Annotated in this window: 187 protein-coding genes, 3 pseudogenes and 1 riboswitch (1 of these 191 running past the window's edge); of the genes and pseudogenes, 61 read left to right on the top strand and 129 right to left on the bottom strand. The window is 66.8% G+C overall.

From position 1 onward, the window contains the following. The 4 genes from VGR67_08145 to hemE form a co-directional block, all read left to right on the top strand. Positions 1-570 carry the 3' portion of a zinc-dependent alcohol dehydrogenase family protein gene (locus tag VGR67_08145; protein ID HEV8336368.1) on the top strand. 423 nt of this gene lie to the left of the window's left edge, so only the last 570 of its 993 coding nucleotides appear in the window; its start codon lies beyond the left edge, outside the window; it ends in the stop codon at positions 568-570. A gap of 97 nt (positions 571-667) precedes the next feature. Then, positions 668-1,534, top strand: a complete 867-nt coding sequence (locus tag VGR67_08140; protein ID HEV8336367.1) for a type II CAAX endopeptidase family protein — start codon at positions 668-670, stop codon at positions 1,532-1,534. After that, entirely contained in the window at positions 1,531-2,127 is a 597-nt protein-coding gene (locus VGR67_08135; protein HEV8336366.1) for a DNA-3-methyladenine glycosylase I, read from the top strand. The genes VGR67_08140 and VGR67_08135 overlap by 4 nt, the downstream gene beginning before the upstream one ends. After that, positions 2,124-3,185: a uroporphyrinogen decarboxylase gene (gene hemE, locus VGR67_08130; protein HEV8336365.1), complete on the top strand. Its 1,062-nt coding sequence runs from the start codon at positions 2,124-2,126 to the stop codon at positions 3,183-3,185. Before VGR67_08135 ends, hemE begins: the two co-directional genes overlap by 4 nt. On the opposite strand, the gene VGR67_08125 is transcribed toward hemE, so the two are convergent. Next, the gene (locus tag VGR67_08125; GenBank protein ID HEV8336364.1) at positions 3,168-4,532 is read right to left on the bottom strand and encodes an NAD-dependent succinate-semialdehyde dehydrogenase; all 1,365 of its coding nucleotides are present in this window, start codon (positions 4,530-4,532) and stop codon (positions 3,168-3,170) included. The genes hemE and VGR67_08125 overlap by 18 nt on opposite strands. 136 nt (positions 4,533-4,668) lie before the next feature. Between VGR67_08125 and VGR67_08120 the strand changes: the two genes are divergently transcribed. From VGR67_08120 to VGR67_08110, 3 genes are all read left to right on the top strand, one after another. After that, on the top strand, positions 4,669-4,899 hold the full coding sequence (locus tag VGR67_08120; protein HEV8336363.1) for a hypothetical protein: 231 nt from the start codon (positions 4,669-4,671) through the stop codon (positions 4,897-4,899). Between the two features lie 172 nt (positions 4,900-5,071). Next, positions 5,072-11,263: an RHS repeat-associated core domain-containing protein gene (locus tag VGR67_08115; protein ID HEV8336362.1), complete on the top strand. Its 6,192-nt coding sequence runs from the start codon at positions 5,072-5,074 to the stop codon at positions 11,261-11,263. 191 nt (positions 11,264-11,454) lie between these two features. Continuing rightward, positions 11,455-12,396: a hypothetical protein gene (locus tag VGR67_08110; protein ID HEV8336361.1), complete on the top strand. Its 942-nt coding sequence runs from the start codon at positions 11,455-11,457 to the stop codon at positions 12,394-12,396. A 41-nt stretch (positions 12,397-12,437) separates the two neighbouring features. Here the strand turns inward: VGR67_08110 and VGR67_08105 are convergent, their stop codons facing one another. Together VGR67_08105 and accD are read right to left on the bottom strand one after the other, a co-directional pair. Further along, positions 12,438-13,763, bottom strand: a complete 1,326-nt coding sequence (locus VGR67_08105; protein ID HEV8336360.1) for a folylpolyglutamate synthase/dihydrofolate synthase family protein — start codon at positions 13,761-13,763, stop codon at positions 12,438-12,440. A 40-nt stretch (positions 13,764-13,803) separates the two neighbouring features. Then, positions 13,804-14,697 (bottom strand): acetyl-CoA carboxylase, carboxyltransferase subunit beta, encoded by an 894-nt coding sequence (accD, locus tag VGR67_08100; protein ID HEV8336359.1) that lies wholly within the window; start codon positions 14,695-14,697, stop codon positions 13,804-13,806. Positions 14,698-14,850: 153 nt separating this feature from the next. Between accD and ubiE the strand changes: the two genes are divergently transcribed. Together ubiE and VGR67_08090 are read left to right on the top strand one after the other, a co-directional pair. Next, on the top strand, positions 14,851-15,636 hold the full coding sequence (gene ubiE, locus VGR67_08095) for a bifunctional demethylmenaquinone methyltransferase/2-methoxy-6-polyprenyl-1,4-benzoquinol methylase UbiE (GenBank protein ID HEV8336358.1): 786 nt from the start codon (positions 14,851-14,853) through the stop codon (positions 15,634-15,636). Beyond that, the gene (locus VGR67_08090; protein ID HEV8336357.1) at positions 15,633-17,168 is read left to right on the top strand and encodes an aldo/keto reductase; all 1,536 of its coding nucleotides are present in this window, start codon (positions 15,633-15,635) and stop codon (positions 17,166-17,168) included. The genes ubiE and VGR67_08090 overlap by 4 nt, the downstream gene beginning before the upstream one ends. 217 nt (positions 17,169-17,385) lie before the next feature. On the opposite strand, the gene VGR67_08085 is transcribed toward VGR67_08090, so the two are convergent. The 5 genes from VGR67_08085 to VGR67_08065 form a co-directional block, all read right to left on the bottom strand. Beyond that, a complete protein-coding gene (locus VGR67_08085) occupies positions 17,386-20,022 on the bottom strand; it encodes a lamin tail domain-containing protein (GenBank protein HEV8336356.1) in 2,637 nt (878 codons plus the stop codon). Positions 20,023-20,267: 245 nt separating this feature from the next. Continuing rightward, entirely contained in the window at positions 20,268-22,514 is a 2,247-nt protein-coding gene (locus VGR67_08080) for a TonB-dependent receptor (protein ID HEV8336355.1), read from the bottom strand. Then, on the bottom strand, positions 22,511-23,314 hold the full coding sequence (locus VGR67_08075) for an ABC transporter ATP-binding protein (protein HEV8336354.1): 804 nt from the start codon (positions 23,312-23,314) through the stop codon (positions 22,511-22,513). The genes VGR67_08080 and VGR67_08075 overlap by 4 nt, the downstream gene beginning before the upstream one ends. Further along, entirely contained in the window at positions 23,307-24,338 is a 1,032-nt protein-coding gene (locus VGR67_08070; protein HEV8336353.1) for an iron ABC transporter permease, read from the bottom strand. Before VGR67_08070 ends, VGR67_08075 begins: the two co-directional genes overlap by 8 nt. A gap of 116 nt (positions 24,339-24,454) precedes the next feature. After that, positions 24,455-24,641, bottom strand: a riboswitch (cobalamin riboswitch). Between the two features lie 45 nt (positions 24,642-24,686). Then, complete coding sequence (locus VGR67_08065) at positions 24,687-26,714, bottom strand: hypothetical protein (GenBank protein HEV8336352.1); 2,028 nt, start codon at positions 26,712-26,714, stop codon at positions 24,687-24,689. Positions 26,715-27,006: 292 nt separating this feature from the next. Here VGR67_08065 and VGR67_08060 point away from each other — a divergent pair, with 292 nt between their 5' ends. Beyond that, positions 27,007-28,392 (top strand): TldD/PmbA family protein, encoded by a 1,386-nt coding sequence (locus VGR67_08060; protein ID HEV8336351.1) that lies wholly within the window; start codon positions 27,007-27,009, stop codon positions 28,390-28,392. Positions 28,393-28,407: 15 nt separating this feature from the next. Here the strand turns inward: VGR67_08060 and VGR67_08055 are convergent, their stop codons facing one another. Next, entirely contained in the window at positions 28,408-30,135 is a 1,728-nt protein-coding gene (locus VGR67_08055) for a glycerol-3-phosphate dehydrogenase/oxidase (GenBank protein HEV8336350.1), read from the bottom strand. Positions 30,136-30,294: 159 nt separating this feature from the next. Between VGR67_08055 and VGR67_08050 the strand changes: the two genes are divergently transcribed. After that, complete coding sequence (locus VGR67_08050) at positions 30,295-31,653, top strand: metallopeptidase TldD-related protein (GenBank protein HEV8336349.1); 1,359 nt, start codon at positions 30,295-30,297, stop codon at positions 31,651-31,653. Here the strand turns inward: VGR67_08050 and VGR67_08045 are convergent. From VGR67_08045 to VGR67_08035, 3 genes are all read right to left on the bottom strand, one after another. Then, positions 31,637-32,629: a phosphotransferase gene (locus VGR67_08045; GenBank protein HEV8336348.1), complete on the bottom strand. Its 993-nt coding sequence runs from the start codon at positions 32,627-32,629 to the stop codon at positions 31,637-31,639. The genes VGR67_08050 and VGR67_08045 overlap by 17 nt on opposite strands. Before the next feature lie 5 nt (positions 32,630-32,634). Next, entirely contained in the window at positions 32,635-33,720 is a 1,086-nt protein-coding gene (locus VGR67_08040; protein HEV8336347.1) for an NDP-sugar synthase, read from the bottom strand. A gap of 126 nt (positions 33,721-33,846) precedes the next feature. Continuing rightward, positions 33,847-34,407: a class IV adenylate cyclase gene (locus VGR67_08035; GenBank protein ID HEV8336346.1), complete on the bottom strand. Its 561-nt coding sequence runs from the start codon at positions 34,405-34,407 to the stop codon at positions 33,847-33,849. A gap of 114 nt (positions 34,408-34,521) precedes the next feature. Here VGR67_08035 and nth point away from each other — a divergent pair, with 114 nt between their 5' ends. Beyond that, positions 34,522-35,259: an endonuclease III gene (gene nth, locus VGR67_08030; protein HEV8336345.1), complete on the top strand. Its 738-nt coding sequence runs from the start codon at positions 34,522-34,524 to the stop codon at positions 35,257-35,259. A gap of 49 nt (positions 35,260-35,308) precedes the next feature. Here the strand turns inward: nth and VGR67_08025 are convergent, their stop codons facing one another. The 18 genes from VGR67_08025 to VGR67_07940 all read right to left on the bottom strand — a co-directional run bounded on the left by VGR67_08025 (position 35,309) and on the right by VGR67_07940 (position 55,283). Continuing rightward, on the bottom strand, positions 35,309-36,100 hold the full coding sequence (locus VGR67_08025) for a DUF6585 family protein (protein HEV8336344.1): 792 nt from the start codon (positions 36,098-36,100) through the stop codon (positions 35,309-35,311). Then, the gene (locus VGR67_08020) at positions 36,097-36,720 is read right to left on the bottom strand and encodes a hypothetical protein (GenBank protein ID HEV8336343.1); all 624 of its coding nucleotides are present in this window, start codon (positions 36,718-36,720) and stop codon (positions 36,097-36,099) included. Before VGR67_08020 ends, VGR67_08025 begins: the two co-directional genes overlap by 4 nt. Beyond that, positions 36,713-37,702: a diguanylate cyclase gene (locus VGR67_08015; GenBank protein ID HEV8336342.1), complete on the bottom strand. Its 990-nt coding sequence runs from the start codon at positions 37,700-37,702 to the stop codon at positions 36,713-36,715. The genes VGR67_08020 and VGR67_08015 overlap by 8 nt, the downstream gene beginning before the upstream one ends. Positions 37,703-38,058: 356 nt before the next feature. Further along, the gene (ftsZ, locus tag VGR67_08010; GenBank protein ID HEV8336341.1) at positions 38,059-39,282 is read right to left on the bottom strand and encodes a cell division protein FtsZ; all 1,224 of its coding nucleotides are present in this window, start codon (positions 39,280-39,282) and stop codon (positions 38,059-38,061) included. A gap of 86 nt (positions 39,283-39,368) precedes the next feature. Next, positions 39,369-40,610: a cell division protein FtsA gene (ftsA, locus tag VGR67_08005; GenBank protein HEV8336340.1), complete on the bottom strand. Its 1,242-nt coding sequence runs from the start codon at positions 40,608-40,610 to the stop codon at positions 39,369-39,371. Next, on the bottom strand, positions 40,594-41,445 hold the full coding sequence (locus VGR67_08000) for an FtsQ-type POTRA domain-containing protein (protein ID HEV8336339.1): 852 nt from the start codon (positions 41,443-41,445) through the stop codon (positions 40,594-40,596). Before VGR67_08000 ends, ftsA begins: the two co-directional genes overlap by 17 nt. Next, positions 41,442-42,395 (bottom strand): UDP-N-acetylmuramate dehydrogenase, encoded by a 954-nt coding sequence (gene murB, locus VGR67_07995; protein HEV8336338.1) that lies wholly within the window; start codon positions 42,393-42,395, stop codon positions 41,442-41,444. The genes VGR67_08000 and murB overlap by 4 nt, the downstream gene beginning before the upstream one ends. Beyond that, positions 42,392-43,765: a UDP-N-acetylmuramate--L-alanine ligase gene (murC, locus tag VGR67_07990; GenBank protein ID HEV8336337.1), complete on the bottom strand. Its 1,374-nt coding sequence runs from the start codon at positions 43,763-43,765 to the stop codon at positions 42,392-42,394. Before murC ends, murB begins: the two co-directional genes overlap by 4 nt. Further along, positions 43,762-44,823, bottom strand: coding sequence for an undecaprenyldiphospho-muramoylpentapeptide beta-N-acetylglucosaminyltransferase (gene murG, locus VGR67_07985; GenBank protein ID HEV8336336.1), 1,062 nt, complete (start codon positions 44,821-44,823; stop codon positions 43,762-43,764). Before murG ends, murC begins: the two co-directional genes overlap by 4 nt. Before the next feature lie 28 nt (positions 44,824-44,851). Then, the gene (gene ftsW, locus VGR67_07980; GenBank protein HEV8336335.1) at positions 44,852-45,940 is read right to left on the bottom strand and encodes a putative lipid II flippase FtsW; all 1,089 of its coding nucleotides are present in this window, start codon (positions 45,938-45,940) and stop codon (positions 44,852-44,854) included. Further along, a complete protein-coding gene (murD, locus tag VGR67_07975; GenBank protein ID HEV8336334.1) occupies positions 45,940-47,319 on the bottom strand; it encodes a UDP-N-acetylmuramoyl-L-alanine--D-glutamate ligase in 1,380 nt (459 codons plus the stop codon). The genes ftsW and murD overlap by 1 nt, the downstream gene beginning before the upstream one ends. A 72-nt stretch (positions 47,320-47,391) precedes the next feature. Further along, positions 47,392-48,477 carry a phospho-N-acetylmuramoyl-pentapeptide-transferase gene (mraY, locus tag VGR67_07970; GenBank protein HEV8336333.1) on the bottom strand — a complete coding sequence of 362 codons (1,086 nt, stop codon included), beginning with the start codon at positions 48,475-48,477 and terminating at the stop codon, positions 47,392-47,394. Next, complete coding sequence (gene murF, locus VGR67_07965; protein ID HEV8336332.1) at positions 48,477-49,871, bottom strand: UDP-N-acetylmuramoyl-tripeptide--D-alanyl-D-alanine ligase; 1,395 nt, start codon at positions 49,869-49,871, stop codon at positions 48,477-48,479. The genes mraY and murF overlap by 1 nt, the downstream gene beginning before the upstream one ends. Next, positions 49,858-51,381 carry a UDP-N-acetylmuramoyl-L-alanyl-D-glutamate--2,6-diaminopimelate ligase gene (locus VGR67_07960; GenBank protein ID HEV8336331.1) on the bottom strand — a complete coding sequence of 508 codons (1,524 nt, stop codon included), beginning with the start codon at positions 51,379-51,381 and terminating at the stop codon, positions 49,858-49,860. The genes murF and VGR67_07960 overlap by 14 nt, the downstream gene beginning before the upstream one ends. Beyond that, positions 51,348-53,405, bottom strand: a complete 2,058-nt coding sequence (locus VGR67_07955; GenBank protein ID HEV8336330.1) for a penicillin-binding protein — start codon at positions 53,403-53,405, stop codon at positions 51,348-51,350. The genes VGR67_07960 and VGR67_07955 overlap by 34 nt, the downstream gene beginning before the upstream one ends. A gap of 13 nt (positions 53,406-53,418) precedes the next feature. Continuing rightward, entirely contained in the window at positions 53,419-53,829 is a 411-nt protein-coding gene (locus VGR67_07950) for a cell division protein FtsL (protein ID HEV8336329.1), read from the bottom strand. Next, positions 53,826-54,830, bottom strand: a complete 1,005-nt coding sequence (rsmH, locus tag VGR67_07945) for a 16S rRNA (cytosine(1402)-N(4))-methyltransferase RsmH (protein ID HEV8336328.1) — start codon at positions 54,828-54,830, stop codon at positions 53,826-53,828. Before rsmH ends, VGR67_07950 begins: the two co-directional genes overlap by 4 nt. A gap of 12 nt (positions 54,831-54,842) precedes the next feature. Beyond that, positions 54,843-55,283 carry a division/cell wall cluster transcriptional repressor MraZ gene (locus tag VGR67_07940; protein ID HEV8336327.1) on the bottom strand — a complete coding sequence of 147 codons (441 nt, stop codon included), beginning with the start codon at positions 55,281-55,283 and terminating at the stop codon, positions 54,843-54,845. 949 nt (positions 55,284-56,232) lie between these two features. Between VGR67_07940 and VGR67_07935 the strand changes: the two genes are divergently transcribed. After that, a complete protein-coding gene (locus VGR67_07935; GenBank protein ID HEV8336326.1) occupies positions 56,233-58,866 on the top strand; it encodes a pitrilysin family protein in 2,634 nt (877 codons plus the stop codon). Beyond that, entirely contained in the window at positions 58,866-59,285 is a 420-nt protein-coding gene (locus VGR67_07930; protein HEV8336325.1) for a CoA-binding protein, read from the top strand. The genes VGR67_07935 and VGR67_07930 overlap by 1 nt, the downstream gene beginning before the upstream one ends. Before the next feature lie 74 nt (positions 59,286-59,359). Here the strand turns inward: VGR67_07930 and VGR67_07925 are convergent, their stop codons facing one another. Together VGR67_07925 and VGR67_07920 are read right to left on the bottom strand one after the other, a co-directional pair. Further along, a complete protein-coding gene (locus VGR67_07925; GenBank protein HEV8336324.1) occupies positions 59,360-60,985 on the bottom strand; it encodes an OmpA family protein in 1,626 nt (541 codons plus the stop codon). Between the two features lie 138 nt (positions 60,986-61,123). Beyond that, complete coding sequence (locus VGR67_07920) at positions 61,124-62,569, bottom strand: Xaa-Pro peptidase family protein (GenBank protein HEV8336323.1); 1,446 nt, start codon at positions 62,567-62,569, stop codon at positions 61,124-61,126. Positions 62,570-62,795: 226 nt separating this feature from the next. On the opposite strand from VGR67_07920, the gene VGR67_07915 reads away from it, so the two are divergent. The 10 genes from VGR67_07915 (at position 62,796) to VGR67_07870 (ending at position 77,336) form a co-directional block, all read left to right on the top strand. Next, a complete protein-coding gene (locus VGR67_07915) occupies positions 62,796-64,268 on the top strand; it encodes an ATP-binding protein (protein HEV8336322.1) in 1,473 nt (490 codons plus the stop codon). Further along, on the top strand, positions 64,261-66,282 hold the full coding sequence (ligA, locus tag VGR67_07910) for an NAD-dependent DNA ligase LigA (protein ID HEV8336321.1): 2,022 nt from the start codon (positions 64,261-64,263) through the stop codon (positions 66,280-66,282). The genes VGR67_07915 and ligA overlap by 8 nt, the downstream gene beginning before the upstream one ends. Next, complete coding sequence (locus VGR67_07905) at positions 66,279-67,268, top strand: AI-2E family transporter (GenBank protein ID HEV8336320.1); 990 nt, start codon at positions 66,279-66,281, stop codon at positions 67,266-67,268. Before ligA ends, VGR67_07905 begins: the two co-directional genes overlap by 4 nt. Continuing rightward, a complete protein-coding gene (locus VGR67_07900; GenBank protein ID HEV8336319.1) occupies positions 67,265-68,644 on the top strand; it encodes a sigma-54 dependent transcriptional regulator in 1,380 nt (459 codons plus the stop codon). Before VGR67_07905 ends, VGR67_07900 begins: the two co-directional genes overlap by 4 nt. A gap of 158 nt (positions 68,645-68,802) precedes the next feature. Continuing rightward, complete coding sequence (locus tag VGR67_07895; GenBank protein HEV8336318.1) at positions 68,803-69,210, top strand: response regulator; 408 nt, start codon at positions 68,803-68,805, stop codon at positions 69,208-69,210. Positions 69,211-69,342: 132 nt separating this feature from the next. Next, positions 69,343-70,896, top strand: coding sequence for a Do family serine endopeptidase (locus VGR67_07890; GenBank protein HEV8336317.1), 1,554 nt, complete (start codon positions 69,343-69,345; stop codon positions 70,894-70,896). 99 nt (positions 70,897-70,995) lie between these two features. Beyond that, entirely contained in the window at positions 70,996-72,399 is a 1,404-nt protein-coding gene (locus VGR67_07885) for a sigma-54 dependent transcriptional regulator (protein ID HEV8336316.1), read from the top strand. A gap of 8 nt (positions 72,400-72,407) precedes the next feature. Beyond that, the gene (locus tag VGR67_07880; GenBank protein HEV8336315.1) at positions 72,408-73,703 is read left to right on the top strand and encodes a thiolase family protein; all 1,296 of its coding nucleotides are present in this window, start codon (positions 72,408-72,410) and stop codon (positions 73,701-73,703) included. Between the two features lies 1 nt (position 73,704). Further along, positions 73,705-75,867, top strand: coding sequence for a 3-hydroxyacyl-CoA dehydrogenase NAD-binding domain-containing protein (locus tag VGR67_07875; GenBank protein HEV8336314.1), 2,163 nt, complete (start codon positions 73,705-73,707; stop codon positions 75,865-75,867). Between the two features lie 53 nt (positions 75,868-75,920). Continuing rightward, positions 75,921-77,336, top strand: coding sequence for a hypothetical protein (locus tag VGR67_07870; protein HEV8336313.1), 1,416 nt, complete (start codon positions 75,921-75,923; stop codon positions 77,334-77,336). Between the two features lie 2 nt (positions 77,337-77,338). On the opposite strand, the gene VGR67_07865 is transcribed toward VGR67_07870, so the two are convergent. Continuing rightward, a complete protein-coding gene (locus VGR67_07865; GenBank protein ID HEV8336312.1) occupies positions 77,339-79,732 on the bottom strand; it encodes a M1 family aminopeptidase in 2,394 nt (797 codons plus the stop codon). A gap of 224 nt (positions 79,733-79,956) precedes the next feature. On the opposite strand from VGR67_07865, the gene gatB reads away from it, so the two are divergent. Then, entirely contained in the window at positions 79,957-81,417 is a 1,461-nt protein-coding gene (gene gatB, locus VGR67_07860; protein HEV8336311.1) for an Asp-tRNA(Asn)/Glu-tRNA(Gln) amidotransferase subunit GatB, read from the top strand. A 324-nt stretch (positions 81,418-81,741) separates the two neighbouring features. Then, the gene (locus VGR67_07855) at positions 81,742-83,028 is read left to right on the top strand and encodes a DEAD/DEAH box helicase (GenBank protein HEV8336310.1); all 1,287 of its coding nucleotides are present in this window, start codon (positions 81,742-81,744) and stop codon (positions 83,026-83,028) included. 21 nt (positions 83,029-83,049) lie between these two features. On the opposite strand, the gene metK is transcribed toward VGR67_07855, so the two are convergent. Beyond that, the gene (metK, locus tag VGR67_07850; protein ID HEV8336309.1) at positions 83,050-84,204 is read right to left on the bottom strand and encodes a methionine adenosyltransferase; all 1,155 of its coding nucleotides are present in this window, start codon (positions 84,202-84,204) and stop codon (positions 83,050-83,052) included. 376 nt (positions 84,205-84,580) lie between these two features. Beyond that, the gene (locus VGR67_07845) at positions 84,581-85,135 is read right to left on the bottom strand and encodes a PDZ domain-containing protein (protein HEV8336308.1); all 555 of its coding nucleotides are present in this window, start codon (positions 85,133-85,135) and stop codon (positions 84,581-84,583) included. 230 nt (positions 85,136-85,365) lie between these two features. Here VGR67_07845 and VGR67_07840 point away from each other — a divergent pair, with 230 nt between their 5' ends. Together VGR67_07840 and VGR67_07835 are read left to right on the top strand one after the other, a co-directional pair. Further along, positions 85,366-87,075 (top strand): HAMP domain-containing sensor histidine kinase, encoded by a 1,710-nt coding sequence (locus tag VGR67_07840; GenBank protein HEV8336307.1) that lies wholly within the window; start codon positions 85,366-85,368, stop codon positions 87,073-87,075. A 22-nt stretch (positions 87,076-87,097) separates the two neighbouring features. Further along, positions 87,098-87,781 (top strand): response regulator transcription factor, encoded by a 684-nt coding sequence (locus tag VGR67_07835; protein HEV8336306.1) that lies wholly within the window; start codon positions 87,098-87,100, stop codon positions 87,779-87,781. A gap of 12 nt (positions 87,782-87,793) precedes the next feature. Here the strand turns inward: VGR67_07835 and VGR67_07830 are convergent, their stop codons facing one another. Beyond that, complete coding sequence (locus VGR67_07830) at positions 87,794-90,559, bottom strand: hypothetical protein (protein HEV8336305.1); 2,766 nt, start codon at positions 90,557-90,559, stop codon at positions 87,794-87,796. Between the two features lie 404 nt (positions 90,560-90,963). Here VGR67_07830 and VGR67_07825 point away from each other — a divergent pair. The 3 genes and pseudogenes from VGR67_07825 to VGR67_07815 all read left to right on the top strand — a co-directional run bounded on the left by VGR67_07825 (position 90,964) and on the right by VGR67_07815 (position 93,274). Then, positions 90,964-91,350 (top strand): annotated as a pseudogene (locus tag VGR67_07825) (FKBP-type peptidyl-prolyl cis-trans isomerase). A 22-nt stretch (positions 91,351-91,372) separates the two neighbouring features. After that, positions 91,373-92,032, top strand: coding sequence for a glutathione S-transferase family protein (locus VGR67_07820; GenBank protein HEV8336304.1), 660 nt, complete (start codon positions 91,373-91,375; stop codon positions 92,030-92,032). A gap of 18 nt (positions 92,033-92,050) precedes the next feature. Further along, entirely contained in the window at positions 92,051-93,274 is a 1,224-nt protein-coding gene (locus VGR67_07815; protein HEV8336303.1) for an MFS transporter, read from the top strand. A 280-nt stretch (positions 93,275-93,554) separates the two neighbouring features. Here the strand turns inward: VGR67_07815 and VGR67_07810 are convergent, their stop codons facing one another. Further along, the gene (locus VGR67_07810) at positions 93,555-94,832 is read right to left on the bottom strand and encodes an NAD(P)/FAD-dependent oxidoreductase (GenBank protein HEV8336302.1); all 1,278 of its coding nucleotides are present in this window, start codon (positions 94,830-94,832) and stop codon (positions 93,555-93,557) included. Positions 94,833-94,896: 64 nt separating this feature from the next. Between VGR67_07810 and VGR67_07805 the strand changes: the two genes are divergently transcribed. Continuing rightward, the gene (locus VGR67_07805; protein HEV8336301.1) at positions 94,897-96,381 is read left to right on the top strand and encodes a hypothetical protein; all 1,485 of its coding nucleotides are present in this window, start codon (positions 94,897-94,899) and stop codon (positions 96,379-96,381) included. Between the two features lie 33 nt (positions 96,382-96,414). Here VGR67_07805 and VGR67_07800 read toward each other — a convergent pair whose 3' ends face one another. The 12 genes from VGR67_07800 to VGR67_07745 all read right to left on the bottom strand — a co-directional run bounded on the left by VGR67_07800 (position 96,415) and on the right by VGR67_07745 (position 104,484). Continuing rightward, on the bottom strand, positions 96,415-97,092 hold the full coding sequence (locus VGR67_07800) for an HAD family hydrolase (protein ID HEV8336300.1): 678 nt from the start codon (positions 97,090-97,092) through the stop codon (positions 96,415-96,417). 30 nt (positions 97,093-97,122) lie between these two features. Further along, the gene (locus VGR67_07795; protein ID HEV8336299.1) at positions 97,123-97,761 is read right to left on the bottom strand and encodes a DUF1579 domain-containing protein; all 639 of its coding nucleotides are present in this window, start codon (positions 97,759-97,761) and stop codon (positions 97,123-97,125) included. Between the two features lie 80 nt (positions 97,762-97,841). Then, positions 97,842-99,119, bottom strand: a complete 1,278-nt coding sequence (locus VGR67_07790) for an ABC transporter permease (protein ID HEV8336298.1) — start codon at positions 99,117-99,119, stop codon at positions 97,842-97,844. Next, positions 99,112-100,023, bottom strand: a complete 912-nt coding sequence (locus VGR67_07785; protein ID HEV8336297.1) for an ATP-binding cassette domain-containing protein — start codon at positions 100,021-100,023, stop codon at positions 99,112-99,114. Before VGR67_07785 ends, VGR67_07790 begins: the two co-directional genes overlap by 8 nt. A 63-nt stretch (positions 100,024-100,086) precedes the next feature. Continuing rightward, positions 100,087-100,545 (bottom strand): glutathione S-transferase family protein, encoded by a 459-nt coding sequence (locus tag VGR67_07780; GenBank protein HEV8336296.1) that lies wholly within the window; start codon positions 100,543-100,545, stop codon positions 100,087-100,089. Between the two features lie 196 nt (positions 100,546-100,741). Then, positions 100,742-101,131, bottom strand: a complete 390-nt coding sequence (locus VGR67_07775; GenBank protein HEV8336295.1) for a VOC family protein — start codon at positions 101,129-101,131, stop codon at positions 100,742-100,744. Beyond that, complete coding sequence (locus VGR67_07770; GenBank protein HEV8336294.1) at positions 101,128-101,562, bottom strand: hypothetical protein; 435 nt, start codon at positions 101,560-101,562, stop codon at positions 101,128-101,130. The genes VGR67_07775 and VGR67_07770 overlap by 4 nt, the downstream gene beginning before the upstream one ends. A 45-nt stretch (positions 101,563-101,607) precedes the next feature. After that, on the bottom strand, positions 101,608-102,021 hold the full coding sequence (locus VGR67_07765) for a VOC family protein (GenBank protein HEV8336293.1): 414 nt from the start codon (positions 102,019-102,021) through the stop codon (positions 101,608-101,610). Between the two features lie 110 nt (positions 102,022-102,131). Continuing rightward, positions 102,132-102,509 carry a VOC family protein gene (locus VGR67_07760; GenBank protein HEV8336292.1) on the bottom strand — a complete coding sequence of 126 codons (378 nt, stop codon included), beginning with the start codon at positions 102,507-102,509 and terminating at the stop codon, positions 102,132-102,134. 53 nt (positions 102,510-102,562) lie between these two features. Further along, positions 102,563-103,198 (bottom strand): DUF1697 domain-containing protein, encoded by a 636-nt coding sequence (locus tag VGR67_07755; protein ID HEV8336291.1) that lies wholly within the window; start codon positions 103,196-103,198, stop codon positions 102,563-102,565. A gap of 207 nt (positions 103,199-103,405) precedes the next feature. After that, the gene (locus VGR67_07750; GenBank protein ID HEV8336290.1) at positions 103,406-103,954 is read right to left on the bottom strand and encodes a hypothetical protein; all 549 of its coding nucleotides are present in this window, start codon (positions 103,952-103,954) and stop codon (positions 103,406-103,408) included. A 29-nt stretch (positions 103,955-103,983) separates the two neighbouring features. Then, positions 103,984-104,484 (bottom strand): DUF4395 family protein, encoded by a 501-nt coding sequence (locus VGR67_07745; GenBank protein HEV8336289.1) that lies wholly within the window; start codon positions 104,482-104,484, stop codon positions 103,984-103,986. Between the two features lie 1,049 nt (positions 104,485-105,533). On the opposite strand from VGR67_07745, the gene VGR67_07740 reads away from it, so the two are divergent. Beyond that, entirely contained in the window at positions 105,534-108,017 is a 2,484-nt protein-coding gene (locus VGR67_07740; protein HEV8336288.1) for a zinc-dependent metalloprotease, read from the top strand. A gap of 70 nt (positions 108,018-108,087) precedes the next feature. On the opposite strand, the gene VGR67_07735 is transcribed toward VGR67_07740, so the two are convergent. The 10 genes from VGR67_07735 to VGR67_07690 form a co-directional block, all read right to left on the bottom strand. Next, a complete protein-coding gene (locus VGR67_07735; protein HEV8336287.1) occupies positions 108,088-108,642 on the bottom strand; it encodes a DUF1801 domain-containing protein in 555 nt (184 codons plus the stop codon). Between the two features lie 8 nt (positions 108,643-108,650). Further along, positions 108,651-109,073 (bottom strand): DUF1801 domain-containing protein, encoded by a 423-nt coding sequence (locus VGR67_07730; GenBank protein HEV8336286.1) that lies wholly within the window; start codon positions 109,071-109,073, stop codon positions 108,651-108,653. 305 nt (positions 109,074-109,378) lie between these two features. Beyond that, on the bottom strand, positions 109,379-109,951 hold the full coding sequence (locus VGR67_07725; GenBank protein HEV8336285.1) for a cupin domain-containing protein: 573 nt from the start codon (positions 109,949-109,951) through the stop codon (positions 109,379-109,381). A 116-nt stretch (positions 109,952-110,067) separates the two neighbouring features. Beyond that, the gene (locus VGR67_07720) at positions 110,068-110,508 is read right to left on the bottom strand and encodes a DUF1772 domain-containing protein (protein ID HEV8336284.1); all 441 of its coding nucleotides are present in this window, start codon (positions 110,506-110,508) and stop codon (positions 110,068-110,070) included. 303 nt (positions 110,509-110,811) lie between these two features. Continuing rightward, a complete protein-coding gene (locus VGR67_07715) occupies positions 110,812-111,693 on the bottom strand; it encodes a dienelactone hydrolase family protein (GenBank protein HEV8336283.1) in 882 nt (293 codons plus the stop codon). Next, positions 111,693-112,418 carry an NADPH-dependent F420 reductase gene (locus tag VGR67_07710; protein HEV8336282.1) on the bottom strand — a complete coding sequence of 242 codons (726 nt, stop codon included), beginning with the start codon at positions 112,416-112,418 and terminating at the stop codon, positions 111,693-111,695. Before VGR67_07710 ends, VGR67_07715 begins: the two co-directional genes overlap by 1 nt. Positions 112,419-112,560: 142 nt before the next feature. After that, positions 112,561-113,010, bottom strand: a complete 450-nt coding sequence (locus tag VGR67_07705; protein HEV8336281.1) for a hypothetical protein — start codon at positions 113,008-113,010, stop codon at positions 112,561-112,563. Between the two features lie 100 nt (positions 113,011-113,110). Then, complete coding sequence (locus VGR67_07700; GenBank protein ID HEV8336280.1) at positions 113,111-113,704, bottom strand: dihydrofolate reductase family protein; 594 nt, start codon at positions 113,702-113,704, stop codon at positions 113,111-113,113. A 177-nt stretch (positions 113,705-113,881) separates the two neighbouring features. Next, positions 113,882-114,574, bottom strand: a complete 693-nt coding sequence (locus VGR67_07695) for a DUF6503 family protein (GenBank protein HEV8336279.1) — start codon at positions 114,572-114,574, stop codon at positions 113,882-113,884. A 50-nt stretch (positions 114,575-114,624) separates the two neighbouring features. Beyond that, positions 114,625-115,104 carry a VOC family protein gene (locus tag VGR67_07690; protein HEV8336278.1) on the bottom strand — a complete coding sequence of 160 codons (480 nt, stop codon included), beginning with the start codon at positions 115,102-115,104 and terminating at the stop codon, positions 114,625-114,627. A gap of 167 nt (positions 115,105-115,271) precedes the next feature. Here VGR67_07690 and VGR67_07685 point away from each other — a divergent pair. Further along, positions 115,272-115,670 (top strand): annotated as a pseudogene (locus VGR67_07685) (transposase). A 43-nt stretch (positions 115,671-115,713) separates the two neighbouring features. On the opposite strand, the gene VGR67_07680 reads toward VGR67_07685, so the two are convergent. Continuing rightward, on the bottom strand, positions 115,714-116,952 hold the full coding sequence (locus tag VGR67_07680) for a DUF3179 domain-containing (seleno)protein (protein HEV8336277.1): 1,239 nt from the start codon (positions 116,950-116,952) through the stop codon (positions 115,714-115,716). Positions 116,953-117,055: 103 nt separating this feature from the next. On the opposite strand from VGR67_07680, the gene VGR67_07675 reads away from it, so the two are divergent. Continuing rightward, positions 117,056-117,970 carry a hypothetical protein gene (locus VGR67_07675; protein ID HEV8336276.1) on the top strand — a complete coding sequence of 305 codons (915 nt, stop codon included), beginning with the start codon at positions 117,056-117,058 and terminating at the stop codon, positions 117,968-117,970. A 15-nt stretch (positions 117,971-117,985) separates the two neighbouring features. On the opposite strand, the gene VGR67_07670 is transcribed toward VGR67_07675, so the two are convergent. The 15 genes from VGR67_07670 to VGR67_07600 all read right to left on the bottom strand — a co-directional run bounded on the left by VGR67_07670 (position 117,986) and on the right by VGR67_07600 (position 131,060). Continuing rightward, complete coding sequence (locus VGR67_07670; GenBank protein HEV8336275.1) at positions 117,986-118,285, bottom strand: hypothetical protein; 300 nt, start codon at positions 118,283-118,285, stop codon at positions 117,986-117,988. A 64-nt stretch (positions 118,286-118,349) separates the two neighbouring features. Further along, positions 118,350-118,835: a ferritin-like domain-containing protein gene (locus tag VGR67_07665; protein ID HEV8336274.1), complete on the bottom strand. Its 486-nt coding sequence runs from the start codon at positions 118,833-118,835 to the stop codon at positions 118,350-118,352. A 57-nt stretch (positions 118,836-118,892) separates the two neighbouring features. Next, positions 118,893-119,285 carry a DoxX family protein gene (locus tag VGR67_07660; protein HEV8336273.1) on the bottom strand — a complete coding sequence of 131 codons (393 nt, stop codon included), beginning with the start codon at positions 119,283-119,285 and terminating at the stop codon, positions 118,893-118,895. Between the two features lie 238 nt (positions 119,286-119,523). Continuing rightward, complete coding sequence (locus VGR67_07655; GenBank protein HEV8336272.1) at positions 119,524-120,150, bottom strand: LysE family translocator; 627 nt, start codon at positions 120,148-120,150, stop codon at positions 119,524-119,526. A gap of 162 nt (positions 120,151-120,312) precedes the next feature. Next, positions 120,313-120,876 carry a hypothetical protein gene (locus VGR67_07650; GenBank protein HEV8336271.1) on the bottom strand — a complete coding sequence of 188 codons (564 nt, stop codon included), beginning with the start codon at positions 120,874-120,876 and terminating at the stop codon, positions 120,313-120,315. A 138-nt stretch (positions 120,877-121,014) separates the two neighbouring features. Then, positions 121,015-122,610, bottom strand: coding sequence for an ATP-binding protein (locus tag VGR67_07645; GenBank protein ID HEV8336270.1), 1,596 nt, complete (start codon positions 122,608-122,610; stop codon positions 121,015-121,017). Beyond that, entirely contained in the window at positions 122,600-124,114 is a 1,515-nt protein-coding gene (locus VGR67_07640; protein HEV8336269.1) for an ATPase domain-containing protein, read from the bottom strand. The genes VGR67_07645 and VGR67_07640 overlap by 11 nt, the downstream gene beginning before the upstream one ends. 209 nt (positions 124,115-124,323) lie before the next feature. Further along, positions 124,324-125,070, bottom strand: coding sequence for a CPBP family intramembrane glutamic endopeptidase (locus VGR67_07635; GenBank protein ID HEV8336268.1), 747 nt, complete (start codon positions 125,068-125,070; stop codon positions 124,324-124,326). Between the two features lie 60 nt (positions 125,071-125,130). Next, positions 125,131-126,684: an FAD-dependent oxidoreductase gene (locus VGR67_07630; protein ID HEV8336267.1), complete on the bottom strand. Its 1,554-nt coding sequence runs from the start codon at positions 126,682-126,684 to the stop codon at positions 125,131-125,133. 203 nt (positions 126,685-126,887) lie between these two features. Further along, entirely contained in the window at positions 126,888-127,535 is a 648-nt protein-coding gene (locus VGR67_07625; GenBank protein ID HEV8336266.1) for a hypothetical protein, read from the bottom strand. A 2-nt stretch (positions 127,536-127,537) separates the two neighbouring features. Next, positions 127,538-127,954 (bottom strand): DUF3052 domain-containing protein, encoded by a 417-nt coding sequence (locus VGR67_07620; GenBank protein HEV8336265.1) that lies wholly within the window; start codon positions 127,952-127,954, stop codon positions 127,538-127,540. A 19-nt stretch (positions 127,955-127,973) separates the two neighbouring features. After that, entirely contained in the window at positions 127,974-128,738 is a 765-nt protein-coding gene (locus tag VGR67_07615; protein ID HEV8336264.1) for a hypothetical protein, read from the bottom strand. Next, entirely contained in the window at positions 128,735-129,325 is a 591-nt protein-coding gene (locus VGR67_07610) for a hypothetical protein (GenBank protein HEV8336263.1), read from the bottom strand. Before VGR67_07610 ends, VGR67_07615 begins: the two co-directional genes overlap by 4 nt. A gap of 87 nt (positions 129,326-129,412) precedes the next feature. Further along, positions 129,413-130,024, bottom strand: a complete 612-nt coding sequence (locus VGR67_07605) for a hypothetical protein (protein HEV8336262.1) — start codon at positions 130,022-130,024, stop codon at positions 129,413-129,415. Between the two features lie 469 nt (positions 130,025-130,493). Further along, positions 130,494-131,060 (bottom strand): hypothetical protein, encoded by a 567-nt coding sequence (locus VGR67_07600; protein HEV8336261.1) that lies wholly within the window; start codon positions 131,058-131,060, stop codon positions 130,494-130,496. A 363-nt stretch (positions 131,061-131,423) separates the two neighbouring features. On the opposite strand from VGR67_07600, the gene VGR67_07595 reads away from it, so the two are divergent. Next, a complete protein-coding gene (locus tag VGR67_07595; GenBank protein HEV8336260.1) occupies positions 131,424-131,747 on the top strand; it encodes a hypothetical protein in 324 nt (107 codons plus the stop codon). 38 nt (positions 131,748-131,785) lie between these two features. Here VGR67_07595 and VGR67_07590 read toward each other — a convergent pair whose 3' ends face one another. Beyond that, positions 131,786-135,292 (bottom strand): GAF domain-containing protein, encoded by a 3,507-nt coding sequence (locus tag VGR67_07590; GenBank protein HEV8336259.1) that lies wholly within the window; start codon positions 135,290-135,292, stop codon positions 131,786-131,788. Positions 135,293-135,776: 484 nt separating this feature from the next. Here VGR67_07590 and VGR67_07585 point away from each other — a divergent pair, with 484 nt between their 5' ends. Beyond that, a complete protein-coding gene (locus VGR67_07585) occupies positions 135,777-136,496 on the top strand; it encodes a hypothetical protein (protein HEV8336258.1) in 720 nt (239 codons plus the stop codon). A 25-nt stretch (positions 136,497-136,521) separates the two neighbouring features. On the opposite strand, the gene VGR67_07580 is transcribed toward VGR67_07585, so the two are convergent. From VGR67_07580 to VGR67_07515, 14 genes are all read right to left on the bottom strand, one after another. Next, a complete protein-coding gene (locus VGR67_07580) occupies positions 136,522-137,298 on the bottom strand; it encodes a hypothetical protein (GenBank protein ID HEV8336257.1) in 777 nt (258 codons plus the stop codon). Positions 137,299-137,407: 109 nt separating this feature from the next. Beyond that, a complete protein-coding gene (locus VGR67_07575) occupies positions 137,408-138,583 on the bottom strand; it encodes a methyltransferase domain-containing protein (GenBank protein HEV8336256.1) in 1,176 nt (391 codons plus the stop codon). Beyond that, the gene (locus tag VGR67_07570) at positions 138,580-139,053 is read right to left on the bottom strand and encodes a hypothetical protein (protein HEV8336255.1); all 474 of its coding nucleotides are present in this window, start codon (positions 139,051-139,053) and stop codon (positions 138,580-138,582) included. The genes VGR67_07575 and VGR67_07570 overlap by 4 nt, the downstream gene beginning before the upstream one ends. An 18-nt stretch (positions 139,054-139,071) precedes the next feature. Next, positions 139,072-139,401, bottom strand: a complete 330-nt coding sequence (locus tag VGR67_07565) for a class I SAM-dependent methyltransferase (GenBank protein ID HEV8336254.1) — start codon at positions 139,399-139,401, stop codon at positions 139,072-139,074. A gap of 12 nt (positions 139,402-139,413) precedes the next feature. Then, positions 139,414-139,956, bottom strand: a complete 543-nt coding sequence (locus VGR67_07560; protein HEV8336253.1) for a M15 family metallopeptidase — start codon at positions 139,954-139,956, stop codon at positions 139,414-139,416. A 1-nt stretch (position 139,957) separates the two neighbouring features. After that, positions 139,958-140,299: a rhodanese-like domain-containing protein gene (locus tag VGR67_07555; GenBank protein ID HEV8336252.1), complete on the bottom strand. Its 342-nt coding sequence runs from the start codon at positions 140,297-140,299 to the stop codon at positions 139,958-139,960. A gap of 53 nt (positions 140,300-140,352) precedes the next feature. Next, positions 140,353-141,228 carry a hypothetical protein gene (locus VGR67_07550; protein ID HEV8336251.1) on the bottom strand — a complete coding sequence of 292 codons (876 nt, stop codon included), beginning with the start codon at positions 141,226-141,228 and terminating at the stop codon, positions 140,353-140,355. A gap of 89 nt (positions 141,229-141,317) precedes the next feature. After that, positions 141,318-141,773: a cupin domain-containing protein gene (locus VGR67_07545; protein ID HEV8336250.1), complete on the bottom strand. Its 456-nt coding sequence runs from the start codon at positions 141,771-141,773 to the stop codon at positions 141,318-141,320. Positions 141,774-142,004: 231 nt separating this feature from the next. Beyond that, positions 142,005-145,145 (bottom strand): efflux RND transporter permease subunit, encoded by a 3,141-nt coding sequence (locus tag VGR67_07540; protein ID HEV8336249.1) that lies wholly within the window; start codon positions 145,143-145,145, stop codon positions 142,005-142,007. Beyond that, the gene (locus VGR67_07535) at positions 145,142-146,443 is read right to left on the bottom strand and encodes an efflux RND transporter periplasmic adaptor subunit (GenBank protein ID HEV8336248.1); all 1,302 of its coding nucleotides are present in this window, start codon (positions 146,441-146,443) and stop codon (positions 145,142-145,144) included. The genes VGR67_07540 and VGR67_07535 overlap by 4 nt, the downstream gene beginning before the upstream one ends. Then, positions 146,440-148,005 carry a TolC family protein gene (locus VGR67_07530; GenBank protein ID HEV8336247.1) on the bottom strand — a complete coding sequence of 522 codons (1,566 nt, stop codon included), beginning with the start codon at positions 148,003-148,005 and terminating at the stop codon, positions 146,440-146,442. Before VGR67_07530 ends, VGR67_07535 begins: the two co-directional genes overlap by 4 nt. After that, on the bottom strand, positions 148,002-148,631 hold the full coding sequence (locus tag VGR67_07525; protein ID HEV8336246.1) for a TetR/AcrR family transcriptional regulator: 630 nt from the start codon (positions 148,629-148,631) through the stop codon (positions 148,002-148,004). Before VGR67_07525 ends, VGR67_07530 begins: the two co-directional genes overlap by 4 nt. 172 nt (positions 148,632-148,803) lie before the next feature. Continuing rightward, positions 148,804-150,519, bottom strand: coding sequence for a hypothetical protein (locus VGR67_07520; protein ID HEV8336245.1), 1,716 nt, complete (start codon positions 150,517-150,519; stop codon positions 148,804-148,806). Positions 150,520-150,523: 4 nt separating this feature from the next. Beyond that, entirely contained in the window at positions 150,524-152,188 is a 1,665-nt protein-coding gene (locus VGR67_07515; GenBank protein ID HEV8336244.1) for a glycosyltransferase family 39 protein, read from the bottom strand. 39 nt (positions 152,189-152,227) lie between these two features. Between VGR67_07515 and VGR67_07510 the strand changes: the two genes are divergently transcribed. After that, positions 152,228-153,421, top strand: a complete 1,194-nt coding sequence (locus VGR67_07510) for a glycosyltransferase family 4 protein (GenBank protein ID HEV8336243.1) — start codon at positions 152,228-152,230, stop codon at positions 153,419-153,421. Here the strand turns inward: VGR67_07510 and VGR67_07505 are convergent. After that, on the bottom strand, positions 153,312-155,003 hold the full coding sequence (locus tag VGR67_07505) for a glycosyltransferase family 39 protein (GenBank protein ID HEV8336242.1): 1,692 nt from the start codon (positions 155,001-155,003) through the stop codon (positions 153,312-153,314). The two genes, VGR67_07510 and VGR67_07505, sit on opposite strands and share 110 nt — an antisense overlap. 50 nt (positions 155,004-155,053) lie before the next feature. Here VGR67_07505 and ftsE point away from each other — a divergent pair, with 50 nt between their 5' ends. Together ftsE and VGR67_07495 are read left to right on the top strand one after the other, a co-directional pair. Continuing rightward, on the top strand, positions 155,054-155,731 hold the full coding sequence (gene ftsE, locus VGR67_07500; protein ID HEV8336241.1) for a cell division ATP-binding protein FtsE: 678 nt from the start codon (positions 155,054-155,056) through the stop codon (positions 155,729-155,731). Between the two features lie 71 nt (positions 155,732-155,802). Then, positions 155,803-156,687: a permease-like cell division protein FtsX gene (locus tag VGR67_07495; GenBank protein HEV8336240.1), complete on the top strand. Its 885-nt coding sequence runs from the start codon at positions 155,803-155,805 to the stop codon at positions 156,685-156,687. A 21-nt stretch (positions 156,688-156,708) separates the two neighbouring features. Here the strand turns inward: VGR67_07495 and VGR67_07490 are convergent, their stop codons facing one another. Genes VGR67_07490 through VGR67_07475 form a run of 4 tightly spaced genes read right to left on the bottom strand, consistent with a single transcriptional unit; the run spans position 156,709 to position 162,869 of the window. Next, positions 156,709-157,485, bottom strand: coding sequence for a class I SAM-dependent methyltransferase (locus VGR67_07490; GenBank protein HEV8336239.1), 777 nt, complete (start codon positions 157,483-157,485; stop codon positions 156,709-156,711). Beyond that, positions 157,482-160,586, bottom strand: a complete 3,105-nt coding sequence (locus tag VGR67_07485; GenBank protein HEV8336238.1) for an efflux RND transporter permease subunit — start codon at positions 160,584-160,586, stop codon at positions 157,482-157,484. Before VGR67_07485 ends, VGR67_07490 begins: the two co-directional genes overlap by 4 nt. A 1-nt stretch (position 160,587) precedes the next feature. After that, entirely contained in the window at positions 160,588-161,562 is a 975-nt protein-coding gene (locus VGR67_07480; GenBank protein HEV8336237.1) for an efflux RND transporter periplasmic adaptor subunit, read from the bottom strand. After that, the gene (locus VGR67_07475; GenBank protein HEV8336236.1) at positions 161,559-162,869 is read right to left on the bottom strand and encodes a TolC family protein; all 1,311 of its coding nucleotides are present in this window, start codon (positions 162,867-162,869) and stop codon (positions 161,559-161,561) included. Before VGR67_07475 ends, VGR67_07480 begins: the two co-directional genes overlap by 4 nt. A 230-nt stretch (positions 162,870-163,099) precedes the next feature. Between VGR67_07475 and VGR67_07470 the strand changes: the two genes are divergently transcribed. Beyond that, positions 163,100-164,407 carry a citrate synthase gene (locus VGR67_07470; protein HEV8336235.1) on the top strand — a complete coding sequence of 436 codons (1,308 nt, stop codon included), beginning with the start codon at positions 163,100-163,102 and terminating at the stop codon, positions 164,405-164,407. Between the two features lie 2 nt (positions 164,408-164,409). Here the strand turns inward: VGR67_07470 and VGR67_07465 are convergent. The 11 genes and pseudogenes from VGR67_07465 to VGR67_07415 all read right to left on the bottom strand — a co-directional run bounded on the left by VGR67_07465 (position 164,410) and on the right by VGR67_07415 (position 176,264). After that, positions 164,410-164,709: pseudogene (locus VGR67_07465) on the bottom strand (ArsC family (seleno)protein). Positions 164,710-164,799: 90 nt separating this feature from the next. Then, entirely contained in the window at positions 164,800-165,216 is a 417-nt protein-coding gene (locus VGR67_07460) for a PD-(D/E)XK nuclease superfamily protein (GenBank protein ID HEV8336234.1), read from the bottom strand. Positions 165,217-165,220: 4 nt separating this feature from the next. Next, the gene (locus VGR67_07455; GenBank protein ID HEV8336233.1) at positions 165,221-166,000 is read right to left on the bottom strand and encodes a Dam family site-specific DNA-(adenine-N6)-methyltransferase; all 780 of its coding nucleotides are present in this window, start codon (positions 165,998-166,000) and stop codon (positions 165,221-165,223) included. A 149-nt stretch (positions 166,001-166,149) separates the two neighbouring features. After that, complete coding sequence (locus VGR67_07450) at positions 166,150-167,124, bottom strand: DUF1028 domain-containing protein (protein ID HEV8336232.1); 975 nt, start codon at positions 167,122-167,124, stop codon at positions 166,150-166,152. 180 nt (positions 167,125-167,304) lie between these two features. Beyond that, positions 167,305-168,207, bottom strand: coding sequence for a ChbG/HpnK family deacetylase (locus VGR67_07445; GenBank protein HEV8336231.1), 903 nt, complete (start codon positions 168,205-168,207; stop codon positions 167,305-167,307). Further along, the gene (locus VGR67_07440) at positions 168,204-169,013 is read right to left on the bottom strand and encodes a glycosyltransferase family 2 protein (protein HEV8336230.1); all 810 of its coding nucleotides are present in this window, start codon (positions 169,011-169,013) and stop codon (positions 168,204-168,206) included. Before VGR67_07440 ends, VGR67_07445 begins: the two co-directional genes overlap by 4 nt. Next, positions 169,010-170,632: a glycosyltransferase family 39 protein gene (locus VGR67_07435; GenBank protein HEV8336229.1), complete on the bottom strand. Its 1,623-nt coding sequence runs from the start codon at positions 170,630-170,632 to the stop codon at positions 169,010-169,012. Before VGR67_07435 ends, VGR67_07440 begins: the two co-directional genes overlap by 4 nt. 13 nt (positions 170,633-170,645) lie before the next feature. Continuing rightward, positions 170,646-173,699, bottom strand: coding sequence for a hypothetical protein (locus tag VGR67_07430; GenBank protein HEV8336228.1), 3,054 nt, complete (start codon positions 173,697-173,699; stop codon positions 170,646-170,648). Between the two features lie 23 nt (positions 173,700-173,722). Then, positions 173,723-174,403: a hypothetical protein gene (locus VGR67_07425; protein ID HEV8336227.1), complete on the bottom strand. Its 681-nt coding sequence runs from the start codon at positions 174,401-174,403 to the stop codon at positions 173,723-173,725. Further along, positions 174,387-174,857, bottom strand: a complete 471-nt coding sequence (locus VGR67_07420; GenBank protein HEV8336226.1) for a tetratricopeptide repeat protein — start codon at positions 174,855-174,857, stop codon at positions 174,387-174,389. The genes VGR67_07425 and VGR67_07420 overlap by 17 nt, the downstream gene beginning before the upstream one ends. Before the next feature lie 162 nt (positions 174,858-175,019). Continuing rightward, positions 175,020-176,264 (bottom strand): VWA domain-containing protein, encoded by a 1,245-nt coding sequence (locus VGR67_07415; protein ID HEV8336225.1) that lies wholly within the window; start codon positions 176,262-176,264, stop codon positions 175,020-175,022. A gap of 122 nt (positions 176,265-176,386) precedes the next feature. On the opposite strand from VGR67_07415, the gene aroA reads away from it, so the two are divergent. After that, on the top strand, positions 176,387-177,673 hold the full coding sequence (gene aroA, locus VGR67_07410; GenBank protein ID HEV8336224.1) for a 3-phosphoshikimate 1-carboxyvinyltransferase: 1,287 nt from the start codon (positions 176,387-176,389) through the stop codon (positions 177,671-177,673). A gap of 58 nt (positions 177,674-177,731) precedes the next feature. On the opposite strand, the gene VGR67_07405 is transcribed toward aroA, so the two are convergent. Then, a complete protein-coding gene (locus VGR67_07405) occupies positions 177,732-179,108 on the bottom strand; it encodes an alginate export family protein (GenBank protein ID HEV8336223.1) in 1,377 nt (458 codons plus the stop codon). 729 nt (positions 179,109-179,837) lie between these two features. Between VGR67_07405 and VGR67_07400 the strand changes: the two genes are divergently transcribed. Both VGR67_07400 and VGR67_07395 read left to right on the top strand, forming a co-directional pair. Further along, a complete protein-coding gene (locus VGR67_07400) occupies positions 179,838-180,518 on the top strand; it encodes a hypothetical protein (protein HEV8336222.1) in 681 nt (226 codons plus the stop codon). 57 nt (positions 180,519-180,575) lie between these two features. Further along, the gene (locus VGR67_07395) at positions 180,576-181,379 is read left to right on the top strand and encodes a hypothetical protein (protein HEV8336221.1); all 804 of its coding nucleotides are present in this window, start codon (positions 180,576-180,578) and stop codon (positions 181,377-181,379) included. Positions 181,380-181,461: 82 nt separating this feature from the next. Here VGR67_07395 and VGR67_07390 read toward each other — a convergent pair whose 3' ends face one another. Together VGR67_07390 and VGR67_07385 are read right to left on the bottom strand one after the other, a co-directional pair. Then, complete coding sequence (locus VGR67_07390) at positions 181,462-181,944, bottom strand: hypothetical protein (protein ID HEV8336220.1); 483 nt, start codon at positions 181,942-181,944, stop codon at positions 181,462-181,464. 247 nt (positions 181,945-182,191) lie between these two features. Then, positions 182,192-183,814, bottom strand: coding sequence for a hypothetical protein (locus VGR67_07385; GenBank protein ID HEV8336219.1), 1,623 nt, complete (start codon positions 183,812-183,814; stop codon positions 182,192-182,194). 598 nt (positions 183,815-184,412) lie between these two features. Between VGR67_07385 and VGR67_07380 the strand changes: the two genes are divergently transcribed. Both VGR67_07380 and VGR67_07375 read left to right on the top strand, forming a co-directional pair. Continuing rightward, the gene (locus tag VGR67_07380) at positions 184,413-185,015 is read left to right on the top strand and encodes a hypothetical protein (protein HEV8336218.1); all 603 of its coding nucleotides are present in this window, start codon (positions 184,413-184,415) and stop codon (positions 185,013-185,015) included. Between the two features lie 23 nt (positions 185,016-185,038). Further along, positions 185,039-186,247 carry a 4-hydroxy-3-methylbut-2-enyl diphosphate reductase gene (locus VGR67_07375; protein HEV8336217.1) on the top strand — a complete coding sequence of 403 codons (1,209 nt, stop codon included), beginning with the start codon at positions 185,039-185,041 and terminating at the stop codon, positions 186,245-186,247. 40 nt (positions 186,248-186,287) lie between these two features. Here the strand turns inward: VGR67_07375 and VGR67_07370 are convergent, their stop codons facing one another. The 3 genes from VGR67_07370 to VGR67_07360 are packed head-to-tail and all read right to left on the bottom strand — an operon-like array spanning position 186,288 to position 189,319. After that, the gene (locus tag VGR67_07370; protein ID HEV8336216.1) at positions 186,288-186,542 is read right to left on the bottom strand and encodes a hypothetical protein; all 255 of its coding nucleotides are present in this window, start codon (positions 186,540-186,542) and stop codon (positions 186,288-186,290) included. A 1-nt stretch (position 186,543) separates the two neighbouring features. Beyond that, complete coding sequence (locus VGR67_07365; GenBank protein HEV8336215.1) at positions 186,544-187,935, bottom strand: FAD-binding protein; 1,392 nt, start codon at positions 187,933-187,935, stop codon at positions 186,544-186,546. A 55-nt stretch (positions 187,936-187,990) separates the two neighbouring features. Further along, positions 187,991-189,319: an HEXXH motif-containing putative peptide modification protein gene (locus VGR67_07360; protein HEV8336214.1), complete on the bottom strand. Its 1,329-nt coding sequence runs from the start codon at positions 189,317-189,319 to the stop codon at positions 187,991-187,993. A 121-nt stretch (positions 189,320-189,440) separates the two neighbouring features. On the opposite strand from VGR67_07360, the gene VGR67_07355 reads away from it, so the two are divergent. Then, positions 189,441-189,968, top strand: a complete 528-nt coding sequence (locus VGR67_07355; protein ID HEV8336213.1) for a macro domain-containing protein — start codon at positions 189,441-189,443, stop codon at positions 189,966-189,968. Next, entirely contained in the window at positions 189,965-190,891 is a 927-nt protein-coding gene (locus VGR67_07350) for a DUF1684 domain-containing protein (protein HEV8336212.1), read from the top strand. The genes VGR67_07355 and VGR67_07350 overlap by 4 nt, the downstream gene beginning before the upstream one ends. A gap of 168 nt (positions 190,892-191,059) precedes the next feature. Here VGR67_07350 and VGR67_07345 read toward each other — a convergent pair whose 3' ends face one another. The 3 genes from VGR67_07345 to VGR67_07335 form a co-directional block, all read right to left on the bottom strand. After that, a complete protein-coding gene (locus tag VGR67_07345) occupies positions 191,060-191,590 on the bottom strand; it encodes a TerB family tellurite resistance protein (protein HEV8336211.1) in 531 nt (176 codons plus the stop codon). Between the two features lie 8 nt (positions 191,591-191,598). Further along, positions 191,599-191,787 (bottom strand): PspC domain-containing protein, encoded by a 189-nt coding sequence (locus tag VGR67_07340; protein ID HEV8336210.1) that lies wholly within the window; start codon positions 191,785-191,787, stop codon positions 191,599-191,601. Positions 191,788-191,885: 98 nt separating this feature from the next. After that, positions 191,886-192,440: a cob(I)yrinic acid a,c-diamide adenosyltransferase gene (locus VGR67_07335; GenBank protein HEV8336209.1), complete on the bottom strand. Its 555-nt coding sequence runs from the start codon at positions 192,438-192,440 to the stop codon at positions 191,886-191,888. A gap of 225 nt (positions 192,441-192,665) precedes the next feature. On the opposite strand from VGR67_07335, the gene VGR67_07330 reads away from it, so the two are divergent. Further along, positions 192,666-194,888 carry a tetratricopeptide repeat protein gene (locus VGR67_07330; protein ID HEV8336208.1) on the top strand — a complete coding sequence of 741 codons (2,223 nt, stop codon included), beginning with the start codon at positions 192,666-192,668 and terminating at the stop codon, positions 194,886-194,888. A gap of 18 nt (positions 194,889-194,906) precedes the next feature. On the opposite strand, the gene VGR67_07325 is transcribed toward VGR67_07330, so the two are convergent. The 3 genes from VGR67_07325 to VGR67_07315 all read right to left on the bottom strand — a co-directional run bounded on the left by VGR67_07325 (position 194,907) and on the right by VGR67_07315 (position 197,875). After that, complete coding sequence (locus VGR67_07325; protein HEV8336207.1) at positions 194,907-195,287, bottom strand: hypothetical protein; 381 nt, start codon at positions 195,285-195,287, stop codon at positions 194,907-194,909. A gap of 153 nt (positions 195,288-195,440) precedes the next feature. Further along, positions 195,441-196,517, bottom strand: coding sequence for a pyridoxal phosphate-dependent aminotransferase (locus VGR67_07320; GenBank protein HEV8336206.1), 1,077 nt, complete (start codon positions 196,515-196,517; stop codon positions 195,441-195,443). Between the two features lie 5 nt (positions 196,518-196,522). Next, entirely contained in the window at positions 196,523-197,875 is a 1,353-nt protein-coding gene (locus VGR67_07315; GenBank protein HEV8336205.1) for an amino acid permease, read from the bottom strand. Between the two features lie 144 nt (positions 197,876-198,019). Between VGR67_07315 and VGR67_07310 the strand changes: the two genes are divergently transcribed. The 6 genes from VGR67_07310 (at position 198,020) to VGR67_07285 (ending at position 202,120) form a co-directional block, all read left to right on the top strand. Then, a complete protein-coding gene (locus tag VGR67_07310; protein ID HEV8336204.1) occupies positions 198,020-198,940 on the top strand; it encodes a ParB N-terminal domain-containing protein in 921 nt (306 codons plus the stop codon). A gap of 64 nt (positions 198,941-199,004) precedes the next feature. Further along, complete coding sequence (locus tag VGR67_07305) at positions 199,005-199,430, top strand: hypothetical protein (GenBank protein HEV8336203.1); 426 nt, start codon at positions 199,005-199,007, stop codon at positions 199,428-199,430. 2 nt (positions 199,431-199,432) lie between these two features. Then, positions 199,433-200,188 (top strand): sigma-70 family RNA polymerase sigma factor, encoded by a 756-nt coding sequence (locus tag VGR67_07300; GenBank protein HEV8336202.1) that lies wholly within the window; start codon positions 199,433-199,435, stop codon positions 200,186-200,188. After that, positions 200,188-201,222, top strand: coding sequence for a serine/threonine-protein kinase (locus tag VGR67_07295; protein ID HEV8336201.1), 1,035 nt, complete (start codon positions 200,188-200,190; stop codon positions 201,220-201,222). Before VGR67_07300 ends, VGR67_07295 begins: the two co-directional genes overlap by 1 nt. Positions 201,223-201,271: 49 nt before the next feature. Further along, positions 201,272-201,646: a hypothetical protein gene (locus VGR67_07290; GenBank protein HEV8336200.1), complete on the top strand. Its 375-nt coding sequence runs from the start codon at positions 201,272-201,274 to the stop codon at positions 201,644-201,646. Positions 201,647-201,658: 12 nt separating this feature from the next. After that, positions 201,659-202,120, top strand: a complete 462-nt coding sequence (locus VGR67_07285; GenBank protein HEV8336199.1) for a DUF1579 family protein — start codon at positions 201,659-201,661, stop codon at positions 202,118-202,120. A 12-nt stretch (positions 202,121-202,132) separates the two neighbouring features. On the opposite strand, the gene VGR67_07280 is transcribed toward VGR67_07285, so the two are convergent. Further along, entirely contained in the window at positions 202,133-202,402 is a 270-nt protein-coding gene (locus VGR67_07280) for a hypothetical protein (GenBank protein ID HEV8336198.1), read from the bottom strand. A 341-nt stretch (positions 202,403-202,743) separates the two neighbouring features. Here VGR67_07280 and VGR67_07275 point away from each other — a divergent pair, with 341 nt between their 5' ends. Together VGR67_07275 and VGR67_07270 are read left to right on the top strand one after the other, a co-directional pair. Next, the gene (locus tag VGR67_07275) at positions 202,744-204,183 is read left to right on the top strand and encodes an FtsX-like permease family protein (GenBank protein HEV8336197.1); all 1,440 of its coding nucleotides are present in this window, start codon (positions 202,744-202,746) and stop codon (positions 204,181-204,183) included. A gap of 108 nt (positions 204,184-204,291) precedes the next feature. Continuing rightward, positions 204,292-205,641 (top strand): dicarboxylate/amino acid:cation symporter, encoded by a 1,350-nt coding sequence (locus tag VGR67_07270; protein ID HEV8336196.1) that lies wholly within the window; start codon positions 204,292-204,294, stop codon positions 205,639-205,641. Between the two features lie 46 nt (positions 205,642-205,687). Here the strand turns inward: VGR67_07270 and VGR67_07265 are convergent, their stop codons facing one another. The 3 genes from VGR67_07265 to VGR67_07255 all read right to left on the bottom strand — a co-directional run bounded on the left by VGR67_07265 (position 205,688) and on the right by VGR67_07255 (position 208,376). Beyond that, entirely contained in the window at positions 205,688-206,350 is a 663-nt protein-coding gene (locus VGR67_07265) for a tetratricopeptide repeat protein (GenBank protein ID HEV8336195.1), read from the bottom strand. A gap of 149 nt (positions 206,351-206,499) precedes the next feature. After that, a complete protein-coding gene (locus VGR67_07260; protein ID HEV8336194.1) occupies positions 206,500-207,675 on the bottom strand; it encodes an MbnH family di-heme enzyme in 1,176 nt (391 codons plus the stop codon). Then, positions 207,669-208,376, bottom strand: a complete 708-nt coding sequence (locus VGR67_07255; GenBank protein HEV8336193.1) for a tetratricopeptide repeat protein — start codon at positions 208,374-208,376, stop codon at positions 207,669-207,671. The genes VGR67_07260 and VGR67_07255 overlap by 7 nt, the downstream gene beginning before the upstream one ends. Before the next feature lie 100 nt (positions 208,377-208,476). On the opposite strand from VGR67_07255, the gene VGR67_07250 reads away from it, so the two are divergent. Further along, positions 208,477-211,482: a tetratricopeptide repeat protein gene (locus VGR67_07250; GenBank protein ID HEV8336192.1), complete on the top strand. Its 3,006-nt coding sequence runs from the start codon at positions 208,477-208,479 to the stop codon at positions 211,480-211,482. Between the two features lie 3 nt (positions 211,483-211,485). Here VGR67_07250 and VGR67_07245 read toward each other — a convergent pair whose 3' ends face one another. The 7 genes from VGR67_07245 to VGR67_07215 all read right to left on the bottom strand — a co-directional run bounded on the left by VGR67_07245 (position 211,486) and on the right by VGR67_07215 (position 225,128). Next, positions 211,486-213,714, bottom strand: coding sequence for a DUF5916 domain-containing protein (locus VGR67_07245; GenBank protein HEV8336191.1), 2,229 nt, complete (start codon positions 213,712-213,714; stop codon positions 211,486-211,488). A gap of 115 nt (positions 213,715-213,829) precedes the next feature. Then, the gene (locus VGR67_07240) at positions 213,830-214,786 is read right to left on the bottom strand and encodes a DUF1259 domain-containing protein (protein HEV8336190.1); all 957 of its coding nucleotides are present in this window, start codon (positions 214,784-214,786) and stop codon (positions 213,830-213,832) included. 253 nt (positions 214,787-215,039) lie between these two features. Then, positions 215,040-216,077, bottom strand: a complete 1,038-nt coding sequence (locus VGR67_07235) for an Lpg1974 family pore-forming outer membrane protein (GenBank protein ID HEV8336189.1) — start codon at positions 216,075-216,077, stop codon at positions 215,040-215,042. Between the two features lie 104 nt (positions 216,078-216,181). After that, positions 216,182-218,302: an APC family permease gene (locus VGR67_07230; protein ID HEV8336188.1), complete on the bottom strand. Its 2,121-nt coding sequence runs from the start codon at positions 218,300-218,302 to the stop codon at positions 216,182-216,184. Positions 218,303-218,528: 226 nt separating this feature from the next. Next, positions 218,529-220,694, bottom strand: a complete 2,166-nt coding sequence (locus VGR67_07225; GenBank protein HEV8336187.1) for a sodium-translocating pyrophosphatase — start codon at positions 220,692-220,694, stop codon at positions 218,529-218,531. A gap of 231 nt (positions 220,695-220,925) precedes the next feature. After that, a complete protein-coding gene (locus tag VGR67_07220) occupies positions 220,926-223,466 on the bottom strand; it encodes a hypothetical protein (protein ID HEV8336186.1) in 2,541 nt (846 codons plus the stop codon). A 1,092-nt stretch (positions 223,467-224,558) separates the two neighbouring features. Continuing rightward, entirely contained in the window at positions 224,559-225,128 is a 570-nt protein-coding gene (locus VGR67_07215) for a hypothetical protein (protein HEV8336185.1), read from the bottom strand. A 157-nt stretch (positions 225,129-225,285) separates the two neighbouring features. Between VGR67_07215 and VGR67_07210 the strand changes: the two genes are divergently transcribed. The 3 genes from VGR67_07210 (at position 225,286) to VGR67_07200 (ending at position 229,989) form a co-directional block, all read left to right on the top strand. Next, positions 225,286-225,846 carry a hypothetical protein gene (locus VGR67_07210; protein ID HEV8336184.1) on the top strand — a complete coding sequence of 187 codons (561 nt, stop codon included), beginning with the start codon at positions 225,286-225,288 and terminating at the stop codon, positions 225,844-225,846. 1,106 nt (positions 225,847-226,952) lie between these two features. Next, entirely contained in the window at positions 226,953-227,867 is a 915-nt protein-coding gene (locus VGR67_07205) for a hypothetical protein (protein ID HEV8336183.1), read from the top strand. Between the two features lie 124 nt (positions 227,868-227,991). Next, a complete protein-coding gene (locus VGR67_07200; GenBank protein ID HEV8336182.1) occupies positions 227,992-229,989 on the top strand; it encodes a hypothetical protein in 1,998 nt (665 codons plus the stop codon). The last annotated feature ends 697 nt before the right edge of the window (positions 229,990-230,686 follow it).

Here is a 230,686-nt window from a genome sequence, read left to right as displayed (position 1 = left end):
GCGGCGCCGCTGCTGTGCGCCGGTCTCATCGGCTATCGATCGCTCAAGGCGGCCGGGGAGGCGGAACGGATCGGGTTCTACGGATTCGGCGCCGCCGCGCACCTCGTCATCCAGGTGGCGCGGTCGCAAGGACGCCGGATCTTCGCGTTCACGCGCCCCGGCGACGAGGAAGGGCAGCGCTTCGCCCGGGAGCTCGGCGCCGAATGGGCCGGAAGCTCCCTGGAGCCGCCCCCCGAGCCGCTCGACGCCGCCATCCTCTTCGCGCCGGTCGGTTCCCTGGTCCCCGTGGCCCTGCGGGCGGTCGGGAAGGGAGGCACGGTGGTCTGCGCCGGCATCCACATGAGCGACGTCCCGGCCTTTCCCTACGAGCTGCTGTGGGGGGAGCGGGTGATCCGATCGGTCGCCAACCTGACGCGCCGGGACGGCCGCGAGTTCATGGAGCTGGCACCCCGGATCCCGGTCCGCGCCGACTGGCGCGCTTATCCGCTTGCGGAAGCCAATGCGGCGCTGGCAGAGTTCCGGGATGGCAAGGTCAAGGGCGCCGCGGTCCTGATCGTGGGCTCGCAATGATGAGGGCTGCGAGTGGGCATGCTATCGCTTTGTCGGCCGCGCCGGAACGGCAAGGGGCGGCGCAACGGGCGCCTCTAGTGTTTCGTTGGAAGGCTCGATGAGCGTCCTCGAGTTGTGGAACCGCGTTCCGAAGCTGATTCGCGCCGTCGTCCTCGGCTTGCTGGTGACCGGCACGGGCCAGCTTCCCTGGACCATCCTGGTCGGTTTGAACATCCAGAACGCTCCTTCGATCCCCTGGAGCGTGCCATTGATGGCGGCGTACCTCGTGGTCTGGTGGCTTTACCTCAAAGGATGGGGCCCGCCGCGCTCCACCCGCGAGGCCCGGCGCCGCAACCTGCGGGCCGGCGTCCCGCCGCGCGCCGTATGGATTCAGTCGCTGCTCACCGCGGGCGTGGCGGGACTCGCCCTGCGGATGCTGGCGGACGCCGCCCGGCAGCTTTCTCCCCGGCCCGGCCAGGATCTCATCCCCCGGGAAATGCTGGCGCAGTATCCCTTCATCACCGTCCTTTGCCTGCTTCTGGGAACCGCCGTCGTCTCGGGCACCGTCGAGGAGGCCGCGTTCCGCGGCTACATGCAATCGACGCTCGAGCGCCGGTACTCGCGGCGCGCCGCGATCCTTTGGGTGGGCCTGATCTTCAGCCTCGCCCACTACCGCACCGAGGCGCCCGATCCGATTCCCTGGCTCATCTTCATCCCGATCTACTTCGCGGCCTCCATCGTCTTCGGCTTGCTCGCCTCCCTCACGGGCTCCATCCTTCCCGGATTGCTTTGTCACGTGGCGTTCAATGCCTGCGGGCTGCTCCAATTCTGGCTCGCGGGGGTCCCGAGGTCCGTCTGGGAGGTGGGGTTCGGGACGTCGTTCTGGATCAAGCTCGGGCTCGGCGTCCTTTTCGGGGCGGCAGCCGCGCAGCTCTACCGAAGGCTCGCGGCGTCGGCGGCCGCGCGCCTGCCGGTGCCGGCATGATCGCCGCGCCGGCGAAGCGCCGCTGCCGCTGGGCCGCCTCCGACCTGGCGATCGCTTATCATGACGCGGAGTGGGGGGTTCCGTCGCACGACGACCGGCACCTCTTCGAGCTGCTCATCCTGGAAGGAGCCCAGGCGGGCTTGAGCTGGGAGACGATCCTGAGAAAGCGCCGGAGCTACCGCAAGGCGTTCGATCGGTTCGATCCGGCGCGCGTCGCGAAGTACGGCTCCGGAAAGGTCGCGGAGCTGCTGGGCGATCCGGGGATCGTGCGGAACCGCCTGAAGGTCGGCGCCGCGATCGGCAACGCCCGGGCGTTCCTGGAAGTCCAGCGGCAGTTCGGGAGCTTCGATGCCTTCCTGTGGGGTTTCGTCGGCGGGCGGCCGAAGGTCAACCGCTGGAAGATCCCCTCCCAGGTCCCGTCCCGGACGCGGGAGTCGGACGCTTTGAGCGCGGCGCTGCGCCGCCGCGGCTTTCGGTTCGTCGGCTCGACGATCTGCTACGCTTTCATGCAGGCGGTGGGGATGGTGAACGATCATGCCGTGACCTGTTTCCGGCACGCGGAGCTGTCCGGGCCCGCCGGGAGGCGGACGTGAGCGCGCCCGTCTCCCCGCGCTCGGAGCGGTTCCTGAAGGCCTGCCGGCGCTCGCCGGCCGATTGCACGCCGATCTGGATCATGCGCCAGGCGGGCCGCTATCTGGAGGAGTACCGCAAGCTCCGGAAGAAGCACGCCATGCTGGAGATGGCCAGGACGCCCGAGCTGGCGGTCCAGACCACCCTGATGCCCCTCGAGAAGTTCGAGCTCGACGCGGCGATCCTGTTCTCCGACATCATGATTCCGGTCGAGGGGATCGGCGTCGGCTTCCGGATCGAGGAGAACGTCGGTCCCATCGTCGACCAGCCGATTCGCAGCGAGGCCCAGGTGCGGGCGCTGCGGCGATTCGAGCCGGACCGGGACGTTCCCTTCGTCCTCGAGGCCGTCCGGCAGATTCGGCGCGAGTTGGACGGGCGCGTCCCGCTCATCGGCTTCGCGGGCGCTCCATTCACGCTGGCCAGCTACCTGATCGAAGGGAGGAGCCCGCGGCAGCTCCGTCTGACGAAGCGGGTGATGCTGGAAGAGTCAGCTCTTTGGGACGGCCTCATGATGCATCTCACCGACACCGTCATCGACTACCTGAAGGCGCAGGCGGCGGCGGGCGCCCAGGCGCTGCAGCTCTTCGACAGCTGGGTGGGAAGCCTGAGCCCCGAGCACTACGGGCGATACGTGCAGCCCTACTCGGCGCGCATCTTCCGCGAGTGCTCCGGGCTCGGCGTGCCGCTCATCCACTTCGGCACCGAGACCTCGACCCTCCTCGCGAAGATGGCCGAGGCGGGAGGCGACGTCATCGGCGCCGACTGGAGGATTCCGCTGGACGAGGCCTGGGACCAGATCGGCCACGGTCGCGCCATTCAAGGCAATCTCGACCCCTGCGTCCTGTTCGCCGACTTCGAGGTCGTCCGCCGGGAAGCGAAGCAGGTCCTGGCCCGGGCCGCCGGCCGGCCGGGGCACATCTTCAATCTCGGGCACGGCATCCTCCCCGAAACGCCCGTCGACAACGTCCGCCGTCTCGTCGACTTCGTCCACGAGGCCTCCGCCTCATTTCACCCAAACTGACTTGACGTTCACGAACTCCTTGATACCGTAGGCTCCCAGCTCCCGGCCGAAACCCGATTGCTTGATCCCGCCGAAAGGAAGGGCCGGGTCCGATCTCACGAAATCGTTGATGAAACAGGACCCGCAGCGCAGCCGGGCGGCGAGCTTCTCGGCGCGCCCGGGGTCCGAGCTGAAGATCGCCGCGCCGAGGCCGTACGGGGAGTCGTTGGCGGCCTCGATCGCCGCCGCCTCGTCTTCGACGGGAAGGATGGCGGCGACCGGTCCGAAAAGCTCCTCCTCGTACGCCGGCATCCCGCGGGCGACGTCCGTCAGCACCGTGGGCGGATAGAAGGCCCCCGCCATGTTCGGCAGCGTCCCGCCCAACAGGCATCGAGCGCCTGCCTCGATGCTGAGACGCACCTGGCGATGCAGGTTGTCTCTCAGGTCGAGCCGGGCCAGCGGGCCGAGGTCGGAGGTTTCGTCCAGAGGGTTGCCCATCTTCTTGGCGGCCATGCCCGCGACGAAACGTTCCTCGAATCGGCCGCGCAGCGACTTCGGGACGATGAAGCGCTTCGCCGCGATGCAGCTCTGTCCGCCGTTGACGAGACGGCTGGCGATGCACTTCCCGACCGCGTCGTCGAGGTCGGCGTCGTCCAGCAGGATGTACGGATCGCTTCCGCCCAGCTCCAGGACGCACTTCTTCAGCGACTCTCCCGCTTTCCGCGCCACGGCGCGCCCGGCGGCCGGGCTTCCCGTCAGCGTCACGCCCTGGACCACGGGATGCCCGATCAGCTCCCCGGCGGTGTCGGTGTCGACCAGCAGCGGGCGCACCAGACCCTCGGGGACGCGGGTCTCGCGGAACAGCCGCTCGATGGCGAAGGCGCAGTCGGGGACGCTCGGGGCATGCTTCAGCAGAATCGCGTTTCCGGCCATCAGGGCGGGAGCCCCGAACCGGAAGATCTGCCAGAAAGGGAAATTCCACGGCATGATGGCGAGCAGGACGCCGAGGGGCTCGAAGGTCACGTAGCTGCGTGAGGCGGCGGTGGCGGCCGGCTCCGGCTGGAGCATGCGCGGCGCGTGTTCCGCGTAGTATTCGCAGCCCAGCGCGCACTTCTCGATCTCGGCGCGTCCTTCGCGCAAGGGCTTGCCCATCTCGCGCGCCATGATCTCGGCGTGCTCGGTCGCCCGCTGCCGAAGAGAATCCGCAACGCGGCGCAGGCACGCGGCCCGATCTTCGAAGCCCGTGTCCCGCCACTTCAGGAACGCGGCCTGGCTCTGGGCCAGGATCCCGGCCACCGTATCGGCCGGCATCAGCTTGTAGTTCTTGAGGACCTGCCCCGTCGTGGGATCCACGCTTACGAAACCCATGTCGCCCCACCCAAAGAAAGTGCTTCTCCAAGGCGCATGCCGGCCAAGGCCGGCGCCGATTTGCGGGATCTAACCTACATCAGACACGGTGATCCGATCCATCCGCCCAGGATGAAGGTCTTGCCGGCGGAAAAAAATGGGCGCCGTTCCGCCTCCGCGCCCGCGTCCCTGTTCGGGCACGAACGCCGCGGGCTCGGCGGTCCGCATCCGCACGGTGCGTGAGGCGGGCTCCAAGCCACGGGCGTGCCCCAAACCCCTGGGGCGCCGCCGGCGCGCCGTCATGAGCCTCGGGCCGGGCGCCCGGATCGGATCGCTGAAGCTCCACCGGCGCAAGGGGTTGGCGCATCGCGGTCGATGGCAGGACTGAGGCCCTCGCCGTCGCGCTCCGCCTCGCGTGAGGATCCCTCCAGGAATGGCGCGGCGGCGGCATTTGTCTTGCTCCGAGGCGGCGCCAATGACGCTTCGGTCCATGACTCGTCCCTCCGCCCCGGCCGAGCCCAGGCCAGAGCCCAAACCAATTTCGCCTGGGGGAGGTCGAGATGATCCGACGGCTCGTCTGTCTGGCATTGGCGGGAATCCTGGCGTCCGCATCCGCGGGCGCCGTCCACCGAAGGGAGATCAGCGGCAGCGGCTCCGGCGGGGGCTACTCCCCCGGCGGCGGGCCGCCGCCGGGGCCCACGATGTTCCGCCCCGATTTCACCGAAGAAGAGCCCTACCGCAATCCGGACATGGGGCCCCTCGGCGTGGTGCTGTCCAACGGCGAGTTCCAGCTTGCGGTGACCGACCTCGAGATCCCCGGCCGCGGGTTTCCGTTCCGGCTCGAGCGGACCTACCGCAGCAAGCGGGACGGCGCGGGAAGCCTTCTGGGGATGGGCTGGCACTTGAGCTACGACGAGTACCTGCGCGCCGGCATCTGGGTGGACGAATACGGCGAGGGTCATTCCGCCATTCAATGGACCATGGGAAACGGCTGGCGGGATCTGTGGGTGAACGTGGACGGAAGCGGCTATCAGCCCTTCGGCGGCTTCTTCGGGAAGATCCGCTCCCTCGGCGCCGGCGGCTTTCAGATCCGGTACGCCGACGGGACCGTGAAGACGTTCGGTCTCGCCACCATCCGGCCTCCGGAGGAGGGCCTCGTCTGGGTCCTGACCCGCATGGAGGACCGGAACGGCAACGCCCTCTCGATCCGCTTCCGCCCCTCGGCGGGCTCGACGGCGCAGCGGATCGACACGATCACCGACACGATGGGCCGGAACGTCTCGTTCGCCTACGACGCCGCCGACCGCCTGGTCGCGGTGACCGATTTCGCCGGGCGGCGGATCGATTACGGCTACGACGAATTCGACCATCTGGTCTCGGTCAAGGCTCCCGCGGTCACCGGGACGCCCAACGGGAACGACTTCTGCGACGCCGGCTGCCCGGTGCCGCGCAAGACCACGCTCTACCGCTATGCCGCCGGTGACGGCTGCACGGAGCCGAATCTCCTGCACAACCTGACCGCCGTCGTCAGCCCGCGCGGGGAGCAGTTTCTGACCAACCGCTACGCGGCTGCCGCCGATCCACGGTGCGGGGAGATCTCGGCCTCCGCGTCGACCCTCGACTTCGTCAAGGAGCAGCGCTATGGCGACGGCACCGTCCGGTACGGCTATCGCTTCCTCAATCCGTCCGATTCCGGCCTGGAGACGGCGGTCCTGGAGACGACGGTGACCGATCGCAATGGGAACGAGCAAGTACACGAGTTCAACCGGCAGGGAAACCCTCTGCGGGTCGTCACCCGGACGAACCGGGGGATACGGACCTTCGAGGGCAGCGACGAGGGGGATTATGTCGTCACCTACCACTACGTCGAGAACGGCGGCGGGATGATCTCCTGGAGGACGGAGTCGGGCGGCCTGAACGTCGACGCCGAAGGGCGGGTCGTGCCTTACGACGAAGGGACGACCATCCAGAACGTCTACGACCAGCAGAATCCGGACATCTTCCAAAGGGGTAACTTAGTGTCGGTCACCCGGACGCCCGACGCCGGCCGGGGCGCGGCCCAGGAGAGTCTGGTCACGTCGTTCACCTACGAACCGCTCTTCAACCAGCCGTCGAGCGTCGCCGATCCGCGAAACCACCGCACGTCGATCACCTACGACTACCAGGAAGGGAGCTTCGCGAGCCTGACCGCGGGTTCGCCCCCTCCCGCCTCCGTCGACCCCGCCTGGTGGAAGCAGGACGAGATCCGGAGCTTTCTCGAAAACGGCGGCGGAAATCTGGGGGACCAGAACGGAGACGGCTACCATCGCAGCGGCAACGCCGTGCGCGTCTCGCAGGGCTCCATCACGCACGCCGGCGGATCCCGGAGCGAGGAGATCGTCACGACCCTGGCGTATAACGGTTTCGGGCTCCCCACCACCCGGCGGGACGCCGAATTCAACGAGAGCCGGTTCCTGTACTTCGCGGAAAACGATCCCGACGGGAACGGGACGCTCTCGCCGTCACCCGCGGACGGGCGGGTGCTTTCGGCCGCGGCCGGCTCCGGCGGGGGAGGTTATCTGCAGCGCCAGATCCAGGATGCGACGCCGGCGATGCCGCTTCCCTCGCCCCCTCCGTTGCAAGGACGCGAAAGCGGCCAGAATCCCCCGCCCCAGAACGTCGTGTCGACGTTCGCCTATGACCCGGCCGGGAATCTCAGGAGCCTGACGGACGGTCGGGGAGTCCGGACCGATTACGTCGTCAACGCCCTCAATCAGGTCGTCGAGACCGTCCGCGCCGCGGCGAGCGCCGATCCCGGGTCGCCCCCTTTCGGCATCCGCGAGCAGTTTCGCTATGACGCCGCGAACAACCTCGTCCAACGGCGCCAGGAGCGCCGGGACGACGCCTCCGCGGCGCCGGTCGACCGCTGGATCACCACCGACATGACCTACGACGGCTTGGATCGGAAGCTGACGGAGACCCTGAGCACGGACGACGTCCCGGCCCTCCGGCTCACGACCGCGTTCGCCTATGACGGGAACGGCAATCTGCGCAAGACGATCTTCCCCGCCGGCAACGTCCTGCTCCGATTCTATGACGAGCGGGACCTTCTGTTCCGCGAGGTGGCGCTGAAGAGCCCGTCTCCCGATCCGGCCGACATGAGCTTCGATCCCGCCGCCGACTCGGTCACCCGCTTCGATTACCAGGGGTCGGGTAAGGTGATCCGGCGGATCGATCCGGAAGGCCATGCGACCCTCCTCGGATACGACGGGTACAACCGCCAGATCGTCTCCTTCGACGCCGCCTTCCAGAGGACGGCGCTCGCTTACGACGCGGGCGGGAACCTGGTCTCGCGCGTCGTCACGGGCTCCCTGGGGGGAGCCACGCCCGCACCCTCCGGACCCCCGGCGGCTCCTTTTCCCGAGATCTCGAGCCAGAGGTTCTTCCACGACGAGCTGGGGCACCTGCGCCGGACCGACACCAAGTTCTTCCGCTACGAGGGCGAAGCGCAGATCTTCCTGACCACCGACGCGAACGCCGGCCTGACCACGACGCCCGATCCGTCGGAGGAGCCGGCGCCGGCGGCGGGGGACGGATGGACGACACGGCTGGCGCGCTTCGACCGCTTGGGCAGGACGGCGGAGGAGACCGATGACGGCGGCCGCCGGACCGAGACGCACTACGACGGGCTCGGCCGGGTGCTGCGCGTGTCCAGGAATCCCGTCGCTCCCTTCGTCTACGTTCCCGGAGGCACGGATGAGCGCAACGCGATCCAATACGCCTACGACGCCGACGGCAACGTCGTCGAGATCCTCGAGACGGAATGGGGGAGCGATCGAAGCGATCCCGCCCGGCCCAACCGAAAGCTGCCCTCGCAGAAGCACCGGACCACGTTCCGCTTCGATGCGCTGAACCGACTCGTCGAGACGACGGTGGTGGGGCGGGTCGGCGCCGCGCCGCTGAATCTGACGACGGCGATGGCCTACGACAGCCGGGGGAACAAGATCCAGCTGACCGATCCGGCGGGCGGCCGGACGAAGTCGTTCTACGACGGACTTGGCCGGCTGCGGCGGACGGAAGCAGGGTATCTCTGGAATGGGGCCGCCGAAAGCGTCCCGGCCGGGCTGATGAATCCCGCCAATCCCGACGGCAAAATCACGACGCGGTTCGACTACGACGCCAACGGCCGGATGATCGCGATGACGGACGACAACGGCCGCCTCACCGCCTTCGCCTACGACGGCTTGAACCGGCGGACCGGCGTCACCTACCCGGACGGCAGCTCGCGGAACCTCGGCTACGATCGGGACTCGCTTCCGGCCCTCTGGGATCAGCTCGGGCCCGGCGCCGCGCGCCTCGCGGTGACGACGCGCTACGATGCGTTACACCGGCCCATCCAGAAGGACGTGGACAATTCGGGCGCACCGACTTTCCTCGGGACGAGGCGGCAGCGGTTCGAGTACGATGGCGCGGGCCGGGCGACGCGCGCCGTGGACGATACCGATCTCGCCGACGGCGCGCCGGACAGCGAAGTGATTCTCGCCTATGATTCACTCGGCGACGTCGTCACGGAGACCCAGGGCTATCGCGACGCCACCGGAGCGGCGCTCTCACAGGGCGCTCACACGGTACGGTCGGTCTACAACGGGGCGGGATTCCGCACCCGCCTGATCTATCCGGGCGGCCGCGCGGTCACTTTCGTCCCCGACGAGCTGGATCGAGTGAGCGACTTGCTCGATGGCTACACCGGCTTGACGCGCTACGACTATCTCGGCCCCGTGCGCCTGCTGAACCGGCTGCATCCGAACGGTACGAAGCTGACGCTCCTCGCGGATGCCGCCGACACCCTGGCCTCCGGTTACGACGACGCCCGCCGGATCGTCGATTTCGCCACGCGCAGCGCGGGGGGCTCGCCGGCCGCCCTTGCCGAATTCGCCTACGCCTACGATGCGGCGGGAAACCGTCGCTATGAAAGGCGCGTCCATGAGCCGATGGGGACGAACTGGAAAGGGGAGGCCTATGAGTACGACGTGCTCCATCGTCTCACGAAGCGATCGGAAGGGATCCTGAATGCGGCAGGCGCCCTGCAAGGATCCGCGGGCGCGAGCCAGGCCTTCACCCTGGACGGCCTCGGAAACTGGAGCTCCACGAAGACGAACGGCACCATTTTCGACAACGGCGTGAACACTTTGAACCAATACAAGATGTTCGCCGGCCCGGCGGGAACGGCGAAGCTCGCCTACGACATCGCCGGAAACCTCAGCGGCGCCGTGACGGGCGGCAACGAGCGGCAGTTCGCCTACGATTTCTCGAACCGGCTCGTCCTCCACCTCGATGCGGGGCAGAACCTCACGACCTATCGTTACGACGCCCTGGGGCGGCGGATCTCCAAGACCCTCAACGGCTCGAGCGTCACGCGCTTCGTCTACGACGGGGATCGGATCATCGAAGAGCGCGACGGAGGCGGAAGCCTCGTCGCGGCCTACCTGAACGGCCCGGGGATCGACGAAGTCTTGTCGCGCCGGCGGTGGTCGGGCGCGCAGTCCGCGGATCTCTTCTACCACACCAATGCCGTGGGGTCGGTAACGGCGGTGACGAGCTCCTCCGGCCAGATCGTGGAGCGCTACCGCTACGACTCCTTCGGGCAGGTGACGTTCCTGACCGCGGCGGGCACGGCGATCGTCTCCTCCGCCGTCTACAACAACGTCCTCTTCACGGGGCGCTATTACGACACCGAGAGCCGCCTCTACGACTTCCGGGCCCGGACCTACGATCCCTATCTCGGGCGCTTCCTCCAGAGGGATCCTCTGGGCGAGACCGCGTCGATCAACCTCTACGCCTACGCCTCGGACAACCCGATCAACGCCGTCGACCCGACGGGAACGAAGACGTTTCCGGGGGGTTGGGCCGGGCGGCAGCTTCAGGGGATCGCCCAGCGCCTCTCCGGGGCCGGATGGAGCGTGCAGCAGAAGATGCAGTATCGCCCGGGGCATTACGCCAACCACGTGAACGCCAACTTCGATTCGTTCGCGGCCGCTCAGGCAGAGGAGATCTGGTATGCGGACTACGAACGCGAGCAGGCGGAGTGGGCCGACAAGCGGGCGCGCGTCGCCGCGCATGACATCCGGAACCAGGTGGCCGAGTCACTCAAGCGCAGCGGATCGAACGTCGAGCATCCCGAAGGCATCGACATCCTCATCGTCGGATTGAACCAGAGCATCCTGGATGAATTCGCCGGTACGCGGGACGACACCGATCTCGACACCCAGGCGATGAATTTCATCAAGGCGGGTCACGTCGTCATCGTGGTGAACGCCGACGATCTCGCGACCTCGGCGCTGGGGCCGAATTTCTCGAGCAACGCCATCGACTTCCTGGCCGACCAGGTCATGAGCTTGACGAGGGGATCGTCAACGGTCCGAATCAACATCGAAGGGTTCAGCAGAGGAACGGGGGCCTCGGTAGACCTGACGAACGAGCTCACCGGCGACCGGCGCGTCGATGGCGGACGAATCAGCGATTTCCTGATCGATCCGTTCGTCGGGAAGGGCAGCGCGAACATCGTGAACACCTCGGTGAGCACGATGCTCTTCTATTCGGCGAACTTCTCACCGGTCAAAATGGTGGCCCCGCTCTTTGGCTACGGCAGATGGGTGACGAAAGGCGACAAGATCCTATCTGGAAGCTCCTATCCCGCGACGCATGGAAACATGGATTCCTATTCCGGCGGTGTTCTCGGCATCATCGACCAGGCAATTCTCGGGGGACCATGAAGATGCGGAATTCGCGAAGAACGCTGCCGGCGCTGGTGCTCTTGATTTTTCCGGTACTCATCAGTGCGGAGACCCGAGAGGAGCAAATCGCTTCGGCTCGAGCTCTCCTCGCAGAAGACGGCCGGAAGTCGTTCTCCTTTGCGCAACACGGACCTGGCGACCCTTACGTCAGCTCCGACGTCGAGCGCCGGGTGGCGAGCCAGCCTCGCGATCTCATGCGTGAGGCCGTCGACCGAATCATCAAGGACGGGACCAAGGAAGAGCGGACGGGTGCGCTCCACTATTACGAAGTGGAAGTCAACGTCCGTCACCAGCCCGTTGTGGCGGCGTATCAGCCGCTCGTTCTCGATTTTCTTACGAAGGACGACATGCTGGAGAAGGGATATACCTTGGCTGTCGTCGGCACGCTCGGACGCTTCTACCCCTCACGCGAGAGCTTCTTCGCGATCATGGAGGCCGCCAAACGCGCGCCGAATCGGGACGTGCGGTTCGAGGTGCTTTCGTACGTCGCTGGGGTGATCTGCCGCATCGACATCATCGACGCGCGCTGGGCGCCGGAGGGTCCCTTGATCGACAAGAAGATGGCCGACTTCGAGGCCTGGGTCGAGCGGAACCGGGAGCGGATACGGTTCACCAAGGAAGGCGATTTCAAGCTGACCGGCGGCAAGGTTTCCGCTAGACAGCCGAAGCTCGGCCGCGAGGATCGGGGGCGGATTCGGCGGGATCCAGGTTGTGTGCTGCGGCTGATGAGCGCCCTATCCGAAAGCGGCGAGTCGAACCTGGACGCGAAAGGTCTGACCGTGAAGTGCGGCGAGGCGCTGTTCGGCGTGGAAGGCGCTCGCGCGATGCAGCAGGCCTGGGAGGAGTCGTCGCGCGCCGAGGGGCCCTCGCTGGAGGCCCAGACCCGCCTGTCTTCACTCGCCGGCCAGTACCCCTATGCCGACGCCTGGCTCCTGGCCGCTGCCTACGTGGCGGCCTATGAGACGGACCCCAAAGCGGTGGCTCTCGCCAAAGAAGCGCTCATCCAGGTGAGCCCCTCCGAGATCAAGAGAATCACCCAGGGCGAGCCGCGCCCCGTGGTCCGCAAGGCCCGCGACCTGGCCAATCCCGGACGCGCAGCTCCAGTCGATTGAAGCAAATCGGGTCCCCGCGGGCCCGGAGAATGACGCGATGCCTAGAGTGCCTGTCTGGAACGGGGCTCGCCGCCTTCCAGGAGGGTCTTGACGTCGCCGACGAGGTAGAGCGAGCCGGTGACGCAGACGACGCCGCTCGGACCGGCCTCCGCTTTCGCCGCGGAGAGCGCCGCGGAGAGGCCCGGGGCGCGGATCACCGAATCGTGGTGGCGCCGGGCCACCGACTCCAGGACCACCGGGTCGGCCGCCCGTGGCGTCTCGGCGCGCGTCAGAACGATCCTCTGGGCGCAGGGGAAGAGCGCCTCCATGATGCCGTCGAGGTCCTTGTCCATCATGGCGCCGAAGACCATCACCACCTTCCGGCCCTGCGATTTGTAGTTCTCCAGCAGAAAGCGCCGTAAAGCGCGCGCCGACGCCGGATTGTGGGCGCCGTCCAGCAGGATCGTCGGCTGCTCCCCGGCGATCTCGCAGCGCCCCGGCCAGCGCGTCTCGGCGAGTCCCCGGCGAATCGCCTCCTCGGTGATCTTTTCGTGCAGGTTCGGAAGCCGTGAAGCGGCCGCGACGGCGAGGGCGGCGTTCGTCCGCTGGTGCCGTCCCGCCAGAGAGAGGACCAGGTTCTCCATCCGATGGGAGGAATCGACGCCCGAGATCAGCGTCATCGTCCCCTGCGCCCTTTCGGCGATCCGCCAGATTCCTTCCGCCTCCAGCAGCGTCGCGCCGCGCACCGCGGAGGCCCGTAGCAGGACCTCCATCACCTCCGGGCTCTGGGGCGCGGTGATGGCGCGGCTTCCCGATTTCAGGATTCCGGCCTTCTCCCAGGCGATGGTGGCCACGTCCTCCCCGAGGTGCTGCCGGTGATCGAGATCGATCGGCGTGAACAGGCAGGTGACGGCGTCGACCACGTTCGTGGCGTCGAGCCTTCCCCCCATCCCGACCTCGAGGACGGCCACGTCGACGTCGACGTCCTGGAAATGACGGAAGGCCATGGCGGTCGTCGATTCGAAGAAGGTCGGACGCTCGAGGTCTCCGCCGCGGGCGCCCATCTGCTCCACGTGCTCCTGGATCACCGTGGCGAGCCTCGCGACCGAGGTCGGCGCGATCATCTCCCCGTTCACGGTGATGCGCTCCTCGAACTGCACCAGGTGCGGCGAGGTGTAGAGACCCGTCTTCAGTCCCGCGCAGCGCAGCATCGAGGCGAGGAAGGCGGCGGTCGACCCCTTGCCGTTCGTCCCCGCGATCAGGATCGAGGGGAACGAGTTCTGGGGATCCCCCAGGCGAGCCAGCAGCGTCGAGACGACCTGAGTGCCCGGGCGGGCGCCCAGGCGCTGGAGGGCGAACAGATAATCGAGGCTTTCGGAGTAATTCATCAGCGGAAACCGCGTCTCAAGCCCGAACGCGAGAAGGTCCTCAGGGGCCGGGGGCCGGAGCCGGCGCGGAAGGCGCGGCGAGAATTTCGAGATTGACCATGAAGCGCAGACACTGGATCAGGACGTCGCGCATCCGGGAGCGCTCGACGACGAAGTCCAGCATCCCGTGCTCGAGGAGGAACTCGCTGCGCTGGAACCCTTCGGGGAGCGTCTCCTTGATCGTCTGCTCGATGACGCGCGGGCCGGCGAAGCCGATGAGGGCTTTCGGCTCGGCGATGTTGATGTCGCCCAGCATGGCATAGGACGCGGTGACGCCTCCGGTCGTCGGATCGGTGAGGATCGAGATGTAGGGGACCCCGGCCTCGTCCAGCAGGGCGAGCGCGCCGCTGATCTTCGCCATTTGCATCAGCGAAAGACAACCCTCCTGCATCCGGGCCCCCCCGGAGCAGGAGATGACGATCAGGGGAATCCTCTCCCCGAGGGCCCGCTCGATCGCGCGCGTCACCTTCTCCCCGACGACCGAGCCCATGCTGCCGCCCATGAAGCGGTATTCCATCGCGGACACCATCACCTGATAGCCGCCCAGCGTTCCCCGCGCGTTGACGACGGCGTCGGTCATCCCGGTCCGCTCGCGGTACTCCTGCAGGCGATCCTTGTAAGGCTTGGTGTCGACGAACTTGAGGGGGTCGACGGAATAGATGTCGGTGTCGACCTCCTGGTAGCGCCCCTCGTCGAACAGGGCGGCGAGACGCTCGGCGGCGGTGATCCGGAAATGATAGTTGCACTTGGGGCAGACGTTGGCGTTCCGGAGAACCTCCTTCTTGTAGATGATCTCCTTGCACCCCTCGCACTTGACCCAGAGCCCCTCGGGCATCCGGAGCTGCTTGCGCTCGACAGGCTGCTTGGGCTTCTTGATCTTCTTGAACCAGGCCATGGCCAAAGGGGGAGCTCCGGAAGGGGGTGCTCGACGAGGAATGTTACCAGACCGGCTTCCGAAGGGTCAATGAAGGGGGTCGTGGGACCTCCCGAGGCTTGTGGCAGCGCGGGAATTGTGGTCTGATCGCCAGGCCTGCCAAGGAGGGAGTAGGTGAGCTCAGCGTCGCGCCAGGCCGCGCCGGAGAACCGCTATGTCGCGACCGGAGAAGAGCGGCCGGTCAAGGTCCGCGCGCTCTTCTCGCGCATCGCGCGCCGCTACGACCTGATCAACGATCTGATGAGCTGGGGAATGCACCGGCGATGGAAGCGCCGGCTGGTGGAGCGGGCCCGGCCCCTCCCGGGAGAGAAGGCGCTGGATCTTTGCTGCGGGACCGGAGACGTGGCGCGCGCCCTGGCGAAATCGCCCGCGGCCGGGGGGAAGCTGCCGGTGATCGGGCTCGACTTCACGGAGGAGATGCTGGCGATCGCGCGCCGGATCACTTCGGGGTCCCTGCCGGTGCGGTTCGAGAAGGGGGACGCCCTCGATCTCCCCTTCGCCGACGGGGAGTTTCAGATCGTCACCGTCGCCTACGGGCTGCGGAATCTCGCCGATCTCGACCGCGGGCTCCGGGAGGCGCGCCGCGTCCTGGCCCCGGGCGGCCGGTTGGCGAGCCTGGAGTTCGGCAGGCCCCGCCATCCCGTGCTGAGCGCTCTTTATTTCGGCTATCTGCGGGCCGCGCTACCCCTGTTCGGCGTTCTCTTCTTCGGCGATCCGCACACTTACGCGTACATCTTCGCCACGGTGAGCCGTTTCCCGGGGCAGCGGGAGCTCGCCGGCCGGATGCGCGACGCCGGTTTCGACGAGGTCGAGGTCGATGAAGTGATGGGAGGGGTGATGGGGATCTGTGTGGCGAGGAAGCCGCTGCCGGGCGGCGATTCGACGCGAGGCCGACCTTGAGCGGCGCTTCTCCCGATGCCACGCGGGCTTTCGCCGGAGGCGCGGGCGAGCGGGGATTCTCCCGGGACGCCTACCGCGGGCTCGGCCGGACGGGCCTGATGGTCTCGGCGGTCGGTTTCGGGGCGTACCGGGTCGACAGCGAGGCGCTGGAGCACCGCGAAGCGCTCCGGCAGGCCCTTCGAGGCGGCTGCAATCTGATCGACACCTCCACGAATTACACCGACGGAGCCAGTGAGACGGGCATCGGCGAAGTCCTCGGCGAGATGATTGCCGGCGGCGAAATCTCCCGCCCAGCCACGGTCGTCGTCTCCAAGATCGGCTACGTCCAGGGCAAGAACATGGACCTGGCCCGCGAGCGCGAGCAGGCGGGCGATCCCTTTCCCGAGATGCTCAAGATCTCGGAAGGGTGCTGGCATTGCATCCATCCCCGCTTCCTGGCGGATCAGCTCGGCCGCTCTCTGCGGCGTCTGGGCCTCGAGCGGCTCGACGCCTGCCTGCTCCACAATCCGGAATATTTCCTCGAGCACCCTCCCGCCGGAACCGGGACGGGAGGCCTGGAGGAGCTCCGCCGAATCTTCTACTCGCGGGTGCGCTCCGCCTTCACCCACTTCGAGAAGGAGGTCAGGGACGGCCGGATTGCCTGGTATGGCGTCTCGTCGAACAGCTTCGGAGCCCCGCCGGGCGAGCCGGGAGCGACGTCGCTCGGGCGGATGCTCGAGGAAGCCCGGGCCGCCGCCGCGGAAGCCGGACTGCCGCCCGAGAAGCACCATTTCGCGGTGGCGCAGCTTCCGATGAATCTCTACGAGCGCGATCCTCTGACCGTGAGGAAGGAGGGGCCGGCGGGAGACGAATCGACCCTGGGCTTCGCGGAGCGCAGCGCCGTCGGGCTGCTCGTCAACCGTCCTTTGAACGCCTTCGCCGCCGGGGAGTTGATTCGCCTTTCCGATTTTCCGACCGAGCCGCCGGAGCTTCCCATCCCCGAGGCCCTGGAAGGGGTCGCGAAGCTCGAAGAGGAGTTCGCGCGCCGGATCGCGGGGGGCCTGCGGCTTCCCCCCGGCTCCCCGAGGCCCGCGGACCTCTTTCCCTGGGGCCGCCAGCTTGCCGCGGCGGCCGGGCGGCTGGGGGGATACGAGCATTGGGAGGCCGTCGAGGAGCGGCAGATTCACCCCCGCGTCTACTACTCCATCTCCCTGCTCCGCTCGACGCTGCCGCCGGAAGACGCCGGAGAATTCCAGTCGTGGCTGGAGCGGTACGTTCCCGAGCTGCGCAAGCTGCTGGGCGCCCTCCGGGCCGACTGCGCGGCGCTCAGCCGCCGGCGCAGCGCTCAGATTGCCGCGCGCCTCGACCCGGGATTGCCGGCCGCGCTCCGGAGCGAGAGCCTCTCACGCAAGGCCCTTCACGCCGTCGCTTCGCTCGCGGGCGTCACTTCCGTCCTCAACGGCATGCGCCGGCCCCTCTACGTGCGCGACTCGATGGAGATCCTGAAGTGGCCCCGCCTCCCACAGGCCGCCGCGCTCTTCGCGGAAAGCTAGCGTCGCGTCTCCACAGCTGCCCTATGACGAGTACCTTTCGCGGCTGTTCGAGCGGCCGGTCGAGCTGAACGTTCGGGTGAATCCGGAAGGAAATCGGCGACGGGTGCGCCAAATCAAGCAGCTCCTCGCGGGGAAATGGCGGCGTTCGGGCCTGCTCGGACGGCGTCCCAGCGGTTGGACGGAAGACCCTTGATCGGTGGAGGGGATCCGCAGGAGCTTAGGGGCACGCCGCGGCATTCGGGCGGAGCGCGCCGGTGCTGGAAGCGCCCAAATCGCTCTCTCCGCAGCCATCCTTGGCGCTCATGAGGTAGTAGGTGAGAGTCCCCAGCGCGGGCGGGGCGGCGTCGCTGAAGGAAGCTCCCGTGACGCTCGTCGCGAAACAGGTGTGGTTGTAGGCGAAGGCTCCCGTCACGCCGCGGCTGCCGCGATAGGCCTGGTAGGCGGTCGCCTGGGGGACGGCGTTGGCGGTGAAGTCGGACGCGCTGGTGAACCTCAGGTTCTGCGGCGCCGCCGGGACCGACCAGGCGGCGGCATTGTGCGCGGCGCAATCCAGGCCGTCGTTCCATCCGTCCCCGTCCTGATCGGGATCGCAGGCATCGCCCATTCCGTCTCCGTCCAGGTCGCCTTGGGCGGGGTTGTAGCTGTCGGGGCAGTTGTCCCGGGAATCGACGAGGCCGTCCTGATCCCCGTCCCGCTCCCCGGAGGAGCTGCCGAGACTGAACCGCCAGTCCTGAGACCGGTTGGTGTCGACGCCTTCCGTCGTCCTCAGGATCGAGTGCCCCGCGGGAAGTGACAGGACGTTCACGAAATCGTCCGCGCCCGCCACGTTCCAGATCCCCGCCGCTTGCGCCAGGTCGTCGTCCCCGAGCCAGTCGCTTGAGTGAGACCCCGACACGTCCCACACCACGAAATCGACGATGCGCGAGGCCGAATGCTGGTTGCGGAAATAGAGCGCGGCCTGATCTCCCGCGCGATCGAGCGCCGCGGGGTCGGCGAGAGGCGCGAAGAGCGAGGCGGAAGTGTCGATTCCGGGTCCGAGCGCGATCCAGACCCGGGCGTGGGACGGGAGAATCAGATCGGCTCCCCCCACTTGCGGAATCACCAACAGGGGCGAGCCGGTGTCTTCGTCGCCCACCATCCAGCCGCTTACGTCCACCGAGCCGCTGCCGGCGTCGTAGAGCTCGAGACCGGCGGCGGTCCCGGCGGCGGGCGACATCAGCACCTCGTTGAGGACGACGCCTCCCGCGTTGGGCCGTCCCGGGCTCGGATCGGAGGCGTCACGCCCGCCGGAAGTCTCCCAGTCCGAGGGCGCGCCGATGCGTAGCGCATCGCCGCTTCGCCCCAGGGATTGCGCTGCGGCTATCGACGAAGTGTCGACGGCGCTCCCCGAGATCCAGAGTCCGGCCGCCACCGCATCCGCCACGTCGCTTCCGAAATCGGCGCTGCGCAGCGTGTCGTCGTCCCACGCCACCAGATCGGCCAGCGTCGCGGCGTTCTGGGTCGACGAGGCGTAGAGAGCGACCTCGTCCTCGGCTTCGTACGCTGGAAACGGGTTGCCGCTGTAGAAATGGGCGACGCCGTCGCTGAAGTCCAGATCGTTCGTCCCCGCCGCGAGGTGCACCACCAGGAACGCCGCGGGAGGAAGCGTCACGGCGGGCAGAGCGATGCTGCTGTTGGCGCCGCCGTCCCGGTCGGTGAGCACGTAGCCGGCCAGAGACAGTCCGGTGTCGGCGGTATTGGTGATCTCGACCCACTGGGCGCCCGGCGCGGGAGAAGCGAACACTTCATTGAGCAGCGGACCCGTCCGAGTGAAGGTCCCGGCCTGAATGTCCGCCTGGATGACGCCGTAATCGGGGAACCAGTCGGCCACCTCCAGCCCGGGCCCGGAAGGATGGGACTCGAAGCGGACCAGGTTCACGACCGCGGGATTTCCGATGTCGGCGAGAGGGATGCTCCATTCGGTAGCCTGATCGCAGCCGTTGTCGGGCACTTTGCCCGTGGCGGCCGCGCCGCTGTAGGGGACGCCCGCATCATTGTCCGGGTTCGCGTCCGGCGGGCCGTTGCGATAAAGGATCGTCTGAAGAATCGCGCCGTCTCCGCGGAGGTAGAGGTCGAACCGGTAGTCGTAGGTTCCGTCCCGATCGGTGTCGAGCTGGATGTTGAACGACGTCGTCTGGCCGCTGAGGAGGCAGGCATCGACGTCGAGGCGGGCGTAGAGCGTCGTCTTGGAGGCGCCCACGACGAACCAGCCCGAGCGCAGGTCCCCCTTTTCCGGGGTCGCGTCGTCGTTCTGGTCGAGGAACCGGCCCACGCCGCTCCAGTCGCCAAGCGAGCCGTCGATGACGATGTCGGCGGCCACTATCCAGGAGTTCGCATCGGAGGCGTCGCCGTCGGCATTCCCCTGGACCGTCAGGGCCGGGGGAATCGCATCGCCGCTGAAATCCACCGTCGAAGGGACGGCGGCGGCCGACGGAACGGACGAGGGAGGCGTGGCCCGGAAGCCCACCCGCAGGCTCGAGCCGCCCGCGGCGGGCGCGGCCAGGAGAAACGCGAGACTGTTACCCGCGCTCTGATCGGCGTAAGAGGCCGGAGCGCCGTTCACCATCACCGAAGTCAGGGTGGGCGCGCGAAAGCTCCCCGGAACGGCGAGGGTGACTCGATCCATCGGATAGACGGCATCGAGCCGGATGTCGTAGGTGAAATCGACGGGACCGGCCGAGAGAGCCACGCGGTTGGGAGAGACCTCGGCGAGCGAGTCGGCGAGGGCTATCGGAGGGAGCCAGAAGCTCGCCGAGAAGAAAGCGAGGAGGGCCATTCGCTGCCGCCGACCCGCCTTGCCTGTGCTGCGCTTCATGGCCCCGCTCCTTGCTTTCCGGTGTCCACTTTCCGCACGCGATCTCAACCTCGCTTAACATATACGCAATATCCATACCGCATATGCGTCTCATGGCGGCCCTTTCGAAGCGCTGGAAATCCAAGCGGTTAGATTTTGAGTCTTCGGCGGACAAAGCAGCGTTGACGGAGCCAGGCGAACGTCAAATGTCAGGGCCTGAAACTGCCTGTCAGTCGCTCTCCGTCAATCGGCGGGCAGCGGACGGTTCAATATCGGAACGTGGCCCCCGCGAGGAAATGCCGCCCCGGCGCGGGCGTGTAGAACTGATCGAAGGAGAAAGAGGAAAAATTGAAGGCGTAGATCCCCCGGGTGCTGTACAGGCGATCGAGGACGTTGTCGGCCTGGAAGAAGCCCTCCCACTTGCCCCGCGCGTAGGAGATCCGGGCGTTCAGCACGTTGTAGGGCGGCAGTTGCGGAGCGTCGTTCCCCAGATCGGAGGTGAGGACCTGCCGCTCCACGTAGATGTCCTGGAGACCGGCCTTCCATCCCCCGCCCAGCATGACGTCGAGACGGGCCGAATACTTCAGACGCGGAATCTGCGGGAGACGATCCCCCTTCTCGACGCGGCTGCCGATGTTGGCGTCGTCGAAGGAGGTGCGGAAAGCCGCGTCGGTGTAAGTCGCCCCGAGCTCCCCGAGGAAATGCTCGCCCAGCCGTGTTCCGGCGGTGAAAACCGCCCCCCGGCGCCGCGTGCGCGGCAGGTTCAGGTTGATCCCGAGGAACTGGGAGGGGTCGGTGAGGACGAAGAAGATCTCATCCTGCACGTCGATCCAGAATCCATTCAGCGACAAGGTCGAGCTTTCTCCCACCCGCCGGCTCCAGCCCGCCTCGAAGTCGTCGGAATGCACCGGATCGAGATCGGGGTTGGAGAAGAAAATCGGAAAGGCGAACAGCTCGATGACGGTGGGCGCCCGAAAACCGCGCGAGTATCCGGCGTAGAGCGCGGTCTTCTCCCCCGGGTTGAAGTTGACTCCGAGCCGGGGGGAAACCTGCGAGAAGTCGCGGTCTCCGCCCGTCTCGCCTTCGGTGAGGACCGGAGGGGCCGCGGAGAAATCGTAGGAGGCCTGGCGCCCGCTGCTCGCCAGGCGGATGCGATCGAGGCGCACCCCGCCGGTCACCGAGACCTTCGGGCCGAACTGGAAGGTGTCTTGCAGGAAGAGCCCGAGGAAGCGCCGGGTCGAATCAGCGTGCGACACGGAGTGCGAGAAGTCGCTCTCGGGAAGAGGATTCCCTTCGGAATCGGTGCGGATCTGTCCGGTGTCGAAGCGATCCCGCGCGATCTCGGCCCCCAGAACCGCCTGGTTCGATCTCGCCCCGAAAGATTTCTCCTGCGCCGCCTGGATCGTCCAGGCCAGGCCCATCCGGTCGACCTCCGATTGCGAGCCCAGTCCGCTCCTTCCCCCGTTGAACCCGTCTTCCGCGCTGTCGCGGAAGGAAAGCCGGGAAGTCAGGGAGAAGCCGCCCGGGCGCAGAAGCCGGTAGCGAAGGCCCGGAAGGTAGAGATCGGTCGCGCTGAAATCGTTCTTGTTGAAGGGGCTCTGCTTGCGATTCTGCCGCAGCTCCGCGGCGGTCAGCGCGCCGGGCTGGTCGAGATGATTCGTTTCCGCCGTCAGGTCGACGCCGAGGCTTTGATTCGCGGTGAGCTGCCACTCCGCCTTCCCTGCGAACGACGAAGCCCGGGTGCCCGAGTTGTCGCGGAAACCGTCCGAGCCGAGGTACCCCAGCCCGGCGTGGTACGAGAGCCTGCCCCGGCGGCCGCCGGAGGAGACCGCGGCGGTTTTCGAGGAGAAGCTCCCGCCGGAGAGGGCGGCTTCCAGGCGCGCGGCGTCACCGCCGCTCCGGGTCACGACGTTGATGACCCCTCCGAGGCCTCCCTCCCCGAACAGGGCCGAGCTGCTGCCGCGGATCACTTCCACGCGCTCCACGTCGAAGAGCGGAATCAGCTCGAAGTTGACGTAACCGGTGTCGGGCTCGTTGACGCGCACGCCGTCCACGACCACCAGCGCGGCGGTGGCCAGGGATCCCGTGTTGAACCCGCGCAGGTCGGCGGTCGATTCCAGGCCGTTGCCCACCTCGTCGAACACCACGAAATCGCTGCGCAGGGCGAGGAAATCCTGGAGCGTCGCCGCTCCGGAAGCCTGGATCTCCTGGCGCGTGTAGACGGTCACGTGCGCCGGGATCCGGGAGGCTTCCTCCGGAGCGCCGGGGAGGCGCGTCGCGGTGACCCGCACCTTCTCGACGAGACCGGTGTCGGCGGGCTGCGACGGGTCGCGGCGCGCGCTGGCGGAAGAACGCGTCTCCTCGTCCGGCGAAGACGGAGATTCGCCGGCGGCGGCGCCTTCGGATCCGGCCTGCTTGCCGTCCGAGGGTGAGGATGAGGCGCCGGCGGCCTCGCCGGGGGCTGCGGCGAGCGCCAGAACGATCACGCCGAAAATCGCCAGGATTCGCTTCATCGGGCACCTCCTTGGGGGACCGGGGGGTAGGGGATGACGTAGGGAGCGCCGGTGCGCGGATCGGTCTGGATCTCCGCGTCGGTGCCGTAGAGCGTTCGGATTCCGGCTTCGGTGATGACCTCTCGCGGAGTTCCGGAAGCGATCACGGCGCCTTCGCGCAGCAGCCATAGGATCCGGCAATAGCGCGCCGCCAGGTTCACGTCGTGGGAGATGGTCAGGACGGTCAGGCCGGTGGCGCGATTGAGACGGACGAGGATCTCGTAGATCTGGAGGCGGTGCTTCAGGTCCAGAAAGCTGGTCGGCTCGTCCAGCAGCAGCACGCCGGGCTGCTGGGCGAGCGCCCGGGCGATCGTGACTCTCTGGCGCTCGCCGCTGCTCAGCTCGCCGAGCGATCGCGAAGCGGCCCCTTCGAGCCCCACCTCGGCCAGGCAGCGCTCGGCGATGTCGACGTCCTCGCGGCTCTCCATTCCCAGGAGGCCCACATGCGCGAACCGCCCCATCAAGACCGTCTCGAGGACGGTGAAGTCGAAGACGAGGCGCGATTCCTGGGGGACCACCGCGAGGACCTTGGCCCGCTCTCGAGCCGAGAGTCGGCTCAGGTCCGCGCCTTGGAGGAGAATCCTGCCCGACTCCGGGCGCAGCACGCCCGTGAGGAGCCGGAGCAGCGTCGTCTTCCCCGAACCGTTGGGGCCGATCACCGCCGCGACGGCTCCCTCGGGAAGCGCGAGCGACAGCTCGCTGAAGCGAAAGCGTCCTGGATAGGCGAAGCTGAGGCGCTCGGCGGCGAGGATGTCAGTCAAAGGGAGTCTCCGCCTGGCGGCGCCGGTAGAGAAAGATGAAGGCGGGGCCCCCGAGCAGGACGGTCAGGACGCCGACGGGCAGCTCCGTGGGGGCGAGCATCGTGCGCGCGAGCGTGTCGGCGACGACCAGTCCTGCGGCCCCCAGGAGCGCGGAGGCAGGCAGCAAAAGGCGATGGTCGGGCCCGAACAGGAAGCGCGCGGCGTGCGGCACGATGAGGCCGACGAATCCGATCAATCCGCTGAACGAGACGACCGAGGCCGTGATCAGGGAGGCGGCCGTGAGCGTGATGATCTTGGCGCGCTCCACGTCGGCTCCGAGCTGGCGGGCCGTCTCTTCTCCCGCGCAGATCAGGTCCATCCTCCTGGCCTGGGTGAGCAGGACGAGGAAGCCGGTGCCCGTCAGCAGCGCCAGAGTCGCCAGGACCGCGTAGGACTGCGGCGAGAGCGTGCCGACGAGCCAGAAAATCACCCCGTGCACCCGCGAGAAATCGACGACGCTCTCGAGAAACAGGATCAGGGCCAGGAACAGGGAATTGAAGATCCACCCGATGAGGAGCATCGGCGTGGAGGCGACGCGGCCTCGCGAGCGCGACAGAACGAAGATGGCCGCGACGGTGGCGCAGGCGCCGGCGAACGCCGCGAGGGGACGGACGGGCCAGCCGGGCAGCCGGCTCTCGGCGCCTGAGGTTACCGCGAGGATCGCTCCGAGCGCGGCGCCCCCGGAGATTCCCAGGATGTAGGGATCCGCCAGGGGATTGCGGAGAACCGCCTGGAAAGAGGCGCCGGCGCACGCCAGGGAGGCTCCGGCCAGCGCCGCGAGGAGAATCCGCGGGAGGCGGATCTGCCAGAGAATGGCGGCGAGCTGGGTGTCAGAGGAGCGTCCGACGAGCGCCGCGAGAAGCGCCGCCGCCCCGGGTCGCACGGCGCCGATCGCCAGCGCCCCGAGCATCGCGGCGGCGAGCAGCAGCGCCAGGAGGAGGACGACGCGGAACAGCCGGCCGGGAGTGAGTCGGGAGGGTTTCACCAGAGGCCTTCACCGCGGGCGCCGCGCCCAAAGCGGAAGGCTCATGGGGCCGGAAAAAGAAAAGCCCCGGCGGAAGAGCCGGGGTCACGCGGAATCCTGCACCTTCCCTTCGAAGGGGATTCCCTCGTCCCATAGGCAGGTTTCCTGGCTCGCGAATCATCCTCGGCCCGTCCCCTTCCCAGGGTCTCCCCCAGTGGGTTGCGACGGGCTTCGTCCTCGCTGACAGTGGCGGGGCCGCAGCGGATTTACACCGCTTTCCCTATTGTCCGGGCTCTTCCTTGCGCCTATGAGCGTTCCAGTCGCAGGCAATCTACCACAGGGCGGCGCGGCAATGTCAAGACGAGGGAGTCAGGGCAGGCGCGGGGGCCAGGCGTCCTCATACGGCTTCTCGAGGCCGGCCGCGGCGGCGGCGCGCGATCCGCGGACGTCGGGAAGGGCGGCCACGGCGTTGTAGAGCGCCGTGGCCTCGCTGCGCTTTCCCTGCAGATCGGCGAGGCGCGCCGTCCAGATCTGCGCCCAGATCCGCGCCGGGTCGGAAGGCGAAGGCGCCAGCGAAAGAACCTTCGCCCACAGGGCGAGCGCCGCCTTCCAATCGCCGCGTTCCTTCAGCACCCTGCCTCTCAGGAAGAGGGCCCGCGGATCCTGGGGGGCGTCGCTCATGGCCTGATCGATCTGCTCGTCGGCGCGCAGCAGCTTGCCTTCCGCGATCAACGTCTCGGCGAGGTCGAGGCGCGCCCGCGGCCCGACGCGGGATATCAGAGGAAGATAATGGCGCGGATCCAGGAGGATCGAGGCGAACGGCGCCTTCAGCGGAACGACCAGCTCGCCGGAGCTTCGATCGGCGGGGAACACGGAGCGCACGCGGGCTCCGGTGAGGTCTTCGGCCAGGATCTCCACCGGCATCGCGCCGGTCCCCGTCTTGTAGACGTCGGCGTGGACTTCGTAGCCGGCGTCGGTCTTCACCGCCCGGACGTGGCTGAGATAGTAGTCGAGCGTGTTCTTCGTCCGCAGCCACTGCTCGAAGAAGCCGTCGAGACGGGCCGGAGAGGCCGCCTGGGCGAAGCCCTGGAAGTCGCGATCGGTGAGGATCAGCTGCTTGTGGGCCTTCAGGATGCCGCGGAGCGCTTCCTGAAGCTTGTCCTCTCCGAGGATCCCGCCGAGCATGTGGATCACCGCGGCCGACTTGGCCCGCGCCACGATCCGATCGAAGTCCCAGTCCAGCGCGGCGCGCTCGGCGCGGCTGCGCATGAGCGTCGTGTCGTAGCCCCTCAGGACGCCCACCAGGAAGGTGTCGTTGACGCCCGATCTCAGGAATTGCTCGTGCAGATCGATGCCGTTCTTCTTGGCGAGGTAGTTCTGCTGGCACCAGGCGGACACCCCGTTGGCCACGAAGGGGACGGCGTCCGACGGATCCCCGATGCTCCAGCCCCAGACCAGCCGCGCCGCCTGCAGCGAGATCGCTTCGCGAAGAAGACCGGCGTTCTCGGTCACCGGAGCGTAAATCAGATGGGTCGAGGAGCTCCCCGTCTCCTCCCCCGGCCCGGCGGGCAGGACCGCCACCTGGGGAGGCGGGAAAGCCCCGAGGAACGCGCTGGTGAAGCCGACCGCTTCGATCGCCTCGGCGAGAGCGTTGCGCGCCCAGGCGTCCTGACCGTCGAGCGCATAGACGGTGATCGGCACCGGGCCCGCGGCTCCCTTCACGGTCTTGAATTTGTCGCTCGCCGCCAGCGCGAAATTCCTCACCTGCTTGGCGACCCGTGTCACGCGGCCGGCGGCGGCCTTGGGCGGAGAGGCGCCCGTCGAGGCGACGATCCAGCCCGCCGGCGCGGTGATGTTGACCGTCATGTCCTTGAAGTCGTCGCTTCCGAAGGAGCCGGCGCGATAGGCGCGGAACTTCAAGTACCAGGCGCCCCCGTCGCGATCGTGGAGGTTCAGGTATCCGCCGGCGCTCTCGACGGGGGCGATGGGACGATCGTACTCGACCGTGAGGGTCGTCTTGAAGCCGGCGCCGAGCGGCGGAGAGATCTCCGCGGTGTAGGCCTGCTGCTCGGGCTTCCAGGCGAGCGTCAGGGTCCTCCCTTTCGAATCGATCGCCGAGACGATGTGCCACCGCTCGTTTCCGGGAGGGGTTCCCGGAAGGCCGGGGGCTTCGATCGTCACGACGTTCAAGGGCGCCTCGGTGTCGTTCTTGTAGACGACTTTCTCCACGCCATGGAGCGTCCCCCGCGCGGGATCCAGGCTGAGATCGATCTGATATTCGTTGGCGGCGCCGGCGAGCGCCGGGGCGAGGAAGCCGAGAAGCACCGCCCAGCGGGCGGCTCGCGCCGCGTCTCTGGTACCGCGGCGGCGCCTCGGATCTCCGTTCATTGTCGACATCTCGAATCTCCGCTCGAGAAACAGTCGAAAAATGGTAGCAGAGGGCGCCTCCGGCCGCCAACGCCGGCCTGATCCGCGCCCTGAGGCCCACTCCGGATATCGGCGTGGCCCCGCGCCGGGCGCGGCGGGGCGATTGACCGGCGGCGGCCCGGGGCCCTAGAGCCCGAGTTATTCATGAAGGTCCGTAGCGAGAACGTGGAGATGGCTGCCATCACAGGACGCCCGTCAGGGCGGCCAGATCCGCGGTCGCAGTAGGAGCTTTGTGAATAATTCGGGCTAAAATCATCGATCGATGCGCGATCCTCTCGCCTCGCTCGTTTCCGACGATCTCCTGGCCCAGGCGATCGGCGCCGTTCCCGCGCGGCCCGGCGTCGAGTGGGCGGAGCTGTTTCTCGAACGCTGCGAGACGCGGCGCGTCGAATGGGGGCCGTCGGGAGGCCCGCGCCTCGTTCCCGGGATGCGCGAGGGGTTCGCGGTGCGCCGGGTGGGACCCGCCGAGCAGACGCACCATTCGGAGGAAGGCCTCGATCCCGAACGGATTCTCGCAGCCTGCCGCCGCCTCGAGGCGGGAGCCCCCGGCGTCCCGGCGGCGGGGAGCCGGGAGCGGCGATTGGCTCCCGATCCGGCCGAAGGCGGCGCGCTCCGGGAACGGGACGGAACGGCGCTCGCTGCTACGCTCGAAACGCTCGCGCGGCGACTCACCGGGCGGCTCGGGCCCGCGCTCTCCTTCGAGTTGTCGCTGGAGACGCGGCGGCGCTGGATCCGCGTGGCCCTCGCCGGCGCGGCGCCGCGCTCCGATGTGCAGGAGCGCGCCGTCCTCACCTGCCGCCTGGCACTGCCCGGCGGCGGGATCGTCCTGGGCGCGGGCGCCGTCGATCTCGAGCGGCTGCTGGCGCGCCATCCGGAGGAGGAGATCGGCCGCGAGGCCGGGCGCTCGATCGAAGCGCGGGACGCCCGGGAGGCTCCCGCCGGCGAAGCCACGGTCGTGCTGGCTCCGGGGACCGGCGGCGTCTTCTTTCACGAAGCCTGCGGGCACGCCCTGGAAGCGGACCTCGTCCTGAATCACGCCTCTCCCTTCCGGAATCTGCTGGGCGAGAAAGTGGCGGCCGATTTCGTCGGGGCCATGGACGACTCGACGCAGCCGGGGCTCGAAGGCGGATACGCCTGCGACGACGAGGGATCGCCTTGTCGCGGCACGGTCTTGATCGCGCGCGGCCGATTGAAGGCATTCCTGGCCGACCGGATCACCGGCGCCCGGCTCGGGGGCGGCACGACCGCGAACGGCCGGCGCGAATCGTTTCGGGATCTCCCGCTCCCCCGAATGTCCAACACCTTTCTCATGGCCGGCACGGACGACCCGGACGCCATCGTCCGGGAGACGCCGCGCGGCCTCTACGTCCGCCGCCTTTCGGGAGGAAGCGTCGATGCCGCCTCCGGCGACTTTCTCTTCCGCGCCGAAGGGGGGAGCCTCATCGAAAATGGAAGGTTGACGGCGCCGCTGCGCCCCTTCACGATCGCCGGAAACGGCGTGTCGGCGCTGCGCGGCATCGATCGCGTGGGCGGAGATCTCCGTTTCGGAACGGGTGCGGGCTCGTGCGGGAAGGAAGGACAGAAGATTCCGGTCGCCGTGGGGCAACCGACGCTGCGCCTGCGATCGCTCGCCGTCCGCCCCGGCTGAGCGGAGCGCGCCCGCTCAGCGCTTCCCGGGAACCGCGAAGCTCCGCTGCCATTCGGCCACCGCCGCCTCCACCTCTTCCGCTCGCCGGGCCTCGTTCCATCCCAGCCAGGCCGCCATCACCCGCGAGGCGCCGAGGGCCAGATCCCTTCCCTCGGGCCGCGCCATCCGGGCTTCCACGAAGTGCGGATGCAGGCGGCGGTAGAGAAGATCGCCGAGGCGCACCGCCCCCTCGCACTCCACCGCGTGGATCACTTCGGCGGGGGTGGCGGCGCAGCCGGCGACGAAGGGGACGCCCAGGGGGGCGTTGGAAGCGATTTTCTTGAGGATCCGCGCCGCGCGGGAGCCGTAGGTCCCGGTGAGATGGCGGGCCACGTCCGGATCGAGCCCCGGCGGAAGGTCGTCGTCCCCTCCGCGGGTCGGTCCCTCCGCCCCGGGGAACAGCTTCCACGCCGTGATGCAGTCATCGGCCCGCCGCCCGAAGCGGTTCGCCAGGATCTGCGCCGCCAGATCGACCGCCGCCTCGGCCATCCGCCGGCACGAGGTCAGCTTCCCGCCGGCGACGGTCACCACTCCGGGGGCCTCCTGCATGACGCGGAAGTCGCGCGACAGCCTGCCGGTCGGCTGATGGGGGCGATCCAGCAGCGGCCGGATTCCCGACCAGGTGGCGAGAACTTGATCGCGCGAGACGGAGAAGTCGCGAAACGCGCCGCGGGCGACCGAGAGGATGTAGTCGACTTCCTCGGCGCCGGCGCGCACCTCGTCCAGGCCGCCCTCGTGAGGCACTTCGGTCGTGCCGAGATAGGTGAAGCCGCCGGAGGGGACCGCGAAGAGGATTCGTCCGTCGGAGCGCGACGTCATCACCACGACGCGGGTCAGCGGCAGCGCCGACTCGGAAATCACGACGTGGGATCCGCGGCTGGGCCGCAGGAGCGCGGTGGCGCGCGGCTTCTCCGCCCGCATCGGGGCGTCGAGGATGCCGCCCACCCAGGCGCCGGCGGCATTGACGACGACCGCTCCCCGGGCTCCCAACGGAGCGCCCGAGAGACGATCCCGGAGAATGAGGACGGCCGGCCCCGTCTCGGAAGGCACGATGCGCTCCGCCTCGACGTGCACCGCGACCGTGGCCCCCGCTTCGACCGCCGCGACCGCCGTCTCGATCACCAACCGGGCGTCGTCGGTCCCCGCGTCCGTGTAGAGCACCGATCCGGTCAAATCCTGCTCGCGGAGCCTCGGCTCGAGCGCGAGCGTGTCGGACAGCGAAAGGAGCCGCGAGCCGGAAAGGCGCTTCCTTCCCGCGAGCAAGTCGTAGAGCCCCACGCCGAGGCGCAGCGCGAAGCGCGAGGTCGTGCCGCCCCGGTAAGCGGGATAGAGGAATTGCATCGGCTTGACGAGGTGGGGAGCGACCGCCATCAGGATCGATCGCTCGTGCAGCCCTTCGCGAACAAACCCGAACTCGTACGTCTTGAGGTAGCGGATTCCGCCGTGGATGAACCGGGTGGAGCGGGAGGAGGCGCCGAAGGCCAGATCCGAGCGCTCCACCAGGCAGACGTCCAGGCCGCGCAGCGCCGCGTCCCGGGCCACCGAGCATCCGGTCGCGCCGCCCCCCACGACGACGATGTCGTAGACGCGCTCCCCGAGCGCCCGGAGGTGGGCGGAGCGATCCCAGGCGAGCCGCGCCCGCGGCGCTTCGGGCTTGCGATCGATCGATTTGGCGGCGATGGTGCCGGACCGGGCGACAGTCACGGGTCGAAATTTAGCGCAGCGGAGGCGGGGAAGCCAGCGTCGATTGGCTCCCGAGCCGAGAATTTGCCTTCCGGACGGTGGGGAAAGGAGCCGGCGACGCGGGCATGCTATCCTCGGCCGTCTGCTGGCGGCGTCTTTCCACGGCGGCGGAGCCCAAGCATGGCCTCGAAACAACCCGAAGAACCCTCCGCCTCGTTCGAGGCGGAAATCCCCGCCGATCTGGATTGGGCGGAAGGGATGGTGGAGGAGGCCCTCCTGGCCGGCGCCTTCGAGGCGGAGGTCTATCTCAAGACGAGCTCCACGACCGGCATCGCGCTCGCGGGCGGCTTCGCCACGCTTGCCGGAGGCTCGGAACGCGGCATCGCGCTGCGCGTCTTCGACGATCGCGGAAACTTCGGGCACGCCTTCTCGTCGTGGGGCAGCGACCTGCGGCCGCGCGAGATGATCCGGCTCGCCGTCTCGGCGCTCAAGGATTCCGCCGCGGGCCGCTCGGGCGCCGCCTTCCCCGCCCCTCGGCCCGCGCGGCCTTTCAGCGATCCGGACGGGCTGATCGACGACAACGTGACCCGCATGAGCCCCGCCGACAAGCGGGGCCTGCTGGAGAACGCGCTGCGAGCCGCCGCTCCCGGACGCTTCCGGCCGACGAGCGCCGCCTATCGCGACGGAATCTCCCGAGTCGCCCTGGTGAACAGCCGCGGGCTGCGGGCCGGCTACGCGCGGACCTTGGCGCTGCTCCGGCTCACGCGCGCCGAGGCGGGCGGCCCGACGTTCCATCTGGAGCGGGTTGCGCCGGGACCCGATTTCGAGGCCTTCAAGGAATCGGCCCAGGAGCTCGATCGAATCCGTCCCGCCGGAGCCGTGATGGAGATCGGCGGGGCGGATCTCCTCATCGAGGCGCCGGCCGCGGTCTGCTTGCTGCGCCGGCTTGAGCCCGAACTCCTGGAAGAGGCCCGGGACGCGGAAGGGTCGCGGGAGACCGGGTTCCTCCGCGTCGGCTCCGAGGCGGTCACGGTCGTCGACGACGGCGGCCTCGCGGGCGGCGTCGCCAGCGCTCCATTCGACGGGGAGGGGAATCCGACCGGCCGGTTGACCCTGGTCAAAGCCGGCGTCCGGATCGATCGGCTCCGCCGGCCGCGCGCGGATGAGATCGGCCGCCCCGGAACGGCGGGACGCGCTTCCTACCGCGAGCTCCCGCGGATCGCCGGATCGAATCTCTTCATCGTGCCCGGCAGCCGGCGGCCCGAGGAGATCCTCCCGGAGCTCGAGCAGGGCTTTCTCCTGGCGGCGCTCGCCGCCGATCCGGCCGGAGGGCCGCGCGGCGAGAAGATCGGCTGGAGGGGGATGGGGTGGAAGGTGCGCGCCGGACGGCGCGTCGAAGGGTGCCGGATCGTGGCCTTCCGGGCGGATCCGGCCGAATTGCTCGAGGCGGTTCGCGAGGTCTCGGCGCGCCTGCGGTTCGCGCTGCGGGGAGCGACGGCGAACGGGGCGCCCGATCTGCTCGTCAGCCGCGGCCGCTGAAGACGTGCTTCTCGAAGGCCGCGAAGATCCCGTGGTACTGCCGCCCGCGGAGCAGCGCGTCGCGCACCATCGTCAACGTTCGCGGGATGTAGCGTTCGTAGTCCGGGTGGCCGAGATGATGCACCTGGTATCCGAACGTGCCGAGATCCTTGATGTTCCTCTGGAGAGCCGTCCTTTCGAACTCCTCCCGGAAGGCCTCCTCCCATAGCGCCGGGCGCTGCGCCAGAAAATAGCGGATCCCCTCCTCCCGGAGCTCCGCCGCGAGGTCCAGCGACGAATCGCGCAGCAGCGAGGCCAGGTCGTAGGCCGCCGGCCCCATTCGGGCGTCCTGGTAATCGATGACTTTCAGGCCCTCCGGCGTGATCATCAGGTTGCGGGACTGGAAGTCGCGGTGGCAGAGGACTCGCGGGGCTCCATCGAGCGAGTAAGCCAGGTAGCCGAAGAAGCTGGCGAGCTGCGCCGCCTCGTCGGCGGAGGGATGCGCGCCACGATAGCCGAGCACGAAGTGCCGGTAGAAGTGCTCCAGCTCCGCCAGGAGCTTCGCTTCGTCCAGCGCCGATTTCCGGGCCGCGGCGGCGGGGGGCAGCTGGCGCGTTCCCCGATCCTGGAGCAGCGCGATGACGTCGATGGCCTCTCGATAGCGGGACGCCCGGTCGTAGCCCGGATCGGCGAGAATCGCCGATTGAAGGGTGGTGTCGCCCAGATCCTCCTGGAGCACGATCCCCTGCTCCGGGAAGACGCCGAGGATCTTCGGCACCGGGACTCCGACACGCTCGAAATGCTCGTGATTCGAGCGCAGCGCGGAGTCGTTCCAATCGAAGGCCTCCGGAAACAGCATCAAGATGATGCTGGGAGCGTCCGGAGGCTCGACGCGAAAGAACCGCCGGGTGGAGGCGTCTCCTTTGAGCTGCGTGATGCGGCTGCCGGGCGGGAAGTTACGATGCGCGAAAGCCTCGAGCCCCGGGTCCTTTCGCATGGGATCTAGAACGAAGCCAGGAGGAGGCTTCCGGAGCGCTCCAGCTTGCCGCGATCGCCCCTGTAGCTCGCCTCATCCAGGACGACCCGGCGGGTCAGGCTGGTTCTTGCGGGAATCGTGACTCGGGATGCGACGAGGCACTCCGTGAGCGAAGAGCTTTCCTCGATTCTCACGCTGTCCCACAGGATCGACTGCACTACGCGCGACTGCCGGCCCAGGACCACCCGATTCCCGAGGACGACCTCCGCCGCGAAGCTGTCGGAGGACATCTGGAGATCCGCTCCGGCGAGGAAAGCCGGCTCGATGCTTCCCTGCAGCGATGACAAGGGGGAGGCACTGTACACCCCTTCCCGCAAACGCATCTTCTGCATGTAGCCGGCGTCGCCAAGCCTGATCAGATCCAGGGAACCCTGCAAGTAGCGCTGAGGGGTCCCCAGCTCGCGCCAAAAGCCGGCATGAACATACCCGACAATGCGCTCGCCTCTTTCGATGAGCTTCGGATAGATCTCGCGGTTGATCTCACTCTTCACGGCGGGCGGGATCTCCCGGAATATCGCGGGTTCAAGGATGTGGATTCCGGTGAAATGGTAGCGCGGCTTTCCGGTCCCAGGTCCCGGATGTCCCGCGATGCGCACGATCCGATGATCATCACCCATCTCCACGGCCCCGTATTCGGTTCCCTCTTGAAATGGCGTCAGGACGAGCGTCGCCAGGGCGCCGCTTCGGCGATGATGCTCCAGCGCCAGCGCCAAAGGGCAATCGGTGACGAAGTCGGCATTGGCCATGATCAGCGTTCCATCCCGCAGGAATTCCTCAGCGTTTTTCAAGCCGCCGCCGGTCCCCAGGATCGTTGGCTCGGGGCAGAAGAAGACGTTCAATCCGAGAGCCCGAATCTCGGGCTCCAGCACGCGGACCGTGTCGGGGCAGTAGTGCAGATTGATCGCGACCTGGTCCACGCCGTTACGCGCGAGGTGCTCGAGGAGATGGAGCACCGAGGGGCGGTTCAGAAGCGGAAGAGCCGGCTTGGCGCGATCCCATGTCAAGGGCTTCATCCTTTCCCCCAGGCCGGCGGCGAGCACCATCGCTTTCATATCTCCTCCGGTATGCAGCCGGGCCTCAAGAGTCGGCCGGACGACATGAGATGAAAACCGCTCTAGTCCGGATCGAAACTCTGCTCACCCCTTCAAAACTACCCAAGGCAATCCATAGACATGGGTCTAAACGATACCAAATAGCATATTTCTGGTTCGGATCCGATTAGCTCTTTTGTATGTAACGAACAGGTCGTGGTAGGTTCCGGTTATAAAGTCGTCTCGGCCGAACCCTAACCGCCTCGAAAGCCTCTCGATAGCGCGCCGGCTACCCTCGAGCTCTATATAGGTGCCTATGGGTGTTTCGTCCAGCGCTATATGCAGTGCTCCGAGCCGATAAAGGGTGCGGTACTTCTGGTAGCGGAAGCCGCAGCGCATCCCGAGACGATCGAGGATCTTCAAGAGAGTCTCGCCGTCGGAGAATCGGGTCTCCAGCTCGGCGCGGGACTTCAAGCCGTGAATCACCCTCGCGGGACCCTTGAAGGTCAGGGACGCCCCGCTCGGTGTCAAGCGGACGCGCAGGAGTGAATGCGTCCGCGAGATTCGGCGGTCGGCATCGTCGAAGAGAAAATTGTCTTCCAAGTGACGGGGAAGCTCGAGCCATGCTCCCAGGCTCCTGAGGCGGGCCGTGAGGCGCGCGCGGGGCCCGGAAAGGGCGAGCTTGATCTCGGTCTCGCGGCGCTCCAAGTCCCCTCCTGCCCCCGCTTATATCACGGCTCTGCGCCCGGGCGCCGGCCGCCGCGAGGCGCGCGATCGGGCGCCGAAGACCATGGTAAGATGCGCCGTTCCCGGGAGAGACTGATGGCAAACCGGACCGGCAAGCCGGTCGACCCGCGTCGAATGGAGCGTATTCTCGCGCTTCTCGACGAGCATTATCCAGAGTCCGAGACGGCGCTGTCCCACCAGAGCCCGATTCAGCTCCTCGTGGCGACGATTCTCTCGGCGCAGTGCACCGACGCGCGCGTGAACCTCGTGACGCCCGCCCTGTTCCGAAAATATCCCGACGCCCGGGCTTTCGCCCGGGCGAATCTGCGCGAGCTGGAAGCCTTGATCCGTTCGACCGGCTTCTTCAGAAGCAAAGCGCGCAACATCCGGGAATGCTGCCGCAAGCTCGTGAAGGACTTCGCCGGAGAGGTTCCTCCCCGGCTCGCGGATCTGGTCACTCTCCCGGGAGTCGGCCGCAAGACGGCGAACGTCGTCTTGGGGAACAGCTTCGGCATTCCGGGAATTACGGTCGACACGCACGTCGGAAGGGTTTCCCGCCGGCTCGGCTTGACCCGCCACGAAGATCCGGTCAAGGTGGAGTTCGATCTGATGAAGCTCGTTCCGGAATCGCGCTGGTCGAACTTCTCCCTCCAGCTCATCCTGCATGGCCGCCAGATCTGCATCTCCCGCCGTCCCCGGTGCGAGGCGTGCTTCTTGCGGGATTTCTGCCCCTATTCCGCCCTGATTCTCAAAGGCAGTGCCGGGCTGCGGCCGCGGTCGCGGAAGCCCGCGCTCTCGGCTGCCAAGACGGCCCTTCCGAGGCGCCCCGTCTGATTCGGCTTGGAGCCGGCGCGCGGCCGATCGCGGCCCCCAGGCTCCCGCCTCAACCTCGGAAGTTAGCCGAAGCGAGAGTGCCCGGCCGCATTCCCGGAACGCCGAGCTGGCGCAGCAGTTCCACCAGGACGAAAGCGTTCGGAATCTTCGCGACCGGCATCTGGATGACGTTCAGCCACGCCCCCTGCTTCTTCACGAAAAAGCGCCCTGACTCCAGTCCGAAGGAGGCCACCTCGGCGAAGCGCACGCGCTTCCGGCCCCGGAGGATCGAGTCGTGCTGGATCGCCACGGGGCCGAACTCGGCTCGGCCCGCCGTCCGCACCTGGTTGAGGGCTTCTTGGATGAGGCGGGGATTCACGCGCGCCAGGATTTTCTCGACCGCGTCGCCGGCGCGGCTCCAGCCGGAGGTGAGCACGAGGGGAGCCTGGGAGTCGGCGAGGAGCGCGCAGCGGATCGAGACGCTGCGCTCGTCGACCCCCGTGGAGCGGCGGGAGAATCCGTGCAGGAGCGCCCGGAACAGGAGGCCCAGGAGGCCTCCTCCCCGCGAGACGATCGCCCGGTAGCGCACCTCGCGCACCGCTTCCCAGCGAATCGCCCGGGCGGAGGCGCCGCTGCGAACGACCATCCCCTCGGAGTGGATCTCGACGACCTTCCCCGCCTCGCGCTTCCAGTACAGGAGAAGGAACAGCGCCGTGAGGGCTCCGAGACCCCAGGACCATTCCCGCCGGAGGCGCGCATGGAAATAGAAAAGGCCGAAGGCGACCAGGAGGGCGAGCAGCAGCGCCGCGATTCGGTATGTGAAGCCCCTCGAGTAGACCACCTCCGGAGGGGAGTGAATCACGACCCTTTTCCCGCGGATCCCATCGCCTGGCGCACGCTGTCGATCACCGTCGAGCTGGGCTTGCTGATTTCGGAAGGATCGGCGACCCGCTCCGCCTTCCCCTGGTCGTTGATCCGGTACTGGCCGTAATGGAAGTGGGCGGTCGTGTAGCTGTCGGGATATTTCGTCGGCCGGAGGAGGAAGGCGATGTACTTCTTTCCGGCCTGATAATTCGTCTTGTCGCCTTCGAGATCGGAATGGAACGCCACCCGCACGGTTCTGCCGGGAGCCTTTCCCTTGACGACCTGCTCGATCTCCAGGAGGGCGTAGCTGTCCTCCCAGTAGGCGTACTTGCGCGAGCCGGGACGCTGGCGCGAAGGTCCAGGGTGAGGGATGCCCCCGATCTGGCTCACCCGCCCCACGACGATCAGGTCGGCATGGCGCACCAGATCCTTGAACTCGGGCTTGAAGACCTTGCCCGCTCCATAGCTCTGCGCCGGCTTGGGCGGCCGCCCCGCGGCGAGGGCGGGCCCTGCCGCCGCGGTGACGAGGAACGAGCAGAGACCAAGGAGCGCCGCCGTGATGGTTTCATAGGGACGGCGCCGGGACGGGATCGCGCCCGCGGAGGGAGGATTAATCACGGCTCCGGATGGAAAGGGGATCCAGCACGGAACGATTCCGGCCCGATTCCTTCGCCTCGTACAGCGCCTTGTCGGCGAGACGGACCAGGTCCTCGTGGCTGAAGATCCGGTTGTTGACGGGATAGGTGGCGATTCCCTGGCTGGAAGTCACCGTCACCTTGCTGCCTCCGAGATCGAAGCGGTGGCTCTCCATCGCCTGGCGAATCCTCTCCGCGAGCTTGAACGCCGGAGGGCCGGCGGTCGCCGGCAGGAGGATCACGAACTCATCCCCGCCGTAGCGCGCCACCAGGTCCGTCTCGCGGGCGCTGCTGGCGAGAATGCGCCCGAACTCGCGCAGGACGTCGTCCCCGCATAGGTGCCCGTACTGGTCGTTGATCGCCTTGTAGTGATCCAGGTCGAGCATCATCAGGGAAAGGTATTCGCGGTAGCGCCGGGCCCGGCGGAACTCCTCCTGGAGCCTTTGCTCGAAGCTGCGGTAGTTGAGGAGCCCGGTCTTCTCGTCCCGGACCAGGAGCTGCTGCAGCCGGTTGTTCGCCTCCTTCAGCTCCTGGTTGGCGCGCTCGAGCTGAAGATACACGTCCCGCTTCTTCAGCATCGTCCGGACGCGGGAGCTTACCTCGGCGAAGTCGGTCGGATCGGAGATCAGGTCGTCGGCGCCTTCCGCGAGGACTTCGGAGGCGGCCGGAGGCCCCGAGCCGTCGGTCAGCATGATGATGGGGATCATTCCAAGCTGGCTGTCGCTCTTCAGCTCGCGGGCGACGCCTCCGCCGGAGAGAGCGGGAATCGAGCGATCCAACAGGATGAGATCCGGCATCTCGCGCCGCACGATCTCGAGCGCCTCCCGGGCGCTGGCGGCGGCGGTGACGACGAAGCTCTCGCGGCGGAGCCACTCGGTCAGGCGCTGGACGTTCTCGGGCTCGTCGTCGACGACCAGGATCTTGTAAAGGTTTTGCAGGACCCGCTCCACCCGCAAAGCGTCCACCGGGCGTACACCGGCTTCGGGAGACGGCAGTCGCTGGCGCGCATTGTATGCGCGACCCTTCCCTCACGCAAGACCCACCCAACCCGCCGATCACGAGTCCTTCATCCGTCTGTCGGGCCCGCCCTCAGCGCGGGTCGATGAAGGTACTCGAGGGAGCCGCCGCCGCTCGCGTGACCTCCCCGTCCCTCCTGGAGTTCATCGGGGCCGGGGCGGAACGGGGCTTGTGAGCAGGGGCCGGGGCACCCGCGCTTTATGCGGGTCGGGCCAGTGAGCGGGGAACCCATGCCGTCGACCGCTGGGCTCCTTCGCTCCGTCCCCCAGAAGGAACGTTGCCGTTCCCGCCCAAGGCGATCCAGCTAATCCATCTGCTTCCTCAAGAATGTCGGGATGTCGAGCTCGTCTTGAAGCGAAGCGTATGCGGGGGCGGCCTCCTCCGAGGGGGAGAAGCTCGCTGCCTCCACGGCGCGCTGCTGCTGCTTCCGCATGAAAGCGGGCGTGTCGGAGATCCGGTGCTCGAAGCCTCCGCGATCCCGCATGGAGAACGCCTCCCGGCCGCGGGGCGTCACGACGGGCGTCGACGGGTCCTTGAACCCCGTGGCGATCACCGTGACCTTCATCTCGTCGGTCATGGTGGGATCGATGACCGTCCCGAAGATGATGTTGGCTTCCGCGTCGGCGGTCTTCTGGACCAGCGTCGAAGCTTCCGACACCTCGTGCAGCGTCATGTCGGTGCCGCCGGTGATGTTGATGAGGATCCCCTTGGCGCCGTCGATGGCGGCGTCCTCGAGGAGCGGCGAGGAGATCGCCTTCTGGGCGGCTTCCATGGCGCGGTTTTCGCCGCGGGCGATGCCGGTGCCCATGAGCGCCATGCCCATGCCCGCCATGATCGTCTTCACGTCGGCGAAATCGAGGTTGATCTCCCCCGGGATCGTGATCAGGTCGGAGATGCCCTGCACCGCCTGGCGCAGGATGTCATCGGCGTACTGGAACGCCGCGCCGAGCGCCATCTTCTTGTCCACGGTGGACAGGAGCTTCTCGTTCGGGATGGCGATCACGGTGTCGACGCATTCCTGGAGCTCGCGCAGCCCCTGCTCCGACTGCTCCTTGCGGCGCTTCCCTTCGAACGAGAAGGGCTTGGTCACGACCGCCACCACGAGCGCCCCGAGCTCCTGCGCCAGGTTCGCGATGATGGGGGTCGCCCCCGTGCCCGTCCCGCCGCCGAGCCCGGCGGTGATGAAAACCATGTCGGCGCCGCTGAGCAGCTCGAGGATCTTCTCCGAGTCCTCCAGCGCGGCGTTCCGGCCGACGTCGGGATTGGCGCCGGCGCCGAGCCCCTTGGTCAGTTTGGATCCGATCTGCAGGCGCACCGCCGCCTTCGACGAGCGCAGCGCTTGGCAGTCGGTGTTTGCGGCGATGAACTCCACCCCCTGCAGATTGTTCGCGATCATCCGGTTGACGGCGTTGCCTCCCCCGCCGCCCACTCCGACGACCTTGATGTTGGCGCCGATGTCCCTTGTTTCGGCGAACGTCACGCTGGCCTTCTTGTCCTTGCCCGGCTCCGGGTCTTCCATGCGGATCATCGATTGTCCCCCTGACGGTTTGGCTTCCCGGTCGAAACCGGGAAGGCAGCTCTGCCCCGGCCCTATGCTTCGGCCGCCCTTCTGGCTCAAAACAGCTCCTGGATCCAGGTCTTCATCCGCTCTCCCATACGGACGAAGAAAAACGGGTTGGTGGGCGGCTGGACCTCCACGCGCCGCGTCCGGTGCCGGTGGCCAAAGAGGATCAGGCCGACCGGCGTGGCGAAGAGCGGGCTGTTGACGCCGTCCGAAAGCCCCCCCACGTTGACGGGGGCGGCGCGGCGGACCGGCATGTCCAGGACGTCCTCGGCGATTTCCGGGATGCCTTCCATGATCGATCCGCCTCCGGTAAGGACCGCACCGGCATTGATGGACTTGTCGAACCCCGTGCGGACGATCTCCTCGTTGATGAGGGAGAAGATCTCCTCCGCCCGGGGCTGAATGATCTCGCAGAGAATCTGCCGGGAGAGGACCCGCGATTTCCGCCCGCCCACGCTGGGCACCTCGATCGTGTCCTCCTCGCCCACCAGGCCGGGGACGGCGCAGCCGTACTTCTTCTTGATCCGCTCCGCTTCCGGAACGGGCGTCCGGAGCCCCACCGCGATGTCGTTCGTGAAGTGGTCCCCGCCGGTGGGAAGGATGCTGATGTGGCGGATGGCTCCCCGCTCGAGAAGCGCCAGGTCGGTCGTGCCGCCACCGACGTCGATGATGGCCACCCCCATCTCCTTTTCATCGGTGGTCAGCGTCGCCTCGGAGGCGGCCAGCTGCTCCAGGACCGTGTCCTCGACCTCGATGCCCGCGCGGTTCACGCAGTTCACGATGTTCTGCACCGCGGAGATCGAGCCGGTCACGACGTAGACGTTCGCTTCCAGGCGGGTCCCGGTCATCCCCACGGGATCCCCGATCCCTTCCTGGTCGTCCACGATGAACTCCTGGGGGAGCACGTGGAAGATCTCCCGGTCGGGGGGGATGGAGACCGCCCGGGCGGCATTCAGGACCCGGGCGATGTCGGCCCGGGTGACTTCGTGATCCTTCCCCGAGATGGCGACCACGCCCCGGCTGTTGAAGCCGCGGACGTGCCCCCCGGCGATCCCCACGAAGGCTTTTTCGACGCTGACCCCCGCCATCAGCTCCGCCTCTTCCACCGCGGACTTGATGGAGTCGATCGTGGCGTCGAGATTGATGACCACTCCCTTGCGGAGGCCTTTCGAAGGACACGTGCCGAACCCGACGATGTCGAGCGAACCGTTCTCGTTAGGCTCGGCGACGGTGACACAGACCTTGGTCGTGCCGATGTCCAGACCCACGATGTGCTTAGCGCTTCGTGCCATCTTCGCTGCTCCTTCCCTCCGCCGGCAGGATGCTGAGGCGATCCTTCCATCTCAGATCGACATATCTCACGTCGCCGTAATTCGATGCGATGTAGTTCCTCATGGCCAGATAGTTGTCGAGGTTCAGCTCGAAGGCGTCCGGGCTCACTTTCAGCGGCGGCCCGCCGTCGTTCAGCCTCACTTCGAGGGCGTCGTCCCGCTCGACGTCGATTTCCGAGACCTGATCCGCGAGCTGGGGGTGGGTGCGGTAGAGGTAGTTCACGAACGTCGCGCCGCGCGCCACTTTCCGCTTCAGGGTGTCCCGTCCGGCGGAGTCCAGTCCGGTGAGGATCGGGAAGTCGTAATCGGCGTATTCGGGTCCGAAGCGATCCAGCAGCGTGCCTTCGCCGTCGGCCAGGTAGATCCCGTCGCGCACCTTCACGAGAACCTCCGGGACCCGCTCCTCGATCTGAATCAGGAGCACGTCGGGGATGCGCCGCTTCGCCCGGGCGGTCTTGATCCACGACTGCGACTCGAGCCGCGACTGCAGCGCCCCGAGGTCGGCGGCGAAGATGTTCTTGCCCAAAAACGGCGCGGTGACTCGCTTGATTTCCCGTTCCGGGACGTAGCCGCCGCCGGCCACCAGAACGCGCGTCACCCGGAACCGCTCGGAATGCGTGAGGTAGCGATACGCCCCCCACGCCGCCAGCCCGACGACGCCCGCGACCGCCAGGTGCAGGCCGGCCCAGGCCGCCGCGCGAATCAGCGAGCGGGCGCGCCGCCGCTTGCGCACCTGCTCGTTCCGCGTCAGCCGCAGGAACCTTTCGTCCGTGCTGGGAACGATCGGAGGGATCACGGCCAGATCACCACCTCCATCTCCAGGGAGACGCCCGCGTGCTTGAGGACCGTCTCGCGAATTCGCTCGGCCAGGATCATCACGTCGGAGAAGGTGGCGCCTCCGGTGTTCACGATGAAATTGCCGTGCACTTCGGAGATCTTCGCCCCCCCGTGGACCGTTCCTTTGAGCCCGGCCTCCTGGATCAGGCGGCCGGCGTTGCTGCCGGGGGGGTTCTTCCAGATGCAGCCCGAGCTGCGCACGCCGGTGGGCTGCGTGCGGCGCCGGTGCTCCCGGAAGGGGCGGACGATCTCCTCGATCTCCTTCGGCGGCCGGGGCGTCGTCTCGAAGAGAGCCTCCACGACGATCGAGTCGCGCAGGAACGGGGCGCCGCGGTAGATGAAATCGGCGGGGGAGACCCGAAGCCGCTCCACCCGTCCCTGAAGGTCGAGCACCGCCACCTCCCGGACGGTCGACTGCATCGAATCGCCGAAAGCCCCCGCGTTCATCCGCACCGATCCCCCCACCGACCCCGGGATCCCCTCCGCCCACTCCAGGCCCGACAGCCCGAGGGGCGTGAGGCGGCTCACGAGCGAGGGGAGCCTCCATCCGGCCGGCGCCCGGACGAAGTTCCCGTCGATCCGCGGCTCGTCCAGCAGATCGGCCAGACACACGACGACGCCGCGGAAGCCGGCCTCGGAGACCAGGAGGTTGGATCCCGCCCCGAGGACGGCCAGAGGGATCCCTTCGTTGGTCAGCGCCTCGAGAGCCTGGGCGATCGCCGGCACCGAATCGGGGCGCGCCAGGAAATCGGCGGGCCCGCCCACTCCCAGGGTCGTCAGCCGAGCGAGCGGGAAGCTCCGCTCGTAGGGGACCGCGGAGGCCTCCAGGATCTCCGTCGCCTTTTCCGCCCAGCTTCCCGCCATGTCCCGTTCCTCGTGGCGCCTCGCCGCCTGCGCCCGGCTCTTCACGAACTCTTCCCCAGCCTCTTCAGGAACTCCTCTCCCGCCCTCCAGACCGAGCCCGCTCCCATCGTGATCACCATGTCCTCGGGGCGGACCCGGGAAAGGAGGAAGTCGGGGACCTCCTTCAGATCGCACACCAGGGTCACGTCGCGGTGGCCCTGGCGCCGGATGGCCTCGGCGAGGCTCTCCCCGGAGACGCCCGGGAGCGGCTTCTCGCCGGCCGGGTAGATGTCGGTGACCACCAGGACGTCGGCGTCCTCGAAGCTGCGCGCGAACTCGTCGTGGAGAGCGGCTGCTCGCGAGAAGCGGTGAGGCTGAAAGACGACGACCGTCCGGCGGCTCCAGCCCCGCCGGGCCGCCCGGAGCGTCGCCCGAATCTCCGAGGGATGGTGTCCGTAGTCGTCGATCACCAGAATCCCGTTGGCTTCCCCCTTGAGCTGGAAGCGCCGGTCGGCGCCCCGGAACTGGGAGAGGTGGGAGGCGATCCAGTCGAAAGGCAGGTCCAGCTCCAATCCGACGGCGATGGCCGCCAGGCTGTTGCTGACGTTGTGGAGTCCCGGCACCCGCAGCTCCACGCTGCCGAGGGGCTTCTCTTTCCAGGAAACTTCGAAGCGGCAGCTGAACTCCTTCATCGCCATCCCCTCGGCTCTCAGGTCGGGCCGTCCCTCCAGTCCGTAGGTCACGATCTTCCGCTCGAGCCTCGGCAGGATCTCGCGGATCGCCGGATCGTCCAGGCAGACGATCCCGACGCCGTAGAACGGGACCTTGTTCAGGAAGTCGACGAAGGCGTCCTGAAGCTTCGCGAAGGTGCCGTAGTGGTCCAGGTGCTCCGCGTCCAGGTTCGTCACGACGGCGATCGTCGGAGAAAGATGGAGGAAGGAGCCGTCGCTCTCGTCGGCCTCCGCCACGAGGAGATCTCCCTTGCCGAGCTTGGCGTTGCTTCCGAGGATTTCCAGACGCCCGCCGATGACGATGGTGGGATCCAGGTTGGAGCCGGAGAGCACCTGGGCGACCATGGAGGTGGTGGAAGTCTTGCCGTGCGCTCCGGCGATGGCGACGCCGTACTTCATCCGCATCAGCTCCGCGAGCATCTCGGCCCTGGGAATCACGGGAATCTGGAGTCGCCGCGCCTCGGCCACCTCGACGTTGCCGGGGCGCACCGCGGAGGACGTCACCACGACGTCGGCGCCTTTCACGTTTCCCGCCTCGTGCCCGATGGCCACCTTCCCCCCCAGGTCTTCCAGCCTTCGCGTGACGGAGCTCGCCGCGAGGTCCGATCCCGACACCCCGTATCCCAGGTTCAGCAGCACCTCCGCGATCCCGCTCATCCCGATTCCGCCGATCCCGACGAAGTGGACTTGCCGGACTTTCTTCATGCCATCAGCTCTTCCACCAGATCGGCGACCCGGGCCGCCGCGTCGGGGCGGGCCAGCCGCGCGGCCGCACGCTCCATGGCCGTGATCCTCTCCGGACTTGCGGCGAGGGACTCGATCGCCTGCGCCAGCCGCTCCCCCGTGAGATCCGACTCGCGCAGGACCACGGCCGCCCCCGCCTTCTCGAGCTTCTCCGCGTTGAGCCGCTGGTGGTCGCCCGCCGCGCTGGGGAAGGGAATCAGGATCGAGGCCTTCTGGCAGGCGGTCAGCTCCGCCACCGTGGTCGCGCCCGCGCGGCAGATCACCAGATCGCAGCGCGCGTATTCGTCCGCCATCCGCTCGAGGTAGGGGGTCACTTCCGCCTCCAGCCGGTGCTTCCGGTAGGCCTCCTCCACCGCCTGCCGGTCCTTCTCGCCGGTCATGTGGACGATCCTCAATCCCAGCCTCCGCTGCGCCAGATGCGGGAGCGCTTCCACCATCTTCTCGTTGATGGCCCGGGCCCCCTGGCTTCCCCCGAAGACGAGCAGCGCGAAGATCGCTCCCCGCGACTTGGGCTTCACCGCCGAGAATTCGGTGCGGACCGGGTTGCCCGTGACCTCGCCGCGGCCTCCCAGCTGTTCCTTCGTCTCCTCGAAGGAGACGGCGATGCGATCCACCCATCGGGCGAGGATACGGTTCGCCAGGCCCGGCGAGTAGTTCTGCTCCTGCACCATCGTGGGGATGCGCTGCAGGATGGCGGCGCCCACCGCCGGGGCCGAGGCGAATCCCCCCACGCCGATCACGACGCGCGGCTTCAGCTCCCAGAGGATGCGCATCGATTGGAGCAGCCCCGCCGCGGTCTGGAAGAGCGCCGCGATCTGGGCCGACAGGCTCCGTCCCAGAAGTCCCCGGGAGCTCACGCGCAGGAGCTGGAAGCCGTGCCCTTCCACGACCCGCTTCTCGAACGCCGATCCGGTGCCGATGAACACCACGACGAGACCTCGCCGGCGGCGAGAAAGCTCCTGGGCCACCGCCACCGCCGGATAGATGTGGCCCCCCGTGCCTCCCCCCGCGAAAACCACCCGTTCCGGCGCTCCGGGCTCCGCCACCTCAGTTGGAATGCTGGGAGATGTTCAAGATCACTCCCACCGAAAGCAGTCCGATCATCACCGAGGAGCCGCCGTACGAAATGAAGGGAAGCGGCAGCCCCTTGGTCGGAAGCAGCCCGAGGACCATCCCCATGTTGAGCGTCGCCTGCACCACCAAAAAAAGGGTCAGCCCCATCCCCAGGAGGTAGCCGAACCGGTCCGGCGCGCGCAGCGCGGCGCGGATTCCCCGCCAGAGCAGGAAGCCGAACACCAGGAGAACCAGGGAAGTCCCCAGCAGGCCGACCTCCTCGCCGATGACGGCGTAGATGAAGTCGGTGTGCGGCTCCGGCAGGAAGAAGAGCTTCTGCCGCCCCTCGCCCAGGTTGACCCCCTGGAGCCCGCCGCTGCCGAAGGAGAGCAGCGACTGGCGGATCTGGAATCCGGCGCCGAGCGGATCGTCCGAAGGATGCAGGAACGTCATCAGCCGCTGGACGCGGTAGTTCGCCTGGAAAATCATCACCACGAGCCCCACGAAGCCCAGGGCGCCGCCCGCGGCCAGGTAGCGCGTCTTCAATCCGGCGAGATAGAGAAGGAGGGCCGCGCAGAGACAGATCGAGGCGGCCGTGCCGAGATCGGGCTGCATATAGATGAGGAACGAGATCCCGCCGACGACCACGGCGCACGGCAGGAGCGTCCGCCGCAAATCGTTGATGTCCTCGGCCCGCCGGTCGAGGAAGGCCGCCAGGAACAGGACGAGGACCGGCTTCGCCAGCTCGGAGGGCTGGAACGAGAAGAGTCCCAGGGAGATCCAGCGGCGCACCGGCCCGGAAGGAGTGACCAGCGCCAGCATCAGCAGGCCCGAAACCGCGATCAGGGATCCCAGAATCAATCCCCGCGTCTTCAAGCGGCGGTAGTCGAAGTGCATCGCCCAGAGCATCAGGGCGAATCCCACCCCGAGCGCCGCCAGCTGCTTGCCGAGATAATGATAGGGCGACCCGTAGCGCTCCATCGAGAGCACCGCGGAGGCGGAGTAGATCATGACGATGCCGAGCAGCGACAGGACGACGGGAATCGCGAAGAGGAGCCGATCGAAGGCCAGCTTGCGCGACATCAGCGCCCCCCTCCCCGCGTCCCCGGCTTCCCGGCGAGGGCGAGCACCCGGTCTTTGAAATCGTCGCCCCGCTCCTCGAAGCTCCGGTAGGCGTCGAAGGAGGCGCAGCCGGGGGCCAGGAGAACCACCTGGCCGGCCGAGGCCATCTCCCGGGCCGCCGCGATCGCCTCCGCGAGGGAGACCACGACGCGGGAAGGGACCGGCTCTCCCACTTGGGCCCGAATCGAGTCGCGCGCCTTCCCCATGAAGACGACGCCCGCCGCGCGCTCGCGGATCAGGGGGACGAGCGAGGCGAAGTCCCCTCCCTTGTCCTTCCCTCCCAGAATCAGGATGACGCCGGAGGGGAAGCTCTCCAGCGACTTGGCGGTGGCGGCGACGTTCGTCGCCTTGGAGTCGTTGTAATAGCGCACCCCCTCGATCTCCGCGACGAGCTCGAGGCGATGCGGCAGGCCGCGGAACTCGCGGAGCGTGGCCGCCATCGTTCGGGGCTCGACCCCGCACAGACCCGCCGCGGCGACGGAAGCGAGCACGTTCTCCAGATTGTGGATTCCGACGAGGGGGACTTCGCCGGCCGGCATCACCTCGCGCGAGCGCCCGCCGGCGCGCAGCACGATCCGCCCCGACTCGACGCAGGCTCCGTCTTCGACGCTCTCCAGGCGGCTGAAATGACGGGTGCGGGCCGCGATCCTTCCCGTGAACGCGTTCGCTTCGGGATCGTCCCGGTTCAGCAGGGCCTGGTCCCCGTCCCGCTGGTTCTCGAAGATCCTCGCCTTGGCGGATAGGTAGTCGGCGTGGCTCGCGTAGCGGTCCTGATGATCGGGCGCGACGTTGAGGAGAACCGCCAAGTCGGGCCGGAAGGCCTCGATTCCCTCCAGCTGGAACGAGGAGAGCTCCAGGACGTAGTGGCGCGCGGGCGAGTCGGCCGCGACCTGGTCGATGAGCGGCGTTCCCAGGTTGCCGCACGCCACGGCGTCGACGCCGCCCTCAACGAGCAGCCGGGCGGTCAGGGTCGTCGTGGTGCTCTTCCCGTTCGTTCCCGTGATGCCGAGGATCTTCCCGGTGAGGAACCGCGAGGCGAACTCGATCTCACCCCAGACGGGGACGCCGGCGCCTCGCGCCGCCCGGAGGGCGGGAAGCCCGAGGGGAACGCCGGGGCTGACCAGGACCTGATCCGCCTCGGCGAACCGGGCTTCGTCGTGCCCTCCCAGCTCCAGGCGGGCCCCGCGCCGCCCGGCCTCCGCGACCTCCGGGCCGAGCCCTTCCGACCGGCTGTCACTGAGAGTCACTTCTCCTCCGCGCTCCAGCAGAAAGCGGGTCAGAGCCAGCCCGCTGACTCCCGCGCCCGCCACGACGAACCGCCGACCCGATATGCGCTCCATCTTCGTTCATCGACTCTCATCCCCGGCGGGGACTCGGGAGCCCTCCCGGACGGCCCGCGCGGGGCCGTTCCGCTAGCGCAGCTTGAGGGTCGAAAGGCTGACCAGGGCGAAGATGATGGCGAGGATCCAGAATCGGATGATCACCTTGGGCTCCGCCCAGCCGGCCAGCTCGAAATGATGGTGAAGGGGGGCCATCCGGAAAATCCGGCGTCCCCTCGCTTTGAACGAGATCACCTGCAGGATCACCGACACCGCCTCGAGGACGAACAGCCCGCCGACGAACACCAGGAGGATCTCCTGCTTGATGAGGACCGCCACGGTTCCCATGGCGCCTCCGAGCGCCATCGAGCCGACGTCCCCCATGAAGATCTCCGCGGGGTTGCAGTTGAACCAGAGGAAGCCGAGCGAGGCGCCGACGAGCGCCCCGCAAAAGACCGTCAGCTCGCCGCTTCCCTTGACGTTGATCACGCCCAGATAGGTCGCGGCGACGGCGTTGCCCGCGATGTAGGTCAGGATGGCGAAGGTCGCCGAGGCGATCAGGACGCTGCCGATCGCCAGCCCGTCCAGGCCGTCGGTGAGGTTCACCGCGTTGGCGGATCCGACGACGACCAGCATGATGAAGGGGACGTAGAACCATCCCAGATCCGGCATCCAGCGCTTGAAGAACGGGAAGGAGAACTGGGTCGTGAACATGTCGATCTCGGCGAGATGGATCAGGTACACGCCGATGAGAGCGGCGACCAGGATTTGCGCCGCCATCTTGCCTCGAACGCTCAGCCCGAGGGACCTCACCTTTCGCAGCTTGAGGTAGTCATCGAGGAATCCGATGACCCCGAAGGCGAGAGTGGACGCCACGGCGATCCACACGTATCGGTTGGTGAGGTCAGCCCAGAGAAGGGTGGGGAGCACGGCCGCGAGAATGATCAGCAGCCCCCCCATGGTCGGGGTGCCTTTCTTGGTGTGGTGGGTTTGAGGCCCCTCGGGTCTGATGTTCTGCCCTATCTGAAGATCCTTCAGCTTGCGGATCAGCCACGATCCGAGGCCGAAAGAGATCAGTAAAGCCGTCAGCGTCGCGAGCGCGGACCGGAACGTGATGTAGCGGAACACGTTGAAGACCGAGAAGTATTCATGCAGCGGGTAGAGGAGCCGGTAGAGCATCAGTCCTCCTCCGCGCCGAGGGAAGTGCGGAGCGCGTCGACGACGCGCTCCATGGCGATGCCGCGGGAGCCCTTCACCAGGATCAGGTCCCCCGGCCGCACGACGCCGGCCGTCCATGCCGCCGCCGCGGCGGAATCGTGGAAATGGCGGACTTCCGGCACTCCGGCCGCGCGGGCGCTCTCGGCGGCGAGCCGCGAGAGCGGCCCGACCGCGACGAACAGGGCGGCGCCGCTCTTCGCGACGTTTTCCCCCAGGGCGCGGTGGGCCTCGGCCTCCGAGGTTCCCAGCTCGAGCATGTCCCCGGCGGCCACGATTTTCCGGGAGGCCGGCATGGCGGCGAGCGTCTCGAGCGCCCGCTCCATCGCTCTCGGATTGCTGTTGTAGGTCTCGTCCAGGATCTGCACCGGCCCGCGAAGCCGCAGCAGCGCGCCGCGCATTGGCAGGGGCCGGGTGCGCGCCAGGCCCCGGCGGATCGCCTCGGGCCCCGCGCCCGCGGCATGGGCCGCCGCCGCGGCGGCCAGCGAGTTGGCCACGTGATGGCGCCCCGGAAAGGGGATCTCCACGTCCAGGTCGGCGCCCGCGCCGATCAATCGGAAGCGCGTGGAGCCGGGCGTCTCGTGGCGCAGCTCGGCGGCCCGGACTTCGGCGCGCTCCGTGAAGCCGAAGCCGATCTTCCGGCCGGGAAACGGCAGCGCGACCCGCGTCGCCTCGGCGTCGTCCGCGTTGTAGACGGCGGTCGCGTCCTCGCGCATGCCGCGGAACAGCTCCCCCTTGGCGTCGGCGATGGCGGCGAGGGACGGAAAGTGCTCGAGGTGGACGGGGTAGACGTTCGTCAGGACCCCCACGTCGGGATCGGCGATGGAGGCCAGGAGCTTCAGCTCGCCCGGATAGCTCATCCCCATCTCGAGAACCGCGGCCTGGTGGCCGGGCTCCATCTCGAGCAGGCAGAGCGGCAGCCCGAAGGTGTTGTTCAGGTTCCCGCGTGATTTGAGCGTGGGCATCGCCTCTTCCATCACCGCCGCGGTCATTTCCTTGGTCGTCGTCTTGCCCGTCGATCCGGTGATTCCGAGCACCTTCACCGCCTGGCGGTGCCGGATCCACCGCCCCAGATCCTGGAGGGCTCGGGTCGTGTCCGGCACCCGGATGATCGCCGCGTCGCCGGGGAAGTCCGTCACCCGGCCCCGCGCGATCACCACCCCGGCCGCCCCCTTGCCGAGCGCTTCCGGGACGAAGCGGTGGGCGTCGTGGTTCGGCCCCGCCAGGGCGAAGAACAGGTCGCCGCGCTTCAGCGTCCGCGTGTCGATGGAGTACGACTCCACCGTCGCCTCCGGATCGCCGCGCAGGAGCACGCCTTCCGTCCCGCGCGCCGCCTCGGCCAGGCTAAGGCGCGCCATGGCCGGAATTCGCCGGCACCCGGGTCCGGAGAATCTCGCGCGCCACTTCCCGATCGTCGAAGGGAACGGTCCGATCCCGGAGGATCTGATACGTCTCGTGACCCTTTCCCGCGATCAGGACCGCGTCCCCCCCGTCCGCCTCCATGAGCGCCGCCCGAATCGCTTCCCGCCGATCGGGGATGACCCGGTAGCGCTTTCGATCGGAAGTCACCTTGAGGATTCCCTTCTCGACCTCCGCCACGATGGCGAGCGGGTCCTCGGTGCGCGGATTGTCGGAAGTGAGGATCGCGAGATCGGCGAGCCGCGCCGCGGCCGCCCCCATGAGAGGCCGCTTCGTCCGGTCGCGATCGCCGCCGCAGCCGAAGACCACGATCAGCCGCCGGGGGCGGAGCTCGCGCACGGTCTTCAGCGTGCTGGTCAGGGCGTCGTCAGTGTGCGCGTAGTCGACGTAGACGGAAAACCGCTGCCCCGCCTCGACGCTCTCCAGACGGCCCGGGACTCCGGCCAGCGCCGCGACTCCGGCGGCGGCGTGCTCCGGCTTTGTGCCGAGCGCCGTGGTCGCGGCGACGGCGGCCGCGATGTTGCTCGCGTTCGGGCGGCCGAAAAGACGGCTTCTCAGCGGCAGCGCCGCGCCCGCCACGCTCAGCGTCATCTGGATCCCCTTCCAGTCCGGCTGGAAGGATTCGATCCGCACGTCGGCGCCTTCCCCGAATCCGTAGGTGACCGGCCGGCCGCGCGTGAGCGACAGGAAGTGCGAGGCGGCCGGATCGTCGGCGTTCACCACCGCGGGGTGCCCTTCCGGCAGGTCGCGGAAAAGCATCGACTTGGCTTCCCGGTAATGCTCCATGTCGCCGTGGAAGTCGAGATGATCCCGGGTCAGGTTCGTGAAGACCGCGGCGGCGAAGCGCAGGCCGGCGACGCGCTTGAGCGCGAGGGAGTGCGAGGAGACTTCCATCACGGCGTGGCGGCATCCTTCGCTCGCGGCCCGATCCAGGATGCGGCACAGGTCGACCGATTCGGGAGTCGTGCGCTCCGCGCGCATCTCCTCGCTCCCGATTCGATAGGCGAGCGTCCCCAGCGCGCATACTTTCTCTCCGGCGGCCTTGAGGATCGACTCCACCAGATGGACCACCGTGGTCTTCCCGTTGGTTCCGGTGACGCCGATCACCCCCGTTCGCTCGTCGGGGCGCGAATAGTAGTTGCGCGCCGCGATCGCCAGCGCCTCGCGGTCGTCCGGGACGCGCACCCAGGTGACCGGGGGAGGATCCGGCGCGGGACGGCTGGAGAGGATCGCGCACGCGCCGCGCTGCACCGCTTCGGGGATGAACTGACTGCCGTCCCGGACCTCCCCCGCGATGGCGGCGAAAAGATACCCCTCCTCCACTTTCCTCGAGTCGTAGGCGAGTCCGAGGACGGTCGGGTCGGCGGGGCCGGTAATGCGGTCCACCGCCACGTCTTCCAGGATGCGGGAGAGAATCAAGGCCGCTCCTCCGTCAGAGCCAGGCTGCATGCCTCTCCGGAACGGACTTCCGCGCCGGGTTCGGGACTCTGGCTTCCTACCAGCGGTCCGCGGCCGTTGATATGGGGTGTGAGCCCCATCTGGGCCAGCAGGATGGTGGCTTCCCGCAAGCTCATGCCGGAGAGGTCCGGCATTTCGGCCACCTCGTCGCTGCCGGAATCGCCGCCGGCACGCCCCCCGAGCTCCGGCGCGGCGAGAGGCAGGAAGCGCGCCGTCTGCTCGGCGCGCTTCGGGCGGCGCCTGGCGAGACCCCCGCGGGCCACGGAAGGCATCGCCTCCAGGCTCCGCAGCGAGGCTTGAATCTCCGCGCCGCGGTTCAGGATCACGCCTCCTTCGGCGGGCATCACGCCGAGATATTGGAGGGCGGGGAGGGCGATCCGGGCGAAGACGGGCGCGGCGATCTCGCCGCCGTGGAAGCCGTGGTGCGGCTCGTCCACGACGACGATGATGGCGAGCGCCGGATCGCGCGACGGAACGAAGCCCACGAACGAGGCGACGTACTTCCCCCGGCTGTAACGTCCCGTCTCGTCGATCTTCTGCGCGGTCCCTGTCTTGCCCGCCACGCCGTAGCCGGGAATCGCCGCGGCTTTGCCGGTGCCGTCGGTGACTACCTTCTCCAGGATGGAGGTCATGGCCGCCGCCGTGGCGGGCGAGATGATGCGCCGTCCCGGATCGGCGGAGCGCGCCGGCCGCGAGATCCCGCCGTCCTCGCCCACCAGGCCGGCGACGATCCACGGCCGGCGGAGAATCCCGCCGCTCGCCACCGCCGAGACCGCCGTGACCGATTGGAGCGGCGTGACCCCGACTTCCTGGCCGATCGCGAGGGACGCCTGCGACAGTCCCGACCAGCTCTCGGGGGGGCGCAGCAGGCCCCGCGTCTCTCCGGGAAGGTCGATGCCGGTCGATTCCCCGAAGCCGAAATCGGTGAGATGGCGGTAGAAGACCGAGGGGGGCATCATCAGCGCCAGCTTGATCGCTCCGACATTGCTCGATTTTTCGACGATCTGCTCGACCGTGAGATAGTCGAAGGGAAGGCGGTCCTCCTTGATCGTGAACTTGCCGATCTGGATGGCGCCGTGCTCGCAATAAAGGACCGTGGCCGGAGTGACCTTCTTCTCCTCCAGCGCCGCCCCCGCGGTCACGACCTTGAACGTGGACCCCGGCTCGTAGATCGCCCCGATCGCACGGTTGCGCCTCGACTCGTCCGAGTATTCGGAATAGACGTTCGGGTCGAAGGTGGGACGGTTCGCGAGCGCCAGGATCTCGCCGGTGTCGGGGCGGAGCACGATGGCGGTTCCGCCGCGGGCCTGGTGCTCGGCGACCGCGGCCTCGAGCTCCTTCTCGGCCAGGTGCTGGACCACCAGGTCCAGCGACAGGACGACTGAGCGCCCGGCCGTGGGGGGATGCTCGTTGGTCGTGAGCGCCCTTCCGCCCCGGCCGTCGCGGATTGTGGAGAGGCGTCCCGGCTTTCCCCGCACGTCCGCGTCGCGCGAGTACTCGATCCCGTCGAGCCCCTGGTTGTCGACTCCCGCGTATCCGAGGACGTGTGCCGCGAGCGGGCCGTTCGGATAGTACCGCTTGCTCTCCTTGACGAAGCCGATGCCCTTGATCTTCAGCGCTTCCACGGCGCGGCGCTGCGCCGGCGTGATCTTCCGCTGGACCCAGGCGAATCGCTTGCCGCTCTTGAGCTTCGCCCGGAGATCTTCGAACCGCACGCCCAGGACTCTCGAGAGGTTTCGCGCGGCGAGCGTGGGATTCGCGATCTGCGAAGGATCGGCGTACACGGAGTCGACGTCGACCGAAAGAGCCAGCTCCTTCCCGTTCCGGTCGTAGATGGGGCCGCGCTTCGGGTCGAGCGTGATCACCGCCTCCTGCTGCGAGCGCGCCACCGCCCGCAGGCGGGGGGCCTGGAGGACCTGCACCTGAATCAGGCGAAGCTGCACGCCGGCGAAGGCGAGGCCCAGCGCGCCGATCAGGATCGTCACGCGCTCCGGCATCTTTCCACGCTGCCACATGGAAGTGTCTCCCTTACCGTTCCGCCGCGGCCAGCCCGTCGACCGGATCCTTGCGGCGCGCCACGCTCGCGGGTGAGCCGTCGCCGCTGAGCCGAATCTTCACGGTGTTTTCCGGCGAGGGTGGCACGAGGCCGAGCCGTCCCGAGGCGACCTTTTCGATCCGCTTCAGGTTCAGCAGGGTGGCCCGTTCAAGCTTCAGCTTCCGGTTCCATTCCGTCAGGCGGCTTCTCTCCGTCCGCAGCTGCTCCACCTGGTAGCCGTAGCGGATGTACTCCACCTGCTGCCAGACGTAGAAGAGGACCGGCGCGAGGATGGCGGCGCAAATCCACACCACCCGCCGCAGGTCCCGGACGCGCGCCTGGTCCCGCTCCTTGACCAGGTGTTGATTCAGGACGACGCGGCGGGTCGAATCCTGGGATCTCACGAGCGCCCTCCCGCCGGCGCCGGATCCGGCAGCCGGCGCACCGCCCGCAGCCGGGCGCTGCGGGAGCGCGGATTCGCGCGGATCTCCTCCGTCCCGGGCCGCACCGCCCTTCGGGTGATCGACTCGACGAGGCCGGGGCGGCCGCAGGTGCATCGAGGAAAAGCGGGCGGGCAGACGCAGCGGGGCGAGAGCGACCGGAGCGTTTGCTTGACGATCCGGTCCTCCAGCGAGTGGAAGGAGATGAAGGCCGCCCGCCCGCCGGCCGCCAGGATCGAGCACGCTTCCCGCACGAATTCCTCGAGCCCTTCCAGCTCGCGGTTCACGGCGATTCTCACGGCCTGGAAGGTGCGCGTCGCGGGATGGATCCGCGCGCCGCCCCTCGCTCCCAGCGTCCGCTCGACCAGGCGCGCCAGGTCCAGCGTCGTGCGGACCCTCCGGCGCCGCCGCTCCTCCACGAGGGCCCGGGCGATTCGCCGGGCGGATCGTTCCTCGCCGAAGGTCCGCAGCAGCGTCGCGATCTCGTTCTCGCCGAGCTCGGCGAGGAGATCGGCCGCCGTCTTGCCCGAGGATCGGTCCATCCTCATGTCGAGCGGCGCATCGACCCGGAACGAGAATCCCCGATCGGCGGAGTCGATCTGGAACGAAGAGAAGCCCAGATCGGCGAGAAGGGCGTCCACCGAGCCGACTTTCTTCTCCGCCAGGACTCGCCGGAGATCGCGGTAGTCGGCGTGCACGGGCACGAACCGGTCGCCGAACTCCTCGAGATTCCGCGCGGCGATCTCGAGCGATTCGGCGTCGCGATCCAGGCCCAGCACGCGGCCGCGGTCTCCGATCGCCGCGAGCAGCGCCCGCGCGTGACCTCCCAACCCGACCGTGCAGTCCACGACGATCGCCCCGAGCCGCGGCGCCAGAAGGCTCACGGTCTCCCCGACCAGGACCGGCCGGTGCGAAATCCCTGCGGGGGGCGGCTCGGACATCACGGCGGCAACCTCGGCGATCATCGCGCTCCCGGATCAGATTTCGAACGACGCGAGGACGTTTTGATCCTCTTCGCTGACCGGCTCGGCTTCAAGCTTCGTCTTGATTCGATCGTGGTTCCAGACGTCCAGGTACCGCTGGTGTCCGAGCACGGCGACGTCTCCGGTGACGTCGGCCGACCGCCGGAGAAGCGGCTGGATGACGACCCGCCCCTGGGCGTCGAGGGTGCCGACCGAGCCGTAGTAGTTGACGCGGTTCAGGAAACGCTGGATGGTGGGATTCATCGAGGAGACCGCGGCGATTTTCTTTTCGATCTCGAGCCATATCGGCATCGGATAGATGCGCACGAACTCTCCGGAGATGCTCGTGATGAAGAGATCCTTGCCGTATTGCTGCTCGATGAGATTGCGGAAGGAGGTGGGGATCTTCAGGCGTCCCTTCTCGTCGATCTTCGCGGGGTGGTTGCCCCTGAGCATGCGCCCGTCCCCGATAGGAGAGCCAGCGAAGCTTCCGTTTCCCGTCGCGACCCGGAAGGATTGCTTTCCGGGGTCTATTCTTTACTCTCGGGGTGTTTTCCGCCGGAAGCAAAGGGAATGCGAGAACGATCTCCACTTAATTCCACTTTGTTCCACGGGAGCGCATGATATTGACTCGGGCGGGGGGTGTCAAGGCAAAAATAACAGACCTCCGACCGGAAGTCTTGAGGATGGAAGAACTAGCAGCAACGCAAAGCCTGAATTGCCGGTTTTACCGTATTCCTGGAGTTGATGCCTCGCTAACCCACAAGATAGTGTATAGCTTAGAAGCGGTCGAGCGGGCGGGCGCCGGCCAAATAAGCGGACGATTCACTGGCTGCGGGATGGGTCTCCTCGAGAAATCATCCAGGCGCTCCTTCGCCCGATTGGTCAAACGTCGGTATTCACGCTCGACAATGTAAGTGAAGTATAAAAATATAATCCACGACAGGCCTCCGTCATACCTCTTGTCGTAGGCTGTTTTCCCGCGGTTTCCTGATTCTTCAGCGCCGCCGGCCGCCGCGAATCGCGCGCCGATCCGCTTCCCCCGGAGGACGCTTTCGCGACTCCTCCCTCCCATCGGAATCCTCCGCTGCTCGGAGCCATTCCGTCATCCACCGCGCCGCGAGGCCTCTCGCGACCCCTGGCGATCGGCGGGCCGAGTTTGCGTGGCGCCCGGCGGGATGCGCGCCATGTTGCCAGTCTGCGCCTGCCACGCCGGGCTCGGAGGTGTGGCACGTCGGGCCGGGGCGAGGCGCGACCCAATCCGGCTGCCGTCGACATCGTCGGGTCTCGCCGATCGGATCGCCAATCTCGAAACGGCCGTTCAGCGACTGTGCTAGACTGATCGAGTTTTCCGCGCCTCGCCGCAAAGCCCGATTTCCAGAGCACCCACAGGAATGGAGATCCCGTGATCGACGCGAACCGGCGCCGTCTCACCGACGACGTCACCCGGGAAAGGCTTCCCAACGGGCTCACGATCCTCGTGAAGGAGAGCCACGCCGCGCCCGTGGTCGCCTTGAACGTGTGGGTGAAAGCGGGCTATTTCAACGAAGAAGACGACGAAGTCGGGATTGCCCACGTCATCGAGCACATGTTCTTCAAGGGGACGCCGAGCCGCCCCTCGCCCGATCAGATCGCCCGCGAGGTGAAGTCCCTCGGAGGCGAGCTGAACGCGGGGACCTACTACGATTTCACCCACTACTACTTCACGCTTCCCGCCGGCGCCTTCTCACAGGGGCTCGACATCCAGTCGGATGCCTTGATGAACCCGTTGATCGATCCGGCGGAGCTGTCCCGGGAGCTGGAAGCCATCATCCAGGAAGCCCGCCGGAAGATGGACAATCCCGGGGCGTTCGCCGCCGAGAAGCTCAACGAACTCGCGTTCCGCGTCCATCGGATCCGGCGCTGGCGGATCGGCCACGAAGAGATGCTGCGCGACTTCACGCGCGACAAGCTGATGGACTTCTACCGCCGCCACTATTGCGCCGAGAACGTGATCCTGTGCGTGGTCGGAGACGTGGAGACGCGCGACGTCCTGGACGCGGCCCGCCGGCGGCTGGGATCGATGCCGGCCCGTTCCGGAGCGCGTCGGTCCTCTCCCCCCGAGCCCCCGCAGGAGGACTTCCGGCACCGCGTCCTCAGCGGCGACATCAAGCGCGCCCATCTGTTCATCGGCTTTCGAACCGTCCCCCTCTTCGATCCCGACGATCTTCCGGTGCGGATCCTGGCCACCATCCTGGGGAAGGGAAGGAGCAGCCGGCTGTTCCAGGAGGTGAAGGAGAATCGCGGGCTCGTGGAGGGGATCGGCTCCGGCACGGAGGTTTTCGCCGATCTGGGGACCCTCACCGTCAGCGCCGAGCTCGAGCCGGGGCAGGTGCGGGACGCCGCGACGGCGATCCTGGGGGTGCTGGCGGGCATCGGCTCGCAGGGGCCCTTCCCCGAGGAGATCCTCAAGGCGCGCAGCGCCGTCGAGAGCCAGTACTACCTGGCCCAGAGCGACGTCACGGGCGTCTCCTCGAATCTGGCCTATTACGAATCGCTGGGGGATTATCACCTGGCGGACGAGTTCGTCCGGAAGCTGCAGGAGGTGACGCCGGAGGCCGTCCTGAGAGCCGCGCGCTCCTACCTCGTCCCGGGCCGGGCCTCTTTCCTCGCCTACGTGCCCGAAACCGATGCCTCCTACGCCCTCGACGAAGCGGAAATCCGCAGGCGGTTCCTGACTCCGGCCCAAGACGTCGCGCTCCCGAGCCCGGCGCAGCTTCCGGAAGCGATCCGCCGCCCGCCCGCTCCGTCGGCTTTCTCGCGCGCCGCGCGCGAGCCGGTGCGCCTCTCGCTTCCGGGCGGCGCGACCCTGCTGGTCGAGGAGAACCCCCGCCTGCCCGTGGCGAACGTCGTCGTCCTGTTCCGGGGAGGCCGATCGCAGGAGACGCCGCAGAATACCGGGATCTCCCGGCTGACCCTCGCGACGATGGCCAAGGGCACGCCGCTCCGGGACGCGCATCGAATCGCCATCGAGATCGAATCCTTCGGCTGCAGCCTGGAGCGGGTGTTCGACGACGACTATCTCGGCTTCTCGATCGGAATCCTCTCCCGTTTCCTTCCCGGCGGCCTCGACCTTCTCCTCGACGTGATGCGCAATCCCGGCTTTCCGGTCACGGAGCTGGAGCGGGAGCGCAAAGTCCAATTGGCGGCGATCGAGGCGCTGCAGGATCAATCGATGGGTTACGCCCTGAACCTCTTCCGTGAGGCGGCCTACGCCGGGCATCCGTACGCCCTCCCCGCCTACGGCGCCGCCGGCGTGCTGGCCGGGTTGAGCCGGGAGGATCTGCTGCGCTGGCATCGCCGGACTTTCCGGCCGGATCAGATGGTGGTGGCGGTGGCCGGAGATCTGGCGGCCGAATCGGTTCGGGAGATGGTCGCCGAGAAAATGGCGGGCTGGCGCGCCGACGGGGACGCGCCCGGAGATCGGGAATTCGTGGCGCCGCCGGCCGGGATCGTCCGGCGGATTGAGACGCGGAAGCGCACCCAGACTTTCCAGATCCTCGGATTCCCCGCGTGCGACCTGCGATCCGAAGAGAAGTATCCTCTCGACCTCCTCCAGAACGTCGTGTCGGGGCTCGGGGGAGTCTTCTTCGAGGCCATTCGCGGAAAGCGCGGCCTGGCGTACGTCGTGGCGGCGATGAACTTCGCCAAAAGGCTCGGCGGATCCTTCGTCGTCTACCTGGGAACGTCGCCGGACAAAGAAGACGAGGCGCGGGAGATCCTGCTCGAGGAGGTGAACCGGATCCGTTCAGAGGGGCTGAAGCCCGAGGAGATCGCCAGAGCGCGGGCGTTCACGCTGGGCACCTACCCGATGCTTCTCCAGACCAATCTCGCCCGCGCCCTCTCGTATGCGGCCGCCGAGCTGCAGGAAAAGGGGATGGAGGAGGTGGCCGCCTATCCGTCGCGCATCCGCGCCGTCACGGACGAGGCGGTGACCGAAGCCGCCCGCCGATTCCTGACGCCCGATCGCTACGCGCTGGGGATCCTCCGAGGCGTGTGATGGAACCCCCCGGGCCTCGCGAGGTTCTTCTCGGCTTCCGCACCTTCGCCGTCGTGGGTCTCTCGCCCAAGCCGCACCGCGACTCCCACCTCGTCGCCCGATTCCTCCAGGAGCACGGTTACCGGGTGATTCCCGTGTATCCTGGAGCGGACCGGATCCTCGGCGAGCGCTGCTACTCCTCCCTGCTCGAGATTCCCGAGAAGGTCGACGTCGTGGACCTCTTCCGGCGAAGCGAGGCGGTGCCGCCGTTCGTGGACGAAGCCATCACGATCGGCGCCCGCGTCGTCTGGATGCAGCTCGGAGTCCGCCACGAAGCCGCGGCCGAGAAGGCGCGGCAGGCCGGCCTGACCGTCATCATGGATCGCTGCCCCGTCATCGAGTACCGAAAGCACTTCGGAACCGCCTCGCGTCCGCGATAGGGCACGATCCTTCCGTCACAAGAAAGCACGGCCGGCGAAACGCCGGCCGTGCTTCGCGACTCGGATCGACTTGGTCAGGGCTTTTCGGGAGCCGGTTTGGGTTGCAGAGGATTCTCCTCCGCCGGCTTCTCCGGAGCGGGGAGGGCCGCGGCGGGCGGCGGGTAGGAAGAGAGCGGCGGATGAATCGTCTCGTCGCCGCCCAGCTTCTTCAGCTCCACGCGCCGGTTCAAGGCCTGCCCTTCGGGGGTGTTGTTGTCAGCCACCGGGTTCGACGAACCGTAGCCTTTGACGTCGAGCCTCGACGCGTTGATCCCCTTGCCGACGAGGTAGGTTCTCACGGCTTTCGCCCGGTCGAGCGACAGCGCCTTGTTCACGGCGTCGGGGCCGCGATTGTCGGTGTAGCCGCCGATCTCCACCCGGACGTCAGACCAGTATAGCAGCGCTTCCGCGGCCTGATCGAGCGACTTCGACGCCTCGGGCTCGAGGACGGCCCTGCCGGACTTGAACGTCACTCTCTCCAGGATGACGAGCGTGAGCTTGTCCAGGCGCGGGGTGGGGCAGCCCTTGTCGTCCAGGGTCCACCAGCCGGGCGTATCGGGGCACTCGTCGAGTCCATCGAACACCTTGTCGCCGTCGGAGTCGAGCGGGCACCCTTGCTTGTCGACGACCACCCCCTTGGGAGACTTCGGGCACTGGTCGATACCGTCGGGAACGAGATCCTTGTCCTCGTCGAGGGGGCATCCCTTGGCGTCGACCTTGGCCCCGAACGGCGTGTCGGGGCAATCGTCCAGCCCGTCGAAGATCCCGTCGCCGTCGCCGTCCAACGGGCAGCCGGCCGCGTCCACCTTGGCGCCCTTCGGCGTGTCAGCGCACTTGTCGCTGCCGTCGGGGACGCCGTCGGCGTCGACGTCGGTCGGGCAACCCTTCTCGTCCACCGGCCACTTCTCGGGAGTGTCCGCGCATTGATCGATGCCGTCGTACACTCCGTCCTTGTCCTGATCGTGGGGACAGCCGTGTCGATCGACGATCGCGCCCTTGGGTGTGTCGACGCACCGGTCGTGGATGTCGCTGATCCCGTCTCCGTCCTTGTCGGAGGGCGCGGCCCCGCCGAAGATCCCGACGAGTCCGGCGGTCACCACCTTGTTCCAGTAGATTTCGTTGATGGCGTACTCGATCGAGCCTTCCATCCGGGCGGCGAGATAGTCGGTGAAGAAGAAGCGGACCCCGGCGCCCAGATCGAGCGTCGTGCCTCCCTTGGCCCCGGCCGGGACCCAGGAGTCACGGAGCTTGAGGTCGTGATGCCCGGCGCCGATGAAGACCAGCGGCTTCCAGTGCCGCCAGTCGTTGGAGAAATTTCCCACGACCCGCAGGTTGTAGGAGGTGACCTTGGCGGTGAAGTCGGGCGTGAAGGTGAAGCTCGAGGGAGGGTGCTCGGCGAGCAGCGTGCTGGTCGGTTGCTGGAGGTGGCTCGCGTCGGAGAGGGCGTAGGTCACCTCGAATTCGAGGCCCGGCGTGAGGTTGTAGCCGACCCGAACGCCGTAGGTGAAGGCGTTCTCGATCTTCAGCTCGTTCGCGTAGAAGTTCGCTCCGGCGAAGTAACCGACCTCCCAGGAATTGTCCCGCGCCTGCGCGAACGCGGCCGGCGCCGCGGCGACCGCGACCAGGAGGATGACCGCGCCCCACACCGCCTTCCGGATCATCACGCGCTCCTCATCTGATTTCCCGCCGGACGCAAAAAAACCCGAAGGCGCTGCGCCGGCCACAAAGGCCCTGGACCATCCGTTCAGCTTGCTGGTTGTTTAGGAGCGCGCGAAATCTAGCACACGGAAAACTTCAAGTCAACGAGTCGCGGACTTTAACCCTTCCAGCCTCTGCATTTCCACCGCGCCCGGCTCGCGCGGAGCGCAGTCGCTGAGAACCTCGGCGCCCCGCCGCGTGACCAGCACGTCGTCCTCGATCCGGATCCCGATCTGCTTCTCCGGGAGATAGATCCCCGGCTCGACGGTGAGGACCATCCCCGCCTGCAGCGCCGCCGACGTGTCGCCTGCGTCGTGCACGTCCAGGCCGAGAAAATGGCTCGTGCCGTGGATGAAGTACGGCCCGTATCCCGCCTCCTCGATGACCCGGCGCGCCGTCTTGTCGATGTCGGAAAAGGGGACGCCGGGCCGGATGGCGGCGATCGCCGCCTTCTGGGCCTTCAGGACGATGTCGTAGATCTTCCGCTGCTCCTCGCTGAACCGGCCGCTCACGGGGATCGTCCGGGTCACGTCGGCCGTGTACCTGCCGTATTCGGCCCCCACGTCCATCAGGAGGAGGTCCCCTTCGCGGAGAGTTCCCGCGCTGGCGTCGTAGTGCAGGATGCAGGAGTTCGGGCCGGACCCGACGATCGAGGGATATCCCGGCCGGCGGGCGCCCTCGGAGGTGAAGCGATACTCGACGAGGGCCTGGACCTCGAACTCGGCCATCCCCGATCGGGCCTGCTTCAGCGCGTCGCGCTGCGCCTGGCAGGTGATCTCGATGGCCCGCCGCAGGAGCTGCAGCTCGGCGGGGGATTTGACCGCCCGCATCCGGGCGAGCGCCGGAGCGGGATCCTTGAGGGTCAGGAGCGGGAACTCCTCCCGAATCTCCTTCACGAACGCGAGATCCGCCGTCAGCGGGGCCCCCGGCCTTCCCGGCGCGACCAGATGGAAAAAAACCTGGGCGTCCGCCAGGAACCGGGCCAGATGGGAGGCAAAGTCGGCCCGGCTCTCCACGGGCCCGCGCGGATAGCGGCGGGGCGGAAAATCCCCTTCCGGGATCCGCTCGAACCCGGTCCGTCGCATCGCCTCGCGGCGCTCGTCATCGGGTTGAAGCGTCTCTTTGACAAGTCCTCCCGCCCCCGGCCGCGGGCCGGTCCAGCGCTCCTGCCGGAAGTCCCTCCCCGGCAGGTAGAAGAACTCCGCGTAGCGGCCGGGCGCGGCGGGTCCTTTCTTCGCGGCGCCGGAAGCCGGCCGATCGAAGAGAAGGACCAGGGAGCTGTCGGGGATCTCCGTCCCCGTCAGGTAGTAGAGGTTGCTCTCCTGACGATAGGAGGACTCGCTCTCGGGCGCCGCATCGAGCACCAGAGCTCCGGAATCGCCCGGGGCAAGCTCTTGGCGCAGGGCCTCGGCCAGCGCCTCCCGGCGCGCGCGATACTCTTGGGGGGCGTTCCCGTCCGGACGCTGCGGGAGCGTCCAGGCCGCGCCCGAGAGGCACCCGACGATCAGCGCCGGCAGGATCAGGTTCTTCCGAAGGCGGAGCTCCATGGGCCCTTCCGCGCTGGATTGGAATCGAAGCGACAAAGGCCGCTACCTTAGCACAGCCGTCGGCGTGCGAGCAAAGGCCTCTTCGCGACCGTCAAAAGCCAATCTATCTCCGTGTAACTCAAGGCTTTCTCCGGATCGGGACTTTTTGACGGCGGCGGGGGCGTCTGCTATCATCATGCACCAACGGTGAGTCGTTCCTCCAAACCTCCCATCGGGTATCAGTCGGATGGCCAGCGCGCCTGAGAATCGATCCCGATCGACGTTCCGCCGCAGCTTTCTGATTTCGGCCGGAATCTTCGTCGTGCTGGTCCTTTCGACCATCGCCGTGGTCGCCCACCTCATCTTTCAGGACTTGAGCCGGCAGGAGATCACGCGGAACCTGAAAAACACCCTGAACGAAGTGAAGAAGCAGTGGTCCGAGGAAGAGGCGAAGCGCAGCCAGGCCCCCGCGACTCCCGATTCCAGGGACTTGGGGGAGACGGCGCTGCCGGCCCCCGCGCCGATCGAGCCCCCGCCCGCTTCCCCGCAGACCCGCAAGTTTCTGCTCACGGTTCGCGGCATCCGCGAGACGACCACGATCCGGGATGCCTCCGGCAAGGTGGTGGGCCAGACTCAGACCATCCGCATCCTGCGCCGCATCCGCCCGGTCGACGCCGCGGAGATCGCGAGCGACCGTCCCGTCGAAGAGGAATGGGACATGGGCGACAAGAAGCAGAAGGTGGTCGCGCTCCACGGGCCGGTGGACCCGACGGGCGAGACCTACGCCGAAGTGGGAATTCCCGTCGATCAGATGGAGGAGACGATCCGTCCCTTGCGGCGATCGCTGATCACCAAGACCCTGGTCGGCGCGGCGGCGACGCTGATCATCCTCGGCTTCGCGTTCGCCTACGTCCTCCGGCTGGTCCAGCGGACCCGGACGCTGGAGTCGGAAGCCCAGATGGCGGAGCGGCGCGCGCACGTGGCGACCCTGGCCCGCGAAATGGCGCACGAGATCCGGAACCCGCTGAACGCCATGTCGATGAACCTGGAGATGCTGGAGGAGGATCTCACGGCGCGCATGGGCGGGACGGCCGGCGACATCGCTCCCTTCCTGACCGGCATCAAGAGCGAGATCGGCCGGCTCAAGGATCTCGCCGAGAACTTCCTTTCCTACGCACGGCCCCCCCAGCTCAATCCCGACGGGCGCGATCTCAATCGCTTCCTCGAGGAGATCTGCGTCTTCCTCCAGCCGGAAGCCGAGGCGCGCGGCATCACGCTTTCCCGCGATCTCGATCCAGTCCTGCCCTCGGTCGAGTTCGACTCCGCGCAGCTCCGCCAGGCCGTCCTGAACATCCTGAGCAACGCCCAGCAGGTCGTGCCTCCCGGAGGGGAGATCGCGGTGCAGACGCGCGTGAGCGCCGGCGGCGAGATCCGGATTTCGATCCGCGACTCGGGGCCCGGCATGCCTCCGGACGTCCTCGAGAACATCTTCCAGCCCTTCTACTCCCACCGCGAGGGAGGGACGGGTCTCGGGCTGCCGATTGCCCGCCGGGTGGTCGAGGCCCACGGCGGCCGGATCGAGGTGGAGAGCGAGCCGGGCCGCGGGACGACTTTCCACATCTATCTTCCCCGCAGCCTCCCGGCCGCCGCGCCGCGCCTCGAGGACTCGGCGGCGGCCTGGCCGGCGGCCGACAGCGCCGACGCCCTGCGCCGTGCCTGAAGATTCTCCCGCGAAGAAGCGCGTCGAAGAGCTGCGCGAGTTGATCTGGAGCCATCGCAAGCGCTACTACGTCGACAACGACCCCGTCATCAGCGACTCCGAGTACGACGCCCTGGAGCGGGAGCTTCTCGACCTGGAGGAAGCCCACCCGGAATGGGTGACCGTCGATTCGCCGACCCGGCGGGTCGGCGCGGCCCCGATCGCCTTCCTTCCCACGCTGCGTCACGCCCGCCCGATGCTTAGCCTCGACAACACCTATTCGCTGGAGGAGCTCCGGGAGTGGGAGGAGCGCCTTCGCCGCCAGCTCGGGGACCGGGCGCCGGCCCGGCTGTCCTTTTCGTGCGAGCCGAAAATCGACGGCGTCAGCTTGTCCGTGGTGTACGAGCGCGGCCTCCTCGTCCGGGCCGTGACGCGCGGCGACGGCTTCGAGGGCGAGGAGGTCACCGCCGGCGTCCGCACGATTCGCAGCCTTCTCTTCCGGCTGCCGCGTCCGATCGAATACCTGGAGGTCCGGGGCGAGGTCCATCTTCCCCTGGAGGAGTTCTCCCGGATCAACCGCCAGCGCGAGGAGCGGGGCGAGAGCGTCTTCGCCAATCCGCGCAACGCCGCCGCCGGAGCGATCCGCCTCCTCGATCCGCGCCTCACTGCCGAGAGGCGGCTCGACCTGTTCGTCTGGCAAGTGGCGGAGATTCGCGGAGAAACGATGCCCGCGTCGCATTCCGATTGCCTGGACCTGGCCCGGGGCCTGGGCCTCAAGGTGAACCGTCACCACCGGCGCGCGGTCGGGCTCGAAGAGGTCGAGCGCTACTGCCGCGAGATGCAGGAGAAGCGGGACAGCCTCGATTACGAGGTGGACGGCTGCGTGATCAAGGTCGATGCGCTCGAGCTGCAGCAGCTCGCCGGACAGACGGCGCGGGCTCCCCGGTGGGCGGTCGCCTACAAATTCCCCGCGCGCCAGGCCACCACGAAGGTCCTCGCCATCGAAGTCAACGTCGGCAGGACGGGGGCGGTCACCCCGACCGCCCTGCTCGAGCCGGTGCCGCTCGGAGGGGTCACGATCTCCCGCTGCACGCTGCACAACGAGGAGGAGCTGCGCCGCAAGGACGTGAACCTCGGGGACATCGTCCTGATCGAGCGCGGGGGGGACGTGATCCCGAAGATCGTGAAAGTCACCCTCAAAGCCGACCCTCCTCCGGAGAGGCCGTTCCGATGGCCCGAGGACTGCCCGGTGTGCGGCAGCAAGCTCGCGAAGGAAGCGGAAGAGGTCATCTCGCGCTGCCCGAACGTGTCGTGCCCGGCGCGGCTCCGCGAGTCTCTGCTACACTTCGCGTCCCGTCGGGCCATGGACATCGAAGGGCTGGGCGAAGCGCTGGTCGATCAGCTTCTCGCCCGGAAGATGGTGGCGGATTTCGCCGATCTCTATCACCTGGAGCGCGGAGCGCTCGCCGCGATGGATCGGATGGCCGACAAGTCGGCGGCGAATCTCCTCGAGCAGATCGGGCAGTCCCGGGATCGGGATCTATCCCGCGTCATCCACGCTCTCGGGATACGCTTCGTCGGGGAGAAAACCGCCGATCTGCTCGCCGACGCTTTCCCCGACGTCGAGGATCTGATGGAAGCGACCGAAGAGGATCTCCAGCGCGTCCAGGAAATCGGGCCGCGGGTGGCGGCGGCCATCCGGCAGTTCTTCCAGGAGTCCCGGAACCGGGACCTGATTCGCCGGCTCCGGGAAGCGGGCGTCCGCATGCCTCATGTGCCGCCCCCCCGGGTCGGAGGGGCGTTCGCCGGCAAGACGTTCGTCCTGACGGGTACGCTTCCCGGCCTCACGCGTGAGGAGGCCGCCCGGATCATCACCTCGCGGGGAGGAAAGGTCGCCTCCTCGGTCTCGAGAAAGACTTCCTATGTCGTCGCCGGCGAAGAGGCGGGCGCGAAGCTGGCCAAGGCGCGATCCCTGGAGATCCCGATCCTCGACGAGCAGGACCTCCGGAATCTCGCGGAGAAGGAGACGCGATGAAAGCCGATCCGAGCCGACTGGCCGCCCTGGCGATGGTGGTCTTCCTCGCGACGCTGCTCGTGGTGGGGCTGAAGCCCTATCTGAACTTCATCCTGGCGGCCCTGGTGTTCGGGCCGTTGTTCCGCCCGGTCCATCTCCGGATCCTCCGCCGCCTGAAGCGCCCTTCCCTCGCGGCGATCCTCACGCTCGCCGTCATCGTGGCCCTGGTCATCTTGCCGCTGGCGGGCTTGGGGACCATGGCCTTCCAGGAGGCCAAGACGATCGCGGACCAGTATCGGAACCTGCCGCCCGAGGCTCGCGACATGATGCTGTTCGGGAAGAAGATCCCGGAGCTGTTGCGGACGGGGGCGGAGCGGATCACCGCCTGGGTCCAATCGTCGCTCGGTTCGATCTTTTCCGAGACGATCCGGATGGTGGTCGGGTTCTTCATCATGTTCTACCTGATCTACTACCTCCTGCTGGAGCAAGAATCGCTCGGGCGCGTGACCACCGAGCTCCTCCCGTTCCAAGAGAAGAACTCAAAGCGTCTGATCGAGGAGTTCAATCGGATGACGCGCGGCTTCGTCATCGGCCAGGGGATCACCGCGGCCCTTCAGGGGGCGCTCGGCGGCATCGGCTTCTTGATCTTCGGATTTCCGGGAGCCTTCCTCTGGGGACTGGTCATGGGCATTCTCTCGCTGGTCCCGGTCCTCGGGGCTTTTCTCATCTGGATCCCGGCGGGCATCCTGCAGATCGCCGGCGGGTCGACGTTCTCCGGCGTCGGGATCCTCGCGTGGGGAGCCCTCGTCGTGAGCACCGCCGACAATTTCATCCGGCCGGTCCTGATGAAGAACATGATCGGCGTCCATCCCGTGATCACCCTCCTCGGCGTCTTCGCCGGCCTGTCCCTCTTTGGCTTGATCGGCATCGTCATCGGGCCGCTCCTCTTCGCGATGGTCCTCGAGACCGCCCGGATGTTCTACCGGGAGCAGCAGGAGCCCGCATGAGCGCCACGGGAAGAATCCTCCTCGTCGAGGACCACGCGCCCTCCCGGGAGATCATGAAGAAGGCCCTGGAGAAAGTCGGCCATTCGGTGGCCGACTTCGTCTCCGGGCGGGACGCCGTCGCCTACCTGTGCCAGGGCCACGAGGTGGACGTGATCGTCACCGACCTCATGATGCCCGGCATGGACGGCATGGAGGTCCTGCGCGAGATCAAGGGGATCGATCCCGGTCTGGGGGTCCTCCTGATCACGGGCCATGGGACCGTCGAAACGGCCGTGGAGGCCATGAAGGCCGGGGCCGACGACTTCATGCAGAAGCCGGTGAACACCGTCGAGCTCCGGAAGCGCGTCGAGGCGGCGATCCAGAAGCGCCGGCTGCTGCGCGAGGTGGAGGAGCTGCGCGGCCGGCTCGACGAGAAGTTCCGGCTCGGAAACATCCTCGGAAAATCGAAGGCGATGAGGCAGCTGTTCGATCAGATCCAGCTCGTCGCCCCGACGCGCAGCAGCGTCCTGATCACCGGCGAGAGCGGCACCGGCAAGGAGCTGATCGCCAACGCCATCCACCAGAACTCGCCCCGGCGGAACGAGCGTTTCCTTCCGGTGAACTGCGCCGCCATCCCCGCCGAGATCCTGGAGAGCGAGATGTTCGGCCACGAGAAGGGCTCGTTCACCGGAGCCGTCGGCCGCAAGATCGGCAAGTTCGAGCTGGCGGACCGCGGCACGCTGCTCCTCGACGAAGTGGGAGAAATCCCGCCGGACATCCAGGTGAAGCTCCTGCGCGTGCTCGAGGACCGCTCCTTCATGCGGGTCGGAGGCCCGGAGAACCTCACCGTGGACGTCCGCATCCTCGCCGCCACGAACGCTTCGCTCGAGCAGAGGGTGTCGGAAGGGAAGTTCCGGCCGGACCTCTATTACCGCCTCAAGGTGGTGACCCTCCACATCCCGCCGCTGCGCGAGCGCCCGGAGGACATCCCCCTGCTCGTGAGCCACTTCCTGGACCAGTTCAAGCGCGAGAACGGGCGCGAGGATCTCTCCCTTTCCCCGGCGGCGCTGCGCGGTCTGGTGGGGTCGCGCTGGGAGGGGAACGTCCGCGAGCTGCGGAACCTGATCGAGTCGCTGGTCGTCATGGCGACCCGCCCGGTGATCGACGTCTGGGACCTTCCCGAGGCCTACCGGCACGCGGCTCCGCAGGAACCGGCGGCGGCCTCCGGCGCATCCCCCTCCGGGCCCGGCACCACGATGGAGGAGATCGAGCGCGAAGCGATCCTGCGGACCCTCAAGGAAACGGAGGGAAACCGGACGCGCGCCGCGGAAATCCTCGGGATCGGCCTGCGGACCCTCCAGAGAAAGCTCAAGGAATACGGCGAGCCGGGAGAATGACGCCCGAACGAAGCCATTTTGACGCTGCTCCGCGCTCCGGATTCCAGCCCCTTTCAGCAAGCCTATTTTCAGCAGGCAGTTGCGCGGCCGGCCCAGCCGCCGCTGTCTGGCACGACGGTTGCTGTCCTTCCAGAGGACCCCGGGAGCGCAACGCGGCGATGCAGGGCAAGATCCTGATCATCGAGGACGATCCGGCAGTACGGCGCTGCTACGAGCGCCTGTTCCAGCGCGCTGGTTACGCTCCGTGGCTCGAGCCGAGCGGCGCCGCGGCCGAGAAGAACCTCGAGAACCATCGCGACGCCCGCGTCGTGATTCTGGACTATCGAATGCCCGGGCCGAACGGCCTGGAAGTCCTCAGGAGTCTCAGGAAACGGGATTTCGACGCTGCCTGCCTTCTGGTGACCGCTTTCGCCACTCCGGAGATTCTGGAGGAGGCCCGCCGGCTGGGGATTCGGCGGGTCTTTTCGAAGCCGGTCGACATCTCGAAGCTGCTCAAGGAGGTGGCGGCCATTCTTCTCCCGGGAGCCTCCCGGGAGAACGGCGGCGGACGTCCGGCGGGCTCCTGACGCCTAGCCCCCGTCCCGCAAGCATTTCAAGGAGTTCCCTTGCAAAAGTGCCTTGAAGTAAGCGCCCTTGCGACCTATACTTAAACCGCACGCCTCGTGATGCGAATAAAAACCGAAGGAGCAAGCTCTTCCATGAAAAAGAAGGCCCAACTCGTGACATTTTCACTCGTCGCCGCCGCCTCCATTCTGTTCGGAATGGTCCTGGCGGGCGGCGTCCGGCTCTCTCCCGTCTCGCTCGCCGAGCCGGAGATGCGGCCCGCCTCGCTGAAGCTGGCGCCCGCGCCGGTGCCCGCCCAGCTGGGGGGCGCCACCAGCCGGCCCGGTTATCCGTCGTTCGCCGACATCGTCGAAAAGGTCAACCCGGCGGTGGTCAGCATCATTTCGACGGAGATGGTCGACTCCAACAAGGGGGGCGGCGGCACCCCGTTTCATAGTCCGTTCGAGTTCTTCTTCGGACCCGACAACCGCCGCCGGCCGGGCCGTGAGGAGCCTCGCCGCGAGGACTCCGGCGGGTCGGGCTTCATCATCACCGAAGACGGCTACATCATCACCAACTACCACGTCATCGAAGGGGCCGACAAGATCCGGGTCAACCTGACCGACGATGACACGGAGTACCGGGCCGACGTGGTGGGCACCGATCCCAGCACCGACTTGGCGCTCATCAAGATCACCTCCGAACACAAGCTTCCCACGGTGCCGCTGGGGGATTCCGACACGCTGCGCGTGGGGGAGTGGGTGATTGCGGTCGGCAATCCGTATTACTACGAGCATACGGTGACGGTCGGCGTGGTGTCGGCGAAGAAGAGGAAGCTCAGCGAGCTTTCCAAGGATCCTTCGCTGGATGAATTCATCCAGACCGACGCCGCCATCAATTTCGGCAACAGCGGAGGCCCGCTCCTGAACGTCGCCGGCGAGGTGGTCGGCGTCAACAGCGCCATCTCGAGCGTCGGCCAGGGGATCGGATTCGCGGTCCCGATCAACACCGCGAAGGAGATCCTGCCCCAGCTCAAGGCCTCGGGGCACGTTTCGCGAGGCTACCTCGGCATCAAGCTCCAGAACGTCAGCGCCGATCTGCGGGACGCGTTCGGCCTGAAGGACGGCCGCGGAGCGCTGGTCCAGGACGTCGACAAGGGCCTGCCCGGCGACAAGGCCGGCATCCGCCCCGGCGACGTCATCGTGGGAGTCGAGGGCAAGCCGGTCGCCACCACGGACGAGCTGGTGAAGATCATCTCCGCCCGCGAGCCCGGCAGCCGGGTCCGCCTGAACCTGATCCGCGACGGCCGCCCCGTGGTCGTTACGGCGCGGCTGGAGGACCGGGGCGAGCACATGAACGCGACCAAGCAGGCGCGATCCCAGGGCGGGGAGGACCAGGAAGGCCAGGGCGAGAAGCGCCTGGGGATCACGGTCGACAACCTCAGCACCGAGATCCGCCGGCAGATGGACGTGGGAGACGACGTGACCGGCGTGGTCGTGACCGACGTCTCGCAGGCGAGCGAAGCCTTCGAGCAGGGGATCGGCCGCGGCAACATCATCACTTCGGTGAACCGGACGCCGGTGTCCAGCGTGGCGGAGTACCGGCGCGAGATGGCCAAGGTCCGGGCCGGCTCGAAAGTGCTGTTCCGGGTCTACGACGCCAACCGGGACACCTGGCGGTTCGTGGTGATCCGCGCCACGGAAGAATAAGGAATCGGGAGAGCCGCCCGGCAACGACGCGGGGGCGGGAGGGGTGCGATGGAAGCCTCTCCCGCCCCCGTCGTGTTTTTACGCTAGAATTCCCCTGCCATGAAACCGCGCATCCTCGTCATCGACGATGAAGAAGACATCCGCAAATCGCTCCGGATGATCCTGGAGTACGAAGGATATCTCTGCAGCGTCGCCGCCAGCCCGCAGGAAGGGCTGGAGCTGGCCCGGAAGGAAGAGCCCGACGTGATTCTGCTCGACATCAAGATGCCGCAAATGGATGGGATCGAGGTCCTGTCCCGGCTGAAGGAGCGCGAGGAGAGCGCCGAGATCGTCATGATCTCGGGGCACGGCACCGTCGCGACCGCCGTGGAGGCCACCAAGAAGGGGGCGTTCGACTTCCTGGAGAAGCCGCTGGAGGAAGGCCGGGTGCTGACGTCCATCCGCAACGCGCTGCAGCACCGGCGCCTGTCGGAGGAGAACCGATCGCTCAAGGCGGAGAAAGGGTCGCGGTACGAGCTGGTCGGCGACTCTCCCGCCATCCAGAAGGTCCGCGCCTCGGTGGGCAAGATCGCGCCCACCAACGCCACCGTGCTGCTCACCGGCGAAAGCGGAACCGGCAAGGAGCTCGTCGCCTGGGAGATCTACCGGCTGAGCCAGCGGCGCGATCGCCCCTTCGTCAAGGTGAACTGCGCGGCGATTCCCGAGGAGCTCATCGAGAGTGAGCTGTTCGGGCACGAGAAAGGGGCTTTCACCGGCGCCGTCGCCCGGCAGACGGGGAAGTTCGTCCAGGCGGACGGCGGGACCATATTCCTGGACGAGGTGGCGGACATGAGCCCGCGGACCCAGGCCAAGGTCCTGCGCGTGCTGCAGGACGGCGAGGTGGAGCCGGTCGGGATGCCGAAGACGCTCCACGTCGACGTCCGCGTCCTGGCCGCGACCAACAAGATCCTCGAAGCCGAAATCCGCGAGGGCCGGTTTCGCGAGGACCTCTACTTCCGGATCAATACGCTGCTCATCGCGGTTCCTCCCTTGCGGGAAAGGAAGGGCGACATCCCTCTGCTGATCGAGCATTTTACGCGGCGGTTCTGCTCCGAGAACAACCGCCGCCCCAAGCGCTTCTCCGCGGAAGCGCTCCGTGAGCTCGCCTCCCTTCCCTGGCGGGGGAACGTGCGGGAGCTGAAGGGGGCGGTGGAGCGCCTCCTCATCCTGGCCGACGAGGACGAGATCACGCTCTCCGATCTTGCGGCGATCCGCAGCCCCATCACGGCCGGGCCGGCGCCCTCCCTCTCCCAGTTCCGCACGCTGCAGGAGTTCAAGGAGGCGACGGAGCGCCAGTTCCTTCAGGACAAGCTCAAGGAGAACGACTGGAACATCTCCGCCACCGCCAAGGCGATCGACACCCCCCGCAGCAACCTCTATAAGAAGCTGGAGCAATACGGTCTGGAGAAGCACGGTCGCGACGCCGCGCCGCCGCCGCGACCTGAAGGCGGATCGGGCGAGTAGTGGCAGCCGTGAGCGCGTCGCGCCGCGCCGTCATCGTGGGGGGGGCCCGCACTCCGTTCGCGAAGGCGTGGGGGGCGCTCCGGCGGATTCCGGCCTGGGATCTCGGGCGGATCGCCGCCTCCGAGGCGATCGCCCGCTCGACCCTGGATCCCGGAGAGGTCGATGAAGTCATCTTCGGGAACATCGCCCAGCCGGCCGACGCCACGAACGTCGCGCGGGTGATCGCGCTGCGCTCCGCGCTCCCCCGGTCGACTCCCGCCTACACCGTGAACCGGAACTGCGCCTCCGGGATCCAGGCGATCGTCGAGGCCGCGCTGCGGATCGAATCGGGCCTCGCCGACGTCGTCGTGGCGGGAGGGACCGAGTCGATGTCGCAGATCCCCTTTTTCTACCGCCCGGAGACCCAGGACCTCTTCCTCGAGGCGGGCCGCGCCCGCTCCTTCTGGCGGCGGATGTCGATCTTCATGAAGCTCCGGCCGCGGCACTTCAAGCCGGTGGTGGCGCTGGAGGTCGGGCTCACCGATCCCGTCGCGGGGCTCAACATGGGCGAGACGGCCGAAGTCCTGGCGAAGCGCTTCCACATCCCCCGGGAGGAGCAGGACCGTTTCGCCCTGGAGAGCCACCGGCGCGTCGCGCGGGCCACCGAGTCGGGGCGGTTCCGGGAGGAGATCGCGCCGGTCTTCCTGCCGCCGGCCTACGGCGACGCGGTGGCCGACGACATCGGGTTTCGGCCGAATCAGAGCCTCGAGGCGCTGGCGAAGCTGCGTCCCGTCTTCGACCGCCGCTTCGGCACGGTGACGGCGGGGAACAGCAGCCAGATCACCGACGGAGCCGCCGCCCTCGTCCTGGCGTCGGAGGAGCGCGCCCGCGAGGCGGGCGTGGCGATCCTGGGGCGCATCCGCTCCTGGGGTTTTGCCGGCTGCGATCCGGCGACGATGGGGCTCGGCCCCGCCTACGCCACCCCGATCGCCCTGCGGCGGGGCGGAGCGGCGTTCCGGGACGTGAAGCTCATCGAAATCAACGAGGCCTTCGCCGCCCAGGTCATCGCCTGCGAGCGGGCGTTCGCCTCCCAGGAGTTCGCGGAGAAGGAGCTCGGGCTCGCTTCCCCGATCGGGGAGATCGATCGGAGCGTGACGAACGTCAACGGCGGGGCGATCGCGCTCGGGCATCCGGTCGGCTGTACCGGCGCGCGGCTCGTCCTCACGCTCTGCCACGAGCTGGCGCGCCGCGGCAAGGATCTCGGGCTCGCGACGCTCTGTGTGGGGGGCGGCCAGGGCGCGGCGATTCTCATCGAGCGGGTTTGACATGGAAAGCGGCGCGATCATGAAGCAGGAGAACAGCGGGCTCGACCTCGTCGTGGAGGGGGACGAGATCTGCCACCTGGTCTTCGACCGCAAGGGAGAAGGGCCGAACCTCCTCAGCTCCGCGGTCATGGCGCGGCTGGACGCGATTCTCTCCGATCTGGAGAAGCGGAAGGATCCGCCGAGGGGCCTGGTGGTGCGCTCGGCCCGCGACGATCTGTTCATCGCGGGAGCCGACGTGGAGGAGATCGCGCTCTTGAGCTCGGCGCAGGAGGCTGCCGAGAAGTCGCGCTACGGACAGTCCCTTTTCGGGCGCCTCGAGGCGCTCCCTTTCCCGGTCGTCGCGGCGGTGCGGGGAACGTGCCTGGGCGGCGGGACGGAGCTGGCGCTCGCCTGCCACTGCATCATCATCGGCGACGATCCGCGCAGCGAGATCGGCCTGCCGGAGGTGAGGCTCGGAATCATCCCCGGCTGGGGCGGCACGCAACGGCTGCCCCGCCGCGTTCCCCTCCCGGCGGCCATCGAGATGATCGTCGCCGGCAAGTCGCGCCGCGGGAGGGCGGCCGAGGCGATCGGGCTCGCGAAGCGCGCCGTGCCGCGGGAATACGTCGTGTCGGAAGCGTCGGCCTGGGTCCGGCGCGCCGCGCAGGAAAGCCGCCGGGGACGGCGGCGCGGCGGAGGGGGCGCCGCTTTCCGCCTCGCGCGGCTGCTGCCTCCGTTTCGCAAGGCCTACTTCGCGCTCGCCCGGAAGCAGACCGCCGCCCGCGTCCGCCCCGATCAGTATCCCGCGCCGTTCGGCGCGCTTGCGGCGATCGAGCACGGCCTCGGCGTCTCCTTCGCGGCCGGCCTGGCCCGCGAAGCGGAGATCCTGGGCGAGCTGGCCATGACCGACACGAGGAAGAATCTCACCCGCCTCTTCTTCCTCCAGCGCGACAGCCGCAAGGTCCTTTCCACGCTCGAGGCCCGGCCGCGGCGCGCCGAGCGCCTCGGGCTCCTCGGCGCCGGAGTGATGGGGGGAGGGATCGCCCAGGTGGCGGCCGCCGCCGGCATCACCGTGAGGATGAAAGACGTCGACCTCAAGCCGCTGGGATTGGGGCTGCGCCATGCCCGGCAGGTCTTCGAGGCCGAGGCGCGGCGGCGGAAGCAGGGACTCCGGGAAGTGATCGGTCCGATGACGCGGATCCTCCCGACCACCACCTACGCCGGGTTCGCGCGGCTTCCCGTGGTGATCGAGGCGGTGGTCGAGAATCTCGAAGTGAAGCGGAAAGTCCTCTCGGAAGTCGAGCAGACGACTCAGGGAGGATGCCTCTTCGCCTCGAACACCTCCTCCCTCCGGATCGATCTCATCGCCGCCGGCAGCCGGTTCCCCGAAAACGTCGCCGGAATGCACTTCTTCAATCCCGTCGACCGGATGCCTCTCGTGGAGATCATCCGCGGCACCGCCACCTCGGACGAAGCGGTCGCGACCCTCGTCGATCTCACGCGTCGCTTGAAGAAGACGCCGGTGGTGGTGAACGACGGCCCCGGCTTCCTGGTGAATCGCATCCTGATGGCGTACTTGAACGAGGCGCTCGCCCTGCTCAAGGAAGGGACCCCTATCGAGGTCGCCGACCGGGCGATGAGGCATTTCGGCATGCCGGTGGGCCCTTTCGAGCTGCTCGATCAGGTCGGGATCGACGTCGCCACCAAGGTCTCCGGAATCCTCGGGGAGGCGTTCGGGGATCGCATCCGTCCGCCGCGCGTGCTGGAGGCGGCCGCCGCCGAGAAGCGTCTGGGGAAAAAAGCCGGGCGCGGATTCTATTGCTGGCAGGGGGAGAAGCGGGGGCGTCCCGATCCCACCGTCTACGCCCTCGTGACCGATCGGGGCGGGCGAATCGCCCCCGAAGCCGAGGCGGTGGACCGGATGATCCTGCCGATGATCAATGAAGCCGCGCTGTGCCTGGTCGAGGGGATCGCCAGGACCCCCGCCGACGTCGATCTCGCGATGGTCATGGGAACCGGCTTCCCTCCCTTCCGCGGCGGGCTGCTGCGGTACGCCGACTCCCTCCCTCTGACGGAAGCCGTCACCCGCATGGATCGGCTCGCGTCGATCCACGGGCCGCGCTTCCGGCCGGTCCCCCTGGTGAGGGACCTGGCGCGCTCGGGAAGGACCTTTCTTCCCGCATGAGCGGCGGCGGGAGCGATCGGCCGCTACCATCGCGCCGCCCCGAGCTTCTCGAAATGATTCTGCCGGCGGGGATGCTCCTCGCGATCCTCGGAAGCCTGGCGCTGGGGCCGAGAGTCCAGGGCGCCTCGCTGGGGTGCAATCTCTGCTTCTGGGCCTTTTTCCTGGCCTTCCTCAGGCGTCGCGGGACGTTCGGGCGCGGATTTCCGCCTTTTCTCTTCTTCCTTCCCCTCTTCTACTTGCTCTCCTTTTTTCACCGGGAAACGACCGAGAGGATGGACTATCTCTTCGGCTCCGACATGGCCCGGTACCTGAAGGACGCTCTGAGCTTCACTACGGGCCCGCGGCACATCGGAGTATCGATTCTCACCTTTCCGTTCAAGGACCTGGAGCGCCTCGGGGAAGCGCTCGGCGTGCCTCGCCTCGGTCATGAATACCTCTATCTGCAATCCGCCCTGATTGGTTGGATTGCCGTGGTCCTTTTCCACCGGGCGCTCGGCGCCGTCGCCGCGGCGGGATTGCGGAGGATCGCTTTCCTGCTTACCTGCGTCTTCGCCTTTTCCCTGGCGATTCTGGCCTTCTCCAGCCTGTTCGAGACTTTCCTCGCCTCGCTGATGTTCCTGCTGCTCTTCCTGGAAAGCGCCGGACGCTATGCGCGGACGGGCGGAGTCTTCGAAGGCGCGATCCTGGCGTTGCTCACCCTGCTCGCTCTATCCATGAGCCTCGAGAACGTCTACCTCGCGCCGGTGTTCGTAGTGACGGCCGTCCTGCGAGCGACCCGCCGAGGCGGCACGGGGATCCTCCGGGAGGCCGCGGTCTACGCGGCGACTCTTCTGGTCGGCTTCTGCCTGCTGGTGATCACGGCGCGCGGGTCCATGGGGCCGGCGTTTTATCCCACCTGGGAGGACAAGCTCTTCCCGAGCGCCTCGGCAAACCTCGCGACGCACATGGATCACTTCCTCGTCTTCCACTCCGATTTCAGCCGCCTGCTCGACCCGCGCGCGTACCTGGCGGGGATCTACCGGTTCTTCGTCATGTCGATCCTCGCCCAGCCCTGGAGACCGGTCACCGCCTACATGTGGGATCTGAAGAACCTCCGGCCCTTGGCTCCTGCGAACCTCGCCTATGAGTGTCTTCTGCTGGTTCTTCTGGTGGTTTCGGGTCGGGGCCTGATTCAGAGGCTGAAGGACGGAGATTTCGAAACCCTGTTCCGGGTGGCGACGCTCGGCTCCATCCTCGTGATCCGGCAGACGATGGTCACTTTCTATGCCTGGCGGGGCTGCATCCTCTTTGCGCCGCCCAGTATCATGGCCCTGTGGCTCCTGGTGGGCGCCGGCCTGCTGGGAAAAGCGAATCAGTCAGGGTGGTCGGTGCGGGTCGCGGAGATCGCTCTTTTGCTTATGGCGTTGCTGCTGCTGGGAGTCAACGGCGCCTACCTGCTGGCGAGCCAGCGGGCGGCCTTGCCAGGCTAAACTCATTTGTCCATGACGATGTCGGCCAGGAGGTTGTGGTTGGGATCCACTTCCACGCCCTTCGGCTCGAACGGGAGCATCACCTGCACGACCTGCCCCTGCTTGGCGAACGGCAGGTCCTTCTGGGCCACCTGCTCCTTGGACGCGCCGTGCCACACGACCGGCAGCGCCAGGATCTTCTTGAAATTCTCGGAGTCCTTCTGGCTCAAGGTCATCTCGAACAGGTATTTCCCGTCCTTGGGCGTCGCCTTCCATTTGCAGTGAATCTCGGGAATCCCCACCCCCCGGAACCACTGGTCGAAGAAATAGTCCCAGTTGTACCTGGTCACGAGGCCCAGCTCCTTCGAGAGGATCTCGGTCGTGATGTTCTGATGCCTGTATTTCGTCATGAGCCCGGTCATCGCCTTGACGTAATTGTCGTTCCCCATCTGCATCCGGATCATGTGGACCACCAGCGGGCCTTTGTCGTAGACCAGCTGCGTGTAGTATTTTCCCGCGTTGTCCCCGCTCACCGCGGTCGCCAGCGCAATCGGGGCCACCGGATCGGCCTGCCGGGCGTTTTTCTTCCAATCATTCATTTTCTGTTGGAATCGCCTGTTACCCAGGAGCGCCTGGACGTACAGCCCGGCGGAGTACTCTGCAAAGCTTTCCGAAAGCCACGTCTCCCGATCGTTGGCCTCTCCCAGGCAATTCCCCCAGTATTGATGGCCCACCTCGTGAGAAAGGAACTCGTGAAGGAAATCCGTTTCCAGCTCGGCTTGGGATTGGAACGCGAAGCCGTCCAGCTGGACCAGGCCTGGAGGGCCCTGGCCATATCCGAAGCCTGGATAGGCCTGGGCAACCTGGAGGTCGTGATAGGGGAAGGGGCCATAGAGCTTCTCGTACAGCTTGATGACGTTCTGGGTTTCTTCGAGAATCCCCTTCATCTTTCCTTGAGGAATGGTGATCGTGCCGCTGACGGGCGTCTTGAGTCCCATGTCCTCGAGTTCCTGTGGATCCGTGATGGTGTAGGTCTGCACGGGGAATGCGTAAACGCCGACGTTCACGGGTTGCCCGGACACCTCGCTGTTGAGAACCCCAGTCTCGTTTTGAAAACGTCCGAAGAGGATGCTGGGCGAGGCGACCTGCTCGTCCATCCTCAATTCCACTCCATCCATCTTCGTTTCCTTGTTTTCCCACCTCCGGACCACGTGACCCGAGCCGGCGGCGATCAGCGGTTTTTGAATCTCGATGTTGAAGTCGAAGGAGGTCCTTCCGTACGGGAAATGATATTGCGGGTACCACGGGTAGATGTTGTAAAGGAGGTAGGATTCGGCGGTCGCCTGGATGATGGTGTCCTCTTTCGCCCGAACCCTGACGACGAACTCCTCGCCGGCCTGGATCGGCTTGCTCAGACGAATCAGAAGCTCGTCGCGCTTGTGCAGATGGGGAAGGACGTTGCCCTGCGCGTCCTCGACCGACTCGACTTTCACGGGACGGGACGCGTCCCTCCAGGAGACATTGCCGTACTGGTTCACGAGATCGAACCGAACGGCTGAGACAGGCTGCGCCAGAGCCTTGAATCTGATCTTCGCGTCGATCTCAACGGTCTTGGTGGTAGGGATCGACACCGCCATGTCGGTCTGCAGGACATCGATGAGGTCCTTGCTGTCCGCCGCCGGCATCATCACGTAGCGGCCCTGCTGATAGTCCTCCTTGCGGTGGAACTCCGCCCAAGCCAGGTAGTCCCGATACGCTCCGACGGTCCGGTCGTGGCCCAGATTGACCTCAAGGACCTTGCCGAGATCGAAGGAGAACGTGACCCAGCCCCATTTCTGCGTCTGGAGCTGCGCGTAGAAGAACTCCTGGCCCTTGATTCCGCCGATGCGGTTGTCGAGATAGTGCATGTCCATGTCGAACGTCCCGAGCCATCCGTCGGCGACCCCCTGGCGCTCCTTGAAAGCCTTCACGATGGCGTCCAGACCGGTCGTAACGGTGGTGGTGTCGGTGCCCGGGGCAGCTTTGGGAAAGCTCTTCTCGGTCCCGTCCGAGAAGCGCATGAAAAGAGCGGTGAACTTCTCCGAGAATTGCGGCGCGCCGTAGTTCTTCTTGAGGAACCAGGCGTCCATCGGCGTCGGCGGCGTCAGCGAGGCGGTTCCTTCGCCCACGAAGATCGCCCCTGTCACCTCGCCTTCGATCGGCAGCATCGGCACCAGGACCCCTTTCTTGAGCAGCAGGGTCATGGCGTCCTTCTGGAGAGTCAGGTTCTCCACGGCGACGACGTTCGCCGTGTCGAGGCCGGTCCGGTAATAGGCGTCGAACGATTTCTCGAGATCGTCGAAGCCGGCGAGGGCCGCCGTGCCGGCGGCGGGGAGCGAGAGAGACAGGACGATGGGGACGAAAGCGAGCCTTCGCATGAGTTCTCCCGGGATGGGGCGACCGCCGGATCGTACTCCTGGAGCGGCCGCCCCGCAACGCCTCGCGGGTGTGCCGCGCCGCGCCAAGCTCCCCGAGGCCGGCGCCTCGAGCTCACCCACCGCCGCGCCGGCGGCCGAATTCCGTGGGCTCGCAAGGAGGCGCGCCGGCTCCGTCCGCCCCGGAAGCGCGCGGGCGGGTGCTATAATGCCGCGGTTTCCGCCGCCTGCGAGCGCGCGCCACCCCCGGAGCGACGATGGAATTTGAGCCGGTCATCGGGCTCGAAGTGCACGCCCAGCTCCTGACCCAGAGCAAGATCTTCTGCGGGTGCACGACCCAATTCGGAAACCCTCCGAACCACAATACCTGCCCGGTCTGCCTGGGAATGCCCGGGGTCCTGCCGGTCCTGAACAAGAAGGCGGTCGAGTACGCCGTGAAGGTCGGCCTCGCCGTGGGCTGCGAGATTCAGCCGCGCAGCCTTTTCGCCCGGAAGAACTATTTCTATCCCGACCTTCCCAAGGGATACCAGATCTCGATGTACGACCGGCCGCTGTGCACGGGAGGCGCGATCACCATCGAGACGTCCGGCGCCCGCAAGCGCATCGGCCTGACCCGGATCCATCTCGAGGAGGACGCCGGGAAGTCGATCCACCACGCCGACGATCGGACCTACGTCGACTTGAACCGGGCCGGGGTGCCTCTCATCGAGATCGTCAGCGAGCCCGACATCGCCTCGCCCGAGGAGGCGCACGCCTACCTCTCGGCGCTGCGGACCCTCCTGCTCTACCTCGGCGTCTGCGACGGCAATATGGAGGAAGGCTCGCTGCGTTGCGACGCCAACGTCTCGGTACGGCCGGCCGGCCGCAAGGAGCTGGGCACCAAGATCGAGCTGAAGAACCTCAACTCGTTCAAGTTCATCCAGCGGGCCCTGCAGTACGAGATCGAGCGGCAGGGCGAAATCCTGCGGACGGGCGGGAAACTGACCCAGGAGAGCCGCCTCTACAGCCCCGACACCGGCGTCACCTCCTCGATGCGCAGCAAGGAGGAGGCGCACGACTACCGCTACTTTCCGGAGCCCGATCTGCTTCCCCTGATCGTCTCCGACCCCTGGATCGAGGAGATCCGCCGCGCTCTGCCTGAATTGCCTTTGGCCCGGAAGGACCGCCTGGTGCGGGAATACGGCCTTCCCGCCTACGACGCCGACGTGCTCACTTCCAGCTCGGGCCTCTGCGACTATTTCGAGACGGCCGCGCGGGCCTCCGGAAACCCGAAGGGAGCGAGCAACTGGGTGATGGGTGAGGTCCTGCGGAGGCTGAAGGAGGAGAAGGCGGAGATCGCAGACTGCCCCGTTCCCGCCGAGCGCCTGGCGGCGCTGATCGGCCTGGTGAGCGCCGGCACGCTCAGCGGGACGCTCGCCAAGGAGGTGTTCGAGGAGATGTGGCGCAGCCGGCGATCGCCGGAGGAAATCGTCCGGGCAAGGGGCCTGACGCAGGTGAGCGACGAGCCGGAACTGCTCGCGATCATCGAGAAAGTGATCGCCGCCCATCCCGGTCCTCTCGCCCAATACCGCTCCGGCAAGGAGGCCACGTTCGGCTTCTTCATGGGGCAGGTGATGAAGGCGACCCAGGGCAAGGGGAACCCCGTGGTCGTCCAGAAGCTGCTCAAGGAGAAGCTGCGGGGAGCCTAGCCTTCCCGACCCCGCGGACCGCCCTTTTTCCAGCGGATCGCGGGGGCGGCGCCCTCCCGCCGAAACGCCCCCCGGAGGACCGGCGCCGCGCCGCCGGCGCAAGAAGGCTTGCAAAATGAGGCGAGATCTGCCATGCTATCCGCCTCGCATCAAGGAAAGCCTCTCCTCCAAGGTTGATTTCCACGCTGCGCGGAACTGATACGACGGCTCAACGAGCCTGAACGGCGGCACCTCCGGCGACTCCTCCGTTCCCTAAATCAAAACGTCGGATTGAAGAGCGGTTCGATCGCGTTCGAGCGTGAGCGCCGCTTCACGAAAGGAAAGATGCCCTTCACAGAATTCGGTCTGCACCACGATCTCCAGCGGGGAATCAAGGAGCTCGGCTTCACCCGCCCCACCCCCATTCAGAAAGACGCGATCCCTCCGGCCATGGAGGGGCGCGACGTCCTGGCGTGCGCCATGACGGGAAGCGGCAAGACCGCGGCGTTTCTGCTCCCGATCCTCAACCGTCTCATGGCGAAGCCGCGCCGGACCACCCGCGCCCTGATCCTCACGCCGACGCGCGAGCTGGCGGCGCAGATCGGGGAGCACCTCGACGAGCTGGCGGTGCACACGCCGCTCACCGGCGCGGCGGTGTACGGGGGAGTGGGCATGGGGCCCCAGGAGCACGCGTTTCGCAGCGGCGTCGACGTGATTGTCGCGACCCCGGGCCGGCTGCTCGATCACTTCCGGTTTCCCTACGCGAAGCTGGCGGGCCTCGAGGTCCTGGTTCTGGACGAAGCCGATCGGATGCTCGACATGGGTTTTCTGCCGGACATCCGGCGCGTCCTGCGCCACCTTCCACCGAGGAGTCAGACGCTGTTCTTCTCGGCGACGCTTCCGGCTCCGATCGTGGGGCTGTCGCGGGAGATGCTCAAGAACCCGGTCATGATCAACCTGGAACGCAAGTCGGCGCCCGCGGTGGGGATCACCCACGCCGTCTATCCCGTGCCGCAGCATCTCAAGTCCTCGTTGCTGCTGGAGCTTCTCAAGCGCGGCGAGATCCGCAGCGTGATCGCCTTCACCCGCACCAAGCACCGGGCGAACCGCCTGGCCGACTTTCTCGTCCGGCAGGGGGTCTCGGCGGCGAGAATCCACGGCAACCGCTCCCAGTCGCAACGCCGGGAAGCGCTGGCCGGATTCAAGGACGGGAAGTACCGGCTGCTGGTCGCGACCGACATCGCGGCGCGGGGGATCGACGTCGAGGCTCTCAGTCACGTGGTGAATTTCGACGTGCCTGGCCAGCCGGAGGATTACATTCACCGCGTCGGGCGCACGGCGCGGGCCGAGGCGGTGGGCGAAGCCTACACCTTTGTCTCGCAGGAAGAGGAGCCCGAGCTGCGGGCCATCGAGCGGGCCGTCGGCAAGCAGCTCCCCCGGGTCACGCTTCCCGGCTTCGATTATTCCCGGAAGGCCGCGGAGCAGCTGGAGATTCCTCTGCGCGATCGCCTGGCGGCGATGCGCGCCCAGCGAGGCCGGCAATCGGTCCGCTCGCCCGGGCGTCCCGCCGGGCCCTCGGCGCGGCGATCCTGGGGCGCCACGCGGCATTCCCGGAGCCAGCGAAGCCGCTAGACACCACACCACCAGCGCCGGTCAGATCTCCCAGGGAAGGCCCGGCCGGCCGAAATGGCCGTAGTTCGTGGTCTGGCGGTAGATCGGGCGGAGGAGATCCAGCCGCTCGATGATCGCGGCGGGGCGGAAATCGAAATTCTCGACGAAGCGCGCCGCCGCCCGCGGATCGCCCGTGCCGAACGTCTCCACTTTCACCGCCATCGGCTTCGCCACTCCGATCGCGTAGGCGACCTGCACCTCGGCCGCCCGCGCGAGCCCTTCCTGCACCACCTGCCGCGCCACGAAGCGGGCGAAGTAGGCTCCGCTGCGGTCGACCTTGGAGGGATCCTTTCCACTGAACGCGCCGCCGCCGTGACGCGCCGCGCCGCCGTAGGAGTCGACGATGATCTTCCTTCCCGTCACCCCGCAGTCGGCGGACGGCCCGCCATGGACGAAGCTGCCGGTCGGGTTCGCCTCGAACCGGATCCCCGCGTGGTGCCAGGAGCCCAGGGCGCGCGACGCGAGATCGCCCGCCACGTAGGCCCGGATCTCGTCCCGGACGGCGGAAGCCGCGTGCTGCGTGGAGACGAGGACGTCGCACACCTCCCGCGGCGACCCGCCCTCGTAGATCACCGAGACTTGCGTCTTTCCGTCGGGGCGGAGCCACGGCTGGCGGCCCTCGTGGCGATCGCGGGACAGCGTGAGCGACAGCCGGTGGGCGAGGAAGATGGGAAGCGGCATCAGCTCCGGAGTCTCGTCCGTCGCGTAGCCGAACATGATTCCCTGGTCGCCCGCTCCCTGATCGACCTTCGGATCGGTCCCCAGGACTCCCTGGGAGATCTCCGGGGACTGCTCGGTGAGGAAGCGGGTGATCCGGACCCCGTCGGCGTGAAAGGGCTCCGCCGGATCCGTGTAGCCGATCTCCCGGATCGCCTGACGGGCCGCCGCCTCGTAATCGACCCGCGCCCGCGTGGTGATCTCTCCGGCGAGCACGACGTTCCCTTCCTTGCAGAGGACCTCGCAGGCGACGCGGCTGAGCCGGTCCTGGGCGAGACACGCGTCCAGGATCGAATCGGCCACGTAGTCGCAGACCTTGTCGGGATGCCCCTCCGTGACCGACTCGGAGGTGAAACGGTAATGAACCGAGTTCGAGGCCTCCCGCGAGCCTTTGGGCTTGACGACGAGCCGGGTAGCCATGAAAGCCTGCTCCTTGGGAACGGGCGGCGCGCGCTTGGTGCCGGAAGGTGACGACCGGCCCGCCGAGCCGGCCTGGCGTCATTATCGGCATTCCGCCGCGTGAGTCAATCCAACCCTACGGCGATCCCAGGCCGGTGATCCGGGCGAACTGGGTCATGTCGAGGCAATAGTGAAGGGGCCAGAGGGGGGGCTCCTGAGATCCTCGAGTCGCGGGCTGCGTGACGGTCTGGGTCGAGGCAGGCTCTCGGGCGGATCGTAACTTTCGGCGCCGGGAGGCGCTCGACAAGAAAAACCGGCGGGCGCCTTCCCCCGGGTGGGCCTGGGGGGGTGAGTGGGTGAGGTCGGGGGGCGCCCGCCGGGTCGGTACGGCTTCTCGTTACTTCGTCTTCTTGCCCAGCGCGGCCTTGTCCTTGAGATCGGCCTTCTCGGCCGCTTTGAGATCGGTCTTGTCGCCCTTCTCGGCGATGTCCGTCGAGACGTGCTCCATCATGTGGTTCCCGATCCAGGCCGCCAGAACGTCGGCCGGCATCGGAGCGAGCGTCACGTCCACCTGCTTGTCCAGGCCGTTGCGCTTCAGGGTGTAGGTCACCGTCTGGCCGGGCTGCCAGTCCTTCTTCACCTGCTTGATCGCTTCCTCGTTCTCCTTCGCGAACTTCACGCCGTTAAGCGCGAAGAGGACGTCCCCGACCTCGATGCCGGCGGCCTCGGCCGGGCTGTTGGGCACGACCTTCTTCACCGTCATCAGGTAATTCTCCTCGTTGATCTCCAGCTCGACGCCCACCCAGCCGCTGTTCTTCATCTTCGACGCCATCGCATCCAGGCATTCCTGGGTGGTGTGGGTGCATTTCTGGTGGCCTTCATGGCCCGCCAGAGCGGGCAAGGCCGCGACGACGAGCAGCGCGAGCATCGCCAGCCACGTTTGACGCCGCATGGGGGATCTCCTTCCAGAGGGGGGACGCCCCGGGCATCCTGCCGCGAGGCGCGCACCGGTTGTTGATCGACTCTGCGGGAGTGTACGGGGAAGGGCTGTAAATGTCCCACGCGCCCGGGTAAAAAGATGTCGGAGTTGTCAAAAACCTGTAAAAAGGAGCCGCGGCCCGCGGGCGGCGCCTCTTTCCACAGTATACTTTTCGTGAATTCCATCCTGGAGACGAGCGCCGCATGCTCAGGGACCTGGCCAGAAAGCACACCCTCGTCCTGGGTTTTCTGGCAGTCCTCCTGCCGCTGCTGGTCCTTCTCGGTCTGCAGCTCGTCTGGCTCGGCCATCTGCGCCGGACCACCGCGCTCGCCCATCAGGCGGCCCTTCACACCTTCGTCGAATCGATCGCCACCGACATCCAGTACTACTACCGCTCGGCCGCCGAGCGCGCCCTCGACGTACCCGCCGCGCTCCTCACGCAGGGGCGCCTCGACCGGATCGCCCATCAGTGGAAGATGAAGCCTCCCGAATGCGCCAAGCGCCTCTTCCTCGTCGATTTCACCCGGGAGCGCTTCGGGAACTTCCTCGTGTTCGATCCCGCGACCCAGTCGCTGAAGACTCCTCCGGCGTCCGATGAATCGATGGCGATCATCCTGGCGGCGACCCCGTGGCAGGTGTTGCGGTTCAAGTGGGCCGGCTCGCAGCCGTCGTCGCTGATGGTGGACGAGCGCGACCCGAACTACCGGATCATCGTCAATCCGATCCTAAACGAGGCTTCCGACGTGGTCGGAGTGGCCGGGATGATCCTCGATGAGGAGTTCTTCCGGAAGAAGCTGCTGCCGTCGCTCGTCCACAAGGCCCTCCCGGCGTTCTTCCCGCAGGCCTCCCCAGAGTACGTGACCGTCACGGTGAAGAACCTCCGCGGAGCGCCCGTCTTCAAGGCGGGCGGCCAGGAGGCGAAGGACGTGGCGGTCAGCGTCCGAATTCCGTTCGTGTTCACCGACTGGACGATGGTCCTGAGCAGCGCGGGCAACACGCCGGAGAAGCTGGCCCGGCGCAGCTTCGCCTTCAATCTCACGCTCGCCGCGCTGCTGGCCGTCGCGCTCCTCGGAGGAGTGCTCTTCTCGCTTCGCGCGGCGAGCCGGGCCATCACGCTCTCCGAGATGAAATCCGATTTCGTCTCCAATGTGTCGCACGAGCTCAGGACCCCGCTCGCCTCCATCCGGGTGTTCGCGGAGCTCCTTCGCCTGGGCCGGGTCCAGTCGCCCGACAAAGTGCGGGAATATGGGGAGTACATCGAGGTGGAGAGCCGGCGGCTCACCGGACTGATCAACAACATCCTCGACTTCGCCCGGATCGAGTCGGGCCGCAAGAGCTACCGGTTCGCGCCCGCCGATCCCGGGGAGGTCCTCGCCGCCGTCCTCAAGAGCTTCGAGATCCGGCTCGCCTCGGCCGGCTTCCGCCTTTCGTTCCAGAAGCCGGTGGAGCCGCTCCCGCCCGCGGCCATGGACGCCGACGCGGTCGCCCAGGCGCTGCACAACCTCCTGGACAACGCCGTGAAGTACTCGGGGAGCTCCCGGGAGATAGCCGTCGCCTTGGCGCGCCGCGGCGACATGCTGGTGATCTCGGTGACCGATCGCGGCATCGGCATCGCCCCGGCCGAGCAGGCGAAAATCTTCGAGAGGTTCCACCGGGTGAGCGCCGGGCTCGTCCACGACGTGAAGGGAAGCGGCCTGGGGCTTTCGATCGTGCGTCACATCGTCGAGGCCCATCAGGGCCGGGTCACCGTCGAGAGCGAGCCGGGAAGGGGAAGCACCTTCTCCATCCACCTTCCCCTGAAGCAACCGATCGCCGGGCGTCCGGAGACTGCCGCACCGGGCGCTTCGCCGTCTCCTGGCGCTTCCCCGGGGGCCGCGGAGGAAACCGGCCTGCCGGTCAGGCCGGTCGCTTGAAAGGGAGGAAGGGATCGAGACGATGCCGAAGGTCCTGATCGTCGAAGACGACGATTCGATGGCGACGGCGCTGCGGGACGGCTTCCAGTACGAAGGCTACGCCGTGGCGCTGGCGCGCGACGGGGCGGCGGGACTCAGGATGGCGGGCGACGAGCGGCCCGACATCGTCATCCTGGACGTGATGCTCCCCCGGATGAGCGGTCTCGACATCTGCCGCCAGCTCCGCAAGGAGGGGAGCTCCGTGCCGATCATTATGCTCACCGCCCGCGGCCAGGAGATCGACAAGGTGCTGGGGCTGAAGCTCGGAGCCGACGACTACATCACGAAGCCTTTCGGGTTCCTCGAGCTGATGGCCCGCGTCGAGGCGGTCCTGCGGCGCGGCACGATCCGCCGCGCGGCCCTCGAATCGTATCGCTTCGGCGACCTGGAGGTGGACTTCAAGAAAGGGGAGGCGCGCAAGGCCGGCAAGCCGCTCGGCCTGTCGCCCCGGGAGATGCGTCTCCTCGAATATTTCATCGAGCACCGGGGAGAGATCGTGGCGCGCGAGGCGCTGCTCGACGCGGTCTGGGGCTACGACACCGCGCCGATGACGCGCACCGTCGACATGCACGTCGCCAAGCTCCGCAAGAAGATCGAGGACCCCGGCGCCCCCGAGCCCCGCTATCTCGTCACCATCCACCGCATGGGCTACAAGTTCACCGGCTGACGCGCCGGGCCTTCAGGAGCCGGCGTTGGGCGCCGGCAGCACCTTCACCGTCTTGATCGATTTCTCCTCGCCGACCGTGACGGTGACCCGGTAGTCTCCCGCGGGGACGAACTGCGTCTGTCCCAGACCCTGATCGACGCTCGAGAAAAGGTGCTTCTTGTCGGCCTGGAGATCCCACACGACGCGGTTCAATCCCGCGCGCGCCGGCCCGTCGAGCTTGCGGATCACGAGGCCCGACCGATCGGCGACGGTGATCTCGGCGCTCTCGCCGGTGTCCTCGCGGACCCAATAGTTCAGGATTGCGCCCATCGGAGGGTTCTTCGCGCGGAAGCCGCGGTGGCCCCCTCCGTAGCCCCGGGAGAAATAGAGCCGGGGCTTGGCCGGAAGAACGTCGAGGAGCGTCAGGGCGCGGGCCCGGACCTCCGGGCCGAGCTGGGCCAGGAACGAGGCGTCGTCGAGGATCCAGATGCTCCGGCCGTGCGTCCCGATGATCAGGTCTCTCTCCCGGGGATGCACGACGATGTCGTCGACCGGCACCGGAGGCAGTGACTTGCCGTTGAGCTTCAGCCAGGAGCGTCCGCGGTCGAGCGCCGCGTAGATCCCGAACTCCGTCCCGGCGTACAGCAGCTCCGGATTCACCGGGTCCTCGGCGACCACCCTCACCGGCTCCCGCGGCGGCAGGCTCGCGGCGATGCCGGTCCAGGTCCGGCCGAGGTCCCGCGTCATCAGGAGGATCGGCTTGAACACGTCGCTGCGGTGACCGTCCACCGCGACGTAGGCGGTCTTCGCGTCGTGCGCCGAGGCGGCGATGCGCGATACGTAGAGACCGCCGACTTCCTTGGGCGTCACGTCGGCCCAATGCTTCCCGTCGTCGGTGGTCACGTGAATCAGGCCGTCGTCCGTCCCGGCCCAGAGCGTTCCCGGCAGGAGCGGGGATTCGGCGAGCGAGACGACCGTGCCGTAGGTCTCCGCGTCCGAGCCGACCGTCTGGATCTTGTCCGTCTCCCGGCGGGAGAGGTCGGGGCTGATGGCGGACCATCGATCGCCGCGCTCGATCAGCTTGAAGACCCGGTTGCCGCCCATGTAGAGAACCGCGGGGTCGTGCCGCGAGATCAGGTAGGGGGCGTTCCAGTTGAAGCGAAACCGCTCCTGGCCCTCGCGCGGCGCGGGCCGTATGAGCTTGAGGACGTTGTTGTCCAGACGGCTGCGGATCAGCTCTCCGCCTTGCCCGGTCACGTAGATCAGATTCCGGTCGGTCGGATCGAACGCCACGGTGAAGCCGTCGCTGCCTCCCACGGCGCGCCAATCGCTGTTCTCGATGCCGTCCTTGTCCTCGTCGTCGGTCTGGAAGAAGGTCTCCGAAGGCCCCATCCAGGAGCCGTTGTCCTGGAGGCCGCCCGCCACCCGGTAGGGATCCTCGCCGTCCACGGCGATCCTGTAGAACTGGCCGGCGGCCATGTTGTCCAGGAAGTCCCAGGTGGCGGCCCGGTCGTGCGAGAGGTAGACGCCTCCGTCGTTCCCCACCAGGATCTGGCTGGGATCGTCGGGGTTGACCGCGATGGCGTGGAAGTCGACGTGCACCTTCTCGCTGCCCGAGCGGCGGAAGGTGCGGCCGCCGTCGTCCGAGACGGCCAGGTCCCAGCCCGGCAGGTAGACTCGCTGGTCGTCGACGGGATCCACCGCCACCCGGGAGAAATAGAACGGCCTGAAGTTGTAGTCGCTGACCCGGACCCAGCTCTCGCCGCGATCCTCCGAGCGGAAGAGCCCGCCGCTGGCGGAGCGATCCTCGAAGGGATCCCGTCCCGTGCCGCCGGCGTCGCTTTCGACGACCGCGTAGAGGAGGCGCGGGTTGGCGGGAAACAGAGTGAGTCCGATGCGTCCCGTCCGGGCCGGCAGGCCCCGCGTGAGCTTCTTCCAGGTGCGGCCCGCGTCGTCGGAACGGAATATTCCTCCCGTTTCGCTGTTTCCAGTGAAGGACCAGGGAGTGCGCCGCCGGGCGTACAGGGCCGCGTAGACCGTTTCCGGCTTCTTCGGATCGATCAGCACGTCCGAGGCGCCGGTCTTTTCGTCGATCTTCAGAACGTGCTGCCAGCTCTTGCCGCCGTCGGCCGTCTTGAAGACGCCGCGCTGGGCGTTGGCGCCCCAGAGGTGTCCGAGGGCCGCCACGTAGCAGACGTCGGGATTGCGGGGATCGACGGCCAGCCGCGGGATGTCATGAGTCTCTTCCAGCCCGACATGCGTGAAAGTTGCGCCGGCGTCGACGGAGCGGTACACGCCGTTGCCCCACGAGGAGGAGTTCCGGTTGTTCCCCTCGCCGGTTCCCACCCAGATGATCTTTCCCTTCCCCTTGTCCTTGCCGGTCTTGTCCGCGGCCGCGGCGGGCGGCGTATCGGCGGCCTTCTCGGAGGCCCAGCCGGGCCAGTCGGGCGGAGCGTCGGCGACCGCGATGGCGCCGATGGAGAGGACCGGATACTTGTCGAAGACGGGGCGGAAGGTCACGCCCATGTTGTCGGTCTTGAAAACCCCGCCGGTGCCGAATCCGACGTAGAAGCTCTTGGCGCTGCCGGGGACGAACGCCAGGGCCGAGACCCTGCCTCCCATGTTGGCCGGGCCGATGCTCCTCCAGGAGACCGCCTTGAGATCGTCCGGAGAGAGGTCGCGCCGGACTCCCGCGGGGCCGGCCGCCGGTTTCTTCTCGCGCGGAGCCGCGACCAGCAGGCTGCCAGGAGCCAGGGCGATCAGAACCAGAAGAATGAACCGAATCCGATGTGTCGGCACCGCTTTTCCCCCCAGATGGCGCTTCCCGGCCGGCGCAGCTGCGGCGCGGAGCATTGAAGTGCCGGTGATTCAGTGTTGCGTTTCGGAAATCATGTTAACACCGAGGTCGCCGAGGCGCCCGGATCGCAAGGCGCGCCAGAGCGTCACGTACCCAAGGCGGTACGCAAGCGAGGCGCAACACGGCGAGCCGGGATGGATCGGGGGCCGAATGTAACATGATTTTTGAGACGCGACACCAGACTATCAAGAGTTCCGGCGAAAATGGATGTGCTACCATGACGGTCTTCCCATCACGCGATCACCCGCGGGGAGGCCCGCGGCGAGCAGGAGGATTCATGCGGAGATTGGCGGCATCGTTCTTAGCGTTGGCGTTTTTCGGCTCCCTGCAGGCGGGAGTCCTCGAGGAGAAGAGGAAGTCGGACGCTTACCTCGCGGCGGCAGCGAAGGAGCCGGGCGCCGTGAAGTCGCCGACCGGCCTCATCTTCCGCACCCTCAAGCCGGGGACCGGCGACACCCCCAAGGCGACCGACAAGGTGCGGGTCCATTACGAGGGGAGCCTCATCGACGGGACCGTGTTCGACAGCTCCATCAAGCGCGGCGAGCCGACGGAGTTCCCGCTCAACGCGGTCATCCGGTGCTGGACGGAGGGGCTCCAGAAGATGAAGGTGGGGGAGAAGGCGCGCCTCGTCTGTCCCGCCGGGATCGCCTACGGCGATCGGGGCCACCCCCCGCAGGTCCCCCCCGGAGCGACGCTCGTCTTCGACGTGGAGTTGCTCGAAATCGTGAAATGAACCATTTCCAGGGAGTCCCCCCATGCTGAAGCTGCATCATTTCGACCGGTCCCCGTTCGGTTGGAAAACCCGCATCGTCCTGGCCGAGAAGAAGATCGACTACGAGGTGGTCGTCCCCGAGAACAAGGCCGAGAATCCCGCGTTCGGCAAGCTGAATCCGTTCCGCCTCACCCCCGTCCTGGAGCTGGAGGACGGCACGACGATCTACGAATCCTCGGTCATCAACGAGTATCTCGAGGAGATCCGTCCCGAGCCGCCGATGCTGCCGAAGGATCCCTACGAGCGCGCCCGGGTCCGGATGCTGGAGGACACGACCGATCAGTATCTCTATCCGGTGCTCCGGGATCTCCGTTCGGCGCGCTTCGAGTACGCTCCGCCGTTCTTGATCCCGAAGAGCCCGGACCAGGTGGACCAGAAGCTCCTCGAAGAGGCGAAGGGGAAGGTCCACCAGCACCTCTCCCGTCTCGACAAGGAGCTCGACGGCCGCAACTGGTTCGGCGGCGACGTCTTCTCGCTCGCGGACGCGGCGCTGGCGCCGCCCTTGACGGGCAGCTTGGTCCTCTTGGAGATCCTTCCCGACGCGCGCTATGCGCGCATCGCCGCCTGGTCGCGCCGGATCACCGAGCGTCCTTCCTACGCGAAGTCGGCGCCCCAAGAGCCGATGAAGATCAAGAAGGCCTGAGCCGGGAGGACCTGGAGCTTGCTGCGCGCCATCGCCGACGCGTACCGGGAGGCGTTCTCCGGCCTTCCCCGGCCCGTCTGGCTCCTGGCGCTCGTGACTTTCATCAACCGCAGCGGCACCATGGTCCTGCCGTTCCTGATCCTCTATCTGACGGAGCAGCGAGGCTTCAGCGCCGCCGCGGCGGGCCGCGCCCTCGGCGCCTACGGCTTGGGATCGCTGGCGGGCGTCTACCTCGGCGGCTGGCTCTGCGATCGCATCGCCCCCCGAAAGGTGATGATCCTGAGCCTGCTGGGACAGGGGATCGGCTTCCTGATCCTTTCCGGGGCGCGGTCGCGCCTCGCGATCCTCTCCTTGATGCTCGGCATCAGCCTGGTGGGAGAAGCCTTCCGGCCGGCCTCGGCGTCGGCGCTGGTGCGCGAATCGAAGCCGGGCGATCAGGCGAGGAGCTTCTCGCTGAACCGCCTGGCGGTCAATCTCGGGATGATGTTCGGGCCGGCGGTCGGAGGGTTCCTCGCCGCCGCCGGCTACGCGTGGCTGTTCCTGGCCGACGGCGGCACCTGCCTGCTCGCCTCGGCGTTCCTCCTGGCCGTGTCGCGCGGCGAGATCCTCTCCCGGCGCGGCGCGCCGGCCCCCCCCGCGGCGGCGGGCGGGCGCTCCCCCTGGGGCGATCGGGTGTTTCTCGGGGTCCTCGTCCTGATGACGCTGCTGGCGATGGTCCTCTTCCAGCTCTTCGGCAGCTACCCTCTCACGCTGCGCGGGCAGTACGGCTTCTCCGAAGCGCAGATCGGCCTCGTCTTCGCCATCAACACGCTGGTCATCTCGCTGTTCGAGATGGTCCTGGTCCACCGGCTGAGGCGGCACGACGCGCTGCGCGTGGCGGGCTTCGGAAGCTTTCTCTTCTGCGCCGGATTCGCCATGCTGCCCTTCGGCTCCAGCTTCGCCTTCGCTTCCGCCACCGTCCTCGTCTGGACGGTCGGGGAGATGCTGTCGCTTCCGATCCTCTCCGGCTGGGTCGGGAGCCGGGCGCAGCAGGGGACTCTCGGCGCCACCATGGGCCTGTTCAACCTCTCCTTCTCCATCGCCCTCGTCCTGGGGCCGCCGGTCGGGACCTGGATTTACGCGCGCTACGGCGGCAGCGTCCTGTGGGCCGGCTGCGGCGTGCTGGGACTCCTCCTCTGGGCGGGGTTCTCCTGGCTGTCTCCGGGAACGGTTGGCAGAAGGATGGAGGCGGAACAGGCCTGATTCTCGAGCAGATGCCTCGTTCCTGCCTTCTCGCCGGGATTATCGGTGGCTTTCCCGACAGGGCGGCGGTGCCGGCTCGCGCACAGGGCAAATCCGCTCTCTCATTCCTCGCGCAAGGCGACAGCCCAGTGGTCATCATCAACGAACGACTGGCCCGTCCTGGTATTTTTCTGCCGAGAGCACGGTCCGCATTCGTGGCCGGGTAGGCCTGTCGGCGGTTACCCTGGCGATTCCGGCGACGCGAAAGGTGCGTCCTTGAGGGCGGGCGGGGGGTCGGGGCTCAGTCGGCGGTGTGCCGGCGGCCCCGATGCAGTCCGAGCTGGACGAAATCGCGCGTGAAGAGGAGATCGGCCGTCCAGTCCATCGCCACGCGGATCTTCCGGGCGAGCCCCGGCATCCGCAGCCAGTAATAGCTGCGCCAGAGGACGTAGGCGGGGAATCCGGAGAGATTGATCCCGAACACGTTGGCGACGGCGGTGCGGCATCCGAGCGGGGCGAGCGAGCCGAGCGCCGAGAAGTCGAAAGGCCGGGTCGGCTTGCCAACGAGGGCCCGAGCCAGGTTGCGGGCCAGGCGCGTTCCTTCCCGAACCGCGTGCTGGGCCGTGGGCGGGTAGGGGCGGCCCGACGCGTCGGGGATCACGGCGCAATCGCCGATGCACCAGACGTTCTCGTACCCCCGCACCCGCATGTCCCGCTCGCACAAGACGTAGCCGCGCGCGTCGACCGGCACGTGCAGGCGCTTGACCAGCGGCGGAGGCTGGATCCCGGCGCACCAGATCACGGTGTGCGCCGCGAGGCTCTCCCCTCCGGAGAGCAGCGCCTTGTCGGCGTCGATCCGGGCGACCGAGGCGTGCAGCAGCAAGCGGACGCGCCGCCGCGTCAACCGGGAGGCGGCGTAATCGGCCAGCTTCCGATCCAGGGCCGGAAGAATCCGATCGGTGATCTCGACGAGCGTGATACGGCAGTCCTCGCGCCGGACGTTATGGTAGAGCCGGCGCCCGTGCCGGAGAAAGACCTCCAGCTCTCCCGCCACCTCCACGCCGGTGAAGTTCGCCCCGACCACGACGAAGTGGAGCAGCGCCTGGCGGCGCTCCGGATCGGGCTCGGCGTCGGCCAGCTCGAGCATCCCGACGGCTCGATCGCGAAGCGCGACGGCGTCGGCGAGGCTCTTCATCTCGAACGCGTGCTGCTCGAGGCCGGGGACGTTCGGAAGACGGGTGACGCTTCCGGGGCAGAGCACGAGGTGGTCGTACGGGATCGTCTCCGCCGCCCCTCCGGGCGCCCTGCACCGGATCTCGCGCCGGCCGAAGTCGACCTCGACCGCCTCGGTCATCCTGAAGGAGGTGCGCTTCAGGAAGGAGCGCAGCGGCACGACGGCGTGCCGCGGCTCGAGGCTTCCCGTTCCGGCTTCCACGAGCAGCGGATAGAAAATGAAGTAATTGTTCCGGTCGATCAGCAGGACGCGCGCCCGGCCGCGGCGCGCCGCCTTCTCTAGCGCCTGGGCGCAATACGCCCCGGCGAAGCCTCCTCCCAGGATCACGATGCGCGGCGCGGACATCGACGGCCTCCGGCGGATCGAAGCGCATATTACAATACCAATTCCAGAGGGGGGGGAGGGAGCCGTGGAGCCCATCGTCCTGATCCATGGGTACAGCGCGGAAAGCGCGCAGAAGACCGCCGGCGCGATCGAGTCGATCTATGGATGGCTGCCGCGCAGCCTGGCGGAGATCTACGGCGGCAAGGCGGTGGTCGAGATCGATCTCGGCCGCTACGTCAGTCTGGAGGACGGCGTGACGCTCGACGACATCTCGAGGGCGCTGGACCGGGCGTTGACGGAGGATTTTCCCCACCTCCTCCGGGGGCGCTTCCACGCGGTGGTCCACAGCACCGGCGCGCTGGTCCTGCGCAACTGGATCCGCCGTTTCAGCCCGAAGCCCTCACCGATCCAGAACGCCGTCTACCTGGCCGGCGCGAGCTTCGGCAGCGGCTGGGCGCACATCGGCCGGGGACAGCTCGCCAAGTGGGCCCGCAAGGTCTTCCAGGGAGGGGCCGAGCGCGGGGTTCAAGTGCTGGAGGCGCTGGAGCTGGGATCCGACGAGACGATCGATCTCCATCTGCATTTTCTCCAGGCGGGCTGCTCCATGACGAGCGACTACAAAGTTCGCGAGTTCGTCATCGTCGGCTCCCAGGCCCACGTCGACTGGTTCGTCGTTCCCATCCGCTACGCCAAGGAAGACGGCTCCGACGGCGTGGTCCGGGTTTCGGCCAGCGACTTGAACTACAGCTACCTGAGCCTCTGTCCGACGGCGGAGGCGCGCCGGCTGAGCTGGGCGCAAGCTCTCGCGCAGCGGGATCGTCACGAGGCGCGCCGCGGTCCGCGGCGCGCCTTCTACGAGATCCGGCGGCAATCGCGGCCGGGGATCGCCGGCCGGCCCGAGGTGCCCCTGGCGATTCCGTATCGCTGCGCCCATTCCGGCCCCGACATGGGGATCATGACCGGCGCGAAGCCGCGCCAGCAGGTTCTCGGCCTTCTCCGGATGGCTCTGGAAACCCGCGGCGGGCGGTCTCTGGAGCGCGTCGCCGCGTTCCGCCAGCAGACGGCGCAGACGTATCGCGACCTGCTCGCCGAAAAGCCTCCTCCCTGGTGGAGGAAATGGATCGACGAGCCGCGGGCCCAATACGATCATCACTCCCAGATCATCTTCCGGCTGCGCGATCAGGACGGCAGGCCCGTCACCGGCTTCGACATCTTCTTCGATTCCGTCAAAGGCCCCCAGGATACTTCCCTGCCGATGCGGAAGCTGATGGAGGACAAGCACGTCAACGGCGTCTCTCCCAACATCATCACGTTCTACCTGCGCGTCGGCGCCTTCTCGAAGGAGGCGGGGGACTGGGTCGACCGGGTTCCCGAGGTGCAGGGGTGCTACCTGGAGATCAGCGCCCTGGAGCCGAGGACGGAGGAGATCCTCTACCTGCCCCTGCGCCTCGAGATCGGCGCGAAAGCCCTCCAGACCTGGATCCAGTGGGATCGGACGACAATCGTCGACGTGGAGCTGCTGCGCGTCCCGTCCCCGGAGATCTTCCGGCTCGTCCGCGCCGTCGATTGACGGACCAGCGTCGAGAGGTGGCGGGGAGAGGTTTCAGCGCTCCAGGAAATCGGCGAGGGCGGAGAGGTGCGGAACGATCGCCAGCGGGGCCGGCGCGCCGGCCGGCAAGGGGGTCGCTTTCCGGTTGACCCAGACGACGGGGATCCCCAGCGCGAGCGCCGGAACGACGTCGTGGAAGTGGCTCTGCGCGGCGTGCAGCCAGCGCCGCCCTCCGATTCGCCTCCTCGCCTCCAGAAAATGGGCGTGGCCCGGCTTGTAGGAGCGGACCTGCTGCGCCGTGATTTTCAGATCGAACTCGGCGCGCAGGTGACGGCAGGTCCTTTCGAGGAGATCGTCGTCGACGTTCGACAGGATGCCGAGCGCGAGTCCGCCTCGCGCCAGGCGCTCGAAAGCGGGGTTGGTGTCGCTGAAAGGAGGCCAGGCGGGCAGGCTCTCGGGGAGAAAGCCCGCCCGCTCCGGCGGCATCGACCAGCCGAGCCGTTCGGCGACCCGCCGGGCGGTTTCCGTGAGCACCTCGCGGTAGCTCCGGAATCTCCCGGCCTCGAATTCCGGCTCGATCGCGGCGTAGGCTTCCAGGACGGCGCGGGGGTCCAGCCGGACCCCGTCCTGCGCCGCGGCACCGAGAAACGCCTCCGAGATGCCGGTCTCCCAGTCGATCAGGGTTCCGTAGCAATCGAAGGTGACGATCTCGAAGGGGCGCGATTCGGGCATCGCCGCGGGACGCTCACCTTTTCCCGGGAGCTATTCCCGGGTGTAGGTGATCTCCATCGACTTCACTTCCTTGCCTTCCCGGTTCTCCCAAATCTCGAAGATGCGCTTGTTCGCGTCGACGATCCGGGTGACTTCCTTCATCGTCTGCTTCTTGCCGCTGACCGGATCGTCGAAAGTGCCGATCATCGTCAGGACTTTGCCGGTGGGATCGATGCTGCCCCGGGAGAACATGATGCCGGTGCCCATAGTGTCGGTCCAGGCGCCCACGAACTCCTTCTTGTAGAGATCGTAGCCGGTGATCCCGAACCCTTCGAAGGGCTGGTTCATGAACGACCCGGTGACCTCCTCCTTGATGTACCGGCCGCCCAGGATGGCGGACGTGGTGCACCGCCCCTCGCTGACCTGGGGTTCGCCGGGCGCCATCCAGGTCTTCACGACGGTCTTCCAGTTTCCGGCCATCGAGCCGAGGATTGCGTGCTGCGGGCCCGGCTGCGCGTACTTCGCATAGGCCTCCATCATCTGCTCGGGCGACATCTCCGCGCCGGCGGTCTTGGCCTTCTCCTTGACCGCGGCCGGCTTTTCGCCGGCGAAAGCCGCGGGCAGGGCCAGCAGGCCCGCGCACAGGGTGAAGGCGATGAACCGGCGTCCGTTCCAGACTTTCCGACGCATGCAAGAACTCCATTGAGAAGGGTTGAGGGGGAACTCTCGATCCAATGATTACCCGCCGCCGTCGATTCCTTTAGGCGGCTCTAGCCGCGCGCCCACCGGAGGATTTCCGGAACCGTGGGGCGCTTCCCGTACATCAGGACGCCGATCCGGAAGATCCGGCCCACCGCCTTGAAGAACAGCCAGATCGTGCCGGCGAGCAGCAGAATCGAAAGCGCGATCTGCCAGAACGGCGGAGTCAGGACGGAGATCCGCATGAACATCACCATCGGCGCGAACAGCGGAATCATCGAGACCACGACCGCGGCGGTCGAATCGGGATTCGCCACGAAGAAGAAGGTGGCGACCATCGGGATGACCAGGCACATCACCAGCGGCGTCTGCATGTTCTGGGCTTCCTGCTCCGAGTTGCAGACCGCTCCGACCGCGGCGAAGAGGGAGGTGTAGAGGAAGTATCCGAGAACGAAGAAGAGCAGGAAGTAGATCATCCGGACGGGGGAGACGGCGTCGAGAGTCCCCGACCATTCGACCGCCAGCGGGCTGGCCGCGACGTAGAGGCGGACGATGGCCGCCGTGGCGGTGTAGATCGCCATCTGAGTCAAGCCGACCAGCCCGATCCCGAGGATCTTCCCGGTCATCAGCTGGTCGGGGCTCAGCGAGCCGAGGAGCACCTCCATGATCCGGTTGGACTTCTCCTCCAGGATGCCGCGCATCACGGCGATGCCGTAGAGCAGCAGGGACATGTACAGGATGAACACGAAGGTGAACGTGCCGAAATAGGCCTCACGGAACCCCTTCTTCTTGGCCTCTCCGGCGGCGGCCACCTGGAAGCTCTCCAGCTCGATCGGCGCCAGCAGCGCCTCCAGCTCCTTCTGCTCGAGCTTCATGTTGCTCTGCTCCAGCCGCACGCCCAGGACGGCCTGCCGGAGCGCGCCCTGGAGGGTCCTCTGGACGTCGAGGTTGCCGACGCTCTTAGCGTAGAGGCGGAAGTTCTTCTCGGCGTCGAGATCGTTCCCGGCGGTGATGATCCCGAAGAGATCTCCCGAGACGACGCGCGGCACGAGACGCCGCGCCGCCGCGCCCAGATCCTCCCCCGCCGGGTGCGACTCCACGACGAACGCGGGCCGTCCGTCCTTGAGCTTCTCCTCGGCCAGCTTCTCCCGGAATCGCTGCTCCAGGCGCCCGGTCGCGTCGATCAGGGCGATCTTGCGCTGGTTCCCCGTCTCGACGTCGGCGAGCAGGATCTGGACGAAGATCAGTCCCACCATCAGAATCGGGAAGAGGAGCGTCCCCAGCCAGAACGACTTCTTGCGGATTCTCTCGAGGTATTCGCGGCGGATCACCATCAGGAGCTTATGCATCGGCCGGCCTCTCCCCGACCTGCTCGATGAAGATGTTGTGCAGGGTCGGCTCGACGATCTCGAAGCGCCGGATCGTCACTTTGTCGACCAGCGCCCGCAGCAGCGCCTGGGGATCGGCCCCGTTCCGCAGCCGGATCTCGCGGTAATGGCCGTAGTCGTCGACCCGGGCCACGCCGGGCAGTTCCTGCAGGGAGAGGCCGTCGCCGTCGTATTCCACCAGGACCGAGTTCTTCCCGAACCGCGACTTCACCGAAGCCAGGGAGCCGCCCAGGACGATCCGCCCGCGATCGATCAAGGCGATCTCGCGGCACAGCCGCTCGGCGGTGTCCATCTGGTGCGTCGAGAAGATGATGGTGGCCCCTTCCCGGCTCTGCTCCAGCATGACGTCCTTGAACAGGTTCTGGTTGACCGGGTCCAGGCCGGAGAACGGCTCGTCCAGGATCAGCAGCTCCGGCTTGCGCATCAAGGCCCCGATGAACTGGACCTTCTGCTGCATCCCTTTCGAGAGATCCTCGACCTTGCGCTCCTTCCATTCGCCCAGCGCCAGCCGATCCAGCCAGGCGGCCGCCTCGCGCCGCGCCTCGGCCGGACGCGCCCCTTTCAGCGTTCCCTGGTATTCGACCATCTCCACGACTTTCATCTTCCGGTAGAGCCCGCGCTCCTCGGGAAGGTAGCCGATGCGGTCCCGGGCCGACTCGCCCGCCGGCATGCCCAGGACCCGGACTTCGCCGGCGTCGGGGCGGATGATGTCCAGGATCATCCGAATCGTGGTCGTCTTGCCGGCCCCGTTGGGGCCGATGAGCCCGAAGATGATTCCCCGCGGCACGTCGAGAGAGACCCCATCGACGGCCCGATGATGCCCGAACGTCTTGACGGCCTCGCGAACCGATACGGCGGCTTCCATGGAGCTCCCCGAGCCCGGATGAATTGAGAGAGGGGGGATTATAACCGATGACGCTGAATTTCTTCACTTCGGCGGCTTCGTGTCCCTCACGCTCGGCCGTTCGAGGACGCGCGCGGTCCACGAGGCGGTCGACGGTCCCGGCGTCACTTCCATGAGGGGAAGGAACTGCAAGAAGGGCGCGTAACAGACTTCCGCCAGGCTGAAGCGGCCGTCGACCAGATACTCTCGGCCTTGGATCTGCGTTTCCAGGATGTCGAGGTGCTTCTGGATGCGTCTCTTGGCCTCCTCCATCTTGTCGGCCATCCAGCGCTCCTTCGGGAGGAAGCGCTTGGGGATCAGGATCGCCCGTGACAGCCCGGCGAACTCCAGATCGCAGAGCTTGACGTGCATCGAAACCACCGCCCGGAGCCGGACGTCGGCCGGAAGCAAGGGCGACGACGGCCGCGTCGCTTCGAGGTACTCGAGGATGGCCGTCGACTCGCCTCGCGGGAGTCCAGGGCGCGACGAGCGAGCGGCAGGCACTCCGGAGTGCGCCATTCCCTCAGCACCTGGAGGAGGAGCGTCCGTACCTCCGTGTTCGCGAGGGAATAGGCGGCGGAGGCGAGGTCGAGATCGGGATTCGACTCCGCCAGGTAGCGCCAAACCGTCTCCGATTCCCGGCTCGAAAGGCCCGCCACGATGGCTTCGGGAGTGTCGAACACGAGCCTTCGCCTCCGGGTCAGTTCGTGCGAAAACAAATCTCCAGCTTGTTGCCGCTCGGATCCTCGAAGAAGACGGCGTAGTAGGTCGAGCTGTATTCCGGGCACACTCTCGGTCCGCTCACGCTCCGCGCGCCGGCTGCCTGGGCGATCTCCGCGAGTCTGTCCACCTCCTGCGCGCTGCCGACCCAGAAGGCGATCCGCGTCGCATTGGGGCGATGCTCAGGCTCCTCGGTGAAGGCGAAGTAGGGCGCCGAAGGAAACTCGCCTTCCGCGGAGAAAACTTTCCATTGATCGTCGTGACGCGTTCGCGTGAATCCCAGGTGGGGGAGCAGCGCTCCGTAGAAGCGCGCCGCCTCGTCAAGGTTCGAGACGCGAAGATCGATGTGATTGAATGGATTGAAGGTCAAAGTGGGATTCCCCGCACCGTGTGGCCGGCGCCGAGTCCGAGAGCCGGATCATCCAGATGATCGGTCATGATGTCGAAGATATCCTTGTACTCGGGAACCGGACAGTTCCTGAACGGCCCCGCGATCGAGTCGTGCAACCGGCAGAGTACGTCGTCCACGGTCTTTCCATACAGGGTCTCAGCGTAACTGTTGTCCGGACACGTGCCTCGGCGGTCCCAGAACACGAGCGCACCGTCGATTAGGGAAAGCCGGTTGCGAGTCTGCGCGCACGGACTCTGCCTGGCCATCTCCACAAAGGGTTTCCAGTCGAAGGTCGATTCCGAGGGCGCCGTCACCTCGCCGCCTTGATGGTGTGCGTTGCATGCCATCACCAGGCCGGCGATCGCCCACACGATACCCCGCATCGCGCTGTTCAGCGTTCTCTGTCTCATCGGGACTCCGCCTCGCCGCCCGTTTCAGGATGAAGCCGCCCGGTCCTAGGTTTCGGTGTCCTGCCCAAAGCAAAGACGGTAACCGTTGCAATCCTCCACGTCGAAGTCACGGCAACCGTAAGGCTGGTTGCAGATTTCTCGCGCGATCCTCACGCCATTGGACTTGAATTCCGCGTAGAGCGCGTCGGCGTCGTCGACCCAGACATAGGCATCCCATGCCCCTTCCTCGGGATCGACGAGTCGGTTGGGGCGCATCACGCCTGGACGCTCGAGCTGGGCCAACATGATGACGATGCCGTTGCGATAAACCATGCAGAAGGACGGCGGTTCATTCCAGAAACGGTCGTAAGCGAAGCCCAGCTTGTCCCGGTAATAGTTGGCGGTCGCGACGACGTCATCCACTACGAAATAGGGAGCGATGTTCCAGCGCGGCCGAGCCGCGACGACATTATCCGCCATCCGCTTCCTCCGATCTCGAATCGTTGCGCCGGTACAACGTGTTGGGAAGTCTTCACTCAGTTGCACCGCAGCCACATCCGGCGGACTGGCCGTTCAAGCGGCCTGACGCGCTAGGATGTCTTCGGCTCCTCCCGGTACGTGGCGAGTTGCCAGATGTTCCCGCACGGATCCTTGATCGTGGCGCGGCGATCGCCGTAAGGCGTCTCGGTCGGCTCCTTGATTGATAAGGCGCCCGCCTCAAGGGCACGCCGATAGACCGTGTCGGTGTCCTCGATGTAGAGGTATAGAAACGCCGGCATGGGATCGCGTGGTCCGACGCCGCTCACCATGACGAGGGAGTCGCCGATGCGCATCTGGCACGGCCGGTCGGTGCGAAAGTCTCCTGCTGCACCGAACGCTCGCTTGAGGAAATCGACCAACGCGGCCACGTCGCGAACGACCAGCCGCGGCGTCACGCTATGCCACCCCTCGGGGATCCATTTGGCCATGGGACTCACTCCTCCACCCGGCACCTCATGAGTTGTTCGTCGAGCGTTGCGGCTCAGGGGCGCGCCGCGCGGCGCGACCCGGGCCGTCTTTCAGCACGATGCACGACGCGCGAGCGCGTCCGCCGGATGGGCTTGCTGGGTGCCCCCACCGTCGAGGGCCGGTCGGGACCGTGACCCAGCGCCTTGGCGATTGCCGTGATGGTATTCCAGTTGCGCGTGGTGACCGGGACGCCAAAAAGCCTGTCGAACGCGCCGAGGTAGCGGATGGCCTTCATGTGGCGCCGGTACAGGCCGAACACGAACCGGCTCTCCGTCGCGAGGATTCTCAGCAACCATGGGCCGCTGGGAGGAAAGCTCATGGGCGTCGGCGGTGCCGAGCGGGGGCGTTGGGACAGGATGCTCACGAAGCGGACGAGGTCGGGTCGCGAGGGTTGATCCGCGAAGTGATTCTGAGACATCAGCCTTACAATCTCCCGTCCCTGGCAGATCATGATCTCGGTATCAAAGGGAAGCCCGGCTGTTAATTCGGCGCGGAGTTGCGCCCGGGTGACCGGCCGCCGGATCACCAGGGTGCCCGCCGCGCCGATATTGACGGCATCGAGGTGCTTCAATCGTTGGACGAGCGTGGTAGGTCGGAAGGTCCTGTGACCGCCGACGTTGACCCCTCTCAGCAGTACCACGAGTGCCACGGGCTTTCTCCTGGTCGCGCGGGTCGAACTGACCCACCTTCCGATTCTGGCGATCCACGGGCGCGCGCGTGGCTATCAAAAACTCCTCGACGGCGTGGGAGGCGGCCTAAAGTTGCGGATAAGCTGTGGCGCGCGAACACCGCCTCCAAGTCCGCGGGAACCTTCCACGCGCCGCAAGCTTCAGCCGGTTGCTGGCTGGCGCGGCCTTCATTTGCTCTCCTGTGCCTGACGAATGACGTTGTAGACTCGTTTGGCGTCTTCGATGAGCTCGAATGCCGGAGGGTATTGATGGCTCCAGCGCCCACCCGAGTACATCGCGCCCCAAGGTGGGGTTGGCCCGAAATAGATCGTCCCGGACCCTCCTGATCGTTCAGAAAGAGATAGATCCGTCATAGTGCGAAGGTTCACGCTCTTGATGCTTCGCGACATCAGCCCTGCAACGATGATCGCCCGGCGATCCGTCACTCCGTAGCAAGTGCGACCTCGAATAGCGGCATCAGCGAAGAATCGGCCAACGATCAGATACAGACCGATTAGCACGAACGGCACACCCCAAAGAACAAAGAACCCAGGGGCTTTCGAATTCATGACGCTCACTTCCCAGAAGATCGCGAACCCTCCCCACATGAGGCTGAAAGGGATCAGGAACGCGTCAGAGCCACGAATCACGAGCCCGCGACGGGGGGCTCCAGACCACAGCAGCCGCTCGCCTGACTCAAGCTCCTTTGAGATGACTTGTTCGGGGTTGTCGATCATGCCTCACACTTTTCGACCAGCTAACGCAACTACTCGTCGCGAATCCATGGAAGCGTTCGGTTCGCAAAGCCAACCTGTCCGGTGAAGACAAGGAAGAGATACGAGCCTGAGCAAAACCGGCCGAAAATCAGAGCTGCGAGGGCAGCGAGCAGAAGTATCTCTGTCGCCCATGCCAGAGAGTTCCAGCCCATGAGAAGCGCTACTCCAATCGCCAGCATGAAGGTCCCGGCCATGGCTTGCGCGAACCGGCGAGGGCCCGGCGCTGGGCCCAAGCGTGGCCGGCTCTTCGGCATTGCCACAAAACAGTTGTAGAGCGCGTCAAAGGGGTTCAGCCGCGGCAAGGCTGCGTTCCACCAGAGGAGCACTGATAGAGCGAGGAAGTAGGGCCAGGCCTGGAACAGCAACCCAACCAATACCAGAATGCCGATCGCTCGCGGTTGCCACATCAAGGCTGGGTATTGGTATCCACAGGCTTCCGGCGGGGCGTCCTTGAAGCCCTGCTGTCTGACGAAATTCAATTCTGCCGTCATCCTGCCTTCCGCCTACATCCGCTGAACGATTGCTCTAGAACTACGGGCGGCCTTTTCACGAAACGCATGGTTAAGCTGCAACCTGCGAGCGCCGCCGATTCATGCCCGAGAGCGTTGCCATTCTCGATAATCCGAGACATCGATCCCGCCAGGCTGGGCGATGCTCAAGGATCTCGAATCGAGAGAGTCACTGGCCGGATTGCTCAATTTATACCAAAACGGGATGAGTTGCCGCAATCCGGCTGCTGGTCCTCGCTTTCACATGGCGTCGCTCAGCGCAGAAGTCTCGAGTTTGTGATAGCAGCAAGGCTATATGCCTCTCAGCTATATTGACATCCCCACACCCTGCGTCTGCTCAAAATATTTCTTTCCTGGACTTCATCAATTGTGGTATTGCGTGGTCGGTGTGGAGAATCCATTGACGAGCAAAACCACGGGGAGGCAACCATGAAGCGAGCGGGTGTGATAGCGGCAGCGGCGGTCGCCGTGCTTCTGGCAATTCTGGGTTGCGCTTCGAATCGCCCGACCGTCCCCCAGGCTCCGAAGCAGGGCAAGGCTGTGGTGAAGAGCTTGCCGGAAGGGATCGAGGGGGTGGAGCTGGTCGGAGACACGGTGCAGGCCAAAACGGACTTCCATTGGGTGAAACAGCCGGACGGAACGGTCACCGTGGCGAGAATGGGAGGGGTGGGTGACGTCGGAGGGACTTGGACCTGCAGTTGCACGACCGGCGCCTATAGCTGTGATGCGGTGATTACGGAGAGATCTCTCACTTGCGTGAGCCGAGACTGCTTGTCCTGCAAGCTGACTGTAAAAACAGGTAACCTGACCTCTCCGATCATAATGTACTGATCGGCCTGGCTCGCAGTCGTTTCAAACCTCATGGCCACGTTCCGGCCTTCCCCCTCGCTCGGGGCGCGCACCGACGCTTGCGCGTAGTGGGTTCTTCCTCGATAATCGGGCCCGAATCCAAGCTCGTGCCAGCCTGTGAGCGGCTCCACTAACTGAATCGAACTCCCAGATCAAGTCGATTGGGTGACGAGGATTCCGGCATGAAGCGCGTCTTCTCCTGGGTGATCCTGTGGGTGCTCGCGGGCGTCGCCCCCTTCGCCAAGGAGGCCGGGGGCGCGCCGAAGTCGGAGACGCTTGCCGGCCGGACGGTCGGCCTGAAGCGATCCGGAGGGTTCATCCCCACCTACTGGGATCCCAAGAAGGGAGCGCTACTGTTCGAGCTGTCGCCGCGCCAAAAGGAGAGCGAGTTCCTCTACTTCACGGGATTCGGGAGCGGCGTCGGCTCCATCGGGCTGTTCGCGGATCGCAGCACCATCGCCACGAGCTCCGCGCTGTGCCGCTTCCTTCAGGTGGGATCCCGCGTCCTAGTCATCCAGAAGAACCCCGAATTCCGCGCGGAGGAAGGAAGCGATGCGCTGAGACGATCGGTGGAGCAGAGCTTTCCCACCTCGGTGCTCGCCTCGCTGCCGGTGGAAGCTGAGGAGGGGGGGACCGTGCTGGTCAACGCCAATTCCCTGATCCTCCGGGACGCCGCCGATCTGCTGTCGCAGATTCGCCATCCCACCCAGGCGATCAACGGGCGGATGGTGCGCCAGGAGGCTGCCTCGGGAAGCTGGCGCCTGGATGAAACGAGGAGCGTCGTCGTCCCGGAGGATTCGGGAAGCTTCCCTCTGAACACCGAAATCGAGGCGCTGCTCACCTTCGCCTCCGAAAGCGAGTCGGACTTCAATCAGCCAGACCGCCGCACCCTCAGCCTGCGAGAGCATCATTCCTTCGTCGCCTTGCCGCCTCCCGGATTCGAGCCGCGCGAGGCCGATCCACGCGTCGGCTTCTCGCCGGTCCCGTTCCTGGATTTCTCACGGCCATTCGACAGGCCGCCGGCGAGGAGGTACATCCAGCGCTGGCGGCTGGCGAGGAAGAGTCGGGACACGGGGCCGGGCGAGCCCGTAAAGCCCATCGTCTTCTATCTGGATCGGGCCGTTCCGGAGCCGATGCGCTCGGCGCTCCGGCGCGGAGCCCTCTGGTGGAACGACGCGTTCGAGCAGGCCGGGTTCGCGAACGCGCTCCGGGTGGAGGACCTTCCCGACGGAGCGAGCCCCATGGACATCCGGTATCCGACGATCCAGTGGACGAACCGCGCCGGTCGGGGGTGGTCGGTGGGAATGACGGAGATCGATCCACGGACCGGGGAGATAATCCACGCCGTGGTCCAGCTCGACTCCCATCGGATGCGGACGGTCGGCAATTTCTGGGAGGCGATGAGGACTCCTCCCTCCGGCGCCGAGCCCGCCTCCGACGTCTTCTCCGCCCTGGACAACCTGGATCCCCGGGCGGGATCCGAGAATGTCATGCTGAACAGGCTGGCGCTGCTCACCGCGCATGAGATGGGGCACGTGCTGGGGCTGGAGCACAACTTCATCGCCAGCACGTTCGGGCGCGGCTCGGTGATGGACTACTACGCTCCCCGCGTGAAGCTTCGCCCCGACGGATCGCCGGACCTGTCCAATGCCTACATGCAAGGCGTCGGGAGCTACGACCGATTCGCCATCGAATGGGGATACTCCGAAGACCCGGCGGGCCGCACGCCGCAGGAAGAGCGAAGCCGCCTGGACTCGATCGTCCGGAGCCACCTGGCCCGCGGAATCGTCTGGGGGAGCAGCGACGACCCCCGGTGGAACGCCTACGACGACGGGCCGGATCCGGTCGCCTGGCTGAAGGAAGTGTTTCCGGTCCGGGACGCGCTTTTGCGGCGCTATTCCCCCGACCTGCTGGCCGACGGCGAGCCGGTCTCCCAGCTCGCCTCACGCTTCCCGCTGGTGTACCTGTTCCATCGCTACGCTCTGGCCGCGGCCCTCAACGTCATCGGCGGCGCGCGGATTCCGCCCACGCTGCGGGGCGACGGGCAGGAACCGATTGCGCCCTGGCCCGCCGCGGCCCAGCGCGATGCCCTTCGGCTGGTCCTCCGCGCGCTGGATCCCAAAACGATCGAGATTCCTCCGGGACTCTGGAAGGTGCTGGCGCCCTCCGAGGCGGACGCGAGGGATGCGGAGCGGTTCGCTTCCTCCGCCGGGTATCTATTCAGTCCTCACGACGCCGCGCGTGCCGTCGCGGGCATCGTCGCCGGCGGTCTTCTCGATCCCCAGCGCCTGCAGAGGCTCTCCACGCTCGTCCACGAGAGAATGGGTGCGCCTTCCCCCGGCGAGGTGATCGCGTCCCTGGCGAGCGCCGCGTTCGCGGGTCCGGACGGGGGTGCCGGCAGCGAGTTGGCCGGAGTCGTCCAGACGGAGATCGCCCAGCGCCTGATGCTCCTCGCGGTGGATGAGGGCGCCACGCCCGAGGTTCAGGCGGCCGCCCTGGCCGGCGTGGAGGACGTCAAGAGACGAGTGGCGTCGGGAAGGACTCCTCTCTGGCGGAGGCTCGATCATGAGATTCGACTCTTCCTGGCGGATCCGCGCCGGAACGCTCCTCGTCTACGACCTTCCGCCGCCCCTCCCGGCCCTCCGATCGGACATCCCTCCCCGTAGCCGCTCCGTCCCTGCGAAGCAGCTCACCGATGAAAGTCTGAGCGCAGGTCTACGGGCTGGTTCGTGGGCGCTAGCGGGAAGTCAGATCTTCAGAGGGCCGGCCAGGAATCCAGCCGGGCAACGCGGCGGCCTGCTTCACCCAGGTCGCCATCTGCGCCTCGTCGAGATCGTCCTCGTGGATGTCGATCCAGCGCGCGTCCTTGCCCGTGCCTCCGGGTGGAGCGGGTCGCAGCGACGTGCCTCGGAAGAAGGTCACCTTGACGTAGTGGGTGAAGACGTGGAACCCCAGGAACCAACCCTGGCCCTCGATGCCGTACAACGGCGAGTTCCACTTCACGGCCTTGCGCACGTTGGGCACGTTCCGCACGACGAGCGCGTCCAGGCGCTTCCCAAGGTCGCGCTTCCAGCCCGGCATCCCGGCGAGGTACGCCTGCACCGGGGCGTCGCCGTCCGCCTTCGCGATCTGCGGATTGCCGCCCGAGAGTAGGACGACGGCGACCTTCTCGCCTTCGCGCACCTTGATCGGCTTGGCCTGCCTCGCACCTGGCTTGGCCTTCGCGCCTGCCTTCGGCCGGGACTTGGACTTGCCACGCCGAGGTGTCGTGCGTGCGCCGCGCGATTGCATCTCAAGGTCTACCGTTTCTTGGCCGGCAGGTCATTCTGGGCCACCGCGGCCTTCACGAGCGTCTTGAACGCGCCCGCGTCGACCTCCTCCCCTTCGTGGATGTCGATCGCCCTTCGCGTGTTGCCTTCCAAGCTGGAATTGAAGAGGCGCGATGGGTCTGGGATGCTGGCGCCCCGGGCGAACGTGAGTTTCACGACCTTCGTGTAGGTCTCCCCGGTGCAGACGATCCCGTGGTGCGACCAGACGGGGACTCCCGCCATCCCATTCGACGGCTTCCTCCATTTGCGCTCCTCGATCATCTCGGGGTCGGCTTCCAGGATCAGCGCTCGCATGCGCGCCAGGGTCTCGCCGCGCCATTCCCCCAGGTCGCGGATCCGCTCGTCGATGAGCCGGGAAGCGGGTTTCCCGGTCGCTGGCTCATGGCTCCTCATACCCGCCGTTTTCGTGATGAGCGGGTTGCCGCCCGAGAGGACCACGCCGATCTTCTCGCCTTTTCGCACCTTGATTAGCTTGGCCTCGCTCGCGCTTCTCTTGGACTTCGCGCCAGCCCTCGGCGTGGACTTGAATTTGGAGGCCGACTTGCGTGGCTTGCTGGCGCGCGACGTGCCCTTGGCCTTTGGCTTTACCTTGCCTGGCGCGCGCACGGGACCCGGCGGCGTCTTCCTCATGATGACGGCTCCACGTAGAAGTTCGTGATCTTGAGTCTCATTAGGGCCTCCTCCTGGCTTGGGCGGCGCTACTTACACGCAACCAACGGCAGCGAAGCGTCCAGCTCGTGGCTGGCGGGCTGCGCGGCATCATGCAGGATGAGCGCCAAAGCGCGCCGTATGCCGGCCCCGGTGACCCGCCCACGATGGATGACACCTGCCGGTAGGACGAAGGATTGGCCGGCAACAAGACGCTGGCCGACCTCCGGAGTCTCCAGGCATTGCTCACCGGCGATGACGTAGAACACCTCCGGACTGGAATGAGTGTGAACGGGCGTGGTGGTTCCGGGGATAAGCAGGGATGACTGCACTCGCATCGTGTAACGCTCCGCCGCAGGCAGCGCAAGAGGGCCTATCGAGGTGACGTGACGCCCGCCGTGATGCTCGTCGGTCTTAGCTTCGACAGTCATGAGCCACACCGAACCGTGTGCCTCAGTCGCGACACCGTCAGGCCCGGCCGCTTGGTTCGCGGCCTTCAGCGAATCGAAGCGGTCGATGTGCCAATAGACGGGCTTGATCAGAGAGCCCAGTAGGGGCCTGCTCGCAAGAATCGTGCAGCCCTCCTCCCCACGCCGCTCCGGGGAATCCTCGATGCACTTCACGGGTGGCCGCTCTCGTGCAGCGGCCAACGTGCACGCCACCAAAACGGCTAGAATGGCACAACTCATGTTACCGTGCGTTGTCGGCGCGCGTGTGTTCGCCGCGAAGCGCACTTTAATCACCGATGAGCAATACTATTACCGACGAAGGACACGAACACCGCCACCCCAACGACCGTACGGACCGCATGGAGACGGCCCCACCGCAAGAGCAGCTCGACCGCTTCAGGCGAGCCAGGATCGAGCTGAGGATCCAGCAGGCGTCGGTTGGTGGGCATGATGACCACCAACGTGAACGGAACGAGCGCTCCCAATAAGAGCCCGCCCACCAGCCAGCCAACGCCTGAATCTTGAAACCATGCTACTGCAGCCGACACAAGGCTGACGGTGGCCAAACCACCCTGCAGGACGGCGGCGCGCCGAAAGCTGGGGCCTAATCCCTTGAGGGCGAGTGCTGGACCGGATTCGAGCCAGGCCGGATGTTCAGCGATGCTGACGTAGGTCGAGGCACCTGCAAAGAGCCCCGCTCCGACCGTGGCTACGAACGTGGCGATCGACACGCCTTGACCCCTGGAAATGCCTGTCTATCGGCTGCCGCTAATCCGCGGGCGCGCTCGTCGCGACCGTCGGTTCAAGGGCGTGTTATGCGCCGCTACGCCACCGACTTCCAGTTCAGGGCGAGACGCTTACGTGTCGCAGCGCAGTCTCGCAGGTAGAGGTAAATCAGAGTCTGGTACGGGATCCCGCGTTCCTCCGAGATTGACTTGAAGTATTTGATGAGTGCTCATGCATTGTAAGTACGATATAACTCCTCGTCAAGACTCTGTAGTGCGCATAGCGGCGAGGGGATGGGCGGCATCGGGCTAGTCGTTCGACGGCACTGTTGGGTGCTTGAGGAATCTCACGACTCGCAGCAGCTCATCGAGACGCTGGGTCTCGCTGGTAAAGATTGCGTTATGTCCGGCCGCGTCGTAGTAGTGGGCGTCAATGGGCTTCCCAGCCCGTCGCACTGCCTCTTGGAAGGCGCGTGCCATCGTGACAGTTGTCCTCGCCGATCCGCCGTCAGATGGGTCATCGGCGCTTCCATGCAGTAGCAAGATGGGGGCTTGAACCCCAGCAGCCGCACCCGTCACTTCAGAAGGGTAGCCCGTCGAGTTCAGAATTGCCGCGTAAACGCCCGAGTGCTTGAGAATGTAGTTCAGCGCCGCACCACCGCCGCGCGAATGCCCGAGAAGAGCGATCCGATCGGGGCGCGCGCCCGGAAGCTGGCGTGCGGCTTGGATTAGGGCGTCGACGGTGGCTAGTGCCTGGGCGCTGGAGGCCGTCGGTATCGGCGGTGCCTCCGGGCAAGCGATGGGCGTTACGAACCGTGAGCCCGCGCCGCCGCTCGAGCCCGAGAACCAGCATGGCGCCATCGCTTGAACGCCGCGGTCAGCCAGGTCCTTGGCCAGTTGTACATATTCACGTGCGAAGCCGTGGCTACCGTGCAGAATCACTACGGTCGTGAATGGGCCACGGCTCGACGGTGTTGCGACCGCGGCGAGCATGACGCCGAGGCGGGGACTTGTTACGGTGATCCACTTCACGCCCCCGGCTGCCACGTTCGGAGGCGGCGTGGCGTCAGACACGACCGCCGGGATGCCGGGTGATTGCGGACCGGAGACGTCCACGGATGGGATCCGATCGCGGGAAACGGTTGCCGGTGCGCCGAACATCAGCAGTGCGACGGTTGCGGGGAAGAACACTACAACGACCTCCTGATACGAGCCTCCTGCTCGGCGCGGTATCCGGCGATGCGGCTCCGGTCAGCTTCGGCGAGCGCGTACCGGAGACCAGCGGCTTCAAGATCGCGGCAGTAAGCTGGCGTTCCGGGCTGCTGCCGCCAGGAGTCGTCCAGAACTCCACCGTCGACAGGCTCGAAGCCAAGATCGTCGACGAGGCGGAGCACCGCTGCCTTGGCTTCCGGCGAATCGCCGTAGACGGAGAGAGCAAGCCGCCCCCTCGTTCCCCTCGAAACGCCCTTCTCGAGAAGGCTCTTGGCGAAGATGTTGTTGAACGCCTTGATCACGGGATGTCCGATCTGCTCCGCGACCCACTGGCTGTCGAGCATGCCCCGGTCTATCGCATCGATGTGGCCATCGCGAAGCTCGGGATGATAGTTGCCGATATCGATCACGACGACGCTGCTCGGCACGTTGGCAAACAACCCCCGCGGAAGATCGGCGACGGCCTTCGTTGGGATCGCAAGGATGACGACTTCTGCGGCTTGGACGGCGTCGACCACGGAAGCGGGCGTCGCGCCGAGCTCGGCCGCCAACGCGGTCAGGCTCTCGGGTCCTCTCGAGTTCGCAATCGAGACGTGATGGCCGAGCTTGGCGAGGCGGCGCGCCAGTATCCGTCCCATGCTTCCAGCGCCGATGACTCCGATTCTCACGCCGGCTCTCCTTTCGTGATCGTTACAGGCCCGCACCACCTGGCCCACACCCAGAACACCCACGAAGCCCGAGACCGAGAAGAAACAACGGCGGCATCGAAAAGAAAAGGCAGAATCAACCCAGGAGACGTGTGCCTATTGACGACCGGGGGCCTCATAAGTGTTAGGCCGCAATCGATCATTCCTGTTCAACTGCGGACTTAATATCGTTTAGGTCTTGCAGGAGGGCCTTTTTCGCCACGCCCTTGAACAGAATCCCCATTGGGATCGACATTAATCTTGCAACGACACCTTGAGGCTTGGAATCATGAGAACTAGTCAATGTAATGCCGCCACGGCTCTCTGAAATACTAATGGTGGATAAGAATACAAATCCATTATCTTCTGCTCTGGTTTTGTAGAACTCGTTCTCAACAGCATCAGTGATCCACTTTTCCGCGGTAGCCGGCTTGCCGAATAGCGTTCGGGTCTCTCGCCACTTTAGTCCCACGAGCCCGTTTGCCGGTTTTTCGAGAACCTCGATTCTTTCGATTCCGGTGATGGTTTCCGAGGCGTTCTCGATGTTGGTGATTGCGGCCCAGATCGCCGCCTTGGATCCGTTGATGGTTACCTGTGCTTCAACGAGCATGGTGTTCCTCCTAACTCAGGCTTCATGAATGCGAATGGATGTTGAGCCCACATAACGTTGAGCATCAGCGGCGGCGCGCAGCGCCGTCCGCTGCATGCCGTTAGGTGGCGTTGCGTGACTCGCCGCGATGTCCTCGCACCTCGTAACGAAGCTCCACCATGCCGCTGTTGTAGGCTTTGACCTCCGCCAGATGGAGGGCGATGTCTCTGTCGAGCCTATCGAAGAATGGGATCCCATCACCAATCAAGATCGGCAGAATCGAATAGCGAACTTCGTCGGCTAGGCCGAGACGAAGGCATTCGGCGGAGACCACACCCCCTCCAACAAACCAGATGGTACGGAACGCGGGCCGTAGGCGCCCATTCACGAACTGCGCGAGATCGCCTGAATGGAACTCGACAGTATCCCGGGTCCGTGGTAGTTCGCGACTAGTGAGGACGAAGGTGGGTTTGTCGCCGTACGACCACCCCAACCCCTGGGCTTCAAAACGAAGCGCGGTCTCATAGGTTCGCGAACCCATGACGTAGCAGTCGATCGTCTTGAGGAACGCCTCGACGAATCCTGGGTCCATGGCGTCCCCCCCTACGAATTCGTCTGAGGTTTCGAGCCAGTCGACGCGCCCGTCCTTTCGAGCGATGAAGCCGTCGAGGCTCGCAGCCATGTGGATCGTTACGTGAGAATCATGGTTTGCCATCGTTTCGTCCCGACGTCGAGTGCGACGGCTAGCAGCACTGCTCGGAGCCGCCTCCGGTTGAATCCACAACGTGGTTAAGCTGCGGCGCGCGAATTCGGAGTCCAAGTCACCACGGGCCTCCCGCGCGCCGCCAGCTTCAGTCGGTTGTCATCCGGCCCACTCCTTGGAGCACCGCATTCAGGGCGCGACGATGGACAGAATCGTATGTGTGATGACCGCCTTGTCGTCCTTGTTTGTATACCATTGTCTCACTCGTGGAAGCCGGAGGTCCAGGCCCGCGATCTCCCCGCTCAATACGGCGTACTCGCCGTCCCCTGCTGATTCGTCATGATGATAACGATGGCCGACAAGCGCGTACGTTTCACGATCCAGGAAGAAATACCACGTATCGCTGCCGACGCCTGCGTCGTAAGTGACGCGAAGTTGGTAGACGGCTCTTCCCCCGAAATGCGTCTCCTTCACTCGTGGGTCCAGTCGGGTGCCGGGGTCTCTGAGCTTCATCGGTAGGCCCCAGAGGTACAGATCCCTGTTACGCCTCGACAAGACCTGGGCGGGCTTCAATCGATAGCGCTCGAGTTCATCGGCGGACAAATGCGCCTCCCCATCAACGCGCGCGACTGCGTCGTCATTCTCCACCACGAGGTTGAGAACGCGGCCGTCGACAGAGCTCTCCAACTCGAACCGGTTCCGGGCGTTGTCGAACCGAAAAACGTTGCGATGGGCCGTTCCGTCCGGTTGGCTTGCAAGCTCAGTAACCTCGAATGCCCCTCGCTCCCAACTCCCGTGGGGATCGTGGTAGGCGATCGACCGGTCCAACAGTTCCTTCGCGGTTAATGAAGAAAGCACGGCGAGGGCGAGATAAGGCATCATCATGAATTCCCCAGCCGGACGAAGGGCATGCGACTTCGAAGATTGCGCCTTCAACCGCGGCGCGCCGCCTCGATTGCAGCGATGTCGATCTTTCTCATCTCCATCATCGCATCGAACGCGCGCTTGGCGGCAGCGGGATCGGAATCGGTTATCGCTTTGGTCAGAGCGATCGGCGTAATCTGCCAGGACAATCCCCATTTGTCCTTGCACCAGCCGCATGCACTCTCTTGGCCCCCATTGCCGACGATCGCGTTCCAGTAACGATCAGTTTCGGCCTGGTCAGCGGTTGCGACCTGAAACGAGAACGCTTCGTTGTGCGTGAACTCGGGTCCGCCGTTCAGCCCGAGGCAGGGAATTCCCATCACGGTAAACTCAACCGTCAACACGTCCCCCTTCTTCCCGGACGGAAAGTCTCCCGGCGCGCGGTGCACCGCGCCAACGGACGAATCGGGAAAGGTGTAAAACCGCGCCGCGTCCTCGGCGTCGCCATCGTACCAAAGACAAATCGTGTTCTTTGCTTGCTTGACCATGTCACTTCTCCATCGTGATGAGCTGCCCGGCGCCGGAGTAAAACGATGCGCTCGCGGTCCAAGGGCATGGCTCGGCTGACATTTCCACGTCAAAAGGCCGAAAAATCCGCACCATTTTAGCCGATCTCGAAGCCCTCGCTGAATAGACGCCGGTGGTCGCGTGGCTGCGAACCATTCCCGCGGTCGGCCTGCTCACCGCCACCGCCCTGGTCGCCTTCGTCGGCGTCGTCCAGCGCTTTCCGACCAGTCGTCACTTCGCCAGCTATCTTGGCCTCATTCCCCGGGAATCCTCCAGCGGTCTGCACCGTCGCCTTGGCGCCATCAGCAAGCGCGGCGATTCCTATCTCCGCATGCTGCTCATTCACGGCGCTCGGTCCATTCTGTGGCATGCCCAATGCGCCGCCGCCTTCGGCCGCCTGCAGGCCTGGGCGCTGGGTATCCAAAGCCGGCGAGGCCACAATAAAGCCGCCGTGGCCCTCGCCAACAAGCTCGCTCGTATCGCCTGGGGGGTTTGGAAGAAAGGACACGATTTCGACTCTTCAAAACTCGCGTCGCAGGAGGAGTAACCACCTACCGCTGCGGAGAAAACACGACCGATGGCGAAACGGCCTAGCGTGGAGCGGCGGGGAGTCCGGCGGAGTAGACGCTGGTGTCCGGGTGGTAGGTCTTCCAGTCGAACCAGTAGTCGGGCAGGGCCCGAACGGGTGGTAGCCGTTCGCCCGCCAGCGGGCCCGCGACCGCGCGGCCGGTGAAATCCCAGGTGCTGGCGGTCTGCGCGTCGACCAACCCCCAGGGCTCCGGCGCGGGCCTGAGGAACAGCTCCAGGGTCCGGCCGCCGATGCGCCGCTCGAAGGCCCGCACCGTCTTGCCATCCTCGCCCAACACGACCAGCACCGGGACCCCTCCGAGTCGATCGTTGATCGGCCCTTCCGGAGCGAGCCGCTCGCGCGGGTAGGCGCGGGATTCGCCGCCGGCGGATAGGCCGAAGATCAAGGCGCGCGGCGGCAGGGGCTCGCCGGGCTTGGCGCGAGTCACCACGGGAAGCGCCGCGATCTCCTTTTCCCAATCGGCCGGCGCGTACTGCCGGGCGAAGGCCGTCTCCTTGCGGAGCACCCTCCCGCCGGGGTGCTCCCGCTTCCAGGTCGCGAAGCTCGACTCGTCGAAAGGGACCGGCTTGAGCCGCCGCCCTCTCAGCGGTCCGGCGATCGCCTTTCCCGAGACCTGCTGCCACCAGGAGCCGGTCTCCTCGTCCCGCATGATGAAGTTCTGGTTGTTGATGCCGGAGAGGTGGAAATGAAGCGCCCGACCATCCACCGTCGTCTCCCACACCAGACCGGTGTGGCAGAGCGTTCAATAGGTGGCGACGAGAGGGACGCCGCCGACGGCGTCGGCGACCAGGTGGTGGTAGGCCAGCTGGCGCACCGGATAGGCCGCGGCGTCCTGGCCGATTGCCACGGAGAGGACCATGTCGCCCGGCTCCACGAAACCGGCCTCCTGGGCGCGGGCGAAGCCGGCTTGGGGAAGGGAGTGGAAGAGCCACTCGAAGTGGTTCTGCCACGCGAACCAGGCCGAGACGAACGCGAGCGCCACCAGGATCACGAGGATCGGCCTGCGCCACCATCCGGGAGAGGCTCTCCATAGGCGGATGGCGATGAGCAGAGCCGCCAGCGCCAGAAGCGGCGCGGCGAGCTTGCCCCACTTCTTCACCAGGAAGGCGATCTCCAGCCCGCGGGCCGTCTGCGGCGCGAAGGGCTGGATGATCCAGGCCGGTATCAGCGCGACGGCGAACGCCGCCGCCGCGGCCAGAAAGATCCCCAGGAAGGATCGGAGGCGCGAGCCGGTTCTCATCGGAAGGTCCCCAAGCCTGCCGGAGCAGGTTTCGCTATTCTAGCGTGGTCGGTCTCTCCCAGAGGAAGCGGTGACCGGAATGCGGCGGAGGATTCTCAGAGCGATGCCCAGGAGGCAGCGAAAGATTCTCGCGATCCTTTCGGCGATGATCCTGACGGTGGCGCTGTCGGGCGCGCCCGTTCCGGCCGGCGAGTGGCTCGCCATGAGCCGCCCGCCGTTCCGGATCCTCTACCAGAAGGGGAACGGCACCGAAGCGCGAATCCTCTCCGAACAGGCCCCGGAAATCCTATCCGATCTCGAGCGCGACCTCGGACTCCGGGCCCCCGAGAGCATCCTCGTCCGGATTCTCCCGCCGGCGCGCTCCGCGCGGGGAGAAGATCAGGGGCCGCCGGGATGGGCCGTGGGCTTCGTTCCGGGAGGTTCGTCCGAAGTCAACCTGCGCGGCGATCTGGTCGCGACCTATCCGTTCGAAGATCTGCTCTCCCTGTTCGGCCATGAGCTGACGCACGTCCTGATGAACTCGCTTCCGCCTCGGTCGGGCCCCTTGCCGCGCTGGTTCAACGAAGGGGTGGCGGTCATGGAGTCGCGGCGCTGGAGCCTGCGCGACGTGTTCGCTCTCAGCACCACACTTCTCGTCGGGCCGTCGCCGCGCCTGGACGAGCTCTCCGGCGATTTCCCGCCGGGGGAGTCGGGGGCCCGGGCCGCCTATGCTCAGTCGTTCAGCTTCATCGCCTACGTCGAGCGCGAGCGTCCCGGCGCGGTCCGCCGGATCCTGGCGGAGTCGGCGGCCGGGGCGGGATTCGCCGAAGCCTTCCGCAAGGGAGCGGGGAGGAGCCTGGGGGAGATGGAAGCGGGATGGCGCGACCAGGTGAACTTCGCCTATCGCTGGGTCCCGGCAGTCACGAGCACCGGCGTGCTCTGGGCCGGAATCACTCTCTTGGTCTTGCTGGGACGGATCGCCAAGCGGCGCCGGGAGCGCGCCATCCAGGAGGCCTGGGAGCGCCAGGGGCTGGGATGAGGGTACGCGGTCGAGTCACCGCAGGTTGACGCCGCATTTGTTGCAGAAGCGCGGGCTGAGGTCGCGGCCGAGATACCGGTTGCAGGCGGGACATCGCCAGTTGTACAAGGAATAGACGAGGGCCGCGACGACCAGAGCCAGGAACAGGGGGCCGAGGACGGAAATCGGCACTCCGGGGATTTCCACCTTCCGCCCGCGGAGAACGGCGAACAGGAGAATCATCGCGATCAGCGGCACGGCGATGAAGATCTGCCGGCTCCGCCGCCTCTTGAATTCCTCCTTGAACTCGGACTTCTCCGGTTCCGTGTACTCCATCCCGGCCCCCCCTGTCGCGGCTCCCGGCTGGCCGCGTTGCGCTTTGCTTGCGAACCTCCCGACCCTAGTCCCCGCTGTGGGGCACGTTCACGCCCAGCGCGGTCGCCAGATCGATCTGGTGCTCCTGCTCCTGCTGCAGGATCTCGCGGATGTGCTCCGCCATGGCGAACTCGCCGAGTGCCTCGCACTGGCGCACCCGCCGGCGGTACTGCCCAATCGTCTCGGTCTCGTTCTCCAGGTCGAACTGGAGCAGCGTCTTCGGGTCGTCCGACACTTTCACCGCTTTCGGCACGACCGTGGGCACGCCGCCCAGATAGTCGATCTGCTTCGAGATGCGGAGCGCATGCTCCAGCTCTTCCTTCGCATGAGTCTCCAGCTCCTCGGCGATCGACATGTAGGCGGCGCCTTTGAGGACCTGGGAATACACGACGTAGGCGATGATGGCCTGGTACTCTCTCGCCAGATCTTCGTTCAGATCGTTGATCAGCGCCTCGCGCTCTTTGGAGGGAGCGCTCTTCCGGACCGGGGAAAGCTGGTTTCGACTGGCCATGGAAGCTCCTTTGGGCGAAAAGTTGAAGTGAAGAGATCGGAGCCCGAAGGGGCGGCGTCAGAGACGCCGGCCGCGCATCAGGCCCTCGACGCTGTAGCGTCCCGAGCCCTTCGAGGCAATATACAGAAAGATGAAGCAGTAGACGACCGCCAGCTCGCCGCGGTTCAGGATGGGCCAGAATCCGCCCTTGGCGTGCGCCATGAAGTAGGCGAACGCCATCAGGCCGCTCGCGAGGAAGGCGGCGAATCCGGCCCACAGGCCGATGGCGACGAGGATTCCGCCGCCCAGCTCGATGATCCCGGCGATAAGCATCATCGGCTCGGAAGGCCAGCCCTGCCCGCCGAACTTCCCCAGCAGCTTCTGGGCCCCGTGGCAGGCGAAGAGGAACCCGAGCACCGCGCGCGTGACCGCGTAGAGCACTTCCGAGTACCTACCGAGCCAACGCTCCATGACCAACCTCCGTGTTTGAGTTCATTCGGAGACGGCAAAGCGGCTTAGTGTAGCTCAAGTTCCGGCGCGCGCCGGGGAGCCGGACCTGGTCCGGCCCGTTACGGCGCGGCGCCGGTCGCGAAGAGCTTTGTTCCGGCCGGCGACGCGCTTAGAGATGTAGATGGAGTGATTGCGGCACTTCGCGTGGTGACCCGCGCCTCTCGACCGAGGAACGCGAATCGCACGCTGGGAAGCGCCGTCAGCGGTTTGCCGTCAGGGCCAGGCTGCCGCCGGCGATGACTAACATCGCGCCGCTGGCGCGGTTCGTCGCGATGATGAAGCGGGATCGCCGCGCGGCTCGGGCGGCGCGGCCGGCGAGGAAGCCGTAGCCCGCCAGGACGGCGAATTCGATGACCACCGAGGTGATACCCAGGATGGCCACCTGGACCGCCACCGGCGCCTTCGGGTTGATGAACTGCGGGAGCAGGGCCGCGAAGAAAATCAGCGCCTTGGGGTTGGCGGCCTGAATCGCGAAGCCGCGCGTCAGGGTCCGCCAGCCTGGCTGCGCGGGCCGCTCGACCGTAACGGGCGCGACGGCCAGTCCGGCGCCGCGGAACGTCCTCATCCCCAGATAGACCAGGTAAGCAGCCCCCGCATACTTGATTCCGGTGAATACGGCGTGCGAGGCCAGCAGCACGGCGCCGAGTCCGAAGGCCGAGAGGAGAAAATAACAGGCATTGCCGGAAAGGATCCCCGCGTTCGCCCACAGGGAGCTTCGTCCGCCGCGCGACAGCCCGTGCGAGATGACGAACAGGACGGCGGGGCCGGGCGTCAGGCAGAGAAAGGTCTCGGTCGTGGTGAACAGGATCCACGAGGTCCATGTCACGCCGGTTTCCTCCGATGCCCCGCTTCTCCGGCGCGCGCGGCCTCCTGGGCTCCGGACTGTTGAGGCAGGATCCGACTCGCTCGAAGGATCACGGTCGCGTCAGCGGCCCGCCGCGCGCGGCCGGCCCGCTTCGCTTCCTGAGGTCCGCGCATGAAACATCCCTCACGATTCTCCCGATGTCGGTCCGGAAGCAAGCTCCTTTCCGACCTGAATCCTGCCGATCGCCGCGAACAGGAGCAGGATCCCTCCGGTGATCCAGGCGCCCGGGCTGAAAGCGTCCGATCCATAGAGACCGACGAGCACTCCTGCGCCCACGAGCGCCCCGCACAAGGCGATGAACATCCGCATGCCATAGAGAAAGGTGAAGGGGAGGTAATGCGCTCCGAGGACGATCATGAATGCCGGATAGAACCAATTGAGCTTGTGTAGCGCGGCCGCGAACACCAGGGGAAGCGACAGGGGCAGGACGAAGGCGACCTGCATCGCCAGGGCGTTGAGAGGATTGGCGCGCGAGGCGCGGACCCGGTGACCGATCAGCCGCAGGGTCAGGAGGGTGGCGGGGAAGATGAAGAACCCCCCGGCGACGAGGAGCAGGATCGCCCAGCGCGCCGGCCCCCAGCTCGCCAGCGCCGCCGAGCCCAGCCAGAGAAGGCCGGAGACGAGCTGGCCGGCGAAGCCGCCCAGATAGGCGGCGCGAATCTCTTGTTGGGCTTCCGCGATCGTCATGATCGGCTCCGCGCGCGCGACCCGGCGCTTTCCGAGGGTCGGCTCCGGGCGCTTCGATGGAAAGGCCTCCGCGCTTCCCTCGGCTCGTCGAAGGCGGCGGGATTTTCGGTCTAAATCGCCACGCGGGTCAAACTGGGGTCAGGGTTCGAGGCGGCGGGCTCTGGCGGGGACTTCGAAAGAATTGAACAGAGCTTCCAGGACGGCGGCGTCGGCCGGCTTGACGAGATGGTGGTCGAACCCGGCTTCCCGGGTGCGCCGGCGGTCCTGCTCCTGGCCCCAGCCGGTGAGGGCGATGAGCTTCATGGACCGCCCGGCGGGATGCTGCCGAATCTTCCGGGCGACTTCATAGCCGTCCATCCCGGGCATTCCGATGTCCAGGAGCACGATGGCGGGTTGGTAGGCCTCGATCGACTCCAGCGCCTCGGCGCCCCCGTGGACGACCCGGACGTCGACGCCGCGCAGCTTGAGGAGCAGGCCGAGACTGTCGGCGGAGTCGCGGTTGTCGTCGACGATCAGGACTCGGGTCGACGGCAGATGGCTCGCCGCGCCCGCGGGGTCGCCGGAGCCGGTTCGCGGCTGCTGGTTGGCGGCGAGCGGCAGGCGGACCAGGAACTCGCTGCCTTTTCCCGCTCCCTCGCTGCGCGCCTCGACGCTGCCGTCGTGCATCTCGACGAGCCTCTTGACCAGCGTCAGCCCGATCCCCAAGCCGCCACGGGTCCGGCCGGGATGCGATTCCCCTTGCATGAACATCTCGAAGATGCGGGGCAGGGCCTCGGCGGGGATGCCGATTCCCGCGTCGCGTACCGAGATGACGACCTGCCCCCCCTTGACGGACGCCCCCACCCAAATCCTGCCCCCCCGGTCCATGTACTTCGCCGCGTTGTTCAACAGATTTGCGAGAATCTGCGAAAGGCGCGTCGGGTCCCCTTCGAGGAGGATCGGCTCCGGTGGGAGGTCCAGGATCAGCTCGTGACCGGCGGCTTCGATGAGAGGCCGGCTCGTCTCGATGGAATAGCGCATCAAGGTGGCCAGGTCGATGCTCTCCCGGCGCAGCTCGATCTTCCCGCGCGTGATCCGGGACACCTCGAGCAAATCGTCCACCAATCGCACCATGTGGTTGACCTGGCGCTCCATCATCTCGCTGACGCGCTCGAACAGCCCTTCGCTGGGCGGGGATATCCGCAGGACGTGGAGAGAGTTGCGGATCGGGGCCAGCGGATTGCGCAGCTCGTGGGCCAGAAGCGCCAGGAACTCGTCCTTGCGCCGGTCGGCTTCCCGCAACGTCTCCGCGACCCGGTCGCGCTCGACAAGGTGCTCCCGGATCTGGTACTGGCGGTCACGCGCCCGCAGCGCCGAGCGCACCGTGCTGACGAGCGAGGCGATCCGGAGCGGCCGCTCCATGAGCGTCACGTTCCCGAGCGTCGCGAGCGCCAGCTCGCCGACCGGCGACTCGGACCCCGCCAGCGTCAGGAGCATGAAGGGCGGATCCGACCAGGGAGGCTGGCGCTCGACGGCGTCGAGCAGCGTCTCCTCGCGCCCGTCGCCGATCGCCTCTTCGGCGAGGATCACGGCGCCCACGCCCCGATCGATCTCAAAAGCCAGGTCCAGGGCGTCGTTGCACGTGACGCAGGCGATGCCGGCTTCCGCCAGGATGGAGGCACAAAGCTCGGCGTCCTTGCCGGTCGGAGCCAGGATCAAAATCCGCCTTTCGAGATCGGCCCGGTCAGTCTCCATGGCGAGGTTTTTCCTGGTCCGGGGTTTCCATGTCCCATTGCGGGACGCCGGTGAGGATCCCCCGGAAATTCCGCAGCGGCTCCCCGACGTGGATCCCCAAGCTGCCCAACGTGAGCTCGCGAATCGTCCGCTCGTGGGCGCCGCCGCGCTTCTTGATCACCGAGATCGCCTGGTGCACCTCTCCCCGAAGCTCGAAGTATCGCAGCAGCAGGACGGCGTCCGCCAGGTAGCTCGCGTCGATCGGAGAAACCATCGGGCCGCCGATCAGGCCCGCGTGCGCGCCGATCAGCAGGGTGGCGACCCCCTTCTGTCCGAGGTAGATCAGGAGCTCGTGCAGCTGGATGACCAGGAAGCGCTCCTCCGGCATCGCGTTCAGGTAGCCGTTGAGGCTGTCGACGACGACGATGGAAACGTCGTCGAGCGTCACCACGCGCCGAATCGTATGAGCGAACTCCCCCGGCGACAACTCGGCGGGATCGACTTGCTGGACCCTGACGAGGCCCTTGTCGATGTGCTTCTGGAGGTCCATCCCCATGGCGGTGCACCGGGTGACGAGCGTGTTGGTCGATTCGTCGAAGATGAAAAAGGCCGACCGCTGGCCTCGTGCGGCTGCCGAGACCAGGAATTGCGCCGCCAACGAGGATTTGCCCGTCCCGGCGCCTCCCGTGATCAGGGTGCTGGTTCCGCGCTCCAGCCCGCCGCCCAGGAGCTTGTCGAGCGCCTCGACGCCGCTGGGGAGGCGGCTCAGCACGGTGACAGTGCGATGCTCCGACGCGACCAGACGCGGAAAGACGTCCAACCCTCCTCGCCGGATCACGAAGTCGTGAAACCCGCCGCGGAAATGCCTGCCCCGGAACTTGAGCACGCGAAGGCGGCGGCGCTCCGCGCCGTATTCGGGGCTCATTTGCTCCAGCTGCACGACCGCGTGGGCGATGCTCTGGACCTGTAGGTCGTGGTCCTTGAAGGAGACGTCGTCCAGTATCAGCATGGTGCAACCCCGGCCCGCGAAGAAGTGCTTGAGAGCCAGAATCTCGCGGCGGTACCGCAGCGGCGTCCCCGCCAGGAGCCGCAGCTCGGAAAGCGAATCGAGGACGACCCGGGCGGGCTTGATCTCCTCGACGCTGGAGAAGATGACCTTGGTGGTCGCGCTCAGCTCCACTTCCGCCGGATGGAACATCGTGTACTGTTTTTCGGGCTTGACCGGCTGCTCCGAAGTGACCAGCTCGCGAACCGCAATCCCCTCCAGGGACCAGCCATGGGACTCCGCCACCTGCCTGATCTCTGTGACAGTCTCCGAAAGGGTCAGGTAGAGGACCCGCTCTCCCTGGCGGATCCCTTCCAGGAGGAACTGCAGCGCCAGCGTCGTCTTGCCCGAGCCGGGAAGGCCTTCCAGAAGGTACAGCCGATCGGCAGTGAGGCCCCCCTCCAGGATGTCGTCCAGTCCTTCGACGCCGGTCGCGACTTGTCTTTCGGAATCGGGGGTGCGTTTTCCGGCGCGGGTCATCGTTGAATCCTCATAGGGGACGTTGAGACCGCCTGATCCGGCCGCGAGCGAACCTTGAGGCCGGACGCCGCCGGTCCGGGGCCTAAGGGTCGACGCAAATGTCCAAGAACTATAGGCTAACGAGATTCGCCGCGAGGGTCAATACTTGGCGACGTTCCAGCCCATACTGGATGCCCGGTCCCGCCCGAGGCCGATCCGGGCGCCGCGCCTCACGCGATCCTTCCCAGGCTCCCTACCATGTAGGCATTGCCGATGCCGTGGATGACCGCCACGATCCAGAGGTTGCCCGACCGGTGGAACAGCGCGCCGAAGAAGAGACCGATGGCGAAGATCGAGGCGAGCATCGGGATCGCCAGGGACGGACGCGAATAGAAGTAGCCGGCGTGGAGGGGACCGAAGGCATAGAGGAGATTGGCGACGAGAATCCCGGCGAGAGCGCCCCACCGGCGGACCAGCTCGGCCTGAATCATCCCTCGATACACCACCTCCTGATAGAAGCCGAAAAGGAGATAGGGGACTAAGACCGTCGCGACGATCTCCGGCAAGGAAGAGGAGGCCAGCAGCGCCCGCAGGCGGGTCCACAGAACCGCTGAAAAAACGACGTTGGCGAGGATCAAGAGCTGGACGAAATACGACTTTTCGATCGGGCTCCAGTCGCGCCAGGGGCGCAATCCGATGGACGACAACTTCAGGGAGGCGAGGAAGCGGACCGAGAGCAGCGCCAGGCCGAGGAGCGCGGCGACGAAGATCGACAGAGGCACCGGTAAAGGCGGCCGGCCCGCGGTGATCCGGAACAGCTCGAGAGCCCCGGCGAGGAGTAGAAGACGGTTGCCGGTCGGCTTCGGGATGGCGGGTCCGGGCCTGCGTTCGAAAAGGAGGAGGTGGCCTCGAAGGTGGACGCCCCATCGGCCGGTAAAAAGGCGGTCGCCGGGGCCTTGGTCGTCTGCTTCGGCCATGGACATCCCGCCCAGTATCTCACGACGTGCCACCTTCAGGCGCGGCGCCGCCGCCCGGGATCAATCCGACGGGGCCCGTGAAAGGTCGTTGTTCGCCGGCCCGTTGATCACCTTGCCCCATCGATCGAAGCGCGAGCCGTGGCAGGGGCAGTCCCAGGTCTTCTCGGCGTCGTTCCAATCGACGATGCAGCCGAGATGCGGGCAGACGGCCGAGAGCTCGGTCAGGTTCCCCTTGTCGTCCCGGTAGACGGCCACTTTGGACAGCCCCCGGCGGAGCACCGCCCCGCTTCCCGGCGGAATCTCTTGGACAGCTTCCACGTCGCCGCCGGTGAGGTAGTCGGCGTATTGCGCCGCCACGTTGAGGTTCTCCTTGGCGAACTCTCCGGCGCCAAGGAGCGTCACCCGGGAGGGGTCGTAAAGCTTCGTCCAGGGACTCTCCCGCTTCAGGATCAGATCGGTGAGGAGAATTCCGCCGATCGTCCCGTGGGTCATGCCCATCCCGCAATCCCCCGTCACGATGTAGACGTTGTCCTTGTCGAGCGGGTTGCGCCCGATGAACGCCAAGCCGTCGATCGTTTCCATCACCTGGCCTCCCCACCGGTACTCGACCGGCCCCATCCTCGGGAAGCGCTCGCGGGCCCAGGCCTCCAGCCGGCCGTGCCGTTCCGCCGTGTCGTCGGCCTGCCCCGTTTTGTGATCCTCGCCGCCGACGATGAGGATATGGCGCTCTTCTGCGCCGCCGCCGGGCTGCCCGTTCGTCATCCTCTGGAGCCGGACGTAGTGATAGGGATCCCCGGTGTCCCAGTAGAGGCCCGGCGCGACGGCGCCGCGCGGCACTTCGGCGCCGATGACGTAGGTCATGTAGGGGGCCTGCTTGGTGTGAATCGCCACGAGATCGTTGACCGGGGTGTTCGTCGCGACCACGACGGCGTCGGCGGTGACGGCGCATCCTGCCGCCTTGATCCGGGCGGGCGAGCCGCCCTCGATCTGGTCGGCGTGCGTGCCCGTGAACAGGCGACCCCCCTCGCGCTCGATGACTTCGGCGAGCCCGCTCAGATACTTCAATGGATGGAATTGGCCCTGGTTCGGAAACCGCAGGCAGGGTCCCGAGTCGAACGGCGCCCACGGCGCGCGCTGGATCTTCTCCACGTCGCTGAGGCCGGCGCGGCGCGCCGCCTGCAGCTCTCGATCGAGGGTCTCCTCCTGGTCGTCGGGACCGAGGAACAAGTAGCCGTCCAGCTTTTCGAAATCGCAGTCGATCCCCTCGATTCGGGCAATCGCCTCGATGCGGTTGATCGCGGCGGTGTGGCTGCCCGCGACGAACCGGGCCTTGTCTTCCCCATGGATTCGCTCGACGCGGCGGTAGCCTCGGTCGATCGCGTTCGAGAGATGGGCCGTCGTCATCGGGGTCACGCCGCTCGAAAGCTCTCCGTCGTCGAGCACGATCACCGACTTTCCGGCGCGCGTCAGCAGGTAGGCGGTCATTAGGCCGGCGATCCCGGCCCCGACGATGCAGACGTCCGCCCGGAGATTCTGCCTCAGCGGCGGATAGGGCGGCATCTTCACCGTGGCCGTCCAGACCGATTGACGCTCGAGACTCTCTTTCGCTCGCATGAGCGCCTCCTCATGGCAAACGCGCATTAACCACAGCGCCTTGCTTACCTATGCAAGATGCAGACCGGTATCGGACAAGAGAGACGGCCCGAGTCTCACGGGCATCAGGCGAAAAAAAGCAAAGTGGATGACCCAGGACGAGAATACCGGGATGGAGAGCGAAGCTGGAAAGCGTTTTCTACAAAATGTCGCGGGGTGGCGGGTCAGCTCTCGGGAGCCGGCGTGGGCGTCGCGGGGAGGCGGATGACCTGATCGAACGACAGCTTCCGATCTTCCAGCAGATGTTTCCAGATCCGCGCGGCCTGCCGGTAGCGCTCCGGCGCCCCCGGCCGCCCATGCCCTCCTCCGGCGACGTACTCCGGGTACCCTTCCCTCTGCCACCAGGCGAGGCGCCAGACGCGCAGCACCCCGATGCGACGTTGCACGAGAGTGTGGACCGCCTCGTGGACGAGGATTCCGACTGCCTCGCTTTCGCGCCCGTCGAAATGACGGATCACGCCCGACTCCACGTCGAGGCTCGGGACGAGAATCGAGTTCCGCAGCTCCACGTTGCGCGCTATGGCCCGCCGGTAGGGGCCGTTGAGCAGATTCCACAGCGCCGGCCAATCCACGACGAAGACCCGCTGGTTGATTGAGGGATCGAAGATCTCGGACGTGGCGAGCCTCTCGGCCACGGCCGCCGCGAGGGCGGAGGTCTTCTCGGGCAGGGGCGAATGGGAGTAGAAGGTGAGGCTCGAATAGGTGACGGAGCAGGCGAACAGCGGCTCGGGAAAGGCGAGGAGGATCAGATAGGCGAGCGCCGCCGCCGCGAGGATGCCCGAGGCCTTCAGGAGTGTGCGGGGAAGCTCCATCCCTAGCGATTCTCCTTGCGGATCACCAGCTTCAGCCCCGACCAGACCTCGTCGACGGCGCACACCTTGATGTCGACCAGGCCGAGAGGAAACGCCAGCTCCCGAATCGTGTCCTCGGTGATGTCGGTCGGCACTTTCGAGGCTTTCTTGGGCCAGGAGACCCAGATGGCCGCGCCGGCCCGCAGGCGGGACCGGGAGCGTTTCAGGGAGCCGGCCAGCCGGGGTTTCGAGGTCGCGAACAGATGCACGATGTCGGTCGTGGGTCCGACCCGGGATTGGAACGTCGCTCCGGCGGGGATGGGTGCGAGGAGCTTCTCGTAATCTTTGGGCGGGCTCTCGACGCAGAGGCGCGTGCCCTCCTTGATTCCGAGCTTCTTCGCGAGCGGCGTGCCGGAATAGCCGGCGGGGCTCGGGCTCATCGCGACTCCGAGGCGTCGTTCATTCCAGCCATAACCCGGACAAGAGGAGATGACCGGCCAGCGGAGCGGCAAGCGCGGCCTCTCCGGAGACCGCCAGCGGCGTCAGCGCGTACCATCCCCTCTCGTGCTCGCATCCCTGGTGGACGTCCGCGAGGATGAGAACCGCCGTCGAGCCGTCCCCGCGTCGCCGCGTGATGGCGATCACGGGATCGGCCAGGACCAGCGATTTAGGGGAGATCGTCCCGGAATCCGCGTCGCCGCCATGCTCGAGGACCCGGCCCAGGGAAAGAATCCGGATGCTCTTCGAGGCGGCGGCCCTTTGGGAAAGTCGAGCCGAATCATCCATCTTGACGACCGGCAGCGGATCGGCATCCGGAGGAATGGGGCTCCCGGGCGGCAGGAGCCAGCCGGAGACCTCTCGGACCCTGGTGTCGGAAGAGGCGACGGCCGATTCGGATTCCAGGGAGGTGACTTCCCGGTTGGCGGGCCGGCCCGGCGGCCCTCGGAAATCATCCAGCGGAATGCGCATCACCCTCCGCCCGGCCGCGTTCCGATCCGGCGAGCGGCTCTCGAGCTGCAGGAAGACCGCCGTGGGTGACGCCGCGGCCTTCCGCAGCTCCGTTGTCCGTTCGCCGTCGCAATAGCGCGGTTTCTCCCGCTCGGTCGCGCGCGCCGCGAGGCCGCCGGCCTGCAGGAATGCCAGGGTAATCGCCGCCGTCCATCGGCATCTCCTTGCCGCCTGCCTCGTGCAGGCCCGTCTTCCGATCTCCATGGCGACCGTCATGAGCGACCTTGCAAAGCGATGAGCGCCGAAAGCGCCGCGTCCTTCTGGTCCTTCCCCCACGGCGGGCCGACCGATCGGCCGAGTGACTCGATCCTCCCGATCAGAGCCTTGCCCGCCGGTCCGAGAGCCGCCTCGGCCTGCTTCTTCAGCGATTTCTCGTCGATCGCCACGAGCGGCAGGCCACAGGACTGCGCCGCTTTCACCAGCGCGTCCCGGAAGAGGACTCCTTCCGCCTTGTGCATGCGAAAGTGCACGGCGAGGATCTCCTCGACACTCCAGGCGGGCATAGGGTTTCCGACCAGAACGCCGCACGCCTCCACCCGGTTGTCGCGCTCTCGCTCGCGCCGCACCGCCGCGCGCAGCTCGCGCAGCGCCATCCGGTTCGCCGCCGTGATGCCGCGCCCGACCATCTCGCGCGCGGCGCCGGGCTTCAAGCCCTCGGCGGCGTGATACGGCTGCTTTGCCCACTCCTCCTCGACGAGATCGATGCGGCGCCGGTCGCTCACCTCGATCGCGCCGTCGCGCCTTCCGAGGACGACGAGAGCGGCCCAGCCCGAATGGGCCTTCAGCCCGAACGCGACCTTCATGCGCTTCTCCAGCGTTTCTCGCATCCTCTCGAGGGCCCGGCAGCCGCGACCCGTGAGATCCGGATCCGGATCGAGTCCGGCGCCCCCCTATCCGCCGCTCTTGCTGCGCTTGATTCTTCGCGCCTCGATCGTGGCGACCAGCTCGGGGGGCTTGCCCTTCTCGCCGATGTACAGCGTTTGAGTGAAGACGTCGGGAGAGGAGAAGGAGAACTGCTCGAACCAATGGTAGGCATTCCCCTTTTCCTCGACGTCGCCCTCCATGACCGCGACGCCGTCGCGCCATTTCACCGAAATGCTCGAGCAGCCGTTGTCGTTGAACGTCCCGCAGAAAAGACCCTTGAGCGCCTGCGCCTTGCCATCCCACCAGATCGCCGCGGTGTCGCGGAGCGTGCCGCCGGCGGCATTCAATTCGTATTCCTCGATGAGCGGAACGCCGCCGGCGAGAGCGTGCCACACCTCTTTCCCGGTGGCGGCACCTTGCGAGCCGCCCTCGACCGCCGGGTGGGTCTCGGTAATGGCCCACTCGCCCGAGAAGGCATTGGTGAGCGATTTCATCTCGGCCGGCGGATCCGGATCTCCTGCGCTCTTCGCCGCGGCGGGCGGCGGCGCGCTCTGCTTCGTGTCCACCGGTTGGGCGGCGGCCGTCAAAGTGAGCGCGACGGCCAACAGCGGCGCAAGACCGTTCATCGCAGCTTTCATGAGAGCTCCCAGCGTCCGCGCTCCCGGCGCGGCGCGCCGAGGCTCGATGACGGACGATGCTCGACGCGTGCCGCGTCTCCGAAATCCCGTTATCTTGGCGGGTTGACCCGCGGCCGGTTCATGGCCGCGGGGTCCAAACCTGCCTTGAATCAAGCCGGCGCGCGTCCCTTCCCGCGCCGGGCTCACGACCGCCGCCAGCGAGACGGCCAGCAGCCCCCTTCCACCACCCGAGCCCCATCAACACCACGCCGATTACGGCGGCCAGACAGGGATACGCGATCAAGATGGCCATGGCGCCCAACAAGCGCAGGGTGAGCCCCTTCGGTACGGACTCCGTCTCCTTCGAGGCATCCGCGCCGCTGCCGGCCGAGCCAGCCGGATGGCGTGCGCGAATCGTGTCCGGATGCGGAAGCTTGACTCGAGAATTCTACGTCACGCGGCGGCGAGCAGGCATCGAAAAGACGCGGCTTCACCGCCTCGTGGCCTTTCGATAGCCGGTCAGCCTTTCAATCATCGCCTCGTTGCCGATGAGGATCTCGGCCGGATCGCTGCGCAGGGCGACCCGGCCTTCGGCGAAGACCTTGTAATCCTCCGTGTCGTGCACGACGGGCCCGAAAACGCGCTCCAGCTTCTCCCGGATCTTGGGGCGCTCGTCCGCCTCGATCAGAACCCACAAGTGCCCCAACGGCCCGTCGTTGAACAGGAATTCGACTTTCCGGCGCGCACCCAGGACGTTCAGGCCATGACAATCGACCTGCACCTGATCGCGGAACGGAGCCGCCATGCCGCCGGTGTAATGATGCTGTTCGAGGCTCTCGCAATCCTTGGCGAGCAGCGGTTGAAGGTCGCTCAAGCGCGCCCCGAGCCGGAAGGCCGGGTGGAGCTTCTGGGCGCTCGGCAGGGCGGCGAGCAACGCCAGGGCCAGGAAGGCCAGGCTCCTCCGCCTGCGGCCTCTCCGCTCGGCTCCATGAGCGCCGCTTCCATGAAGCGCTCGGCGACGGAACGCGGGAGCCTCGGTTATTGTCGGTATCTTCATTTGATTACAATGCTCCGGTCCATCGGGTTTCAGGAAGATTGGAATCCATGAGAAACGCCGTCCGCGCTCTTGCCGTAGCCACGATCATGATACTCCGGCCCGCGCCCGCGGGCGCGGCCGATCCGGCCGAAGCTATGCGTTTCGTCGCATCCGTCGAAGCCTCCCGGCTGAACGAAACGCCCGGCAGTTCCTGTACCAGCTGCGGAGCTCCACCCGGACGCCCGCCGTTTCCGGCGCCGTCGCCCGGCGCGGCGAAGTCGTTTTCTCCGGCAGCGTGCTGATCGTGCGTCGGCCGAAGATCTCGTCCGGCTGGGGGCCGCCCTGAATCATGGCGTCCTGATGCGCCCCGAGACGAGACAACCGATGCTCTCCGCACAGCTGCGCCGGCTGCAGGAATTCCGGGAGCGTTCCGCACCGAAGAAGATGAGCTGGATGCAGGGGATGCTGTGGCGCCTGCGCCGCGATCCGCAAGGCAGGCTCGTCGCCTATGAATGCGGATCGGTCAAGGGATCCAACGCCTGCGTCGTCGATTTCCTGGAAGAGGATCTCGTGGCGGCCGTCGCCACCAACTCCTGGGAATGCTGCGGCTGGAAGAAAACCGACGCCTGGCGGCCTTCTTCCGATCCGATTCGGCCCGCTGAGCCGATCTACTCGCGGGGAGCAGCCGGGCTCGCCAGGGTCTTCTGAAGCGCCGCCGGCAGGAAGGATTGAACCGCCGAAGAGTCTCAGGCCTCCTTGGCGCGCTGCGGGCCCGACAGCGAGGCGAGGAGGCTCATCAGGTTGTCGTGGAGCACCGGCTTCACCAAGTGTGCGTCGAAGCCCGCTTCCTTGGCCTTCTCCCGATCCGCCTCCTGGCCCCAGCCCGTGACCGCGACCATCAAAGGCGCCTCGTGACCGGAGCCGCGCCGGCGAATCTCCCGGCAGGCGTCGTAACCGTTCATCCCCGGCAGGCCGATGTCGAGCAGGATGATGTCGGGGTCGTAGGTCGCGGCTTTCTCGACCGCCTCGCGGCCGTCGTGAGCGGTTTCGGTGTCATGCCCGCCGTGTGCCAGGAGCATCGCGAGCGATTCCGCGGCGTCCTGGTTGTCGTCGACGACGAGGATGCGCCACGATGGGGTTTCGGGAACGTCAATCCGTTCCGTCGATCCGCTCGAGTCGGCGGCGAGGGTCCGCTCGACGGGCTCCGCCGAGGCGCTCGGGCCGGCCGCCACGGTCCCCTCGACCGGAAGCGGCAGCCGGACGATGAACTCGCTGCCGGCGTCCTCCCCGTCGCTGCGCGCTTCGACCGTCCCGCCGTGCATCTCCACCAGCCTCTTGACCAGGTGCAGCCCAATCCCCAGGCCGCCGTACGCGCGTTCCAGCGAGCGATCCAGCTGCGAGAAGATGTCGAAGATGCTCGTAAGCTTGTCGGGCGGGATGCCGATGCCGGTGTCCTTGATCCGGATGACCGCTTCACCGCCGCGCTCCTCGGCCTTCACCGACACGCGCCCTTTCGGCACGGTGTATTTGCACGCGTTGTTGAACAGGTTCCCGAACACCTGCCCGAGGCGCACCGGATCGGCCTCGAGCCAGATCGGCTGCTCCGGCAGATCGAGCCTCAGCTCGTGATGCAGCCCTTCGAACAGCGGCCCGCACATCTCCAGGGCGCCGCGGAGGATCGAGGACAGCTCGACCCGCTGTTTGTGAAGCTCGAGCCGGTCGCGCGTGATCCGGCTGACGTCCAGCAGATCCTCGAGCAGCCGGGCCATCACCCGCACCTGCCGTCCGGCGACGTCGCTGGCCCATGCCAGATCCCGATCGATCCGGCCCTTCGTCTTGAGGATGTCGACGGCGTTCTGCAGCGGCGCGAGCGGATTGCGCAGCTCGTGGGCGAGCGTGGCCAGGAATTCGTCCTTGCGCCGATCGGCTTGTCGCAGCGCCTCCTCGGCCTGCGCGCGCTCCACCACGTCCGCGGCCATCCGCGCCAGCAGATCGAGGTAGCGCATCTCGCGCTCGCTGGGCCGACCCGGGACGCGGTAGTGGTTGTTGAGCATCCCCAGCAGGCGGCCGTCCCGGCTGACCAGCGGGGTCGACTGAATTCCGCGGATGCCGTCTTCGAGAATGATCTCCAGGTCCACCGTCCCCTGCAGGCTCGGCTCCGCCGCCACGTCCCCGACGACGACCCGGTCGGCCTGGCGGACGGCGGCGCCGCAGGTGGCGGCGCATCCGTTCTCCGCGAAATGCTCGAGCAGCCGCGGGCCGAGGCCCTGGTGCACGACGATGCGCAGGCGTCCGGTGGCCGGATCGTAGAACTGGATGTTTCCCTTGTCGGTCAGGGTGAAGCTCGCCGCCGCCGCGAGGATTTCGCGCAGGAGCGCGAGCAGGTTCTGGCCCTGGACGAGCCTGGTGCTGAGGTCCTGCAGCCGCGTCATCGCGGCCAGCTCGGCGCTGAGCTGCTCCTGGCTCAGCTGGAGCGCCTTCTCCGCCCTCTGGCGCTCCTCGACGTCCGTGTAGGAGCCCACCCACTCGCGCACCGAGCCGTCGGCATTCAGGAGGGGGGTGGCGCGGACGACGAAGTGGCAGTATCGCCGCGAGGGAGCGTGCCACATGCGGCCGTGCGACGCGTAGAGGCTGCGTGTTTCGCACGCCTGGCGCCAGGCCTTCACGAGGCCCTCGCGATCCTCGGGGTGCAGGACGTTCGTCCAGCCGAAGCCGCGATACTGCTCCCAGGTCTGCCCCGTGTATTTCTCCCAGGCCGCCTGGGGCGTGACGAGCGACCCGTCGGGGTCGGCGGTCCAGGGCACGTCGGTGATGACCGAGACGAGCGAGCGGTAGCGCTCCTCGCTGCGCTGAATCTCCGTCTCGTTCCGCCGGCGCTCGATCAGATCGGCGGCCTGGCGCGCCAGCAGATCCAGCATGCGCAACTGCCGCTCGTCCGGCCGGCGCTCGGCTTCGCCGTAATGCGTCGAGAATACCCCCATGACCTGTCCGGATCGGCTGATCAGCGGGGTCGATTGGACGGCCCGCACGTTCGAGCCGAGCAACATGCCGAGCGCCTGCGTCCCCGCGAAGAGCTGGCTTTTTTCGATGTCCTCCACGATCACGCGCTCGCGGCGCTGGGCCGCCGTGCCGCAGGCGAGCCCTTCCCGGATCCCGTCGAAGTACTGGAGGAACGGCGCCGAGAAGCCGCGCTGCGCCGCCATCCTCAACGTTCCCGCCTCGTCGAGCTGGACGTTGCCTTTCTCGGCGCCGGTGATGTCGATGGCCGCGTCGAGAATCTCCTGCAGGAGCGAGGAGATATCGGTCGATTGGAGCAGCCGCGAGCTCACGCGCTGCATGCGCGTCATGGCGCTCAGATCGGCGCTGAGGCGCCGTTCGTTGTCGCGCAGCGTCGCCTCGGCCTGCTGGCGGTGCCGGAAGTGGCGGCTGATCGCGCCGCTCGTCCACAGCAGGAGAATCAGGAACAGCACCATCTCGCAGAGCGTCCGAATCGCGTTTCCGAACGCCGAGTCGTACAGCTTGTCCCGCTCCCCCAGGACCCTGACGAAACCGATCAAGACCGGCGTCCCGATGACCACGGGCAGGGCCCGCCGCATCAAGATTCCGGCAGGGCCGTCCTGGCAAAGCAGGTGCATCAGCCCGGATTCCGGGACGCTGGCCACCAGTCCCAGCGAGGCGGCCAGGATGAACGTGGCGGTCTGCAGGGCGATGATCGTCAGGGTCGGCACGGTGTAGAGGAGGCTCACTCCATAGAGGTAGCCGATCAGAGAGAGACTGGAGATGGCGGCGGTCAGCAGCCCAAGCCAGGGCACCCACCGGCGCCCCCGGTCCCGGGCCAGCGAGGCGAGCAGGATCGTCGAGCCGATGATCGCCCACGAGATCGCGCCCAAGGGGCCCATCCGCCCGGGCGCCAGGACGCCCAACTGGCCCCAGGACCGGTGGAACATCAGCAGCGTGTCGATTCCGAGGTCGATTCCGAAGACGTACTGGAAAATCGTGCTGGCGCCGAGGAGCGCCGTCAGCGCCCCCAGGAGCGCGGCCGGGCGCCGGAGGCCCCGCGACAGGAGGAGGAGCGCGGCGCCGGCGAAAATGGCGGCGATCGCGGTGTTGGGCTGGATGGCGATGCCGTCCCGGTCCCAATCGGCGAGGACCGGCCAGTCCAGGACCCAGCCGAGGAACGATATCGCGCCGCCGAGCAGCGCGTACACGCCCAGCACCGCCACGGCGATACGAGACACCCGTTCGGTGGACAAGCCGAATGCCTACGAATAGTTGGTTGTGCGAATCACTAGGCCTTCGCCGGCTCGGGCCGTCAAAGTCCTTCAGGGCAGAATCTTAGATCGATGTGTCCGGGACGGCCAGTAAGCGACGCCACGTTGCGCTGGCGGCTTCGCCACGCCTCACGCGCCTCCCGGTGGGGTGAATTGCGCCAGATCGTAGATGCCGAGCTTGTTCTCGATTCCGTCCACCCGCTCCACCATTCTCTCGAAGCCGATGCCTGCAGGAACCCTCGACGAGTTTGATCCAGCGGAGTCATGACCTGCCCGAGCCCATGAGGTTGTCTTCGGCGGATTCGGCTGTAGCATGGAGAAATGAGGGAGGAAAGGCGCTTTGGCCGAAGGATCGGAGAGGGACAGCGCCTCTAACAAGAGGAAGGGTAGCGCATCCATAGGCGCGGGAAGCTTACCGCGCGCCAAGGACATGAAGAATCAACCAGGTCAAACCAAGGAGGTTTCGATGTCAAAAAAGTCGCTCGGGCTGTCAGCCGGGGCCGCCATCGCCGGGATCGTGCTTGTCGCTTGGGTTTCAAACGCCGGAGCCGCCGTCGATTACCATCCGGTGCTCGACCCCGCTAACTTCGTCGCGGTCGTCGACAACCCCTACTTCCCGCTTCCTGTCGGAAGGACGCTGGTCTACCAGGGGATCAAGGACGGCCAGACCCAAATCGACACGGTCACGGTGACCAACCAGACGAAAGTGATCCTGGGCATCACCGCGACGGTGGTCAGCGACGTGGCCACGCACGATGGGACGCTGCTGGAAAAGACCTTCGATTACTATGCGCAGGACAAGCAGGGCACCGTCTGGTACCTTGGCGAGGACACGACCGCCTATTTGGCCAACGGGAAGACTGACACCTCTGGGTCATTTGTGGCTGGCGTGAAGGGGGCTCAGCCGGGAATCATCATGGAGGCAAATCCTCAGATTCCGGATGCCTATCGACAGGAGTTTCTTGTCGGGGAGGCGGAGGACACCGCCTGGGTGGTCGAGGTGGGAGGAACGATCACGGTGCCGTACGGCAAGCTGCGCAACACGCTGGTGACGCTCGAGGCGACTCGGATCGAGCCCGGCGCTTACGATCAGAAGATCTACGCCCCGGGGATCGGAATCGTCTTCGAGCTGGCTCTGACGGGCGACTCCGAGCTCGCCCAACTGGTCAGCGTCACGGGGCCGTGACCCGCGCGACGCGACTCCAGCTCGATCAATGTGCCTTCTGTGCCGCTCGCTGCGGGAACGCGAAGATGCAGATCGTGATCAATGCGAGAAGGGCTGCGGAGGCTGTATAGCGGCTCAGCGCCAATCCGCCGGAGCTGACGGGCTTGTCCAGGAAGTCGCCGACTACGGCGCCGAGCGGTCGAGTCAGGACGAAGGCCAGCCAAAACAAGAGAGTGCGGGAAACTCTCGTCCACAGGTACGCCGCAATCACGAGAGCCAGCAGAGTTCCAAACACGATCGCGCCCCCGACATACCCCAAGCCGGCCGTGTCGGCGGTCCAATCGCCGAGGGCCGTGCCGAGGGTCTGGGAGAACATGATCGTGAGCCAGTAGAACATCTCGGCTCGAGGAGAGCTCACCGTGCTCACCGAGATCGAGCCGAGAGTTCGGTACCAGACCCACAACGACAGGATGAGCAGCGCCAGGAGAACGGACGTTCCTCCGGCATAGCCGATTCCGAGCGAGCGATCGGCAAAGTCGGCCAAAGTCGTTCCCACCGTCGTCGAGGCGATGATCGTGATCCAGTACAAGAGGGGGTGAAACCGCCTGGCGGATATCTGGGCGATGACCGCGGCGACGAAAAGTGTCGCGAAAATCGCGGTGCCCACGAGATAGCCAAGATTCATCGACATGGATACCGCGTCGCCCCCGGTCTCGCCGAGCGTGGTGGCCGCGATCTTGATGATCCAGAAGATCAGCGTGACCTCGGGGACCTTGGCCAAAGCGGTTTCGCGCGTGTCGTGCAAATCGTCCTCCTCGACCATCCGGAACGCGCATGCTCTCACCGCCTCGGCATGCGCAGGGCCCCTTAGAGTAGCGGACTCACTCCGGTGCAGGCGAGTTCCGGTCTCCTGCCGGAATGCCGGTCACCCATCAGCAACAACTCCCCGGGGGGCAGCAGGCGCCGTCCCCTTCGGTCGTCGCGGTGTAGGCCTCTCCCTTGGTCTCCCGCGGATGCCTCGGAGCGGTACGGGAGCAATCGAAAGCCTTGCGATCTTCCGCGGCAATCTCAATCCGGGAGGGGATTGGGATGATTTGGTCCGCGTAGGGCTCGGAGGTGAGAATGCGGTACGTCTTGTCGCAGACCGCCGTGCGCTCGCCGCGCCTCAGGACGTGGTGGTCGTCGTCCTCCACCTGCTTCCACGGGCCTTTGTAGAGGACCGCCTGGTTCCCTTCGAAACAGGGCCCCTCCTTCCCCTTACGGGCCGTGACGGTCACGGAGCGGAATTCAATTCCGCGCACTACGCGGAATGGCTCTTCTTTCCACCGCTCGATGCCCACCCCGTAGAATCCCACCGATGCGAGGCCGCGCAGCAGCTCGCCCTCCTGGAAAGCGCCGGACACGCAGCCGCTCCAGAGCTCCGCGTCCTGCTTGAGATCCTCCGGGACCACTTCGTCGCTGACGATGTCGCTGAGGGCGATTCTCCCGCCGGGCTTCAGCACCCGGAAGATCTCCTGCAGCAATGGCGGCTTGTCGTTCTCGCGCACCAGGTTCAGCACGCAGTTCGAAATCACCAGGTCCATGGAGGCATCGGGGACAAGCGGCCGCTCGCGCCGCAGGCGCCGCGCGGCCTCCTCCAGCGCCGGCAAGTCGGAAGCGCCGCCGACCGGGTGGTCGCGAAGCCATTCGTCGAGAAGATCGAGATCGAGCCTCAGATCCTGAATGTTGCCGCGCCGGAACGACACGTTGGCGCAGCCGGTGCGCCGCGCGACTTCGGGCGCCGCGCCGCGGGCCAGCTCCAGCATCTCCTCGTTCGCGTCGACTCCGACGACCCGGCCGCCGGGACCCACGATCTGCGAGGCGATGAAGCAGATCTTCCCTCCTCCGCTTCCCAGATCGAGGACCGTGTCTCCCTCTCGGACGTGGGAGGACGGATCGCCGCAGCCGTAATCGCGCTCCACCACCTCCCGGGGAATGGCCTCGAGGTAGCGCGCCTCGTATTCGGTCGCGCAGCAGAGACTTTCTTCGCGCTGCCGCGCGCCCCGCGCATAGCGTTCGTGGACGGCGCTTTCGACCGCGAGCGTCTCGGAGTTGGTGGATGACCTCAAGGAGTTCCTCCTGCAACAAGTCGATTCCGTTTCAGAGCTCGATCCCGGCGGCTCGGTTCCCGTCTCTTGAAGACGTGTAAATCGAGCGGTCCGGTGACAACAATTTTTGCCTTTCCGCGTTTCGCTTCCAGCGCCTGATGAACCCTCTCCAGCAGCCAATCGTGCGGAGGCAGCTTATCCAATCTCACGTATTTATCCAGCCAGGCACGAAGCTCCGCCAGACTGTCCATGGTCCGATTGCATCCGAAGCGCGCGCGTCCACCGGCCTTGAACAGGCCTCGTCGCACGGCCTCGGCGACCGCACGATTGGCCGCATAGTCGTCGTCGAATCGCTCGTGCATGATTCCGAGCCACCGAGGCCGGCCGGCGCGCACGAGCCCGACCCGGCGATGCACCGTCGCGGGCCGCAAGTCGATCAGGATGCCATCAGGCACCAGCACTCGCCAGGCTTCGCGAAGGGCATGAACCATGCCCCGTGGCGGCACTCATCACAGGACCCATGAGTACACGACGACATCAAAAGATCCCTGCGGGTATTCGAGACGTGTCGCTCCTCCGACCTTGAAACGAATACGCGAGACGAGTCGCTTGGGTAGATGACGGCGCGCCAAGCGGCCGAGAGCCGCATCGGGATCAATCGCCAGCACGTCCGCACCCAAGCGGGCCAGACGCCGAGTCAACCGTCCGTCGCCGCAGCCGATCTCGAGAACCCGTTTTCCATGCCAATCCACGACCTGTCTAAGGGCGCGCACTTCGTTCTGTTCGGGATCAACCCGTAGCGGCACTTCATCTCCTTCGTTGATTAGGCTGAGCGGCAACAGGGCGCATGGTCATCCGATCTGTTCCTGGACGGCCCAGTGCCACGGCTCGTAAGCTATTCCGAACCGGTTTTCGCGCGGATACGTCATGGCGAAGCCGAATCGCCCCCCGTTTCGTACGAGCCAATCAAATGCCGCCGTCGTCTCGAACTCCTCCGATAGTGGCGCGCAGCCCGGAGTGGTCAGGTCCACGGCTCTGCCCGTATGGTGCTCGCTGTAGCCCGGAGGCGCGTTCACTTGGAGGATCTGTTCCAGGCCTTCGCCCGCCGCGATCTTCCTGTCGAAAATCTGTCGCTGATACTCCAAGCTCCGGAAGGCCGAGACGAGCAGCAACGTGATGCCATCGCCACGCGCCGCGGCCTGAAGCTCCGTCCACGCAGCCGCGGCGTAAGGCGCGAGGTGCCGCTCCCGGCCGTGGATGTCCAAGCCAACCGGCACGAGATCCTCGGCCTCGGTATGGAGCGGCATCGGCCGATCCACGGCGTATGAGGCGGGAATTCCCAGCTCCGCCAAGTTCCGGGCCACCCGTTCCTCGTAGGATTCGTCGGTTTGCACGTCACTCCCCGGATTCCGTCGGGAGCTTCGAAGCGAGCCAGCCGCTGATCCCCGCCGACATGACCTGGACGTTGCTGTAGCCGATCTTCTTGGCTCGACGGGCGGCGTGGGGGGCTTTCCGGCACATCGGGTTGGAGCAATAGAACACCAGGGCTTCCGTCTTGTCCGGCGGCAAATCGCTGTCCTTGTAGTCAGGGTCGAGGTTTCTTGCGCCCGGGACGTGAGCTTTCATCCAGCTCTGGCGAGAATTGACGTCGAGGATGGATAACGGCTCGGAGCTCTTCATCCGTCGATGCAGGGCGCCGGGCGATATCGTCTTCAGCCCCATGAGAAGTGCAAACATGCTCCTGCTCCTGTTGGCCTCGAGGCTCGAATCCTTTGCGTCCGGATCGGTCGTCACGAACGGCCGGCGGGACAGTCGGGCGGCCATGCCTCGGGATCGCTTTCATGCCAGACGAAGAACTCGCCGGAGTCCGGCTCCTTCGTGTCACGGGCGAACAACAGGGATCGTCCGCTCGGGGAAAACAGCGGACCGATCTCGCTGCCGTTGACGTTCACCTCCGCGCCCAGTTTGACCCGAGCCGACCAACCGGTCCGGGTCTTGCGTGCTTCGTACAGGCCGCCGTCGGCCATGACGATCAAGCGGGAGCCGTCGGACGAAGGCAACGGCTCATACTCGTCCCCCGCGGTGTTGACCGCCGGACCGAGGTTTTCGACCTTCCAGCGGCCGGCCGCATCGCGGCGCGCCCGCCAGATGTCGTTCCCTCCGAGGCCGCCGCCTCGGTCCGAGCCAAAATAGAGCCAGCCGTCGGGGCCGGGCCTCGGAAACCACTCCATGCCGGCGGAGTTGACCGGCTCCGGCAGGAGCGTGGGAGCGCCCCAGACGCCGTCCGCCCCTCGATCGACCCGCCAGATGTCGAGGTCCTTCCGCTTCATCCCGTTCTGCGATCGCGAGGAGATGAAATAGAGGCTTCGGCCGTCGGAGGTGAAATAAGGGTCAGCCTCGACTCCGTCTCCCGCGAAGGCGGGCGGCTCGGGCTTGGACCATCCCGTCGCGGTGCAATGGCTGACGAGAATCCGCCAGCCTTGGAACGCCGGGGAGCTGCGCACGAAGTAGAGGTCGCCCGTCCTCGGATCAAAGGCGGCGTGCGACTCGAACTGCGGGCTGGAGATGCCGGCGGGCTTCCACGGCACGGCCTCGGAGCCGGGCAGCGGAATCACCGTCGAGGCGAGAAGCGACGCGGCAACGGCGAGGGTCTTGGGAAAGGTCATGACTTGGTGACTCCTTCGGCCGCTCACCATGGAGGCGCCGGCGGCGCGGCGCGCGCGGGCGGTTGCTGGAGGCGAGCCCCAGGAGCGATTCACTCCGGCGGCGGCCACGCTCGTCCGGCGAGCTCGGCCGGGAGCGACTTCGGATCCTGCGGATAGAAGCGGGAGTGCTCCACCTTGGAGCCCGATTGCCCCTCCTGGGGCGCCGCCACGATCAGCCAGAGCGCCTCCTCGGAGGTGTCGTTGAAGACCTGACGGAGCGTCCGGGGAGCCACCAGGACGCAGCCATAAGTAGGCACCGTGACGACGCGCTCGCCGAGGCGTATGCGTCCCAGGCCTTCGAGAAGAAAGTAGAATTCCCACGAATCGACGTGCCGGTGCCAGGTGTTCGCCGAGAACGGCGGAAGACGCCATAGACGCCCTCCGAGCCGGTCGTCCCCCCCAAGATCATGCAGGAGGTTGGTGTTCGGAATCTTCATGATATTCGATTCACGCCAGCGCTGCTCGTCCGGCAGCAGCACCGCGAAACCCTCCGCATCAAGCGACATCGCGCCTCCTTCCGCTCAACTGTGTCGATGCTGCCGCGGGATGTTCCGCATCATCGCAAGCTCGCCCTGGAGCGCCGAGGGCCGGTGGCTTTGAAAACTCAGCAATCGGACCTCTGGGAAACCCCGTTGGCGGTCATCGCGGCTCGTCGATCTTCGGGGACGTGGAAACTATACGACCAGCAAAGCGTTCAGAGCAAGCAACGCGCGGAGGGTGAAGGGCTCGGCAGCGGGTCAGCGCACCGGGTCGAGAGGAACCGCGGAAGCGGGATGGGTCGCGGGGAGCGGCGCCCCGGAAGCTCCCGTCGCCTGGGCGTAGGAGCGCTCGAAGGCTTCGCGGCGATGGCCGAACCAGGAGTCGAGGAGGTGGTAGGCGGCGGGAACGGCGAACAACGTCAGGCCGGTGGAGACGATCACGCCGCCGATGACGGCGAGGGCCATCGGCTGGCGAAGCTCCGCGCCCGGGCCGAGGGAGACGGCGGCGGGGATGGCGCCGGCGATCGTGGAAAGCGACGTCATCAGGATCGGCCGGAGCCGGATGGGGCAGGCCTCGAGCAGCGCCTGATCGCGATCGCGGCCGGCGCGCCGCAGCTGGTTGGTGTAGTCGACGAGGATGATCGAGTTCTTCTTGACGATCCCCATCAGCAGGATGATCCCAATCATCGAGTAGACGTTCAGCGACTGTCCCGTCACCCACAGGGCGATCAGGGCGCCGGTGAAGGAAAAGGGCAGCGCCATGAGCACGGTGATCGGGTGGTTGAAGGAGTTGAATTGGGACGCGAGGACCATGTACGACACCAGCAGCCCCAGGAAGAGGGCGAAGATGAGACTCGTGAACGATTCCTGGAAAGTCTGGGCGCTGCCGCTGAAGACCACTTGGTAGCCTTCCGGGAGAATGCGCTTGGAAATGGCCTGGACCTCCGCGAGAGCGTCGGCCTGGGACTTGCCTGGGGCGACGTTGGCGAAAAGTCCGATGGCGCGCGACTTGTTCCGCCGCGTGATGGTGAGCAGCGACGGCTTCACGTCGACGTGGACGATGTCGGAGAGGCGCACCAGGTCGCCGGTACGGGTGCGGACGAAAAGGGGCGAGATGTCCTCGGGCCGCAGGCGCTGCTCGGCGAGCAGGCGCACGCGGACGTCGTAGCGTTTCCCTTTGTCCTGGAACTTCACGGCGCGGACGCCTCCGATCAGGGAGTTCACGGTGTCGCCGATGTCCTGCATCGACACGCCCAGGTCGGCAGCGAGCTTGCGGTCGGGGAGGATCTGCACTTCGGGCATCCCGACGAGGTAGTCGGTGTCGACGTCGACGAACAGGGGCGAAGCCTTCATCTCCCCCATGATCTTCTGGGCGTTGTCGGCGAGGACGCCCCAGTCCTGGCCGCGCACCGTGAACTCCACGGGGAAGCCGCGCTGGGCGGTGAACCCGGCTTGCGAGAGATCCTGGATCGTCACCCGCAGCGAGGGAATCTTGTTCAGCTCGCGGCGCATGTCGGCCATGAACTCGGCCTGGCTGACGTGACGCTCGGAGCGCGGCTTGAGCGTGACGAACAGGGCGCTGGTGTTGACGTCGCTGCCCCCGAATCCGCCGATGACCGCGAAGTAGAGTTTCACCTCGGGCCGCGACACCACCCACTGCTCGCAGCGCTTCATCAGCTCGTCGGTGTAATCGATGGAGGATCCGACCGGGGTCTGGACCCGCGCCAGGACGCGGCTGATGTCCTGGGACGGGACGAATTCGCGATTGATGAAGCCGAGGATCGAAAGCGAAACGAGGAAGATCCCCGCCATGGCCGCGAGGACCAGGTACCGGTGGCGCAGGCAGGGGCCTAGCGCGCGCTTGTAAAGGTTCGAGAGGCGATTGAAGGTGGCTTCCGCCTGACGCCCGATCCAGGTGGTCCGCTCGCCGACGTCCAGGAACTGGGAGCAGCGCGAAGGCGTCAGCGTAATCGCCTCCAGAAGCGAGAAGGCGACGGCCACCGAGACGGTGACGCCGAACTGGAAGAAGAACTTTCCGATGATCCCTTTCATGAAAGCGACCGGAAGGAAGATCGCGATGATGGCCGCGGTGGCGGCCATGGCCGCGAAGGTGATCTCGCGGGCGCCGTCCAGCGATGCCTTCAGGCGCGAGGCGCCGCGCTCGGCGTGCCGGTAGATGTTCTCCAGGACCATGATGGCGTCGTCGACGACGATCCCGACGGAGAGCGACAGCCCCAGCAGGGTGAAAGTGTTGAGCGTGAAACCGAAGAAATAGAGAACCGCGAACGTCCCGATGATGGACGTAGGGATGGAAAGCAGGACGTTGAGCGTCGAGGAGAACGATCCCAGGAAGAGCCAGCAGACGAGGCCGGTCAGTAAGACCGAAAGGATCAGGGTGAATTCGATCTCATGGATCGATTCCTCCACTGGGGCCGTGCCGTCGAAGACAATCGCCAGGTTCAGGTCCTTGGGGAGGATCTTGCGAAGCTCCTCCAGCTTCTTCTTCACTCCGTCGGCGACTGCGACGGCGTTGGTGCCGCGCTGCTTGCGGATCCCCATCCCCTGGGCCGGAAGTCCCATGGAGCGGCTGATGCGCCGCTTGTCCTCCAGGCCGTCCTCCACGATGGCCACGTTCTGCAGGCGGATTTGCGAGCCTTCGTGCTCGGCGATGACGATCGCCCCGAAATCGGCAATCGACATCGCCTCCCCCTCGGCGCGGACGTTCATCTCCTTCTCGCCGGTCTCGATCCGTCCGGCGGGAATCTCCACGTGCTCGCGCTTGAGGGCGTTGAGGACGTCGGTGACGGTCAGTCCGTAGGCTTGAAGTCGCGCGCCGTCGAGCCAGACGCGCACGTTCCGCTCCCGGTATCCGGGAAGTAGGATGTCCCCGACGCCCGGAACCATCTGGAGCTGATCCTTCAGCCGGTTCCGCACCCAGTCGGCCAGCTCCTGCGGCGGACGGTTCCCCGTCAGGGCGATGTACATGATCGGCTGGTCCTCGGGGTTGGTCTTGGTGACGACGGGGGGATCGATCTCGCGCGGCAGGTTGCGCTGGGCCTGGGCGATCTTCGTCTGCACGTCCTGCAGCGCCGCGTCGATGTTGCGGCTGAGATCGAACTCGATGGTGACGTTGGTCATCCCGAGGCGGCTGGAAGAGGAGACTTCCTTGATCCCTTCCACCGTCGCGACGGCGTCCTCGATGACGTCGGCGACGTCGCTCTCCATCACCTCCGGCGCCGCGCCTTCCAGTGTCACACTGACGTTCACGACCGGGAAGTCGACGTCGGGCATTTGGCTGACGCCCAGGCGCATGAAGCCGATCCCGCCGAAGATAATCAGCGCCGCCATGAGCATCCAGGCGAAGACCGGATTCCTGATGGAAAGATCGGAAAGGGTCATGTGTTCTCTTCGTTCTTCTCGGCCGGCTTCGCCACGGCGGGGACCGGGGCGACGACGGAGTCTTCGGTCAGGATCGCGGCGCCGCGGACGATCACCTTGTCGCCGGGTTGAAGCCCTTCCAGGATCTCGACCTTGCCGTCCTTGGTATAAAGACCCAGGCGGAACGACCGCTTCTCAACGCGATCGGCCCCTTTGAGGACGAAGCCGACGAAGCCGCGGTCGGTCGGCAGCACCGCGGTCTGCGGGACCACGAGCGATCCCTTCCGCTCCCCGACCTCGGCCGTCACGTCGGCGAAGAAGCCGGGCCTCAGATCATTCCCCGGATTCTCCACCCAGGCGAGGCAATCGACCATGCGGGTGGCGGGATCGGCGGCCGCCCCGATGTGGTACATCTTGGCCTCGAACTCTCGGCCGGGAATCGCCTTGACGCGGAAGGTGATGCGGGAGGCCTGCGAGAGGCGGACCGCTTCCGATTCGGCGACCTTGAAGGAGAGCTTGAGCCGGCGCGCGTCGACGATGGTCGCGACGGGCGTGCCGGCGGTGACGTATTGGCCGGTGCTGACGACCTTTTCGTTGATCATGCCCGCCTTCTCGGCCCGGACGAAGGAGTCGGCGAGGTCTTTCTTGGCGATCTCCCAGGCGGCCTTGGCGGAAGCGGCCGCCGCTTTGGCTTGATCGAGCTGGGCGGTGAAGTTCGATAGCTCTTCGTCCGACACCCACCCTGCATCCTTCTGTTTGAGGGCCTGGCGCTTGGCGAGCGCCGCCTCCGCCTCGCGCGCCTGGGCTTCCGCCTGCCGGTAGTTGGCTTCGGCGCGCTGCGCCGCGAGGCTGTAGCGCTCGGGGTCGATGCGGGCCAGGACCTTTCCCGGGTTGACCGCCTGCCCTTCTTCGAAGGCGATGTTCTGGATCACGCCCGCGACGCGCGCCGGCACGCGGATGACGTCCCATGCCTCGATCGACCCGACCGCCTGGATGGTGTATTGCACGTCGCGCAGCTCGACTTCCTTGACCTCCACCGGCACGGGCGGGGGGCCGCCGCGCGCTTCGCCGCCTCCCGCTCCGCCGCTGGAATCGCGCGCGCCGCTGCCGGAGCAGGCCAGCCCGGAAACGGTGAGAAAAGCGACGGCCAGCGCGGCGGCGCCACGCCACGGTCCGCGGCGCGGCATCTTCCAACTCACCGGCTTACCGGCCGCAGGTTTCTCGCGCTCCGGCTCCGCGGGCGCGAGCGTTTCGAGCATGGACTCCTCCAAGACTTGCCGGGCGCCGGATCCCCGGGCCGCCCGCGCCTGTCGCGTCATGGGGCTCCTCCCACTCCGTTCGGAGTCATCGCCGGCTTGCTCCCCTCGGCGGCCGGCGCGGAGGGGGCTGGCGGCGCGAATTCAGCGGGCGTCAGGTAGAGGCCCTGGAAAAGCTTCAGGGCCACCCAGTCGAGCTTGACCTGGTATTTCTGGCGCTCGAGGTCGAGGCGCGCCGCGAGGAGCTGGTTGTGCCCGGTGATCACTTCCAGGTTCGTGGCCAGCCCGTTCCGGTACTCCTCCTGGACGAGCCGGTCGTTTTCCTCCGCCGAGGCGACGCTCACCTCCAGGGTGGCGCGCTGCGCGGCGTCGGATTGCAGCGTCCGCCAGGCGGTCTCCACCTCCAGGGCGATCCTTCTCTCCAGCTCGTCCCGATCCAGGGCGAGCTGCCGGAGCCTCGATTGCGCCTGCAGGACGTTGGCGTGGATGCGGCCTCCGTCGAAAATCGGAAACGTAAAGTCCACCTGGGCGCTCCAATCGGTCTCCTGCTGGAAGGTGGAGTAGTTCTGCCGCTCAAGGTACCGATCCACTTCCAGAGAGACGTCAGGATAGTACTCTCCGCGCGCCAGCGTGATCTGGAAGCGCGCCGCGTCCACCTGCTTTTCGAGCGCCTTCAGGTCGCGGCGGGCGGTCTTGGCCTCGCGGAGCATCGCTTCCAGCGCCGGCGTGGAGGATCCGGGGAAAGCCCCGGAGGGCTCCGCGGGCGCGGGGGAAGGCGGCGCCGCCTCCGAAGGCTCCGGCGACGCCGTGGAAGGCCGAGCCGAAGCCGCAGCGGCGAGATCGGGCACGATGAGGTCGTCCCGCAGGGGCAGATCGACGGGGATGGTCACGACGAAGCCGAGCTGCTCGCGCGCGACCTCGAGATCGTTAAGGGCCCGGGTGAGCGTCGATTCGTCCTCGGCGAGCTGCGACTGAACCAGGAGGACCTCCGTCCTGCGGGCCAGGCCCGCCTCGTGCCGGGCCTGGATCTCGCGCGCCCGCTCCCGCTCCACCTTGACCGAGTCCTCCAGCGCTTTCACCGCGCCCTCCTTCTGGAGGACGGCGTAGAAGGCCTGCGCCACGCTCGCGTACAGGAGGCGCCGGGCGTCTTCCTCCAAGTGCTCGAACGCCTCGATATTACTGCGCGAGTAGGCGAGGAAACTACGATCCCGCAGCCCGCTGAAGATCGTCTGCTCTAGCTTGATGAACGCCTGGTTGCGGTTGTCGGAGGGGGGCGTCACGGTGCCGGGGACCACGGAAGTCGTGACGGTGTTGACCTTGTTCTGGCGGTAGTAGTTGTCCTCGAAGCTCAGGTGCGGAAGGATGGCGGCGCGGGCCTGCAATCTCAAGAGGCGCGCCTGGGCGGTGTCCTCGCCCGCTCGGAGGACCTGCTCGTTCTGGGCGACGGCGACTTCGAAGACGTCCAGGAGCGTCGCGTAGCCTCGGGCCCGCGCGGCGTCCAGGCTCGCCGGCGCGCCCGCCTTGAGCGGCAGCGAACGAGGAGGGGAATCCTCGGCGCCCAGGCCGGTGACGCAGACGGCCAGCCAGGTGGCGATGGCCGCCAGAGTCCACCCCCGGGAGGTCATGACGCCCTCCCTTCCGGGGCGATCCCTTCGAGGAAGATCCTGACCAGGGTGCGCGCGACGCGATCGACCGAGGCGCGGGAGACGACGGGCTCCTTGAAGATGCGGCGCGCCAGCAGCGCCGAGAGGATCATGCCATTGAACACGCGGGCCGCCAGCGCGGGATCGACCGCTTCCTCCGCCTTGCCGCCGGAGCGGGCGACGCGCGAGCGGATCCGCTTTTCCATCAATCCGAGGAGCTTGCCGCCGCGGGCCTTGTGGAATTCCGTCGCGAGATCGTGGCCTTCCATGGCGCTGCGGAGCATCAGCCGGCAGAAGGCATCGTCGGCGTCGACCCTCTGGATGATGTCGGTCGCGACGCGCAGGAAGAACGCTTCGTCGTCCAAGGCCAGCAGCGCATCGTCGAGAGGCAAGGCGCGCTCGGCGTCGCGTATCTTGCTCTCCAGAATGGCGCGGTAAAGCGAGTCCTTGTCGGGGAAGTGCTTGAAGACCAGCGCTTCGCTGACGCCGGCGGCGCGGGCGATGCTGCGGGTCGTGGCGCCGTCGAAGCCCTCCCGGGCGAACAGCCCAAGAGCCGCTCTGACGATCGCCTGCGATCGCTCCGCTCCGGCCAGCCGTTGACCTGCCACGCGCGTCCTCGAAGTAAGTGAGCGCTGACTATCCTATGAGCCGGGAGGCGGTTCGTCAAGCGGTCAGCCTGCACGACTCGTCGGGCGCGTTCGGTCAAAACCGTGCGGCCGGGACGAAGCCCGGTTCGGCGGGTTCGTCGCGGCGGCGGGAGCGTTCGCGGGTGGCGCGCGCTCAGAGACCTCCGACCGAGAGCGAGGAGTCGGCGTCTTTCCAGGCGGCGCGCAGTTGGCGCGCGACGCATTCGACAGCCGAGGATTTCCCCTGAGCCTTCAGAGCCTCGCCCAGGCCGAAGAGAGATCGGGGATTCCGGGGATCGCGCTCGAGATCCTCCCGGAAGACCTTCTCGGCCTCGACCGCCTGCCCATCCCGGAGAAGCTCGCCCCCGAGCGACTCGCGTATCGGGTAGTACCAGCACGGAGGCTCGTCGTAGGCGAGCAGGTCCTGGGCGGCCACCGCCTTCCTCCACGACTCGATCGCCTCCCGGCGGTTTCCGGCGGCCGCCGCGATCCTCGCGTCGAGCATCGACGCCGCGATCGCGAGGGCGGCCGCGGCGCTGCTGAGGCCGGTCCCGCCGAAGGTCGCCTCGGGAGGGACCTTCTTCGCGGCCTCGGCGAAGCGCTCGCGCTCCTTCCGCGCCTCTTCGGGGCGGAAGGTGGCCGCGTAGGCGATGCCTCGGGCAAAATGCCTCAGCGCCGCGGTCGTCGGCGCAGCCCGGGGAGGGTCCGGCGTCCGCAGAATCGAATCCCATTTGCCGAAGCGCAGATCGACGAACAGGGGAGTCGGCAGGAAGGAGTCGACCATGGGCATCGCCTTCAAGCTGGGCGCCAGGTGCGCCACCAGCTCTTCCGCGGACTTCTTCGCGTCCGCGTACCTTCCCTGCATCATCCGATCGTAGGCCAGGAAGTGCAGGTTGTGGGAGTAATACATCAGAGGATACATCCCCGGCGCCGCCGTGAGCTTGAGGTAGCGGCGGTCCGCTTCGACCGCGGCGGCGTTCGCCTTCGCCGAAGCGGCATGGTCGCCGGTCCGGGAATAGATGTGCGCCGGCATGTGGACGAGGTGCCCCGCCCCCGGGATCATCGACTCCAGCCGCCGGGCGCTGGCCAGGCCGCGCTCCGGGTTCGGAGAGGCCTCCACGGCGTGGATGTAATAATGATTCGCCCCCGGATGGTCCGGGTCGCGCCGCAGCGCCGACTCGAGGACCGCGACGATCTCCAGCGTTCCCTCGGCCGGCTTCCCGTCCAGGCTCCAGAGCTTCCAGGGCCGCAGGTCCATCAGGCTCTCGGCGTACAGCGTCGCCGCGTCGAGGTCGTCGGGATATTGCGTCATCAGATCGCGCATGGCGTTCTTGTAATCGACGTTGAGCCGATTCTGATCGGCTTGCGGGTCGGCGGAGTAGCGCTTCGCCAGCGCCTCGATGTAGGCCCGCTCGCTCTCCGCGCCTTGCGTCGAGAGCGCCAGCGCTTTCTGCACCGCGGCGAAGGCTCGCTGGCCGCTTTCGGGAGCCATCGGCAGGTTGATGTTCGGCCCGAGGGCGTAGGCGATCCCCCACCAGGGCATGGCGGCGTCGGGATCGAGCGCCGCGGCCTTCTCGAAGGAGCGGATCGCCTCCTCATGGTTGAAGCCGAAGACCAGCGTCAGCCCCTGATCGAACTGCTGCTGGGCCTCCGGGCTCTTCGTCGTAATCGGATGATGATAAGAGCCGAGGCCGGGAAGCAGCGCGGGCGGCAGCGCGCCGGCCTTGGCGGAAGGCTCATGGGACGGTGTCGGACTCGAGCTGCCCGGGGAGGCGGTGGCCGGCCGGAGGACCGCGACCGCCGTGACGAGCTCCAGGGCGGGGGTGGCGAGGAGAAAGATCAGGACGACGAGACGGGCCCGCATGGTCATGACCTCAGGTTCCTTCTCGCCGGTTCACGAGCAGCGCCGTCGTCTTGTGCCCGATCTGCTGGCGGGCCAGGACCTGCGCGGGGGCCTTGAGACCCGCCAGGAAGCGGTCCATGTCGCTGCTTTCCACCACGAGGTAGACCTTCCGGCCCTGGGCCAGGTACTCCTCCGTCTCCTGCCGCGAATGGATTTGAGGCATCAGCCGGCCGGTGTAGAAGAGGTAGGAGGAGTCCCACCGCCACAGGCCGTGCGAGCGGATTTCGTCCTCCGGCCCGACGGCCGCCGCCACCTTCCGGCAGAAAGCGACGGGGCTCTTGTAACGGTCGGCCAGCTTCAGGACGACGAGATCGGCGTAGAGATAGATGCCGGACAGGCACAGGATCAAAGCCGACACCGGGGTGAGGAGCCGCGAGCGGCGCAACGCCAGGAGAATCGTCGCGCCGCCGGCGAGGGCGAGAATCCCGATCGGCAGCAGCGCGGCCGCCTCCGCGCGGCGGACGCCGTCCGGCGCCGGCCACAGGGCCAGACCGGCCGCCGCCACGAACGCCGCCGTCAGGAAGATCCCGAGAAACGCCAGCGCGACCTTCGCCCACCGCCGGAACGCCGGGGTTGTCCCTCCGGAAAGGACCTCGTCCAGGAGCTTCCCGGTGAGCAGCGCCGCGGCGGGATAGAGCGGCAGGAGATAGACGCCGCGCTTCGATCCGGCGGCGGAGAAGAGCCCGAAGACCGCGGCGAACCACAGCGCCGCGAAGAGACGCCCGCGCCGCTCCAGCTCGTTGCGCACCGGCGCGGCGAAAGCGGCCGGAAGCAGGAGCGACCAGGGAAAGAGATCGGAGAACAGGCGCGGCAGGTAATACCAGAACGGCTGGGCGTGATTGAAGGGATCGGTCGCGCGATCGAGATTGTGCCGGATGAAGAAATCGGCGAGCACGGCCTGATGGCCGGTGAGGGCGAGACTCACGTACCAGGGAGCCGCGACGACGGCGCAGGCCGCCGCCATCCAGGCGATCTCGCGCCGGAAGAGCCAGCGCCAGTCCTTCACGGCGAGGAGATAGAGCCCCATCGCGGCGGCCGGGACGACCACGCCGACGGGCCCCTTGGTGAGAAAGGCGAGCCCCATCAGGACGCCGGAGAGGACCAGCTGAAAGGCGCCCGGGCCGGGCGTCTCCTTGGCGAGGAAGAACAGGACCAGCGAGCCGGCCATCAGGGCCGAAAGCATCTGATCCATCTGCACGTACTGGGAGTGCCACCAGAACATCACCGACGTCGCGAGGCAGGCGGCGGCGAGGAATCCCGCGCGGATCCCGAAGACGCGGCGGCCGAAGAGGTAGACCAGGAGCACGGTCAGGACTCCGCCGGCGACCGACGGGATCCGCAGGGCCGCCTCGGAGAGGCCCCCGCCCAGCTTGCAGGCGGCGAGCATCGCCCAGAAATAGAGAATCGGCTTGTCGGAGTAGATCGTTCCGTTGACGTAGGGGAGAAAGTAGTCGCCCCGGGCGATCATCTCGCGCACCCCTTCGCCGTAGACCGGCTCGTTGGGATTCCACAGGGCGCGCCTTCCGATGCCGGCGCCGAACAGCAGCGCCGAGCCGAGGAGCAGGATGAGAAGGCGCCGGCGCTCCTGGGACGGGGAAAACAGGGTCGCGACCGGCCGGCCGGGAACGCTGGGCATCGGCTCCTTTCGAAGGGCGATTGATCTTAGGGACGCCCGGTGCTAGTGTCAACGGCCCGCATGAAGGTGCTTCACCTCGTCAGCCGATACCGCTGGACCGGTTGCGCCGAGCCGGCGGTCAACCTGTGCCGGTTCCTCGCGAAGGAAGGCGCGGAGGCGCGCCTCTGCTGCGTGCCGGGCGGGAGCCTTGAGCTGCGCGCCCGCGAGCTGGGGGCGCAAATCGTCCCGGCTGCCCCGCTCGGGCGCGACTATACGCCGTGGGGAATCCTCGGCGCCGCGGGCCGCCTGGCCCGATACGTGGCGCGGGAGCGGATCGACCTGATCCACGCCCACACGTCGCACGACCATTGGCTCGCCGCGCTCGCCGCCGCCGCTTTCTCCGAATGCCGGGCTCCCCTGATCCGGACGCATCACGAGACGCGGCGGATCCGCACCGGGACGGTCTGGCGGCGCATCTTCAACCGCCACACCGCCATGAACGTGACGGTGTCGGAGGCCTCGCGGCGGTTCTTCGAGCAGAGCGGCGCCATTCGCCCGGAGCGGGTGCGGACGATTCATGGAGGTCTCGATTTCTCGCGCTTTCGGACCTCCGCGCCCGCGGCGGCGGTCCGCTCGGCCTGGGGAATCCCCGCGAAGGCCTCGCTCGTCGCCCATCTTTCCCACATCGGGCCCGACCGGCGGCAGGACCGGATGCTCGAGGCGTTCGGGATTGTCGCCGAGGAGTTCCCGTCCGCCTGGCTCGTCTTCCTCGGGCAGGGGAACAAGTCGACGGTGCGGCAGCTGCGCGAGAAGGTCGGCTCGCAGAGCTTCGCGGGTCGCGTCCTGTTCAGCCGCGATTTTGCAGAGGCCGGAATAGCCTGGCTCGATCAGGTCGCCGCGGTCGATCAGGTGGCGGTCCTGGCGGTGGGATCGGAGGGCTCGTCGCGCGGCGTGATGGAGGCGATGGCGCTGGCGAAGCCGGTCGCGGGGGCGCGCACGGGAGTGATCCCCGAGCTGATCGACGACGGCGAGACGGGATGGCTCGTCGATCCCGATCAGCCGCTGTCGATCGCCGGCGCCCTGAGGGAGATGATTCGGGACCCGGCTCTCTCCCGGCGCGCCGGAACGGCGGCGTCCGCCGTCATCAAGACCCGTTTCCGCTGCGAGCGCCAGGCCCGGGAGATGATGGGCCTTTACCAGGAGATTCTCGCGTCGCCGCGGGCGGCTTCGGCGTCGCGGGGCGGTTCGAGATGAGGCAGTCCTTGCGGCGCCCCGTGCTGCCCTCGGCCAGGAGCGCGAAGGGGCGCGCGGAGGATTCTCTCAGGGATTCGAAGTCCTCCTTCGGAAGCACGCAGAAAACCTCCTGGTCTCCTTCCAGGTAAGCCTGGAGCGCCGATCGATCCGGCAGCCGCGGCATCAGCCTTCCGGTGTAGAACAGATAACCCGATCGGAAGCGGTACAGGCCGTAGGTCCTCAAGGGCGCATCGCGCGGGACTAAGTGCAGCAGCGTCTCGGAGAACTTGCGCGGCGAGTTGAGCGCGTCGAGCGCCGGATAGATCCCCCAGATCGCGACGATCCAGACCGCCGCCAGGGCGCCGACCAGAAAGCCGTGCGCCGAAAGGAGCTTCCCCCTGGCGAGCCACCTGAGCCCGAGGATCGATCCGATCACGGCGCCGGCCGCGAGGAGCCCGGCCGTGGCCAGGAGATGAGGGGCGCGCCGGGCGGCCAGGAGCGGCGCCGCGGCCCCGGCCGTTCCGAGGGCGGCCAGCGCGATCCCCTCCGCCGCGAGCGCCAGTTTCCCGCCCGTCGTGCGCCGCGGATCCCGCGCCACGGCGTCCAGGACGGCGCCGCAGAGGATCGCCGCCGCCGGAAGCGCCGGCAGGAGATAGATCGGGCGCTTGCTCGCCGAAAAGGAAAAGAAGATCAACGGGACGAGAATCCAGATCCACATCCGGCGCGCGAGCCGCCGGCGCGCCGGCTCCTCCGGCCGGAGAAAGAGCGCGGCGGGAAGAAACAGCGAGACGGGCAGGAGATCGGTCGGCGTCCGGGCGAAGAAGAACCACCAGGGATGAAGGTGGTCGAACCCTTCCACGAACCGATCGACGTTGTGGCGGAACAGGAAGGACTGCACCAGCTCCGCGCCGTGCCGCTGGACCAGGAGCGCGTAATAGAGCCCCGCCGGAATCAGCGCGAGGAGCCCGGCGGCGAGCAGCCATCCCCATCGCCGAAAAAGCCGGCGCTCGAAGAGGGTGTCGGCGGCGACCATCATCGCCGGGAGCGCGAGCGCCACCGGTCCTTTGGCCAGGACGCCGAAGCCGAGGAAGAGCGCGGCCGCGGCGATCCATCCGGCGCGTGGGGACTCGCCGTCGGCGATCCGGAACAGGCAGAGCGTCCCCCCCGTGAGGCCCAAGAGAAGGAGCATGTCGTGCTGGACGTAACGCGCCTGCTCCACGAAGAACGTGCTCACGGCGAGGCTGGCGGCCGCGAGGAAGGCGCCGCGCGGCCCGAGCGCCCGGCGCGTCAGGAAGTAGAGCGCCAGGACGAGGCCGGTCCCGGCCAGCGCCGAGGGAAGGCGCGCCGAGGTCTCCGTGACTCTCCCGGCGGGAAGAGAGGCGAGCCAGATGCCCCAGAACAGCAGCGGAGGCTTGTCGGGATAGAGCTCGCCGTTGACGGTGGGGAGGAGCCAGTCGCCGCGCTGCCACATCTCCCGCGCCGCCTCGGCGGGGATCGGCTCGTTCGGCTCCCACAGATCGCGGCCGGAAAGATTCGAGAAGCAGAGGATCGCGCCGAGGGCCAGCAGGAGCGAGACGAAGAGCCGCTCTCCTTCGGGTCTCATCGAATCGTCCCTTGCTTCCCGCGAGGAGCATCCCGTAGCATAGCGCGATTATGGTGGAACTCTACCACGTCCACAAGGACTACGGCCGCTCGTCACACGCCCTCGTCGACGTGAGCCTGGAGATCGGGAAAGGGGATTTCGTCTTCCTGACGGGCGCGAGCGGCGCCGGCAAGACGACGCTTCTGCGCCTGCTCCTCCGGGAGGAGATCGCGACCTCCGGGAAGATCCTCGTCGACGGCATGAACGTCTCGACGCTGCCCCCCTCGAAGGTCCCCCAGCTGCGGCGGCGAATCGGCGTCGTGTTCCAGGACTTCAAGCTCCTGCCGCGCAAAACGGTGTACGAAAACGTGGCGCTGGTGATGGAGATCCTCGGAGTGCCGCAGAGAATCCAGCGGTCCCGGACCTTCTCCGTGCTCGAGATGCTCGGCCTCAACCACAAGGTCCGCTCCTATCCGCTGCAGCTCTCCGGCGGGGAGCAGCAGCGCGTCGCCATCGCGCGGGCGCTGGTGAACGAGCCGAAGCTGCTTTTGGCTGACGAGCCGACCGGAAACCTGGATCCCGATCTCTCGTGGGAGATCATGACGCTCTTCAAGGAGATCAACATCCGCGGCACCACGGTCCTGGTCGCCACGCACGACCGGGACCTGATCCAGAGGATGGGAAAGCGCGTCCTGACGCTCGATTGCGGGCGGCTCATCACGCACGAGCTGCTCCGCTCGAAGGCCTGACCCGTCGCCGGGCGGGGAATGCCGGCCCGGTCAATCCGGCCGCCTCACCGTAGTGGGTTTGGGGGTCCGCCTTGCTCCGTCACACGTTCGTGGAAGCGCTGGTGAACCTCTGGCGCAACCGCTTCATGAATCTGCTGGCCGCCGCCACGATCGCCGTCTCCCTGCTGCTGGTCGGGATCTTCCTGCTGGTAGCGCACAACCTGTCGCGCACCGTGACGGAGCTGGGGAGCGAAGTGACGCTCAGCGTGTACCTCAAGGCGGACGCACCCGAGGCAGACCGCCGGGCGCTGCTCGACGCCTTGAAAAGCCGGAGCGAGGCCGCGAGCTTCGAGTACGTCCCCCCGGGGGCGGCGCTCGAGAAGTTCCGCCGGCTCTTCCCCGCCCTGCGGGAAGTTCCCGACGCGCTCGAGGAGAACCCCTTCCCGGCGTCGATCGAAGTCCGGATGGCGCCCGGCCACCGCGATCCTGACGCGGTGCGCCGCTTCGCTGCCGAGATCGGCAAGCTCCCGGGCGTCGAGGAGACCGCGTTCGATCTCCCCTGGATCAGCCGGCTGCGCGATCTCGTGACGCTGGCGCGGGCGGTCGGCTATTCGCTCGGCGGGGTGGTCGGGCTCGCGGCGATCCTGACGATCGCCAGCGTGATCCGCCTGACGATCTACTCCCGCCAGCAGGAGATCGAGATCCTCCGGCTGGTGGGGGCCACCCGCACCTTCATCCTGGCCCCGTTCCTCCTGGAGTCGTCGCTGCTTGGCGCTCTGGGGGGAGGGATCGCGCTCGCCTGCCTGCGCGGCATCCACCGCTACCTGGTCCTGCACCCGGCCAAGATCGTTCCCTTCTTCAACGATCTCTTCGCCGCCTCTTTCCTGCCCCTCTCCACGATCTGGCTGCTCGTCCTCCTCGGCATCTCTGCCGGCGCCTTCGGCGGCCTCCTGTCGCTCCGCAAGATCTCGCTCTAGCGCGGCGGAGGAAAGCTTACGCTACTTTCTCAAAAAACCGACGTAGCTGCCGCCGCGGGCGGGAAGGACCCAGGGCTTGCGGCCGACCTTTTCGCAGAAGTCCCGGAAGGCGAGGTTGTCGTGGATGTCGTCCGAAATCAGGAAGCCGCCGGGGCGCAGGGCGGACCACAGGCTCTCGTAGCCGAAGGCCCGCCCGCGCTCCGACTTGTCGCTGTCGTAGTGCGCCAAGTCGATGACCGGCCAATCGCGCAGGACCCTGGGCAGGACGTCGCGGTCCGGCAGCCGGATGAGCTTCCAGCGCGAGCGCAAGTTCTCCGGGACGACCCATCCGACGTATCGATCGTTGCGGCGCAGCGCGTACGGCATGTCGCCGCTGACGAGACGGCCTTGGCCCATCTTCTCGAGCGCCATGAGGATCACCAGGCTCGACCAGCCGTGCGCCACCCCCGTCTCGACGACGCGCTCGACGCCCAGGTGCAGGCAGAGGTGATAGAGGAGATCCACCTCCCCCGCCCCGCCCATCCTCACGGGGCAGGAGGCGGCGACTTCCTCCGCCCGCCGCCAGACCTCCGAATGAAGCTCCGAAACCGAGGGGCATTCCTCGGGCAGTCCCGTCTCGCGAAGAAACGCCTGGCGCGTCGTGGCGGCCGCGGCGCACCATTCGGCGCTGCGCATCTTCTGCAGCTCGCGATGCGACCGCATCGTCCGCGGGTGCTTCATCGACGAGCCCAGTCTCCGGACCAGCTCCGGGTAGAGCGTGGGCCGGCCCAGGAACCAGACGAAGCTGCGGAAGTTCACGGCTCACCCCGCTCCGTCACGCGCGCCACGGCGGTGGGCCGGTGCCAGCGCAGGTAAAGCGGGGGAAGGACGAGCAGATTCAGGAGCGTCGAGGAAGCCAGGCCGCCGAGAATCACCGCCGCCATGGGGTGTTCGATTTCCTGGCCGGCGCGGCCGGCCTGCAACGCCAGCGGCATCAAGCCCAAGCCGGTCACGAGCGCGGTCATGAGAATGGGGGAGAGCCGGTCCAGGCTTCCCATCATGACCAGCTCCGAGCCGGGCGTCCTCTTCTCTTCGATCTCCAGGTGGCGGAAATGGGAGACGAGCATGATGCTGTTCCGGGTGGAGATTCCGAACAGAGTGATGAATCCCACCAGCGAGCCGATGGAGAGGAGGCCGCCGCTCAACGCCGCCGCGGCGACGCCTCCCACCAGCGCCAGCGGCAGGTTGGCCATCACCAGCAAAGCCAGCCTCGCCGAGCCGAAATCGGCGCACAGCAGCAGGAAGACGCCGACGGCGGCGCCGAGCCCGAGAAGAGCCAGCTCGCGGCGGGTCTGCTTCTGGGCTTCGTACTCGCCTTCCCAGGTCCGGAAATATCCTACCGGAAGACGCAGGGCATCGATCCGGCGCCGCGCTTCGGCGACGAAGCTGCCGACGTCTCTTTTCGCGGCGCCGGCCGTGACCAGGATTTGGCGTGTCCCGGCTTGCCGGTTGATGACGTTCGGCTCGCGGCCGACGTCGATCTTCGCCACCGAGGAGAGAGGAATCGATCCTCCCGTGGGCACGTCCACGAGCATTCTCCCGATCGCCGCCGGGTCCTCCTGGATTCCTCCCTCGCCCCGAACCCAGACGTCGAAGACCTTCTGGCCCTCGTAGACCTGACCGGCCCGGATGCCCCAGAGGGACACCGTGGCGGCTTCCCGCAGGTTCTCCATCGTCAGGCCGTAACGCGCGGCCGCTTCCCGGTCGAAGCGGATCTCGACCTGGGGCATTTCCACCTGGCGCTCGACCTGCACGTGATCGGCTCCCGGGATGGCCGCCATCGCCGCGGCGTCACGCGCCGCCTCCTCGCGAAGCACCGCGAGATCGGGGCCCTGAATCCGCAGGACGACCGGCGCCCTCGTTCCCGAGATCACCTCCTCCATTCTCTCCTTGAGGAATTGGTTGACCGCGAAGGAAAAGCCGGGAAAGGCGGCAAGCCGGTCACGGATCTTGTCAAGGAGCGGACCGTAGATTTCTTCCTTGGGATCCAGCGCGAGCATCAGCTCCGACTGCTCGGGTCCCCAGGTGTCTTCGCCGAGCTCGGCGCGACCCGCTTTCAGGGCCGTGGAAACCACCTGCGGCAGCTGGTGAAGGTTCTTCTGCACTGCCAGGGCCGACCGCACGGAGGTCTCCAGGGACGTCCCGGGGAGGCCGGCCATGTGGATGATCACGTTCCCTTCCTGGAAGTCGGGCAGCAGCTCGACCCCGAAGAGCGGCAGCAGGGTGAGCGAAATCAGGAAGAGCAGCGCGGCCACCGTCACGACGGTGCCGGGCCGGCCGAGGAGCCGGGCCAGCGCCCAGCGGTACGAGTCCTTGAGCCTCCTCACCAGGGTCCCTTCCTCGCGGTCGGCGGAGGATCCAGCCAGGAACAGGGAGGCGAGGGCCGGCGTCAGGGTGAGGGCGACCAACAGCGAGGAAAGGGTGGCGGCGACGTAGGCATACCCCAGCGGAGCGAAAAGTCTTCCCTGGATGCCGCTGAGAAAGAAGATGGGAAGGAAGACGAGCGCCACGATGAACGTGGCGTACACGACGGCGCTGCGGACTTCCAGCGACGCCTTGAGGATGACGCCGAAGATCGGAAGAGGCTCTGGGAGCTGGCGATTCTCCCGCAGGCGCCGGAGGATGTTTTCCACGTCGATGATGGCGTCGTCCACCACCTCCCCGATGGCGATCGCCAGCCCTCCCAGCGTCATGGTGTTCAGCGTCGCCCCGGCGCCGCGCAGGACGAGGATCGCTGCGAGCAGGGAGACGGGAATCGCAGTGAGGCTGATGGCCGCGGTCCGGAAGTCCATGAGGAACAGAACCAGGACGACGGCCACCAGGATGGCTCCGAGCCAGAGCGCGCGCTCGAGGTTTCCCACCGCCCGCTCGACGAACGTGGCCTGCCGGAACAGCTTCTTGTGAATGCGGACGCCCTTCGGGAGAGCATGGGAAAGCTCTTCCAGAGCGCCCTCCAGGGAAGTGGTGACGTCCAGCGTGTTGGCGCCCGGAAGCTTGTCGACTTCGAGGACGACCCCCGGACTTCCGTCGATGGCGGCATCCCCGACCTTGAACTCCGCTCCGAAGCGGACCTGGGCCACCTGCCCCAGCGTGACGGGAACCCCGTCGCGATAAAGGACGACCGCCTGCTCCAGATCCGCTGGCGAGCTCACCAGCCCCTGGGCGCGAATCGGCAGCACCTGATCGCCGGCGCGCAGGAAGCCGGCCGCGGCCAGCGCCGAAGCGCCCGAGGCGGCGGAGACCACCTGGCCGATGCCGACTCCGTAAGTCTGCAGGCGCCGGGGGGAGACGAGAACCTGGTATTGCTTGACGCCCCCTCCGAAGATGGTGACGCGGGAGACGCCCGGAATCGCCAGGATCCGCGGCCTCAAGGTCCAGTCGGCGAGGCTCCTCAGCTCCAGCGGATTGAATCCGGGTCCCGCGGTGAGGCCGACGTCGAGAACCGTGCTCGAAGCGGAAACGACGGGCGTCATTCCCGGAGCTTCGACCCCGCCGGGCAGGCGCGCCGCCGCCGACAGGAGACGCTCGCTGAGGACCTGGCGGGCCCGGTAGATGTCGGTGCCGTCGGCGAAGATGGCGATGATGACCGAGATTCCCGCCGCGGAGGAGGAGCGCAGCGTCAGCAGCCCGGGGGACCCGTTGATGGCCTGCTCGAGCGGCACCGTGACGAGCGACTCGACTTCCGACGAAGAGAAGCCGGGGGCCTCCGTCTGCATCACCACTTCCGGCGGGGCGAATTCCGGAAAAACGTCGACCGGAGAGGAGGAGGCGAGCAAGACGCCGAAAAAAATCAGAAGGCCGGACAGCACCAGGACGATCAAGCGGTTGGAAAGGGAAAAACCGACCAGGCGGGAGAGCATCTCAATCCCCCTCGTCCGATTCGTCCCCTTCCCCTGGAATGGTGGTCTTGAACAGCTCCCCCAGGAGCGCCTGGGCGCCCTGGGTCACCACCTCGTCTCCTTCCGAGATCCCTTCCAGGACCTCCACGCGTCCGCCTTGCCGCGGACCGACCCGGACCCGCCGCTTCTCGAACCCCCCCGGCGTTTTCACGAAGAGGACCTGGTCGGTCCCTTCATACAGAAGAGCGGAAACGGGGACGCTGAAGGATTCCCGCTCCGAGGTCTTGACCTCGACCATGGCCGTCTCCTGGGGACGAAGACGATGCCGGGGATCCTGGACCGCGACGCGGGCGGTGAAGGTGCGGGTTTCCGGCCTGAGGAAGCGGGCCAGCGAAACGACTCTTCCCGAAAACTGCTCCCCGGGTGCGGACTCCACCGCGATCCAGGCCTCCGCTTCCGGCTTCACGTCGGGGACTTGAGCCTCGTAGACCTGGGCGAGGGCCCAGATGTCGGCGTGAGGGAAAGCGGGGCTTGGCGCGCCGATTCCCAGATTCTGGAGCGTCGCTTGGGCCCTGCGGCGCTCGACCTCGGCCTGCGCATATTCCATTTGCGCTTCCTGAACGGTCTTCGCGGCCGCCACGTTCTCCGAAGCCAGCTTCTTCAGCCGCTGGAACTGCGCCGCGGCCTTCTGGAATCGCGCGTTGGAATCCTGGTACGCGAGCCGCGCTTCCAGCTCCTCGGGCGTCTCCGGAGTGGGGCTGAGCTTCGCCGGCAGGGAAAGAGTCGCCGCGAAGGGCGACCGATGCGTCACCTCGGTGGCGATTCCGGCCTGGCGGATGGCTTCCGGCGTCAGGACGACCCGGGTCGGGCTGGAAGCCGCGGCATCGGCCGCCGGCTTCGCGCCCGGCCGCCCGGCGCCGTCATGGCCGCCGCAGCCGGCCGCCAGGAGCATCGCCACGGCGGCCGCGGGAGCGCTGCGTCGCAGGATCGCGCTCATGGGCTCGCCGGCGCTCCCTCGGCCCGATCCAGACCTGCCGCGCGCCGGAGCCGAGCCGCCGCCAAGGCCGCGTCGAGCCCGGAGCGATGGTATTCTTCCCGGACCGCCAACGCGGAGCGCCTGGCGTCGAGCAGATCCAGGATTCCCGACTCGCCGCCCTCGTACGATTTTCGAGCGGTTTCGACCAGCTCGGCCGCCCGCGCGAGCAGTCCCTGCTCGTAGAGCTGGTGCTGGGCCTGGGCGACGTGATAGCGGTTGTACGCGTCGGCGACGAGACGTCTCGCGGCAATCCGGGCGGCCTCCGCTTCCGCTTCCCCGGTCCGGCGCCCCGCTTCGGCCGCCTCGATGTTCCCCTGGTTCCGGTTCCAGATCGGCAAGCGCACGGCGACGCCGGCGCCGAGGTAGTTCCGTCCTTGATCGTCCCCCAAGGTCGGCCCCACGGCGAAGTCGGGGCGCCTTTCCAGACGGGCGCGATCCGCCTCGAAGGCCGCGGCGCGCGCCGCGTGCTCTCGTGACTGAACCTCCGGCTGGCCGCGCAGCGCGATTTCCTGGAGCTCGGGAAGGCTTCCGGCCGGCCCGGGCTCGGCGCCGGGATCCGCCAGGTCGACGGGAGCGTCCGCCGGCAGGCCCTGAAGCAGGTTCAAGCCGGCCGCTTCGGCGGCCAACTCGCCCCGCGCGAGGACCATCTGGCTGTCGGCCCGCATCCTTTCGACCGAGGCCCGGAGCGACTCCATGGGCGCGGCGTCCCCGGCCGAAACCCGCAGCTCGACGGCCTTCTCGATCGAGCGGGCGGCTTCGAGGTCCTCCTCCTTCAGGCTCACCGCCTTGGCGGCGAAATAGACGCGCGCGAAAGCCTCCCGGACCTGGAGGAGAACGTCCAGCCGGTCCCGCTCGCGGTCGCTGCGCGCCGCTTCCAACCGCTCCATGGCCGCCTTCCGGTCGAGCCCCCGCTTGCCGTGCCAGGGGAAAGGCTGGCGAATCGCCAGGCTCGTCTCGCGCGGCGCGAAGCCGCCGGCGAAGCGCGTGACGTCGAGGGAAAGCTCGGGATTGGGATAGAGGCCGGCCTGGCGGAGAAGTCCCTGCTGCTGCTCGATCCGGGCGTCGGCGGCTTTCAGAAGTGGGCTCGCGGCGAGCGCGCGCCGCTCGACCTCCTGGAGCGATTCAGGGACGGGAGGTGAAGGCGCCGCGTCCTGGCACAGCGGCAGGCTGGGCGGCGCCAGCGCCAGGACGAGCAGGGCTCCCTGGGCCCAGGCAGCCTTCCTTCTTGCCTGGCCGAGTCCCGGGGAGCGGCGGTGCGCATCGATCATCCCGATCCTATCCGCGGGTGGCGGCTCATGCGCCGGTCTCGCGACCGTGAGTGGCGGGTCCTTTTCTCAGGCCCGCTCGTATCGTCTTTGAAAGAGCGGGACATTCTAATGCGCCGCCGCAATCCCGGGCAACATTTGAGAAGAGCCAAGCGGCGGGAGTAGAATTCGATCGCGCCTGCCGACAATCGGGTGCGAATCGCACCCGGAACGCGGCGGAGAGGAGCCACGTCATGGGAACGCAGCAGCCTGAGAAGAGCGCGGGAGAGACTCTGGAGCTCTCCCGCCGGGGAAAGACCGCGAAGCTACCGGTCATCACGGGGACCGAAGGCGAGGTGGCCGCCGACATCACCAAGCTCCGGGACACGCTGGGGCTGATCACGATGGATCCGGGATTCGGCAACACGGGTGCTTGCGCGAGCAGCATCACGTTCATCGACGGGGAGAAAGGGATTCTCCGTTACCGGGGATACCCGATCGAGGAGCTTTCGGAGAAGAGCAACTACCTCGAGGTCGCCTGGCTGCTCATTCATGGAGAGCTGCCGACGCCGGCCGAGCTGCAGCACTTCATCCGCGAGATCACCTACCACACGATGCTTCACGAGGATTTCGAGCGCTTCTTCGCGTCGCTGCCGAAGGACGCCCATCCGATGCCGGTCTGCGCCGCCGCCGTCGGGGCGCTCGCCACGTTCTATCAGTATCCGGAGACCGACCAGAACGTCCACGAGTCGATCGTCCGACTCTTGGCGAAGATGCCGACGATCGCGGCGCTTTCCTACAAGCACTCCCTGGGGCAGCCCGCCCTTTACCCGCGCAACAAGCTGGACTACTGCTCCAACTTCCTGCGGATGATGTTCGGCAATCCCTGCGAGGACTTCGCGGTCGACCCGGTGGTGGCCAAAGCGGTGGATCTCCTGCTGATCCTCCACGCCGACCACGAGCAGAACTGCTCCACGAGCACCGTCCGGCTGGTCGGCAGCTCGCGGGCGAACCTCTTCGCCAGCATCTCGGCCGGGATCAGCGCCCTGTGGGGGCCGCTGCACGGCGGGGCGAACCAGAAGGTGATCGAGATGCTCGAGCAGATCGCGGCCAAGGAAGGAAGCGCGGAGAAATTCCTCCAGCGCGCCAAGGACAAGAACGACACGACACGGCTGATGGGCTTCGGGCATCGCGTCTACAAGAGCTACGACCCGCGGGCGGCGATCCTCAAGAAGACTTGCGACGACGTCATCGGACGGGTGGGGGGCTCCGGCCAGCTTCTCGAAATCGCCATGAAGCTGGAGGAGGTGGCCTTGAAGGACGAGTACTTCGTCAGCCGGAAGCTCTACCCGAACGTCGACTTCTACTCCGGCGTGATCTACCAGGCGATTGGCATCCCCGTGAACATGTTCACCGTGATGTTCGCGATGGGGCGGCTTGCCGGCTGGATCGCGCACTGGCTGGAGATGAGGCATGATCCCGCGTTCCGGATCGGCCGGCCCCGGCAGATCTACATGGGAGCCACCGAGCGGCGCTATGTTCCCCCCGAGAAGCGGGGCTGACGCTATCCCGACAGCACCTTCCGGTAGGTGGCGTCGTCGAAACCGACGAGGAGCGTCCGGCCGACGCGGAGCGCCGGGGCGCGGAGGTTGCCGCTCGGGCCGATGATCAGGCTCCTCAGGGTCGCCGCGTCGGGAGGCTGGCGCTTCATATCGACGCGCACGACCTTCTTGCCGCGCATGGCGTAGATCTCGTCCGCCTGCCGGGCCAGGGCCAGCGCTTCCTTCTCCCCGATCGTCTCCTTCTTGGCATTCACTACTTCGACGCTGTCGATGCGTTGCCGCGCAAGAAACTCCTGCGCCCTCCCGCAGCTCGTTCAACCGTTCCGGTGGTACCGCCAGTCGATCCGCATGCTGATTCCTCCGGAAGGACGCTGGTCAGGAGCGCTCTTCTATCACAGACGTCCCTGGTTCGCTTTCGCGATGAATGACTCCAGGGTCACGATGTTCACCGACGCCGTGCCGCTCAAGTATTTCTGCAGGCCGCCGCTGGTGTAAAAATTCCGAAGCGTCCAGCCTTCTCCGCCGAGAACGAGATACGCGGACTCATAGCCCCCCGAGAGAACTGAATCGGCCAGGCAAATGACTTCAAAGGGGACCTTTTGCTCGGCGGTGCCGGAAACTTGCTGCCATTTGAGAGAGACGAGCCACTGTCGGTCATCCTTTTCCGCAATCGCATCAATACAATGCCGGCGTCCGCCAATCCGGGTGCCGATGATGACTTGTTTTCGATGGGCATAGCCGCCGCGCTGCAAGGCGGGCAGGATCATCTGCTCGAGAACCGTCCCCGTTCCCGTGTCTCGTGTCGACATGGACTCAGAGGTTTCGGACCGCTAGAACCTCTCGGGCGCGGCTGCGGTCTCCCGTGCAGCTGATCATGCGCGGCGCCTCGAGAATGCTCAATCGATAGCCGAGTTTCTCATACAGCTTGACGATCCTCGGCGTGGCCTGGTTTGACAGCACGACGGGACCTCGATGGCGAGCCAATTGCTCCGCCGTCCTAACCTGATCGTCCCAGGAGAATCCGTTCTGAGCGTATTGAGTAAACTCCACGTCATAGGGCGGATCGGCATAGATGAAGTCAGTAGTTTCTAGCTGGATCTCCCCAAAGTCGGAGCTCGTGAATTCCCAGTTCGCGAAGACTTCGACGTACGCCGAGAAGTCGGTGGTGTAATTGATGCGGACGTAACGGCCAAAGGGCACGTTGAAGCTGCCCTTTCTGTTGAATCGGCAGAGGCCGTTGTAGCCGGTGCGGTTCAAAAAGTAAAAAAGCGCTGCTGCCTCGGCGCTTTCCTCGAGGCCTTCAGCGAGGAACTGGTTGAAGCGGTTGCGATGGCGGTAATAAAGCTTTTCAGAGTTTTTCATTTGTAGATCGATCGTGAGGCCGCGCCCTAGCCAGCGGTAGAAGTTGATAACGTGCTGATTAATGTCGTTCAGAAGCGCTCGCTCGGGAACGAGACCGAGCGTCACTGCGAGCCCTCCGCAGAAGGGCTCCACCAGGCGCCGATTCGCGTGCTTTCGCCACAAGGGTTTCAGGTGCGGCACCTGCCAGCGCTTGCCACCGGCCCACTTGAGCGGGGGACGCAGAGCCGGCACCTGGCGAATCGCCGCCCGCGCTGCTGGTTGGCGGATTGCCGCCCTGGAGGAGCGAGCTATATTTCGGATAGTCTCCATGCTCATTGGCGGAACTCTATCAGATATCGACGATGAGCCTCGATCCGAGCCTGGCCCGAGGGCGCGGGCGATCATTTCTTCGGAGCGCCGGCATCCTTGACCCAGGCCTTGTAGCGCGGATCGTCCCGAATCGGGTCGAGGTCGGTGTCGTTCAGGGAATACGGAACCAGCGTCGGATTCAGCCGGAACGCCTTCTCCAGGTTCGCGAAGGCCGGCTCCTTCAGCGCCGCGAGCGAATAGAAGCAGGCCAGATCGTAATAGGCGCTTCCCCGGTCCGCCTCGTTCAGGCCCGGCGCGGAGGCTCGCCGCCGCGTCGCCTCCTCCATGATCGCGACGGCGCGCTCCCGCTCCCCCTTGTCCACCCAGAAACGCGCGTCGCTGTAAGCGTTGGTCGTGTGGTGCAGCTCGAGGAGGCGCTGCAGCTCCTCGATGGGGCGCGGGCTGTCGTCGACGCGCAGGTCGATGTAGCGATCGTTGTAGCCGGCGTAGCCACCCCTGTCGCGAACGACCAGAAGGGCCGCCGATTGCTGCCCGCGCGCATCGCCGCCCGCGGCCTGGCCGGCGGCGAGCGCCTTCACCAGCCGGTCGGCGAGCGGCAGCGCCGTGGAAGCCTCGAAGCTCGCGGCCATCGCCCCCACGACTTCCTTTCCGGCCAGGATGTTGCCCTGGGCCGCGTAGTTCTTACCCATCTTCCCGCCGGCCCAGGCGTTGCATTTCGCTCCGGTCCAGGTGGCGGTCCTGCCCTTCGCGTCCACGATGCCGGCCTGGCGCTGCTCGGCTTGCGCATCGCCCTTCACGAGCTGATCGAGGACTTCGGCGGGGGCGAGGCCCTTCTCGAGGAGCTGCAGCCCCTTCGGCCCGAAGGTCGTGTTGGCGAAGGATTGCGTCGCGACGGCGCCGACTCCGGCCTTCGCCCAAGGGACGACCGATCCCACGGCGAAGAACCGCGACTCCACCGCGACGCCGAGATCGCCCGTCACCGGGTCGTATCCCACGATGCTGAACGTGGCCACGCGGCGCCCGGCGAACGCCGGCGAGAGACTCATCGCGGCCGGGAGAACGAGGAGAGGGAGCGCAACGGCCAGGAGCCGGGGTTGGGGACGCATGAACTCTCCCGAAGACGGCGAACGCTTGCGCGGCGCCACATTATAAAGGGATTTCTTCCTTCGGCGACGGTTCTCGAGGCCACGGGCGCGTCCCTGGTCCGTCTTCAAGGCCCGCGCCGATCACGTCCTCTCCAACGCGATGCCGCGCCTGGAAATCTCCTGGCGGGCTTCGGGCGACATCAGCGCCGCCGCCTCCGCTTCCCACGCATAGCCCCAGCGATAATCGCGCCGCAGCTCGGGGTCGGGATAGCCGGGATGGGTGACGAGCTCGGAAGTTCCTTCCGGAATCCGCCGCAGCACTCCGAGAAGCGCGGGGAGATCGAGGCGGCCGGTCTCCGCGATCCCGAAGAGCCGATCGCACCGCGTGAGGTCCGAAGCCGTTTCTGCCGGCTTGCCGGCGGCCGGGGCCTTGTCGGAGACGGCGGCGAGGCGCGCGAGGACCAGCTCGAGAGCTCGGCGCGACAAGGGGGCGCCGGAAGCGCCGCCCGCCTCTCCCGCGAGGCCCGCGCCCATGCCGCGGCCCGAGTCTCCCCCGCTCTGGCCCCGTCGCGGCAGGCGCATTCTCGGAATCCCGAACCGGCGAGCCAGGCCGGCCGCGACTCTCCAGAGCGGCGGAAGGAGGTGCAGGTGCTGGTGGCTGTCGAGGTGGGCGGGGCGAACGCCGGCCGCCGTGGCCCGGGCGATCTGCGCCTCCCATTCGGCGCGGACTTCCTCCGTCTTGATTCTTCCGAGGAGCCAGGCGGGCAGGAACTGCCGCCACGACTCCCGGAATCGCTCGCCGTCCGGGGCCAGGCTCGGCACGGCCGACGGCGCCCGGACCGGCTTTCCTCCCACCAGCGAGAGATGGACGCCGACCTTCAACCCCGGCAAGGAGCGGATCAGCGAGACGGTCTGCTCGAAGTGGGCGGTGTTGGTCAGAAACGAGGCGCTGGTGAGGATGCCGTCGCGGAACGCGGCCGCGATCCCGGCGTTCACCCCCGGAGTGAGCCCCAGATCGTCGGCGACGACCAGGAGCCGCTTCATTCCGGCGGCCGCCGGAAGCCTCCCGAGCGGCGGACCTCGCGGCGCATCGTCTTGAGCTCCGGGTAGAGGCGGAACATCTCGGCGAGCATCTTGCGGATCGTGGAGAAGCTGGAAAGGGTCGAGATTCCGCGGCTTCGGGGGAAATAGTCGACGCCCATCTGGAGGATCCGGTAGCCGAGGTACTGGCAGCGGATCAGGAGCTCGGCGTCGATGAACGAGCTTTCGCTCGAAAGCCTCACCCGCTCGAAGACCTTGCGCCGCACCAGCTTGAAGGAGAAATTCACGTCCTTGACCTTCAGGCCGAACAGGATCTTGACGAGGAGGTTCCAGCCGAACGAATAGACGGTGCGCACCGGCCCCTCGCCCGTCCGATCGAACCGGTAGGCCGCCACGACGTCGGCCTGCCGGATGATCCGGACCGCCTTGACCAGCTCGATCATGTCGAACGGGTAGTCGGCGTCGGAGTAGAGGACGAGATCCTTGCGGGCCTGGGCGAAGCCGGTCTTCAGCGCCCCTCCCAGCCGGAGGTTCTTGTCGTGCCGGACGACGCGGATGCGGGGATCCGCCTTGGCCAGGGCGAGCGCGATCTCGCTCGTCCGGTCGGTGCTGGCGTCGTCGACGATCAGGATCTCGAAGTCGTCGGTGAGGCTTTCGAGGATCTCCGCGGCGCTCGACACGGCCGCCTGGACGTTCTCTTCTTCGTTGTACATCGGGAAGAAGACGGTGACGCTCTCCGCCGGATGCCGGCGCGCCAGCCGGAGCTGGAGCGCCTCTTCGGGAAGATCCACCGGAGAGGTCCCGGTCACGGCTCGACCCCCGGGAGGAAATTCGTCACCACCGCGACGTGCCCCGATTTCTTCAGAAGGTGAAGGGGAGCGGCGGGGTGGCGGATTTTCAGCCTTTCGTACCGGTCCCATCCCATCAGGCAGTAGAGGCGCCGCGGCGCTTCGAGCCTGGCGACCAGCTCCGGCTCCGCGCGGATCAGCTCGGGAACCCGGCGCAGGTAATACGCGAAGCCGGGGTGGTTCTCGCGATAGAGGATGACCGCATCGGAGGGCTGCAGCAGAGATCGCACCACGTCGGCCGGCTCGCGGCTGCTCTTCCAGGCCTCAAGCCGCGGGAACCCGAACGCCACGAGGCTGAAGATCAGGATCATGCTCCCGGCTAGAAGAAGGAAATAGGAGGTCCGCGATCGGCCCGCCAGGAGCGCTCCGAGCGCGACGAGACTGCCGGCGACGCCGCTGAGGGTGAGGGGCAGCAGCGCCGCTTTCAGGTCCATCGGCACCGAGCCGAAGCTGTTCGCCTTCCAGACGAAGCAGGCGATCCCCGCGGTGAAGATCGTCAGGAAAATCATCGCCCCGACTCCGGCCGGCCGCGTCTTGCCCGGTTCGGGATCGAGCCATTCCTCCAAGGACCCCGCCGCCAGAAGAGCCGCCGCCGGCAGTGCCGGGAGGATGTACGAAGGGAGCTTGCTGGCCGCCAGCGTGAAGAACGCCAGCAGCGCCAGGAGCCATACGGCGGGAAGAAGCCGGGGCCGGAGGATGCTGCCGCGCCGCCAATCCAGGAACGATCGGCCGACCGCGCCGGGAAGAAACGCCGACCAGGGAAGGAACCCGATGCTCAGGACCACCAGATAGTAGAGAGGCGGCTCGGCCTGGTGCTCCGGCCTCAGGAAGCGCCCCAGGTTGCCGGTGACGAAGAATCTCTCCACGAGATCGGGACGGGCGACGGCGATGGCAGCGTACCAGGGCACGGCCAGGGCGGCGATGACGATCAGGCTCGCCACGGGACGGAGCAGGCGCAGCCGCGGCAGCGATCGCGTGATCGCCAGATAGCCTCCCAGAACCAGAAGGGGAAGGAGGAGTCCGACCGGCCCTTTCGTGAGGGCCGCGAGCCCGAAGCAGGCCGCTCCCGCCAGCGGCAGGATCCGGTGTCTCGGCTCCCCCAGGGTCTCCAGATAGCAGAGGATCCCGAGCGTGCAGAACGCCGTCAGGATCATGTCGGTCACGGCCGCCCGCCCCATCACCACGAACTGGGGGGACGCGAGCAGGATGAAAGCGGCGATCCATCCGGCCGTCTCGCTCCCATAGATCAGGAAACCGAGCCGCAGGACCGCCAGGAGCAGGACCAGGGCGGCCAGGACCGAGGGGAGGCGCGCCGCCAGCTCGTTCTCTCCGAAGAGCCGGAAGGACGCGCCCATCGCCCAGTAGAAGAAGATCGGCTTGTCCAGCAGCGGCTCGCCATAAAGATGCGGGACGAGCCAGTCGCCGCGCTCCACCATCTCCCGGACCGACTCGGCGTAGGCCGATTCGTCGGGGTCGGTGAGCCCTTCGTCTCCGAGGTGCGCAGTGAGCATCACTGCCGCGACGGCCAGCAGCAGAAACAGGCCCAGCCCGAGGCGGAGCGCGCGCGATCGAAAGCTCATGCCGCCGTGGGAATCAGAAAGAGGTGCCGATGTAGAAGGACTGCTCGGTGCCGTTGTCGAAGCGTGGATCGGGAATCCGCTTGAACGAGGACGGGAACCCGGTCGGCCCGACCTCGTCGCCCACCACGATGCTGTTCTCCAGGCGCTTCGCCCAGGTCCACGTGAGCTCGAAAGGTCCCAGAAACCAGGAGAAGCCGATGCCGTACGAGCCGCGGCCGTCGGCGAGCATGTGGTTCTTGCTGTCATAGAACTCGAACTCGCGGGGGACGGCGATGAGAGTCCCGGGCGACGCCGGGTCGTCACGGATGAGATCGAGCCCTTGATAGGTGGCGTCCGAGCCTCCCGTATGGGGATCGTACCACCGATCCCCCTGGAACCAGGCGGCCCCGACGTCGAAGAAGAGGAAGCCCCGCAGCATCCGAATCGAGCCGAAGGGAAAGCGCAGCTCGTCCACCAGCGGGAACCGCAGCTCGAGGTTCGAGAAGGCCACGCGGTTCCCGAAGAACTCCCGGAAATTGTAGCCGCGGATCTGGTTGAACCCGCCGATGGAGTAGATGAAGCTCCCGCCCAGGCCGGGATCCCCCTTGCTGTTGCTCACCGCCCCGAGCAGCCGCCAGGCGAACAGCGAGCGGCGCGTCAAATGGGCGTAGGCGCGGTAGTCGAGGTATTCGTTGGTGAACGGCTGGCCGTCTCCCGAGACGGTCGGGGTGTATTCCACGTTCAGGCTGAAGCGCTTGCCGTGATAGGGGCCGAATTCCTTGTAGCGGGTCGTGTCTCCCGAGAAGGAGGCCGTCAGGAGAGGGTATTGCTCTTTGAAAGTGAGGAACCGGATCCGGACAAGCGGCCCGCTCGGCGTGGACACAATCTCGGTGAACGGCCGATCCACGGTGCGCTGGTAGTACCCCAGTCCCCCCTCCACGCGATAGGCGCGGGAGAACGGATAGGAGAGGTGCGAGCCGAGGCCGGTGATGCGGCTGTTCTGGCGCAGCCGGAAATCGCCGGAAGTGGTGCTGACGGTGAAGAAATCCCGGAAGTCGAGCAGCTGGAAGGCGTAATTCCAGCGGTGCCTCAGGTTCCAGTACTCGATGTCGATGTTCGAATAGGTGGAGACCGACTGGAAGTTCATGAAGATCCGGTTGTTCCCCAGCAGGTCCGACAGGATGATCTGGGCGTTGCTGAGCACCGTCCCGTCGTCGGCGACGCCGATGAGGACGCTGGGATTGCTCTCGACGTGGAAATCGAGCTTGTCGTAGACGCTCTTCTCCTTCTGGTCGAGCGCCAGCTTCAGCGGCGGCTCGAATGGCTCGATCTCGGGAGGCTCCTGTGACTGCTCCCCGGGCTTGATCACCGCGACCGGCTCCCCCAGCTCCATCCGGAACAGGCGATAGCGCCCCTTGTAGTAGGTCGAGACGGCGAGAGACGTCTTGCCGTCGGACGCCTGGATCTCCAGCGGCGTGAAGCAGCCGCCGATGAGGTCGGTGTACTGCTTAATCTCGCCGTCGGTGAGGCTCAGCGAATAGAGATTGAAGATCCGGTTCTTCCCGAGATCCGAGACGTAATAGACGGTCTTCCCGTCGCGCGAGAAGGAGGGCTGGATGTCCCCGGACTCGCCGAACGTGAGCTGGGTGAGGCGGCTCGGATCCGCCGAGTCGACCATGAAAATCTTCTCGTACTGGTTGATCCGGCGGTTGAAGACGATCCATTTCCCGTCGGGCGACCAGGAGGGGTTGCTGTCGTAGAACTCGTCCTGGGTGACGTGCGCCGTCTTGCCGGTCGCCAGATCGAAGCGGAAGATGTCGACCACCCCCCGCTCGTTGCCCGAAAACACGATCGATTTTCCGTCCGGGGAGAAGGCGGGTGAGGACTCCACGTCGATCCCGGGGATGGAGAAGCGATCCACCTCGGAGCCCTTCAAGGCGTCGTAGATGAAGAGCCGGCGCTCGTTCTCCTTGCGGGCGAAGAAGGCGATCCGGTCCCCTTCCGCCGACCAGGAGAGATCGTTCTTGCCGTCGAAGGCCTCGGTGATGATGTTCTCGTACTTGTTCGTGAACCCACGGGTCAGGTTGCGGATCATCTCGCCGTCCTTGGCGGAGAAGATCACGACGTCCAGGTCGTCGTAGCGGTTCGTCAGGGCGGCCACCAGGTCGCCGCTGGGCGAGAGGACCGGCGAGAAGGTGAAGATCCCCTCGAGCTTGATGCCGATCTCCTTGCCGTAGTCCTCCGGCTCCTTCTGGTTGATCAGCAGCCCCAGGTACTTCTTCTGGAGGTAGCGCCGGAACTGCCGGTCGAACTCATCGGCCTCGACCCCGAAGGCCTCCTTGATCGGCTTATCCAGATTGTTGGCGAGCAGGACCTTGCGGTACTCCCAGAGGAAGTTGCGGATTCCTTCCTGCCCGTACTTCTCCTCGATGTAGTCGAAGGCCGCCTGCCCGAACCGGTAGGTGAGGAAGTTCAGCTCGTTCACCTTGTGGATGGGAGGAATGATGTCGTTCACGACCGCGTCGCGGACCACCATCTCGCTCAGCGGGTTCGAGGCGCCCGCCATGTGCTCGGCGAGACCCTCCATCAGCCACAGCGGGGTGCGCGAGCGCAAGGCCCGTCCGAGCGACTCCTGGTAGAGGATCGAGTACTCGAAGACGTGCGTCAGCTCGTGGGCGATGAGCTGGTAGAGCAGGTCCGGAGGCTGATCCACCGGCAGGACGATGCGGTTCTCGAACGGCTCCGCGAACGCCGCGACGAATTCCGGGATGAACCCCAGCGTGATGTTGGTCTGCTCGAACTCTCCGTGCGTCTTGTAATAGATCAGCGGGATGCGGAACTTGATCTCGTGATCCAGCGCCTGGGAGATCTTGACGTAGGCGCTTTCGGCGTAGGAGACGACCTGCTCGAGCTGCCCCTCCTCCTCGGGATAGTAGTAAACGTCGAAGTGGGGCGCCTTGTAGACGTGCCAGTCGAAGCGGTCGTAGGCGATCTTGTTCTTGCCGAAGGGAAAGGCGGGGCTGGCCGACGAGAACGCGGCGAGCGCCGCCAGGACCAGAAGCCACCCTCCGCGCGCCTTGCGGCCCAAAGATGCCCCCCCTCGCTACTCGGCTAGTCGGTGAAAAGGGTCCTTGATTCCGTCTTGTCTTTGCGGGCGATGATGCCGATCACGTCCGGTTCGATGTGATCGAACATGGAAAAGAGGACCGTCAGGGGATCGTTGCCCCTTCCCGGAACGGTGGTGTCTTCGCTGAACTTGTCGTCGTAGACCAGCTTGCCGCTGCGCCCGCGGATGAAATAGAGATGCAGGTGCATCTCAAACCCTTCCCGGTCCGCGAAGCGCGTGCGCCGGATGCGCTGGCCGGTCACGGAGCTGATGGCGTCCTCCTGGACGAAGCCGGATCGGTCGCTCACCTCGTAGCCGAGGCTTCCGGTGAGAATCAGGTCGGCCCCGTACTTTTCCCCCATGTCCTTCCAGAACGGGGCGTTCGCGGCCAGCTCGTCGAGATTCTGCTCCGGCAGCGGTGGAGGCTCGACGTCGAGGACCTGGAGGCGCGTCTTCTTCCGGAGCTCGCGCTTGATGAGCGTCACCATCTCCCGGTTGATGTCCACCTTCGGATTGTCGGTGAGGAGAACCAGGCGGGTCACGAGGATGGTGTCGATCCCGGTCATGTCGACGCGCTCGGGCAGGGGAAGCGTGACCTGGACCTGGACGGTCCCGGCCCAGGCTGCGCCGGCCGCCGCGAGGAGCAGGACGGGAAGAAGCGATAAGGCTTCAGCGCGGCGACGCATCGGGGGGCTTCTCTTCCGGTTCCGCGGCCGGTTGGCCTTCTTCGGATTGTCCCGCGGCCTCCGCGCCGCCGGGAGGGTGGTCGCGATCCGCCTCCATCTCCTTGTGGGCCAGGATTTCCTTGTAGTAGCCGGCGAAGAGGTCGTGGTTCTGCCGGATGTCCCGATTGTCCGGGGCGAAACGGAGCGCTTCCTTGTAGTACTCCGCCGCCTTCTCGAAGTTTCCGATGGTCTCGCAGGCGACCGCGAGATTGTTGAGGATCCGCGGATTCTCGGGCGAGAGTTTCAGCGCCCGCTCCCAGCGGAACTGGGCCTCGCGCCAGAGCCCCTTCTTCGCGGCCCGGACGCCGAACTCCATCTGGTCGGCCCCGTCGCGTCCGGCCGGAAGCGCCGCCGACGAAAGAAAGAGGAGGACCACCAGCAGGGAAAGGGGGCGTCCGAGCTTGGGAGGCGTCATCGCGTTTCCTGGAAATCCTGGTTGACCGGGCACGAGAGTCGGCGCTATCCGGCAGCCTCGCTAATATAGCCCAGCGATATTGCCGATTCAACGAACGGCCCGGGTTGCCGCGGGGCGGGGCCAGCGTGGCGCCGCCGGATGCGGCCGGTCAATCCATGATGTCTAATGCGCGGCGAGGTATCCCGGCCGGGCGCGCACCACGGCGTCGGGCAGGCTCGTGCGGACCGTGATGCGGCGCCAGCCTCCTTCGCCGGCCGGTCGGGTGGGATAGTAGCTGAGGATGTACTGGTGGTTGAGGTCCTCGCCGATGCGCCCGTAGATCGTGCGCAGCGAGGAAGGGTCGCCGGAGTCGAAATAGGCGCCCCCGGTCTCTTCGGCGATCCGGCGCAGGAGGGAGGACGCGGCCCGGGGCCCGAAGGCGACCGTGTAGAAGGTGACGGCGCCTTCACGCGCCATCTGCAGAGATTCTTCCAGGCGCTTCTTCCCGGCTTCATCGTCGCCGTAGGCCGTCTCCCCGCCGTCGGTGAAGAGAACGGCCGCCCGGCGGTCGTTGCGGGTGCGCAGCTGGACGACCGCGGCGCGCAGCGTGTCGTAGAGCGCCGTCGGGCCCGAGGCCTTGAGCTGGTTCACGGCGTGCGCCAGGCCCCGCCGATCGAAGGTGAAGTCCCGGGCCAGCGTCACGGAGTCGTTGAATCCGATGACGCAGACCTTGTAGAAGGAGGGCAGGGAGGCGATGAAATCGTTCGCCGCCTTCTGGGCGCTCCACAGGGTCCCCTTCATGCTGTCGCTCGCGTCGAGCGCCAAGGCGATCGAGACGGGAGTCGGATCGCGGTCGAAATGGACCACGGTCTGCGGGCGGTCGTCCTCGAGAAGAGTGAAATCGCTCAGGCTCAGCCCTTCGACGAACCGGCCGTCGTGATCGAGGACCGACACCGGAATGCTCACCAGGTTGACCTCGACGCGCGTCTGCAGGTTGCTGGAGCGCGAAACGCGGGAGAGACGCACCGACCGGCCCTCCCGGGTCTGCCCCTGGATGAGCAGCGTATGGCGCTCGATCTCTTCGCCCAGATCGATCTCGAGCGCGTAGGGCGGGCCGATGGAGGTCTTCCGGAGACGGCCGTCGACGAAGAAGTCGATGGTCGCCACGGCGTCGCCCCGCGGCAGCTCGATCGACACCTCGATGCGCTGGCGGCCGAACAGGTACGGCCCGCGCGGCGCGACCAGCTTCAACACGAACGCGCCGTCGTCGGACCGCGCCACCGTCTGGCCGTCGGGCGTCTCGGCGGTGGCTTGCGGCTCGGAACTTGATTCGGGGGGCGGGGAGGCAAAGCTGCCGATCCCCAGAGCGAGGAAGAGGGCGAGAAGGGCGAAACCGAAGGATCCGAGGAAATAGCGCTGCCGGAGCACCGAGTGACTCCTTGCCTTCCCGACCGGGGTGAAGCGAGGCGGAATATAGAATCCGGGGAGGCGTGGAGCAAGGAAAGCGAGGGTGGCCTCTTCGGGAAAGGTCTGTTAGTGTTCGGCTTGTTATGAAACGTCACGCGCGTGAAATTTCCGTAACCGGACCGGTCGACGCCCGGGTCAAGGCTCCCTCCTCGAAGAGCGTGACCCAACGGGCCTTGATCATCGCTTCCTTGGCCCGCGGCCGGTCGCGCCTGCTGGATCCGCTCGATTCCACCGACACCGAGACGCTGGTGAAGGCGCTCGGGGACCTCGGGATCCACTCGCGGCGAGGCCCCGAAGGGTGGGACGTCGAGGGTCAAGGAGGGCTTCTCCCTTCTCCGGGAGCGATCCTGGATGCGGGCGACGCCGGCACCGCCGTCCGCTTCCTCACGGCCATGGTCACCCTTGGGCGGGGCCGCTTCGTCGTCGACGGTTCCGAGCGCATGCGCCAAAGGCCGATTCGGCCTCTGGTCGAAACGCTGACGGCCCTCGGCATCCATGCCCGATGTCTCGGCGAAGCCGGCGGCTGCCCTCCCGTGGAGGTGCTCGCGGACGGGCTGCCGGGGGGGACGGTAAGACTCCAGGGGGCCAAGAGCAGCCAGTACCTTTCCGGCCTGCTGATGGCGGCCCCCCGTGCCGCGGCGCCGCTGTGCCTGGAGTGGAGCGGATCCCCCGTTTCCCTGCCTTACGTTCGGCTCACGGTGGACGTCATGACCGCTTTCGGAGTGACTCCGGTCGAGGACCCGCCCCTGGTTTTCCGGATCGATGCTCCCCGCGAATACACGGCGCGCGAGTTCCGTATCGAGGGGGACTATTCGAGCGCCGCCTATTTCTTCGCGGCGGCGGCGATCACTGGAGGGCAGGTGCGCGTCGAAAACCTGCGATCCGACTCCCAGCAGGGGGATCGGGGCATGCTCTCGGTTCTGGAAAAAATGGGGTGCCGCGTCTCTCCCGAGCGCGATGGATGGACCGTGGCCGGCGGGGGGGAGATCCAGGGGTTCGACGTCGACGCCTCGGAGATGCCCGATGCGGCCCAGACGCTGGCGGTCGTGGCGCTCTTCGCCAAGGGTCCGAGCCGGCTGAGAGGATTGGGAACGCTGCGCGTCAAAGAGACCGATCGGATCCGGGCCACGGCCCAGGAGATCCGCCGGTTGGGGGCCGAGGCGGAGGAGGGAGCCGATTTCCTCGAAATCAGGCCCGGGACCCTGCGGGGCGCCGAGATCGAGACCTACGGCGACCATCGCATGGCGATGAGCTTCTCTCTGGCCGGCTTGCGCGTCCCGGGGATCCGGATCCTGGACCCTCAATGCGTCGCCAAGAGCTTTCCCGATTTCTGGGACGAGCTCGGCCGCCTCACCCCTCCGCACCGCTGAAAACAAGAAGGGCGGGGCTTGCGCCCCGCCCTCGGCGGTCATCCGCCCGAAAAGAAAACTAGAACCGCAGCCGCAGGTTGCCGAGCACGCGCATGTAGGAATCGGCGCTCGTTCCGAGGGACGCCTCGATCGCGTCGCCCGGCATGAAGAGCCCGACGCCCGCCATCACCTGCGTGTTCGGGCTGTACTGATACTTCCACCAGCCGTCGATCTCGGTGCCGAGATCGTCCTCGTTGTTGCCGGCGATGAGCTCCTCCTCGGTCATCCGGTACATCCAGTAATCGACCCCGAAGCTGTGGTCGTTCATCCGCATGTTCCAGCCGATGGAGGCGGCGGTGAGGTCGCTCAGCGTGAAGAGATCGGTGAACCCGTACCGCATGTGGCTGTCCTGGAACAACGGATCGAACGACTCGTTGTCGCTGTCCAGCGGGTCGTCGTCGCCGGAGGCCCTGGCGAAGAAGCCCTTGATGATGTGGTCGGCGTTGCCGGTGTGGAACTGCCATCCGGCCATCAGCTCGAAGGCCATGGCGGAGATGTCGCCCGTGTCGCCGCGGCTGGGGCCGTTGTTGAAGTCGCCCTTCTGGAGGGCCAGCTCGCCGCTCCAGACGAGGCCGCTCTGGCCCGGGTCGGCGCTGTGGTTGGCGCGGCCGCCCACGGTGTAGAAGGCCCGGCGGGCCGGATCGGGAAGGCCAGCCTGCCTGCCGTCCTCGTAGTAGAGGAGGTAGGCCGCGACGTTGATGTTGGCCGGAATCTTCTTGAAGTCCACCCAGGCGCCATAGAAGTTGACGCTCCCGTGATCGGGTGTGCCGAAGACGCCGAACTGGCTCTGGAAGGGACGAGACCACCAGAGGTCGAGGTCGATGCTGTCGGTGTTCCAGCAGGCCAGCGCGGCGTCATGCGAGAGACCGGCGTAGAAGTCGTTGTCGCCCAAGAGCATCTCGGAGCCCTTGACGATCTCCTGGCGCCCGAACTTCAGGGTGAAGTGGGAGCCGGCGATGTCGGTCAGGGCGATGTAGCCCTGATAGAGCTTCACGTCGTTGTTGCCGTCGTTGTTGATGTTCTGGTCGAGGATGAACGAGTTGCCCAGCACGTTCGAGAGCGAGCTGCCGTCGCTCGTTCCGCCCACGGGACCGGGCGTCTCGCCGAAGTTCGGGATGTCGTCGCCCCACACGCCGATCGTCTGGAATTCGGCGTAGCCGACGACGCCCTTGCCGAAATGCCCTTCCGCGGCCAGCCGGGCCCGGTAGGGAAAGATCAGGAAGGAGTCGGCGACATCGTTGTCAAAGTCGAAAAAGTTGTCGTTGTAGTCGGCTCTCTCGCGAATCTCACCGTGGATGACGAACTTCTTGCCGTCCTGATCCTCGTCCGCGACGACGAAGGTGAAGACGCTTGCCACGGCGGCCGCGAGCAGGAACATAAAGAGGAACTTCTTCATCAGTCGTTTCTCCATGAGAGGATTCTTTGGGCCACCCGCTCCCGGCGGCCCCGGAGAAAGCCGTCTCCGGGCTCGATGCACCGACGGTCTCGCCGGATCATCGTGACGTTCCGGCGTCGCAACGCGACAGGTGGTACTGCTTCAACTGCAGGAAAGAGATGAAATTACCCGCTCATCACCTCCTTTTCGTTCGTCCGGACGCACGCGACCGGATGAAGCACAGCAGAATCGTTCGGCCTCACCCCCCTTCTCGGCGAATTGGGGTTTTCGACTCTCAATTCCGGGACGAGCGGTCCATTCGGGGAAAAACAGCGATGGACCGTCGCGATGTGACAGCAAGATGACTGCCATGCCTGGCGCCGGACCGCAACGTGGACTCGAAGTCATTCGCCGGGAACAGGTTAATCAAACCAAGCAGCCGATTCTTAAGTCGCCGTCCGGCGCCGCCAGGCTTCGTTTCAAACGGATTGTTGGATGAATATCCAAGCGACTGGATCCGGCCCTGCGATTCATGGTCGTCCCACGCGCTCCGCGGGCCGCGACGGCGCGAGCCGGAGGAAAGCGCGTGAGTGTATATAGAAACGGCCGGCAGGTGTCAACCGGCGCGCGCGCCGGGGAGGATCTCGCGGAGCGCTTTCCGGGCGCGCGGCTTGCAATCGCCGTGACAAGCGATAAATTGAAAAGGCGGACAGGCATCCGATATACTTCCGCGACGAACGGGAGTGGCCGATGAGATTACGAAATCGTACCGACTCCGGCGGCGCGCTCATCCTGGCGGCTCTCATCGTCGCGCTCTCGTTCGCCTGCACTCAGCAGGCGCCGGATAAGAAAACGGAGCAAAGGGCGCCGGAGCCGCGCTCGCAATCATCCGCTCCCCAAAGCGTGCGAGTCACCGTTCCCCAGGGAACGGAAATACGGCTGACGATGAGCGTTCCCGTCAGCTCCGCGACCAGCCAGGCCGGAGACACGTTCACCGCCAAGACGACCGACCCCGTCGTCGTCGGCAATCGCGTCGCCATCCCGTCGGGCAGCACCGTGCAGGGACAAGTGAGCGAAGTGAACCCCGCCAAGAAAGGGTTGAAGGAAAAGGAGGGTTCTTTGGCTCTGGCTTTCGACAAGGTGACCACGCCTTCCGGATTCAGCTCGCCGATGTCCGCCGGCATCGCGAGCGTCGCTCCCAAATCCACCAAGAAGACCGCCGGCATCATCGGGGGAAGCGCCGCGGGAGGAGCGCTTATTGGGAAAATCCTGGGCGGCAGCACGAAGGACGCCGCGGTCGGCGCGGTGGTGGGAGGGGCCATCGGCACCGGCATCGCGGCCGGGACCAAGGGAAAGGACGTCGAGATTCCCGCCGGCTCGAAGCTCACCATCACCCTCGACCAGCCGCTCACGATGGCAGTCAAGCCCTGATTAACGAGCGCCGGCGAGGCGCGCTTTTTCTCGCCGGTCCATCAAGGAGGCAACAGAATGCTCAGATCCATGCTTTTCCGTTCCCGTCTCCGTTTCGGAATGCTCTTCGTCGGGATCGCGGCGGTCGCGATGTTTTCCCTGGCCTGCACGCGCCAGGAGCCCGCGCCCACCGAGGATGGAAGCCAGATTTCCGAGAATCAGGAGCCTGAGCCGGTCCAGCCCGCCGAAGAGGCTCCGGCGCCGGCCGAGCAGACTCCTCCCGCCGACACGGCGCCGAAGCGTTTCACGCCGCCCGCCCAGGCCCCGGCGCCCAGACCCGCGCCGAGACAGCCTGAGACGCTCGCCGTGACGGTTCCCGAATCGACCACCCTGAAAGTGAAGATGGAAGATCCGCTCAACTCCGGCACGACCCAGCCCGGAGATCGCTTCCGGGCGACGCTGGTGGACGCCGTAGTGATAGGGGATCGCGTGGTGCTGGCTTCCGGCGCGACGATTCAGGGGACGGTGACGGACGTCGTCCCCGCGAAGAAAGGGATCAAGGAGTCGGGCGGCGCGCTGACGCTGACGTTCGACTCGATCTCGACCGCGGAAGGCAGCGTCCCGATGGCCGCTTCGCTCTCCCAGGTCGCCAAGTCCACGAAGAAGAAGGCCGGCACGATCGGCGGCGCCGCGGCCGGCGGCGCGCTGCTCGGCAAGGTCCTCGGCGGCAGCACGAAGGACGCCGCCATCGGAGCGGTGGTCGGAGGGGCCATCGGGACCGGCGTGGCCGCCGGCACCAAGGGGACCGAGATGAAGATCGAGCCGGGCGCCGAGCTGGTCATCACCTTGCAGCAGCCCCTGACCGTGCACCTCAGGCGCTAAGCCGCAGGGACGCCGCGAAAACAGAACGGCCCGGAGGCCGCCCCGATCGGGGCCTCCGGGCCGTAGTTTTTGTGAAGCTCTCTCAGTTCGAGCCGGAGCTCCCGCCGTTGCTGTTCACGTGAACCTTGAAGGGGAGAGCCATCGGCCGGAACCGCCCCGAGCCGTCGTCCACGTTCAGCAGCATCGTCATGAACGCCGTGCCGTTGCAAGTTCCCCCGCCGGCCTCATGGAGCTTGTCGAACTGGAGCGAGAAGACCATCGAGCCCGCGCTCCGCTCGACCGACACGATCTGGCCCTCGACCTCTCCCTTCGGAGTGTAGCCGGGACCGCTCAGCCCGAAAGCCAGCACGCCGCCGCAGCGCACGGAGCAAGAATAGTCGAGCTGGAGAGGCAGGACGCTTCCCAACTCGTAGTTCTTCGCCACGTAGTTGCAGTCGTAGGTGATGACGTTCGAGCCAGAAGTGGCGGTGCAGCTCCCCTTGGACGATTCGGCGGCGAGGGCCGGAATCGCCAGGATCGCCAGGACCGCCATCCCGAAGAGCGTGGCTTTCAATAGTTTCCTCAAGAGTTTTACCTCCTATATGAGAATCAATCGACGCCTATTTACTGCAACTAGAATACCAATGCTATGACCTGTAAGAGAGGGGTCCCCGAAGCGCCGGAACGGGCCGGGATAGCGGCGTTTAGCGGATCGGTGGGGGATTCCGCCTCATGTCGGCCCAATGGACAGGGCAGGCCGCGGGCGGACACTTTTTGCTCGGGCCGAAAACAAAATTTGTTGGGCTTTCTGAATGGTGCTCGACTGGCGCGGGTTACGGGCGGGCGGTGAGCTCGCGAAAATCGGGATTCCGGGAGAGAGAATTGAAATCGGAATCTTTGGCCGCTTCCCTCGTCCCCGTAAAGCCCTTGTCCACGGCCTGACGCAGGAAGGCCAGCGCCTCCGTTTCCCGGCCCAGCAGGGCCTCGCCGCGCGCCAGATTCAGGTAGGGAACGTAGGAGCTGGAGGGCTCCCGGGAAAGGCGGGCTTCGAGCTCCTCCAGCAGCTGCAGCCGGTCGCGGGCCTCGGCGGAGGATGGCCGGCGCGCCGCGCGTGATCTCCAGATCGCCAGCGGCGCCTCGCTGGCCGAGACCATGTCCAAGCCGGGCGGCGCTCCGTGAATCCCTCTCCGCAGGGTCGCGACCGCGGCCCGGACGTCGCCCGCGGAGATCTGCCGCGCCGCCAGGCTGCGGTAGAGGACGAAGCTCATTCCTTCCCCGCGGCAGGCGCGCGAAAGCAAGGACGACGCTTTCTTCCGATCCCCCTTCTGTTCGTAATAGCGGAACAGCGCCTCGAAACCCTGGGAAAAGACCTCCCGATCCCGCATGGCGCCATCGAAGTCGGATGGGAATTCCTCGACCATCCGGGTCCAGTAGAATTCCGCCTTCTCGGGGCCTCCGAGCTTTTCCAGCGAGTAGGCGCGCCCGGCGAGCATCAACCGGCGGAGAAGGGGCGGACTGACAGGGTCTTTCTCCACGGTCTCATAAATCTCCAGAGCGTCCTCATAGTTCTGCGTGGCCACGAGCAGCGAGGCGGCCATGATCCGTGTTCGGCTGATTTCTTCCGGAAAATCGGCCTCGGTCGCGTCATAGGTCTTGGCCGCCGCCGTGTAATTGAGGCCCCGCTGATAGGAGGCGGCGAGGCCGAGCCGGGGCCAGAGCAGCTTCTGATCCAGCATGGCGCCGGTCAGGTAGGCCTGGCGCGCGGAGGTGAAATCCTTGACCTCCTGATAATAGTCGCCCAGCAGCGCGTGGGCCGTTGCCGCGGACGGATCGATCTTGATCAGGGCGGCGACCTCCTTGCCGAGATCGTCGTTCCGGCGGAGGCCGCGGAGAACCATCCCCCGGTAGAGGTGAGCGCGGAAAGAGCCGGCGTCGAGGCTCACCGCCCGATCCAGCTCGGCCAGGGCCGGCGTGTAACGCTCGGCGGCCATGTAGGCGAGCCCCAGGCCAAGGTGGGTTTCCGCAAGGGCGGGAGCGAGCTCCACTCCCTTGCGTCCTTCCTCGAGGCCCTGCTTCATCCGTGCCGGATCGGGCTCCCAGCTCCAGAGGTATCGGAGCGCGCGGGCCTCGGCAAGCCCTCCGTAGGCAGGGGCGAACTCCTTGTTGAACTTCAGAATCTGGTTGAAGAGCCGGACCGACTGGCCGACGTCGTCGGGGCGAAAGCGCAAGAGATAGACGACGGCCTGGTGATAGAGCGGCTCTTGAAGCCCCTTGGCGTCGTTGGGCGCCAGCAGGGGCGGCGCATCGGAGGGTTGGGACGGGCCGGGAAAAACCGGCAGGCTGGCGGCGAACAGCCAGAGGAAGAAGCAGACTGCCGCTGTCTCGCGGCGCCCCGGCCTCCGTCCGTGCCGCCCGCCTCCGGGACTTCGGGGCCACGAATAGCAGATTGGATTCAAGATGCGTCCCTGCAAGAAAAAAGGGGGGAACTTCCCCCCTTTCCTTCTCTCAAAACCGGCCCGGCCGGAGCGTTGGAATGGACTCCGCTATTCCTCGTCGTCGGAGGCCCAGTCACTGTCGGCGCCGGCGGGACCACCGAAGCTGGGAGTCGCCGAAGGCATCGTGGGCGGAGCGGAACGGGGGGCCATCGGCTTCGACGCCATGGTCGGTCTGGAAGCGGCCTTTTTTTTCGGAGCGGACTTCCTCCGGGGAGCGGCCTTCTTCTTCGGAGCGGCTCGGCGCTTGGCCGCCGTCCGGCCGCGGGCCGGCTTCCGCTTCGAAGCCTTGCGGGCCGGCTTGCGGGCCATGGTCTTCTTGCCGCGCTTCACGCTCTTCTTCTTTGCTCGCTTCTTCGCCAAACTGTCACCCCCTTTCAACGCGGTGCCAGGAAACATGAGATCGGAAACCTGCGTAACCGACCGGATTATAGAACACAGTCCCTGCCAAACTGCAAGCGGCGGCTTGCGGAGAGCGCGCCGTTTGACGCTCCCGAAGCGGCATGACTATCATCGGCGGCATGCTTGCCCCTTCTTGCAAGATCGCGGGCTTCGCCTTCTGATGCGCCCCTCTTCGCGGACCGGGCTCCTGGCCTTCGTGGTGTTTCTCGCCGGCCAAATCGCCTGCACCGGACAGTGCGCGCGGGAAGCCCGGCGGACGGCCGCCACGCTGGAGGAAGCGAAGAGGGCTCAAGCCGGGGTCTATGCGCCCGAGAGCTTCGAGAAAGGCGTGAGGCTCGCCGGCGAGGCCGACCAGCAGTGCCGGGAAGAGGAAAAGCGGTTCTTTCTCTTCCGCTCCCATGCGTCTTCGGGAAAGCTCCACAAAGAGGCCCGGGGGGAAGCGCGTCACGCCTTGCGGGAAGGCAGGATCAACCAGGGGATGGCGCGCCAGGAGGCCATGAACGCGCGTTACGCGGCGATCCAATCGGTCGAGGCGGCGAAGGGCTCGCTCGCGCGGACCCTGAAGGCCAAGGGCGCCGCCGGCGTGGCCGACCTGACCGATTCCTTGAGGCGCCTCCAGGAGGCGCTGGCGGCCCTCCAGGCGGGGTTGGATCGCGGCGACTACCTCGCCGCCCGCGACCTCGGGGACCGGATCATCTCGGAGTCGACCCGGCTGCAGGCCGCGGCGAACCGGCGCACCCTCGGCATGCCCGCCCTTCCGTGAAACCGGATCGGCTATACTAAGTCATGGCCGAAGTGCAGTATTTTCCGCGAGGATTCGGGCTGAAGTCGGAGATCGAGGGAAAGCTGCGGGAGGATTACCGCAGCCGGATCGTCGATGCTCTGAAACGCAACGGCTTCACGCTCACCGCCGGCGACCTCACGTTCCGCCTGGCCGCGGAGTTCGGCTTCTGCTACGGCGTCGACCGGGCGGTGGAATACGCTTACGAGACACGCAAACGGTTCCCGGACCGCGACATCCACATCACCGGCGAGATCATCCACAATCCGCACGTGAACCAGCGCCTGCGTGAGATGGGGATTCGCTTCCTCACCGGTCCCGACGCGCCGCCAGGGGCCTGGGAGGATCTGTCCGCCACCGACGTGGTGATCCTTCCCGCTTTCGGAGTCACCGTGGGTCAGATGGACCTGCTGCGCGGGAAAGGCTGCACGCTCGTCGACACCACGTGCGGATCGGTCCTGAACGTCTGGAAGAACGTGGAGCGCTACGCCCGGGACGGCTTCACGTCGATCATCCACGGGAAATACGACCACGAGGAGACCCGGTCGACCGCCTCGCGGACGAGCCTCTACAAGGACGGAAAGTACCTGGTCGTCCGGGATCACGAGGAAACAGGGATCGTCTGCGAGCACATTCTGGGCCGGGGAGATCGCGACGCCTTCCTGACCCGCTTCCAGCCGGCGGTTTCGGAGGGATTCGACCCCGATCGGGATCTGGAGCGCGCCGGCCTGGCCAACCAGACGACGATGCTCAGCTCCGAGTCGCTCGAGGTCGCGGAGCGCATCCGCCAGGCGATGATCGCCCGTTACGGCGAGGTGGAGCTGCCGAAGCACTTCCGGTCCTTCGACACGATCTGCAGCGCCACCCAGGACCGTCAGGACGCCGTCCTGAAGCTTCTGAAGGAGGGCGTTTCGCTGATGCTCGTCATCGGAGGGTACAACAGCAGCAACACCAACCACCTCGCGGAGCTCTCCGCGGCGCAGGTCCCCACCTATCACATCGAGGATTCTTCCTGCCTGGTCGATGCCTCGACGATCCGCCACAAGCCGGTGAGCGGCAAATCGGAGGAGACGCAATCGGGCTGGCTGCAGGCCGGGCCGCTGGTGATCGGCATCACGGCGGGGGCCTCCACGCCGAACAATCGCATCGGCGAGGTCGTAGAGAGGCTTCTCGTCCTTCGCGGCATCCGCCCCGCCGACCTCTCCCTCCCCTGACCCCCCCTAGCGTCTCAGAAAAGCCGTAAGCTCAGCGCCCCTAATGCCCGCCGCCTGAGTCGCCCGGCTCCTCCTCCATCTCCCGCAGCAGCTCCTGATTCTTGTCGTAGAGGAACTGCGCCATGCGTTCCTTCTGCGGCTCCGTGAGTCCCGGGAAATACTCGTCCACCTTTTGCCGAAACTCCTCGCGATCCTCGATCACGAGCAGGCTGGACCATTCCTTCTCGGTCAGGACCTTGGCGCTCAGGCCGGGAAGCTGGCGGAAGAACTTGATGAAGTGCTCGACCGGCTTCATGTTAGGTTTCATAGTCGATGAATCCGGGATTCAAGATTCGGTCGGGATCGAGCTGCTTCTTCAGGTCCTGGATCTTGTCCCACGCCGCGCCGAAGTGCTGCTTCCATCGCGCCCGGTCGAACTCGATGAACCCCGACAGGTAGCGCTTTCCTCCGGCCGCCATGCTCGCGTCCGAAGCAAGATTCAGCCGGGCCTTGATCGGCGCCAGGAGCTCGGGCGGGATTCCCGGGAGGATCCCGAATCCCATGACGTGGGAACCGGGCGGGACCTGGAAAAGCGGGACCGAGGAGGTCGTTCCCTTGCACGGCCAGAGAAGCACGTGCCCGCCGCCGAGCGCCGTGGGAGGAAGCTGCGCGAGGACCTGCTGGATGTAAGGGGCGGCCGTCCCCCAGGGCAGGATCGTCTCCATCCAGGGATGGGCGTTGGCCCAGTAACCCATCCGCCTCCAGACGGCGAACAGCGGCTCGAGACGATTGGAGAACTCCAGGAGGCTCCGGTCGCCGACGTGGCTCTTCCGGTAGAACTGGAGCCCCCCCACGATCGAGGCCTCGTCGGGCGGCGCGGCGGGATCGAACTCGATGGTGAGATGGAGCGGATAGAACCACTCGGCGAACGTCTGGAACTCCCCCCCGACCTTCCGGAAGCCCTGCGGGCACGGGACGCACCAGGATTCGAGATAGTTGAAGCGCTGATCGTCCATGAGCGCCTGCGAGTCGCGCATCAGCACCTGAAGGTCGTCGTACAAGAGGAAGTAGGTCCTGGTCATCGGACGGCAGGGGCGCAGCCGCAGCTTCGCCCGGGTGATGATGGCGAACTGCCCCAGTCCGGAGCGCGCCGCGTCGAAGACCTCCGGCCGCTGGGTGCGGCTGCAGACGACGCGCTCCCCGGCCCCGGTCACGACCTCCAGCTCGATCGCGTTGTCCCCCTGGGTCCCGTAGCGGAACGAGGCGACGCCCAGGCCGGCGACCGACAGCGTCCCGCCCACCGTCACCCCGAGGTTGTTGGTGAGCACCGGCGGGATGAGTCCCTGGGCGGTCGTCGCCGCGACCAGATCCATCCACTTCAATCCCGCCCCGCAGGTGATGCTCGGCGCCGCCGCGTCGATCGCCTCGATCTTCGAAAGCGCGGTGAGATCGAGGAGGATTCCCCCCTCGGTGAGGGCCTGGCCGCTTTGAGTGTGGGCCTCCCCGCGCGTGGCGATGGCGAGGCGGGCGCTGCGGGCGAAGCGCACCGCCTCGACGACGTCGTCCGTCGAGGCGGGACGGAGCACGGCGCCGGGCGTGCGCTGGATCATCCTGCCGAAGTCGGAGCTTTTCTCGGAGAGCGTGGCCCCGTCGACGTGAACGCGTCCGGGCAAGGCGCGCTGCAGATCCTGAAGCTGCTCTTTGGTCAAAAGGAACTCCTGATAGAAGAGTCGGCGAGGCTGGGTCGATTCGGGGTCGACCATCTCACAATATAATGGAGCCCCGTTTCCCCGACAAGCGTCCCTTCTCCAGAGCCCGCAATCGGCGCCCCATTCTGGCGGCCAGCCGGCGGCCGGCCGCCGTGAGCCCTCCGCCTCGGGAAGCCTCACGCAGATCGGCCAGCCCCGCCGCGCAGCGCTTCAACTCCCGCCTCGCTTCCGAGGCCAGCCTCCGCCTCGCGGCGGCCGAGAGGCGGGCCCTACCGGGTCGCGGCGACCCCCGCGACAACCGCCGGAACAGCTCCGCGCGGTACAGAAAAGTGAAGGTCCCGTGGAGGATCCCGTTCAGCGGCCGCATGCTCTGCCGCCAGGGCGAGTAGAAGCGGCGCTCGCCCGGATCGCGAATCAGGGACTTCACTTCCTGCATGGCGTGCAGCCGGTGATGCGCCGTCTCGTGCAGGAGGTCGTCCGCCAGGTCGACGAGCGACCCGCGAAAGACGCTCAAGTACGAGATTCCCGGTCTCGCGAGGTGCGAATAGCTTACCGTTCCCGGCTCGACCAGCGGCACGATCAACCAGGTCCTGCGGCGGATCTCCCGGCCCGCCTGCGGCCAGGCGCCTTCCACCAGGTCCAGGGCCCGGGAGAGCCGGGCGCCGAGGCGGGGCACCGGACCGCCGACGCGCAGCGCCCGCGCCGAGGAGAAGAGCCGATGCGCGAGAAGGATCGAAGTGCCGGGAACGGTCTCCTGCCGCGAGATCTCCACGAAGGAGGGAAGAAAGAGGGCCCTTCCCACCCGCCACACCCGGATCGAGCCGGCGCGCCGGGCCGGGCACGAGAGGAGGAGCGGCGATTCTCCCAGCCGGATCCTGCCGGCGGGGCACCCCTCGTCCGGAATGCTGTGAAGCGCCAGGGAAAACGTCCCGCGCCCACCGCCTGGAGGGAGATAGGGAATCAGGATCCTGGGAAGGTCGGCCCAGCGCTGCCGCAGGATCGCCAGGGCGCGCCGCCGCGCCCTGGCGGCGAAGCCCCGCTCCACCCGGCCGGAAGGAACCAGCTCGGTGAGGAACTCGGTGCCGGCGATTCTCTCGAAGAGCCGAATGCCGCGAGCCTCAGACGGCGCCTCGCCGCGCTGCGCGGCGGCCATCCGCTCGACCTCACGCCAGAAGAGGACGTCTTGAATCCATCCGCCGAGGAGTGGGCTGTCGGCGAGCCGCCTCGAAGAACGCGGCATGCTCCCGGAGAGGCACTGGCGCAGCAGGCTCAGGGCGCTCCGCGCCTCCGCCAGATGGTTCCAGCTCGTCCCGAGGATCAGGCGCAGCTGCCGCCCGCGGAGCTTCCGCAGCCCGGTGTCGATTGCCTCGCCGGAAAGCGCCATCGGCTCTCTCCTCCTGCCGCCGCGCCCCATGGCGCCCGGGCCGGAAGCCTGTCCCGGCCGGGCGAATTCGGCTAAAATGAGCCACTCGAAATCCGCTCCGCGACGCAGGGATCTTACAGCAATGGAATTGTCGCTATTGCGGGGAGACATCACCTCGGTTACGGCCGACGCCGTCGTGAATCCGGCCAACTCGCGCGGCGAGATGGGCGGAGGCGTGGCGGGAATCCTGCGGCGCCGTGGCGGGGCGATCATCGAGCAGGAAGCGATGGCGCAAGCCCCCATTCCGATCGGCAGCGCCGTGGCGACCACCGCCGGCGACCTGCCGTTCCGCAGCGTGATCCACGCCCCCACGATGGAGCTTCCCGCCATGCGGACCAGCGTGGCGAAGGTCTCCGAGGCGGTCCGCGCGGCCCTGGAGTGCGCTGACGCCGCCGGGCTGAGATCCCTCGCTTTTCCCGGAATGGGCACGGGGGTCGGCCGGGTTTCCCATGCCGAGGCAGCCCGCGCTATGGTCGCCGCGGCCCGGGCGTTCCGGCCCCGCCATCTTCAAAGGGTCGTGTTCGTCGCGTTCGAGGAGGAGATGGTCCGGGCCTTCGAGGCCGAGGGCCTTCGAGACGGTGCCGAGAAAGGAAAAGGAGAGCCGAGATGATGCCAAGGTGGAAGGTAGTCGCCGGCGGAGCCGCCGTCCTGCTCGCGGGAGGGCTTCTCCTCTCCGCCGCCCGGCCTCCGGGTTATGCGGCCGAGGTGGAGAAATGGCGCCAGGAACGGGAAGCCCGACTGAAGAACGACACGGGGTGGCTGACCGTGGCGGGGCTCTTCTGGCTGAAGGAGGGGCCGAACCGCTTCGGCACCGATCCGGCCGCGGACATCATCCTGCCCGCCGGGACGGCCCCGGCCTACACCGGCGTGTTCGAGCTGAAGGAGGGGAAGACGAAAGTCCGGGTCGACAGCGGCGCCACCGTCACCTCCGCAGGGCGCACCGTCACCGAGATGGAGCTGACGCCCGACAAGGCGGGCGATCCCACCGTCCTGGCCCTGGGCGATCTCAGCATGTTCGTGATCGAGCGGGGCGGAAAGTACGCCATCCGGTTGAAGGACAAGAACAGCAAGATGCGCCGCGAATTCACCGGCCTGAAGTGGTATCCGGTGAAGCCCGAGTACCGCATCACGGCCACCTTCAACCCGTATGAGCCTCCGAAGCAGATTCCGGTCCCGAATATCCTCGGCCAGACCGAGAGTCTCCCCAGCCCCGGGTACGTCACCTTCACCCTCAAGGGGAAGACCGTCCGTCTCGAGCCCGTTCTCGAGAGCCCGGACGACAAGGAGCTGTTCTTCATCTTCCGGGACGGGACCAGCGGCGACACCACCTATCCTTCGGGACGCTTCCTGTACGCCGACATGCCGGTCGAGGGGAAGGTCGTCCTCGATTTCAACAAGGCCTACAACCCTCCCTGCGCGTTCACCCCGTACGCCACCTGCCCTCTGCCCCCGCCCGCGAACCGCCTCAAGGTGAATATCGAGGCGGGCGAGCTCAACTATGGGCATCACGGGGGCCACAACCCCGGAAGCTGAAGAGCGGGGACTTCGAGAGGACAATTCGCGCCTCGGAAATGCCGTTGACATCGAGCCCGTCGAGACGCCGGGTCGCAAAGCGCGCCGAAGGGCTGCGCCCCGGGACCGTACGCCAGCGAGGTGCAACGGGCCGGATGCATCGGCGGCCGGCGTTTCGGAGACGGGACTCTAGTTTTTCGAAGGAAGGTCTTTCAGCACCTGCCGCTTTTGGGAGTAGTCGGCCCGGATGGCCACGTAGGCGGAGTGCGTGATCCCCAGCTCGGCGGCGACCTTCCAGATCTCGTTCTCCTCGACGGTGGAGATCGAGTCGTCCGAGGCCGAGACGGCGAAGAGGCAGTGGAGCAGCTCCTCGCGCTGTTGCGGCGTGGAGAGATCCTTGAAGAGCTTCGTGAGGGGGAAGTTCTCGGTGCCGCCGAACAGCCGGCTCTGGGTCTTGGCGATCTGGACGACGAGAATGGCCTGCTCCTCCGGGAGTCCCGCCCAGCGCTGGACGATGCGCTCCATCTCCCGGGTCTCTACATCGCTGATCGAGAGATCGGCGTTCGCGACCCTCCCGAGGACGAACGCGAAAGCGGCGACGTAGCGAGCCTTCTCCGGGTCCATCGCCTCCAGGGCCCGGGTGATCTTCCGGAGAGTCTCGGACTCGGGCGCGCTCTGGCCCGGGCCCCCTTCCAATCCGAGAATCCTGAGAATCGACATGCGGAATCCTATTCGGGCGGCGGCATGATCAGCCAGAGGATCAGATAGACCAGGATCCCCGGAAAGGCCGCGCTGACGATCGAGAAGACGACGTACAGGACGCGCACCACGGTGGGATCCCATTCCAGCCACTCGGCGATCCCCCCGCACACCCCGCCCAGAATCCGGTTGCGAGACTTTCGAAGCGCTCGGGCCATGGGATTCTCCTCCGCGGATCGGGACACTCCTCACGCCTCCCCTAGGGGAGAGAATATCAGAGAAGGAGCCCCTTCCGACAGCCGGCGCGCTCCTGGGCTCAGGGACCGGCCCCCTTCCAGATCGTCTCCGGGGCCCCCTCGCGGGCATTGACCCATCGGGAGAGGACGAAAAGAAGATCGGAGAGACGGTTCAAGTAGACGACGGCGTCGGAATTCACGCTTTCAGCGATCGAAAGCCGGACCACCGACCGCTCGGCCCGGCGGCAGACGGCCCGGCAGACCTGCAGCGCGGCGCCTCCGGGCGAGCCGCCCGGGAGGATGAAGTGCTTGAGCGGCGCGATCTCCGACTCCCATCGATCGATCAGCTCCTCCAGGCGGAGGGCCCGCTGCGGGGAGAGGCGCAGGGCCGTCGATTTCGCGGCGGCGGCCGGAACGGTGGCGAGGTCGGCCCCGAGCGTGAAGAGATCGGCCTGGATCTCCTCGATTTCCTTCTGGACCGGATGATTCGCCAACAGCGTGAGCGCCCGGCCCAGGTGGGCGTTCACCTCGTCGACGTCTCCGTAGGCCTCCACCCGGAGGTCGCTCTTCTTGACGCGCCCGCCGCCGAAAAGGCCCGTCTCACCGCTATCGCCGGTCTTCGTGTAGATCTTCATCGACTTCCCGCGCCCTGGAGGATCCCCTTGCTTGCGGAAGAGTAACGATTCTACTGAGGGGTGAAAAGGGGGTCAAGACCGCCAGATTTATTGATGGCCGGCGATTTCCCGGAGAACCGCCGGCGCGGAGCGAACCCTTTGACAGCGGTAAGGAGCGACTGTTAATCTGCAGGCAAAACTCCTGACCGATCTCTCGAGCGACAGCGGGCCGCCGGGGAAGCAAGCATGAGATGTCCGGCCTGTTCGGCGACGATCCCGGAGGGTGACAGCCGGTGTCCGGGCTGCGGCACCGACCTGTACGATTCCGCCCCGACCGCGCCGCTTCCGCAATCCTCCCGCGAAGTGCCGGAGCTGACTCCCGGCGCCTCCTTTGCCAATCGTTACACCATCATCCAGAAGGCAGGAGCGGGCGGCATGGGAGTCGTCTACAAGGCCATCGACAACTCGCTCGATCTCGTGGTGGCTCTCAAAGTCCTGCGTGCGGATCTGGCAGAGAACCCGGCCTTCGTGGAACGCTTCAAGCAGGAGGTCCGGCTCACCCGGCAGATCGCTCATCCGAACGTCTGCCGGGTGCACGACCTCGGAGAGGTGGGCGGCGTTCTTTTTCTCTCGATGGAGTGGATCGAGGGAGAAACTCTCCGGCGCCTCCTCATGGAATCCGGGCCGCTGGAGCCCCGGCGGGCCATGGAGATCGCCGGCAAGACGTTTCAAGCGCTGGGCGCCGCTCATTCCCGCGGGATCGTGCACCGGGATCTGAAGCCGGAGAACGTGATGATCGATCACCAAGGCTCCGTCTTCGTCATGGATTTCGGGGTTGCTCTGGGACCCGGGGAGGGATCGCAGGCCGATGCGCGCTTCGGCACTCCCTCATACATGGCGCCGGAACAGGTCCGGGGCGGACCCGTCGATCACCGGACCGATCTCTTCGCCCTCGGGCTCCTGCTTCGGGAGATGCTGAGCGGGGACAGGGCAGGGGAGCCGGGATCTCGTCTTCCTCACGACCGGCTGCCCCGGGGCATCCGCACGATCCTGGAGACGCTCCTCTCCGAGGATCCGAAGAACCGCCGAGTTACGGCCGAGGAAATCGATCGGGCTCTTCGGGATCTTCGACCGGCTTCCGAATCCGCGGGAGGCGTGCGGCGGATCGCCGGGGCTTTGGGCCGCCCCACGGGAAAGTGGTTGCTCGGGGGGACAGGGCTCGCAGTGCTCCTGGCAGTGGCCTTCGTCCCCCGGATCCTTAAGCCGGGCGTATCAGGCACCCCGACTCATGGTCGCCTCCCGGCCTCCGAGGCCGATCCCTTCTACCGCAGAGGCCTTTACTACCTGCGGGCCGAAGGGGAGACGTCGAGAAGCCTCAACGAGGCCATTCAAATGCTGAACCGCGCCGTGGAAAAGGATCCGTCATCGTCGATTGCTTGGGCGAACTTGGCGGAGGCCTACTGGATCCGGTACGAGAGGACCCGGGAGCCCTCTTCGCGGGAGGAGGCGCTTCGGGCTCAGGAGAGGTCGTTTCAGCAGAATCCGGATCTTCCGGAAGCTCTCAACGCCAAGGGGCGCGGTCTGATCGCCACGGGAGATTTCGCGGCCGCGGTCGTGGATCTGAAGCGCGCCGTCCGGACGAAACCCGACTTCGACGCGGCATGGGCGAATCTTGGAATGGCCTATCGGGAGATCAAGGATGGATACCGTCCCGGACTGCAGGCCTTGCAGACGGCCATCCGTCTCAGCCCCAACAGCTTTCGCCACCGGGTTTACCTGGGGCTCTTCTTCTACCGCTTCGGGGAATACGACCAGGCGGAGAAGGCCTCCCGCAAGGCGATCGATTTGAAGCCCGACAGCGTGATGGCGTGGAACAATCTCGGAGCGATCTACCTGCAGATGAACCGCCCCGCCGACGCCGTCTCGGCGTTCCAGGAATCGCTCAAGCTCGAAGAAGGCGCCCACGCGCACAGCAACCTGGGGACGGCCTACTACTTCCAGAAGGATTTCGGGCAGGCATTGGAGCATTACCGGCGGGCGACCGAGATGGAGCCGCATGAGGCCGGCCATTGGGGGAACCTGGGGGACGCTTTCCGGATGCTGAAGAACGGCGACGGGGCCCGTCGCGCCTACCTCGAGGCGGTCCGGCGCGCGCGGGAAAAGCTCGCCCTCCTTCCCCAGGATCCGGAGGCGCACACGAGCCTCGGCCTTTATTGTGCCCGTGCCCATGAAGAGGCGTGCGCCCTCGAGGAAGGGGGCAAGGCGGAGTCCATGCAGCCGGATAGTCTGGAAGTCGTCTTCACCAACGCGGTCATCCTCGCCATCCTGGGCAAGACGAACGACGCGATGGAGCATCTGGAGAGGGCGGTGAAGCTTGGCCTGAGCAAAGTCCGGATCGAAAACGACCCCGATCTCGCGCCCCTCCGAGATCTGCCCCGTTACCGTAGGATCCTGGAGCTGGCCGGCTAGTCCATCCTCTTCCCGGGCCTAGGGTTTGGACGTGAAGATCACCGGGTCCACCACCGTCCATTCCACCGGGTCGCCCTTCGCATCCAGACCCCGGACCGTGTACTTCGCGAGGACCGGCCTCGTCTCGTTGGGATAGGCGGGAACGTGCCCGTAGAAGTCTGCGCGCCCGTTTTTCATCCGCGCCCGGAATACCAAGGGATCCTCGTTCCCCCAGGGATCCCGCCCTTTCCCCGTGAAGAACGTCGCGCGCGGGTCGTCAAACTTGAGCTCCACGGAATCGATCTGGTCGTCATCGGAGTGGAAGCACCAGAAGACCGGCTCTCCGCTGCTGAAGAATTCCGCCTCGTTCTTGACGATCGGCTTGCTTCCTCTCGCGTAGATCACGTGGATGTCGGCCATGCATCCTCCCCTTTCCCCCGAGCGGGAGCTCGGTCAGACCGGTTGTTTCGATGGAGTGAACGATTGACTCCAACCTACTCCGCCAGGCTTTCGAGTGTCAAGGTCAAGGGGTTCCAGGCCCGGCTTCCCCAAACCACCCCGGACTTGGGGATCTCAGTCTTCCCGAAGCGTCTTGGAGAGGCGGCGCAGCCCTTCCGCCACGTCCTCGGTCCGGACGGCGAAGCCGAGGCGGAAGTGCCGGGGCGATTCGAAGAAACGGCCGGGGACGATCGAGGTGTCGCGCGTTCGGAGACGGTCGTGCAGCCGGTCGCTGCTCCCGGCCCGGCGCAACCGGGGGAAGACGACGATGGAGCGCGAGGGAACGACGCACTCGAGAAGGTCGCCGTGCCCGGCGAGGAATTCCCGGACCAGGCGGGCGTTGGGCTCGACGATGGCGCGGCTCCGGGCTTCCAGGGCCGGAAGCCTGCGAAACGCGGCGAGGCTCAGGCTCTCCGCGGGCATCGGCCCGGCCACCCCCATCACGTCGTTGAGCCGGCGCATCCGCTCGGCGGTCGCCGCGTCGCACAGGATCCAGCCGCAGCGCAGGCCGCTGAGTCCGTAGCTCTTGGTCAGGCTGCTGGTGGCGATGAACCGCTCTCCGGCGTGCACGGCGCTGGGCGGCGCTTCCTCGAAGAGGATGTCGCGGTAGACCTCGTCGACCAGGACGCGGGCGCCCGCCTGGGCCGCGATCGCGCCGACCTCCGCCAGGGTCGCCGGTTCGGCCGGCACGCCGCTCGGGTTGTGAGGGCTCGTCAGGACGATGAGCTTCGTCCGCCGCGTCATCCGCCGCCGGACTTCGTCCGGATCGAGCGAGAAGCCGTCCTCCAGGCGCCGGGCGAAACGCTTCACGCCCGCTCCGAGGAACCGGATCGTCGAGAGCAGCGGCTCGTAGACGGGCTGCTCGACCAGCGCTTCGTCCCCCGGCTCCAGGACCGTGGCGCACGCCAGGAAGTTGGCGAAGGAGGTCCCCTGGGCGAGGACCACCTGCTCCTCGCGCGCTCCGTACTTCGCCGCGATCGCCTGCCGCAAGGGAAGGTAGCCGTCGCTGTCCGGGCCGTTCAGCGCGACGTCGCCGGGCTCGAGCGGCAGGTCGCCCGCCTCGCATCCCAGGATGCCGCTGTTCGCGAGGTTGTAGCGCGCCGCCGCCTGCCGCTTGGCCCACGTTATGTAGACGCTGTGCTTCAAGCGCATCGGCCTCACGCCGCCCTCCGGGCCCGTTTCCACAGGAAATAGACCGGCACGCCGGCCAGCATGATCCCGGAGCTCGTCAGCGCGTTTCCCGGATCGGCGACGAAGCTGTTCAGGACGATGCCGATCCCGGCCGCCACGAACAGGAGCGGCACCCAGGGGTAGCCCGGGGCGGGATACGGGCGCGGCGCCCCGGGAAGCTGGCGTCGAAAGGCGATCAGGGCGAGGCCCGCCAGCGCGAAGAAGATCCAGTCGGCGAACACGACGTAGCCGAGGAGCCGCTCGTAGGTGTTGGTGAGCGCCAAGGCCGACGCCAGCGCTCCCTGCAGCAGGATGGCGGCGGCGGGAGTCCGGAACCGTTTCCCGACCCTGCCGATCTGCTTGAAGAAGACGCCGTCGGCGGCCATCGCGTAGTAGACGCGGGGCGGCGCCATCAGCGCCAGGTTCATGAAGCCGAACGTGGAGACGACGATCAGGAGGCTGATGAGACGGGCGCCCGTCTCGCCGGCGAGCTTCGAGGCCACTTCCGCCGCCGGGGTGGTCGTCGCCGCGAGCCCAGGCGCGGAGAGGACGTGGACGTAGGCGACGTTCGCCGCCAGGTAGACGGCGATGACGCAGACCACGCCGATCAGGATGCTGCGGGGAAGGTTGCGCAGCGGGTCCCGGACCTCCTCGGCCACGTAGTTCAGGTTCTGCCAGCCGCCGTAGGCGAACATGACCGGGACGAGTGCCGCGAAGAACGCCGAGACCAGGCCGAAGCCGCGCAAGGAGGGCGGGATCAGCGGGTCGATGCGGATGCCCGATTGTCGCGTCAGGAGCAGCGCCGCCGCGATCAGCAAGACGATGGCGAGCGTCTTGCCGAAGGTGACGACGTTGATGAGGATGGCGCCCGGCTTGATCCCCAGGGCATGGAACGCCGACAGGCCGAGAAGCATCGCGACCGCGAGCGGCACGGCCATCGCGGGGTCGAGCCCGGCGAGCCGCGCGACGTATTGGGCGAAGGCCACCGCCACGGCGGCCGTCGCCCCCGTCTCGATGATGAGCAGCAGCGACCAGCCGTGCAGGAAGGCGACCAGCGGATGGAAAGCCTCGCGGAAGAAGGCGTACTGCCCGCCGACGCGGGGCATGACGGTGCTCAGCTCGGCGAACACGAACGCGCCGGCCAGGGCGATCAGGCCGCCGGCCGCCCACACCAGGAGGATCAGGAACGAGGAGCCGACTTTCTGCGCCACGACGTAGGGATTGACGAAGATCCCCGATCCGATGATGGCGCTGATGACGATCATCGTGGCGTCGAACAGCGTGAGGCGGCGGGCGAAGGGGGAGGAGGCGACGGCGGGCTCGATGGCGCTCCGGGACAAGAGTCTCTCCGGCAAGGGGGGGGCGGCGCGCGGCAAGCCCGCCGCAAAGGCGGCGTCCTTTACGGAGGATAAGCTCAACCCCGCGAAAAAGGAAGTGTCCTATAATAGAAGTGTACTTCTCCCAATCCCGAGGTGCATGTCCCCATGGCTTCCGGACCGCTCGCCATCTTTCCGGCCGGCGAGGACCCCCCGCGCTCCGTCCGCCTTCTCGCGGAGCAGGTGGCCCGCGACGGCGGCTGGCCGTTGGCGGCCTACCGCGAGCCGGTCGGCAAGAACTGGCAGATCTTCGCGATCGTCCCTCTGGAGAAAGTCCGGCCGACCCCCTACCAGCGCGACCTCTCCAAGGCCCACCTCGAGCGGCTGCGCAAGGTGATCGCCAAGCTCGATCGCTTCGTCGATCCGGTCGTGGCCGTGCGCGGGCCCGACGGCGACTACTGGACGCCGAACGGGAACCACCGCCGGGCCGCCCTGGAGAAGATGAAGGCCGCCACCATCCCCCTGATCCTTCTCGCGGAGAGCGAAGTGGCGTTCCAGATCCTGGCGCTGAACACGGAGAAGGCCCACAACCTCAAGGAAAAGTCGCTCGAGGTGATCCGGATGTACCGCGGCCTGCTGCAGGAGGAGGGCCGCAAGCACGAGGACTCGTTCTCGTTCCAGTTCGAGGAAGCCTATTTCGCGACGCTCGGGCTGCTCTACGAGAAGCACCCGCGCTTCGCGGGCGGAGCGTTCGGATCGATCCTCCGGCGGGTGGACAAGTTCCTGAAGGAGCCGCTCGCCTCGGCCTACGAAGAAAGGCTCCGGCGCGCGGAGAAGGTCGAGAAGGCCAGCGCCATCCTCGACCGCCAGGTCACGAAGGTGAAGGCGCGGGGCATCCGTCACCCCTTCGTCAAGAATTTCGTGCTCGCCCGCTGCAACCCCCTGACCCGGGCGAGGAAGACGGTGCCGTCGTTCGATACCGCGCTGAAGCGGCTGATCGAGAACCTGGAGAATTTCGACGCCTCCGCGGTCCGCTACGACGAAGTGGCCCGCGCCGGGGTGATGGCGGTCGCCGCCGCTACGTCCTGAGAACGGCCGGCGGCGGCGACGCCGGCCCGCGAGCGGGAGCGAGGATGGAAGAGGAGCTGGGACTGTGAAGTACCGCCAGCCCGGATATCACGACAACGACTACCAGGAAGAGCGCCGGAAGCGGGAGAAGCGGGGGCCGCGCGGACCGCGGGAGATCACGACCCGCGAGGCGACGGCGGTCGTGCGCTGCTTCAACTGCGGCCACCAGACCTCCCCGGCCGAAGTGATCGCCTTCGAGTCGGTCTGCGAGAAGTGCGGCGAGCAGCTCCACATCTGCCGGAACTGCCTGCATTTCGATCCCGGCGCGCGCTGGGAATGCCGGAAGCCGATCGCGGCGCCGATCCGCTCCAAGACGGCGCGCAACGAATGCGACCTTTTCACTCCCCAGGCCGTCCTGGACGCCACCGGCCGCCGCGCCCCGAGCGGCCCGGCCGGGCCGGCGATCTCCGGCGCCCGCGCCGCCTTCGATGCCCTGTTCAAGAAGAAATGACGGTGAGCCGCGGCGGTCCGGTCCGAGGCGGCGATCGTTTTCCGACCACCCGCGGGTCGGCCATCCTCGGCCTCCGCAGCGCCGAGCCCGCGGCGCGCGCCCGCTCGCTCGAAAGCCTGATCTCCGGCTACTGGAGGCCGGTCTACAAGTACATCCGCGTGAAGTGGGGGCGATCGAACGAGGAGGCGGAGGATCTGACCCAGGGCTTCTTCCTGAGGGCGATGGAGAAGGAATTCTTCGAGTCGTACGATCCCTCCCGGGCGCGATTCCGGACCTACGTGCGGACCTGCCTCGACGCCTATCTGGCCAATCAACGCCGTGACCATCTGCGCCTCAAGCGCGGCGGCGGCGAAATCCCCCTCTCCCTCGATTTCCGCGGCGCCGAGGGGGAGCTGACGGATGCGGCGCTCCGCTCGCCGGACTCGCCCGAGACCTATTTCGAGGCCGAATGGGTCCGCGGCCTCTTCAATCTCTCGCTGCAGGCCTTGCGCTCCGAGTGCGAGGCGCGCGGCAAGACGCTCCAGTTCAGGATTTTCGAGCGTTACGATCTCCAGGATTGCGGCGAGGGGCGGCTCACCTACGAAGCTCTCGGCGCCGAGCTCGGCGTCCGGGCGACCGACGTGACGAACCACCTCGCCTTCGCCCGCCGGGAGTTCCGGCGGATCCTCCTGGACAAGCTCCGCGAGATGACCGCCAGCGACGAGGAGTTCCGCCGCGAGGCTCGCGTCCTCCTCGGCGAGGGCGGGGAGAAGCCGTGATGGACGACCGGGTGCTCCGGCGGCTTCGCGAGGTCTCCGAAAGCCCCGATCTGTCGGGGACGCGCTACCGCCTGATCCGGCGTCTCGGCCGGGGCGGCATGGGGACCGTCTACCTGGTCGAGGACCAGGAGCTGGGAAGAGAGGCGGCCTTGAAGGTTTTGACCGTCCCCGATCCGCGCGGCGGCCTCACTGCCCGGATCCGGGCGGAGGCCCGGCTTCTCGCCCGGCTCGAGCATCCCAACATCGTCCCCGTGCACGACCTCGGCCCGCTCGCCGACGGCAGCGTCTTCTACGTCATGAAGTACGTGCGCGGCGAGAGGCTCGACGAATGGAGACGGAAGGGACCGACCCGCCCCGAGATGCTCCGGCTGTTCCAGAAGATCTGCGAGGCGGTCGCCTTCGCGCACGCCCGGGGCGTCATCCATCGGGATCTGAAGCCCGAGAACGTCATGGTGGGATCGTTCGGAGAGGCCCTCGTGATGGACTGGGGAGTGGCGAAGATCCTCGCGTCCCGGCTCGACGAGCAGGTCACGTTCGCCGGCGGTGCTCCCGGGAATCCGGGCGGGACGGCCGAGGGGGCCATCCTGGGAACGCCCGCCTACATGGCGCCGGAGCAGGCGCGCGGCGAAAACCACCGGCTCGACGAGCGCACCGACGTCCACGCCCTCGGGGCGCTCCTCTATTTCCTTCTCTCCGGACGCCCTCCCTTCCAGGGATCCGATCGGGAGGAGACGCTGCGCCAGGCGCGCGACGGCGCGGCGCCTCCGCTGCGGCAGATTGATGCCGCGATCCCCCGCGACCTGGAAGCGATCTGCGACCGTGCCATGGCCCGGGATCCCGCCGCGCGCTACCGGGGCGTCGGCGAGTTGTCGGCCGACGTCGATCGCTTCCTCGACGCGCTGCCGGTCCAGGCCCGGCCTCTCGGACTCTTCGGGAAGAGCGCCCGCTTTCTGGCGCGGAACCGCGTGCTGGCGTTCCTGATCGCCGCCTACCTCCTGATGCGCGTTCTCGTCCTTTTTTTCGCCCGGCGGTAAACGATCCGCCGTCCCCGGGTAACAAGACATCCGAAAGGAGGTGTTTCCAATGTCCAAACCTGTATTGGGCCTGGTCCTCGGCGCGGCGCTGGGGCTCCTGGACGGTCTGGGGGCCTTCGCCTACCCGGCGGTCGCGACGGTGATGACGTCGATCATCATCGGCTCCACGTTCAAGGGGCTCGTCACCGGTCTGCTCACCGGATTCCTGGCCGTCAAGCTTCGCTCGCTCCCGCTGGGAATTCTCTGCGGCCTCGGCATCGGCTTTCTCCTGAGCTGGGCGACCGCGGCGATGTCGCCCGACCCGGCGGGGAACTATCACTATCCCGAGATCATGCTGCCCGGGAGCGTCCTGGGCGCCATCGTCGGCTACGCCACCTATCGCTTCGGCCGGGCTCCGCGCCGCGAAGCCAACTCGGCAGCCTGAAAGGAGCGCGTCATGGAAATGCCCAAGCCTCAGGAACAGCACCGGAAACTGCAGGCACTGAGCGGGACCTGGGCCGGCGAGGAGACGATGTACCCGTCGCCCTGGGACCCGAAGGGCGGGCAGGCCACCGGACGCTTTCAATCCCGGATCGAGCTGGACGGGTTCTTCCTGCTGACCGACTACGTCCAGGAGCGCGGCGGCCAGCCCAGCTACCGCGGCCACGGCGTCTACGGCTACGACGGGAAGGCGAGCTGCTACACCATGCACTGGTTCGATTCGATGGGCTCGCCCTGCGGCGAGCCGATGCAGGGGAAATGGCAGGGAGACAGCCTGATCTTCGAGCAAGCAGGTCCCATGGGGCACAGCCGGCACACCTACCGGCTCGAAGGCGACAACCGATTCAGCCTGCTGATGGAAAATTCCCGGGACGGGAAGCAGTGGGCGAAGTTCCTCGAGGCCGCCTACCGGAAGTAACCCGGCAAACTCCTAGTCCTGACCGTGGGCCGCCTCGTTGACCTGTTGCACGTGGGCGTCGGTGTTCTGCCCCATTTTTTTCATGTCCGGGAGGTTTCCCGAGCGGATCGCTTCGCCGGCCCCCGTCTGGCCATGATCGGGAACGCCGCCGGAAGCGCCCGGCTTGAGCGCCTGAGCCGCCGCGGGAGCGGCTCCCTTCCAGGCCTTCGCCGACAGGAGAAGGAGGATCACGAGGGCCACGAGGGCGATCACATAACCGAATCCACCGCCGGTTTTCTTCATAGGGAGAATCTTGGTCCTGCGCGCCTCCCGCGCAAGGCCTTGACGAGATTCTTCCTCTTGCTCGCTTTTGGTGTCCGATCCCGGAATGGCGGATCCCATCTCCGGACGGCGGCCGGGGGGCCGCGTCGCAGCGATTCGGGCAAGACTCCTGGAATGAGGCATTAAGGAACCCGGCCGCATGGCACGGCGCCTGCAGCCGCCGCCGGTTCCTGACGCGCCGCCGCCCGTTGATCCTCTGCGCCGCCGCGCTGCTCGCCTGCTACCTTCCGGCGCGCCGGGCGGCGCGCCTGGACCCGATGGCGGTGCTGCGGAACGAATAGGCGCGCCGCCTGGCGGAGAGCGTGCTGCTTTCGCTTGTCGGTGGCGCCCTCGGCCTGCTGGTTGCTTCGTGGTCGATCGATGCGATGCTCGGCCTGTTCCCGGCGGACAGCGGGGCCGCCTCGTTGTCCAACAGTCTCGATCTCCGCATGCTGACGTTCACGTTCAGCGCTTCTTTGTTCACCGCCCTGCTGTCCGGTCTGCTGCCGGCCGCCCGCTCCACGAGGCTGGAGCTGGCTTCCGCGATCAAGGAGCAGGGCGCCGGAGCTGGAACAGCGCCGGGCCAGGTGCGTCTCCGCAAGGGCCTGGTCACGGCCCAGATCGCTTTCACCACCCTCCTGCTGGTAGCCGCCGGACTGTTCGGCCTGAGCCTGCGGCAGCTCCTGCGGGTCGACGTCGGCATGCGGGTCGACGAGCTGGGAACCTTCTCGATCGAGCCCGCGCTCCTGGGCTACACGCCGGATGGGACCCTCGCGCTCCTGGATCGGATCCGTCAGGATTGCGGCGCCCTGCCCGGGGTGGCCGGCGCCACCGCCGCAGAGATCCCCGTGCTGGCGGACAGCAGCGCCGGATATAACATGACTGTCGAAGGCTACGATGGCGGGCCGCGCGGAGTCCAGGTCGCGAACAACTGGGTCGGGCCGCGCTACTTCGAGACGATGGGAGTGCCGATCCTGAGCGGGCGTGAATTCCGGGAGTCCGACACCTCGGAGAGCCCGAAGGTCGCCGTGATCAACGAGACTTTCAGGCGCCGCTACTTCGTCGGACGGGATCCGCTCGGCCGGCGGCTGGCCTTCGGATCCGGGCCGGACACGAGACTGGACATCGAGATCGTCGGCGTGGCGGCAGACAGCAAGCACACCTCCGTGCGACAGGAGAAGGGCCCCTTCGTCTACCTTCCCTATGCCCAGGACCCGAACCTCGGCTCGGCGACTTTCTACGTGCGCTCCACTCTTGCTTTCGGCACCCTGGTGCCGGCGCTGCGCGGGGCGGTCCGGCGCTGGGACACCGTCCTCCCCGTCTCCGGCGTCAAGACCCTGTCCCAGCAAAGGGACGATTCGCTCTCCGGCCAGCGTCTGCTGGCGGCGCTGTCGATCTGCTTCGGCCTCGTCGCCGCCCTGCTCGCGGCGATCGGGTTGTATGGCACGATGACCTACACCGTCCTGCGGCGGACTTCCGAGATCGGAATCCGCATGGCGCTCGGGGCGAGCGCGCGCGGCGTGCGTGCCCTGGTGCTGCGCGAGGCGATGACGATGGCCGCGATCGGCCTCGGTGTCGGTCTGCCGGCGGCGTGGGCGGCGGGAGGTCTGGCGCGCTCGCTGCTGTTCGGCATCCGGCCGCACGATCCGTTTCTCCTGGCCGCCGCGGCGCTTCTCCTCCTCGCCATCCTCCTGCTGGCCGCCTACCTGCCGGCCCGCCGCGCCAGCCGGGTCGATCCGCTTCTCGCCTTGAGAACCGAGTAGCGCCCGGTTTTCTCCCGCAGTCCACCGGGGGCCGTCCCCCGGTGAGCGAATCGGACTCCTGTGCTAGGCTAAGCGGCGCTCTTCGCCTTGCATCGCACGGGAGGGCCGTTGAGAGAGGACTCGCACCCGCCCGGATTCGTGAGACCCGGCCCGCCGCCCTCCGGGCCTCCGCCCGCGGCCAAGAAGAAGTCCCCGCTGCACACCCGGATCTTCTACGGAATGATCGCCGGGATGATCCTCGGGATCGCCGCGAATCTCACGGCCGGCGACAGCCCCGCCCTCCGGAGCTTCATCGACAACGTCACCTATCCCGCCGGCCAGATCTTTCTCCGCCTCATCTTCATGGTCGTCATCCCCCTGGTCGTCTCGGCGCTGATCCTGGGCGTCGCGGAGCTCGGGGACGTCCGCCGCCTCGGGCGCGTCGGCATCAAGACCCTCGCATTCACGGTCCTCCTCAGCGCGATTTCGGTCCTCATCGGCGTCGGCCTGGCGAATCTGGTGCGCCCCGGAGAGGGGCTGTCCGAAGCCTCGCGCGCCGGGCTCATGGAGATCCTGGGGCGCTCTTCCGCCGAGGTTCAAAAGCCGCCGGCCCCCAAGACGGGACTGCAGATCTTCCTGGATCTCATCCCGCAGAATCCCCTCGAGGCGATGGTGAACGCCTTCCGAGGCGACATCCTGGCGGTGATGGTCTTCGCGCTGTTTCTCGGGATCGCCGCGACGCTCGCCGAACGGCGGGTGGTCGAGCCGCTGCTGCTCTGGCTGCAGGCCGTTTTCGAGGTGGTCATGAAGGTGATCGACATGGCCATGCAGCTCGCCCCCTTCGGGGTGGCGGCGCTGATCTTCACCGTCATGGCCCGCTCGGGGCTCGACGTCCTGGCGAAGCTCGCCCTGTACGTCGCGACCGTCCTGGTCGGGCTCGCCTTGCATCAATTCGTCACCTATTCCGTGATGCTCAAGGTCGTAGTGAAGTATCCGCCCACCCTGTTCTTCGCGCGGATCCGGGAGGTGATGCTCACCGCCTTCTCCACCTCTTCCAGCAACGCCACCCTGCCCACGACGCTGCGCGTGGCCGAGAAAGAGCTGGGAATCCCGAGGGAGATCGGCGGCTTCGTCCTGACCTTGGGCTCGACCCTCAACCAGAACGGCAGCGCCTTGTACGAAGGGATCACCGTTCTCTTCCTGGCGCAGTTCTTCGGAATCCACCTGAGCCTGGGCGGCCAGATCACCGTCGTGCTTCTTTCGATACTCGCGGGGATCGGCACGGCCGGCGTGCCGGGCGGCTCGCTGCCGACGGTGATGGCGCTACTGGTGACGGTGGGAGTTCCGGCCGAGGGGATCGGAATCATTCTGGGTGTCGACCGGATCCTGGACATGTGCCGGACGGTCCTGAACGTGACCGGCGACATCACGGCGGCGGCCTACGTGGCCAAGTCGGAAGGGTACGCGCTGCGCGGCTGAGGGACACGGCTCGCTCGGGGTGACCCGCCGGCTCGCCGGCCGGCCTTCAGCAGGCGGCGGGCCTCTCCCGGGCGATTTTCTCCCGGCCGGCCACCCAGCGCGAGAATTCTCTCACGTCCACGGGATCGATCTTCCCCGGCGCGTCCCGGTGCCTCGCCAGCCAATCCTTCATGACCGCGAGGAGCGACTCGGCCAGCGACGGGTCGTTCAGGAAGAGACGCACGTAATCCTGCTTCGCTTCTTCGAGCCGTTCGAGCGCCAGCCAGGTCTCGGCCCGGTAGGCGATGGTCTGCGGATAAGTGGGCTCGAGGAGAAGCGCCCGCTCGTAGGCCTTGATGGCGGAGTCGGGGTCGCCGCGCTTCCACAAAGCGTAGCCCAGCTCGGCGAAGGCCTGGTGGAAGGAAGGGTTCAGGCGGACAGCCTGCCGGAATTGGCCGATCGCCCGCTCGAACTCCCGCGCCGCCCTCTTTTCGAGACGGCCGCGCTCGGCCGCATCGGCGGCCCGGGCGGCGTTCTGGTCAAACGCCCGCGCCTTGTCCTTGATCTTGAGGCCCTTCCTGAAGCGGACGACGTCGGCCTCGGAGAGGGACCGAACGGCAGGAGGTTGCGGGTCGGGAGAAGGAGCGTCGCCGCCCCAGGCTGGATCGGGCGGCCAGGAGAGGATCAGGAAGAACCCCACGGAAGCCAATCCCCACGCGCCGTTGCGCATTCTTTCCCTCCAAGCCTCACCCCCGTCTCTTTCTGTTTTACGTTGGCGCGAGGATTGAGTTCACGACTTCAGGCGGATCGCCGCGGAGCCGGCGCAGCACGGGATGCGGGCAGTGTCCGGAAGCGGACGCTTTGTCTTTTTATTCGCGTTCAGGGGTCGGGGGGCGGCGCATGCGGATCGGAGAACGAAGGATCGGTCAGGAAGGAGCGATCGGTGAGGCTTCGCAGGAATTCGACCAGATCCTGGCGGCCGGGCGCGTCCAGCTCGAACCCAGCCACCAGCTCGCTTTTCCAGGGACTGTCGCGGCCGGCTCCGCCGTAGGGCCCCTCCGTGATGGTTCTTCCCCCGCGCGCGTAGTGATCGACCACTCCCTCCAGCGTGGCGATGCTCCCGTCGTGCATGTAGGGGGCCGTCAGCTCGATGTTCCGGAGGGTGGGAGCGCGGAATCGCCCCATGTCCTCCCGCTTTCCGGTGATCTTCCACAGTCCCGGGTCGTCCTCGGGGTAGGCGCCGGCCCCGCCGAGGTTGTAGAGCCCCGTGTTGTGGAAGACCGGGTCGATGGGGCGCAGGCCGGCGAACGCGACGGGGCCGGAGAAGGTGAATCCCCCGTGGCAGACGGAGCAGTGGAGGCGGTCCGAGAAGAAGAGCTTCATGCCGCGCTTGGCCGGCTCCGAGAGCGCCGCGCCGTCCCCGCGGTAGACGAACCGGTCGTAGGGGGAGTCTCCGGAGAGCAGCGTTCTCTCGAACGCGGCGAGGGCCCGCGCCGCGTTCGCCATGGTGACGGGGCCGGAGGACTGAGGGAAGGCGGCGGCGAACCGCGCGGGGTAGCCGGGAGAGGCCCGCAGCCTGGCGAGCACTTCCGCCTCGCGTCCGGCGAGGCCCATCTCGACCGGATGATCGTTGACCATCGGGATCAGGGCCTGATCCTCCAGCCGCCGCAGCCGCGCATCGGCCCAGGTCAAAGTCGCGCTATAGGCGACGTTCGCGAGGCTCATGGCGCTGCGCGGGTGCGTTTCGCCCGTGGAGCCGAGGGCCCGCGCCCGCCCGTCGGTGAAAGCGAGATCCTGGCGATGGCACGAGGCGCACGAGTAGCTACCGTTGCCCGACAGCGACTTTTCGTAGAACAGGAGCCGGCCGAGATCGACCTTGGCCTGCGTCTGCGGGTTGTCCGCCGGGACCAGCGGGACGGGAAAGCCCGGCGGCAGGCGCCAGGCGTACGCGGCCGGAGGCGCGGAAGGACGCTCCGCGGGCTCCGCGGCGCGCGCTGCGGTGGCGCCGCCCAAGGCGAGAAACAGCGCGACGAGGAGGAAGGAGCCGGCTACCACTTCCGTTCTTGGAGCTGTGAGACGCTCGGAGTCTGCGTGGCGATCTCCTCGCGCTGCTGCACCCAGCTCGAGAATTCCTTCACGGCGTCGGGCGCCACCGGGCCGGGAGCGGCGCTGTGCTTCTCCACCCACGCCTTCATCGCCGCCATCAGCTCGTCCGCCCGCGCCCGGTCGCTGGCGAAGAGCTGGAGGTAGGCCTGCTTCGCCTCCTCGGTGCGATCGAGCCCCAGATAGGCCTCGGCCCGGTACTCGATCGCCGGGGCGTAGTTCTGCGCGAGCGAGATGGCGCGATCGTACGCCTCCAGGGCGGCGGGGTAATCGCCCGTCTTCCGCAGGCAGAAGCCCAGGTCGCTGCTGGCCTGGTAGAACAGCGGGTTCTTCTGCGCCGCTTCGCGGAATTCTCCGATCGCCCGGTCGAATTCCTTCATCGCCTTCTTCTCGAGCTTGGCGCGCTCCTTCTCGTCGGCCGCCTGGGCGGCTTCCTTCTGGAGGGCGACGGCGCGGTCGCGCATCCGGACTCCGGCGTTGTAGTGATCGATCGCTTCCTCCGCCGGGGGCTTCCGGGGAGTCGACGGAAAGGACGACCCGGGGCCGGGGGACGGGGGCGGCATCGACGAGCCTCCCGAGGCCTGCACGACGGAGGGGAGCGCTGCCAGGACCGCCGCGGAAAGGACGAGCCGACGGGAGATCTTGATCATCATCTTCCTCCATGGATGAACGGGACAGGATGGAAATTCTACCTTGAAACCCTCCGTCCGGGTACGATCCGGGCGGCCGGCGCCGTGTGATACGATTTCCTCGATGCCCTCCAGGCGGCTCCTATTCTTCGTCGGCCTCGCCGTGGCCGCGGCCTACGCGGGCCTGTCGTTCCGCTCATTACGCTCCCCCGGACGTTTCTTCGTCGTCGATGCGCCCCTTCTCGGAGTCGCGCCGCGGCTCGTCGAGCCTGGATGGCGCTTCGTCCCCCGGCTGCTCGCGCGCGTTTCCGAGTACCCCTCCGGACCCGTCAAGCTCCGCGTCGACCTCAGCGGCGACCAGGCTTTGAAGAGCCGCGAAGGGGCGAAGGTCGAGGTGGAGGCGGAGCTGGCCTACCGGGTGGCCGCCGATCGCGTCCTCGACCTGCACCGCCTCCGGGGGCCGCGTTACGAGACGTCGTGGCTCGCCGGGACGCTCCGAAGGCGGACGGCCGAGCGGGTCGCCGCCGTTTCCTACGACCTGGTGCGCAACCGCGATCCGGAGCTTGCCGGCGGGGTGCGCGGCGCGCTCAAGGCCGCCGTCTCGAAGGAAGGGCTGCAAATCGACGGACTCCGGATCTTCCAGACGGCCGGCGTCGGCGAGGCGTCGGGGACGATCCTGCGGGTCGCCGCCGCGCCGCTGCGGCGCAAGGTGGTGGTCATCGGCGTCGACTCCTTCGACTGGCGGATCATCGATCCGCTGATCGCGCAGGGGAGGATGCCGAACCTGGCGCAGCTGGTGGCGCGCGGAGTCCGCGCCAACCTGCGCACCCTGCGGCCGATTCTCTCGCCGGTGATCTGGACGAGCATCGCGACCGGCATGAAGCCGGCGCGCCACGGTATCGTCGACTTCGTCGTCACGGCGCGCGACACGGGCGAGCTGGTTCCCGTCACCAGCGCGATGCGGCAGGTTCCCGCCCTCTGGACGCTTCTCAGCCGCCAGGGGATCGACGTGACGGTGGTGGCCTGGTGGGCCACCTGGCCCGCGGAGACCGTCCGGGGGAGCATCATCACCGATCGGATCGCCTTCCAGCTCTTCGAGGACGCCAGGCAGGACGATTGGAAGAGCGCCGATCCCGCGAAGAATCGCGGCAAGACCTACCCGCCCGGGCTCATGGACGAAGTGCGCCCGCTCATCAAGGCCCCCGGCGAGGTGACCGACGGCGAGGTCGCCGCGTTCCTCCCGCGACGGACGCTCCCGCCCTCCCTCACCCCGGAGCAGAAAGACCTTCTTAACCGGTTCCGGACCGTCCTGGCGGCGGGCGCGACCTACCATGCCGTCGCGCTGCAGCGCTTACGGGAAGCCGGCACGCCGCTGACGATGATCTACTACGAAGGGCCCGACACCACCGCGCACCTCTTCATGAAGTACCGGCCGCCGCTGCTCGCGGGCACCCGGCGAGCCGACCTGGAGCTGTTCGGCGCGATCGTCGACCGCTACTACGAGCTTCAGGATCGCTACATCGGGGAGATCCTCGCGGCGGCGGGCGCCGAGGCCGACGTCCTCCTCGTCTCCGATCACGGCTTCAAGGCGGGATCCGACCGTCCTCCCGACTCCGACTCGACGATCGAGAAAGGACAGGCCGCCGAGTGGCACGCTCCGATCGGCGTTCTCGCCATGGCCGGTCCCGACGTTCGCCGCGGGTCGTCGCTGGCGGCCGCGTCGGTGCTGGACGTGGCCCCGACCGTCCTCGCCCTGTTCGGCCTGCCGGCGGCGCGCGACATGGACGGCCAGCCCCTCACCGAGGCTTTCGAGCCGGCGTTTCTCGAACGGCATCCGGTGGCCTGGATCGATTCCTACGGCGGCGCTCGGAGCGCTCCTTCCGCCTCCACGCCCGCCGCTTCGGCGGGCGACGCCGCGCTGATCGAGAAGCTCCGGTCGCTGGGCTACATCGGCGAGGACCGTCTCACCGCCCACAACAACCGCGGCATCATGGCCATGGACGAGGGCGACGTCGACGCCGCCGTGGCCGATTTCGAGAAAGCGCTCGCCTCCGTCGGCGGCGACGCCGGGGGGATGATCCGCGCGAATCTGGCGCGGGCCTGGATGAAGAAGGGGGATCTGGCGCAAGCGCGCCGCTACGTCGATCAGGCCCTTGCCGAAGACCCGCGCAACAAATCGGCGATCGTGATGCTCGCCGGCATCCTCTCGAAGCAGGGGGACGAGGCGGGGGCGGAGCGGGAGCTGCGCCGGGCGATCGCGCTCGACCCGACGCTGACGCTGGCCCATTCGATGCTCGGCGAGCTCCTCCAGCGGCGCGGCAGCCTCGACGCCGCGCTCGCCGAGTTCCGCAAGGTCGTCGAGATCGCGCCGCTGAGTCCCGTGGAATTCAACAGCATCGGCAACATCCATCGAAAGCGCGGCGAGGTGGATCGGGCGATGGAGGCCTACCGCGAGGCGCTGCGCTGCGACGCCCAGTACGTCGGGGCGTACAACAACCTGGGGCTCTGCCTGCAGGAGAAGGGCCGGCTCGACGAGGCGAAGGCGCTCTACGAGAAAGCGCTCGCGATCCGCCCCGAGAATCCGATCCTGCGCAACAGCCTCGGAACGCTCCTGGCGCTCCAGAAGGACAAGAGCGCGGCGATCGCCGAGTTCGAGCGGGCCGTGAAGGCCGATCCGGACTGGCCCGTGGCGCAGGGGAACCTGGCGACGCTCCTGTTCGAGACGGGGAGATTCGCCGAGGCGCGCCCCGCCTTCGAGCGCTGGATCGTGGTCGAGCCCGCCTCCGTCGAGCCGCGCCTCGGGATCGCCCTGACCGACCTGATGCTTCAGAGGCGGGAGCCGGCGGTGCAGGAGTTCGAGGAGGTTCTCCGGCTCGAGCCCGGGAATCTCCGCGCCCACATCGCCCTCGGCGAGACGTTCCTCAAGATGGGGAGCCTGGCGCAGGCGCAGACCCATCTGGAGCGCGCCGCCGCCCTCCGGAAGGACATTCCCCAGGTCTACAAGTCTCTCGGCGAGGTTTATATGAAGCGCGGATTCAAGCAGCAAGCGGCCCAGGCGTTCCGCCACTCCCTGAGCCTCGAGCCCGGCCAGGACGAGGTGCGCCGGCTCCTCGCGAGCCTGGGGGGGTGAGGCTCACTTCCGGAACGTCCAGCGCGCCTTCACCACCACCTCATCGCGGACCGGGCTCATCGAAAACTCGCTTTCAGGAGAGAGCGGGCGCCGCCACTCGTGGTTCCAGACGCAAAAGAGATCGTTTCCCGGGCGCACCGTCCATCGCAGGCGGGCGTTCAACCCCGCGTCACGCGTCTCGGAGTCGTATTGCGAAAGGACGGAAAGCACCAGATCCGGAGTGAAGGCGAACACCGTCGTCAGGCTCAGCAAGCGCTGAATGAAGTCTCCTTCGGGGAGATGTCCGAAATCGTTCTCCGCGCGGGCCTCCAGGCGCAGGTGCCCGCCGGAAGACGCGTATCGGACGAAGCTTTCCCATTGCGACAGACGCCCGTCGAAGAAGTCGCCGAACCAGATGGTGTTTCCGGCGCTCCAGCGCCGGTGGCCGGAAGATTCGAATTCCAGGCGATAGCGATCGAACCGGTACTCGCCGGCCGGGATGATGACCGCCGGAGCGACCTCGAAGGGTGCCTCGAGCCGTTCGAATTGGGGCGCGTAGTTCGCCTCCAGGTGCTCCCCCGATTGCGTCTCCACGTTGAACGGCGCCGCGAAAATCCGCCACGATTCCGGATTCCCGCGGAGATCGTCGACCCGCGTCGGAAAGAGCTCGAAGAAGAACTGCCGGACCCAGCGGAACGGACCTCCCTGCGGCCGCGGCTGGAACGCCACGCCTCCCAGATAGGAGCGGGTTCCGGGGCGAGGCAGGAAGCCCAGCGCCGGATCCAGGGCGCTATCGAACTGGTTGACCTGCACGGACAGGTCCCACCGATCGTTGGGATAGCCGATCTTGAATCCCCATCCCCCGCGGCGTCCCTCCGGCGCGTCCCCCCCGCTGCGGGCTCCCCAGCCTCCGGCCGAGAAGTTCTTCGATCCGAACAGCGACGACGTCTTCCATACCGCGTCGACTCCCCCGAGCGAGTTGTCGTGCACGCCGTCCGGGTCTCCATGCGTGCCGATGGCGCCGATTCTCAGGTGTTCGTCCGCGTCGAAGGTCACCCGTCCGGCGAAGAGATTCGTTCCCGGCGCCGAGGGGACGTCTCCGGTCTGCGCGTCGAGCGCGGCGACGCTGAAGCCCCCCGCTCTTCCCAGGATCTTGACTCCGGCGCGCAGCGGCACCCGGTTTCCTTCGAACAGGCCGACCCGCCGGGAGAAGAAGGGAATGAAGTCCGTGCCCAGATCGAGTCCGAACTCGAAGAGATCGGAGCCTTCGAGAAAGAAGGGACGCTTTTCCGGGAAGAACAGCGGGAAGCGGGTGAGGTTGATCTGGCGCGTGTCCGCCTCCGTCTCCGCGAAGTCGGGATTTATGGTGAGCACGGTCGCGACCCCCGGCGTCAGGTTGTAGGTGACGTCGATCCCCGCCTGTCCGATGAGCGAGGAGCGGTCGGCCGTGAAGTCGGTGACGGAGCGGGCCAATCCATAGGGCGCGGCCGAAAGCCCGACTCCCTGCTCGAGGTCTCCAAGGCCCTCCAACGACCCGGCCCGGCGCAGATCGGCCAGGGACGAATCCAGGGTCGTGCCGGACCATCGGAGCGTCGTGCGGCTCCGGGCCACGAAGCGTTCGACGTTGAAGCCCCACGCCGGGAGCCGGGTGTCGAAGCGCAGCGTCCGGGAGGGGAGGGCAATCTCCGCGCTCCAGCCCGATGGGCCGCGGCTGACGCGCGCGTCCCAGACCCCGTCCCAATCGAGGGAAGGTTCCAGGGACCCGGAAATCAGCCCGTCTTGCCGCGCCCCCGCCGCATTGACCCGGAATTGATAGCCGTTTCGATGGTCGCCGAATGGATCGATCACGAAAGCCACCGAGTCGTCGCCGGTGAGGTCGCCGTCCCGCGAGAGCGTGTGGACGGCGATGCGCTCCGGCTCGGGATCGGAGCAGACGACGCCGAGGTAGAGGTGATCCTCGTCCGCCAGGAGACGAACCTGAGTATGGAAGGGAGTCGGCTCCCCCGGGTGCGGGCTTTGCTGAACCAGATCGGGGATGAGGCCGGCGTCGATCCAGGCCGGCTCGTCCAGGATTCCGTCGAGGTGGATCTCTCCTTTCTTCCGCCCGACGACAGCCCGCGGCGCTGGCCGAGTCTCCGGCGGATTCGCCGGCACGGCGGGTTGGAAGACGGAGGAGATCCCGAGCAGGATCAGCGCGACCCTGGGAAGCGGGAGTCCGAATTTTTGCCGTGGAGACCTTCGGTAGTGAGTCACGCAGCTTTTCGGGTCGGGATCGCCTCCGAAGGCGTCACTCCGGTGCGGGGGCGAGACGCCCGCCGCCCGTCATTCCGGCGCCCCGGCGACGGAGGGCGCTCGGCCCAGACCGGGCCTACCGGGGATGCTGCCTTTTCTGCGAATCGAGAGCGGCCTTGAGGCCCTTGGCGAGGTCCTCGCTCCGTCCGATCCCCCAGAAGTGCAGGAACAGGACGCGTGGCTGCTCACCGCTCATGTGCTGGTGGATGGCCACGATGTCGATCCCGGCGCCGCGCAGGCTTTTGAGGACGCCCTGCAGCTCCGGCTCCAGCATCACGAAATCTCCATCGACCACGGCCTGGTCGTCGCTGCCGGCGAAAGCCGCCCAGGTGTTGACCCCCATGGTCTCGCCCAGGGTCGCGCCGTGCATCCTCGTCTCCCGGCCGATGACGATCTTGTAGACGCCGCTCTTCAGATCTCCGGACTTGCCGATCACCGCGTCGATGCGCTTCGGGTCAAGCGTGCTCTTCGCCGGATCGATCTCCGCGCGGCGAGCCTCACCCCGCCCGCCGCTCGTTTCCTTGACCTTCGCGAAGACTTTCCCGACGGCGGCGGCCAGCGCCGCCTCGTCCCCCATGCCGCCCAGGTGCATGAACATCACCCTGGGCTGGTCCCAGAGGAAGTGGTTGTGCAAGGCGGTGACTTCCAGGCCGCCGTCGAGCGCCGCGCTCATGACGGGGTTCACCTGATCCTCGAGCAGGACGATGTCGCCCATCACCACGTCATGCTGGCCGGCCTTCCTGAAGGCCGCCCAGGACGTGAGTCCCATGGGCGGCGTGAGCTTGACGCCTGCGGCCACGACCGAAAGATCGCTCCGGGGGACGGAGACCTTGAAGACCCCCTCGCGCTCGTTGAAGCTGCCCATCGCGCCCGTGAGCTGCTCGATCTTCGCTGTGTCGAGCGGCGCCTTGGACGCCGCCGGTGCGATCCGATCGGCGCGGCCGGGCGTTGAGGATCGCTGGTCGCCGGCGCCGGCTCCCGCCGCCAGGCACAGGGCCGTCAGCAAGAACAGTGAACTCGCCGCGCGTTTCATTTCCATCCGCCTCCTTCCGTCGACCGCCTTGTCCGGAGCCCGTCCTCGGACGCGCCACCCCTGCAGCGTAGACCAGTTGAACAGGAAGGACAACAGGCATGATGCTGCCGCTGAATCTCAAGGATGATGCGAACGCCCGGCCAAGGAGACCCGGAGGTACCCGCGATTCGCAAGGGGCCGGGGGTGGAGGTACGCGGCAGACTGGGAGGCTGGACGGAGGCGAGGGGCGCGCGGGGAATCCGGCGTCGGGCAGCTAAGGTGCGGCGAGGCGCTGGGAGCCGAAGCGGAAGATGACGCCGGCATTGAGGCTGTTGAAGGAGACGCTGTCGCGGCTCCGCCCCGACGCAAGCGGAAAAAAACTAGTGCGCGGGGGATTGGGATCCCGCACGAAACCTTCCCAGCTCGAGGCAGAGTAGCCAATGTAGACGGTCAGCATGCCGGAGGTCCAGGTCCCCCGCAAGTCGAGGTCGATGATCTTCCCGAGCGCCGAGTCGTCCTCACCGCGATTGCGCTCCGACGAGGTCGTGGGACCGGAAAGCTCGGTGATGCCCTGGAACGAGTTGCCTTTCGAGTCGGCCTGGAGCAGGCTGACGGCAAGCCCTCCTTCCATGCCGAAGTGTTCCGTGAAGCCGAAGGTTCCCCGGCCTCCCACCTTGACGCCGAAGGCGTCGGAATCGAGGTGCCTTGTCTGGCGGACCGAATAGTAGTATCCGTAAGTGTCGACTCCATCCAGGTCGAGGGACCGATCCTCTTCGAAAGAGGCGGTGCGCAGACCGGCGAGCCAGCGGAACGTGAACTTCTCTCCCACGTCGAGCGCGCGGGAGTAGTCCACATCCAGGGTGCTCGCCTTTAAATTGGAGCCGGCCCGCGTCGTAGCCCCGCTGAGGTGGGTGGGTAGGCCGTAGAAGCCGTAGCCAAACAGGGTGGGATAGACGGCCGCACTCGGGGACTTGGACTCTTTGTCGTCGTTGTCGAAGGTCCAGTAGGAAACCTCCAGGCTTCCCATGTCGAGGCCGAAGTTGTACCCGCCGGAGATACGATAGGTAAGATCGGTGTCGTTGTCGAGAATGAGCCGGGAGCCCTCGACCGCCGGTGACGTCGCACTGAGGAAAGCGTATTCCTGATCGAGTCCGGTAGGCTGCGTCAGGGCAACCTCCAGCGCCAGCATCCATCCCTTCAGCTCGTCGTTGGCCGCCGCCGAGGCGCCGGTCGGCGCCGCGAGCGCCAGCAGCGCGGCGAACGCCCATCCCGTCGCGACCCGTCTCACGACCCGGCCCCGAGTTCCTGCCAACGTCTTCTCCCACGCGGACGATGATGAGGACGGCGCCCCTTATAGACCGCCCGGAGCGGCGAAGTCAAGCGCCGGGCGGCCGGACGGCGATTTTTTGCCAGGCTTCAGGCGGGCGCCGGGCCGGCCGGAGAGGGCGGCACCACGCTGAGCGGGGAATCGGGCCCGGTGCGGAGCGGAACGATCGTCATCGGGAACCCTTTCCACTGCAGGCGCCTCTGGACCTGGAAGGCGGTCTCGTTGTGGAGGATCCGCTGCCACCAGCTCTCCCGCTTCCAGATCAGCTTTCCCCCGAAGAACATCACCCGCGGGAACTTCTTCGAGACCTCGATGCACATCCGGTAGATCTCCTCCACCGCGTCGGTGCCGACGCCGACCATGCCGGCGGCGTTCCACCCCAGCTTCCGCGCGAGATCGACGTACTTGGCCACCGAGACTTCCGCCTGCTTCCGTAGCGCCTCCACCTCCTCCTTCCCCTTGAAGTGGCCCGAGTCGATCACGGCGGCCGAGACGAACACGACGTTCTTGAAATAGTCCGGGAACATCCTCTGGATCGAGAGCAGCGAATGGATCCCGATGCCGTCGTAGTCGCGGACCATCAGGACCGCGGTCGGCTGGGCGGGATCGGGCTCCCCGCCGTGCAAGTCCTCCGGGTGGATGTGGAGGAAGGCGTGATCCAGGCGCCGGACCTGGAGCAGGACCTTGCGGTAATGGCCGCGCACCCAGACGCAGAAGGCGATCAGGCTGCAGGTGATGACGAGCGTCTTCCAGGCGCCTTGCTGAAACTTCTCGACCACCATCGTCGCCAGGATCACCAGGCAGAGCGTCAGCCCCGCGACGTGGACGCTGATGTGGCGCATCCACTGCGGGTCGTTCTTCCTCTGGGAGACCCAGAACCGGCACATCCCGCTTTCCGTCAGCGAAAACGTCAGGAACACGTTCACGGCGTACATGACGACCAGCGTGTCGATGCTGGCCCGCGTCAGCAGGAGCAGCGCGGTGGCGGTCCCTCCGATGAGGATCACGCCGTCCTTGATCGTCAGGCGGTCCGACAAGGAAGCGAAGCGGTGGGGGAGCCATGAGTCGACCGCCATATTGGCCATCACGCGGGGCCCGTCGATGAACCCGGTCTGGGCGGCGACGAACAGCAAGGCGGCCTCGGAGGCGAGGATCAGGACGACGAAGATGAAGCCCACGGGCACGCCCGCCGGCGCCCAGGCCCCGGCGAAATTCTCGGCCAGGACCCCGTTCAGCGTTCGCCCGAGGCGCAGGCTCTCCGGCAGGCTCAGGAAGTTCTGGACGTCGAAAAGCAAGTAGCAGAGCAGGATGCCGCCGGCCGTGAAGGCGAGCGACGCCGCCATCATGGCCATCGTCTTCTTTCCCGTCACCACCTTCGGCTCGCGCATCACCATGATGCCGTTCGAGACCGCCTCGATCCCGGTGAACGTGCCGCCTCCGAGCGCGAACGCCCGGACGAAGATCAGGAACAGTCCCCACGTCCCGAAGGTGCCGATCCCCTGGCTCACGCCGCTCGTGATCTGGCCCGCGATTTCAGGGATCCGCCAGGAGTGCGCCAGCGCCCCACCCAGAATCAGGACGGCGTGCGTCACGAGGAAGCAGAGGAAGATCGGCATCACCATCGTGACCGATTCCTTCACCCCTCGCATGTTCAGGATGATCAGGATCCCCAGGACGGCGATCTCGCACAGCACCTTGAGGAAGTGGTTCGTGCGCAAGACGGCCGGGAACAGGTCGAACAGCGCGTCACCGCCCGCCGCCACGGACACGGTGATCGTCAGGATGTAATCGACCAGCAGCGCGCACCCCGACACGACTCCCGCCCGCTCGCCGAGGAGCTTGGTCGCGACGACGTAGCCGCCGCCGCCCGAGGGGAACTGCTCGATCACGCGCGTATAGGCGTAGGAGATGATGAAGACCGTGATCGCCGTCGCCAGCGCCAGGAACACCGCCAGGTACCATTGCCCCTCCCAGGCCCCGGTGACGGGGTTGCGCGCCATCAGGTTCTTGAAGGCTTCGGCGGGACCATAGGCCGAGGACGACAGGCCGTCCGCTCCCAGGCCGACCCAGGCGAGGAACGCGACCAGAGAAAGGCGGTGGAAGATGCGCGGGTCCTGGACGTTGCGCGGCGCGCCGAAGAGGCGGCGCAGGAGCCGGGAGATCGCGCCGGGCTGATCGGGGGATTCCGCCGGGCGGCGAGGAATCTTCATGAAACGTCAACGCGCCCCCGGCCGGCGGACCGGGGGCGCGGGAAGAAGAAATGGGTCACTTCAAATGCCTGCCACGACCGGACTACCTGTTCCACGGACGGGCTCGGACTTGCTCCGAGACCGGTACGGGCAACAACACTCGATAGGCAGCTTCTCAGTGAGCTCCTGCTCCACGGACGGGGCCGGACTTGCTCCGGACCCGGCCGGGCAACCCTCGACCTAGGTACTACCCAATAAACAACGGCGCCAGCACCAGGGTGATCGTCGAGAGCAGCTTGATCAGGACGTGCAGCGACGGCCCCGCCGTGTCCTTGAAGGGGTCGCCCACCGTGTCGCCGACGACCGCCGCCTTGTGGGGCTCCGACTTCTTCCCCACCACGACGCCGTCCACCTTGAACTCGCCCGATTCGATGTATTTCTTCGCGTTGTCCCACGCGCCGCCGCCGTTGTTCATGACGGTCGCCATGAGAATGCCGGCGATCGTCCCCACCATGAGCAGCCCGGCCACCGATTCGGCGCCGATCTGCCCCGTATGAGAGAGGAACTTGAAGCTGTAGCCTACCGCAACCGGCGTGGCCACGGCCAGAAGCCCCGGCGCGATCATCTGCTTGAGCGCCCCGCGGGTGACGATGTCGACGCAGCGGGCGTAATCCGGCTTCGACGTCCCCTTCATGATCCCGGGATCGGCCTTGAACTGTCGCCGCACCTCGGCGATGACCACCTGCGCCGCCTCTCCCACCGCCCGGATGGCGAGCGCGCTGAACACGAACACGAGGCAGGCGCCGATCAGGCTGCCGACGAAGACCGGGACGCGCGTCAGGTCGACGCCGATGCTCAAGCCGGTGATCTTCTGGACCTCGTCGAGGTAGGCCCGGAACAGGAGGAAGGCCGCGAGCGCCGCCGAGCCGATGGCGTATCCCTTGGTCAGCGCCTTGGTCGTGTTGCCCACGGCGTCGAGCCGGTCGGTCTTCTGCCGGATCGCCTCGGGCTGCTTCGACATCTCGATGATGCCGCCCGCGTTGTCGGTGATCGGGCCGAAGGTGTCCATCGCCAGGATGTAGGCGCAGGGGGCGAGCATTCCCATCGTGGCGATCGCCGTGCCGTACAGCCCGGCGCCGTCCACCCCCTCGAGGCCCATCTTGCCGCACCAGTAGGAGCCCATCAGCGCGGCCGAGATCGTCAGGACCGGCAGGCCGGTGCACTCGAACGCCACCGCGAGGCCGCTGACGATGTTCGTGGCCGGCCCGGTGCGCGAGGCTTCAGCGATCGTCCGGACCGGGCGGTATTTATATTCGGTGTAGTACTGCGTGATCCAGACGAACGCGTAGGCCGTGGCGATGCCGATGATCCCGGCCAGCAGGAGATAGCCTTGATGCACCGCCGTCGCGGCGCCCGCGACCGGCCGCAACAATAAATAGACCGTCGCCGCGAAGCCGCCCATCGCGAGAATCGTCGTCACCAGGTAGCCGCGGTTCAGGGCGTTCATCGGGTCTTCGTCCTCGCGGCACTTCACCGTGAAGACCCCGGCGATCGTGGCGATGAGCCCGAAGGCGCGCGCCAGCAGCGGGAAGAGGATTCCCCCCATCCCGAAGACAGGGTAAAGCGCGATCCCCAGGATCATCGCGCCGATGTTCTCCGCCGCCGTGGACTCGAACAGGTCGGCGCCGCGGCCCGCGCAGTCGCCGACGTTGTCCCCGACGAGGTCCGCGATCACGGCCGGGTTGCGCGGATCGTCCTCCGGGATCCCCGCCTCGACCTTGCCGACGAGATCGGCCCCGACGTCGGCCGCCTTCGTGTAGATCCCGCCGCCGAGCTGCGCGAAGAGCGCCACGAACGAGGCCCCGAATCCGAATCCCACGATCTGCAGCGGCACGTGGTGGAAGTCCTCCATCCCGCCGAAGATCCAGAAGAGGCCGCCGACGCCCAGCAGGCTCATCGACACGACGCTTAGCCCCGACACCGCGCCGGCCCGCAGGGCGAGCTGCAGCGCGCCGTTGAGGCTCTTCATCGCCGCCGTGGCGGTGCGGATGTTGGCCCGGATCGAGACGAACATCCCGATGTAGCCCGCGATCGCCGAGCACAGCGCCCCGACGATGAAGGAAAGGGTGATCCGGAAAGCGGTGCCCGATCCCATCTCGGCGATGTTCTTCACGTCCCGGTTGTAGAAGTAGAAACCGAAGATAATCAGGGCCGCCACGACCGACAGCATCCCGATGGTCCGATACTGCCGCCGCAGGAACGCTTCGGCCCCTTCCCGGATGGCGTCGGAGATCTTGATCATCTCCGGCTTGCCGGTGTCGGCGCTGAGGACCTGGCGGGCAAGAAGCGCCGCCACCGCCAGTGACAAGACGCTGATCGCCAGGACAATCGGCAGAACGATATTGACGTCCATCAGGATCCCCTTTGACTCCCTCATTAAGATGTACGGAAGGGCGGCCGAACCCCTCGGGTCGAGAGCAAACCTCCCCGGGTCATCCGAAAAAGAGGCGAACCTGGGGAAGGGTGGCCGGATCTTCTACAGCAAAAGGGGTAGGCAATTCAAGTGGATCCCCGACGAGACGGCGGGGAACCCTCTAAAAGCGGCCCCCGCGGCCCGATTCGGCGCAGCGCCCCGCGCCTCCCTTCACGGGCAGGCGGGGGAGAGGCGCTCGACGAGCTGGGAGCTTTCTCCCCAGGTTCCGGCGGCACAGGCGTTTCGGCCGCGCACCATGTAGTAGATCGCGGCTCCGGCTTGGGGAATCGCCGGATCGACCGCCGTCGTGGCGCTCAGGCCGCAAGCCAACGCCGAAGAGCCGGCCGTTCCGGCGGTGGGAAGAGAAGACAGATCTCCGGCGGCGACGTCGTACACCGTCCCCGGCCCGGCCTGTCCACCCAGGCTCGGCCAGAAGAGCAGCGCCCCGCCGTCCGGCCCGTCCTCGACCACGACCGGGCTCACCTCCAAAGGAGGCGAATAGGCGCTTGGATCGGCGAGCGCGCAGTCATGGTTGTTGTCGACGCCGTCGGCGTCGCCGTCCGCCGGAGGAAGCTGATTCAATTCATAGGTGAAGACGGAGCGCCCGTGCGTGCCGGCAAAGAGAGTGCGCCTCGCCTCGTCCAACGCGAGGTCCAGCACGACGACGTAGGGCATCCCGCCGTTCATGATCGACCAGGTCGCCCCGCCGTCGTCGCTCAGGTGAACCCCCAGGTCGCTCCCCACGAAGAGCCGCCCGCGCCAGGCCGGGTCGGGGAGGATGGTGTTGATGGGAACCTGAGGAAGAGTCCCGCTCAAGTCGGCCCACGTCGCCCCGAGATCCCTGGTCACCCGGACGTAGGGCAGCCGGTCCCCCTGCCGGTAGCCGCTGACGGTCAGGTAGGCCGCCGATGCGTCGAAGGGATCCCCGGCGATGTCCGTGACCCAGTAAGCCGGCCCTGCGGGGTTGACCTGCTGCCAGGAGGATCCGGAATTCCCGGAGACCCAGACGTTCCCATCATCCGTGCCGGCCCACAGGATCCGGCCGTCCACCGGCGATGGAGCGACCACCGTGATCGTCCCTTCGATGAGTCCTTGAAGGTGGTCCGCCCCGCCGTCACGGCTGGCGCGCAAGGGGAGGGATGGACCCGAAGGACCGTTGGTGAGATCGGGGCTGATGGGACTCCATGAGAGCGCCGAATCGAGGGAACGATAGACCCTCTGGGTGGCGGTAAAAAGAGTGGTGGGGCTCGCCGGGTCGATCGCGATGGGGGCGCTCCAGTTCCTGCGCTCGGACGGATCGATTCCCGTCGTGGCCAGCGCCCACGAGGTTCCGCCGTTGGCCGAACGGTAGATGGCGCCGTACTGGCGCTCGGCGACGACGAGATTGGAGTCGACCGGGTCCACCTCGCACTGCAGACCGTCTCCGGACAGAATTACCTGCCAGTCGGCCGCCCCTCCCGTGGCGGTGAGAATCGTTCCGGTGTCCTGCGAGCCGATCCATCGCCGCTGCGGCTGGGCGCGATCGATTCCCAGGTCGTAGACCTGGGTGATGGGCAGCGTCGCCGCTTGCGTCCAGGAGGAGCCGCTGTTCCGGCTGCGGAAGAAGCCGGCGTCGTTTCCTCCCAGGAGGAGGCGGCCCGCGATGAGCAGATCGTGCCAGTCCGGATGGACCGCGGGGGCGATCACCGTGAAGCTCACGCCGCCGTCGGTCGACTTGAGCAAGGCAACGTCCAGAAGGTAGACGACATTGGAGTCGGCGGGATCGACGCGGATGTTTCCGAAGTAATAGCCGAAATCGCCCAGAGGAGCGGTGGTGTTGACCAGGGTCCAGGAGTCGCCGGCATTCGCCGTCTTGGTGACGCCGAGCAGAGTTCCCTGGCTGCTGAGGATCAGGGCGTAGACCGTGCTCGGTTGCGAGCGGGAAACTGCGAGACCGATCCGGCCGACGTTCGACCCCGCCGGCAAACCGTTCGTGAGCCGGCTCCAGCTGTCGCCGCCGTCGACGGAGCGATAAATCCCGCTTTCGGGCCCCCCGATGTACCAGGTCGAGCCGAGACTCTGGCGCTGCCAGATCGCGGCGTAGATCCGGCTCGGCGCGGCCGGATCGATGGCGACGTCGATTCCCCCGGCGTCGTCCGCGACGAACAGGACTTTGCTCCAGCTGGCGCCTCCGTCGGTGGAGCGGTAGATCCCCCGGTTCTCATCTCGGTTGAACCAATCCCCGCCCGCGGCGACGAACACCCGCTGGGGGTTCAACGGATCGATCGCCATCCTGCCGATGCGCCGGACTTCTCCGAGACCCAGGTTCGTCCAGGTCGCCCCTCCGTTAGTCGTCTTGAAGACTCCTTCTCCGTCATAGGAGAAGCCGCCCCCGTTGTCTTCGCCCGTTCCGGCGTAGACGATGGCCGAGTCGCTGGGATGGGTCGCGAGCGAGCCGATCGAAAGCGCGGTCTGGGCGTCGAAGACCGGAGTCCAGCTCACCCCGCCGTCGATCGAATGGAACACTCCTCCTTCCGCGCTTCCGAGCCACAGCCGATCGGTGTCGTGGGGATCCAGGCCGACCGCCGTGACCCGTCCTCCGATGTTCGCCGGTCCCGCGCCGACCCAGAGTCCCGGAGCGGCGGCGAGGAAGCCCCGAGCCTTCGCGGCGTCGAGCGCCCGGGCGCGGGCCCGCGGCGGGATGCCTTGGCGTCCGCTGAGCCGCTGTCCCATGAACCACCGATCCGGCGGCTCGTGCCGCGCCGCGCGTACCGGAATAAGGGCTTCGGTGGGGAGCGCGGCGTGGAGGTTCGGCGGCCGAACCTGCTCCCCAGTGAACACGAGTAGAAAGGCCCCGACGAGCCCCAACGCACAGATTCTGGCAGCCTGACCGATATCCCTCATCGGCACTCACCTGGAAGATTGGCCCGGCTCCGAGTCCCGGCGCTCCAAACTCATCGGGCCTTGCTCTTCAGGGTCTTATTACGGCGATAGGGGCTGTTGACAAGGGGAATTGCGCGGGAGTAGGCTGCGAGTCAGAGTCCAGACAAATCACTCCCCCCCGTCCGGTCCGTGCCGGAGGCCGCGCCCGCCCGAAGCGTCCTCATGGAGGTCCCTCATGAAGGCCGACCCCGCCTGTCGTTTCGTCCGCTTCGTCGCCGCGCTCCCCGTCCTGCTTCTGCTCAGCCTGGGGAACGTCTTCGGCGCTGAAGCGCCCGCCGCCCTGGAAGCTACCTGCCCCTCCTGTGACGACTTCAACGGCTGCACCATCGACTCCTGCGACGCGACGACTGGAACCTGTCGCCACGATCCATTGATTTGCGAAGATGACGGCGATCCATGCACCGTCGATATATGCCAGTCGTTTCCTGGGAGTACTTTCCATACCTGCCACCATTCCCCGGCGGTAGGGGCGCCGTGCAACGATGGGAACTCCTGCACGATCGGAGAGACCTGCCAAAACATAGTGGGCGGTGGGATGGAGTGCCGCGGCACGATTCAGCCCGAGGGAACCGCCTGCGAGGACGGAAACGCCTGCACCTCTTCCGACACCTGCAGTGTGGAAGCTATTTGCGTCGGGACGTCTTCCGCCGTGGGAAGCCCGTGCGACGATCACAACCTGTGCACCTCGGACGAGGTTTGCGTCGCGTCTCCCGCCGGTCCGCCGACGTGCGTCGGAGCTCTTAAGAACTGCGATGACGCGGATCCATGCACACAGAACGTCTGCGATCCGGGAACAGGCCAATGCGCTCCCGTGAATTGCAACGACGGAAACCCCTGCACAGCCGACTCGTGCGACGCGGCTACCGGCCAATGTGTCCGGACTTACGTCACCGGCGGCTGCAGCGACGGGAACCCATGCACGTTATCGGATTCCTGCAGCTCGGGGAACTGCACGCCCGGGACGCCCAACCCCTGCAGCGATGACAGATTCTGCACGCGTGACACGTGCTCCCCGAGCACGGGCTGCATCAGCTTCCCTGACAACAGTCTCTGCCCCCCGGACAGTGCTTGCGCACATTGGGTTTGCAATGGCTGCAACTTCACAGGAGGTTTTTGCTCGGGTGGTTGCCAGAACCTGACCTCGGGGGGGTTCAGGGAATGCGACGGAAACCCGTGCACTATCTTCGATGAATGCGTCCGCTCATTCTGCAGGCCGGGCTCCCCAACAAAATGTTTGGACAGCAACCCCTGCACGGATAATCTCTGCGATCCGGCGACGGGCAACTGCTCCTTTCCCAACAATACCACTCCCTGCAACGACGGAAACGCGTGCACGGCGGGAGACGTTTGCAGCAACGGCACGTGCCAGAGTGGAACGCCGGTGAGTTGCGACGATGCCAATGCGTGCACTGCCGACTCCTGCGGCGCGACCGGCTGCGCGCATTCCGACATCACCGCCTCCTGCAACGATCAGGACGTTTGCACGATCGACACCTGCGATCCGGGCTCGGGTTGCGTCCACCAGCCCGTTACCAGCCAGACCACTTGTGGTGTGGGAGCCTGTCGGCGCACAGTGGACATTTGCATCGGCGGAGTCCCCCAGACCTGCGTGCCTGGCGCTCCTACCCCTGAAGTCTGCAACGGGATCGACGACGACTGCGACGGCTTGGTCGATGAGAACCGGGTCCAGATCGATTGCACGATCAGCCCCGCCACCATGAACTTGAACTCCCAGGGCGGCAGCGTCTCGATGACCTGCAAGCTCCAGGACGTCTGCGATCCGGCGAATCCGTTTCCGATCTCGGGCTCGACCGTGAGCCAGGTCTACGTTTCAAGAGTGGACAGCGCCGATGATCCCGGCGACGACGTGACGCTGCCGGATCCGTTGACGCTTCCGTGCCCCGACCCGGTCCTGGGCTTTCTGTACGAGAGAGGGATCTCCGAGAACCTGGAGGCGCGCGACGTCTCCAACGCCAACGTCACGTTCAAGTTCAACCTGCCGAGCGACGGCGACTGCGCCACGCTGGACGGCAATCGGCAGGACATCGCCGCACGGCTCGCATCCGTGCCCGACAACACCAGCGCCACGATCTGCATCTCCGGCAAGGCCGGAGCCGCGGACTTCCAGGCATGCATGCTGGTTCTGGTGAAGAACAAGGGTCTGCGGTGAGAGTCGGGAGGGATTATCGCGGTTGAGCGAGCGTCGGTCGCGCGAGACTGCGGGCAGGCAGTCTCGAACAATTGCCTCGCGATGGCCCGTTCGTAAGCAACCGATTGGAGAACAAATCCGATGAAAACCGCGCCTGCCTGTCGTCGCCTCCTCTGCTTCATCTGTGCGCTCCCCGTCCTGCTCCTGCTCAGCCTGGGAAACGTCTTTGCTACCGGAGGGCACGCCGCACTGGAAGTTACGTGCCCCTCGTGTAACGACTTCAACGCCTGTACCATCGACTCCTGCGATACCACCACCGGCACCTGCCGCCACGATCCGCGCGACTGTGAGGATCGCAATCCCTGCACGACCGACCTTTGCGTTCCGATTGGGACGTCATTCTTCAGTTGTAACCATCCTGTGGCCGCAGGAACTTCTTGTAGCGACGGCAATTCCTGCACCCAGGCCGACACCTGCCAGAGCGTCATAGGGGTCGGCTTCGTCTGCGCCGGGACGGGCCAGCCTTCGGGCACGACCTGCGACGATGGGAACTCCTGCACCACCGCGGACACTTGCGACCAGAACGGCCAATGCACCGGCGCTCCTGCCTCAATCGGGAGCCCCTGTGACGACCAGAGCCTCTGCAGCTCCAATGATGTGTGCGTCACGTCTCCGAGCGGCTCGCTGGTGTGCGCCGGGACGGCGAAGGACTGCGGCGACGCGAACCCCTGCACCCAGGACGTCTGCGATCCCGCGACGGGACAGTGCGGCAATCCTGCGGTCAACTGCAACGACGGCAATGCCTGCACGGGCGATTCCTGCGACCCGGCCACGGGGCAATGCGTCCGAAGCTTTCTGACGGGCAGCTGCAACAACGGAGATGTTTGCACCGTCTCGGACTTCTGCAGCGGAGGCAACTGCACTCCCGGCTCGCCTAATCCTTGCGCCGATTCCTATGACTGTACCCGGGACGAATGCATAACGGGCGTCGGATGTTTTCACACTCCCGACGACAGCCTCTGCCGGCCGAAAGACGCCTGCAATGACTGCGTTGTCAGGCGAGCTCGTCCTCCAATGGCGGCTGCGTCAACTTCGTCCACAGCGGCGTTGCCGAGTGTGACGGAAACGTGTGCCAGCTCGATTTCTGTTTCGCGGGTACGTGCCTTCCCAACGCTGGAGGCCAGCCGCTCTGCAGCGACAGCAACAGTTGCACCCAGGACCTTTGCGACCCCGCCACGGGAACCTGCGGGGCGCATGTTCCGATCAGCTGCGATGACGGCAACGCCTGCACCGCCGATGCCTGCTCCGTGTCGGGCGGCTGCACCCACAGCCAGATTTCCTGCGATGATGGCAGCGTCTGCACCGCGGATAGTTGCGATCCGGCGACGGGATGCGCGCACCAGCCCGCCCAGACCACCTGCGGGGTCGGGGCATGTCGTCGCACCGTCGACAACTGCCTCGGAGGAGTGCCCCAGGAGTGCGTCCCGGGAGCGCCGAGCGCCGAGATCTGCAACTGGATCGACGACGATTGCGACGGCCTGGTCGATGAGAACCGCGTCCAGATGGATTGCACGATCAGCCCCTCCACCATGAACCTGAACTCTCAGGGCGGCATCGTCTCGATGACCTGCAAGCTCCAGGACGTCTGCGATCCGGCGAATCCGGTTCCCATCCCGGGTTCGGCCTTGAACCGGGTCTACGTTTCCCGAGTGGACAGCGCCGACGATCCGTCGGACGACGTGACGCTGCCTGATCCGGAGACGCTTCCTTGTCCGGATCCGGTCCTCGGCTACTCCTACGAGCGGGGGATCGTCGAGAACGCGGACGCGCGAGACGTTTCGAACGCCAACGTCACCTTCAAGTTCAACCTGCCGGCCGACGGCTATTGCGGGACGCTCGACGGCAACCGGCAGGACGTCGCCGCGCGGCTCGCCTCCGTGCCGAACAACACCAGCGCCACAATCTGCATCGCGAGCAAGTTCGACGGCGCCGACGTCCAGGCGTGCGTGCTGGTCCTGGTGAAGAACAAGGGCCTCAGGTGAGAACTGATCGCGCAGAGTGCCGTCTCCTGGGAACTGCATGCCCGGCGCGCCCAAGCCGTGTGGTAGGTGCGCAGGGCAAAAGGCGCTGCAAAGGGGTGATCAACTCGTTTTATGGGGAATCCACATGAAGGCCGACCCTGCGTTTCGCAACCTCTTTCTTGCTCCAGCGTTTGCCGTCCCGGTTCTTTTCGCCTGCGGATTCGCCCTTGCGGCTGACAATCCGATCGCTTTGGAGTTGACCTGCCCTTCCTGCGACGACCTGAACATCTGCACGGTCGATTCCTGCGATACGAGCACGGGAACGTGCCGGCACGATCCGCTCAACTGCGACGATCAGAATCCGTGTACGCAGGACAGCTGCCTTTCCACGGGCCCGAATTCGGGGTTCTGCGTTCACCCCAACCTGTCCTCCGGCAGCGCGTGCAGCGACGGGAATCCCTGCACTCAGGGCGATTCGTGTCAGGGCAGTGCGGGAACGACGTTCCATTGTGTGGGCACGAGCCAGCCGCCGGGGGGGAGCTGCGACGACGGCAATGCCTGCACGACTTCAGATACTTGCGATCTGTCGGGGGCGTGCGTAGGGACCCCAAGCTCCCTGGGAGCTCCTTGCGACGACCAGAGTCTCTGTACCACCAACGACATTTGCGTCGGGTCCGCCGGCGGCCCGATCTGCGCGGGAGCCTTGAAGGATTGCGGTGACGGGAATCTCTGCACGCTGGATCGATGCGATCCCGCGACGGGGCAGTGCGCCAATCCCCCCGTCGACTGCAACGATGGCAACGTATGCACCGGCGATTCGTGCGATGCGGCTACCGGACAATGCGTCCGGACCAGTGTTACTGGCTCCTGCTCCGACGGCGATCTCTGCTTCACGTCGGACTTCTGCAGCGGAGGCAACTGCGTCAGCGGCAGCGTGCCGCTCAACTGCAATGATGCCTATTCCTGCACGCGTGACACGTGTCTGCCGAGCTTTGGATGCTCCCAGCACATCCGTGACGACAGTCTCTGCGGCGGCTTCCCCCACGATGGCTGCAACGACTGGTTCTGCCAGGCCTTTTCGCCCTCGAACGGCGGATGCACAAACCGGATCGGCCGAGACATTCTTCACGAGTGCGATGGCAACCATTGCACGCTCGATGCGTGTGACATCTTTTCGCATTGTGTCATAGTGCAGTTCTTTTGCGCCGATGGCAATCCGTGCACCGACGATACGTGCGAGCCGGACACGGGCACCTGCACCGGACACGTCAACAACACCAGCCCCTGCAGCGACGGGAACGCGTGCACGGCGGGAGACGTCTGCAGCAACGGCACGTGCCAGAGCGGCACTCCACTGAGTTGCGACGATGCAAACGCGTGCACCGCCGACTCCTGCTCTGCTGGCGGCTGCGCCCATACCGACATCACCTCTTCCTGCAATGACCAGAGCGTTTGCACGACCGACAGCTGCGATCCCGCGTCGGGGTGCGTCCATCAGCCGGTCACCAGCCAGATTACCTGTGGATTGGGAGCGTGCCGGCGCACGGTGGACACCTGCGTCGGCGGAGTGCCGCAGCAGTGCGTGCCGGGAACCCCAACGGCCGAAGTCTGCAACGGAGTCGACGACGATTGCGACGGCTTGACTGATGAGAACCGGGTGCAGGCGGACTGCGCCATCAGTCCGTCCACTTTCAACCTCAACTCTCAGGGCGGGAGTGTCTCGATGACCTGCAAGCTCCAGGACGTCTGCGATCCCGCGAACCCTGTGCCGATCTCCGGCTCGACCGTCAGCCAGGTATACGTTTCCCGGGTCGACAGCGCCGACAATCCCGGCGACGACGTGACGCTGCCCGATCCCTCCACGCTTCCCTGTCCCGATCCGGTCCTCGGCTTCCTGTACGAGCGAGGGATCTCCGAGAACCTGGAGGCGCGGGACGTCTCCAATGCCAACGTCACGTTCAAGTTCAACCTGCCGAGCGACGGCGACTGCGCCACGCTGGACGGCAACCGGCAGGACATCGCCGCGCGGCTCGCGGCCGTTCCGGACAATACCAGCGCCACGATCTGCATCTCGGGCAAGGCCGGAGCCGCGGACTTCCAATCGTGCATGCTGGTCCTGGTGAAGAACAAAGGTCTGCGGTGAAGACGGGAAGGATTGTTGCGGTTGAGCGAGCGCTCCTGAAGAGAGCCGTGGGTCGCGCGAGACTGCGGGCAGGCAGTCTCGAGGAATTGCCTTGCTGCGCACCGGTTCGGAAACAACCGATTGGAGAACAAATCCGATGAAAACCGAGCCTGCCTGTCGTCGTTTTCTCTGCTTCATCTGGGCGCTCCCCGTCCTGCTTCTGCTCAGCCTTGGGAACGTGTTCGCGGCCGGAGGATCCGCCGCCCTGGAAGCTGCTTGCCCCTCCTGTGACGACTTCAATTTCTGCACGGTCGATTCCTGCGACACCAAGACAGGCACCTGTCGGCATGTTCCGCTCAGTTGTGACGAGGGCAATCCATGCACCCAGGACAGTTGCACTAATCTGAGCGCGGGCAGGGGTTTCTGCAGCCACATCGACCTGTCGCCGGACACGGCTTGCAGCGACGGGAATCCTTGCACTCGGAATGATTCGTGCCAAAGCGTTTCCGGGTTGCCCTTCGCCTGCGTGGGAACGAGCCAGCCTGCGGGAGCTGCCTGCGACGACGGAAACTCCTGCACCGCTTCGGACATCTGCGACCAGGCTGGTCAATGCGCCGGCGCTCCTGCCCCAATCGGAAGCCCCTGTGACGACCAAAGCCTCTGCACTTCCAATGACACTTGTGTCGGGTCTCCGGGCGGCCCGCCGGCTTGTTCGGGG

The organism is Candidatus Polarisedimenticolia bacterium (genome assembly GCA_036004685.1).
Classification (GTDB): Bacteria; Acidobacteriota; Polarisedimenticolia; order Gp22-AA2; family AA152; genus DASYRE01.
Note: the sequence above shows the minus strand (reverse complement) of the source record. Positions and strands in the feature narration are given on the sequence as shown.

Excerpts from the sequence above, each read along its gene's own strand:
- VGR67_08140 (HEV8336367.1), top strand. The coding sequence starts at position 668 with ATGAGCGTCCTCGAGTTGTGGAACCGCGTTCCGAAGCTGATTCGCGCC.
- VGR67_08135 (HEV8336366.1), top strand. The coding sequence starts at position 1,531 with ATGATCGCCGCGCCGGCGAAGCGCCGCTGCCGCTGGGCCGCCTCCGAC.
- VGR67_08125 (HEV8336364.1), bottom strand. The coding sequence starts at position 4,532 with ATGGGTTTCGTAAGCGTGGATCCCACGACGGGGCAGGTCCTCAAGAAC.
- VGR67_08120 (HEV8336363.1), top strand. The coding sequence starts at position 4,669 with ATGGGCGCCGTTCCGCCTCCGCGCCCGCGTCCCTGTTCGGGCACGAAC.
- VGR67_08115 (HEV8336362.1), top strand. The coding sequence starts at position 5,072 with ATGATCCGACGGCTCGTCTGTCTGGCATTGGCGGGAATCCTGGCGTCC.
- VGR67_08105 (HEV8336360.1), bottom strand. The coding sequence starts at position 13,763 with ATGAATTACTCCGAAAGCCTCGATTATCTGTTCGCCCTCCAGCGCCTG.
- accD (HEV8336359.1), bottom strand. The coding sequence starts at position 14,697 with ATGGCCTGGTTCAAGAAGATCAAGAAGCCCAAGCAGCCTGTCGAGCGC.
- VGR67_08085 (HEV8336356.1), bottom strand. The coding sequence starts at position 20,022 with ATGAAGCGCAGCACAGGCAAGGCGGGTCGGCGGCAGCGAATGGCCCTC.
- VGR67_08080 (HEV8336355.1), bottom strand. The coding sequence starts at position 22,514 with ATGAAGCGAATCCTGGCGATTTTCGGCGTGATCGTTCTGGCGCTCGCC.
- VGR67_08065 (HEV8336352.1), bottom strand. The coding sequence starts at position 26,714 with ATGTCGACAATGAACGGAGATCCGAGGCGCCGCCGCGGTACCAGAGAC.
- VGR67_08060 (HEV8336351.1), top strand. The coding sequence starts at position 27,007 with ATGCGCGATCCTCTCGCCTCGCTCGTTTCCGACGATCTCCTGGCCCAG.
- VGR67_08050 (HEV8336349.1), top strand. The coding sequence starts at position 30,295 with ATGGCCTCGAAACAACCCGAAGAACCCTCCGCCTCGTTCGAGGCGGAA.
- VGR67_08045 (HEV8336348.1), bottom strand. The coding sequence starts at position 32,629 with ATGCGAAAGGACCCGGGGCTCGAGGCTTTCGCGCATCGTAACTTCCCG.
- VGR67_08040 (HEV8336347.1), bottom strand. The coding sequence starts at position 33,720 with ATGAAAGCGATGGTGCTCGCCGCCGGCCTGGGGGAAAGGATGAAGCCC.
- nth (HEV8336345.1), top strand. The coding sequence starts at position 34,522 with ATGGCAAACCGGACCGGCAAGCCGGTCGACCCGCGTCGAATGGAGCGT.
- ftsZ (HEV8336341.1), bottom strand. The coding sequence starts at position 39,282 with ATGATCCGCATGGAAGACCCGGAGCCGGGCAAGGACAAGAAGGCCAGC.
- ftsA (HEV8336340.1), bottom strand. The coding sequence starts at position 40,610 with ATGGCACGAAGCGCTAAGCACATCGTGGGTCTGGACATCGGCACGACC.
- murC (HEV8336337.1), bottom strand. The coding sequence starts at position 43,765 with ATGAAGAAAGTCCGGCAAGTCCACTTCGTCGGGATCGGCGGAATCGGG.
- ftsW (HEV8336335.1), bottom strand. The coding sequence starts at position 45,940 with ATGTCGCGCAAGCTGGCCTTCGATCGGCTCCTCTTCGCGATTCCCGTC.
- murD (HEV8336334.1), bottom strand. The coding sequence starts at position 47,319 with ATGGAGCGCATATCGGGTCGGCGGTTCGTCGTGGCGGGCGCGGGAGTC.
- mraY (HEV8336333.1), bottom strand. The coding sequence starts at position 48,477 with ATGCTCTACCGGCTCCTCTACCCGCTGCATGAATACTTCTCGGTCTTC.
- murF (HEV8336332.1), bottom strand. The coding sequence starts at position 49,871 with ATGGCGCGCCTTAGCCTGGCCGAGGCGGCGCGCGGGACGGAAGGCGTG.
- VGR67_07960 (HEV8336331.1), bottom strand. The coding sequence starts at position 51,381 with ATGCAGCCTGGCTCTGACGGAGGAGCGGCCTTGATTCTCTCCCGCATC.
- VGR67_07955 (HEV8336330.1), bottom strand. The coding sequence starts at position 53,405 with ATGTGGCAGCGTGGAAAGATGCCGGAGCGCGTGACGATCCTGATCGGC.
- rsmH (HEV8336328.1), bottom strand. The coding sequence starts at position 54,830 with ATGATCGCCGAGGTTGCCGCCGTGATGTCCGAGCCGCCCCCCGCAGGG.
- VGR67_07940 (HEV8336327.1), bottom strand. The coding sequence starts at position 55,283 with ATGCTCAGGGGCAACCACCCCGCGAAGATCGACGAGAAGGGACGCCTG.
- VGR67_07930 (HEV8336325.1), top strand. The coding sequence starts at position 58,866 with ATGGAACCCCCCGGGCCTCGCGAGGTTCTTCTCGGCTTCCGCACCTTC.
- VGR67_07925 (HEV8336324.1), bottom strand. The coding sequence starts at position 60,985 with ATGATCCGGAAGGCGGTGTGGGGCGCGGTCATCCTCCTGGTCGCGGTC.
- VGR67_07920 (HEV8336323.1), bottom strand. The coding sequence starts at position 62,569 with ATGGAGCTCCGCCTTCGGAAGAACCTGATCCTGCCGGCGCTGATCGTC.
- VGR67_07915 (HEV8336322.1), top strand. The coding sequence starts at position 62,796 with ATGGCCAGCGCGCCTGAGAATCGATCCCGATCGACGTTCCGCCGCAGC.
- VGR67_07905 (HEV8336320.1), top strand. The coding sequence starts at position 66,279 with ATGAAAGCCGATCCGAGCCGACTGGCCGCCCTGGCGATGGTGGTCTTC.
- VGR67_07900 (HEV8336319.1), top strand. The coding sequence starts at position 67,265 with ATGAGCGCCACGGGAAGAATCCTCCTCGTCGAGGACCACGCGCCCTCC.
- VGR67_07895 (HEV8336318.1), top strand. The coding sequence starts at position 68,803 with ATGCAGGGCAAGATCCTGATCATCGAGGACGATCCGGCAGTACGGCGC.
- VGR67_07890 (HEV8336317.1), top strand. The coding sequence starts at position 69,343 with ATGAAAAAGAAGGCCCAACTCGTGACATTTTCACTCGTCGCCGCCGCC.
- VGR67_07885 (HEV8336316.1), top strand. The coding sequence starts at position 70,996 with ATGAAACCGCGCATCCTCGTCATCGACGATGAAGAAGACATCCGCAAA.
- VGR67_07875 (HEV8336314.1), top strand. The coding sequence starts at position 73,705 with ATGGAAAGCGGCGCGATCATGAAGCAGGAGAACAGCGGGCTCGACCTC.
- VGR67_07870 (HEV8336313.1), top strand. The coding sequence starts at position 75,921 with ATGATTCTGCCGGCGGGGATGCTCCTCGCGATCCTCGGAAGCCTGGCG.
- VGR67_07865 (HEV8336312.1), bottom strand. The coding sequence starts at position 79,732 with ATGCGAAGGCTCGCTTTCGTCCCCATCGTCCTGTCTCTCTCGCTCCCC.
- VGR67_07855 (HEV8336310.1), top strand. The coding sequence starts at position 81,742 with ATGCCCTTCACAGAATTCGGTCTGCACCACGATCTCCAGCGGGGAATC.
- metK (HEV8336309.1), bottom strand. The coding sequence starts at position 84,204 with ATGGCTACCCGGCTCGTCGTCAAGCCCAAAGGCTCGCGGGAGGCCTCG.
- VGR67_07845 (HEV8336308.1), bottom strand. The coding sequence starts at position 85,135 with ATGCGGCGTCAAACGTGGCTGGCGATGCTCGCGCTGCTCGTCGTCGCG.
- VGR67_07840 (HEV8336307.1), top strand. The coding sequence starts at position 85,366 with ATGCTCAGGGACCTGGCCAGAAAGCACACCCTCGTCCTGGGTTTTCTG.
- VGR67_07835 (HEV8336306.1), top strand. The coding sequence starts at position 87,098 with ATGCCGAAGGTCCTGATCGTCGAAGACGACGATTCGATGGCGACGGCG.
- VGR67_07820 (HEV8336304.1), top strand. The coding sequence starts at position 91,373 with ATGCTGAAGCTGCATCATTTCGACCGGTCCCCGTTCGGTTGGAAAACC.
- VGR67_07810 (HEV8336302.1), bottom strand. The coding sequence starts at position 94,832 with ATGTCCGCGCCGCGCATCGTGATCCTGGGAGGAGGCTTCGCCGGGGCG.
- VGR67_07800 (HEV8336300.1), bottom strand. The coding sequence starts at position 97,092 with ATGCCCGAATCGCGCCCCTTCGAGATCGTCACCTTCGATTGCTACGGA.
- VGR67_07795 (HEV8336299.1), bottom strand. The coding sequence starts at position 97,761 with ATGCGTCGGAAAGTCTGGAACGGACGCCGGTTCATCGCCTTCACCCTG.
- VGR67_07790 (HEV8336298.1), bottom strand. The coding sequence starts at position 99,119 with ATGCATAAGCTCCTGATGGTGATCCGCCGCGAATACCTCGAGAGAATC.
- VGR67_07785 (HEV8336297.1), bottom strand. The coding sequence starts at position 100,023 with ATGGAAGCCGCCGTATCGGTTCGCGAGGCCGTCAAGACGTTCGGGCAT.
- VGR67_07770 (HEV8336294.1), bottom strand. The coding sequence starts at position 101,562 with ATGAGACAGAGAACGCTGAACAGCGCGATGCGGGGTATCGTGTGGGCG.
- VGR67_07765 (HEV8336293.1), bottom strand. The coding sequence starts at position 102,021 with ATGGCGGATAATGTCGTCGCGGCTCGGCCGCGCTGGAACATCGCTCCC.
- VGR67_07760 (HEV8336292.1), bottom strand. The coding sequence starts at position 102,509 with ATGGCCAAATGGATCCCCGAGGGGTGGCATAGCGTGACGCCGCGGCTG.
- VGR67_07750 (HEV8336290.1), bottom strand. The coding sequence starts at position 103,954 with ATGATCGACAACCCCGAACAAGTCATCTCAAAGGAGCTTGAGTCAGGC.
- VGR67_07745 (HEV8336289.1), bottom strand. The coding sequence starts at position 104,484 with ATGACGGCAGAATTGAATTTCGTCAGACAGCAGGGCTTCAAGGACGCC.
- VGR67_07740 (HEV8336288.1), top strand. The coding sequence starts at position 105,534 with ATGAAGCGCGTCTTCTCCTGGGTGATCCTGTGGGTGCTCGCGGGCGTC.
- VGR67_07735 (HEV8336287.1), bottom strand. The coding sequence starts at position 108,642 with ATGCAATCGCGCGGCGCACGCACGACACCTCGGCGTGGCAAGTCCAAG.
- VGR67_07730 (HEV8336286.1), bottom strand. The coding sequence starts at position 109,073 with ATGAGGAGCCATGAGCCAGCGACCGGGAAACCCGCTTCCCGGCTCATC.
- VGR67_07705 (HEV8336281.1), bottom strand. The coding sequence starts at position 113,010 with ATGCTCGTTGAAGCACAGGTAACCATCAACGGATCCAAGGCGGCGATC.
- VGR67_07700 (HEV8336280.1), bottom strand. The coding sequence starts at position 113,704 with ATGGCAAACCATGATTCTCACGTAACGATCCACATGGCTGCGAGCCTC.
- VGR67_07695 (HEV8336279.1), bottom strand. The coding sequence starts at position 114,574 with ATGATGCCTTATCTCGCCCTCGCCGTGCTTTCTTCATTAACCGCGAAG.
- VGR67_07690 (HEV8336278.1), bottom strand. The coding sequence starts at position 115,104 with ATGGTCAAGCAAGCAAAGAACACGATTTGTCTTTGGTACGATGGCGAC.
- VGR67_07675 (HEV8336276.1), top strand. The coding sequence starts at position 117,056 with ATGCCCAGGAGGCAGCGAAAGATTCTCGCGATCCTTTCGGCGATGATC.
- VGR67_07670 (HEV8336275.1), bottom strand. The coding sequence starts at position 118,285 with ATGGAGTACACGGAACCGGAGAAGTCCGAGTTCAAGGAGGAATTCAAG.
- VGR67_07665 (HEV8336274.1), bottom strand. The coding sequence starts at position 118,835 with ATGGCCAGTCGAAACCAGCTTTCCCCGGTCCGGAAGAGCGCTCCCTCC.
- VGR67_07660 (HEV8336273.1), bottom strand. The coding sequence starts at position 119,285 with ATGGAGCGTTGGCTCGGTAGGTACTCGGAAGTGCTCTACGCGGTCACG.
- VGR67_07650 (HEV8336271.1), bottom strand. The coding sequence starts at position 120,876 with ATGACGATCGCGGAAGCCCAACAAGAGATTCGCGCCGCCTATCTGGGC.
- VGR67_07645 (HEV8336270.1), bottom strand. The coding sequence starts at position 122,610 with ATGGAGACTGACCGGGCCGATCTCGAAAGGCGGATTTTGATCCTGGCT.
- VGR67_07640 (HEV8336269.1), bottom strand. The coding sequence starts at position 124,114 with ATGACCCGCGCCGGAAAACGCACCCCCGATTCCGAAAGACAAGTCGCG.
- VGR67_07635 (HEV8336268.1), bottom strand. The coding sequence starts at position 125,070 with ATGGCCGAAGCAGACGACCAAGGCCCCGGCGACCGCCTTTTTACCGGC.
- VGR67_07630 (HEV8336267.1), bottom strand. The coding sequence starts at position 126,684 with ATGCGAGCGAAAGAGAGTCTCGAGCGTCAATCGGTCTGGACGGCCACG.
- VGR67_07625 (HEV8336266.1), bottom strand. The coding sequence starts at position 127,535 with ATGGAGCTTCCCCGCACACTCCTGAAGGCCTCGGGCATCCTCGCGGCG.
- VGR67_07620 (HEV8336265.1), bottom strand. The coding sequence starts at position 127,954 with ATGAGCCCGAGCCCCGCCGGCTATTCCGGCACGCCGCTCGCGAAGAAG.
- VGR67_07615 (HEV8336264.1), bottom strand. The coding sequence starts at position 128,738 with ATGACGGTCGCCATGGAGATCGGAAGACGGGCCTGCACGAGGCAGGCG.
- VGR67_07610 (HEV8336263.1), bottom strand. The coding sequence starts at position 129,325 with ATGAAGGTCGCGTTCGGGCTGAAGGCCCATTCGGGCTGGGCCGCTCTC.
- VGR67_07605 (HEV8336262.1), bottom strand. The coding sequence starts at position 130,024 with ATGAAAGCTGCGATGAACGGTCTTGCGCCGCTGTTGGCCGTCGCGCTC.
- VGR67_07600 (HEV8336261.1), bottom strand. The coding sequence starts at position 131,060 with ATGAAGATACCGACAATAACCGAGGCTCCCGCGTTCCGTCGCCGAGCG.
- VGR67_07595 (HEV8336260.1), top strand. The coding sequence starts at position 131,424 with ATGCTCTCCGCACAGCTGCGCCGGCTGCAGGAATTCCGGGAGCGTTCC.
- VGR67_07585 (HEV8336258.1), top strand. The coding sequence starts at position 135,777 with ATGTCAAAAAAGTCGCTCGGGCTGTCAGCCGGGGCCGCCATCGCCGGG.
- VGR67_07580 (HEV8336257.1), bottom strand. The coding sequence starts at position 137,298 with ATGGTCGAGGAGGACGATTTGCACGACACGCGCGAAACCGCTTTGGCC.
- VGR67_07570 (HEV8336255.1), bottom strand. The coding sequence starts at position 139,053 with ATGGTTCATGCCCTTCGCGAAGCCTGGCGAGTGCTGGTGCCTGATGGC.
- VGR67_07555 (HEV8336252.1), bottom strand. The coding sequence starts at position 140,299 with ATGTTTGCACTTCTCATGGGGCTGAAGACGATATCGCCCGGCGCCCTG.
- VGR67_07550 (HEV8336251.1), bottom strand. The coding sequence starts at position 141,228 with ATGACCTTTCCCAAGACCCTCGCCGTTGCCGCGTCGCTTCTCGCCTCG.
- VGR67_07545 (HEV8336250.1), bottom strand. The coding sequence starts at position 141,773 with ATGTCGCTTGATGCGGAGGGTTTCGCGGTGCTGCTGCCGGACGAGCAG.
- VGR67_07540 (HEV8336249.1), bottom strand. The coding sequence starts at position 145,145 with ATGACCCTTTCCGATCTTTCCATCAGGAATCCGGTCTTCGCCTGGATG.
- VGR67_07535 (HEV8336248.1), bottom strand. The coding sequence starts at position 146,443 with ATGACGCGACAGGCGCGGGCGGCCCGGGGATCCGGCGCCCGGCAAGTC.
- VGR67_07530 (HEV8336247.1), bottom strand. The coding sequence starts at position 148,005 with ATGACCTCCCGGGGGTGGACTCTGGCGGCCATCGCCACCTGGCTGGCC.
- VGR67_07520 (HEV8336245.1), bottom strand. The coding sequence starts at position 150,519 with ATGACCATGCGGGCCCGTCTCGTCGTCCTGATCTTTCTCCTCGCCACC.
- VGR67_07515 (HEV8336244.1), bottom strand. The coding sequence starts at position 152,188 with ATGCCCAGCGTTCCCGGCCGGCCGGTCGCGACCCTGTTTTCCCCGTCC.
- VGR67_07505 (HEV8336242.1), bottom strand. The coding sequence starts at position 155,003 with ATGAGACCCGAAGGAGAGCGGCTCTTCGTCTCGCTCCTGCTGGCCCTC.
- ftsE (HEV8336241.1), top strand. The coding sequence starts at position 155,054 with ATGGTGGAACTCTACCACGTCCACAAGGACTACGGCCGCTCGTCACAC.
- VGR67_07485 (HEV8336238.1), bottom strand. The coding sequence starts at position 160,586 with ATGCTCTCCCGCCTGGTCGGTTTTTCCCTTTCCAACCGCTTGATCGTC.
- VGR67_07480 (HEV8336237.1), bottom strand. The coding sequence starts at position 161,562 with ATGAGCGCGATCCTGCGACGCAGCGCTCCCGCGGCCGCCGTGGCGATG.
- VGR67_07475 (HEV8336236.1), bottom strand. The coding sequence starts at position 162,869 with ATGATCGATGCGCACCGCCGCTCCCCGGGACTCGGCCAGGCAAGAAGG.
- VGR67_07470 (HEV8336235.1), top strand. The coding sequence starts at position 163,100 with ATGGGAACGCAGCAGCCTGAGAAGAGCGCGGGAGAGACTCTGGAGCTC.
- VGR67_07460 (HEV8336234.1), bottom strand. The coding sequence starts at position 165,216 with ATGTCGACACGAGACACGGGAACGGGGACGGTTCTCGAGCAGATGATC.
- VGR67_07450 (HEV8336232.1), bottom strand. The coding sequence starts at position 167,124 with ATGAGTCTCTCGCCGGCGTTCGCCGGGCGCCGCGTGGCCACGTTCAGC.
- VGR67_07445 (HEV8336231.1), bottom strand. The coding sequence starts at position 168,207 with ATGAAGCGGCTCCTGGTCGTCGCCGACGATCTGGGGCTCACTCCGGGG.
- VGR67_07435 (HEV8336229.1), bottom strand. The coding sequence starts at position 170,632 with ATGAGCTTTCGATCGCGCGCGCTCCGCCTCGGGCTGGGCCTGTTTCTG.
- VGR67_07425 (HEV8336227.1), bottom strand. The coding sequence starts at position 174,403 with ATGCGTCGCCGCGCTGAAGCCTTATCGCTTCTTCCCGTCCTGCTCCTC.
- VGR67_07420 (HEV8336226.1), bottom strand. The coding sequence starts at position 174,857 with ATGACGCCTCCCAAGCTCGGACGCCCCCTTTCCCTGCTGGTGGTCCTC.
- aroA (HEV8336224.1), top strand. The coding sequence starts at position 176,387 with ATGAAACGTCACGCGCGTGAAATTTCCGTAACCGGACCGGTCGACGCC.
- VGR67_07405 (HEV8336223.1), bottom strand. The coding sequence starts at position 179,108 with ATGAAGAAGTTCCTCTTTATGTTCCTGCTCGCGGCCGCCGTGGCAAGC.
- VGR67_07400 (HEV8336222.1), top strand. The coding sequence starts at position 179,838 with ATGAGATTACGAAATCGTACCGACTCCGGCGGCGCGCTCATCCTGGCG.
- VGR67_07395 (HEV8336221.1), top strand. The coding sequence starts at position 180,576 with ATGCTCAGATCCATGCTTTTCCGTTCCCGTCTCCGTTTCGGAATGCTC.
- VGR67_07380 (HEV8336218.1), top strand. The coding sequence starts at position 184,413 with ATGCGCCCCTCTTCGCGGACCGGGCTCCTGGCCTTCGTGGTGTTTCTC.
- VGR67_07375 (HEV8336217.1), top strand. The coding sequence starts at position 185,039 with ATGGCCGAAGTGCAGTATTTTCCGCGAGGATTCGGGCTGAAGTCGGAG.
- VGR67_07370 (HEV8336216.1), bottom strand. The coding sequence starts at position 186,542 with ATGAAGCCGGTCGAGCACTTCATCAAGTTCTTCCGCCAGCTTCCCGGC.
- VGR67_07360 (HEV8336214.1), bottom strand. The coding sequence starts at position 189,319 with ATGGCGCTTTCCGGCGAGGCAATCGACACCGGGCTGCGGAAGCTCCGC.
- VGR67_07355 (HEV8336213.1), top strand. The coding sequence starts at position 189,441 with ATGGAATTGTCGCTATTGCGGGGAGACATCACCTCGGTTACGGCCGAC.
- VGR67_07350 (HEV8336212.1), top strand. The coding sequence starts at position 189,965 with ATGATGCCAAGGTGGAAGGTAGTCGCCGGCGGAGCCGCCGTCCTGCTC.
- VGR67_07345 (HEV8336211.1), bottom strand. The coding sequence starts at position 191,590 with ATGTCGATTCTCAGGATTCTCGGATTGGAAGGGGGCCCGGGCCAGAGC.
- VGR67_07340 (HEV8336210.1), bottom strand. The coding sequence starts at position 191,787 with ATGGCCCGAGCGCTTCGAAAGTCTCGCAACCGGATTCTGGGCGGGGTG.
- VGR67_07335 (HEV8336209.1), bottom strand. The coding sequence starts at position 192,440 with ATGAAGATCTACACGAAGACCGGCGATAGCGGTGAGACGGGCCTTTTC.
- VGR67_07330 (HEV8336208.1), top strand. The coding sequence starts at position 192,666 with ATGAGATGTCCGGCCTGTTCGGCGACGATCCCGGAGGGTGACAGCCGG.
- VGR67_07325 (HEV8336207.1), bottom strand. The coding sequence starts at position 195,287 with ATGGCCGACATCCACGTGATCTACGCGAGAGGAAGCAAGCCGATCGTC.
- VGR67_07320 (HEV8336206.1), bottom strand. The coding sequence starts at position 196,517 with ATGCGCTTGAAGCACAGCGTCTACATAACGTGGGCCAAGCGGCAGGCG.
- VGR67_07310 (HEV8336204.1), top strand. The coding sequence starts at position 198,020 with ATGGCTTCCGGACCGCTCGCCATCTTTCCGGCCGGCGAGGACCCCCCG.
- VGR67_07295 (HEV8336201.1), top strand. The coding sequence starts at position 200,188 with ATGGACGACCGGGTGCTCCGGCGGCTTCGCGAGGTCTCCGAAAGCCCC.
- VGR67_07290 (HEV8336200.1), top strand. The coding sequence starts at position 201,272 with ATGTCCAAACCTGTATTGGGCCTGGTCCTCGGCGCGGCGCTGGGGCTC.
- VGR67_07285 (HEV8336199.1), top strand. The coding sequence starts at position 201,659 with ATGGAAATGCCCAAGCCTCAGGAACAGCACCGGAAACTGCAGGCACTG.
- VGR67_07280 (HEV8336198.1), bottom strand. The coding sequence starts at position 202,402 with ATGAAGAAAACCGGCGGTGGATTCGGTTATGTGATCGCCCTCGTGGCC.
- VGR67_07265 (HEV8336195.1), bottom strand. The coding sequence starts at position 206,350 with ATGCGCAACGGCGCGTGGGGATTGGCTTCCGTGGGGTTCTTCCTGATC.
- VGR67_07255 (HEV8336193.1), bottom strand. The coding sequence starts at position 208,376 with ATGATGATCAAGATCTCCCGTCGGCTCGTCCTTTCCGCGGCGGTCCTG.
- VGR67_07250 (HEV8336192.1), top strand. The coding sequence starts at position 208,477 with ATGCCCTCCAGGCGGCTCCTATTCTTCGTCGGCCTCGCCGTGGCCGCG.
- VGR67_07240 (HEV8336190.1), bottom strand. The coding sequence starts at position 214,786 with ATGAAACGCGCGGCGAGTTCACTGTTCTTGCTGACGGCCCTGTGCCTG.
- VGR67_07230 (HEV8336188.1), bottom strand. The coding sequence starts at position 218,302 with ATGAAGATTCCTCGCCGCCCGGCGGAATCCCCCGATCAGCCCGGCGCG.
- VGR67_07225 (HEV8336187.1), bottom strand. The coding sequence starts at position 220,694 with ATGGACGTCAATATCGTTCTGCCGATTGTCCTGGCGATCAGCGTCTTG.
- VGR67_07220 (HEV8336186.1), bottom strand. The coding sequence starts at position 223,466 with ATGGGACAGCGGCTCAGCGGACGCCAAGGCATCCCGCCGCGGGCCCGC.
- VGR67_07215 (HEV8336185.1), bottom strand. The coding sequence starts at position 225,128 with ATGTCGGAATGCGCGCAGCCGGTCGCGCCGCAGGAGTCGGCAGTGCAC.
- VGR67_07200 (HEV8336182.1), top strand. The coding sequence starts at position 227,992 with ATGAAGGCCGACCCTGCGTTTCGCAACCTCTTTCTTGCTCCAGCGTTT.